The sequence below is a fragment of the Kitasatospora sp. NPDC097605 genome, from assembly GCF_040302725.1.
In the GTDB taxonomy this organism is placed as follows: domain Bacteria; phylum Actinomycetota; class Actinomycetes; order Streptomycetales; family Streptomycetaceae; genus Kitasatospora.
Genome location: NZ_JBEOSF010000019.1, coordinates 1 through 163,794, shown reverse-complemented (window position 1 = coordinate 163,794; position 163,794 = coordinate 1). Strand labels below are relative to the sequence as shown.

Here is a 163,794-nt window from a genome sequence, read left to right as displayed (position 1 = left end):
TCAGGCGGCTTTCACACCGGCCCTCCGGGCGCTTCGTTCTTTCGTGTTTCCAGCTTATCAGATGTTTTCCGCTCCGTTTTCCGGAGTTTCATTCATCCGATTTCCCGAACTGGCCGGGGTCACTTTCCGCGACGCCCTCCACATTAGCGCATTCCGAGTGTCACTCGAAATTCATGCTCTGAGCGTGACGCGCTGAGTGGGTGGCCGCTTCAGCGACTCGTTCAACACTAGGCCACCTGGAGGACATCGTCAAACATCAGGGGCGGGATCCGGCTGGATCCCGCCCCTGATGGGCAAAGCCGCAGGTCAGTGGCCTCGCTTTTGGGCCATCACGGCCAGTTCGATCACTTGCTCAGCTCTGCCGCGGCCAGGTTGCGCTTGCCACGGCGCAGGACCAGCCAGCGGCCGTGCAGCAGGTCCGCTTCGGCCGGCACCGCTTCCTCGTCCGTCACCTTGACGTTGTTGAGGTAGGCACCGCCCTCCTTGATCGTCCGGCGGGCGGCCGAACGGCTCGGGGAGAGGCCGACCGCGACCAGCAGGTCGACGATCGACTGGAGTTCCGTGACCGCGGCCTTCGGGACCTCGGCGAGCGCGGCGGCCAGGGTGGGGGCCTCCAGGTCGGCGAGGTCGCCCTGGCCGAACAGCGCCTTGGAGGCGGCGACCGCGCGCTCGTACTGGTCGGCACCGTGCACCAGGGTGGTCAGCTCCTCGGCGAGGGCGCGCTGGGCGAGGCGGGCGGCGGGGCGCTCGGTGGTCTCGCGCTCCAGCTCCTCGATCTCCTCCTTCGAGCGGAAGCTGAAGATCCGCAGGAAGTTGGGGACGTCCCGGTCGTCCGCGTTCAGCCAGAACTGGTAGAAGGCGTACGGGGTGGTCAGCTCGGGGTCGAGCCAGACCGTGCCGGACTCCGTCTTGCCGAACTTGGTGCCGTCGGCCTTGACGATCAGCGGCGTGGCCAGCGCGTGCACCGACGTGCCGTCGGCCTTGCGGATGAGGTCCGTACCGGCGGTGAGGTTGCCCCACTGGTCGCTGCCGCCGGTCTGCAGGGTGCAGCCGTAGCGGCGGTTCAGCTCCAGGTAGTCCATGCCCTGGAGGATCTGGTAGCTGAACTCGGTGTAGCTGATGCCCGCGTCGGAGTTGAGCCGTCGGGCGACGGCCTCCTTGGCGATCATGTTGTTGACCCGGAAGTACTTGCCCACGTCGCGCAGCAGGCTGATCGCGGACATCCCGGAGGTCCAGTCCAGGTTGTTGACCATGCGCGCCGCGTACGGGCCCTCGAAGTCCAGGAACCGCGAGATCTGCCCGCGCAGGCGCTCCACCCAGCCGGCCACCGTCTCGGGGTCGTTGAGCACGCGCTCGGCGGTGGGCTTCGGGTCGCCGATCAGACCGGTGGCACCGCCGACCAGGCCGAGCGGGAGGTTCCCCGCCTGCTGGATGCGGCGCATGGTGAGGATCTGGACCAGGTTGCCCAGGTGCAGGCTGGGGGCCGTCGGGTCGAAGCCGCAATAGAACGTGACCGGGCCGTCCGCGAACGCCTTGCGCAGTGCGTCCTCGTCGGTGGACAGGGCGATCAGCCCACGCCACCGCAGCTCGTCGACGATGTCCGTCACGGTCACGCTTCTCCTTCGGTCGGGCGTCCCCACCCGGTGCGGGCCCGGTCCGGTCGGGCCCCGGTGCGGGACGACTCCAGCGTTGTAGAGCCTACGCGGTCCCGGCCAGCGAGTTTTCGCCGCATCTGCGCGGACGCGCCGCCGCGGTCTCGGTCCCGACGTGGCCATGCCCCTCCGTGACACCGGAAATTCCGTTGTTCGACGGCCGGGAGCCCCTTCACAGTGGTCCCACCGCCGCGCGGCGGCAGTGACGTGTGTGAGGACGGTCGTGCCGCCGTGGCACGCCCGCGGAAGGGTGGCCGAGGTGCGCAGCACGCTGGTTCTGAACGCAAGCTACGAGCCGCTGACGACGGTGTCGCTCCAGCGTGCCGTGGTCCTGGTGCTCCAGGACAAGGCCGTGGTCGAGCAGGCGCACCCCCTGCGCACCATGCGCGGGACGGGGGTGACCGTACCGGTGCCGCGGGTGATCAGACTCCAGCGGTACGTACGGGTGCCGTTCCGACAACAGGCTCCGTGGTCGCGCCGCGGGGTGCTCGTCCGGGACCAGCACCTGTGCGCCTACTGCGGGCGGCGGGCCACCACGGTGGACCACCTCCAGCCCAGGTCGCGCGGGGGCGCGGACAGCTGGCTGAACACGGTGGCCGCCTGCGCGGAGGACAACCAGCGCAAGGCCGACCGGACGCCGGAGCAGGCGGGGATGAAGCTGCTCCGCAAGCCGTTCGTCCCGACGCCGCAGGCGACGCTGATGATGGCGCTGGGCCTGCGCGGCTCGGACGTGCGGGAGCTGGCCGACTGGCTGCCGGCCCAGGCCGTCGGTGCTCCCGCGCCGTCCGCCGCCTGAGCCGGCCACGGACCGGGGGGTGTCGCGGGGGCGGGCCGGGGATCGACGGGGGAGGTCGGTTCCCGGTCCGGCGCGTGGCTCATTCCTTCGCCCGGAAGCCCGTCGCGGTGCCGAAGTTGGTCGAGTGTTCGGGGACGGCGACGACCCGGCCGCCGCCGATCAGGACGCGCCCGGAGACCAGCAGTGAGCCGGTGCCGGCCGGGAAACCGCCGCCGACCGTCTCCCGCCCGCCGTCCAGGGTGAAGCGGCTGAGGTGCGCCGGTTGGTCGACGCGCTCGTCGACGGCCAGCACCAGTGCGCCGCCGTCCACGCCGACGGCCCGGGCGGCGCCCTTCTCCCGGGCGGCGGTGCGCCAGCGCTGCTTTCCGGTGTCCAGGTCGTAGCCGGCCACCGCGACCGGCCCGCCGGTGCCGTTCGCCGAGGCGGCGGTGGTGACCGTGGTGACCATCGTGCGGTCGTGGAAGAAGACGCCGGGGGTGGCCGAGAACGATCCGTGGGCGACGTCCAGCCGGCCATCGGCGTCGGTGACCGGGATCTCGGCGGCGGGGTCGCCGGCCGGGCCCCAGGCGAACACCCGGTCGTCCTCGGGCTTCTCGCCGGTGGTGAGGACGACGGGCGGCTCGGCGGAGAGCACGGTGGCGGTCTTCGGGCGGTTGTCCAGCCCGCGCCACCAGGCGACCTTGCCGTCGGCGGTGTTCAGCGCGACGGCCTGGTCGACGGGGGTGGAGTCGGCGCAGGTGCTGGCGACCAGGACGGTCGTGCCGGAGACGCCGCCGGAGAGGGTGCAGAACTTCCCCTGCCCGGTGTACTGCCAGAGGTCCGCGCCGTCGGCGGCCTGCCAGGCGACGACGTGGCTGTCGCCGACCGCGATCACCTTGTCCTCGGTGACGCCGACGCGGGCGCCGTAGGCGCCCTTGGTGTCGGTGAGCGGCTTGGTCCACGCCGTCCGGCCGTCCTTGGTGTCGACGGCGGCGACCAGCGAGCAGGGGCTCTTCGGGTCGGCCTGCGGCCGGAACAGCGCGGCGCCGAGGCCGGCCGGGTTGACGGTCGGCGAGAGGCCGCACGGGACCGCGCCGGGGGCGGGCGGCTGCACCGCCCAGACGGGCTTGCCGTCGGTCAGGCCGTACGCGCGCACGCCGGTGGCGTCGGCGCGCACCACCGTGCCGTCGAGCAGCCAGCTGCCGACCAGGGTGTCGTCGCCGCCGGGCCCGCCGGCCTCGGCCTGGGCGGCCCAGATCCGGGTGTGGGCGGCGCTGAAGCCGGGATCGCCGCCGGTGGCGTCGGCGGCGGAGGCGCTGCCGCCGCCCTGGGCGCTCACCATCACGCCGGCCGCGACCAGGACGCCGAGCGCGGCGACGCCGGCGCCGGTGCGGATCAGCAGGGCGCGCCGGTCGGGGGTGTGCTCGGCGGCGACGACCGCGTCCGCGGCGGCGCGGGCCTTCGCGGCGAGGCCGGGGCGTCCGGCGCGGCCGGCCCGGCGGGAGCGGGCCGGAGCGGCGGCGGGCGCGGGTTCGGGCTCCGGTGCGGGCTCGGGCTCGGGCTCCAGGTGCACATAGCCGTCGTCGGTGTACTCGGCGCCGGCGGGCACGTACAGCTCCTCCCCCGCCGGCTGCTGAGGAACGACGACGTACGGCGCGTACTGCTGCTGGTCGTGGTACTGGTCCTGGTGCGGCCCGCCGTGGCCGTACGCGTCCGGCACGTAGGCGTCCGGCACGTAGGCGTCCGGCACGTAGGCGTCGGGCTGCTGCGGCACCTGGCCGTAGGGGTCGTACGGGTCGTACGGGAGGTACCGGACGTCCGGTCCGTGCTCGGCCGGCCAGGCGGTCTGCTGCGGGTACCAGGGCTGCGCGTGGCCGTCGCCGAGGGGGTCCTGCGCCATCCGTTCCGTCCCTCCCGGCCGCCTGCACTGCGGCAGCCAGCATCTCACGGCACCGGGGCGGCCCGGAGGGGACGGTTCCGCGGCTCGTTCCGCCGCGGTCCCTTCAGCGGGCGGAGGGACCGGCGGACTCGGCGGCGAGGGCCTGGTCGATCCGGGCGGCGAGGTCGAGGTCGAGGGTGGTGAGGCCGCCGGCGCTGTGGGTGGAGAGGGCGAAGCGCAGGGTGCGCCAGCGGATGTCGATGTCGGGGTGGTGGTCCATCGCCTCGGCGGCCGCGGCGACGGCGTCGACCACCCGGATCCCGGCCGGGAAGTCCGGGGCGTCGGCGGTGCGGACGATGGTGTCGCCCTCGCGCCTCCAGTGCGGGAGGCCGGCCAGCCCGGCGTTGATCTCGTCCTCGGTCAGCCGTTCGCGGCTCATCGGCCCACTCCTGTCGCCGGTCGCTGTCGGTCCGCGCGGACCGTGCGCGCCGAAGGCGCACGCGTAGGACGATATAGAGGTGTGGCCGCCGGGTGTCGGCGACACCTCGGAGCGGGTGCTCAGTCGGTGAGCAGCTTGATGACGGCGGCCAGGCCGACGACGACGATGACCGCGCGCAGCGCCTGCGGCGGCAGCCGGCGGCCGACCCTGGCGCCGATCACCCCGCCGACCAGCGAGCCGGCCGCGATCAGACCGGCGGCGGCCCAGTTCACCGTCGAGGTGAAGAGGAAGAACAGGGCGGCGACGCTGTTGACGATCATCGCGAGGGCGTTCTTCACCCCGTTGATCCGCTGCAGGTCCTCCTGGAGCAGCATGCCCATCAGGGCCAGCAGCAGCACGCCCTGGGCGGCGCCGAAGTAGCCGCCGTAGACGCCGGTGAGGAAGATGCCGACGAGCAGGAGCACCCCGCCGTGCGGGTCGCCGTCGGGGCGGCGGCGGGCGGCGACGGCCCGGGCGACCCGGGGCTGCAGCACCACCAGGACGAGGGCGAGCAGGATCAGCACCGGGACGACGGCGTCGAAGGCGGCGCTCGGCAGTTCGATCAGCAGGTAGGCGCCGAGCACGCCGCCTAGCAGCGAGGCGGTGCCGAACCGGGCGAGCCGGGCGCCCTGGCCGGCCAGCTCGCGGCGGTAGCCGATCACGCCGCTGAGCGAGCCGGGCACCAGGCCGAAGGAGTTGGAGACGTTGGCGGTGACCGGTGGGAGGCCGACGGCGAGCAGCACCGGGAAGGTGATGAGGGTGCCGGAGCCGACGATCACATTGATCATTCCGGCGCCGACGCCTGCCGCCAGGACGGCGACCGCCTCCCAGACCGTCATGAGCCACCTCCCGTGGGGGTCCTGTCGCGGTGATCATGCCGGACGGAGCGCCGGGGGTTCCAGCGGTGCCCGGAATTCGGGACGTACGACACAGTCGGGGGTACGACGCCCGAGGGCCCGGCCCCGTGCGGTACGGGGGCGGGCCCTCGGTGGGACGACGGTCGGGTCACTCCGGGTCGGTCTTGCGGTACTCGCGCAGCGGGTCGATCCGGGGCCGCGCGGACCCCTTGGTGTCGGTGTCCAGCGGGCGCGGGCCGGCGGCCGGGTCGATCGGGACCTGGGTGGCGGCCGGCGGGGCGGCCGGGGCGGCGCTGGGGGCGGCCATCGCGCCGCCGTTGGCACCGCCGCCGTTGCCGGTCAGGCCGGTGAAGGCGCCGCCGAGGCCCTTGAGCGCGTCGCCGACCTCGCTGGGGATGATCCAGAGCTTGTTGGCGTCGCCCTTGGCCAGCTCGGGCAGGGTCTGCAGGTACTGGTAGGCGAGCAGCTTCTGGTCGGCGTCGCCCTGGTGGATCGCCTCGAAGACGGTCCGGATCGCGGCGGCCTCACCGTCGGCGCGCAGCACCGCGGCCTGGGCCTCACCCTCGGCCTTGAGGACCTCGGCCTGCTTCTCGCCCTCGGCGCGCAGGATCTGCGACTGCCGGTTGCCCTCGGCGGTGAGGATCGCGGCGCGCTTGTCCCGCTCGGCGCGCATCTGCTTCTCCATCGAGTCCTGGATGGAGGTCGGCGGCTCGATGGCCTTCAGCTCGACGCGGTTGACCCGGATGCCCCACTTGCCGGTGGCCTCGTCGAGCACCCCGCGCAGGCCCGCGTTGATGACCTCGCGGGAGGTGAGGGTGGATTCGAGGTCCATCGAGCCGATGATGTTGCGCAGCGTGGTGACGGTGAGCTGCTCGATCGCCTGGATGTAGCTGGCGACCTCGTAGGTGGCCGCCCGGGGGTCGGTGACCTGGTAGTAGATCACCGTGTCGATGTTGACGACCAGGTTGTCCTGGGTGATCACCGGCTGCGGCGGGAACGGCACGACCTGCTCGCGCAGGTCGATCCGGTTGCGGACGCGGTCGATGAACGGCACGACGATGTTCAGGCCGGCGTTGAGCGTCCGGGTGTAGCGGCCGAAGCGCTCCACGATCGCGGCGCTGGCCTGCGGGATGACCTGAATCGTCTTGATCAGCGCGATGAAGGCCACCACGACCAGGACGACCAGGACGATAAGGACGGGTTCCACGGACTCTCCCCTAGACGACCAGGGCGGTCGCGCCCTGGATTTCGACGACGTCGACCTGCTCCCCCGGCTGGTACACCTGCTCGGGGTGGAGCGCGCGGGCCGACCAGATCTCGCCGTTGAGCTTGATCCGGCCGCCCTCCCCGTCGACCCTTTCCGCGACGACCGCGGTGGCGCCCTTGAGCGCCTCGATGCCCATCTTGATCTGCGGGCCCTTCCGCAGTGCCCGGTACGCGATGGGGCGGACGACGACCAGTTGCGCGACCGAGGCCGCGACGAAGGTCAGGACCTGCCAGACCGGATCGGCGCCCAGGCCCGCGACGCCGGCCGCGGCGAGCGCGCCGATCGCGAACATGGCGAGTTCCGGCATCGCCGTGATCACCAACGGTATGCCGAGGCCGACGGCGACCAGGAGCCACCAGATCCAGCTGTCCACGTGACCATCCTAGGGAGGGAAGGGCCTTCGAGGGTCAGTTCCCGCAGGTGGAGGGGCGGAAACCGGTCGCACGTGCGACCGGTTCCGGTTCGACCGGGTCCAGCGGACGTTCAGCGGACCCGGTGGAGCCCCGCGGGGCCGCGCGGAATCCCTCGGAATCCCGCGCGGGCCCGCGGAGCCCACGCGGGGTCAGCCCAGCGGCAGGCCCTGGGCGGACCAGCGGTCGCCGTGGCGCTCCAGGGTCAGCGGCAGGCCGAAGCACTTGGAGAGGTTGCGGGCCGTCAGCTCGGTGTCGATCGGGCCGGCGGCGAGCACCTTGCCCTGGCGGATCATCAGGACGTGGGTGAAGCCGGGGGCGATCTCCTCGACGTGGTGGGTGACCATCGCCATGGCCGGCGCGAACTCGTCCTGGGCCAGCGCGCCGAGGCGGCGGACGAGGTCCTCGCGGCCGCCGAGGTCGAGGCCGGCGGCGGGCTCGTCGAGCAGCAGCAGCTCGGGGTCGGTCATCAGCGCGCGGGCGATCAGGGTGCGCTTGCGCTCGCCCTCGGAGAGGGTGCCGAAGCGGCGGTCGGTCAGGCCGGCCATGCCGAGGCGGTCGAGCAGGGCGAGCGCGCGGGACTCGTCGGACTGCTCGTAGGTCTCCTGCCAGGTGACGGTCATGCCGTACGCGGCGGTGAGGACCGTCTGGAGCACGGTCTGCTCGGCGGGCAGCTTGTCGAACATCGCGGCGCCGGCCAGGCCGATCCGCGAGCGCAGCTCGAAGACGTCGACCTCGCCGAGCTTCTCGCCGAGGACGGTGACCTTGCCGGCGGTCGGGAAGAGGTACGAGGAGGCGATCTGCAGCAGGGTGGTCTTGCCGGCGCCGTTCGGGCCGAGGATGACCCAGCGCTCTCCCTCGGAGATGGACCACGAGACCTGGTCGACCAGCGCGCGCCCCTCCCGGACCACGGAAACGTCCACCAGCTCCAGCACGTCGCTCATGCCTACGCCTTCCCCAAAAACAGATATCTCGGCCGTCGGTGCGGGCGGGCAGCCTACTCCGGCGGCCGGTGGGCACGGAGTGGGTGCGCCGCACACGCATGGGCAAACCTACGCCACGCGGATGGCCGCCGATTCCGTAGGCTGGCCGGATGCTCGCCACTCCTGCCGACAATCCGTACGAAGAGCCCCGTTCGGGGCGCCTGGCCGCCTGGGGCAACGCCCTGCTGGCCGGTATGGTGCCGCCCGACAACGCCGCCGCGGCGGTGTTGGGGGCCGACGAGAGCCACCGGGTGACCGGGCTTCCCGGGGACGGTCCGGACGAGCGGCACGGGCTCACCTGGGCGCTGGGCCGGCTGCGGGTGCTGGGGGTGCAGGGCCTGCGGCTGGCGCTGCCGTCGGCCGGGCACCCGCTGGGCCTGACCGGGCCGGCGCCGTTCAACGAGCGGGCGATGGCGGCCGGCGAGGCGGTGCTGGCGGTCGGGGTGCCGCTGGGGCTGGTGCCCGAGGTGGAGGTGTTCGGCCCGGCCGGGGACCGGTCGGCGATCGTGCTGTGGCGCTGCTCCGCGGTGAACGACGGGCCGCCGGCCGATGTGCCGTCACTGCACGAGGCCGAGTTCGAGCTCGCGGACGGGCTGCGCCGGGCGACCGTGCTGCTGACCCAGCTGGACGTGGCCGGCGCCGGGCCGGAGGCGCTGCGGGCGCTGGAGGCGTTCCGGCGGCGCGGGCACGACGAGCTGCTCGCGCCGGGCTACCCGCCGCGCGCGGTGCGGGTGCTGGAGTCGGCGCGGCAGGTGGCGGCGCTGCTGTCGATCGCCTCGGGCAGCCACGGCGCGGCGGTGAGCGCCTCGGAGATCGCGGCCCGGCAGGCGGTGCTGGCGCCGCTGTGGCGCACGGCCCGCCGGGCCCAGGTGGCGGCGTACAACGCGCTGGTGGACGAGAACGAGCAGCGCTAGCGGGTCTCGCCGTGCCGGACGGCCCAGAGCGCGGCCTGGGTGCGGTCGGCGAGGTCCAGCTTCATCAGGATGTTGGAGACGTGCGTCTTCACCGTCTTCTCGGACAGGTGGAGGCTGCGGGCGATCTCCCGGTTGGAGCGGCCGTCGGAGATGTGGCCGAGCACCTCGCGCTCGCGCTCGGTGAGGGTGCCGCCGCGGCCCTGCGGGGGTCGCGGGCCGTCGTCGGCGAGCAGCGCCTCGGCGAGTTCGGGTTGGAGCAGCACATGGCCGGCGTGGACCGAGCGGATCGCGCCGGCCAGCGCCTCTGGGTCGACGTCCTTGTAGACGTACCCGGCGGCGCCGGCCCGCAGGGCGGGGACCATGGTGCGGTGCTCGGTGAAGCTGGTCACGATCAGGATCCGGGCCCGGCTGCCCTCGTCCTTGAGCGTGCGCAGCGCCTCGATGCCGTCGACGCCGGGCATCTTGAGGTCCATCAGCACCACGTCGGGGTCGAGGGCGCGGGCCCGGTCGACGCCCTCGGCGCCGTCGGCGGCCTCGCCGACCACCTCGATGTCGTCCTGCACTTCCAGGAAGGTGCGCAGGCCGCGGCGGACCACCTGGTGGTCGTCGACCAGCAGGACGCGGATCGCGGGCGCGGTGTCAGGCACCGGGGACCTCCATCTCGACGACCGTGCCCTGTCCGGGGGCGGAGTCCAGGGTGAGCCGGCCGCCGACGGCGGCGGCGCGGTCGCGCATCGAGGCCAGCCCGAGGTGGCGGCCGGCCCGGCGGACCGATTCGGGGTCGAAGCCCCGGCCGTTGTCGCTGATCCTCAGCACGGCGCCGCGGGTGGGCGTGCCGGCCAGGGTGACGGTGACCCGGCGGGCGCCGGAGTGGCGCAGCGCGTTGTGCAGGGCTTCCTGGGCGACCCGCAGCAGGGCGGCCTCCTGGGTCTGCGGCAGGGCGCGGACCCGGTCGGCGGCGAAGGCGATGTCGGCGGTGTGGGCGCGGTCGAGGACCTGCACCTGGGAGGCGAGGGTGGCGCTCAGGCCGTCCTCCTCCAGGGCGGCGGGGCGCAGTTCGACGACGACGGCGCGCAGTTCGTCGGCGGCCTCGGCGGCGAGCCGGGCGACCTCGGCGAGTTCCTCGCGGGCGCGGGCCGGGTCGCGGTCGACGAGCTTGGCGGCGGCCTTGGCGGTGAGGCGCAGCGAGAAGAGCTTCTGGGAGACGGCGTCGTGCAGGTCGTGGGCGATCCGGGCGCGTTCGCCGGCCAGGGTGAGTTCGCGGCCGCGCTCGTAGAGGCGGGCGTTGGACAGGGCGAGCGCCGCGTGGGCGGCGAGTATCCGCAGGAGTTCCTCGTCGTGGTCGGTGAAGCCGCCGCCGCCCTGTTTGTTGGCGAGGTAGATGACGCCGAGCACGGCGGGCTCGTCCTCGGCGTGGTCGGGGTCGACGATCGGCATGCCGAGGAAGGCGCCGAGTTCGGGGTGGGCGTCGGGCCAGCCGCCGAAGGCGGGGGCGCCGCGGACGTCGTCCAGCCGGACCGGGCCGCTCTCGTGGAGCATCGCGGCGAGCACGCCGTGCTGGCGGGGCAGCGGGCCGATGGCCTTCCACTGCTCGTCGGTGACGCCGTCGACGACGAACTGGGCGAAGCCGCCGTGGTCGTCGGGGACGCCGAGGGCGGCGTACTCGCCGCCGAGCAGGCGGCGGGCGGAGGCGGTGATCCGGCGCAGGACCTCGCGGACCTCCAGGTGGCGGCTCATCGCGAGCAGGGCCTGGCTGACGGCCTCGATGCCGGTGAGGCAGGGTTCGCAGGCGGGCAGGGTGCCGTCGGACGGCGGGCCGACCGGGATCCGGTCGATGGGCAGCGATCCGGCGTGCCGGTGCTCGCTTGGCACGGTGGGCATGACGCCAACCTACCGCTGTGCGCCGGGCCCGCGCGTCCGTCCCGGGGCCGGGCGGGACCCGGGTCCGCGGACCTAGGCCGCACGGCCCTCGGCGGCCCTGGCACGGCCCCTCGCCGGCCCCTCGCCGGCCCCTCGGCGGGCCCTCGGCGGGTCCCGGAACGCGCCGCGGGGGCGGCCCTCCCCGGGTGGGGCGGGCCGCCCCCGCGGGCGGACGGCGGGCGGTCAGCCCTTCTGCATGACCTCGGGCTCGTGACGGCGCTGGAGGCGGGTCACGACGACGCCGATGATGATCGACATCAGGATCAGGATCCCGGCGTCGAACCAGAACTGGCCGGCGTTGTGGCCCCAGATCGCGTCGTACTCGGGGTTCTGGAAGTCCTTGTTCCAGGGGCCGAGCAGGTGCGAGAGGTCCAGCGTGGTGGCGACCATGCCGGTGCCCCAGCGGGCCGGCATCAGCCAGGCGAACTGCTCCAGGCCGGGCTTGGAGAAGACCTGGAAGAGGCAGCCGGTGAAGACGACCTGGATGATCGCGAACATGACCAGCAGCGGCATGGTCTTCTCGGCGGTCTTGACCAGCGCGGAGATCGCCAGGCCGAACATCATCGAGGCGAAGCTGAGCAGGATCAGGCCCAGGCTCATCTCCAGGATCGGCAGGTTCTTGATCACCAGGCCGTCGGAGGGCAGCTTGCGCGGCAGGAAGCCGACCGCGGAGATGATCGCGCCCTGGATCACGCTGAAGAAGCCCAGCACGATGATCTTGGACATCATGTACGCCGAGCGGGAGAGCCCGGTGGCCCGTTCCCGTTCGTAGATCGCCCGTTCCTTGATCAGCTCGCGGACCGAGTTGGCCGCCCCGGAGAAGCAGGCGCCGATCGCCAGGATCAGCATGATCGTCGCCGCGCCGCTGTTCAGGCCCAGCTGCGACTTGGGGTTGCGGGCCAGGCCGGCCTCGTTCGGGATCAGCACGCTGACCGCGCCGAGCACCGCCGGCAGCAGGATCGACAGCGCCAGGAAGCCCCGGTCGGAGGCGAGCACCGAGACGTAGCGGCGGATCAGCGTCCACAGCTGCGAGCCCCAGCTCTGCGGCTTCGGCGGGCGGACGGCCTCCTGCCCGATCTGCGCGGACTGCACCGGCTGCACGGCGCCCGCGTCGATGTCGGCCGAGTACTGCTGGTGGTGCACCGAGCCCCGGTAGCGGCCGGCCCAGTCGTGGTCCGGGTAGTTCTCGAAGGCCTGGAAGACGTCCGCCCAGGTCTCGTACCCGAAGAAGTGCAGGGCCTCGTCCGGCGGGCCGAAGTACGCCACCGCGCCGCCCGGCGCCATCACCAGCAGCCGGTCGCAGAGCGCGAGCTCGGCCACCGAGTGGGTGACGACCAGGATGGTGCGGCCGTCGTCGGCGAGGCCGCGCAGCATCTGCATGACCTCGCGGTCCATGCCCGGGTCGAGGCCCGAGGTGGGCTCGTCCAGGAAGATCAGCGAGGGCTTGGTGAGCAGTTCCAGTGCGACCGAGACGCGCTTCTGCTGGCCGCCGGAGAGCGCGGTGATCCGGTTGTCGGCGCGCTTGTCCAGGCGCAGCTCGTAGAGCACCTCGTCGATCCGCGCCTCGCGCTCGCGGGCCTCGGTGTCGCCGGGGAAGCGCAGCCGGGCCGCGTACTTGAGGCCGGTGCGGACGGTCAGTTCCTTGTGCAGGATCTCCGACTGCGGCACCAGGCCGATCCGCGAGCGCAGCTCGGCGAACTGCTTGTAGAGGTTGCGGCCGTCGTAGAGGACGTCGCCGCGGTCGGCCGGGCGGTAGCCGGTGAGGGCGCGCAGCAGGGTCGACTTGCCGGAGCCGGACGGGCCGATGACCGCGACCAAGGACTTCTCCGGGACGCCGAAGCTGACGTCGTTGAGCAGGATCTTCTTGCCGCCCTTGTGCTCGACCTCGACGGTCAGGTGGCGGGCGGAGAAGGAGACCGCGCCGGTGTCGACGAACTCCTGCAGCTGGTCGCCGACCAGCACGAAGCTGGAGTGACCGACGGTCAGCCGGTCCTGGGCCCCGATCAGCTGACGCTCGACACGCTGGCCGTTGAGGAAGATGCCGTTGTGGCTGCCGAGGTCGACGATCTCGTAGCGGCCGTCCGGCAGCTGGCGCAGCTCGGCGTGGTGGCGGGAGACCTGGAGGTCGGAGACCACGATGTCGTTGTCGAGCGCGCGGCCGATCCGGATGGTCTTCATACCGGCGGTCAGGTTGCGGATGATCGTCGGCTGCGGGCCGCCGTCGTGCTCGGCGGGCGACGGCTGCGGGAAGCCCTGCTGCTGCGGAAAGGGCTGCGGCTGGGCGTGCGGCGGCTGCGCGTGCTGAGGCTGGGCCTGCTGCTGCGGCCACTGCTGCTGGTGCGGCGGTTGGGCCTGCGCCTGCGGCGGGTAGGGCTGCTGCGCCGGCGGGGCCTGCCACTGCTGCTGCGGCGCGGCGGCGTGCGGCTGCGGGGCGGGGCTGCGGCTGGTGGTCGCCTCGTGCCAGGCCTGGGCCTGGGCGGCGGGCTGGGCGGCCGGCGCGGAGAAGGCGAGCCGGGGGCCGTTCTCGGCGTTGCCGAGGTTGACCACGGCGCCCGGGAACAGCTGCGCCTGCAGGGTGCGGGCGCCGCCGGTGTAGGTGCCGTTGGTGCTCCCGTGGTCGTCCAGCTGCCAACCCGCCCCGTTGAACGAGATGGTGGCGTGCTGCCAGGAGACCCGCGCGTCGTCGAACTGGAAGTCCGACTGCGGATTGCGACCGATGGTGTAGGACCGCCCGGGTTCCAGGACCCGCTGCTGTCCGTTGATCTCGATGACGAGTTGCGGCACTGCTCGTCTGCCCCGCTCTCTCGGTTCCCCCGATGGTGCGCCCCGGCCAGTCGGGGCGAAATGATCGTGAATCTGACGGGGGAATCATTCCAGCCCGCCGGGCGCCGGTGAAAGCCGCCCCCGCGGACTGTGACCGGGCGGCAACGAATCACGGACCGGCCGTGCACGGCCGGCTCCGCCGCACCTCCGCGAGCACGTCCCCGAGCAGGTCCCCGAGCAGGTCCCCGGACCCCTGCGCGAGCCGGTCCGCGGACCGGTCGGGCCGTCCGTCCACGACCCGGACGGGTGCCGTCGACGCGACCGGCTGCGGGTAGCGTGGGAGGCACCATGAACGCATCGCCCTTGGCCGCCGAGCCGCTCCCCGCCCCGCAGCCCCGGACCGAGGACGGGCGCACCCTGCTCGTCAAGGTGTTCGGCAAGGACCGCCCCGGTATCACCACCGGGCTCTTCGCCACCCTGGCCGGGTACGGCGTCGAGGTCGTCGACATCGAGCAGGTGGTGACCCGCGGCCGGATAACGCTCTGTGTGCTGGTCACGGCTCCCCCCGCGCCCGGCGCCGAGGGCGGTCTGCGGTCGCTGGTGCACCGCTGGGCCGAGGACCAGAAGCTCCAGGCCGAGATCATCTCCGGCATCGGCGACAACCGGCCGCGCCGCGAGGGCCGCTCGCACGTCACCGTCCTCGGCCACCCGCTGACCGCCTCCGCCGTCGCCGCGCTGACCTCCCGGATCACCGAGTCCGGCGGCAACATCGACCGCGTCTTCCGGCTCGCCAAGTACCCGGTGACCGCCGTCGAGCTGGCCGTCTCGGGCGTGGCCACCGACCGGCTGCGCGCCGAGCTGGCGCAGGAGGCGGCCACCCAGCGGGTGGACGTCGCGGTGGTGGCGGCCGGGCTGGAGCGGCGGGCCAAGCGGCTGGTGGTCATGGACGTCGACTCGACCCTGATCCAGGACGAGGTGATCGAGCTGTTCGCCGCCCACGCGGGCTGCGAGGCGGAGGTCGCCGAGGTGACGGCGGCGGCGATGCGCGGCGAGCTGGACTTCGCCGAGTCGCTGCACGCCCGGGTGGCGCTGCTGGCCGGGCTGGACGCGGCGGTGACCGAGAAGGTGCGCGCCGAGGTCCGCTTCACCCCGGGCGCGCGCACCCTGATCCGCACCCTGCAGCGGCTGGGCTTCCAGGTGGCGGTGGTGTCCGGCGGGTTCACCCAGGTCACCGACCACTTGGTGGAGCAGCTGGGCCTGGACTTCGCGGCGGCGAACACCCTGGAGGTGGTGGACGGGAAGTTCACCGGCCGGGTGGTCGGCGAGATCGTCGACCGGGCGGGCAAGGCGCGCTGGCTGACCCGGTTCGCCGAGCAGGCCAGGGTGCCGCTGGAGCAGACGGTGGCGATCGGCGACGGCGCCAACGACCTGGACATGCTGAACGCGGCCGGGCTGGGCGTGGCGTTCAACGCGAAGCCGGTGGTGCGGGAGGCGGCGGACACCGCGGTGAACGTGCCGTTCCTGGACACCGTGCTGTACCTGCTCGGGATCACCCGCGAGGAGGTCGAGGCGGCCGACGTCCAGGACGGGCCGGCCGAGGACGCTCCGGCGGCGGGCTGACGCACCCCTGCGCGACGACGCCGAGGGGCGTGCGGACCTGTTCCGCACGCCCCTCGCTCTGTTGTCCGCCTCTGTTGTCCGCTCGGTCCTGCGGCGTCTCAGAGCCGCGGTGACTCTGTCCTGCGGTGTCTCAGTCCTGCGGCGTGAAGTACGAGACCAGCTCGGCCACGCCCGGCTCGACGCCCTTCCAGGAGCCGGAGAAGCTGAGCACCGCGATGGCGGCGGTCGGGAAGCCGCCGAGCCGCAGCCGCTCCAGCGCGTCCCGGTCGCCCTCGTCGCCGGCCAGCACCTGGGTCAGGCCGAGCACCCCGGGGTTGTGGCCGACCACGACCAGGTCGGCGTACTCCTCCGGGGTCTCCTGGAGGACGGCGATGATCGCCCCGGGGGTGGCCTCGTAGACCCGCCCCTCGTAGACGGTCCTGCGCGAGCGCTTCGGCAGCTCGTGCGCGGCGAGCTTCCACGTCTCCCGGGTGCGCAGGGCGTCGGAGCAGAGCACGTAGTCGGGGTTGATGCCGGAGTCGGCGAGCCAGCGTCCGGCCTCCGGGGCCTGGTGGCGGCCCCGGTCGGCCAGCGGCCGCTCGTGGTCGTCGACGCCGTCCGGCCAGTCGGCCTTGGCATGGCGGAGAACGATGATCCTGCGGGGCGTGTCGGCGCTCATACCCAGCAAGCTTGGCAGAAAAGCCGGCCGGGAGCGCGGTGCTGCCCGATGCCGCCACCCGGCGGGGCGGACGGTGCCGTCATCCGCGGTTCACGGCGAGGCCGTCCCGCCGTCAGCCCAGGTTCTGGGCGACGGTCGCGACGATGATCAGCAGGACGACGATGCCGCCGATGATCGCGGCGAGCTGGCCGAGCTTCTTGTGGCCGTCGGTGGGGTTCGGTTCGAGAACGGGCATGCCCGGATTCTCCCATCCCGGACACGCCCGTTCACCACCGGCCCCGCCGTGGGACCGCTCCGTCAGGCCGCGGCCGGCGCGGGGACGGCCTCGTCCTCGATGTGCCGGGCGCGGGCCGCCCGCAGGCCGAACAGCATCTGCGGCACCAGCAGCAGCGCCAGGAAGCCGAGCGGCAGGTACCACTCGCCGGTCGCCTGGTAGAGCCGGCCGATCAGGATCGGGCCGGGGATCGAGATCAGGTAGCCGACGCCCTGGGCGAAGGCCGACAGCTGGGCCACCCCGCCGGCCGTCCGGGCGCGCAGCCCGATCAGGGTCAGCACCAGCGGGAAGGCGCAGTTCGACAGGCCCACCAGGAGCGCCCACAGCCACGGCGCGCCGGCCGGGGCGAAGGCCAGGCCGAGGTAGCCGGCGATGCCGAAGGACGCCAGCACCACCACGAACAGCCGCTGGTCGCCGCGGCGGGCGGCCAGGTTGGGCAGCACGAAGGAGACCGGCACGCCGATCACCATGGTCAGCGCCAGCAGCACGCCGGAGGCGCCCTCGGAGACGCCGGCGTCCTGGAAGATCTTCGGCATCCAGCCCATCACCACGTACGCGCCGGTGGCCTGGCAGCCGAAGAAGCAGGCCAGCGCCCAGGCGGTGCGGCTGCGGGTGATCGGCAGCTTCACCCCGGCGCCCCGGCCGCCCGCCGCCCCGCCGGCCTCCTGGCGCCGGGTGAGCAGCGCCGGGAGCCAGAGCAGCAGGGCGAGGGCGCCGAGCGCGGCCCACACCCCGAGGCCGAACCGCCAGTCCCCGCCGAGCGCGCTGGTCAGCGGGACGGTGACGGCGGCGGCGAGCGCGGTGCCGGCGGACAGCGCCATCGAGTAGAGGCCGATCATCGGCCCGACCTTCTCCGGGAAGTACCGCTTGATCACGACCGGGATCAGCACATTGGCGACGGCGACACCGGCCAGCGCGAGCGAGGTCAGCAGCAGGAAGACCGCCGTGTTGCCGGCGAAGGAGCGGGCCAGCACGCCCGCGGTGATCGCCCCCATGCCGGCGGCGACCACCGCGACCGGGCCGAGCCGGCGGGCGAGGCCCGGCGCGGCGAAGCCGAACAGGGCGAAGCAGAGCGAGGGGACGGCGGTGAGCAGGCCGGCCACCGTGGGGCTCATCCCGAGGTCGGCGCGGACCTGGTCGAGCAGCGGCCCGAGGCTGGTGACCACGGGGCGGAGGTTGAACGCGGCGGCGGCGATCGCGAGGGCGAACAGCCAGCCGAGGGAGCGGCGGTCGCTCGGGGCGGACCGTTCGGCGAGCGGCCGGGCCCCGGCCCGGGGGGATGCGGAGGACGCGGCGGCGGGATCTGCGGTGTCTGCGGCGGACGACATGCGGGTCATCATAGAATGATGGGATGAATTAGCGCATCCGCGAATTGGCATGATGGCCCGACCCGTCCGACCCCCAAGGAGTCCCCGTGGCGCTGTCCTCGCCGAGGCGCACCCCGCTGTCCGACCAGGTGATCGCCCAGCTGCGCGCCCAGATCACCTCCGGCGAGTGGGCGGTCGGCTCGCGCATCCCCACCGAGGCCGCCCTCGTCGAACAGCTCGGTGTGGCCAGGAACACGGTGCGCGAGGCCGTCCGCGCGCTCGCCCACAACGGCCTGCTGGACATCCGCCAGGGCTCCGGCACCTACGTCCTGGCCACCAGCGAGCTCGCCGGCGTGATGCACCGCCGCTTCGCCGACGCCGACCGCGCCCAGGTCGCCGAACTGCGGGCCACCCTGGAGACCTCCGCCGCCGGTCTCGCCGCCACCCGCCGCACCGACCGCGACCTCGCCCTCATCGACGCCGCGCTGGCCCGCCGCGAGGACGCCTGGCGCTCCGGCGACGCCGAGGACTTCGTCCAGGCCGACGCCGCCTTCCACCAGGCCGTCGTCGCCGCCGCCCACAACGACGTCCTCGCCGCCCTCTACGCCGACCTCGGCGAGGTCACCCGCGCCCACCTGCGCCACGACGTCGGCCCCGAGCTCATCGCCGAGCGCTACCTCGGCCACGACCTGATCGTCGACGCCATCCGCGCCCGCGACCCCCAGCGCGCCTCCCACGAGGCCGGCCTCGCCATCGGCGCCTGCAGCGACCCCGAGGCCTGACCCGCACCGGCCGGCCGTCCCGCTCCTGGCCGGCCCGCTCCCGGCCGGCCCCGTTCCCGGCCCGCACCGATCCCGGCCGGCCGTTCCCGGCCGGCCCCGTTTCCGGCCCGCACCGATCCCGGCCGGCCGTTCCCGGCCGGTCCGTGTGCCGGGTGGGGCGGTGGTGGCCCGAGGTGGTCCTGAGCCTTGCGAGGGGCCGGTTTTGACGTGCTAACGTCCCGTGAAAATTCGCGGACGGCCGGGCTCCGGCCGGGTGTGGACACAACGGGGAGAACTGATGGCGGATCCGGACCTGAAGCTGGGACAGGGGCCGGGCGGGGGGCCGACCAAGGTGTCGACGCCTGCCCTCGACAAGGCGGCCACCGCCCTGGACGGCATCGCGAACGACAGCACCGCGGCCGGGAAGGTCGCCGACGAGTCGACCGAGGCGGCGGCCGGGAAGCTGAGCGGCTGGGACTCCGCGTCGGCGCTGCGCGGGGCGCTCAAGGAGTGGCACGAGCAGGTGTCGCAGCTCAACGGCCGGCTCAACCAGGAGGCCGGGATGATGCGGCAGACCCACAGCAACTACCTGAACGTCGAGCACGGCATCGCCACGTCGTTCACCGGGAAGGCGTGATCGCATGAGCCTGCTCGGTTTCGAGGACGTCATGAAGGCCGACCCGTCCGCGATGGCCAAGGCCGCCGCCGACTGGACCGCGATGGCCGGCAAGTACCAGCAGATCCAGCACCGGCTGGAGAACGAGGTGCTCTCCGTCACCGGCAACCAGGGCCTGTGGATGGGCTCCACGGCGTTCGCCGCCAACGCCCACGTCAACCAGACCCGCCAGCAGAGCATCGACGCGCAGACCGAGGCCAAGGCCGTCGCGTCGATCATCACCGACGCCAAGAACGACTTCGAGGAGGCGCAGAAGAAGCTGAAGCAGGCCGTCGCCGACGCCCAGGCCGACGGCATGAAGGTCACCGGCACCGGCGCCGTGATGTTCGACGTCGGTGCGCTCGACCCGGCCACCAGGCAGGACTACCGGCACGACCGGGACTACCAGCAGGAGCGCAGCGAGGCCGCCGGCAAGTGGGCGCAGAAGATCAAGATCTATGTGGAGGAGGCGACCGCGGCCGACCAGCGGGCCGCCCTCCAGCTGCGCCGCGCCGCCAAGGTCGGCGACCTGGTGAACGAGTTCAACGGCCAGGCGGTCGGCGGCGGTGACGAGGCGGACGGCAAGCGGGCCGCCGACCTCGCCTCCCGGCTCAAGGACGGCAAGAACCTCAGCGCCGAGGAGCTGGCCGAGCTCAACAACCTGATGAAGGCCAACTCCGGCAGCCCGGTCTACGGCCAGACCCTGCTCAACGCGCTCGGCCCCGAGGGCACCCTGCTGCTCGCCGATGAGCTGGAGGTCCGGATCAACGACCGGGACGGCAAGAACAAGGGCGAGTACGGCGAGCTGCAGACCAACCTCGCCAACACCATCGGCGGCGCCACCCGGGACACCAACAGCAAGTTCTACCAGGACTTCCGCAAGGGCCTGCAGGAAGCCGGCGTCAAGAACATCAACGAGCGCCACTTCGGCGGCAAGTCCGAGCCGATCTACGGCTACCAGACGCTCACCACCCTGCTCCAGCACGGCAACGCCGGGTACGGCTCGCAGTTCCTGAACGACCTCGGCACCGACGTCCTCAAGGCCGAGCGCGACGACAAGAACCGCTGGTCCTCGCACCAGTTCAACGGCCCGCGCCCGGACCTGGTCTTCGACCCGGTGGACGGCGTGCTCAAGCTGATGGGCCAGAACCCGGAGGCCGCCACCCAGTTCCTCGACCCCAAGGGGCCGGGGGCCGAGGACCGCCTCAAGTACCTGCTGCGCGACCGCGAGTGGCCCACCTCGTACGTCAACACCCTGTACGGGCCGCCGATGATCGACAAGACCACCCACCAGGACGGCCTCGCCGCCGCCCTGGAGGCTGCCGCCACCGGCGACGTCCCCGGCGAGGGCACCCACAACGGCGGTCCGCACACCCCGGCGCAGGCGAGGGTGATGGAGGGCGTGATCGCGGCGCTCGACGGGGACGGCAAGGGCAGCGAGATCCACGACGATCTGAAGATGCCGCTCGCGAACGCCCTGTCGGACTACGTCGACGACACCCACAAGATCCTCAGCGACCACGTCAGCAGCGGCAGCGGCGGCGTACGGGAGGAGAACGGCGAGGGCCACCTCGACGGCGGAGCCGACAGCCTCGTCCGCGTCCTGCGCGGCGTCTCGGAGGAACCCGAGGCCTACGCCATGCTCTACGGCGCCGAACGGGCCAAGGCCGCCGAACTCATCGCCGCCCTGCCGCCGGACCCCCGGGCGGACCGCGACGTCGTCGACCTCCCGGCCCAGCGCATCGGCACGGCGCTCGGCGCCTACGACGCCATCCGCTCCGACGTCATCCTCGACGACAAGGACGACCGGATGGAGTGGGCCGACAAGACCAGCTCGTTCGCCTCCTCGATGAACGGCACCGTGACCGGGTTCATCCCCGAGGTCGGCGACATCGCCGGCACGCTCGTCGACATGGGCATCGAGAAGTGGGCGGACGACGTCAAGAAGGACGCCCAGGACGCCGGCAACCAGGGCTCCTCCGACCACCACTTCGCGGCCCTGAACCAGAGCAAGGAGATGGCCCTCGGCTGGGGCCGCGCCAACGGCTACACGACGGACGACCGGGCCGACCTCGTCTACTCCAACATGGCGACCGGCCACACCAGCGGCCACGCGAACGCCATGAGCGCCCTGGGACGGAACGGCCAGCAGTGAAGCTCTCCCCCCGTACCTGGACGATCCTCGCCGGCGTGCTCGCCCTCGCCATCGGCGCGGGCGGCTTCGCCGCGTGGCGGTACACCGACCTGTTCCTCCCGGACCGCCTCTGCGACGGCGCCGTCGCCACCGAGGACGTCCGACGGGTCCTGGGCGACGGCCGGCTGGAGGTCGTCCAGAGCCGGCTGCCGAAGGACCGCGCCGCGCCGGAGGGCAGCTGTGTGATCGAGGTCCGCGGCGGCGCCGACCTCACCCTGCGCAGCCACGGTGTCAAGGTCGCCGACAAGCGCAGCCTGGTCGATCCCGGGATGTCGCAGCCGGACCGGGGCCCGATCGGCGCGTTCGCCAACGACACCGGCTGGCTGGTGCTGCCGGCGGGCTGCCGCATGCCCGGCGGTGCGTCGGACGACTTCCCGGACCGGGACGCCGACCTGCTCAGCGCGGATGTGCGGCACCAGGGCGAGCGCGGGGCCCGGTGGCAGGACGACCCGGCCAAGGAGACCCCGGACCAGCCGGCCCGGGAGGCCCTCGCCCGGCTCGCGGCCGACTTCGGCGCCGCGCTCGCCAAGTCCTCGGGCTGCGGCTCCGCCGACGCCCCGGACATGCACCTCACCGCCGCCGGCTCCTCCGCCGCACCCGCGACCGACGGGCAGCTCTGCGGCCTGCCGGGCGTCGGGACGGGGCAGAACCTGCCCGACCTCGCCCAGCGGGTCAGCGATCCGGCGGCGCCGTTGCGGTCCTGCTGGGTCTACAGCCAGAGCCTGTCGGAGCCGGCGCTGCGCTTCACCGCCACCGCCGACACCCGCTACCCGGCCTTCGTGACCGGACGGAAGGACCTGGCCGCCCCCCTGCCGGCCGGCTGGCGGGGCACCGGCTCGTACAGCGCCGTGCAGGCGCCGTGCGGGAAGGACACGCTGTTCCTCCACCTGTCCGGGCGGACCGACCTCGTCGACCCCACCGAACCCACGGCCTACGGCACGCCGCTGTTCACCTCCTGGGCCAACGCCGTGGCCGCGCAGCGCGGCTGCGCGCCGGTCGCCCCGAAGTAGCCCTCGGACGGAACGCCGCTGCCCGGCATCCCTCCTCCTCGGGAGGGGTGCCGGGCAGCGGCGTTGGTGTCTCAGGCGCCGATGGCGTGCAGGCCGCCGTCGACGTGGACGATCTCGCCGGTGGTCTTCGGGAACCAGTCCGACAGCAGGGCGACGACGCCGCGGCCGGCCGGCTCCGGGTCGCTCAGGTCCCACTTCAGCGGGGAGCGGGTGTCCCAGGTGGCGGCCAGGTCGGGGAAGCCCGGGATGGACTTGGCGGCCATCGAGGCGAGCGGGCCGGCCGAGACCAGGTTGCAGCGGATGTCCCGCTCGCCCAGGTAGCGCGCCAGGTAGCGGTTGGTGGACTCCAGGGCGGCCTTCGCCGGGCCCATCCAGTCGTACTGCGGCCACGCGAACTGCGCGTCGAAGGTGAGGCCGACGACCGCGCCGCCGTCCTGCATCAGCGGCAGCAGCGCCATGGTCAGCGACTTCAGCGAGTACGCCGAGACGTGCATGGCGGTGGCCACGGACTCCCACGGCGTGTTCAGGAAGTTGCCGCCCAGGGCGTCCTGCGGGGCGAAGCCGATCGAGTGGACGACACCGTCCAGGCTCGGCAGGTGCTCGCGCACCTGGTCGGCGATGCCGGCCAGCTGCTCCTCGCTGGAGACGTCCAGCTCCAGGACCTTGACCGGGTTCGGCAGCTTCTTGGCGATGCGCTCGGTCAGGCTCGGGCGCGGGAAGGCGGTCAGGATGACCTCGGCGCCCTGCTCCTGGGCCAGCTTGGCGGTGTGGAAGGCGATGGAGGACTCCATCAGCACACCGGTGATCAGGATGCGCTTGCCCTCAAGGATTCCGCTCATGACTCAGTGACCCATGCCCAATCCGCCGTCGACGGGAATGACGGCTCCGGTGATGTACGCGGCCTCGTCCGAACCGAGGAACCGCACGGTGGAAGCGACCTCGGCGGGCGCCGCGTAGCGGCCCAGCGGCACGCCCGAGACGATCTCCGCGCGGCGCTCGTCGGTGAGCACCGCGGTCATGTCGGTGTCCACGAAGCCGGGGGCGACCACGTTGACGGTGATGTTGCGCGGGCCCAGCTCGCGGGCCAGCGAACGGGCGAAGCCGACCAGGCCCGCCTTGGACGCGGCGTAGTTGGCCTGGCCCGGGGAGCCGGAGAGGCCGACGACCGAGGAGATCAGCACGATCCGGCCCTTGCGGGCGCGCATCATCAGCTTGGACGCGCGCTTGACCACGCGGAAGGTGCCGGTGAGGTTGGTGTCCAGGACGGACGTGAAGGCCTCCTCCGACATCCGCAGCAGCAGGGTGTCGTTGGTGATGCCGGCGTTGGCGACCAGCACCTCGACCGCGCCGTGCGCGGCCTCGACCTCGGTCAGCGCGGCGTCCACCTGGGCGCTGTCGGTGATGTCGCAGCGCACCGCGAGCACGTCGTACTTGGCCAGCTGCTCGGGCACCTCACCCGACCTGCTGGTGATGGCGACCTTGTCGCCCGCCTCGGCGAAGGCCTGGGCGATCGCGAGGCCGATGCCCCGGTTGCCTCCGGTGACGAGAACCGAGCGGCTCAACGATCCACCTCTCTCCGTTGTGTGCGCACGCCGTGATGCCCGCGTACCACTCCGTGATGTCCGCGCACGCCGCAACGACGTACGCGGTGTGACGCTATCGGTCGTTCCGGCGCGGCGGCGAATCGGTCTCCCACAGCGCCGCACCCGTCGAACTGTCAGTACCCGACAATCCGTGTCGGGCCGGATTTCACGCGATTCGCCCACCGGCCCGCACCGGATTGTCGTGTCCACTGAGTGACCCGTCCCGGGAACCCGGCGGCGGGGCACGCCCGTTGTGCCCCCTGGTGCGGCACGACGCCGGGGCCGCCGCACCGGGGCCGACGGCGGCCCGCAGCCGGACACCTGGCCCCGGTGACGAGCGGAGGCGGAACGCGGAATGAGCGAGGCACGGACCGGGACCACCCACCGGCGCGGACGACTGGCGGCCCTGGCCGCGCTGGCGGCCGGTGCGGGAGCGGTCGCCTGGGCGCTGCGCGACCTCCCGGCGGCGTTCGGACGCCGGCCGGACGGCGAGCGCGAGGAGCGACTGCGCAACTCCCCCCAGTACCGCGACGGCGTCTTCCACAACGCGCCCTCCGAGCTGGCCCGGGCGTCCGCGCCGTCCGGCATCGACCCCGAGACGGTGCGCCGGGTGCTGTTCCAGCGCGACGGCCGCACGCCGAGCCGCGCGGTGCCCACCGTCCGGCCGGCCGACGGCCCGGGTCCGGCCGCCGAGGGCGTCGCGGTCACCTGGTACGGGCACGCCTCGGCGCTGGTCGAGATCGAGGGCTCGCGGGTGCTGCTGGACCCGATCTGGAGCGAGCGCTGCTCCCCCGCCGCGCAGGTCGGCCCGCGCCGGCTGCACCCGGTGCCGGTGGAGCTGGAGGAGCTGCCGCAGGTGGACGCGGTGCTCATCTCGCACGACCACTACGACCACCTGGACATGGCGACGGTCCGGCGGCTGGTGCGCAGCCAGTCCGCGCCGTTCGCGGTGCCGCTCGGCATCGGCGCCCATCTGCGCCGCTGGGGGGTGCCCGAGCACCGGATCATCGAGCTGGACTGGGACGAGACCTGCACGCTCGGCGACCTGGCGCTCACCCTGACCGCCGCCCACCACTTCTCCGGCCGCGGCCTGACCCGCAACACCACCCTGTGGGGCTCCTGGGTGGTCGCCGGGCCGAGCCGCAAGGTCTACTACACCGGCGACTCCGGCTACTTCGAGGGCTACGCGCGGATCGGCGCCGAGCACGGCCCGTTCGACGCCGCGCTGGTCCAGGTCGGCGCCTACGACCCGGCCTGGGCGGACATCCACATGACGCCCGAGGACGCCGTCCTCGCGCACCGGGAGCTGAACGCCGAACTGCTGCTGCCGGTGCACTGGTGCACCTTCAACCTGGGTCTGCACCCGTGGTCCGAGCCGGTCGAGCGGCTGCTGGTGGCGGCGAAGCAGGAGGGCGTGCGGCTGGCCGTCCCGCGCCCCGGCGAGCGGGTGGACGTCGACAACCCGCCGGAGCTGGACGGCTGGTGGGAGAGCATCGCCTAGCCGGCCGACCGCCGCACCGGAAATGCGCTGGCCGAAACCCGTTTGACGGGCAATGATGCGGTTCGGGTGCCCCTGTCCCCACGGGGGCGCCCGACCGCCGTCCGCCCGACCAGGGAGCCCGATTGCCTCCGCTGCCCCCGACCAGCACACCGCCGTCCCGTGCCGGCGCCCCGCGCGCCGTCGACCCGCTCTTCCTCGGCTACCCGCTGCCCGCGCTCGCCGACGCCGCCCTCACCCGGGCCCGCGAACTCGGCGCCGCGCACGCCGACTTCCGCCTGGAGCGGGTGCGCAGCGCCTCCTGGCGGCTGCGCGACGCCCGCCCGGCCGGCACCTCCGACAGCGTCCAGCTCGGCTTCGCCGTCCGGGTGCTGCTGGACGGCGCCTGGGGCTTCGCCGCCGGGGTGGACCTCACCCCGGAGGCGGCCGCCCGGGTGGCCGCGCAGGCCGTCGAGGTGGCCCGGCTCTCCGGCGGGATCAGCCGGGCGGCGGGGTCGGCGGAGCGGGTCGAGCTGGCCGGCGAGCCGGTGCACCGGGACGCCACCTGGGTCTCCGCGTACGAGGTGAACCCCTTCGAGGTGCCGGACGCCGAGAAGACGGCGCTGCTCGCCGAGTGGAGCGGCCGGCTGCTGGCCGCCGAGGGCGTCTCGCACGTCCAGGCGACCCTGCTGACCGTCCAGGAGAACAAGTTCTACGCGGACACCGCCGGCACCGTCACCACCCAGCAGCGGATCCGGCTGCACCCGGTGCTGGAGGCCACTTCGGTGGACGGGCGCACCGGCGCCTTCGACTCGATGCGCACCCTGGCCCCGCCGGCCGGTCGGGGCTGGGAGTACCTGACGGGCACCGGCTGGGACTGGAACGCCGAGCTCGCCGAACTGCCCGTCCTGCTGGCCGAGAAGATGAAGGCGCCGAGCGTCGAGGCGGGCCGCTACGACCTGGTGATCGACCCGTCCAACCTCTGGCTGACCATCCACGAGTCGATCGGCCACGCCACCGAGCTGGACCGCGCCCTCGGCTACGAGGCCGCCTACGCCGGCACCTCGTTCGCCACCTTCGACAAGCTCGGCTCGCTGAAGTACGGCTCCGAGCTGATGCACGTCACCGGCGACCGCACCTCCGAGCACGGCCTGTCCACCGTCGGCTACGACGACGAGGGGGTGGCCGCGCAGTCCTGGGACCTCGTCAAGGACGGCGTGCTGGTCGGGTACCAGCTCGACCGGGCGATGGCGAGGCTCAAGGGCTTCGAGCGCTCCAACGGCTGCGCCTTCGCCGACTCCCCCGCGCACGTCCCGGTGCAGCGGATGGCCAATGTCTCGCTCCAGCCGGTCGAGGGCGGCCCGTCCACCGAGGGCCTGTTCGCGGGCGTCGAGAACGGCCTCTACATCGTCGGCGACCGTTCGTGGTCGATCGACATGCAGCGCTACAACTTCCAGTTCACCGGGCAGCGCGCCTACGCCATCCGCAACGGCGAACTCGCGGGCCAGGTCAAGGACTTCGCCTACCAGGCCACCACCACCGACTTCTGGGGCTCGATGGCGGCCGTCGGCGGCCCGCAGACCTATGTGCTGGGCGGCGCCTTCAACTGCGGCAAGGCCCAGCCCGGCCAGGTCGCCGCGGTCAGCCACGGCTGCCCCTCCGCGCTGTTCCGCGACATCAACGTGCTCAACACCCAGCAGGAGGCGGGCCACTGATGACCGCGACGATGCAGCCCCACGAACTCGTCGAGCTGGCACTCGGCCTCTCCCGCGCCGACGGCTGCGTGGTGATCGCCGACGAGGAGTCCACCGCCAACCTGCGCTGGGCCGGGAACGCGCTCACCACCAACGGCGTCACCCGGGGCCGCCGGCTCACCGTGATCGCCACGGTCGCCGGCGCCGAGGGCACCGCCTCCGGCGTGGTCTCCCGCGAGGCCGTCGGGCCGGACGACGTGGCGGAACTGGTCCGGGCCGCCGAGGACGCCGCCCGCGCCGCCGGTCCGGCCGAGGACGCGCAGCCGTTGGTCACCCTCGCCGAGCAGGCGAACTCGCCGCACTTCACCCAGCCGCCCGCGGAGACCTCCATCGCGGTGTTCGAGGAGTTCGGACCGGCCCTCGGCCGGGCCTTCGCCCGCGCCGCCGAGCAGGGCGAGCTGCTGTACGGCTTCGCCCGGCACGAGCTGGTCACCAGCTACCTGGGCACCTCCACCGGCCTGCGGCTGCGCCACGACCAGCCGACCGGCATGGTCGAGCTGAACGCCAAGACCGCCGACCTGTCCGGCTCGGCCTGGACCGGCGCCGCCACCCAGGACTTCTCCGACGTGGACGTCACCGCCCTGCACGCCGAGGCGACCCGCCGGCTCGGCTGGGGCAAGCGCCGGATCGACCTGCCGGCCGGCCGCTACGAGACGCTGCTGCCGCCGTCCGCGATCGCCGACCTCATGGTGTACCTGACCTGGTCGGCCGGCGGCCGGGACGCCTTCGAGGGCCGGACGGTGTTCTCCAGGCCCGGCGGGGGAACCCGGATCGGCGAGAAGCTGGCCGGACTGCCGCTGACACTGCGCTCCGACCCGGACGAGCCGGGCCTGGAGTCCGCGCCGTTCGTGCTGGCGCACGCCAGCGAGGACGAGTCCTCGGTGTTCGACAACGGCCTGCCGCTGACCGCCACCGACTGGATCCGGGACGGCGAGCTGTCCGCCCTGGTCACCAACCGGCACGCGGCCGCCCTCGGCGGACTGCCGCCGCGCCCGGCGATCGACAACCTGATTCTGGAGACGTCCGACCAGGAGGCGGCGCCGACCCTGGAGGAGATGATCGCCCGCACCGAGCGCGGCCTGCTGCTCACCTGCCTCTGGTACATCCGCGAGGTGGACCCCGCGACCCTGCTGCTGACCGGCCTCACCCGCGACGGCGTCTACCTGGTGGAGAACGGCGAGGTGGTCGGGGCGGTGAACAACTTCCGCTTCAACGAGTCGCCGGTGGAACTGCTGGGCCGGATCACCGAGGTCGGCCGCACCGAGCGCTGCCTGCCGCGTGAGTGGAGCGACTGGTTCACCCGGACGGCGATGCCGCCGGTCCGGGTGCCGGGATTCAACATGAGTTCGGTCAGCCAGGCCTCGTAGCCGGGCGGCCGCGACGGAAGGACCGAGAGGCGTGGACGAGAAGCGCACGGTGAAGACCAGCAAGATGCTGTCGCGCATCCTGCGGCACGAGCCCGGCCGGGTCGGGATCACCCTGGACGCGGCCGGCTGGGTCCGGGTGGACGTGCTGCTCGGCGCCCTGGCGGCCCGGGGCACCCGGCTGACCAGGGCCGAGCTGGACCACGTGGTGGCGACCAACAACAAGCGCCGCTTCGCCTTCTCGCCGGACGGCCTCTCGATCCGCGCCAGCCAGGGGCACACGGTGGCGGTCGACCTCGGTCTGACCGCCACCGAGCCCCCGCCGGTGCTGTTCCACGGCACGGCCACCCGCAGCCTGGCGGCGATCCTCCAGGAGGGCCTGCTCCCGATGGCCCGCCGGGACGTCCACCTGTCGGCGGACGCCGAGACCGCGACCCGGGTGGGCGCCCGGCACGGCCGGCCGGTGGTGCTCCTGGTGGACGCGGCCGCGATGGCGGCGGCGGGTCACGAGTTCCGGGTGAGCGACAACGGGGTCTGGCTGACCGACGCGGTCCCGCCGGAGTACCTCTCCCAGGGCCATTAGGGGCACGTCCACGGACCCGGTCTCGTCGCCGGTGCCCTCCCGGCGTACCGTGAGAAGGCCGCGCGGCGAGGCGCGCGGGCGCGTGGACGAGGGCGGTTGGGACATGGGCAAGAGCGCCGACGGCGGGCAGGTCTACCGGATCACGGGGGCGCGCAGCAGCCTCAGCGAGGACGTCCGCGGGCGGCAGCGCCGCTATGTGGCCTCGATGCTGCTGCGGACGGTCTGCGTGCTGCTCGCGGTGGTGCTGTGGGACGTCCAGCGGTGGCTGGCCTTCGCCGCCCTTGCGGGCGGGGTGCTGCTGCCGTACTTCGCGGTGCTGCTCGCCAACGCGGGCCGGGAGCGGGCCCCGGGGCTGCCGTCCACCTTCGACGTGCCGCCGGACACGCCGCTGATGCTGGGTCCCGGCGGCGCCGGCGCCCGCGGTGCGGATGTGACGCAGGGTGCCGATGGGGCGGGGCGTGTGCCCACCGATTCTTCACAGAGCCAGAGCTGACCGTCCGTTTTGAGCCACTATCCACCCCTTGCCCAGCCGGAAAGCTCAAAAGAAGCTCAGATTAATCATGCAAGACCTCCCCATACCCACCCCACCCCGTGACATACTGCGTACGCGCTCCGCATCCCCCGTCGGAGCGACGGACCGACGCCGGGCGGCTCCCCCCGTGGCTGCCCGGCGTCGCCGCATTTTCTGGGGCTCGGCTCGCCTCCGGGCCGCTCTTACCCGGCGCCGACGGTCGTCGCTCCGGCACTCCCTCCTTCGTCGGTCGCTTGTCGCTCCTCGCTTTCGGCACCGGCGCGGCCCTTCGGCTCGCTCGCACGTGCTCGGGCGGGCTGGGCGGGCTGGGCGTGGTGGGGTGGGGGTCTGAGAGACTGGCGGTGACGATTTCCCGCCGACCGCTCCGAGGACGACCGACGATGCTGCTGCCCGACGCCCCCCAGCCGGAGACCCCGATCTGCTCCGCCAAGGGCTGCCGGGCGGACGCCGTGTGGGTGCTGGTGTGGAACAACCCCAAGCTGCACACGCCCGACCGGCGCAAGACCTGGCTGGCCTGCGAGGAGCACCGCGAGCACCTGTCCCAGTTCCTCGGCGTGCGCGGGTTCCTCAAGGAGGTCCTGCCCTTCGCCGGCGGGACCCCCGGGGAGAGCTGAGCCTCAGCCCCCGATGGCCGACATCGGCCGGGCCGGCTGGTGGAAGTCCGGGTCGTCGATGCCGGCGCCGGCCTTCTTGCCCCACATCGCGGCGCGCCACAGGGCGGCCAGTTCGGCGTCGTCGGCGCCGGAGCGCAGCGCGCTGCGCAGGTCGGTCTCGCCGGTGGCGAACAGGCAGTTGCGGACCTGGCCGTCGGCGGTGAGCCGGGTGCGGTCGCAGGCGCGGCAGAACGGGCGGGTCACCGAGGCGATCACGCCGACCCGGCCCGGGCCGCCGTCCACCAGGAAGCGTTCGGCAGGGGCCGCGCCGCGGGCGGCGGAGGGCTCGGGGGTGAGGGTGAACCGGGCGGACAGCCGCTCCAGGATCTCCTCGGCGGTGATCATCGCGGAGCGGTCCCAGCCGTGCTGGGCGTCCAGCGGCATCTGCTCGATGAACCGCAGTTCGTAGCCGCGCTCCAGGCACCAGGCGAGCAGCGCGGGTGCCTCGTGCTCGTTGAGGCCGCGCATCAGCACCGCGTTGAGCTTCACCGGGGTGAGCCTGGCCTCCTCGGCGGCGGCCAGGCCGGCCAGCACGTCGTGGTGGCGGCGGCGCCGGGTGAGGGTGTGGAAGGTGGCCTCGTCGAGGGTGTCGAGCGAAACGTTGACCCGGTCCAGGCCGGCCGAGCGCAGTGCCGCCGCGGTGCGGGCGAGGCCGATGCCGTTGGTGGTGAGCGAGAGCTCGGGGCGCGGGTCGAGGGCGGCGCAGGCCTCGACGATGCCGACCAGCCCGGGGCGCAGCAGCGGCTCGCCGCCGGTGAAGCGGACCTCCTGGACGCCGAGGTCGCGCACCGCGACGGTCACCAGCCGGACGATCTCCTCGTCGGTGAGGAGCTCGGGCTTGGCCAGCCACTGCAGGCCCTCCTCGGGCATGCAGTAGGTGCAGCGCAGATTGCACCGGTCGGTGAGGGAGACCCGCAGGTCGACGGCGCGGCGGCCGAAGGTGTCGAGCAGCACGGCGGTCCCTTCCCGAGTGAGGTGCCGCCGGGAGGCGGCCGGCCCGGCCACCGTCACGGCGGGGCCGGGCCAGCTTAGTCATCGTCCGCCGGTCAGTGGGCGCCCAGCCCGGTGAGTGAGCGGACCTCGAGTTCAGCGTACTTCGCCGGGTCGGCCCGGCGGCGGGAGAGGACGGTGCCGGCCCAGCCGGCCAGGAAGCCGACCGGGATGGAGACCAGTCCGGGGTTCTCCAGCGGGAACCAGTGGAAGTCGGAGTGCGGGAAGAGCGAGTTCTTCGCGCCCGAGACGACCGGGGAGAAGATCACCAGCGCCACCGAGCAGATCAGCCCGGCGTAGACGGAGCTGACCGCGCCGGTGGTGTTGAACCGCTTCCAGAACAGCGAGTACAGCAGGGTGGGCAGGTTGGCCGAGGCGGCCACCGCGAAGGCCAGGGCGACCAGCGCGGCGGCGTTGAGCTTGTCGGCGAACAGGCTGAGCACGATCGCCACCGCGCCGATCCCGGCGGCGGCCCACTTGGCGACGCGCACCTCCTCGCGCTCGGAGACCCTGCCGCGCCGGATGACGTTGGCGTAGAGGTCGTGGGCGAAGGAGGCCGAGGAGGCGAGGGTGAGCCCGGCGACCACGGCGAGGATGGTGGCGAAGGCGACTGCGGAGATCACCGCCAGCAGCACCGCCCCGCCGGTGGTGCCCGCGCCGCCGCCGAGTTGCTCGGCGAGCTGCGGGGCGGCGGTGTTGCCGGCCGCGTTGGCGGCCTTGATCGCCTTGGGGCCGACCAGGGCCGCGGCGCCGAAGCCGAGCGCGAGGGTCATCAGGTAGAAGCCGCCGATGATGCCGATCGCCCAGAGCACCGACTTCCGCGCGGCCTTGGCGGTGGGCACGGTGTAGAAGCGGACCAGGATGTGCGGCAGGCCGGCGGTGCCGAGCACCAGGGCGAGGCCGAGGCTGAGGAAGTCGAGTTTGCTGGTGCCGGTGACGCCGTACTTCAGGCCCGGTTCGAGGAAGGCGTTGGCCTTGCCGCTGGCGTCGGCGGCGGCGCCGAGCAGCGCGGAGAGGTTGAAGTGGTACTTGGCCAGCACCAGGACGGTCATCAGCGCGGTGCCGGCGATCAGCAGCACCGCCTTGACGATCTGCACCCAGGTGGTGCCCTTCATCCCCCCTATGGCGACGTAGAGGACCATCAGGGCGCCGACCGCGACGATGGTCCACCGCTTGGCGGCGTCGCCGCTGACCCCGAGGAGCAGGGCGACCAGGCTGCCGGCGCCGACCATCTGGGCGAGCAGGTAGAAGATCGACACCACGATGGTGGAGATGCCGGCGGCGGTGCGCACCGGGCGCTGGCGCATCCGGAAGGCCAGGACGTCGGCCATGGTGTAGCGGCCGGAGTTGCGCAGCGGTTCGGCGACCAGCAGCAGCGCGACCAGCCAGGCCACCAGGAAGCCGATGGAGTAGAGGAAGCCGTCGTAGCCGAAGAGCGCGATGGCGCCGGCGATGCCGAGGAAGGACGCGGCGGACATGTAGTCGCCGGAGATGGCGAGGCCGTTCTGGAAGCCGGAGAAGGCGCGCCCGCCGGCGTAGAAGTCGGCGGCGTCCTTGGTCTGCCGGCCGGCCCAGACGGTGATGCCGAGGGTGGCGAGCACGAAGAGCCCGAACAGGGTCATCGTGAGACCGCGGTGGTCGGTGGCGGAGCTGGCGATCAGGTTCATTCGGCGGCCTCCCGGGGGGCGTGGACGACCGCACCGCGCGCCTCGCGGATCGCGGACGCCCGGGGGTCGATCCTCCGGTCGGCGTAGCGCGCGTACCAGGCCGCGATGGCGAAGGTGGTGACGAACTGCATCAGCCCGAGGGCGAGGGCGACGTTGATGTGCCCGACGACCCTGGTGCCCATCAGGGCGGGCGCGTAGCCGGAGAGCAGCACGTAGAGCAGGTACCAGAGCACGAAACCGATGGTGACCGGGAACGCGAAGTTCCGGAACGAGCGCCGGAGGTTGCGGAACTCCGCACTCTCCTCGATGAGTTGGGTTTCGCTGGGGGTGGTGGTGATCGGCGGCGATTCCACTCTGACTCCTCACTCCTTCGGCGTAGCGGTCGCATCAGTGGAAACGATCGGACGTGAGCGAAGTCACAACCCCGATGCGCGCCGCGCCATGCTAGGAGCGGCCCGCTTCACCCGAAAGGGTTTGACCGTGATCAGCCAAACCTTCACTCGTTCGCCGCAACCGAGTGACCGAAAACCACCTGTTCGGGCACAAGCGAGGGGTGGCCCGGCGAACCGGACCACCCCTGGCCGTACGTCACGGCGGTGCGTCAACAGCGCTACGTCAGAAAGCGATCCGCACCTTCAGGGCCGAACGGTCGTCCATCGCCCGGTAGCCGTCCGGGACGCCGTCGAGGTCCACCGTGCGGTCGAAGACCAGGCCCGGCTCGATGGCGCCGGACAGCACGTCCGGCAGCAGCTCGGGGATGTAGGCGCGGGCCGGCGCGACGCCGCCGCCCAGCGAGACGTTCCGGCCGAACATCTGACCGATGTCGACGCCCGCGCTGCCGCCGTGCGGCACGCCCACGTAGCCGACGGCGCCGCCGTCCCGGGCGATCGACACGGCCGTGCGCATCGACTCCTCGGTGCCGACCGCCTCCAGCACGGAGTGCGCGCCCTGGCCGCCGGTCAGCTCCCGGACGGCCTCGATCGCCGCCTCGCCGCGCTCGGCGACCACGTCGGTCGCGCCGAAGCGGCGGGCCAGGTCGGTACGGGCGGTGTGCCGGCCGAGCGCGATGATCCGCCCGGCACCCAGCCGGTGCGCGGCCAGCACCCCGCACAGGCCCACCGCGCCGTCACCGACCACCGCCACCGTCGCACCCGGCCGCACCCGCGCCGAGACCGCCGCGTGGTGCCCGGTCGCCATCACGTCGGAGAGCGCCAGCAGACCCGGCAGCAGCTTCTCGTCGCCCTGCGCCTCCTTGGGCAGCTTCACCAGGGTGCCGTCCGCGAACGGGACGCGCACCGCCTCGCCCTGCCCGCCGTCCGAGCCGACCTGCCCCCAGAAGCCGCCGTGCGGGCAGGAGGTCTGCAGGCCCTCGCGACAGAAATCACACGTGCCGTCCGACCAGACGAACGGCGCCACCACCAGGTCGCCCGGCCGGAAGCCGCGCACCTCGGAGCCGGTCTCCTCCACCACGCCGAGGAACTCGTGCCCGATCCGCTGCCCGGACACCCGCGAGGCGACGCCGCGGTACGCCCACAGGTCGCTGCCGCAGATGCAGGCGTTCACCACCCGCACCACCGCGTCGGTCGCCTGCTGGACCGCCGCGTCCGGCACCTCCTCGATCCGGATGTCGTTGGGACCGTGGATGACCGTGGCGCGCATGAGGGTTCGTCCTTCGCAGAGGTGCCCGCAGGGGTGTCGCGGGCGACCGGAAAACAATCGACCAGGTGTACGACGACTGCACCGTCCACTCTATTCCGGGCCGTCCCGGCCGACCCTCCGGGCGACCCCGGTCACCTGCGAACCGCCGTCCGCGGTCGGCGGCGGGCCTTATTCTGTTGGACCATGTACGCGATCCAGCCCGAGACCCCCGGCGCAGCACCGCGGACCGCCGCGGTCCCGGCCCAGCGCTCCGCCGCCCCCGACGGCGGCTTCGCGGTGGTCGACGTCGAGACCACCGGCCTCGGCCGCACGGACCGCGTCATCTCGGCGGGCGTCTACCGGCTGGACGGGGACGGCGAGGTCGTCGACCACTGGTACACCCTGGTCAACCCGGAGCGCGATCCCGGCCCGGTCTGGATCCACGGCCTCACCAACGACCTGCTGGCCGGCGCGCCCACCTTCCCGCAGATCGCCGACGAGTTCGCCGAGCGGCTGCGCGGCCGGGTGCTGGTCGCCCACAACGCGCTCTTCGACTGGAACATGATCTCCCGCGAGTTCTCCCGGGCCGGCCTGCACGCCCCGGTCGAGCAGCGGCTCTGCACCATGGTGCTGGCCCGCGACCTGCGGCTGCCGCTGCCCAACGGCAAGCTGTCCTCGCTGGCCGCGTACTTCGGCGTCCACCAGCGCCAGGCGCACAACGCGCTGGACGACGCCCGGGTGCTCGCCGAGGCGTTCCGCCCCAGCCTGGCGCTGGCCCGCTCGGGGGGCGTCCCGCTGCCGCTGCAGACCTGTGTGGCCGTCACCGACCTCGGCGAGGACGCGCCCGCCTCCCCCGCCCGCGCCTCCTGGACCGGCGCCGCGTACCGGCAGGCCAAGAAGCGCCCGCCGTGCCCGTACCCGAACCCCGGGCGCTGGGAGGACGGCAAGCCGCTGGTCCAGGGCATGCGGGTGGCGTTCACCGGCGACACCGCCACCGACCGCGAGCTGCTGGAGGACCGCGCCGTCGAGGCCGGTCTGCACATCGCCACCTCGGTGAGCCGGCTGACCAGCCTGCTGGTCACCAACGAGCCCGACAGCTGGAGCGGCAAGGCCCGCAAGGCCCGCGAGGTCGGCACCCCGGTGGTCGGCGAGGACGCCTTCCTCCAGCTGCTGCGCGAAGTCGCCCCGCACCCCGGTGCGTGAGCCGGTTGTGAGCAGGGCGTACCGTGCCCATGTGTACCGTTTTCTGCTCTCCCGGCGCTGGCTGATCGCTCTGCTGATCGCCCTGTTGCTGATCCCCACGACCATCCGGCTGGGGTTCTGGCAGCTGCACCGCCACGAGGCGCGGGTGGACCGCAACGAGCTGATCGCCCAGGCCCTCACCGCCGAGCCGGTGCCGTTCGACACCCTGTCGGCGACGCCCGGGTTCGCGGTGCCCAAGGACCTCGCCTGGCGCTCGGTGACGGCCACCGGACAGTACGACCCGGCGCACGAGTTCGTGGTCCGCAAGCGGACCGACTCCAGCGGGGACAAGATCGGCTACTTCGTGGTCACCCCGCTGGTGCTGGCCGACGGCCGGGGAAGCATCCTGGTCAACCGCGGCTGGGTGCCCTCCGGCACCTCCGCCACCGAGTACCCGGCCGTTCCGGCCGCACCGGCCGGCCAGGTCGCCCTGACCGGCCGGCTGCGCCCCGACGAGACCGCCACCGGCAGCCTCAAGGACCGGGCCGGCCTGCCGGACCGGCAGTTCAACCTGATCAGCACCGCCCAGCAGACCAAGGAGAGCGGCGCCGCCCTGCTCGGCGGCTACCTGGAGCTCACCGCCACCGAGCCGGCCCCCGCCGAGCAGCCCGAGCTGCTGCCCGAGCCCAACCACTCCGACATCGGCCCGCACATGGCGTACGCGATCCAGTGGTGGCTGTTCACCGCGATGATCCCGGTCGGGTTCGTGGTGATGGCGCGGCGCGAGGCCAAGGACCGGCGCAAGGAGGCCGCCGAGGCCGAGGGCCCGGCGGTCGCCGTCCCCGCCTGAGCCCCTCCGGCGACGGCCGGTCCGCTCAGAGCACGTCCTCCAGCTCGCGCAGCAGCCGGACCTTGGCCCGGGCGCCGACCACCGACTTCACCGGCTCGCCGCCGCGGAACAGCATCAGCGTCGGCATCGACAGCACCCCGTACGCCGCCTGGGTCTGCGGGTTGTGGTCGACGTCCAGGCTGACCACGGTCAGCCGGTGCGCCTCCTCCCGGGCGATCTCCGCCAGCACCGGCACCATCTGGCGGCACGGCGGGCACCAGTCGGCGGTGAAGTCCACCAGCACCGGCCCCTCGGCCTCCAGCACCTCGGCGGCGAAGGTCTCGTCCGTCACCGCCGGCACCCCTGTGATCTGCACCATGGTCTACCTCTTCTCCCACTCGTCCCGGTCGAGGGCCGCCGGTGCGGCCCATTCGCACTGCGGCGGCTCCGCGGCGGCCCCCGCGGCGAGCGCGTCGCGCTCCCGCTCGGCCCGGGCGTACTGCTCCGACACCCGGGAACGGACCTCCTGGAGCCGGGCGATGCACTCGTCCAGCTCGGACAGCTTCTTCCGGTAGACCTCCAGCGAGGCCGGGCAGGAGTCGCCGTGCGGGTGACCGGCCTGCAGACACTCGACGAACGGCCTGGTGTCCTCCAGACCGAAGCCGAAGTCCTGCAGCGTGCGGATCTGCCGCAGCAGCCGCAGGTCCTCCTCGCCGTACGCGCGGTAGCCGTTGCCGGCCCGCCGGGCCGGCAACAGCCCGAGCTGCTCGTAGTACCGCAGTGCCCGGGTGGTGGTCCCCGCCCGCTTCGCCAGTTCACCGATCCGCATGTCCGCACCCTGCCCTTCCGGCCGCTGTTCGAACGCCGCCGGGAACGACGGTAGACCTTGACGCGGGCGTCAACGCCAGCCACCGGAACGGGCGGGTGGTCAGGGCCGGCTGTTGTGGAAGCCGATCAGCACCGCGCCCCACCAGCCGGCCTGCGAGACCAGCGCGGAGGCCGCGCCCCGGGCGAGCAGCCCGGCCGGCGGGCGCTCCTCCCCGTACGCCGTGAGCCGGCGGTGCAGGGTGCCGGCGTACACGCCGTTCAGGGCGATCATCAGCACCAGGAACAGCTTGAGCTGCGTCAGCCCGGCGTCCAGGTGCGGTTCCAGCAGCGCGCCGGTGAGGGTCAGCCCGAGCAGTCCGCCCCAGACCGGCACGTGCAGCGGGGCGGTGAAGTCCACCACCTCGCGCAGCGGCCGGCGGCCGAGCAGCCAGAGCAGCCCGTAGTAGTCGATCGCCAGCACCGCGCCGAAGCCGACCACCAGGGTGGCCAGATGGCCGAAGAGCGCGACCGTGTGCAGCGTCGGGCCGGTGTGCAGATGCCCGGCGGTCCAGGCGCTGCTCCCCCAGAGCAGGCAGACGACGGCGACCGCACCGACGACGCGCAGTCTGCGCCGGGCGTCGTCCGGCGCGTCCGCGGCTCCCCCCGGGGCCGGGACGGTCGGGTGGTACTGGGGCATGACGGCTCCGTGATCGAGGGGAGGGTGGCGCGAAAAGCAAGGGTAGGTTTCCCTAACTTTTGCATCGCCGTCAACTTTCGGCCAAGGATCGTGATGATTCGGCCACGGACCACCCGGCCGGCGCCGTCGGGGCCGGCCGCCCGGCGTCCGGGCCGACCCGGCAGGATGGATCCATGGATCTTGGACTGCAGAACAAGGTGTACGTGGTCACCGGCGCGACCCGGGGCCTGGGCCTGGCCACCGCCCGTGAGCTCGCCGCCGACGGCGCCCGGGTGCTGGTCACCGGCCGGAGCCGGGAGGCCGTCGACGGGGCCGTCGCCCAGCTCGCCACCCTCGGCGAGGAGCCGGACGCGGTGCACGGGCTGGTGGCCGACAACGCCGACCCGGCGACCGCCGAGCGGATCGTCGCGGCGGCCGTCGAGCGGTTCGGCCGGCTCGACGGCGTCCTGATCAGCGTCGGCGGACCGCAGGCCGGCCCGGTCGCCACCGCCCCCGAGGAGGCCTGGCGGAACGCCTTCGAGTCGGTCTTCCTCGGCGCCCTGCGGATCGCCCGCACCGCCGCCGGCACGCTCGGCGAGGGCGGCGTGATCGGCTTCGTGCTCTCCGGCTCCGTCCGCCAGCCGATCGCCGGCCTCGGCATCTCCAACGGCCTGCGCCCGGGCCTGGCGATGGCCGCCAAGTCGCTCGCCGACGAACTCGGCCCGCGCGGCATCCGGGTGATCGGCCTGCTGCCGGCCCGGATCGACACCGACCGGGTGCGCGAGCTCGACGCCCTCGGCGGCGACGCCGAGGCCGCCCGCGCCCGGCACAGCGCCGACATCCCGCTCGGCCGCTACGGCACCCCCGAGGAGTTCGGCAAGGTCGCCGCCTTCCTGCTCTCCCCCGCCGCCTCCTACCTCACCGGGGTCATGGTCCCGGTCGACGGCGGCGCGCTGCGCGGACTCTGAGCGCCACCGGGCGGCGTCACACCACCCGCGGCCGCTTGCCGCGGTGGCGGTGGCGCCGCCCGGTGACCTCCGGCTGCGCCGCGACCACCCGGATCCGCAGGTCGGCGGGCAGCTCCGGCAGCCCCAGGCTGGTCAGCACCCCGGTGCGCGGGCCGGCCTCGAAGTGCTCGGCAAGCGCCGCCGGATCACCGCCCGGGGTCATCCGGACGGCCGCCCGCAGCCGCGGGTGCCGCGGCCCGCGCACCAGCCGGACGCCCGCCCGCTCGACCTCCGGCAGCACGACCGCACCGCTCTCCACCGCCTCCTCCAGCGCCCTGGTCCGCAGCCGCAACCGCAGACCCGGCGCGCCGGGCGTCGGCAGCACGACGCTGGTCGGGCCGCTGCGGCGCAGCTGGGCCACCAACCACCAGGCGGTGCCCGCGACCACCACGGTCAGCCCGCCGATCACCACCGGCCACCACCACGCCTCGCCCGTCCACCGGGTGCGGGAGTCCGCGCTCACCACCGGCTGGTCGGGCGAGGTGAGCGGCCACCAGGACGGCGGGTCGACGCCGAGCCGCCCGTACAGGTCGAGCCCGCCGGCCAGCACCAGTACCCCGGCCGCCAGCAGCACCGCCCCGACCACGCCCAGCAGCAGCCGGTTGACCGTTCCCCGGCTCACCCGGCACCGCCGTCCGCCGCGGACCGGGCGTCCTTGACGCTCTCCTCCACGGTGTCCTCCGTGCTGTCCTCCGTGCTGTCCTCGGCCGGCTTGGCGCGCCTGCGGCGGCCCGCCGTCCGCACGTCCAGCCGCAGGGGCCGGGCCAGCGTGACCGCCGCCAGCTCCTCGCGCAGCCGGCGCTGGACCGAGGCCGGGTCGGCCGGGCCGGCGAGCGCGATCCGCACCCGGCGCCGGTTGATCCGCACCCGCAGGTGCTCGACGCCCGGCAGCCCGGCGGCCCGGTCGGCCAGCAGGGCGGCCACCCCGGAGCGGTCGATGGCGGCGGAGGTCTCCCCGTGCGGGCGCAGCGGCAGCCAGCGGCGCAGACCGGGCGCGAGGGCGAGCCAGAGCAACCAGCCGCCGAGCAGCACCCCCGCGCCGGCGCCGAGGAGCACGGCCGTGTCGTCCAGGTGCCGGGTGGCCAGCTCGTCGGCCAGCTCCGCGCGCCACCGCCGGGCCTGATGTCCGGTCCGCACGGCGACCACGTCGTACAGCAGCGCCCCGGCCACCACCAGCAGCACGGCGGCCACCACGGCCGCCGCCACCGTGCGCGGCGCCCGCGGCCGCCGCACCTTCACCGCGCTCTCCCCACCCACACCCACCACCTCCGCCCGTGCCCTCACCGGCCACCCCCCGCGCCCGCCGCCACCCGGACGCCCACCGGCCGGCCTCCGGAACCGGCCGCTCGACCACCACCGCCACCCACCGGGTGCCCACCACGACGCGCCAGGCCGGCGCCCGCCGCCTCGGCCCGCACGCCCGCCGGGTGACCTCCGAGGCCGACCGCTCGACCACCACCGGCACCCACCGGGCGCCCTCCCCCACCCCGGCGCGCGAGGCCGGCGCCCGCCGCCTCCATCCCCACGCCCACCGGGGGGCTTCCGGGACCGACCGCTCGACCGGCACCCACCGGGCGCGCGAGACGCACGCGCGTCGTCTCGGTCGGGGAGTTCATCCGGGGGGCTCCGGGATCAGGTGCTCGATCACCACGACGACCGCGCTCACCCGGGTGCCGGTCAGGGTGCGGGTGTCGGTGGTGACGCGGTCGCGGACGGCGCGGGCGAGGGCGGTGAGGTCGGCGGGGAAGGGGAGGTCCACGGAGACGCGGACGGTGATCGGGGCGCCCGGGCTCGCCGGGCCGGTGACCGACACCTTCGGCGGGCCGCCCCGCGCGGTGCGGCCCTGCCAGGCGTCGGCGAGCGCCTCGCGGGCGGCGCGGGCGGCGATCCGGGCGTAGACGCGGTCGGCTATCCGCAGCCGGCCCCGGCCGCCGGGCTCCCGGTGGGCGGGGGCCGGGACGAGGGCCGCCATCAGCGGCGCCGGTCGCGGCCGCGCAGCAGGTCGCCGAGCTCGCCGGGCTCGATGTCGCCCTCCAGCAGGCGGCCGACCACGAATCCGGCCGCCCCGAGCACCGCCACCAGCAGGAACGCCGCGAAGCCGCCGAAGTATCCGGCGAAGCCGAGGGCCATTCCCACCACCAGGCCGACGATGGCCAGGTTCATCCGTTCCACCTCGTCTTCCGCCAGGTACCGCTACGGACTACTTCAGCTTGGGCCGCTGCCCGGAGGAGGGAACTTCCTCTTCCTCCTCCTCGACGTCGGGCTCGTCGGGCAGGTGGACGTCGTTGACGGCGATGTTGACCTCGACGACTTCCAACCCGGTCATCCGCTCGACCGCGTCGATGATGTTCTCCCGCACCTGGCGGGCGAGTTCGGGGATGACGACGCCGTACTCGACGACCAGCGCGATGTCGATGGCGGTCTGCTTCTCCCCCACCTCGGCCTTGATGCCCCGCCCGACGCTGCCGCGCCCGCCGGGGACCCGGTCGCGCATCGCGCCGAAGGTGCGGGCGAGGCCGGAGCCGAGGGCGTGGATGCCGCCGACCTCGCGCGCGGCCATTCCGGCGATCTTCTCGACCACGCCGACGGCCAGCGCGGTGCGGCCGCGCTCGCCGACCGCCTTGGCGGCCTCCGAGCTCGCCGGCGAGGCGGCGGTGGGCGGGACGCCGCCGTGCGGGGCGTTCTTGTACAGGGTGGCGGGCGTCGGAGTGTCAGGCATGGCTCATCTCCCGTCGTGCGGCTCCAGCTATATCGCAAATCGCTCCAACTCTGGCATTTCGCCACGAATCCCGCCCCCGGAGCAGCCGGAAGGCCCGAACGCGGGGAGGCCCGGCCCCGCGGGTGGGTCCCACGGGGCCGGGCCTCCCGGCGCGGATGCGCCCGATCAGTCGCCGATGCCGGCGAGGTCGCGCAGCCGGCGGGCCTGCGCCGCCCGTTCGGCCGAACGCTGCTCGTCGTAGGAGCGGCCGGCGGCGCCCTGGAGCAGGGCCTTGGTCTCGATGACCGCGTTGCGCGGGGCGGCCAGCAGGGCGGCGGCGAGGTCGCGGGCGGCGGCGTCCAGCTCGGCGGCCGGGACGGCGAGGTTGGCCAGGCCGATCGCGGTGGCCTCCGCCGCGCCGACCCAGCGGCCGGTGGCGCAGATCTCCAGGGCCCGGGCGTAGCCGACGAGTTCGGTCAGCGGCTTGGTGCCGGCGAGGTCGGGGACCAGGCCGAGCGAGGTCTCCTTCATGGAGAACTGGACGTCCTCGGCGACCACCCGCAGGTCACAGCCGAGGGCCAGCTGGAAGCCGGCGCCGACGGCGTGGCCCTGGACGGCGGCGACGGTGACCACATCGGGGCGGCGCCACCAGGTGAAGGCCTCCTGGTAGCCGGCGATGGTCTCGTCGAGCTCCTTGTCGCCGGAGGCCGCCAGCTGGAGGAAGCCGGGCTCGCCGGGGATGCCCTCGGCGGTGAACATCGCGCGGTCCAGGCCGGCGGAGAAGGAGACGCCCTCGGCGCGGAGCAGCACCACCCGGACGGTCCCGGGCAGCTCGCGGCCGATGGCGGTGAGGGCGCGCCACAGGGCGGGCGACTGGGCGTTGCGCCGCTTGGGCTGACAGAGGGTGACGACGGCGAGTTCACCGTCGATCTCCAGGCGGACGCCGTCCTGCTCCCGGTGCGGGGTCTGCGGATCGGTGGCGGGAGCGGTCATGCGGGGACCTCCGGTGGCGAGGGTGCTTGGCTACCGGAGAGTAACAAAACTGGCGGCGCGACGGCAGGGGCCAGCCGGCGGGCGCCTCGCGGCGAAGGGCGGACCGGCCCCGCGCGCGGTCGCGACATGACGATCGGCGGCCGGTTCGCTCTGGCCGGGGGCGGACGATCAACGGTCGTCTCCCCGGTCGGCGCCCTGCCGCCGAGTCATCCGTCCGGTGAATTGACGGAGCGTCAGGAACCAGCTCCGGCAGGAGCTTTGTTCTTGCCCCGCGTGGCACCGCCGCGGCCCCGGAGAATCACCCCGGACTCGCTCAGCATGCGGTGCACGAAGCCGTACGAGCGACCGGTCTCCTCCGCGAGGGCGCGAATGCTCGCCCCGGAGTCGTACTTCCTCTTGAGATCGGCCGCGAGCTTCTCACGCGCGGCACCGGTCACCCGGCTGCCCTTTTTCAGAGTCTCGGCCACCCGTGCCTCCTCGTAGCGTTGCTCGGTCAGATTCCCATGATCACCCATCCACCGCGTCCTGGCCACCCATTCGACAAGGTCCATGTCCGCAACGGACGGTCCTGCGGTGGTGATCCGAGCGCACAAGGGCGCTCACGCTGAGTGCACGCCCCCGGGGGCGTACCGCCGTTCGATGCGAAAGGGCTGATCAGCAGCGTGGACCCGGGCACGATCGGGTGGTGGGCCGACGGAAGCTCCTCAAACGGAATGCGGGACCCCTTCATTCCCGGACACGCCGAAAGGACTAGTTTTTATGGCCCAAAGAACGGAGGCCACGTCTACGCCCGGCCGGGCGGCACGGCGAAGGCCCGGTCGCCCGTACGGACGACCGGGCCCTGACGCCAAGGGATCAGGCCAGCGTGACCAGGTCGGCGTAGGCCGGGCTCCAGAGGTCCTCGACGCCGTCAGGCAGCAGGATGATCCGCTCCGGCTGGAGCGCGTCGACCGCGCCCTCGTCGTGGGTGACCAGCACGACCGCGCCGGAGAACTCGTGCAGCGCGCCGAGGATCTCCTCGCGGCTGGCCGGGTCCAGGTTGTTGGTCGGCTCGTCGAGCAGCAGCACATTGGCGCTGGAGACCACCAGGGTGGCCAGCGCGAGCCGGGTCTTCTCGCCGCCGGAGAGCACCCCGGCCGGCTTGTCGACGTCGTCCCCGGAGAACAGGAAGGAGCCGAGGATCTTGCGGACCTGGACCAGGTCCATGTCCGGCGCCGCCGAGCGCATGTTCTCCAGGACCGTGCGCTCCGCGTCCAGGGTCTCGTGCTCCTGGGCGTAGTAGCCGATCTTCAGGCCGTGGCCCGGGATCACCTCGCCGGTGTCCGGCTGCTCCACCCCGGCCAGCATCCGCAGCAGGGTGGTCTTGCCCGCGCCGTTGAGGCCCAGCACCACGACCCGCGAGCCGCGGTCGATCGCCAGGTCGACGCCGGCGAAGATCTCCAGCGAGCCGTAGGACTTGGACAGGTCACTGGCGGTCAGCGGGGTCTTGCCGCACGGGGCCGGGTCCGGGAAGCGCAGCTTGGCGACCTTGTCGTTGGCCCGCACCGTCTCCAGGCCGGCCAGCAGCTTCTCCGCCCGGCGGGCCATGTTCTGCGCGGCCACCGTCTTGGTCGCCTTGGCGCGCATCTTGTCCGCCTGCGCGTTCAGCGTGGCGGCCTTCTTCTCGGCGTTGGCCCGCTCGCGCTTGCGGCGCTTCTCGTCGTCCTCGCGCTGCTGCTGGTACTGCTTCCAGCCCATGTTGTAGACGTCGATGGCGGAGCGGTTGGCGTCCAGGTAGAAGACCTTGTTGACGACCGTCTCGACCAGGTCGACGTCGTGCGAGATGACGATGAAGCCGCCCTTGTAGGTCTTCAGGAAGTCCCGCAGCCAGGCGATCGAGTCGGCGTCGAGGTGGTTGGTCGGCTCGTCGAGCAGCAGCACGTCGGAGTCGGAGAACAGGATCCGGGCCAGCTCGACGCGGCGGCGCTGACCACCGGACAGGGTGTGCAGCTGCTGGTTGAGGATGCGGTCCGGCAGGCCCAGCGCGGCGGCGATGGTGGCGGCCTCGGCCTCGGCTGCGTAGCCGCCCTTGGTGAGGAACTCGGTCTCCAGGCGGGCGTACTTCTTCATCGCGTTGTCGCGGGTGGCGCCCTTGCCGTTCGCCATCCGCTCCTCGTTCTCGCGCATCTTGCGCAGCACGCTGTCCAGGCCGCGGGCGGAGAGGATGCGGTCCTTGGCGAGCACGTCGAGGTCACCGGTGCGCGGGTCCTGCGGCAGGTAGCCGACCTCGCCGGAACGGGTCACCGTGCCGGCGGCCGGGATGCCCTCGCCGGCCAGCACCTTGGTGAGCGTGGTCTTCCCGGCGCCGTTGCGCCCGACCAGGCCGATCCGGTCACCGGGGGCGACCTTGAAGCTCGCGGACTCGATCAGGATCCGGGCGCCGGCGCGCAGTTCGAGGCCGTTGGCGGAAATCATGGCTGGGTACTACTCCTGGGACGTGGGCGGGCGACCGGACGCGGTCCGGGCCCGTGGACGGGAAAGGGGTCGTCGACGGGGGCTCTGCGGACCGCGTGGGGCGGCGCCGCTCGCCCGTCACACCCCGGAGAAATCAGCCATGGCGGCAAGTCTACCGGCCCGCGCGAGCGACACCGCTGAATTACCCGACCGGGGTACCGCCCACGCCCTACTGCTCGCGCGTGCCGTCGCCGGCGCAGCCGGCCGGGCGCACCGCGGCGAACGGCTCGGCCGCGCTGCCGCAGGCCGCCTCCGGCGCCGCCGCCCAGGTGTCGAAGACCTTGGGCGCGACGATCGGCCCGTCCGAGATCAGCACCCGTCGCCCGTCCAGCGCCTTCATCGACACCCCCGGGCCGGCGTTGAGCTGCCAGCCGGTGCTGTCCAGCCGGTAGCCGGAGATCCCCCCGGAGACCTGCTGCCCGCTGCTGTTGGCGCAACTGCGCGGCACCAGCACCGCGTAGTCGGTGGCGACCGTGCGCTCCGGGTCGTAGACGCAGTTGCCGGCCGGCTTGGAGTTGTAGCGCAGGTCGCCGTCGGCGTCCCGGAAACCCATCGTCAGCTCCGGTGTGACCACCGCCACCCAGGGCGCGGACTCCCGGACGGTGTACAGCGAGGCGGCGGCCCGCTCGGTGGCCAGCTGCTTGCGCTGCTCCTCGGTGCGCTTGTCGGCGCCGGGCTCCCCCGCGCCGCGCAGCCAGTCGGCCAGGCCGGGCACCGCGCGGTGCCAGCGCACCTGCTGGTCGCCGGGCCGCACCGAGGTGACCAGGCCGTCGTCCCAGACCACCACGGCGCTCTCCCCGGCCATCTCCAGGTGGAGCGCGGTGGCGCCCTCGCGCTGGTAGGACCAGGCGTGCTCGCCGGTGGCCCGGTGGTACGCCTCCAGGCCCGGGCCCACCCGCAGGTCCAGGTCGGCCGCGTCCAGGGAGGCCGTGGGGTCCGCGCTCGCGTCCACGGCGCCCTTCGCGGCCACCCGGTCGCCGAACGGGACCGGCTTGTTGGCGTGCGCGGCGGCGCCCGCCACAAGGACCAGCAGCACCGCCAGGGCAGGGAGGATCGATCGGGGGCTGAGGGCACGCGACTTCCAGGACACGGGCGGAGCGTACCTTTCGCCGCCCGCGCGAGTCAGCCGGGCTTTCCCGTACGGCCGAACGGCCGAGCCCCGTCCGCCGGTTCCCGGCGCCCGCTCCGCGCCCGCCCGGCGACCTGCGCCGTCGGGGCCCGCACCGGCCCGGAGGGCCCCGGGACCGGGCGCCGCGGTAGGGCTCCCAGGCCCGTCAGGACTGTTACCGAGGTGATACACGGCACACGCCGGACGGCGTTCTAATATCGCCCACTTTCGGGTGACATTCGGCATTTCCCCGCGCGGTCGGCCCTACTGTCGGCGAGTGGGCCGCCACGCTGCGTGTCCCTCCCGCTCCGCCCAGCCCTGCTCCGCCCAGCCCGTGGCACCGTCCGGGGGCGCCGCCCGAGGAGACACCATGCGATTCGGCCGCCTGGCGCTGGCCGCCGCCACCCTGCTGCTGCTCACCACCGCCAGCGTCCCCGCCGGGACGCCGCTGGGCCAGACCGAGCGGCACGCCCTCTCCTCCGACGCGATCGCCCCGCACGGCGCGGCCCCCCGCCCGAGCGTCCAGCGTCCGTCGCACGAGCCGCCGTTCGGGGCCTTCGTCGGCTCCTGGGACACCTACATCCCGCAGATCGGCCGGTACGCGCAGTGGCTGGGCGACGCCAACCTCCAGGTCGGGCACACCTATCTGGCGGGCAACGGCTGGGCAGACATCGAGGGCGAGCCGATGGTGCTCGCCATGTGGTCGCAGTGGCGGCAGGCCGACCCGTCCCGGATGCTGGTGCTCGGCGTGCCGATGCTGGTGCCGAACGAGGCGAACGTGCCGGACGGCGAGGTGGCCCAGCTGCTCGCCCAGGGCGCCCGCGGCGACTTCGACCGGCACTTCTTGAAGCTGGCCCGCCGGCTGGTCGCCCTCGGCGGCGCGGACACCGTGCTCACCCTCGGCTGGGAGATGAACGGCGTCACCTACACCCACCGCTGCAAGCCCGACCCGGCCGCCTGGAAGACCTACTGGCGGCGGATCGTCACGGTGATGCGCTCCGTGCCCGGGCAGCGCTTCCGCTTCGACTTCGCGCCCAACCGGGGGCTGGACGCGATCCCGTGGACCAAGTGCTACCCGGGCGACGACGTGGTCGACATCATCGGCATGGACAACTACGACCAGCCCGCCGGCGGCACCTTCGACGACTACGTGCGCGAGCCGTACGGGCTGCAGGACCAGGTCGAGTTCGCGGCCAAGCGCGGCAAGCAGGTCTCGTACCCGGAGTGGGGGCTGTTCCGCAACGGGGACAACCCGGAGTTCGTGCAGCGGATGGTGGAGTGGATCCGCACCCACGACACCGCGTACCAGACCGTCACCGACTACTGTCCGCACGGCTTCTGGCAGTGCGACCGCAACCCGCGCTCCAGCGCCCGGTTCCGGCAGCTGATGACCGGCTCCACAGGCGCCCCGGCCCCGACCGCGCCACCCGCACCGCCCGGGCCGCCCGCGCCGGCGGCCCCGACCGCCCCCGCCGCCCCGGCGCCGTCCGGATCGCGGTAGCGGGACGGCCGCCGGGGACGCGTGCGGTCAGCCGCGGCGGCGGGCGGCCAGCGCCTCCTTCAGCCGCGGCGCGCGGGTGCTCAGCAGGTGGACCGCCGCCCGCCGGCCGCGCACCGCGCCGCTCCGGGCGGCGGCCACCGGGGCCGCGCCGCGCGGGCCGAACAGCAGCCGCTGGTTGGACAGCCGGTCCGGACGCCAGCGCTGCTTGTACGGCTCCTGGCCGCGCAGCAGGCTTATCACCGGGATGCCGGCGCCCAGCGTCTCGTCCAGCGCCGCGCCGAACAGCAGGCCCGCGATGTCCAGCCGCTCCCGCAGCCCCGGATGCGCGCCGTACAGGTAGAGGCCGCTGAAGGACGGGCAGAGCAGCACCAGGTCGACCGCCACCAGCTCGCCGTCCAGCCAGAACTGGTGGACGGCCGCACGGCCGGTGGCCACCAGCCCGGCGGTGGACTCGGCGAGGTGCCGGCGGAACCGCTCGCTGCGGTGCTCCGGCGTGACGCCGCGCTCCCGCCACTGCAGGAAGTGCAGCCGCAGCAGCCCGTCCAGCGCCTCCGGCACGTCCTCCGGGCTCGTCGTGCGCACCTCCACGCCCGATTCGGCGATCTTGCGCAGCTTGACCCGGCTGCGCTGGGCGGTCCTGCCCGGCACCCGCTTGAGCAGCTGGTCCATCGGCGCGGCCGGCAGGTACTGGCAGAGCGAGTCGGTGAACCGGCGGCGCCGGCCGCGCCACTGCTCGAAGACCCGCTGGACGGCGGCCTCCGGGCGGACCTCGCGCAGCTCCAGGCTGTGCCAGGGACGGGTGAGCGGCAGCGCGGCGGCGAACTCCTCGGCGGCGCGGTCGGCGCAGTCGTCGTCGAGCAGGACGTCGGTGAAGTCGATCAGCCCGGCGCCGAGGCCGGTCAGACCGCCGAGCGGGCCGCCGCGCCGGCGGAACGCGCCCGCGCCGACCAGCCGGCCGTCCCGGCGCACCAGCACCACCAGCAGCGCGCCGGGGGTGCCGTACTGGCGCCACCAGGAGCGCTGCCAGGCGGCGGACTGGAAGAAGGTGGCCGTCCGGCAGCGGGCGACCAGGTCGTCCCACTCCTCGGCCAGGGTGTCGAGGGCGTCGTCCTCGCGGCGCAGCTCGGCGGTCCAGCGCGGGGCGCGGGCCTGCGCGGGGAGACCGGCGGTGGAGGTGGCGGCCCCGGTGCTCATCGTCCGCCCCCGGCGGCCGCCGCGGCCTTCACCGGCTCGGGCCCGGCTTCGGCGACGGGCCCGGGCTCGGCGCTCTCGGCGACGGGCTCGGCGCTCTCGGCGGCGGGCTCGGGCTCGGCTGCGCGCGGGCGCGGGGTGGTCGCGGCGGGCGCCTGCCCGTCGGCGGATCCGTCGGGCGTGACGGGCGCGTCGGGTCCGGCGGGCGCGGCGTTCCGGCGGCGGGTCATCATCACCAGCGCGCCGATCAGCACGCCGGCCGCGCCGCCGACCGCGACGTCCAGCCGGCCGGAGGGCGTGGTCGGCTTGGCGGGCTCCGCGGCGGCGGCCAGCGGGACCAGCCGGACGCCGGTCTCCCGGCTGCTGGTGTTCGCGAAGGCGACCAGCGAGCGGGCCACCGCGTCCGCCGCCCGGACGGCCTCCTGCCGGTCGGGACCGGTGCCGGTGATCTCGATCACCGGGGCGTCCGGCGAGGTGGTGCCGTGCACCAGGGTCTCCAGCTCGCCCAGGCTGTGCCCGGTCTCCGCGGCGGCCGCCGCGAGCACCTGCGGCCGGCCGGCCAGCCGGCCGTACGCCTGGGCGAAGCTGACCGCGGTGACGGCCTCGCCCTGGGTCTCGGGCACCACGATCACATAGGAGTCGGCGGCGTACGAGGGGTTGGCGACGACGGCGTACCCGGCGCCGGCGACGGCGCCCAGCGGCACCGCGAGGACCACCGGCCACCAGCGGCTGACCAGCCGGCGGGCACTTCGGCGCGGTTCGGTCATGGGGACTCCTTGGCTATCGGGGCCGCCCGGCCGGCGGCCCGGCGGCGGTGGGGGTGGTGCCGCCGCCTCAAGCCCGGGCCAGCCGGTCGTAGAGGGCGCCGAGGTCGGCGGCCACCCGGACGATGTCGTAGTGGCCGACCGCGGCGGGCCGGGGCAGCGGGTCGGGGCGGTGGTCGTCGGGGCGGCCCAGGTCGCGCGGTCCGCACAGCTCGCGCAGCGCGGCCGTGTAGGCGGCGGCCTCGGAGGGGATCCGGCGGGCCTGCGGGGCGGCGCCGGGCGGCAGTTCGTCCAGTGCCGGACAGGCGCTGTGGCGCACCGGCAGGCCGGCCGCGAGCCCCTCCAGCACGCCGAGGCCGAAGGTCTCCTCGGTGGAGGGGGCGGCCAGCGCGTCCAGGGCGGTGAGCAGGTCGGGCACGTCGTCGCGCTCGCCGGTGAGCACCAGGCGGTCGCGGACCCCGAGGCCGGCGGCCAGCCGTTCCAGGGCGGGCCGCTCGGGGCCCTCGCCGACCAGCACCAGCCGGGCCGCGCCGTCCAGCCCGGCCAGCGCCTCCAGCAGGACGTGGAAGCGCTTGCCCGGGACCAGCCGGCCGATCCCGCCGATCACCCGGCTCTCCGGCGGCAGGCCGAGCTCGGCGCGCACCCGGGCCCGGGTGGCGGCCCGGTCGGCGGGCGGGAGCCGGTAGCGGGCGGCGTCGATGCCGTTCGGGATCAGCTCCACCCGGGCCGGCGGGACGCCCCAGGCGTGCAGCGTCCGGGCGACCTGCCGGGAGACCGCGACGGTGGTGGTGCCGAGGCGTTCGGCGGCCAGGTAGAGGCCCTTGACGCCGCGGGTGACCGGGCGGCCCTCGATCACCCCGGTGTGCAGCGAGTGCTCGGTGGCGACGACCGCCCGTACCCCGGCCAGCCGGGCGGCCAGCCGGCCGTAGAGCCCGGCGCGGTAGAGGTGGGTGTGCACCAGGTCGTAGCGTCCGGCCCGGACCTGGCGGGCCAGCCGGGGCAGCGCGCCGACGTCCCGGTTGCCGCGCATGCCGAGGTGGTGGACGGTGACGCCCTCGGCGCGCAGCCCGTCGGCCACCGCCCCGGGGTTGGTCAGCGCGAGCACCTCGCAGTGCTGGTGGGCCGGCAGGTGGCGGAGCAGCAGCTGGAGCTGGCGCTCCGCTCCCCCGGAGGCGAGGCCGGTGACGATGTGCAGGACCTTCACTGGTCGCGCCCCTTCATCGCCCAGTCGCGCAGGCGGTGGCGGCCGCGCTTGGCGCGCAGGCGCCAGGCCCCGTCGCGGTCGCCGACGTAGCAGCGCGGCAGGGCGTACTGGCCGGTGAGCGGGGAGTGCGCGATCGCGACGGCGTAGTCGTAGCCGGCGTCCCGGACGGCGTGGGTGGCGGCCAGGTCGACCGCGCCGTACGGGTAGCAGAAGCCGGTGACCGGGCCGCCGACCACCTCCTCCAGGACCCGCCGGCTCTCCCGGGTCTGGGCGGCGAGCACCTCGGCGGGCAGGCCGGCCAGCGCCTGGTGGCCGAGGCCGTGCGAGCCGATCTCCCAGCCGGCAGCGGCGAGGTCGGTGACCTCCTGGACGGTGAGCAGCGTCTTCCGGGGCCCCTCGCTGTCCCAGTCGTTGGCACGGCCGAGCAGGTCGGCGACCACGTACGCGGTGGCGGTGAAGCCGTACGCCTGGAGAATCGGTACGGCATGGCGGGCGAAGTCGGCGTAGCCGTCGTCGAAGGTCAGGCCGACCAGCTTGTCGGCCCGCCCGGCCGCCCGGGCCCGCATCAGCTCCCGCACCGAGACCCCGCGCCGTCCACGCCGGTGCAGCCAGGCGATCTGCTCGGCGAACCGCTCGGGGCTGACGGTCAGCTGGTACGGGTCCTCCTTCTCGACCGCCACCGAGTGGTACATCAGGATCCACGGCGAGGTGGTGTCGGCGACCGGCGCCTCGGGCAGCGGCCGCCGGCTTCTGGGCAGCTGCGCCGGTGGTCTGCGGGTGCCGGCGCGCGGTGTGTCGGTCCGTGGCGGGTCGGTGCGCGGCAGGTCGGTGCGCGGGCCGCCGGCCGCCGGTGCGGCTGGGCGGCGCACACCCGACGGGACCGACCGGACTGATCCCCGTTCAGCATCCATGGGGAGGCTTCCCTTCATCGGCGACAGGAGACGGTCCTGGAACCGGTCCCAGGACCCGGAGGGCGGCCCGGACCGGGCCGCGCACCTCGCGGGCGCCGAGGCCGGTGCCCAGGGCGGCGAAGGCCAGCGCGACGGTCAGACCGCCGAGCGCGGTGGAGAGCAGGGGATCGGCGGCGAGGCCGGCGGCGGGCGTGCCGAGCGCGGCGGCGCCGGCGGCCGTGGCCAGCAGCCGGGCGTGGCCGCCGAGGACCCGCCGCAGCCGCAGCGGGATGCCGCGCAGCACCAGACCGTGCAGCAGCAGCGCCGCGGTGGCGGTGATGCCGGCCGCGTTGCCGGCGGCCAGGCCGAGGGCACCGAACCGGGGGGTGGCGAGCACGCCGACGGCGACGGTGACGACCAGGCCGAACGCCATGGCGGCGGCCGGGTACCAGTCGAGCAGCCGGCGCCCGCCGTCCTCGGGGCTGGGGTCGCCGGCCCGGCGGACCACCGGGCGCAGCGAGAAGTAGGGGCGGATCATCACCCCGGTCAGCGCCTGGGCGAGCAGCCCGAAGCTGTAGACCCGGATGACGGCGGCGGTGGCGGCGGTGTCCCGGGGGCCGAAGGCGCCGCGTTCGAAGAGCAGCTCGACCACCGAGGGGGCGCAGGCCATCAGGAAGGCGGTGCCGAGCAGGACGACGGCCGCCGCCTGGCCGAGGTCCTTCTCCACCCGGTCGCGGGCGGCGGTGACGTCCCCGGCGGCGAGCGCCCGGGCGACCAGCGGGAAGGTCACGGTGCAGATCAGGATCCCGGCCGTCATGGCCAGTTGGGAGACCTTGGCCGCGTAGTTGAGGTGCGAGATGGTGCCGGGCGGCAGCGCCGAGCCGAGGAACCGCTCGATGAAGACCTGGGCCTGGCGGGTCAGGGTGAACACGCCGACCGGCAGCAGGGCGAGCGGGATCAGCACCAGGGCGTTGCGGGAGCGGCGGCCGCGGGCGGGGCGGCCGGTGCCGGCCCGCAGCCGGCGCAGGAACGGGCCGATCAGCAGGCCGGCCATCAGCAGGCTGCCGAAGGCCACGCCGATCGCGGCGGCGCGCACGCCCCAGAGCGCGTGGCAGGTGAGCAGCACGCCGAGAATGCCGAGGTTGTAGGCGACGTAGATGCCGGCCGGGGCGGTGAACCGGTGGTGGGCGCGCAGGGCGGCGGCGAGGTAGCCGGCCACGCCGAACGGCAGCACGGTGATCGCGGTGATCCGGGTGCAGGTGACGGCGAGCTGGGGGTTGGCCAGGCCGGGGGCGAGCAGCTCGACCAGCCGGGGGGCGCCGAGCGCGGCGCCCAGGGAGAGGGTGGAGAGGGCGAGCAGCAGCCAGGGCAGGGTGGCGCGGACGAGCTGGCGGACCGGGTCGGGGCCGTCGGGGCGTTCCTCGCGGAGCACCAGGGCGAGCGCGAAGGCGGGCACCATGAGGAAGGACATGGCGTCCTCGATGAGCAGCGGTGCGGCGGTCTCGGGAACCGTCCAGGCGACCAGGAAGGCGTCGGTGCCCTGGTTGGCGCCGAAGTAGCGGGCAAGCAGCAGGTCGCGGAGCAGGCCGAGGGCGGAGCCGGCGGCGCTGAGGACGGCGGTGACGCCGAAGGCCCTGGCGAGGAAGCCGCGGCGCGGGCCGGCGGCGGCCGGCGCCTGCCGGGGGGCGGGCAGCGCGGGGGTACCGGGCGCGGTGGGCCGGTCGGTCTTCATGCGCCCGCTCCGATTGTCGCCCGCTCGCCTCCGGGGCGGGCCGGGTGCGGGCGGGCCGTGTGGGCGGCGAGGCCGAGGATGATCGAGGTCAGCACGGTGGTGGCGCCGCCGATGTCGGCGTAGAGGAAGTCGACCAGGACCCAGGTGAGCAGGGCGAGGGCGGCGAGGCCGGGGCCGCGGGCGGTGCGCAGGCAGCCGAGGAGCAGGCCGAGGAAGAGCAGGCCGTAGGCGGCGATGCCGAGGAGACCCTGCTCGCTGAGCACCAGGAAGTACATGTTGTGCGGGGAGAGCAGCGGTTCGCGCTGGAAGCCGATGGTGGCGTCGGCGGCGTCGCTGCCGGAGGAGAGCCGCAACGGGGCGTGGCTGTCGCGCAGTTGCTGGAAGGCCTTGGGGCCGGCGCCGGAGACGGGGTGGTCCTGCCAGATCCGCCCGGCGGTGGCCCACAGGTCGTAGCGGTCGGAGACCGACTGGTCGGGGGCCTCGGAGACGGAGCCGATCGAGCTGAGCCGGGCGGTGACGCCGGAGCCGCCGAGGCCGAACCCGCCGACCAGCACCACGGCGGCGGCCGTGCCGAGGACGGCGCAGCGGACGGCGAGCCGGGCGTCGGCGCGCAGCAGCAGGACGGTGGCGGCCGCGGCGGTGGCGATCCAGCTGCCGCGGCTGAAGGAGACGGCGAGCGGGAAGGCGAGGAAGGCCGCCGCGGCGAACAGGGCCCGCCGCACCCGGGCATTGCCGTCCGGCCCCCGCTCGGTGTCGTCTTCGCTCGCCTCCGGACGCTCCTGGCCCGTCGGCTCGCGAAGGGAGACGCCCAGCGCCAGGGCGGCGAGCAGGCCGTAGCTGACGACGGTGGACATCGCCATGATGTCGAGGGCGCCGAAGGTGCCGACGGCGCGGATCGGGCGGCCGGTGTAGGAGGCGCCGGTGCCGGTGAGGAACTGGTGGGCGCCGACCACGCCCTGGATCAGGGCGGCGAGCACGAAGGAGCCGAGGACGAGCCGCTGGTCGGTGCGGTCGCGCAGGGCGCACAGCACGGCGGCCGGGACGAGCACGAAGACCTGGGTGAGCCGGACGAAGCCGGTGAGGCTGGTCGCCGGGTCGATCGAGCCGACGGTGGCGACGGCGGCGGCGAGCACGATCACGCCGAACCGGACGGCGTCGGCGCGCCCGATCGCGGGCGTGCGGCCGCGCAGCAGGTTCACGGCGGTGAGCGCGACCAGGGCGAGCGAGGCGAGGTCGGCGGCGGTGACGTGGACGGCGGCGGCGACGTCCTTCTCCCCGGTGGGGACGCAGACCAGCAGCACGGTGGCGGCGGCCAGCAGGCTGGGGCGGCGGTGGACGACGCCCCCCGCGCGCCGTAACAGCGCGGCGGGGCGCGGGGGTGCGGCGAGGGTCAGGGCCACGGCGTTGATCAGCTCCCGTCCGGGTGGAGCATGAGGGCCGCGGTGCGGCACAGGATCTTGACGTCCTGCCAGAGGCTCCAGCTCTCGATGTAGCGGTTGTCGAAGCGGGCCCGGTCCTCGATCGAGGTGTCCCCGCGCAGGCCGTTGACCTGGGCGAGGCCGGTGAGGCCGACCGGGACGCGGTGGCGGTCCGCGTACTCGGGGTAGGCCTGGCTGAACCGCATGACGAAGTAGGGGCGTTCGGGGCGCGGGCCGACCAGGCTCATGTCGCCGCGCAGCACGTTCCACAGCTGCGGGAGCTCGTCGAGGGAGCTGCGGCGCATCAGCCGGCCGACGGCGCCCATCCGGTGGTCCTGCGAGATGTTCCAGCGGGTGGCCGACTCGTGCTCGTTGCTCGGCCGCAGGGTGCGGAACTTGAAGACGGTGAAGACCCGGCCGTCGAGGCCGGTGCGCTGCTGGCGGAAGAGGACGCCGGGGCCGGTGTCGAAGCGGACGGCGAGGGCGCACAGGGCGAGGACGGGCGCGAGCAGCAGCAGGCCGATCGCGGCGGCGGTGACGTCCAGGGTCCGCTTGCCGGCCCAGCCGGGGCGGCGCATCGCGGCGCGGCCGACCCGCAGGCAGGGGAAGCCCCAGAGGTGGTCGGCGCCGGCCAGCCGTCCGGCGGCGAGCGAGCCGTACTCCCGCAGCGCGGGGACCAGCCAGACCTGGCAGCCGAGCCGGGCGGCGTCGCGCAGGGTGGCGGCGGTCTCGGCCTCGTCGGCGGCGCCGGCGGTGGCGACCACGTGGTGGACGTGGTGGCGGCGGACCTCGCGCTCCAGGGCCTCGCGGCCGCCGAGCACCGGGAGGTCGGTGTCGCCGGCGAGCAGCGGCGGGTCGGCGTCCAGGAAGCCGACCGGGCGCATCCCGTACTCGCCGCGCTCGCTGAGGGCGGCGGCGACCCGGCGGCCGAGCCGGCCGGCGCCGAGCACCAGGACGGGGCTGGGGCGGCTGCGGCGGATCCGGCGGACCAGGTGGTAGAGGACGGCGCGGCCGCAGACGGCGAGCACCAGCTGGGTGCCGAGCAGGACGGTGAGCCGGGCCGGGGTGGCGGGGCCGGAGTCGGGCCAGTGGTCCTCCAGGCAGCCGGCCAGGCTGATGGCGAAGGCGGCGGCGACGAGGGCCCGCGCGGTGAGCGCGGGCAGTTCGTCGAGCACCGAGAGGGTGAGCCGGGTGCGGTAGAGGCCGCCGGCCAGGTTGAGCAGGATGAGCAGGGGCAGCAGGGCGGCGACGCCGAGCAGCGGCGCGATCCGGACGGCGGGGTCGAGGGCGCGGTTGGCGGTGCCGGTGGCGGTGCACAGGGCGAGCGCGTCGACGGCGACCAGGGCGACGGGGAGCGCGAGCCGGGCGCGGACCGGGCGGCGGTGCCGGCGGGCCGGCGGGGCGCTGCGGGTCTGCGCGGAGCGCGTCGGGCGGTCGAGCAGCCCGGTGGTGGCGGGTCGGCGGGGGCCGGACAGGGACTGGCCGGGCCGGGGCACGCTGTCGTGGTCAATGGTCATCGGCGGACGAACTCCCCTGCTGTGTGCCCGGGGTGACGGCGGTCCGGCACCGGGTGGCCCGGGGCGGCCGTCCCGGCCCGGTGAGTGCGGTCCTGACAGCACCTGCTACCGCTGGCGACTTTCGGTTTTCTCGCGAATTCCCGGCGTACAATCGAAACGAAGCAGGCAAAATCAGACGTTACCGAAAACAGGGTTGAATGCTGGAAATTGACCAGCCGTTTCATTCCAGCCGCCCATTAATAGGTATTTCTGATTTGGCCCCTCGTCCACAACCGGTGGAGGGTGCGAATACGGCAGCGCCTAGGCGGCGGGGCATTCACGGCATGTGAAACGATCAGATCCGCTGCGGGACACGGGCGCGGCGCCGCCCGGGCGCCGGGCCGGCACCCAGCAGGTCCCGGTAGAGCGCGTCGACCTGTTCGACCACCGATCGAACGTCATGGCGGGCCGCGGCGTGCTCGCGCAGCCGGGCGCCGCGCCGCTCGCACTCGATCGGATCGGACAGCGCTTCCGCCATTCGGGTGATGAGCGCGGACACGTCCTCCGGCGGCACCAGGGCGCTCGCGTGTTCGGACGGCGGCAGGCACTCACGGGCCCCGGGCACGTCGCTCAGCAGCACCGGCCGGCCGCAGGCCATCGCCTCCAGCGGGGCCAGCGCCATGCCCTCCCAGCGCGAGGGCAGCACCACCAGGTCGGCCGCGGCCAGCCAGGGCCGCGGGTCCGTGACGTCCCCGACCAGCCGCACCCGGGACGGCTCGGCGCCCTCCCGGACCATGGCGGCCAGCCGGGTCTCCTCCGGACCGCCGCCGACCAGCGCCAGCCGGGCCCCCGGCACCCGGCGGCGCACCTCGGGCCAGGCGGTGAGCAGCACGTCCTGCCCCTTCTGGCGGCAGAGCCGGCCCAGGCAGACCGCGAGCGGCGCGGCCGGGTCCAGGCCGAGCGCGATCCGGGCGGCCCGGCGGTCGGCGGGCGCGTAGTGGCGCACGTCCACGCCGTTGGGCACCACCGCCCAGTCGGCGTGCAGGCCGGCCGCGACGCCGTCGGTCCGCTCCTGGACGGAGACGCAGAGCAGCCGGTGCGCCCAGCGGGTCGCGTAGCGCTCCCAGTGCCGGGTGGCGGCGGCGAGGGCGCCATCCACCGCGGCGAAGGACCAGGCGTGCGGCTGGAAGACGGTCGGCACCGCGCCGCGCACGGCCAGCCGGCCGGCCAGGCCGGCCTTGGCGCTGTGCAGGTGGAGCATGTCGGGCCCGGCGGCCCGGACGATCCGGCGCAGCCGCCAGGCCTCGGCGGCGGTGGCGGGGCCGGGCGAGCGCCGGGCCGGCCAGTCCTGGACCAGCGCGCCGACGGCGGCGGCCTCGTCGGCGAGCCGGCCGCCGCGCGGACAGGCCACCAGCACCCGGTGGCCGGCCTCGCGCTGGCCGCGGACCAGGTCGACCACGACGCGGGCCACTCCGCCGTCGACGGGCTGCGAGATGTGAAGGATCGTCATATGCACGGCGGCGAGCCTAGGGTGGCCGCCGGGCGCCCGGGCGCGTCGTCACCCGCAGGTGGCGGGGCGTCCACCCGTACGGCGCGCGGCTCGTACGGGTGGACGAACTCGTCGAATTCCTGGACGAGTTGAGGGTGAGGTCCGGAAGGCCGGAACTCACCGAACCCCGGTGGACCTCAACGGACCTCGGCGGCCAGGTTGTTCAGCACCTGGTCGTGGATCCGGTTCAGGCCCTTGGGCGCGAAGGTCCGCTCGAAGAAGCCGCCGATGCCGGTCGCGCCCTGCCAGGTGGCCGTGACGGTGACCTTGGTGCGGCCCTCGCCGGCCGCCGCGACGGTCCAGGTGATCACCATGCTGGAGTTGGCGTCCTTCTCCACCAGCTGGTCCGGCCGGGGCGCCGAGACGGTGAACAGGCAGTCGCGGATCCGCTTCTCGGTGGCCTGGAGCTTCCAGTGCACCTGGGTGCCGGCGCCGGTGCCGCCGACCCGGACCTCGTACTCGCTGTACTGCTCGGGCAGCAGCTTGGGGCGGGTCACCTGGTAGTCGGCCAGGGCCTCGTACACCCGCTCGGGGGCCGCGTCGTAGACCCGCTCGGTGGTGGCCTGCACCTGTCCCATGGTCGTGCTCTCCTTGTACGGTCGTCCGGCGCCGGGCGGTCGTCCCGGGTGGTACCGGCAAGCCAATCACAGCGCACCGCGAACGGCGGGCGGCGCCCTCCCCGCCGGAGCGGCGGGGGTTAGGGTGGCGGATGTGCTCGAACAGGTGACAGCAGTGCGCTACGTCGACCCGCTGCGGGCCGGCGGTTCCGTCCCCGGCGTGGTGGAGACCGACGACCTGGGCACCTACGTGGTGAAGTTCCTCGGCTCGGCCCAGGGCCGCAAGGCGCTGGTGGCGGAGGTGATCGTCGGCGAGCTGGCGCGCCGGCTCGGCCTGCCGGTGCCCGAGCTGCGGCTGGTCGACTTCGACCCGGCGGTCGCCGACGGCGAGCCGGACCCGGAGATCCAGGACATCCTGCGGGGCAGCCGCGGGCTCAACCTCGGCATGGACCTGCTGCCCGGCGCCCGCGACTTCCGGCCCGGTCTGATCGAGGTCGACCCGGTCGAGGCCGGCCGGGTGATCTGGCTGGACGCGCTGACCGGGAACGTCGACCGGACGGTGCACAACCCCAATCTCATGGTCTGGCACCGGCGGCTGTGGCTGATCGACAACGGCGCCGCGCTGGTCTTCCACCACCGCTGGTCCGCCGCCGAGGGGTCGGTCGGCAAGCGCTACGACCTCAGCGCCCACGCCCTCGGCGGGTACCGCCCGGACGTCCGGCTGGCCGACGAGGAGCTCGGGCCGCAGGTCACCGTGGGGCTGCTGGAGGACGTGGTGGCGCTGGTGCCGGACGCCTGGCTGGCCGACGAGCCGGGGTTCGGCTCGGTCGGGGAGCTGCGCCGGGCCTATGTGAACCACCTGGCGGCGCGGGCGGTGCTCTCCGCCGAATGGCTGCCGGAGGGGTTCTCCACCCCGGAGCAGTTGCGCGAGGCGGAGCGGCGGCGGGCGGCGCGGAGCAGGGCGGGGCGGCCGGCCTGGCTGCAGGAGGTGCCGGACCTGCACGGCAAGCCCTCGGTGGAGACGGTCTGGGAGCACCACTTCGAGTGAGCCGGCGGCGCCGGGAACGCGGAACGGGGGCGGGACTCGATGTCCCGCCCCCGTTCCGGTGGCCCGGTGACTCAGGGTGTCAGCCGGTCAGCCGTGGCTCACCGCCACCACTGGGCCGCCTTCTCGGCGTTGATGATGCCGGCGCCGTAGAAGCCGTTGTCGTCCGCGCCGCCCTCACAGGTGGCGGACCACTCGCCGGCGCCGCCCGGGTTGTACGGGGCGGTCGGGCAGGCGTGCGACTCGGCCTGGTTGGTCAGCAGCTCGGTCAGCTCGTCCGCGTTGGCCCACGGGTGGGTGCTGGCGAGCAGGGCGAGCACGCCGGCGGCGTGCGGCGAGGCCATCGAGGTGCCCTGCATGTAGCCGTACTTGCCACCCGGGATGGTGGACAGCACGCGGCCGTTCTGGTCCGGGGTGTTCGGGATCTGGTAGCGGCGGTCGCCACCGGGGGCGGCCACCGTGACCTTGTTCTTGCCGTAGCTGGAGTAGTACGACTTCTCGCCGTTGACACCCACCGAGGAGACCGCCACGACGCCGTCCAGCTCGGTCGGCAGGTTCAGGCAGTCCTGGGTGATCGGGCGCTCGCCCGGGGTGGTGTCGTCCGGGCTGGCGACGTCCTTGGTCTTGTGGGCCAGGTCGATGTTCTCGTTGCCCGCCGCGGCCACGTTCAGGACGCCCTTGCGCTGCGAGAACTCGACGGCGCGGCGGACGGCGGTGGTGATCGCCGCCTGGTCGGCGTCGTTCTGGCAGTTGAACATCCACGGGTCGACGAAGTAGCTGTTGTTCGTGACCTTGAACTTGTGCTCACCGGCCCAGACGAAGCCGCAGATGGCGTACTCCGGGTAGATGAAGCCGCCGTCGTCGACGACCTTCACCGCGGCGAGCTTGACGTTCGGGGCGATGCCCTCGATGCCCTTGCCGTTCTTGGCGGCGGCGATGGTGCCGGCCACGTGGGTGCCGTGGTCGCCGTCGACGCCGGGCTGCCAGGCCTCCCAGGCGGTGTTCGGCTTGCCGCCGTCGATGCAGGAGACCGACTGCGAGGCGTCGATGTTGGCGGCGAGGTCCTCGTGGGTGCCGTCGATGCCGGAGTCCAGCACACCGACGGTGACCTTGTTGCTGCCCAGGGACAGCTTGTGCGCCTTGTCCACGCCGATCTGGCGCATGTCCCACTGGTTGGCCCAGAGGGGCTCCTCGCCCGCGGCGGAGGCACCGGCCGGAGCGGCGGCGACCTCGGCGACACGGTCCTCGGAGGCGGTGATGCCCTTGGTGCGGCTGGCGCCGACCGACTCGACACCCTTGGCGTTCCGCAGCTTGGCGGCGAACTGGGTGTCGGTGGAGCGCGCGATCACCACACCGATCTGCTCGTAGGAGTACACCACGGTGCCGCCGAGGGCCGTGATCGCCTTCTCGACCTTCTGCACCTGGCCGTGGTTGGCCTTGGTGTTGACGACGTAGCTGAGCAGCGGACCGGTCGTCGACTCCGACCCGGAGGCGGCGACGGCGGTGCCGGACGGCAGCGCGAGGGCGCCGGCGGTGGCGAGGACGAGGCCCACCGCCGCATACCGGGTCCGGCTGATCCGAGGAACACTCATAGGGGTTGGCCCTCCCGAGTCGTCATGCAGCAGCTGCGGTTGGCAGGTGCATTTGGAATGATCGGGACGCTAGTGAACAAGTGTGGCAATCCGCAAGAGGTCGTCATCTAATCGTCACAAGTCGGCCATCCGCGGAGGATATGACTCCGCCTCTGCCGGGCAGGGCGGGGCGATCGGACGACGGCGGACACCCACCGTGCCGGTTGGCACACCCTAGTCAGCGCGACCGGCGGGGGAACAGGAGTCCGGGGCGGCCGGAAACGGCCAGTGGCGGATCGCCGCCAAGCCCGCGCGGCGGACGGTCAGAGCGCGTACAGTCCGCGGGCGTTGTCCGCCGCGACCCGGCGGGGGGCCGGCCGCTCGGCGGCGCGCACCGAGCCGGCGAGCGGCGACGCATGGCGCGGTGCAGGGCGGGGTCGGTGGCGGCCCACCGAAGCGGGCCGTGGCGGTCGGCCGGCGCGGGGAGGTCCGGCGGGGACAGCGCTCAGTACCGCCAGCGGGTGGCGGCGGCCAGCTCCTCGGGGGTCGCGTCGGCGTACTGCTCGCTCTCGGCCTCCCGGACGGCGAGCACGGCCCCGTAGAGCGGCTCGCCCAGCGCCTCGCGCAGCAGGGCGGAGCGGCGGTACGCCGCGAGCGCCTCGCCCGGGCCGGTGGGCAGCCGGGGGACGGCGCCGGGCGCGGCCTGCGCCGGGTCCCCGGTGAACTCCGGCGGCAGCGCCAGCCGTTGGTCCAGCCCGGCGAGGCCGGCGGCGAGCACCCCGCCGACCGCCAGATAGGGGTTGGCGGTGGCGTCGAAGCACTTGACCTCGGCATTGGCGGTCGAGGCGCGCTCGCCGGTGGAGCCGGTGACCAGGCGCAGCGCGGCCTCCCGGTTCTCCAGGCCCCAGCACTGGTAGGCACCGGCCCAGTGCGAGGGGACCAGCCGCAGGTAGCCGGCCGGGCTGGAGCAGCCGAGCACCAGCAGTTCGGGCAGCGCGCCGAGCACCCCGGCGAGGAAGCCCTCGGCCTCGGCGGTGAGGCCGTGCGGGCCCGGTCCGCCGTGGGCGAGGTTGTGTCCGTCCCGCCAGAGGCTGAGGTGCAGATGGCCGCCGTTGCCGACGCCGCCGGCCTCGACCGCCGGGGCGAAGGAGACCCGCAGGCCGTGCCGGGCGGAGACGGCGCGGATGGTGTGCCGGATCAGCACCGAGGTGTCGGCGGCCTCGACCGGGCCCTCGGGGGCGACCGAGACCTCGAACTGGCCGGCCGCGTACTCGGGGTGGATCTGGAGCACGGTCAGGCCCTGCTCGCCGAGGGCGCGGAGCACGTCGCGCAGGTAGTCGGAGAGCTCGGTGAGCCGCTGCATGCCGTAGGCCGGGCCGGCCGTCGGGTAGCGGGGCGCCTCCTCGGGCGGGCCGGCCAGCGCGGCCACCCACTCGATCTCGATGCCGGCCTTCAGCGTCAGCCCGCGCTCGGCGAAGGCCGCGACCGTCCGGCGGGCGAAGAGCCGCTGGCAGCCCGGGTGCGGGGCGCCGCCCTGGGTGTAGCGGTCCCCCGGCGCCCAGGCCCAGCCCGGCTGGGCGGCGAGCGGGACGATCCGCGCGACGTCGGGGTAGAGCCGCAGGTCCCCGGTGGGGCCGCCGATCAGCGGGCTGGTGACGATGGTGTCGTCGGCGAGGAAGACGTCGAAGCAGGGGGCGGCGCCGACGCCCCACTGGGCGGCGTGCACCAGGCCGCCGAGCGGTACCGCCTTGACCCGGGCGATGCCGGCGTTGTCCACCCAGGTGACGGCGACCGCCTCGACCCCGGCGGTGCGCAGCCGGTCGACCGCCTCCTGGGCCCGTGCTCCGCGCTCGGCCCGGTCGGCCCGGGGCGGCGGCGCGGCGCCGTCGTCGGCGTGCCCGGCCCCCTCGGCGGCGGGGGGCTCGGGACGGTCCGTGGCAACGGCTCCAGTGGTCATGTCCCCATGCTGCCCAGCCCCGCGGGGGCGCGTAACTCCCCTATCGGGTGGTCCGAACGGACGTCCGTCCACCCCCTCACCCGCACGGGTGATCGCCCCGTCGTGAGCGGTGGGATTCCATCGCCCCACCCCCTTCCTACCAGCCAGTAGCTTCGCTACAGTGTCGGCACGCACCACCGTCGGGCTTCGGGAGCCGCACCGACGGGGGCGCCGTCCGCCGTGCGGGACTCGCGCGGAGCGGGCGGCGCGTGGCGGTGCGTTCGTTCACCGGCCGGCCACCGCGGACCGCGGTCGCGACCGGGGCTTCTCCTCCTCTGATCCTCCGAGTTCAGAGGCTGTTCAGAGCCGCTTCCCCACTCGAGCGCCTGAGTACCACGGCACACCCGCAGCATGGCCGGAGCGGACCGGCGGCTGCGCGGTGGCCGCACCCGTCATCCCCCCGCCCCCGCGCGCGGACCCTCCTCCGGCGGCGCGCCCTCCGGAGCGCGCGCGGGCCTTCCATGACAAGGAGTCAGGACAGATGGAGCGTCCCTTCCCCACGGTGGCCGTGGTCGGCCTCGGCACGATGGGCGCCGGCGTCGCGGTCGCGGTCGCCAGGAGCGGCCGCCGGGTGATCGGCATCGAGGCCGACCGGGCCTCGGCCGCCCGGGCGCTGGCCCGGATCGAGGAGGCGACCGCGCACGCGGTGGCCCGCGAGCGGCTCACCGCCGAGGAGCGGACCGGGCTGCTCGCCCGGATCGCCGTCGGCCACGCGCTGGACGCCGCCGCCGACGCGGACCTGGTGATCGAGGAGGTCCCCGAGCGGCTGGAGCTGAAGCGGGAGCTCTTCGCCGAGCTGGACCGGATCTGCCCGCCCGGGACGGTGCTGGCCACCGGCACCACCGCGCTGTCGGTGACCCGGATCGCCGCCGCCACCGCCCGCCCGGACCGGGTGCTCGGCCTGCACTTCTTCAACCCGGTGCACACCATGAAGCTGGTCGAGGTGGTGCGCACGGTGCTCACCGCCCCGCAGGTGGCCGAGGACGCCGCGGCCTTCGCCCGGGACCTCGGCAAGGAGCCGGTGGCGGCCGGCGACCGGGCCGGCTTCGTGGTCAACGGCCTGCTCTTCGCCTACCTCAACCAGGCCGCCGCGATGTACGAGTCCAAGTACGCCACCCGGGAGGACATCGACGCCGCGATGCGGCTCGGCTGCGGCCTGCCGATGGGCCCGCTGGCGCTGCTCGACCTGATCGGCGTGGACACCGCCCGGACCGTCCTGGAGGCGATGTACGAGCAGTCGAAGGACCGGCTGCACGCGCCCGCGCCGATCCTCGGCCAGCTGGTCGCGGCCGGGCTGCTGGGCCGCAAGACCGGCCGCGGCTTCTACACCTACGAGGCGCCCGGCTCCTCGAAGGCCGTGGACGCCGTCACCGGCCCGGCGGAGCCGGGGACCGCCGGCCGGGAGGTGCGCAGCGTCGGCGTCTGCGGCTCGGGCACCATGGCCACCGGCATCGTCGAGGTGTTCGCCAAGGCCGGGTACCCGGTGCTGCTGGCCGCGCGCAGCCTGGAGAAGGCGCAGCGGGCGAAGGCGCAGCTGGCGAAGTCGCTGGAGCGCTCGGTGGCCAAGGGCCGGCTGAGCGAGGAGCAGCGGGACGCCGCCCTGGGCCTGGTCACGCCGGTCGGGCAGTACGGGGAGCTGGCCGAGGTGGACCTGGTGGTCGAGGCGGTGGCCGAGGACCTGGCGGTCAAGCGGGAGCTGTTCACCACCCTGGACGCGATCGTCAAGCCGGGCGCGGTGCTGGCCACGACCACCTCCTCGCTGCCGGTGATCAGCTGCGCCTCGGCGACCACCCGGCCGCAGGACGTCATCGGCATGCACTTCTTCAACCCGGCGCCGGCCATGCGGCTGGTGGAGGTGGTCTCCACGGTGCTGACCGCGCCGGAGGTCACCGCGACCGTGCTGGAGCTGTGCGCCGCGGTCCGCAAGCACCCGGTGGAGTGCGGGGACCGGGCCGGCTTCATCGTCAACGCGCTGCTCTTCCCCTACCTGAACGACGCGGTGCGGATGCTCCAGGAGCACTACGCGACGGTGGACGACATCGACACCGCGATGAAGCTCGGCTGCGGGTACCCGATGGGCCCGTTCGAGCTGCTGGACGTGGTCGGCCTGGACGTCTCGCTGACCATCGAGCAGGTGCTGCACCAGGAGTTCCGCGAGCCGGGCCTGGCGGCGGCGCCGCTGCTGGAGCACCTGGTGGCGGCCGGCTGCCTGGGCCGCAAGACCGGCCGCGGCTTCCGCGACCACGCGCGCCGATGACCACCCCGGCGTCCCACGGGGGACAGCCCGGCCGGCCGCCGTTCCGCCCGGAGCGGGCCGGCCGGCCGCCGGGCGCGGTCTCGGCGCACTGGCCCAGACCCGCGGCCGGCAGCCCGGTCGCCCCGGTGCGCCGGGGAAGGCCCGCGGGCCAGGCGCCGGGGACGTGTAGCGTTCCCGGCATGGATCGGGTTCAGTCAGTCTCCCCGCAGCAATCCGCCCCGGCGCGCGACGGCCGGCCGGCCGGGACCGGCCAGGACGGGAACCCGGGCGGCCGCCGGGCGGCGGCGCAGCGCCAGCAGATGCGCCAGGACCTGGCCACCGCGGCCATGGAGCTGTTCGCCTCGCAGGGCTACGAGGAGACCACGGTCGACCAGATCGCGGCGGCGGCCGGGGTGGCCCGGCGGACCTTCTTCCGGTACTTCCGTTCCAAGGAGGAGGCGATCTTCCCGGACCACGACGACACCCTGGTCCGGGTGGCCGACCTGCTGGCCAGCGCCGAGCCCGAGGAGCACCCGCTGGACGTGGTCTGCCGGGGCATCAACGAGGTGCTGCGGATGTACGCCTCCACGCCCGCCGTCTCGGTGGCCCGGTACCAGTTGATCCGTCAGGTGCCGGCGCTGCGCGAGCGGGAGATCGCCGTGGTGGCCCGCTACGAGCGGCTGTTCACCCGCTACCTGCTGGGCCGCTTCGACACCGCCGGGGAGATCCCCTCGGGCTGGCAGCGCGGCGGCGAGGACGACTCGATGCTGGCCGAGGTGTCGGCGGCGGCCGTGGTCGCGGCCCACAACCACGTGCTGCGGCGCTGGCTGCGGGCCGGCGGGCGGGGCGACGTCGAGGCGCAGCTGGACCACTCCTTCGAGGTGATCCGGCGGACCTTCTGGGCGTCCAGCGCGCCGGGGGCCAGACGGCGTGGCACTGTCGTGGCACCCGGTGCCAGTGGGACGGAGGCGGAGGCCGCGACGGCGAGCGCACTGAGTGCCAGTCCCGGAGGTGAGGTGCTCATCACAGTCGCCCGGACGGACGCCCCGCTGGACGTCGTGGTGAATGCCGTGCGGGCCGCCCTGGAGGGCGCCAAGCAGGCCTGACCGCCAGAGTTTTCGCAGGTCACAGCAGTTTCACGGGCCCGTGTCGAATCATCGGCACGGGCCCTTCGGCTGCCCGCGCGAGGCCCCGCGGAGGGGGTCGCGACCCGCCGGAATTACTGGCACGCCGTGTCTTTACGTGTGGCACAGGGTGCCACTACCTTGTTACCCACCAGTCGCGGCGCCGCGGCTCCCCACCTCGGCGCGCCGTCGTACCGGCGCTCCCCCAACCCCGGGAGCGACCCACCGCAGTGCAGGCCCACCAGCCACCCACCACCACCCCGTTCAGCGAAGCCGGTGTCCGCTCCCGGCTCCCCCAGACGCCCTGTGCCCTCACACAGGTACGCCTTCGGAGGCAGCCATGAAGGAAATCCTCGACGCGATCCTCAGCCCCGACAGCACCTCGGCGGACTTCGCCCACGCGAAGCTGCCGGAGTCCTACCGGGCGGTGACGCTCCACAAGGACGAGGAGCAGATGTTCGCGGGCCTCGACAGCCGCGACAAGGACCCCCGCAAGTCCCTCCACCTCGACGAGGTCCCGCTGCCCGAACTGGGCCCGGGTGAGGCCCTGGTCGCCGTCATGGCCAGCGCCGTGAACTACAACACCGTGTGGAGCTCGATCTTCGAGCCGGTCTCCACCTTCGGCTTCCTGGAGCGCTACGGCCGGCTCTCCCCGCTCACCAAGCGCCACGACCTGCCGTACCACGTGGTCGGCTCCGACCTGGCCGGCGTGGTGCTGCGCACCGGCGCCGGGGTCAACGCGTGGAAGCCGGGCGACGAGGTGGTCGCGCACTGCCTGTCCGTCGAGCTGGAGTCCTCCGACGGCCACAACGACACGATGATGGACCCGGAGCAGCGGATCTGGGGCTTCGAGACCAACTTCGGCGGCCTCGCCCAGCTGGCCCTGGTGAAGACCAACCAGCTGATGCCCAAGCCCGCCCACCTGACCTGGGAGGAGGCCGCCTCCCCCGGTCTGGTCAACTCCACCGCCTACCGCCAGCTGGTCTCGCAGAACGGCGCCGGCATGAAGCAGGGCGACAACGTGCTGATCTGGGGCGCCAGCGGCGGCCTCGGCTCGTACGCCACCCAGTACGCGCTGGCCGGCGGCGCCACCCCGATCTGCGTGGTCTCCAGCCCCCAGAAGGCCGACATCTGCCGGGCGATGGGCGCCGAGGCGATCATCGACCGCTCCGCCGAGGGCTACCGGTTCTGGAAGGACGAGCACACCCAGGACCAGCGCGAGTGGAAGCGCCTCGGCGGGCGGATCCGCGAGCTGACCGGCGGCGAGGACGTCGACATCGTCTTCGAGCACCCCGGCCGGGAGACCTTCGGCGCCAGCGTCTACGTCACCCGCAAGGGCGGCACCGTCGTCACCTGCGCCTCCACCTCCGGCTACATGCACCAGTACGACAACCGGTACCTCTGGATGTCGCTCAAGCGGATCGTCGGCTCGCACTTCGCCAACTACCGCGAGGCCTGGGAGGCCAACCGCCTGATCGCCAAGGGCAGGATCCACCCGACCGTGTCCAAGGTCTACCCGCTGGAGCAGACCGGCCAGGCGGCCCTGGACGTGCACCACAACAAGCACCAGGGCAAGGTCGGCGTGCTCTGCCTGGCCCCCGAGGAGGGCCTGGGCGTGCGCGACGCCGAACTGCGCGCCAGGCACCTGCCGGCCATCAACCGCTTCCGCGACATCTGAAGGCGGATCCGATGAGTGATCAGAAGCGCGACCGCCCCTGGCTGATGCGCACCTACGCCGGGCACTCCACGGCCGAGGACTCCAACGCGCTCTACCGGCGGAACCTGGCCAAGGGCCAGACCGGCCTCTCCGTGGCGTTCGACCTGCCGACCCAGACCGGCTACGACTCCGACCACGTCCTCGCCCGCGGCGAGGTCGGCCGGGTCGGCGTGCCGGTCGGCCACGTCGGCGACATGCGGACCCTGTTCGACGGCATCCCTCTCGAACAGACCAACACCTCCATGACCATCAACGCCACCGCGATGTGGCTGCTGGCGCTCTACCAGGTGGTCGCCGAGGAGCAGGGCGCCGACATCGCCAGGCTCACCGGCACCACCCAGAACGACATCGTCAAGGAGTACCTGTCGCGCGGGACGCACGTCTTCCCGCCCGGCCCCTCGGTGCGCCTGATCACCGACATGATCGCCTACACGGTCGGGAACATCCCGAAGTGGAACCCGATCAACATCTGCAGCTACCACCTCCAGGAGGCCGGGGCCACCCCGGTCCAGGAGATCGCCTACGCGATGTGCACGGCGATCGAGGTGCTGGACGCCGTCCGCGACTCCGGCCAGGTGCCGGCCGAGCGGATGGGCGAGGTGGTCGCCCGGATCTCCTTCTTCGTCAACGCCGGCGTGCGGTTCGTCGAGGAGATGTGCAAGATGCGGGCCTTCGGCCGGCTCTGGGAGAAGGTCACCCGCGAGCGCTACGGCATCGAGGACCCCAAGCAGCGCCGGTTCCGCTACGGCGTGCAGGTCAACTCGCTCGGCCTGACCGAGGCGCAGCCGGAGAACAACGTCCAGCGGATCGTGCTGGAGATGCTCGCCGTCACCCTCTCCAAGGACGCCCGCGCCCGCGCCGTCCAGCTGCCCGCGTGGAACGAGGCGCTCGGCCTGCCCCGCCCGTGGGACCAGCAGTGGTCGCTGCGGATCCAGCAGGTGCTCGCCTACGAGTCCGACCTGCTGGAGTACGGGGACCTCTTCAACGGCTCCGAGGTGGTGGAGGCCAAGACCGCCGGGCTGCTGGCCGGCGCCGAGGCCGAGATCGCCAAGGTGCTGGAGATGGGCGGGGTCATCCCGGCCGTCGAGTCCGGCTACCTGAAGTCCAACCTGGTCGCCTCGCACGCCGCCCGCCGGGCCCGGATCGAGTCCGGCGAGGACCGGATCATCGGGGTGAACTGCTTCGACACCACCGAGGAGAGCCCGCTCACGGCCGACCTCGACACCGCGATCATGGTCGTCGACCCGGCCTCCGAGCGGTCCGTGCTGGCCGCCCTGGAGGCCTGGCGCGGGCAGCGCGACGAGGCCGCCGCGCTGCGCGCCCTGGAGGAGCTCAAGACCGTCGCGGCCACCGCCGAGAACCTGATGCCGGCCACCCTGGCCTGCGCCCGGGCCGGGGTCACCACCGGCGAGTGGGCCTTCGCGCTGCGCGAGGTGTTCGGCGAGTACCGCGCGCCCACCGGCGTCGGCGGCGCCCCGGTCGCGGTCGCGGCCGAGCCGGGCGGCGAGCTGGCCGCGGTCCGCGAGGCCGTCGCCGCCACCGCCGCCGAGCTGGGCGCCGGCAAGCTGCGCCTGCTGGTCGGCAAGCCCGGCCTGGACGGGCACTCCAACGGCGCCGAGCAGATCGCCGTCCGGGCCCGCGACGCCGGGTTCGAGGTGGTCTACCAGGGCATCCGGCTCACCCCCGAGCAGATCGTCTCGGCCGCCGTCGCCGAGGACGTGCACTGCGTGGGCCTGTCGATCCTCTCCGGCGCCCACTCCGAGCTGGTCCCGGACGTGCTGCACCGACTGCGCCGGGCCGGGGTGGAGGATGTCCCGGTGATCGTGGGTGGCATCATCCCGGCAGCGGACGGCGAGGCCCTCAAGGCCGCCGGCGTCGCCGCCGTGTTCACCCCGAAGGACTTCGGCATCACGACCATCATCGGCCGGATCGTGGACGAGATCCGGCTGGCCAACAGGCTCCAGCCCTGGACGCCCGCCCCGGCCGCCACGACCAGCTGACCCCGGAAGGACCCACCCCGCTCATGAGCACGATCAACCGCCTGCGCCCGCGCCGCTCCTGCCTGGCCGTACCCGGCAGCAACCCCCGCTTCCTGGAGAAGGCCCAGGGCCTGCCCGCCGACCAGGTCTTCCTCGACCTGGAGGACGCCTGCGCCCCGCTGGTCAAGGAGAGCGCCCGGCACACCATCGTCGACGCGCTGAACAACGGCGACTGGGGCGGCAAGACCCGCGTCGTGCGGGTCAACGACTGGACCACCCACTGGACCTACCGCGACGTGATCACCGTCGTCGAGGGCGCCGGCCCGAACCTCGACTGCATCATGCTGCCCAAGGTCCAGGACGCCGAGCAGGTCAAGGCGCTCGACCTGCTGCTCACCCAGATCGAGAAGACCATGGGCTTCGAGGTCGGCAGGATCGGCATCGAGGCGCAGATCGAGAACGCCAAGGGCCTCATCAACGTCGACACCATCGCCCAGGCCTCGCCCCGGCTGGAGACCGTCATCTTCGGCCCGGCCGACTTCATGGCCTCGATCAACATGAAGTCCCTGGTGGTCGGCGAGCAGCCGCCCGGCTACCCGGCCGACGCCTACCACTACATCCTGATGCGCATCCTGATGGCCGCCCGCGCCCACGACCTCCAGGCGATCGACGGCCCCTACCTGCAGATCCGCAACCAGGAGGGCTACCGCGAGGTGGCCGGCCGCGCCGCCGCGCTGGGCTTCGACGGCAAGTGGGTCCTGCACCCGGACCAGGTCGCCGCCGCCAACGAGATCTTCTCGCCCTCCCAGGAGGACTACGACCACGCCGAGCTGATCCTCGACGCCTACGACTGGTGCACCTCCGAGGCCGGCGGCTTCAAGGGCTCGGCGATGCTCGGCGACGAGATGATCGACGAGGCCAGCCGCAAGATGGCGCTGGTCGTCTCCGGCAAGGGCCGCGCCGCCGGCCTGCAGCGCACCTCCGAGTTCGAGCCCCCGCAGGCCTGAGAACGCCGACCCGAAGGATCACTGAGACATGCAGTTCGGACGCACCTACGAGGAGTTCGAGGTCGGCGCGGTGTACAAGCACTGGCCCGGCAAGACGGTCACCGAGTACGACGACCACCTCTTCTGCCTCCTCACCATGAACCACCACCCGCTCCACATGGACAGCAACTACGCGGAGCGCACCACCGACTTCGGCAGGAACGTGGTGGTGGGCAACTACGTCTACTCGCTGCTGCTCGGCATGTCCGTCCCGGACGTCTCCGGCAAGGCGATCGCCAACCTGGAGATCGAGTCGCTGCGGCACGTCGCGCCGACCTTCCACGGCGACACGATCTACGGCGAGACCACCGTGCTCGACAAGTGGCCGTCCAAGTCCAAGGACGACCGCGGCATCGTGTACGTCGAGACCAAGGGCTACAAGCAGGACGGCACAGTCGTCTGCGTCTTCCGCCGCAAGGTGATGGTGCCGACCGCGACCTACATCGAGGCGCGCGGCGGCGAGCAGCCCGGCCGCCCGACCCCGCTCGGCTGAGCCCGGCTCCTCCCCCCCAGAGCCCCGGACGGGCCGGCCGCCGTCATCGGCCACGCCCGACCCGGTTCACGGGGGCTCCGCGGAAGCCACGCCCGCGGAGCCCCCGTCCACCCCTACTTCTCCTCTTTTCCCTCAGGCATGACAGGAGCCGCACGATGGGACGCCTCGCACAGACCGACGGCCTCACCGAGATCCAGCGGGACATCCTCGCCACCGTGCGCGAGTTCGTCGACAAGGAGATCATCCCGGTCGCGACCGAGCTGGAGCACAAGGACGAGTACCCGGCCGCGATCGTCGAGGGCATGAAGCAGCTCGGCCTCTTCGGCCTGACCATCCCCGAGGAGTACGGCGGCCTCGGCGAGTCGCTGCTCACCTACGCCCTGGTGGTGGAGGAGATCGCCCGCGGCTGGATGTCCGTCTCCGGCATCGTCAACACCCACTTCATCGTCGCGCACATGATCAACGCGCACGGCACCCAGGAGCAGAAGGACCACTTCCTGCCCAGGATGGCCGCCGGCGAGATCCGCGGCGCCTTCTCGATGTCCGAGCCGGGCCTCGGCTCCGATGTCGCCGCGATCACCACCAAGGGCGTCAAGGACGGGGACGGGGAGTTCTACGTCCTCAACGGCCAGAAGATGTGGCTGACCAACGGCGGCACCTCCAGCCTGGTCGCGGTGCTGTGCAAGACCGACGAGGGCGGCTCCACCCCGTACAAGAACATGACCACCTTCCTGATCGAGAAGACGCCGGGCTTCGGACCGAACCCGGCCGTCCCCGGCCTCACCGTGCCCGGCAAGATCGAGAAGATGGGCTACAAGGGCGTCGACACCACCGAGCTGGTCCTCCAGGACGTCCGCGTCCCGGCCGACCGGATCCTCGGCGGCGTCCCCGGCCGCGGCTTCTACCAGATGATGGACGGCGTGGAGGTCGGCCGGGTGAACGTGGCCGCGCGCGGCTGCGGGGTCGCCCGGCGCGCCTTCGAGCTGGGCATCGCCTACGCCCAGCAGCGCACCACCTTCGGCAAGCGGATCGCCGAGCACCAGGCGATCCAGTTCAAGCTCGCCGAGATGGCCACCAAGGTCGAGGCCGCCCACCAGATGATGGTGATGGCCGCCCGCAAGAAGGACGGCGGCGAGCGCAACGACCTGGAGGCCGGCATGGCGAAGTACCTGGCCTCCGAGTACTGCAAGGAGGTCGTCGAGGACGCCTTCCGGATCCACGGCGGCTACGGCTTCTCCAAGGAGTACGAGATCGAGCGGCTCTACCGGGAGGCCCCGATGCTGCTGATCGGTGAAGGTACTGCGGAGATCCAGAAGATGATCGTCGGGCGCCGACTGCTGGAGGAGTACCGCATCGCGGAGTGATCCGCGGGCCCCGCAAGCGGCCGGTCGACGGGCGTGCGGGCCCGTCCCGGCACTCGCCGTGCCCCCACCCGGTCGGCCTGGTCCGCCTCCCGGTCCGGCACGGCCCACCGGAGCGGCCACAGGGCGTACAGCTGCTGTCACACGCCCTGCGGCCGCTTCGGCATACCGCGCCGCCGCCCCGGCGGGCAGCTCCGCACCGGCCGGTCGGGCACGGCTGAGACATGAGTCACCAGCTTCGCCGGGTCCCTTGGGAACCGGAGCGGGTCGAGCTACGGTCGTAGGGAAGGGGGCGCGACTGCGCCTCCGCCAGGCCACATGACGAGCAGGCGGGTTGCCCACCCACCGTCTGCTCCCGATAGCATCCACCGGGACAGCAGACGTCCCTCTATTACCCGATCCCGCGGTGGCCCCCGTCCAGCGGCCATGATCCCCCGCGACAAAGGTCTTCGATGCCCATCAGCCCGTCCCCTCACACCTCCGTCACGGACCGCGATGCCCTCGCAGCCACGACGGCCGGTCGTCGGCCCCGCGTGACCATCGCGCGCGGAGCCACCCCCTGGTTCGTCCCCACCCTCGCCACGGCCGCCGTGACCACCGCCCTCACCCGGCGCAGTGGCAAGTGGGCCCTCGCGGCGGTACCCGCCTGCGCGCTCGGCGCCGGCATGCTGTGGTTCTTCCGCGACCCCGAGCGTGAGATCGGCACGGGCAGAGTGATCTCCCCCGCCGACGGCGTGGTCCAGAGCATCGACGCGTGGCCGGACGGCCGGACCCGCGTGGCGATCTTCATGAGCCCGCTCAACGTCCACGTGAACCGGGCCCCGCTGCCCGGCACCGTGACCTCCGTCGAGCACGTGCCCGGTGGCTTCGTGCCCGCGTTCAACAAGGACAGCGACCAGAACGAGCGGGTCGTCTGGCACTTCGACACCGAGCTCGGCGACATCGAGATGGTGCAGATCGCGGGTGCCGTGGCGCGCCGCATCGTGCCGTACGTGGACGCCGGTACCAAGGTCGAGCAGGGCGAGCGGATCGGTCTGATCCGGTTCGGGTCCCGGGTCGACACCTACCTGCCGGCCGGCGTCGAGGTCGGCGTCGAGGTCGGCCAGAAGACCACCGCCGGGGTGACGCGCCTTGACCGTGACTGATCCTGAGACGATCGTCGGCCTGGACGACGAGGAGACGGCCCTGCGCCGTCGCCGCTGGGCCCGCGACCGCGAGCTGCGCGCGCCGCGCTCGCCGCAGCACCTGTCCACCGCCGACTTCCTGACCCTGGGGAACGCCGTCTGCGGCTTCCTGGCGATCTACTCGATCACCACCGGGGTGCTCGTCCCGCACATCACCAACCCGGACGCCGCGCCGGACAAGCACAGCGCCGCCACCGCGGTGACGCTGCTGCTGATCGGCTCGATGTGCGACCTGTTCGACGGGCTGGTGGCGCGCAAGCTGCGCTCCTCCGCGCTCGGGGCCGAGCTCGACAACCTGGCCGACCTGATCAGCTTCGGCATCGCACCGGCCTACTTCGTCGCGGTCTGGGGCATGGTCTCGCCGGGCTCCAACAGCCGGCTGTCGGCGCTGATCGCGCTGACCGTGCTGCTCGCGGTGGTGCTGCGGCTCGCCCGCTTCTCCGCCGTGAAGATGCGGCCCGGGGTGTTCCAGGGCATGCCGTGCCCGATGGGCGCCATGACGGTGATCGCCATCGTGCTGCTCGACCCGCCGTTCCTGCCCGGTCTGGTCGCCATCTTCGGCGCCGCGTACCTGATGGTCAGCCGGATCGAGTACCCGAAGCCGCAGGGCCTGCTGGCCACCGCGACGCTCTGCTGGATCGTCGTCTCGATCGGCTGCCTGGCGGCCTGGGCGACCGGTCTGCCGGGCGGCGACAACCTGCTGCACATCGGCGCGTTCGCGCAGATCGCGCTCGCCGCGATGGCGCCGCTGCTGGTCATCCGCCGCAAGGTGGGCCAGAAGGTCGGCGACGTCCGGGCGCGCCGCGCGGAGTCCCGGATCGGCTGACGTCCCTCGTCGGGCATGCGGAAGGGCCCGGTTCCCCTCGGGGAGCCGGGCCCTTCCGTGTGCCTGTTCGTGGGTCGCCGACCGGCCGTAACCGCTACGCGCCGCCGCGGTGGACGCTGAAGGCCGAGCGGCGGGCCGCGCGGGCCACCCCCGGGTCCGGGTGGACACCGGAGACGGCGGTCAGCACCGAGGCCGCGCGCGGGTGCCCGGACTGCCGGGCCCGGGCGAACAGCCGCACCGGGTCGCCGGCCGAGGCGCCCTCGACATGGCCGACCAGCAGGTCCGTCTCCCCGTGGTCGAGCACGGCCGCGGCGGTGTCCACCCAGAGCCAGGCGGCGTCCTCCGCGCCCAGCACATCGGCCGGGGAGACCCCCTCGTCCGAGCGCTCGGCCAGCCAGAGCAGCGCGTACGGGCGCAGCACCGCCTCGTCGACGGCGGCCCGGACGGCCTGCTCGGCGGTCACGCCGGCCACCCGCAGCGCCTCGAAGGCCAGGCCGCGCACCAGCGCGTCCTCGCCCTGCGCGGCCTCCAGCAGCTCGGCCACCGCCCGGTCGGCCGGGCGGGCGGCCAGCCAGGCCCGGTACTCGGCGCGGGCCGGGCCTGGCGAGTAGTCGGCGCAGGCGCTCAGCAGCTCCAGCGCGCTCTGCTCGATGTGGCCGGCGGCGGTCTGCGCGACGGTGCAGATCTCCTCCAGCTTGGCCCGCACCGCCCAGTGGCCGAGCGGGGAGAGCTCGGCCGCGTTGTCCCGGCGGGTCAGCGCGCCGACGGCGGCCAGGCCGTCCAGCATCCAGTCCAGGACGGCGGCGACGTCGGCGGGCGAGGCCGGGGTGTCGATCTGCGGCTCGCGGCAGGTGCCGCGGACGGCGGAGACGGCGGAGGCCGCGTGCGGGACGGGCGAGAGGCCGAAGGCGCCCTCGCCGCCGCCGACCCGGCGCTCGTCCAGGCCGCGCCGGAGCAGCTCCAGCAGCTCGACGTCGGCCACCGGGCCGTCCACCAGGTGGAGGAAGGAGAGCAGCTGCGGCGCCTGGTCGACGGCCTGCCCGGCGAGCACCGCGAAGACGCCGCGCAGGGCGGCGGGCGGCACCGGGGCGAGCAGGGTCCAGGCGTCGAACAGGGCCGACCAGCCGCGCACCACCGCTTCGTCGTCGTGCTCCCAGGCGTGCAGGCGCCAGCCGGGGCCGGCGCCGCCGTCCCGGGCCTCGACCAGGCCGACCAGCAGGGCCTGACCCCACGCCTTGGCCGCGGCGCCCACCGTCATCGCGAGGGCGCGGCCGGCGGCGCGGGCGTCGTCGGGGAGCAGCTCGCCGCGCTTGTCGACCTCGTCGAGATCGCCGGCCCAGCGGGCGATCCGGACGGCGTCGACCAGCATGCGGCGGGCCAGCGGGGCGAGCTCGGCGGGAGCGGGGAAGCCCTCCGGCACGGGGACCCGGCCACGGCCGGGTGCGGGAGCGGGGCCTCGTCGGCGGGGTACGCCCGGGGCCCCCGGCCTGGCGCCGGCGGGGCGGTGGGCCGTTCCGGGGAGACGGGTCACCGTCGCACCGGTACCGATCGTCGGCGGGAGCGGGGCATCACGGTCGCGCGGATTCCGAGACGTCACGTCGAGCAGTCTTCCCCTTGTACCGGCCATCTGTCACATCCGGTTCTCCGCGCGGGGCGGGAGGGGGGCGCGGGGGCTCGACAAGATCGGGCAACAGAGGCCAAACCGACTGGCTTGATCTTTGTGGCGGGTTCATGCCACTTGGAACGGGTGCGCCCCGGGATTCCGGACCCAGGGGGGGCTGAGGGGGTCAGCAGAACGGCGTGAGCCAGCGGCGCAGGGTCTCCGCGTAGCGGTCCGGATCGGTGTTCCAGAGGGCCGCGTGATCACCCCCGGGGAAGGCCTGGAGGTTGACGACGTCCGGGCGGCCGTGGGCGAGCCGCTCGGCGGCGGCGAACGGGGCCACCGGGTCGTCGGGGCCGTGCAGCACCAGGGTGGGCACCCGCAGGTCGGCGCCCTCGGCGAGGCGGGCGAAGTCGGCCAGATCCACGCCGGTGCGGCCCTCGGCGGCGAGCGCGCCGAGTTCGGCGGCCGCGCCCCGGAAGCCGGCCCGGGCGGCGTCCCGGCGGGCGGTGGCCGGCCAGTCCAGCACCGGCGAGTCCAGCACCAGGCTGCTGATCGCGGGGGCGAGGTCCGAGCGGGCGGCGGTGTGCAGGGCCATCGTGGCGCCGAGCGACCAGCCGTAGAGCACGACCCGGCCCGCGCCGGCGTCCAGCGCGGTCCGCACCGCCGCCTCGACGTCGCGCCACTCCGTCTCGCCGAAGTGGCCGAGGCCGTCCGGGGAGGCGGGGGCGCCGGCGTCGCCGCGGTAGGTGACGACGAGCGCGGGCAGGCCGAGGCGCCGCAGCTCGGGCAGCACCGGCAGGCTCTGCGCCCGGTCGGCGTCGGGGCCGTGCACCAGGACCACCCAGGTGCCGCGCTTGCCGTCCAGCCGCCAGGCGGGCAGCGCGCCCAGCTCGCCCTCGACGGCGGTCTCGGCGAACGGCAGGCCGAGCGCCCGGCCCGGGTCGCCGAGGTGGACGCGCGGGGTGAAGCGGACCTCGGTGCCGGGGGTGAGGGTGCCGGCGTCGGCCCGGACCAGCCGGCGGGTGACGTCCCGCTCGTCGCGCTCCAGGACCTCCCCGACGACGGCGTGGCCGTCCTCGCCCCACTCGACGGCCCAGCGGCCCGGGCGCTCGCTGACCGGGGTGCGGGTGAAGGTGACCCGCCCGGCACCGAGGCCGCGGACGATCACCGGGCCGGTCCGGACGCGGTCCCTCCCGGCCGGGCGGACCATCCGTTCGGACGCCCGGCGGCCGATCACCAGCACGGCGGCCCCGGTGCCGACGGCGGCGGCCGCCACGGTGGCCGCGATTCCCCAACGCATACTCGCTCCCCGGTGCTCGGTGTCTGCCCGGTGTCCGGCTCGCTGCCCGGACCCACCCCTCAGTCCACTCGCGCGGGCGGGGGGAAGCCAGTAGGACACGGCCGTCCGGGTAGTTCCGGGAGGAAAATCACATGGGCGCGGCGGGGCGGCCCGGCGTGTGACCAACACCCTCCAGGACCTCGGTTGACTCCCGGTTCGGGCCCGTGATGGGATCCTTCAGCCAATACGGAGGCATGCAGAGGAAGCCGGTGCGAGTCCGGCGCGGTCCCGCCACTGTCACCGGGGAGCACGACCGGAACACGCCACGGCGGGCCGTCAGAAGCCGCTGGAAGGCCCGGGGTGTGCGTTCGACCCGGAAGCCAGGAGACTCTCGCCCCCGGTACGTCGATCCAGGGCGCGGACCCTGAGTGAGGACACGCACGATGCTGCGCCCTGCCGTGCGCCCGCCGATCCGGGCCGCCGCCTTCGCCGCGGGCGCCCTCGTCGGGTACCTGGCCGACGCCCGGTTCGCCGACCCGCGCCGCGGCCACCCGGTGGCCGGCTTCGGCTCCGCCGCCGGCCGGCTGGAGCGCCTGCTCTGGCGCGACCACCGCGCCGCCGGCACCGCCTTCACCGCCCTGACCGTGGGCACCGTCGCGGCCGGCGCGCTCGCCGCCGACCGGCTGCTGACCCGCCGTCCGCTCGGCCGGGCCGCCCTGGCCGCCGCCGCGACCTGGACGGTGCTCGGCGGCACCTCGCTGACCCGGGAGGCCCGCACCGTCGGCCGCGCGCTGGCGGCCGGCGACCTGACGGCGGCACGGGAGCGGCTGCCGCACCTGTGCGGACGCGACCCGAGCGCCCTGGACGAGCAGCAGCTGGCCCGCGCGGTCGTCGAGTCGGTGGCCGAGAACACCGCCGACGCCGTGGTCAACGCCCTGGTCTGGGGCGGTCTCGCGGGCACGCCGGGCCTGCTGGCGTTCCGCGCGGTGAACACCCTGGACGCGATGGTCGGTCACCGCTCGCCCCGCTACGCCCGGTTCGGCTGGGCCTCGGCGCGGCTGGACGACGTGGCCGGCTGGCCGGGCGCGCGGCTGACCGCGCTGCTGGCGGTCGCCGCCGCCCCCGAACCGCGCACCGCCTGGCGGGTCTGGCGGCGCGACGGCTCGGCGCACCCCAGCCCGAACGCCGGTCAGGCCGAGTCGGCCTTCGCCGGTGCGGTGGGCGTGCGGCTCGGTGGGACGCTGCGGTACGGCGCGCGGGTGGAGGACCGTCCCGTGCTGGGCGGGGAGCTGCGGCCGGTCGGGGTGGACGACATCGAACGGGCCTGCGTGCTCTCCCGGCGGGTGGGCGCGCTGGCCCTGGGTACGACGGTCGCCGGGCACCTGCTGCTCCGGGCGGCCCTGGGCGGGATGCGGAGGAGTGGGTCATGAGCAGGGCGTTGCTGGTCGCCGGGACGACCTCGGACGCGGGCAAGAGCGTGGTCACCGCGGGCATCTGCCGCTGGCTGGCCCGGCAGGGTGTCGCGGTCGCGCCGTTCAAAGCGCAGAACATGTCGCTGAACTCCTTCGTCACCGCCGACGGCGCCGAGATCGGCCGCGCGCAGGCGATGCAGGCGCAGGCGGCCCGGGTGGAGCCGGAGGCGGCGATGAACCCGGTGCTGCTCAAGCCCGGCGCCGACGGCCGCAGCCAGGTGGTGCTGCTGGGCCGGCCGGTCGCCGAGGTCGGCGCGCTGGACTACCGCGAACGCAAGCCGGTGCTGCTGGAACGCGCCCTGGAGTGCCTGGCGGACCTGCGCCGGCGCTTCGACGTGGTGGTCTGCGAGGGCGCGGGATCGCCCGCCGAGATCAACCTGCGCGACCGCGACATCGCCAACATGGGCCTGGCCACCGCCGCCGGGCTGCCGGTGGTGGTGGTCGGCGACATCGACCGGGGCGGGGTGTTCGCGGCGATGTACGGGACGCTGGCGCTGCTGTCGGCGGAGGACCAGCGGCATGTGGCGGGCTGGTTCGTCAACAAGTTCCGCGGCGACGCGCGGCTGCTCGCCCCGGGCCTGGAGATGCTGCGCGAGCTGACCGGCCGTCCGGTGCTCGGCACCCTGCCGATGCTGCCGGACCTGTGGCTGGACGCCGAGGACTCGCTCGACCTGTCCACCGTCGTCGACCGGACCGCCGCGCGCGGCCCGCTCGGCGCGGACGTGCTGCGGGTGGCCGTGCTGCGCTTCCCCCGGCTGTCCAACTTCACCGACCTGGACGCGCTGGTCCAGGAGCCCGGAGTGCTGGTCCGCTGGGCCACCCGGCCGGAGGAGCTGGCCGACGCCGACCTGGTCGTGCTGCCCGGCACCCGGGCCACCGTCGCGGACCTCGCCTGGCTGCGCGAGCGCGGCCTGGAGCCGGTCCTGAGGGCGCGGGCGGCGGCCGGGCAGCCGCTGCTCGGCGTCTGCGGCGGCTACCAGATGCTGGCGCACTCGATCGTGGACGAGGTCGAGTCGAAGGCGGGCGCGGTGGACGGCCTCGGGCTGCTGCCGACGCGAGTGCGGTTCGGCGCGCGGAAGGTGCTCGGCCGGCCCGTCGGCGAGGCGTACGGGGAGCGGGTCGAGGGCTACGAGATCCATCACGGCGTCGTCACGGTGGAGGGCGGGACACCCTTCCTGGACGGCTGCCGGGCGGGCTCGGTGTGGGGAACCACCTGGCACGGCGCGCTGGAGAACGACGGCTTCCGGCGCGCCCTGCTGCGGGAGGTCGCGGCGGCCGCGGGCCGGGCGTTCGTGCCCGCGCCGGACACCTCGTTCGCGGCCGCGCGGGAGGCCCGGCTGGACCGGCTGGGCGAGCTGATCGAGGAGCACGCGGACACCGACGCGTTGTGGAAGCTGATCGAGGGCGGGGTACCGGCGGCCGGATCGCTGCCGTTCCTGGCGCCCGGGGCCCCTGGGGAGCATGCATGAGTGACGTCCGTTACCCGTTCACCGCCATCGTCGGCATGGCCGACCTGCGGCTCGGCCTGCTGCTGAACGCCGTCTCCCCGGCGGTCGGCGGGGTGCTGGTGCGCGGGGAGAAGGGCACCGCCAAGTCGACCATGGTGCGCGCGCTGGCCGGGCTGCTGCCGTCCATCGCGACCGTCGACGGCTGCCGGTTCGCCTGCGACCCGGCGGCGCCGGACCCGCAGTGCCCGGACGGCGCGCACGCCGGCGCGTCGGCCTCCGGGCGCCCGGCCCGGCTGGTCGAGCTGCCGGTCGGCGTCTCCGAGGACCGGATCGTCGGCTCGCTGGACCTGGAGCGGGCGCTCGCCGAGGGCGTCAAGGCGTACGAGCCGGGCCTGCTCGCCCGGGCGCACCGCGGCGTGCTCTACATCGACGAGGTGAACCTGCTCCAGGACCACGTGGTGGACCTGCTGCTGGACGCCGCCGCGATGGGCCGCTCCTACGTCGAGCGCGAGGGCGTCTCGGTGCGGCACGCGGCGCGCTTCCTGCTGGTCGGCACGATGAACCCGGAGGAGGGCGAGCTGCGGCCGCAGCTGCTCGACCGGTTCGGCCTGACGGTGGAGATCGCCGCGACCCGGGAGCCGGCGGAGCGCGCCGAGGTGGTGCGCCGCCGGCTGGCCTACGACGCCGACCCGGCCGCCTTCGCCGCCCGCTTCGCCGCGGACGAGCGCGCGCTGGCGGAGCGGATCACCGCCGCGCGGGAGCTGCTCGCGGCGGTGGAGCTGACCGACACGGCGCTGCGCCAGATCACCGCGGTCTGCGCGGCGTTCGAGGTGGACGGGCTGCGCGCGGACATCGTGATGGCGCGCACCGCCGTCGCGCTGGCCGCCTGGGCGGGGCGCACCGAGGTGCTGGCGGAGGACGTCCGCAAGGCCGCCCAGCTGGCACTGCCGCACCGCCGGCGGCGCAACCCGTTCGACGCGCCCGGGCTGGACGAGGAGCAGCTGGACCGGGTGCTGGAGGAGCACGCCCAGCAGGAGCCCGAGCCGCAGCCCGCGGCGGCGGAGGGGTCCCAGGACGACGACCCGGACCCGGAGGGCGGCCCGGACGGCGACGGCCCGCAGGACGGCGGCCCCGACGGCGGTGGGGGCGGTGGCGCGCCGGAGCCCTCCGGCCCGGACGGCCCGCCCGTCGAGGCGGCCGACCCGGCGGCCGGGGAGGAGCCCGCCGCCCCGCAGCCCGTCCCGGCCCAGCACCCCTCCCCCGCCCGGGAGTCGGCGCCGGTCGCGGCCGGCGACCCGTACCGCACCCGGCTGTTCGCGGTGGAGGGCACCGGGCGCGGCGCCCAGGGCCGCCGCTCCCCCGCCGAGACCGACGGCGGCCACACCGTCCGGGCCCGCCGCCCGCGCGGCCGGCTCGCCCGGCTGCACCTGAGCGCCACGCTGCGCGCCGCCGCCCCGCACCAGGTGGCGCGCGGGCGGTCCTCGCGCGCGCTGGTGCTGCACAAGGACGACTTCCGCGAGCAGGTGCGCCAGGGCCGGGAGTCCAATCTGGTGCTGTTCGTGGTGGACGCCTCCGGTTCGATGGCGGCCCGGCAGCGGATGACCGCCGTCAAGGGCGCGGTGCTGTCGCTGCTGATGGACGCCTACCAGCGCCGCGACAAGATCGGCATGATCACCTTCCGGGGCGCCTCGGCCGAGCTGGCGCTGCCGCCCACCTCCTCGGTGGAGGTCGGCGCGGCCCGGCTGGAGTCGCTGCCCACCGGCGGGCGCACCCCGCTGGCGGCCGGCCTGCTGCGGGCCCACGAGGTGCTGCGGGTCGAGCGGCTGCGCGACCCGGACCGCCGGCCGCTGCTGGTCGTGGTGACCGACGGCCGGGCCACCGGCGGCGGCCGGGACGCCGTCGCACAGGCGCACCGGGCGGCCGGGCTGCTGGCCGCGCAGGGCGTGGCGAGCGTGGTGCTGGACTGCGAGTCCGGCCCGGTCCGGCTCGGCCTGGCCCGCACCCTGGCCACCCGGCTGCGCGCCACCGCCGTGACCCTGGACGAGCTGCGCGCCGACGGCGTCGCCTCGCTCGTCCGCGAGAACCGTCCGACCTCCCCCGCATCACGAAAGGCGGCCTGAGCCCCATGCCCAAGGGTGTCCCCGAGAGCGTCCCCGACGACGGCCTGACGACCCGCCAGCGCCGGACCCTGCCGATCACCGCCGTGCACACCGGCCCCGGCAAGGGCAAGTCCACCGCCGCGTTCGGCATGGCGCTGCGCGCCTGGAACCAGGGCTGGCCGGTCGGGGTGTTCCAGTTCGTGAAGTCCGCCAAGTGGAAGGTCGGCGAGGAGAACGCCCTGCGGGTGCTCGGCGCCTCCGGCGAGGGCGGCACCGTCGACTGGCACAAGATGGGCTCCGGCTGGTCCTGGATCCAGCGCACCGACGCGATGGAGCTGGACAGCGAGGCGGCGGCCAAGGAGGGCTGGGAGCAGGTCAAGCGCGACCTGGCCGCCGAGACCTACCGCTTCTACGTGCTGGACGAGTTCACCTACCCGATGCACTGGGGCTGGATCGACCCGGCGGAGGTGGTGGCCGTGCTGAAGGACCGCCCGGGCAGCCAGCACGTCGTCATCACCGGACGGTACGCGCCCGAGGCGCTGACCGAGGCCGCCGACCTGGTCACCGAGATGACCAAGGTCAAGCACCCGATGGACGCCGGCCGCAAGGGCCAGCGCGGCATCGAGTGGTAGCCGTCGAGTCGTAGCCGGAGAGCACTGAGAGCCGCCCTATGAACATCCCCCGTCTCGTCGTCGCGGCGCCCTCCTCGGGCGCCGGCAAGACCACCATCGCCACCGGCCTGATCGCCGCGCTCAGCGCGCGCGGGCTGGCCGTCTCGCCGCACAAGGTCGGCCCGGACTACATCGACCCGGGCTACCACGGGCTGGCCGCCGGGCGGCCGGGCCGCAACCTGGACGCGTTCATGTGCGGGCCGGAGCGGATCGCCCCGCTGCTGCTGCACGGCGCCGCCGGGGCGGACGTGGCGGTGGTCGAGGGCGTGATGGGCCTGTTCGACGGCGCCTCCGGGCGCGGCGAGCTGGCGTCCACCGCGCATGTCGCCAAGCTGCTGCGGGCGCCGGTGGTGCTGGTGGTGGACGCCTCCTCGCAGTCCCGGTCGGTGGCGGCGCTGGTGCACGGCTTCGCCTCCTGGGACCCGGAGGTGTGGCTGGCCGGGGTGATCCTCAACCGGGTCGCCTCCGACCGGCACGAGCAGCTGCTGCGCGAGGCCCTGGAGGAGGGCTCCGGCGTGCCGGTGCTGGGCGCGGTGCGGCGTTCGGCGGCGGTGGCCACGCCGTCCCGGCACCTGGGACTGATCCCGGCCGTGGAGCGCTCGGCGGAGGCGCTGCGGGCGGTGGCGGACATGGGCGAGCTGGTCGCCGCCTCGGTGGACCTGGACGCGGTGCTGGCGCTGGCCCGCACCGCGCCGCCGCTGGCCGGCGTCGAGCCGTGGGACCCGGCGGCGGAGGTGGGCGCGCCGGACGGGGGCGCACCGGACGGGGGCGCGCCGGACGGGGGCGCGCCGCGGATCGCGGTGGCCGGGGGTGCGGCGTTCTCCTTCTCGTACGCCGAGAACGCCGAGCTGCTGGCCGCCGCCGGCGCCGAGGTGGTGCCGTTCGACCCGCTGCACGCCGACGGTCTGCCGGAGGGCACGGCGGGCCTGGTGATCGGCGGCGGGTTCCCCGAGCTGTACGTCCGGGAACTCAGTGCGAACGATCAACTGCGGTCCGCGATCGCCGCGTTCGCGGCCTCGGGCGGGCCGGTCTCCGCCGAGTGCGCCGGACTGCTCTACCTCGGGCGCGAGTTGGACGGCCTGCCGATGTGCGGGGTGCTGGAGACCTCGGCCCGGATGACCGAGCGGCTGACCCTCGGGTACCGGGAGGCGGTGGCGCTGCACGACTCGCCGCTGGCGCCGGCCGGGGCCAGGCTCCGCGGGCACGAGTTCCACCGGACGGTCTGCGAGCCGGGCGCCGGCGAACGGCCCGCCTGGGGCTGGCGGTTGCCGACCGGTCCGCGCACCGAGGGATTCGCGGGCGCGGCGGGCGCGGAGAATGTTCACGCTTCGTATCTGCACCTGCACTGGGCGGGATACCCGCAGCTCGCCGCCTCCTTCACGGCGGCCGCCGCGGCGCACCGGGCGGGCTGAGCCGCACCCGGCGAAAACCGACAGGCCTTCGGGTCTGGTCAGGCGGCTGCGCGGAGCGTCAAAATAAGGACAGACAACCGCATATCGCCCCATTCGCAACCGGTACCGGCCAGACCCGACCACCTTTCGGCGAGCCGACCGATTGCCGGCGACCGCCCACTCGGCGGGGCGCCGAACACGCCCCTGTGGCGCCGTACACGCCCCGGCGGGGCGAGCAGGCTCGAAGGAGCCGTCACGATGCGTTACACATTAACCCCGCTGCGTCCCAGCGTCCCCGACCTCCCCACCCCCCACCACCCGCACGCCTGCCCGGTGCCGCTGTCGCCGGACGCGCTCCAGGCGCTCCACGACGAGTACCTGAACCTGATCGAGACCCGCCGGCTGCCGAAGCACATCACCTTCGGCCAGTACTACTACGTCTGGCGCTCCCGGGTGCGCGGCGAGAACGTCATCGGCCTCGACGACGGCGCCACCCGCCCCGGACCGAGCACCGACGCCCAGCTGATCACCCGTCCGAGCAAGCAGCTCAAGGGCGTGGTCCGCACCATGGTGCTGCTGGTCGAGTTCCCCGACCATCCGCACGACCCCGCCAACACCCCCGAGCACTTCGAGGAGCTGCTGTTCAGCTCCGGCACCTTCGCCACCGGCTCGATGCGCGACTACTACCGGCAGATCAGCGGCTTCGACGCGACCAACCCGGGCAACGGCGGCATCGACGTCCAGGGCGAGGTGCACGGCTGGTACGAGCTGCCGCACCCGATCTCCTTCTACGCCGACAACCAGTCCGGCCAGGGCAGGCCGCCCCGGAACGAGCAGGGCATGGCCGCCGACGCCCTGGCCATCGCGCTCAAGCAGGGCGTCACGTTCACCAAGGACTTCGACGCACTCGGCGACGGCGACATCACCGCCCTGTTCGTCGTCCACGCGGACACCGGCGCCGAGGGGATCCAGGACCCCGCCAAGGTGCAGAACGCCCTGTGGAGCGCCAAGTGGCTCAACGAGGACCCCATCCCGGTCGCGCCCGGCCTGGCCGTGCAGACCTTCCTGACCGTCCCCGAGGACTGCAAGGTCGGTGTCTGCTGCCATGAGTGGGGCCACCTGGCCTGCGGCTACGCCGACTACTACGACACCGGCGACGTCGAGTTCACCCAGTCCAACGGCCTCGGCAACTACTGCCTGATGGCCGCCGGTTCCTGGGGCAACCAGGGCGTCACCCCGGTCTACCCGAACGGCATGCTGCGGATGTTCCAGGGCTGGACCAGCCCGCAGGCCGTCACCAGCACCACCAAGGACATCACCCTGCGCCCCGTCTCCGAGGGCGGCGACATCCTGTTCGTCCGCAGCCCGCGGATGACGCGCACGCAGTACATCGTCGTCGAGTACCGGCGCCAGAGCGGGCAGGACAAGTTCCTGCCGGACCAGGGCATCGCCGCGTACGTGGTGGACGAGAGCATCGACAACGTCAACGACGAGAAGCACCTCGCCATCGAGCTGATGCAGGCCGACGGCCGGCGCGACCTGGCGAAGATCTTCGGCCAGGGCAACCGCGGTGACGACACCGACCTCTACCCGTCGGTCGGCAACGCCAGCATCGGCGAGCACACCCGCCCGGCGCTGAACGAGCCCACCACCGGCACCTGGAGCGGCGTCACCCTCGACATCGCCGGCACGCCCGGGGCGGACCGGATGGAGGTGAGCGTGACCATCGAGTGACCCCGGTCCCCCTTGGACCGCCCCTCTAGAGTGATCGGATGACCGATTGTCAGGTGATCGTCCTCAACGGGGGCTCCAGCTCCGGGAAGTCCAGCATCGCCCGCCGTCTGCAGGAGGTGCTGCCGGATCCCTGGCTGACCCTCGGGGTGGACACGCTGATCGCCGCCCTGCCCGCCGCGTTGCGCGGCTCCGGCGGTGGCTCCGGCGGAGCCGAACCCCGCGCGGATGGTGAGGCCGGACCGGGCAGCGGCGGCGATCCCGGCGTGTCCGCGGACGGTCCGGGCGGTCCCGGCGGTCCGGCGGCGTCGTCCGGCATCGGCGGTCTGGAGGACGGCGACGGCACGGTGACCGTCGGACCGGCGTTCGCCGCGCTGGACGCCGCGTGGACGCTCGGTGTCGCGGCGATGGCCCGGGCCGGCGCGCGGATCGTCGTCGACGAGGTGTTCCTCGGCGCCACCGCCTCCCAACAGCGGTGGCGCGCGGCGCTGGACGGTCTGGACGTGCTCTGGGTGGGCGTGCGCTGCGCCCCCGAGGTCGCCGCCGGGCGCGAACGGGCCCGGGGTGACCGCGTCCCCGGCATGGCCGCCGCCCAGGCCGAGGCGGTGCACCGGGGCGTCCGGTACGACCTGGAGGTGGACACCGCCGTGCACGACCCGGCGGCCTGCGCCCGGCTGATCGCCGAGCGGGCCGAGCGGGTCCGCCCCCGGTCCTGAGCGGGTATCAGGCCGACGCCCTCGCGGGGCCGAACCCCACGCCGGTCAGCTCCTCCGACAGCTCCCAGAGCCGGCGGCCCGTCTCCGGATCGGCCGCCGACGGCGCGAGCGGGACCCCGGTCGGCGCACCGCGCAGCTCGCCCCGGCCGTCCGGGCCGATGAACTCCCCGCCGCGCACGGCCGGTTCGGTCGCCGCGTAGAGCTGCGGCAGCGCCCCGTCCGCCGGGCGCTGGGCGAGCGGCCTGAGCAGCCGTCCGAAGAGCAGCCGGGTGAGGCCGGTCGGGCCGCTGGTCTGCAGATTGGTGGCGGTGTAGCCGGGGTGGGCGAGCAGGCTCCGCACCGGACTGCCGGCCGCCGTCAGCCGGCGGTGCAGTTCCTGGCCGAAGAGCGCGTTGGCGAGCTTGGACTGGTCGTAGAAGGCCATCGGCGCGTAGTCGCGCGCGCCGGTGAGGTCGTCGAAGCGGATCCGGCCCTTGCGGTGGTTGAGCGAGCTGACGGTCACCACGCGCGGGTCGCGGCCGGCGGCGAGCGCGTCGAGCAGCAGCCCGGTGAGGGCGAAGTGGCCGAGGTGGTTGACGGCGAACTGCAGCTCGTGGCCCTGCGGGCTGAGCGTCCGGGGCGGGGCGAACACGCCCGCGTTGTTGACCAGGACGTCCAGCCGGGGGTGGTCGGCGCGCAACCGCTCGGCGAAGGTCCAGATGGTGTCGAGGTCGGCCAGGTCGAGGCGGCGGACCTCCAGGCGCTCGCTCGCGCCGGGGTCCGGCAGCGCGGCGGCGATGTCTGCCGCGGCCTCGCGCCCCCGCCGCTCGTCGCGGACCGCGAGGACCACCCGCCCGCCCCGTTCGGCCAGCGCCCGCGCGGTGGCCAGTCCCAACCCGCTGCTCGCGCCGGTCACCACGAACACCCGCCCGCGCTGGTCCGGGATCCGCCCGGTCGTCCAGCCCGCGCTGCCGCCTGTCTGCTCCAAAGGCTTCATGTGGCAGATGCTGCCGTTCGTGTCACTCGGTGTCAAGACGCTACTGGATGACAGATCCGGCATGGCGTTACCATCGTCGGGTGACCTCCCGACCCGCCGTCAGCCTGGCCCAGCGCAAACGCCAACTCGTCGTGGACGAGCTGACCGAGGCCGCGTTCCGGCTGCTCACCGCCCAGGGGTTCGACGCCGTCACCGTGGACGAGATCGCGGCCGACGCCGGGGTGTCCAAGCGGACGTTCTTCCGCTATTTCGCGTCCAAGGAGGACGTGATCGTCCGGTTCCTGGCGGACCTGGGCACCGGCATCGCCGCCGGACTGGCCGCCCGCCCCGCCGCCGAGCCGCCCTCGGCCGCCCTGCGGCACGCCGTCTCGGTGCCGCTGGCCGCCTGCGGCGAGCACGGCGACCGGGCGCTGCGCGCCGTCCAGCTGATCCTGCGCACCCCCGCCCTGCACGCCCGTTTCCTGGAGCGGCAGGCCGATTGGCGCGAGGAGCTGTCGGCCGAACTGGCCCGCCGGCAGGGCCGCGACCCGGCCACCGACCTCTACCCCCGGCTCGCCGCCGGGATGGCCCTCACCGCCTTCGGAGCCGTGCTGGAGCGGTGGAGCGACAGCGACGGCGCCGCCGATCCGGCGGCGCTCACCGCCGAGGCCTTCGCCGTCCTCGCCCCGGCCCTGGACGCGCCCTAACCGCCGAGGAGGGCGGCGAGGTAGCAGGAGACCTCGGCGGCGAGGTCGGCCGGGTCGGGGACGCGGCCGGCGCCGCTGCCGGCGGTGACGTTGAAGAGCACGCCGTCCGCCCAGCGGACCAGCCGGCGGGCGTCCGCCTCGGGCGCGTGCGAGCCGCATTGGGCCAGCAGGGCGGTCGCGAGGGCGAGGAAGCCCGCGCCCAGGCGGTCGTAGACGGCGCGCAGCTCAGGGCGCCGGGTGGCTTCGAGCGCCAGCTCGAAGCGGGCCACGGTGAGCGCGCGGCCGACGGTGAGCGCCTGGTGGACGGCGTCGGCGGCGAGCTGGGCGAGCAGCTCGCGGGCGTGCTCCACCGTGGGAGCCCGCACCGGCGCCGCGAACGGCGGTGACTCCAGTTCCGCGATCCGGGTGATCGCCAGCTCCAGCAGCGCCGCCCGGGTGCGGGCCAGGTTGGAGGTGGATCCGGCGGGCAGTCCGGCCGCCTCGTCGACGGCGCGGTGGGTGAGCCCGCGCAGGCCGCGCTCGGCGATCAGCGCGACGGCGGTGTCGGCGATCAGGGTCTGGCGCTGGAGGCCGGCGGGCGCGGCACTGCTGGTCATGGGTCCGATCATCGCCGCTCCCCCGGACCGCCGCCCAATCGACACTACATCTGTAGTACGGTCGCTCCAGGCGATCGGAACTACAGGTGTAGTTCCGGCGTTCGAGAGGAGCCCCCATGGACCACCGCGACCAGCCGGAGCCGTCGTCCCCGCGCGCCGTCGTCATCGGCGGCGGGATCGGCGGCCTCACCGCCGCGCTCGCCCTGCACCGCCGGGGCGTCCCGGTCACCGTCCACGAACGCGCCGCCTCGCTCGAACCCGTCGGCGCCGGCCTCGCCCTCGCCCCCAACGCCCTGCGTGCCCTCGACCGGCTCGGCATCGGCGACCGCCTGCGCGCCCTCGCCGCCCCGCACCCCGCCATCGGCGTCCGCCACCCCTCCGGCCGCTGGCTCGCCCGCACCGGCAGCGACGCCGTCGAGGCCTTCTTCGGCGACAAGCTGATCGCCGTCGCCCGCGCCGACGTCATCGACGCGCTCGTCGACGCGCTGCCCGCCGGCGCCGTCCGCACCGGCTCGCGCGCCGAACTCGTCGAACCCGGCGACGCCCGCACCCCCGCCGTCGTCCGCACCGCCGACGGCGAGCGGCCCGCCGAGCTGGTCGTCGGCGCCGACGGCATCCGCTCCGCCACCCGCGGCCTGCTCTTCCCCCACCACCCCGGCCCGCGCTACTCCGGCTTCACCACCTGGCGCTCCGTGATCGCCCGCCCGCCCCGCCCGCCGTTCGCCGCCGGCGAGGTCTGGGGCCGCGGCCGGCTGGCCGGTGTCGTCCCGCTCGCCGACGGCCGGGTGTACGTCTACGGCGCCGCCCTCGCCCCGGCCGGCGCCCGCGCCGCCGACGGCGACGAACGCGCCGAACTCCTGCGCCGCTACGGCGGCTGGTGCGCGCCCGTCCCCGAACTGTTCGCCTCCGCCGACCCGGCCGGGGTGCTGCGCCACGACGTCTGGGAGCTGGCCGACCCGCTCCCCGCGTACCACCTGGGCCGGGTCGCCCTGCTCGGCGACGCCGCCCACGCGATGTGCCCCTTCCAGGGCCAGGGCGCCTGCCAGGCCATCGAGGACGCGGTCGTGCTGGCCGCCGGCGTCCGCCCCGGCGAGGACCCGGCCGCCGCCCTCGCCGGCTACACCGCCGCCCGCCTCCCCCGGGCCACCGCGATCGTCAACGGCTCCCGCGCCGTCGGCGCCCTGGTCGCCCGCCGCTCCCCCCTCACCGTCCTCGCCCGCGACCTCGCCCTCTCCGCCGCCGGCCTCCTCCCCGACCGGCTCCTCCTCGGCCGCGCCTCCGCCACCTACGACTGGCACCCCCCGGCGCTCGACGGCCCCCGGGCCACCTGAACGGGCGGGGGCGGCCCCGGCTGTCGCCGGAGCCGCCCCTTTCGGCGTGTGCCGGGCCCCTACTTGCCGACCGCGGCGCCCTTGGTGGTGGGCGCCGGCTTCACGGGCGGCTGGCCCTTGGTGCCCTTGCTGCCCGGCGCGACGATCTGCACGGTGGCACCCTTGGCGCAGGTCGTCGTCCCCCGGAACGGCAGCTTCGGGCTCCCGTTGACGTACACGCACCGCCCGATGTCCGTCGACCCGAGCGGGGTGGTGGCGTCGTACGACACCCGGACCCGCACGGTGGTCGTCGAGTTGGCGCGGAGGCTGGAGTCCCGGCCCTGGAGGTAGACCCCGGCGCCTTCCTCCAACGTGCTGTCGTGGACCTTCTTCAGCGTGGTCCAGGTGCCGTTCGGCTTGCGGACCTGGACGGTGGCGTGCGAGTCGACGAACAGGACGTTGGCGACGTTCACATAGTTCGAGGGCGTGGGGTTCTTCACCACGGCGTCGAACTCGATCGGTGCGCCGCCCGCGACCGCGGTCGCCGGGACGCGGCCCAGCGAGGGCGAGATGTTCTGGACCTTGATCGTCTTGGTCACCTGGGCCAGCCCCACCCACGAACCGGGCGCAACCACGGCGGACCGCAGGCTCATCGACCGGACCCAGCCGTTGCTCGCACCGTTGTGCGGCAGGCCCATCGGCGCGCCGACGCGCAGCTGGACCGTCACGCTGCCGCGCGCCGGCACCTTCCCGTCCACGGGCAGATAGGTCGACAGGCTCTGCTCGGCATCGCCGGCGCCGGTGTTCAACGGAATGGGCTTCCACGCACCGGTCTTCCGGTCGCGGTATTCCAGGGCGATGCCGTAGGGCACCGCGCCCCCGACGCTGGTGAGGTCCAGGGCGAGGCCGAACTCGGCCGCCCTGGAGCCGGTGTTGGTGATGGTCTCGGTGAACTGGACCGACTGGCCGGCGCCTCCGACCACGGCCGGGGCGTTGACCTTGAGCTTCGCCGACCGCACCGAGTCCGCCGCGGAGGCGGTGGGCGCCGACAGCAGGACGGTCCCGCCCGCCAGGGCGGTCGCGAGGACGGTGGCGGCGGCGGCCCGCGCGGCCGTGTGGCGCGCGCCGGTCCGACGGCCGGAAACAGTGGTACGCATGGGAAGTTCCCCCTTTGTCCGTTGCCGGTCCGTGCCGGCAATCGGTGATCTCGAACGGTTGTGCTTGAACTTCACGCGGGGGCTCCGGCGCCGGCCGGAGCCCCCCGGCCGCCGCTGTCAGGCGCGACGGCGGCGGACGACCCAGAAGGCGGCGCCGCCGCCGACGGCGAGCAGCGCGACGCCGGCCGCCGCGTACGACGGCGTCTGCTCGGTCGAGCCGGTCGAGGCCAGCTCGACCGTGGCCGGAGCCGCCGCCACGGGGGCGGGGACGGCCGGGGCGGCGGGCGCCTCAGCGCTCGCCACGGGGGCGGCGGGGGCGGCCGGGGCGGCGGGCACGGCCGCAACGACCGGCGCGGCGGCCCTGCCGGCCGGCGCCTCCTTGCCCGTGGACGCCCCCTTCACGGCGGGCGCGCCCTTGCCGGCGGACGCCTCGTTCACGGGCGGCTGCGCCTTGGACGCCGAGGCGGCCGGCGCGACGATCTGCACGGTCGCCCGCTGGGCGCACGCCGTCGTCCCCGAGAACGGCCGCGCCGGGTTCTCGTTGACGAAGACGCACGGGTTCACCGTCACCGGCCCGAGCGGGGTGGCCGCGTCGTACGACATCCGGACCCGCAGCTTGGTCGTCGAGTCGGCCTGGACGGAGGAGTCACGGCCCTCCAGGTAGACCCCGGGACCGTCGTCGACACCGCCGCCCTGGACCGGCGTCAGCGCGGTCCAGCCGCCGTCCGCCGTGCGGACCTCGACGGTGGCGTGCGGGTCGATGCCCAGGACGTTGGCGACGTTGACGTAGTTCGAGGCCGTGGGGTTCTTCAGGACGGCGTCGAACTCGATCGGCGCGCCGCCCGCGACCGCGGTGGCCGGGACGCCGGACAGCCCGGTCGTGAGACCGTCGACCTTGATCGTGTCGGTCACCTCCTCCGTCGCCACCCCGTGGGCACCGATGGCCACGGCCGACTCCAGGGCCAGCGACTGGATCCCCCCGTTGCCGGCACCGTTGTGCGGCTGACCCATCGGCAGCCCGATCCGCAGCTGCACGTTCACACTCCGGTGCGCCGGAATCTGCAGCGTGTAGGACACATCGCCGCGGTAGGCGGTGGCGCTCCCCTGGCCGTCCGTCCACAGCGGAATGGACTTCCACGCGCCGTCGGCCGGGTCGCGGTAGTCGATGGCGATCCCGTCCGTCGGCGGCAGGCCGTCGCCGGTGACGGCCTTCAGGAAGAGGTGGAACCCGGAATCCATCGAGCTGGTGTTGGTGACGGTCTCGGTGAACTCGACCGGCTGGCCGGCGAGTCCGATCACGGCCGGGGCGTCGACCGTGAGCTTCGCCGTCGGAACGTCGTCGTCCGCGAGGGCGGCGGGCGCCGAGAGCAGCACGGTCCCGCCCGCGAGCACGGTCGCGAGGACGGTGGTGGCGGCGCGGCGCGAGCGGTTCCGACGATCGGAAACGGTAGTGCGCATAAGAACTTCCCCCCTGTTGCACTGCCCGCACAGGCGTCAGCACATGATGATCCGTACAGGAATCCCGCGATCCGGCGGACCTGGTCCGGCCGCCCCCGGGAGTGAGGGTGCTGCGGGCCGTGAACCCCTCCTCGGCCCGGTGCACTTGAGGCGCTCCCGCACCTCACAATCACTCAGACATGCGATACGGCGGAGAGGTTGCACACCAACCGAAGAATTTTCCCGGCCCTCCCGGAATGCCGGCGCGGGGGTCAGCGCGCGGGCGCCGGGTCGTCGGTGTCCGCGCCGGCCGGGGGGAGGACGAGGGTGGCGAGGGCGCCGCCGGCGGGGTGGTTGGTGAAGGTGAGGGTGGCGCCGATGACGCGGGTGTGGCCCTGGGCGATGGTGAGGCCGAGGCCGTGGCCCTTGCCGCGTTCGCGGACGCTGGTGCGGAAGCGCTGGGGGCCGTCGCGCAGGAGTTCCCCGGGGAAGCCGGGGCCGTGGTCGCGGACGGTGATCCGGTGGCCGTCGACGCGCAGGTGGATGGCGCCGCCGCCGTGGCGGTCGGCGTTCAGCAGCAGGTTGCCGAGGATGCGGTCGAGCCGGCGCAGATCGGTGCGGACGGACGCGTCGGCGGCCACCTCGACCGCCACGTCCAGACCGGTGAGCGCGACCGTGCGCCGCACCGCCCGTTCCAGCGGCACCGCCGACAGGTCGGGCAGTTCCGCGTCGGCGTCCAGCCGGGAGACCTCCAGGAGGTCCTCGACCAGACCGCGCAGCGCCTGCACCCGGTTCTGCACCAGCTGGGTGGGCCGCCCCGGGGGCAGCAGTTCGGCGGCCGTGACCAGCCCGGTCAGCGGGGTGCGCAGCTCATGGGCGACGTCGGCGGTGAACCGCTGCTCGTCCTCCAGCCGCCGGTGCAGCTCCCGGGACATCAGGTCGACCGCCGCCGCGAGGTCGGCGACCTCGTCCCGGCCGTCGACGAGTTCGCCGATCCGGGTGTCGGTGCGCCCGGAGGCGATGCCGCGGGCCGCCGTCGCCGCCGTCCGCAGCCGCCGGCTGATCCGGTCCGCGACCAGCACCCCGACCAGCACGGTGGTGAAGACGGAGGCGATGACGGTGATCAGGATGATCCGGTCGAGATCGGCGATCGCCCGCCGGTCCTGGGCGAAGTCCGTCCGGACCGAGAGCACCCCGCCCTGGACGGCGCCCGCCGCCCACACCGACTCGCCCTCGGGCCCCTCGGCGAGCAGCGACCCGCGGTGCCCCTCGGCCGCGAGGGTGCGCAGCCGCACGGGCAGCGCCGGGTCGTTCAGCGCGGCGTCGCGGCGGCCGCCGCCGGTGACGTCCTCGTTGCGCTGGTAGGCGCCGAGCGCCGCGTCCAGCGTGGTGAGCGCGGAGCCGCGCGCCTGGTCGACGTGCTGGCGGACCATCGCCTGGTGGACGAGCAGCCCGACCGCCACCGCGACCAGGACGGAGATGGCGGCGACGGCGGTGGCGATCTGGCGGCGCAGCGTCATTCGGGGCGCCGGAGCTTGTAGCCGAAGCCGCGGACGGTCTCGATCCGCCCGCCGCCGATCTTGGCGCGCAGCCGCTGCACATGGACGTCGACCACCCGGGTGTCGGCGCCCCACTCGTAGTCCCAGACCCGTTCCAGCAGGACGGCGCGCTCCAGCACGATGCCGGGCGCGGCGGTGAACTCCAGCAGGAGGCGCAGTTCGGTGGGGGTGAGCGGGACGAGCCGGCCGTGCACCCGGACCTCCATGGAGTCGGTGTCCACCTCCAGGCCGTCGAAGCTGCGCACGGGCGTGCGGGGTTCGGGCGCGACGGGCCCGGGGGCGGGCGCGCGGTCGGGGACCGGTGCGGGCACGGGTGCCGCGGGCGCGGGCGCCGGCGCCGGATCGGGGGCCGGGACGACCCGGATGCGGCGCAGCACGGTGCGGATCCGGGCCACCAGCACCGCGCTCTCGAAGGGCTTGACCACGTAGTCGTCCGCGCCCGCCTCCAGGCCGGACACCACGTCGACCGGGTCGGTGCGCGCCGACATCATCAGGATCGGCAGCTGGCTCTCCTCCCGGATCCGCCGGCAGAGGCCGACCCCGTCGAGCAGCGGGAGCATCACGTCGAGCAGCACCAGGTCGGGCCGCACGGCGTGGAACATCTCCAGCCCCTCCAGCCCGTCGGCGGCCGTGGAGACCGGGAAGCCGTAGCGCTCCAGGGCCATCCGGGTGGCCTCCCGGATCACCTCGTCGTCCTCGACGATGAGGATGCGGGGGTGGCTGGGTGCCGTGTGGTTCATGGCGTGGTCTCCGAGCGGGCGACGGGCGTCCCGGTGGGCATGGGCGGACGGACCGGCACCGGCTCCCTCGGGACGGGGGCCGCGGTCCGGCCGACGGTGGGCACGGCCGGCAGCGGGACGGGCGAGACGCCGGAGCCGCCGCTGGTGCCGGGCGCCGGCGGTCGGGTGCCGACCGGCCTCTCGACGACGGAGGGCGTCGGCTCGGGCTCCGTGGTCGGCCCGGTGCCCTGGACCTTCTGGTCGGCCAGGACGAGCCGCGCGCCGTCCCAGCGGTAGAGGCGGCTGGTCCGCGACCAGCTGGTGGTGGGCTCGTACAGCCACAGGTCGGTGCCGATCGTCTCGGCGCCGAACCGTTTCAGCTGCTGCACCCTCAGGACCGGGAGCAGCCGGTCGCCGGACGCGGTGTAGACGTGCAGCACGTCGACGCCGGCGAGGCCGACCACGACCAGCAGCTCGGGCCGGCCGTCGCCGGTGAGGTCGCGGTACTCGGGGCTGCGGATCTCGCAGCCCGTACAGGGTTCGAGGGCGCGCCGCTCGTCCTGGCTCACGCCGGGGTCCTTGGTCAGCAGGGTGCGGACGTCGACGGTGGTGACGTCCTGCCCGGTGACGGTCACCTCCGGGACCGGCTGCGGCGCCGGCTCCGGGGTGCGGGCCGCCGCGGGTTCCGGCGGCGGGGCGGTGACCTGGCCCGGCCAGAGCGGGATGCTGGCGGCCGAGGGCGTGACGGGCGCGGCCGCTCCGTGGTCGCGCAGTTCGCCGGGGGCGGCGCAGCCGACCGCGAGGGCCAGCGGCACGGCGGCGAGCAGGGCAGGCCGGAGGGCGGGGGTACGACGGGCGGTGGCGGTGCTCATCCTCCGGTGGCCCTCCTGAGCTGCGGTGCTTCTGATCTGCGGTGCTTGGTGTCCGGTGGCAGGTGGTAGGTCGTCCGGACGGCACCCGTCGGTTCCCCGGCGGGTGCCGTCCGGCAGAGTAGCCGGAGCCCGATCAGCCGGCGGAGGCGGCCGGGCCGGACGGGCCGGCGGGACCGGCGGGACCGGCCAGGTCCGCCAGGACGATGATGTTGTCCGTCCAGTGCCCGTCGGCCCCGATCCGGCCGCCGCAGGTGATCAGGCGCAGCTCGGGCGCCGCGGTGTCGCCGTACACCGTGTCGGTGGGGAACGCGTCCTTGGCGGCCTGGACCAGCGCGCGGACCCGGAAGTCCACCGTGCCGCCGTCCTCCCGCCGCACCTGGATCCGGTCACCCCGCCGCAGCTTCGGCAGTCCCCGGAAGACCGCCGGGCCGCGCGCGGTGTCGTAGTGACCGATCAGGACGGCGGGCCCGGTCTCGCCGGGGGTCGGGCCGTTGCGGTACCAGCCGACCTCACCGGCCCGGTCGGCGGCCGGCACCTCGACGGTGCCGTCGGCGTTCAGGCCGAGGCCGGTCACCGGGGCGTCGACGCCGGCCGCCGGGACGATCAGGCGGGTCGGCGGCGAGGCCGCGAACGGGCGCGGCGCGGTGGTGCCCGTGCCGGTGGTGCCCGTGCCGGTGGCGGCCGGGGCCGCCGGCGCGGTGTCCCCCGTGCCTCCCGTGCCTCCCGTGCCTCCCGCGCCCTGACGGGCCGAGGTCTCCACCCGGACCACCGGGGGCTCCCGGTGGTCCGAGAGCGCCACGGTCGCGCCGAGCGCCAGGCAGAGCAGCCCGGCCACCCCGAAGACGCTCCGGTTCAGCCCGCCCGGGCGCGGCCCGCCGTGCCGGGCACACCGGCCGTGGCGCCCGCCCCGGTGGCCGTCGTCAGCCGCGCGCACCGGAGCGACGGCGCAGCACGGCGAAGCCGAGCGCCCCGGCGCCGATCGCGGCGACCGCCCCGCCGCCGACCAGCTTCAGGCCGGAGGAGTCCCCGGCGGAGGACCCGTCACCGGCCTGGGCGGCGCCCTTGGGCACCTCACGGACCTGCGGCTTGTCACCGGCCGGCGCCGGCTGGGCCTCCTTGCCGGAGGCGTCGCGGGTGAGCGACGGCGCCGGCGCGACGGGCCGGGTGGCGTTCTTCGGCACCGGGGAGACCGTCGGCACCGGGGAGGCGAGCTGCGACGGGACGTCGGACGGCTTCGCCGGTGCCGGGGCCGGGGCCGGGGCGGCGCCGGTGCCGCTACCGGTGTCGCCCGACACGGCCGGGGCCTTGGCGGCCGGGGTCGCGGCCGGGGTGGCGGCGCCGGAGCCGCCGTCGGCCCAGGCCTGCCCGCCCGTGACGGCGGTCAGCAGCGCGGCGCCGGTCAGGGCGCAGACGGCCGACAGCCGCAGGACGGCACGGTTCCTGGTCGTACGCGTGGCCATACGAACTCTCCATTCGTGCGTGTGACGCTCGTGACGCGGGGTCCGGCCCGGTGTGGCCGGTGCGTCGAGAGCGACAGTAGGAAGCCCGTGTCGCGGTCCCCGGCCGGTCGTGTCACGGCGGCTCATCGGCTGTGTAACGGCCTGCGGCGGCCCTGCCGCACACGTCGGCCACCGCCACGGCGAGTCCGTCCCAGCGGTCGACCACGAGCCGAACCGCGGCCCGCGGCCCGGGCGGCGATCGGCTCGTACGGTGGCGGTACGGGCGTCGATCTCGACAGGTACTTCGCGCGGACCGGGTGGGACGGCGGGCGGGAGCCCACCGTGGCCACGCTCCGGGCGTTACAGAACGCGCATGTGCCGGCGGTGCCGTTCGAGAACATCGACGTGGTGGTCGGCACCGTGCCGTCGCCGGAGGTCGCCGATCTGGAGGCCAGGATCGTCGCGGGCGCGCGCGGTGGGCGCACTGCTTCGAACAGAACACCCTGTTCGCCGCCGTCCTGGAGCGGATGGGCTGAGGCGTCGCCCACCACACCGGGCGGGTGGGCGCCCGCCCCGGGGAGGTACGGCCGCGCACCCACCTGGTCGACGTCGGGTTCGGCTCGGCCGACGCGCTGCTGGAGCCGCTGCCGATGGTCCCCGGCCCGGTCCGGGAGGGGTGGGGCCGGCGGCACCGGCTGGTTCTGGAGGACCCGGACGGCCCCGTGCCGGTGTGGGTGCTCCAGGTCCGGAGGGACGACGGGTGGCGGGCGCTGGTGTCCTTCACCCTCGACCCGGCGCCCCCGCCGGACATCGGCGTCGCCGACCGGTACGTGGCCGCCCACCCGCGCTCGCCCGACGGCCACCTCTCCCTGGACGGCACCGTGACGGTGGAGAAGTCGACGGCGAGCGGGGCGTCCGGGCGGTGCTGGAGGCGGAGTTCGGCCTCCAGCACCGCCGCCCGGCCTGCGTGCCGAGCGCGAGGACTGACCGGGGCTCAGCAGACGGGCGGCACCGTGACCGTGGCGCTCACCGTCGGCCGGCCCTGCCGGGTGGTGGTGAAGGTGGCGGTGATGCCGACGCCGCACGGGACGGTGGCCGCCACCGGGCCGACCGTGATCCCGCCGGCCCCCACGACGGCGCCGAGGTCCTCGCGTTCCAGGCTGCTGCCGGTGGTGGTCCGGAGTTCCAACTCGAAGCCGGCCATCTGCGGGGGCCCGCCGGCCGACCCCACCCAGCCGGTGGCGGACGCGAGGCGGCCGTCGACCGTCAGGCAGACCGACGTCCCGACACCGTAGCCGCAGGTGGTCGTGCCGGTGGTCCGGGCGGTGGCCTGGGTGGCGCCCGCGACGCCGAGCCCGGACAGCGCGGCACCGGCCGCGAGGACGGCGACAAGTCGCTTCATCGGGGTTCTCTCCTTCGAGGAGGGGCTTTGACAGCTTGATGCAATGTCACGCTTCACATGGCCAATGCTTCCACCCGCGCACCCGATCGACCCGAAACCCCTTGAGGCATACCGGTTTTGGCCCCCCGGTGGCGCGAATCAGCACTCCACGCGTCACTCGGTGCGGTAGGCGTCGAAGACGGTCTGGTCGAGGGTGTTGCCGTCGGTGTCGGTCAGCTCCGCGCGCAGCGCGACGCCGGTACCGGCCGCCGGGTTCTGCACGGTCACGGCGTCGGCCTCGACCGGGAGGCGGGTCCACGAGGCGCCCCCGTCGGTCGACGCCGAGACCGTCAGCGCGCGGACACGGCCGTCCGCGGCGGCGCCCTGCACGGTGAGCGGCACCCGCAGCGCGCTCCCGGCCGTCGCGGTGCCGGCCGGGCTCAGCTCGGGCGAGAACCGCACCACGCTCACCGGCACCGGGGTCGGCCCGCCCGTCGCGGCCGACGCGAAGGTCCACGACGCGTTCACCCGGGTCGTCGCGCCGGTCGCCGCCCGGCGGGTCGCCGTGGCGGCCAGGCGGTACGAGGCCTGCCCCGGGGGCACGGTGAACTCGGCGCGTCCGGCCGCGCTGTCCGCGCCGGACCGGGTGCCGACCAGCGCGCCGTCGCGGTAGAGCGAGGTGAAGGCCGCGTCGAAGGACGGCTCCGACGGCGCGTGGCCGTCGCCGTCGCCGAGCAGCGGGAGGTCGGCGACGAGGGTGTCGCCGTCCCGCACGACACCCCGGCGGTCGGTGAGGGTGGGGCCGAAGACCGGGCTGTCGAAGGTGTGCGTGGTCGTCGCCCCGGCGCGCAGCGCGATGCGGTTGGCGAAGTAACGGTTCCTCGGCGCGCCCTCCGCCCCGGGCGGCGCGAGGGAGACGTCCCAGGTGCCGCGCTGCGGCGTGACGAGGAAGGTGGCGGTACCGGGGACGGGCATCTCCTGCGCGACGCCGATGGTCGGTCCGGCGCCCTGACCGGGGGTCGGTGCCAGGTCCATGAGCGCCGTCCCGCCGGCCCCCGGCCGCGCCGCGCCGCGCAGCTGGAGGGTCGCCAGCTCCGCCGCGGCGTACTGGCGGGTGAGCCCGGTCAGGGCGCGGGTGCCGGAGAAGGTCTGGCCGAGCGCGTAGGTGGCGGTGTCGCCGGTCCAGTACGTGTCGTACCACTGCCGCACCGCCCCGGCCTCGGTCTCGGGGCCGAGGTGGGCCACCCGCAGCGGCGTCGCCCTCAGCCTGACCATGCTGGCCATCCGGGTGGCGCCCCCGTGGGTGACCTCCAGGAACATCCCGCCCTGCAGGAAGCGCGCGGAGCCGTCGGCCGGGCGGACGTCGACCGGGGCGGTGGTCCGGGCGTCGACGGTGACGGTGGTGTCGCGGTCGAGGTCGAGGCGGGGCTGGACGATCCAGTCGGTGCCGTCCTCCGGCCGCCCCGTGAACAGGCTGCTCTCCAGCAGGTAGCGGCCCTTGGGCAACCGCACGGTGGTGGTCCCGGACTCGTCGTACGGGTGCACCAGCTCGGCGGCGCCCGCGCCGGAGATTCCGGCGACGGTGGTGGAGTACCGCTCCGGCGCCTGGCCGGCGCGGTCGAGGTGCCGGATGGTGAGGGTGTACGTCTCGGCCTCCGCGGCGAAGGCCGCGCCGCCCCAGGCGGGCGTCACACCGCCCACCAGCGTGACGGCGACGGCCAGGGCGCGGAGGACGTTCCGGCGGGGTACAGGAGGAGTGCTCATGCCCTGACCTGCCCGCACGGCCGCCGGAGTTCCTGTGATCCGGACCACGTCCGGCCCGGGCGGCGCCCCCTCAGCCGCGGCGCGCGCCGGCGCCGGCGGACAGGCCCCGGCCCAGGTCGAGCAGGCTCAGGCCGAACATCAGCACGCCCAGGGGCACGTGCGGCGCCGACTGGCGGGCGACGCCCAGCACCACCTGGACCGAGGCCAGCGCCAGGAATCCGGCGGCGTACCCGATCGGCCGGGCCGGGCCGCCGCCCGGCCGCCAGGCCAGGATCGCGGCCAGCAGGTAGAGCATCGAGGCGCCGTACATCACCCGCGCGCCGACGCTGTGCAGCGTCTCGCCGTAGGAGGTGGAGAGCAGCAGGCCGGCGGTGGTCGCCTGGAAGAGGACCGCCAGGGTCTGCAGGGCGAGCGCGACCCGGAGGAACGTGACGCCACGACGCCGGGTGGTCGGTGCGGCGGTCGGTGTGGTGGTCGGTGCGGTGGTCGGTGCGGCACTCGACGGGATGGCCATGGTGCGGTCCCTCTTCCTGCCTCGCGGCGGTCGATCGGTAGTGTCCCGGTGATTCGACGACGCGGGCCCGCGAAGTGTGAGGCGGGTGGGGACGAACGGGGGGCGACCGGCATGGACACCGAGGACGCGCGGTCCGGAGGACTCGTGGAGGCGGCCGTCGGCGAGCGGCGCCACCTGATCAACCTCGCCTACCGGATGCTCGGTTCACCGGCCGAGGCCGAGGACGCCGTGCAGGAGGCGTACGCCCGCTGGTACGCGCTGTCCGCGGCGCGGCGGCGCACGGTCCTGGCGCCCGGGGCCTGGCTGACGACGGTGGTCAGCCGGATCTGCCTGGACGTGCTCGGCTCGGCGCGGTTCCGGCGCGAGCGCTACGTCGGCGAGTGGCTGCCGGAGCCGCTGCCCGACCGCGCCGAGTGGCCCGGCGCCGGCGGGGACGGGTCCGCCGATCCCGCCGACCGGATCACCCTGGACGAGTCGGTGGGCATGGCCTTCCTCGTCGTCCTGGAGTCGATGACGCCGGCCGAGCGGGTGGTGTTCGTCCTGCACGACGTCTTCCGCTACCCGTTCCCCGAGATCGCCGTGATCGTCGACCGCACACCGGCGGCCTGCCGGCAACTGGCCTCCTCGGCCCGCCGACGGGTCCGCGCCGCACGGGTCCCCGACCTCGGGCGGACCCAGCAGGCCGGTGTGGTACGGCGGTTCAGGGAGGCGTGGGAGGCCAAGGACATCGAGGCCCTGGTCGGCCTCCTCGACCCGGCCGCCACGATGGTCGCCGACGGCGGCGGCCTGGTCGGCGCCGTGCTCCGCCCGGTCGAGGGCGGCGCGCGGATCGCCCGGTACCTCGTCCTGATGGCCGAGAAGGCGCCGGGCCTCACCCTCCTGGAGCGCACCGTCAACGGTTCCCCCGGCCTGGTCGCCCGACGCGACGGCGTCACCGCGACGGTGGCCGCCCTCGACCTCGTCGACGGCCGGATCACCCGCATCTGGGCGGTCCGCAACCCGGAGAAGCTGAGCCGCTGGACGGCGCCCGCCGGCAGCGCCTGAGCGACGGGAACCCAGTGCGCGGCACGGGAGTTCGGCGGGCGTGACGTCCAGCTCCCGGCGTATGAGATGCCAGGGGGCGTACGCCGGGGGGCGCGCGGACAGGGGTAACACGCTGGCAGGGCGAGGTCCGGCCGGCGCGGTCCGGCCGCGGCGAATCCGCTGGTCAGACAGGGCCCCGAAGGCGTACGGAAGTTCGATCAACCCCCGCTCGCCCGCCGTTTCCGAGCCAAGGCGAGCTTGCGGCCGGAAAGCCTTGCCCCGGCGCGCGCCGGTGCGCCACGATGGCGACGCGGCCGGTTCCGCAGGACCGGTCGGCGGCCTGAACCTCCGGCATATGCCAATGGCAGGTGGCCCCGTGTTGCCCGGGCAGGCGTCCTACCGCCGCCTGACCCCCCGGACGGATCCGTCACCCTCCGTACGGCACGCCCCTCCTGGCCCGCACGCCGCATCGACCGATGCCGTCATGCGGCCAGACGTTCCCGCACCGATCCTTCCCTCCCGCCCGCTCGGGCATGCGCGCAAACGGAGCGCACCCGCGGGCACCCGTCGTTCCCGGGCCCCTGCCCGGCCTCCCCCTCAGCGAAAGAGGATTCTGTCATGCGCATGCTCAGCGCGCGCCGCCTCGCCGCAGCGACCGGCGTCGCCATCGCCCTCGTCACCGCCGTCCCCGCCAGCGCCACGCCCGGGGCGCTGGACACCACCTTCGGCGTCGGCGGCAAGGTGACCACCGACTTCGGTGGCACGCCCTCGCTCCCCGACGTCGGCAACGCGCTGGCCATCCAGCCGTCCGACGGGAAGATCGTCACCGCCGGGCGACTGGGGCTCAGCATCCCGGTCACCCCCAGCAACTCCCAGTTCGCGCTGGCCCGTTACAACACCGACGGGTCCCTGGACACGAGCTTCGGCGCCACCAGTCCCGTCCCCGGCACCGTCGCCTTCTCGGTCCTCGGCTCCCCCACCACCAACATCGCCCGGGCCGTGGCGATCCAGCCCTCCGACGGGAAGATCGTCGTCGCGGGCTTCACCGGCTTGAACGAGCAGACCGCCAGCGCCGCGTTCGCCCGGCTGAACACCGACGGAACGCTCGACACCTCCTTCGGCACCGGCGGCAAGGTCGTGCTGAACATCTCCGGCGGCCTCGGCGACGGCATCCGAGGCCTGGTCGTCCAGCCCGACGGCAAGATCGTCGGCGCCGGCGCGGCCGGACCCAACGGCCTGCTGGTGCGGCTGAACACCGACGGCAGCCTGGACACCACCTTCGGCGGCGGCCTCGGGCTCACCACCCTGCAACTCGGCGCCTCCAGCCACTTCTTCGGGCTCGCCCAGCGCAACGACGGCAAGCTCATCGCCGGCGGATTCAACGTCAACGCGCTGACCGCCAACACCAACTTCCTCGCCGCGCGGTTCAACACCGACGGCAGCCTGGACACCACCTTCGGCACCGCCGGCTCCGCCCACGTCTCCTTCGGGCTGCTGTCGGACCTCGCGTTCGGCATCACCCTGACCAACGGCGGCAACAACGGCAAGATCGTCCTCGCCGGCCTGGCTCAGTCGATCGACCCGTTCAACATCATCGGGAGCGGCGCCTTCGGCCTGACCGAGCTGAACGCCGACGGCAGCCTCAACCTCTCCTTCGGCACCCTCGGCAAGACCACCACCAAGGTCAGCCTGCTCGGCGACGAGGCCCGCTCCGTCACCATCGGCCCGGCCGGCAAGATCTACGCCGCCGGCGAGAGCAACGAGGTCTCCCCCTTCCCGCTCGACCCCACCAGCGGCGTGCAGACCGTGCTCCGCTACACCTCCAACGGCCTCCTCGACACCAGTTGGGGCACGTCGGGCATCGTCACCACCCCCTTCGGCACCGGCGGTGCGTCGGCCCGCGGCGTCGCCCTCGACTCCAGCAACCGCCTGGTCACGGCCGGAACCGCCACCGTGACCAAGCCCGACCTCACGCCCGGCTTCGACTTCACCGCCGCGCGCTACCAGACCAACTGACCCCGAGCGGACGGACCCCGGGGGCCGGAACCAGCTGGTTCCGGCCCCCGGGCCGTGCTTCGGGTCGGGCTATTCGGCGGGGGTGCCGCGGAGGAGGAGGGGGAGGTGGATGCCGCGGGTGAGGGCGGTGAGGGCGTGGGTGGTGCGGCGGTGCTGGTCGGGGGGCATGGCGTCGGCGAGTTGGTGGGGGTGGAGCCAGTGGACGGCGGTGATGGTGGCGGGGGGCCGGTGGCGGGCGACGATGTCCTCTTGGGCGGGGGTGAGGTGGCCGCCCCAGTAGACGAAGTTGATGCCTTCGGGGAGGGTTCGGGCGTCGACGTAGTCGGTGGCGAGGATGTGGCGGAGGGGGAGGACGAGGCCGGTTTCGGTCTCGGTGTGGCGGCGGGCGGCGAGGTGGGGGAGTTCGTTGGCCTCGGCGCTGCCGCCGGGGAGGGTGAGGCCGCTGCGGTAGGCGGTTCCGATGAGGAGGACGGCGCCGTCGCGGTTGAGGATGAGGGTCTGGTGGCCGAGGCGTCGGCGGGGCGGGGTGGTGAGGATGGTGGGGAGGTTGTGCAGCATGCGGGGGTGCTCCTGTTCGTGCGAGAGCCAGGTGAAGCAGGCGGGCAGTCCGGCGCAGATGCCGGCGGTGAGGATCAGCCCGGATATCAGCAACTGCGGCGCGAGCGGCCCGTCGTGGATGGGCCAGCAGGCGGCGGCGGTGAGGGCGGAGAGGGCGGCAACGCCGAGGACGGCGCCGAGCAGCTTCACGCCACGTCGGCGGTGCGCGGCCGGCTGGGGTGCTGGACGCTGACGAAGCGGGGCTCGGCGAGCGCCTGGAGGAACTCGGGCTTGGTCGTCCACTCGCAGCCCCCGGATTCGGGGCGGAGGTAGACGAGCCCGGCGAGGGTGTCCATGTAGACGGCCTCGACGGGATTCCCGGAGAAGTCCCGGTGCCCGAGGTCCCGGACGACTTCGCCGACGGTGGGGGTGTGAATGGGCATGCGGGGGTGACTGGGCATGGGGGCTCCTGGTTGCACTGTGCATTGAGATCACTACGACCCGTATCCATGGTGGGGCTGAAGAGGCTACGATCGGAAGCCACAGAACTGGCGAATCAGCCCAAGTTCAGTTGGAGGCAGCGTGAACCGCCGAAAGCTCGATCCAACGTCATCTCCCAGTGCTCCTATCGGCATTCAAATCCGCAGGTCACGGGAGTCTCGCGGCCTGACACAGCCACAGCTGGGCGAACTAGTCAGCTTTTCGGCGTCCTACATCTCGCGAATTGAACGAGGAATTGAGCCGCCGAGTCGCCGCCTCGCCCAGGAGGTCGATCGTGCTCTCGATACCGGAGGCACCATCGAGCTGATGCTCGACCAGCTGGAGCACGCGGTACTCAAGGAAGGCTTCCCGGAGTACGCGGAGAAGGAAGCCAAAGCAGTCGCCGTGCGGCTCTTCCACCTGGGCGTGATCTCAGGGCTCCTTCAAACCGAGGAGTATGCGACGGCCTACGAGCTGGCCGCTGTTAGGCGTGGCACAAGTACTCACCAGCAGGCCGAGGCTCGCGTGAAATTCCTACTGAACCGCCAGGAGAACCTCAGGCGAACCCCGCCTCCCTTCATCCAGGCAGTGATTGACGAGTGGAACCTACGACGGCCAATCGGTGGACCGGGAGTGATGGCCAGACAGCTCAAGTCCCTGGAGCATCTGTCTCAGCAACCGCACATCACTCTCCAGGTCGCACCACTCGGCCTCGGAGAGGACCGGCCGTTCGCCCACACGGTGACACTGTTGACCATGCCGAGCGGCAAGTCACTGGGCTACACGGAGAGCCATAAGACGGGCTACTTGGAGCGGGATTCCCAGATACTGTCGTCGTGGACCAGGGACTACGATCGGCTGCAAGTCGAAGCGCTGCCCCGAGCCGGCTCATTGGAGCTGATCAGGGCGGTACGGAAGGAATTTGAGAGCCATGCAGCACGTTGACCTCACCGGGGCTCAGTGGCACAAGAGCACGCACAGTGGCCAGGGCGGCGACTGTGTCGAGGTTTCCCCTGGCTTCCCCGGTCTCGTTCCGGTCCGTGACTCCAAGGACGCCACCGGCCCCACGCTCCTCTTCCCCACCGACGCCTGGCGATCCTTCGTCACCGCCGTCCAGGCCGGCGAGTTCGGCACCATCTGAACCTCACCACCCAGGGGCCCTGACCGCCAAGGCGGCCAGGGCCCTCGTCGCTGAACGGCCGGGCTGTCCCGCACACCTACCGCCTACGCCACCCCCCACCCGTGGGCGTACTGAATGTGCAGCACCCCCGGCCCGACCCTCCGCGGCCATCCCGTCCTGTGGCCCTCGTCCTCCAACGTGACGCACTCGTGCGACCCCGGGTGCCTCAGGGCCTGGGCCGGGCCGTCGCTCACCAGCGAGTGCAGCAGCGCCCCGGTGGTCCGGAACGCCCGGGCGCTCCCGGTCAGGAACAGCGTGTCCGCCGCCAGGCCGAACCGCAGCTCGTCGCGCCATCCCTCGAAGTGCCGGGGAGCGTGGTCGAACTCGTCGTCCCTCGGGAAGTCGCTCTCCGGGATCTCCACCGTGTGCGGCCTCCCCGCCCCCAGCCGGCCCCGCACCGCCTTCCACCGCGACGGCGGGAACCCCAGGCTGTGGTGCACCAGCACCAGGTCCAGCACGACCGGCGACCACCGCCACTCCCCCAACCCCTTCGGCCCCTCACGCCGCCCCGCCTTCAGCGGCACGTACACCAGCGACCGCCGCGAGCGCGCGGCCAGCCCCCAGGCCACCGCGAGGCTCTCCGCCGCCTGGCGGTCCACGTACATGTCCAGCGACCAGTCCGTGTCGTACAACACGGCACGCCCCGACCGCGGGCCCGCCTTCACGACCCGGTACTCCTCGCCACCGTGCCGGACGCGGTGGACTGTGGTGCTCAGCTTCACCGGGCAGTCCTATCCCACGCGGAGGCCCCCTGTCCCCCGCCTTTCCGACCGCGCCTACCGTGGACCGGGGCCTAGGGAAGGGGTTCGAAAACCATGTCCGTTGACCTCACGGGTGCGGCCGAAGTCGCCGACGGCCACCCCGGCGGCGTGCCCGTCCGCGACTCCAAGGACCCGGCCGGCCCCGCCCTCGTCTTCCCCACCGACGCCTGGCGATCCTTCGTCACCACCGTCCAGGCCGGCGAGTTCGGCACCATCTGACGCGAACCCGCTTCGCCGCCCGAAAGGCCTCCTGTACGCCCGGCCCGCCGACACCGGACTCCTGTCAGGCGACGCCGGTCCGGCGGGCGAACTCACGGACGCCCGGAAGTGCTACCGGTGTGTACAGGAGGTCCGCAGTGAGGGCCCTCAGAGCCGGGCGGCGCAGTTCCTCCGGTGCGGCCTGCTCGACGAACCGCAGGGCGACGAAGGTCCGGCGGTGGTCGCCCAGGCGATGCCACATCCGCGCGCTATCCGTCCCGAAACGCGCGCGCCGTTCGGCCGACGGCAGTTGCTGCGGAGCGATGCTCGCGGCGTAAGGAACGCCTTGGTCGGGTGTCCCCAACACGGTGTGAACACCCATCCAGTAGAGCGCAACCTGCGACTCGGTGGCATCCACGGTGAACAGCTTGCCCCTTGGGGGGTGGCTCTCGACCGCCAAACGCGCCACCGCATCCTCCGCGCCGGTCATCAGGTCGAGGGCGTCACTGCGGCGCTGTCCGCAGGCCGCCGTGTAGGCAGCCGTCAGCAGGAGCGTCGCAGCCACCGCCTGCGACTCGGCCGTCGAGTCGCTTGCGAGCAGGTCGGCACTGCGGCGGAGAAGGTCCACTGCGGCGGCCGGTCGACCGGCGCGCCGCATCGTGATCGCCAGAACGCGCGCCGCCTCGCCGCGGACCACCGGATCACCGCTGGCCTGGGCAGCGGCCAGAGCCCGGTCAGCAGTGGCCCATGCGATGTCCGCGTGGGACTTCACCGCCAATTCGGTGGCCAGCACCCAAGCGCGCGCGACGAGTCCGTGGGCCTCTTCCCGGGCCCTGCCGGTCAGGCACTCTCGGGTGGCTTCCGCCGCTCCGAGCAAGTTTGGCAGGACCACGCCGAGGGCCTGGTACCGCGCGGCGGTGAAGTGTTCACGCGCCTCATGCAGCAACAACGCCAGCTGCCGACCTGTGATGGGCTCGGCGGTCAACGGCTCGTAGAGCGCGCCGAGAATGCGCGTGGCCGGATCTTGCGGGGCCGCACCGGCAGGTGACGGAAGCATCGAGACCCCGGCTGCAGCCACGCCTGCCGCGAGCAGCTGTCTGCGGAGCATCGCATCCTCCTGATCTTGTGTCACCTCAGTTGTCAGCGTAGCTGGTCGATCCAGCCCGATGGCGCTCGGCAACAGGCCGAGTGCTTCGGCCATGAGTGCGAGCGTTCGCTCGGCAGGGCGAAGCAGTCCGGCCTCGACACGGCTGATGGCCGACGCCGAATACCCGCACTTCTGACCCAACTGCACCTGAGTCATCCGCTGCGCCGCACGAGCGGCCCTGATGACCATCCCGAGCTGACGAGGCTCAAGCGTCGACAACGTCGCGACCTCCAACTACACGAGCTGGCTCGGTCGGCCACGCTACTGGCCGCACGAGACCACCGGGGAGGGCGCGCATGGCGTGTGCGTGGCACGCACAGGGCGTGCGCAGCACGCGCAGTACCCCCCGTTCGGGCTAGCGGGCGGGTTGTCTGGTGATGCCCGGCCGGCGCGCTCCCTGCATCACATCGACCGGAGGAGATCCCATGAGCGTGGTTCTGCTCACCAGGCCCAGTTCCCCGACCCACCCCACCACGGCGCCGAAGACCGGTACTCTGCGCGACAAGGAGCGCGAGGCGAGTGCCCGCACCTGCCCGGTGTGCGGATCTGCCTCCACCTTCCAGACGATGGACGGCCGGTGGGGCTGCACCCAGTGCGGCTCGACCTGGTCCTGAGAACCGCGAGGACACCATGGCTGTTTGCGCCGAGTGCCGCACCGCTCCAGCAGCGATCGAGGATCTCGACGCGCAGCCGCCACGACCATGGTGCCTCACCTGCGCAACTGCCCTCGTGCGGGCCGGCGACCCCGTGGTGAGGTACCGCGCACTCGACGACTCGGACGCCTACCGGCACGTCCTGGCGGGAGGCAGCACCCAGGCGCTGCCGTTCCGCTGAACGGCAGCGCCACCACCGGCCCTCCTCGGCCCCCGACCTGGCTCTCCGGTCGGGGGCCGCTGTACTTCGCTCGTGCCGGCCGTAGATGTGCCCGCGTTGCCGGTCTGGGCACCGTCGCGGCCGACGGCCGCCGAGTTGGCCGGTCTGGTGGAAGCGGTCGGGCACTGCTGGCACCGCTGAGGCCGACGCCGCGGCCCGTCGATCTCGTGTCCACCGGTGACGGGGTCCGGGCTTCTGTGCTGTACTTCGCGCACACAGTTTCGATACGCCCCAGGAGCCGACCGCTCGATGAGCGCCACCTGCCCGCAGTGCTCCGCCTCGGACTGCACCGTCACCGTCCCCTACGCCCTCGCGGCCACCACCCACCCGCCGCTCGACGAGCCCACCCGCGCCCGGCTCGCCCCGCCGCCGCCCCCGGCGCCGGGCCCGCACAAGAGCACCGTCGCCACCGTCTTCTACGCCCTCGCGGGCGTGTTCATCACGTTGAGCGTCCTGCCCCTCGCCAGGGCCCTCCGGGAGGACCTCGCCGACGCCGGAGCGGTCGAGGTGATCGCCGTCTTCCTCGGCGCGCTCACCCTCCCCGGCAGCCTGCTCACCGTCGGGCTGATCGCGCGCGCCGTCTCCCGCCGCCGCCACGAACGCGCCTTCGCCGACGACTACGCCGTGATGAACGCCTCCTGGCAACGCCACCAGCACGTCTGGCAGGCGTCCTGGTTCTGCCGCCGCTGCCACGTCGCCTTCTTCCCCGACGCCGTGCTGCGCCCCGACTTCCTGGCCTCGCCGCCGATCCCGCTCGACCAGTTCCCGCTCTGGGTGGTGACCGCGACCGACCGGGCCTACGGCTTCCCGCCCTCTCCCGCCGCGTCGGGCTGACCCGGAGCCCCGCCGGCTGCTTCCATGGGCGGATGCCCGAGACCCCCTCGCCGCTCCTCCCGCCGCCCGCCGAGGTGCTCGGCGTCCGCCGCGTCCGGCTCGCCGAAGTACCCGCTCCCCGCCTCACCGCCGAGGAGCGGCGGGCCCGGGACCGGGTCTGGGCGGACATGGTCCTGGCCAACCCCGCGCTCTTCGACGGCCCGGTGGTGGCCTGCGCGGGCACCTCGTGGCCCCGGCCCGGCGAACTCCACGTCTCCTGGTCGCGCGTGACCTACCGGCACTACGCGCTCCGCCGGGTCACCACCTCCACCGCCCCCACCGCCTCGCTGTCCGTGAGCGTCCTCCAACCCACGGACGACGGCCGGGTGCTGATCGGCCGGATGGCCCCGACCACCGCCGCCCCCGGACGCTGGCAACCGCCCGGCGGCGCCGTCGAACCCCCGCCCGACGGCGAGCGCCTGGACCTCGCCGCGCTGCGCCGCAACGCCGTCCGGGAACTGGCCGAGGAGACCGGGGTGAGCGCCGTGCCGACGGAGTTGACGCTCTGGGCGGCCACCCGCGGCCGCTACGGCAGCGTCGGCGTGCTCTTCCTCGCCCCGCCCCGGCCGGAGACCGAACTGCGCGAGCGCTTCGCCGCCCTGGCGCCGCCGGAACGGGAGCTGGTCGAGCTGGCCTTCGTCCGCTCCCCCGCCGGCCTTCCGGACCTGCCGGGCCCGCACGCCGACTACCTGGCCCCGCTCGTCCGGCGCTTCGCCCGCCTCCGGCCGCCGGGCTGAGCGGCGGGCGGAGGCGGGCGACGCGAGGGCTCAGGAGGGCGATCAGGCGTGCTGCGCCCCGTTGAAGACGTTGTAGGCCTCGTCGCGGTAGTAGGAGCTCACCGCCCACCACTTGCCCTGCCAGCTGTACCCCGTGACGAAGTCGCCGGTCTGCACGGCCGAGCCGTCGTTCTGGTCGTAGTTCACGAAGAACGGTCCGCCGCTGGCACCGCCGTCCAGTCCGATGCAGTTGTCGATCAGCGCGGTGGACGGCTGCTCGGGGCCGGCCACCGGCTGGCCGCCGCACCAGAACATGTGCTCGTCCTTGGCGTCCCGCTTCATGGGGATGCCGATGATGTGCGCGTAGTTGTTGATGTCCCGGTTGAACCCGATGCCGGTGGCCCCGACGACGTCCGCGATGTGCCGGCCGTCCTTGGTGTTCAGCACGATGAAGGCGGTGTCGCCCTGCGGAGCGGGGGCGTCGACCCAGCCGGCCGCCCGCCAGGTCCACCAGCCGTAGGGAGTGTTCCCCGCGTCGTAGCCGGGCGCGAACGCGAAGTCGTGCCCGCCCTCCACGCAGTGCCGGGCGGTGGCGATGACGTCGCGGTTGGCGCTGGAGACGACGTTGGCGGTGCAGACGCCGCCGCCGGTGAGCAGCCGCCCGGTGGTGACCCAGACGCTCGCCTTGGCGGAGGCGGAGGCGGAGGCAGCGGCGGAGGCCGCCTCGGGCTTGGCGGTCGGCTCGGTCGCGTGGATCGTCAGCGGCCGGCCGTCGAGGGAACTCTCCTGCTCGGGGCTCCAGTTCGTCCGGCCGGCGTGCTCCGGGTTGATCAGGACGTGGCTGTTGCCGCTGATCCTCTCGATCGGCCTGCCGCCCGTGGCCGGCGCGGCCGACGAGGCCGGCACGGCCGCCCCGAGGGCCGCCACCGCTACCAGGAGTGCCGTGAGGAGACCGCGTACGCGCATGGGGGTGTCCTTCCTGTTCACGTGTTCGCTGCGGACGGTGCTGTCCGTCCCGCCAGCTTGGAGACGGCGCGTCGACAACGAGTCGACAACGTGCCAACGGGCCGCTCCGCCGTGCTGGAAAGCGGTCGACCGGGCGGACGGCGTCGCCTACGTTGGGGCGGTCACCGAGCGAGGAGTTGGCGATGCGTCGCGCCGAAGGAACGGAGCCGGACCGGCTCGCCCGCTACGGGGCGGTGGCCACCCGGCTGTCCCTGCTGAGCGACCGGCGGCTCGGTGAGGTCGTGGCGTCCGCCGAACCGCTCGGGACCGGCGTCGGGGGCACGTCCGCCGCCCTGGACGTCGACGGGACGCGGGTGTTCGTCAAGAAGGTGCCGCTGACGGAGCTGGAGCTCCGACCGGAGAACGTCCGCTCCACCGCGAACCTCTTCGGCCTGCCCGTCTTCTACCAGTACGGGATCGGCTCGGCCGGCTTCGGCGCCTGGCGGGAGCTGGCCGTGCACACCATGACCACCCACTGGGTCCTGGGCGGGGCGTTCGACGGCTTCCCGCTGATGTACCACTGGCGGGTCCTGCCGGACACCCCGCCCGAGGGCTTCATGGACTTCCTGGGCGGGATCGAGGGCGCCGTCGCCCACTGGGACGGCTCGCCGGCCGTGCGCGAGCGGCTGGAGGCCATCGGCCGGGCCCGCCACAGCCTGGTGCTCTTCCAGGAGCACGTCCCGCAGACGCTCGCCACCTGGCTGCACGAGCACCCGGACCCGGCGCCGTACGGGTGGGCGGCGGACGCCGTGGCCCGGGGAACCGCGTTCATGCGCTCGCGCGGGCTCGTGCACTTCGACGCCCACTTCCACAACCTCCTCACCGACGGCCGGCGGATCCACTTCGCGGACTTCGGGCTGGCCCTGAGCGCGGAGTTCGAACTCTCGCCGGATGAACGGCGGTTCCTCGCCCTGCACCGTTCCTACGACCGCGACCACACCGCGGCCCACCTGCTCCGCCACCACCTCCTGGAACGCCACCGGGGTGACACGGAGGCGATCGTCCTCGTGGAGCGCTGGCTGGCCGGCCACCGGCCCGCCGGCATCCCGCCGGAGGTCGCGGCCCTCCTCGACCGGCACGCCCGCACCGCCCTCGTCGTGGACGACTTCCGCCGCCGCCTCCTCACCGAGAGCAAGCGCACGCCCTACCCGGCCGCCGAACTCGACCGCGTCACGGCCGAGGCCGGGTAGGCGGGCGGGGGCCGGGCGGATCCTGGACCCATCCCTCGTCGAGGTGGACTGTCCAGGCGTCCCCGACCGCCCTGCGCAGTTCGACCAGGGCCGCGACGTCCGCGACGGCCGCCGGAGCGTCGGACAGCCGCAGCGGGGAGTCGGGGACGCCGTGGCGGGTGTAGACCGGCAACTCGCCGTTGCCGCTGAAGGCGTGCAGCGACGGGGGCGCCTGCGGCGTCCACCGCCCACCAATCCCACATGAATCCAGGCCGAGGGTGCCGCAGGATCGTCGTCATGCCGACACCGCATCCGCCCCGGGCAGCACCGCCGACGTCCGAAGGTGGCCTAGGCTGCCCGGGTGGAGAGCGACGACCAGGTGAACGAGCACGCCGTCCGGGCCCCGCTGTTCGCCGTCCCCGGCCCGACGGCGGAGCTCGCCGAGGTGTGGCTGGGCAGCCTCGGCTACAACCGGGCCGCACCGGCGGACGTGCTCATCGCCCTCCTCGACCTCGGACACACCGGCCTCCTCCACCGCACCGACCTCCCGCCGGGCGTCCTGGACGCGGCGGTCGACCACCCCGACCGCCGGGTCTGGGGCCCGGCCGCCGAGCACGGACGGCTCTCGCCCGGGCAGTGGGACCGGCTGCTCGCCGCCACCGCCGGCCGCCCCGGCCACGTGCTGGTGAGGGAACTCGCCGCCGACGCCGCCCGTCACCGGGGCGATGGCAACGGCCCGGCGGCCGGGGCCGAACCGCCCGCGACGCCGGCCGGGATCGCCGAACTGGCGGACGCCGTCCCCGACATCGGGCCGGACGACCGCACCTCCACCCTCCCCTGGGTCGCCGCCCTCCACCACGACCCGGACGCCATGCGGCAATTGGCCGCTTCTCCGAAGACCTGGATCCGCCGCAGCGTCGCCCGCGCCCGTCGGCTCCCCCGGGACGTCGTCGAACCGCTCGCCCGGGACGAGGACTTCGCCGTCCGCCTCTTCCTCACCGAGTCCTGCGACGACGCCCCCGCCGAGCTGCTGCTCGGCATCTGGGAGGAGGGTTGGACCGGCAGCCTCTCCTTCCCCGGCCGCCCGCGCAACCACCCCGGCTTCCCGCGCGACGGCCTGCTGCGCTTCCTCGACGACCCCCGCCCGCACATGCGCCGGCTCGCCCTGGACGACCCCGCGTCCACCGCCGCCGACGCCGAGCGCCTCGCCCGTGATCCGGACCCGATGGTCCGCCGGGAGGCCGCCCATGACCCCCGGCTCTCCCCCGCGACCGTCGCCGCGCTGGCCGCCGACGACGTCTCCTACCTCAACAGCTTCGCCCACCGGCACCCGGCCCTTCCGCCGGCCCTGCTGGCCGCCGCGCTCCAGGACCCGTTCACCGCCGAGGACGCCGCCCTCAACCCGAGCCTGCCGGTGGCCGTCATGCACCGCATGATCGCGGCGGCGGCGGCGAGCGCACGGACCGCCGACACGAGGTAGGACGCAGTGGCACGGAGTGGGAAGTCGGCCGGCCCGACTTCCCACTCCACCGGCCTTCCTAGGAGCGTGCGCCCGGCGCCGCGCACAGGGCGTGGTCCACCAGCCTGCTCATCGCCCGTTCCACACCCAGCACGTCGTCCGCGGAGGTGGCGAGGACGCCCGACAGGGAGACCGTGACGGTGCGCCGGCCGTCGGCGGTAGCGGCGGAGGCCGTGACCCAGCCGGCGTCGCCGCCCTCGTGGCCCCAGGAGCGCCCGCCGCAGGACAGCGGGCGGGAGAACAGCCCCAGGCCGTCGCGGGCGCGCGGCATCAGCTCGCGGAACTCCTCGCCGACCCGGACGGTCCGCTTCATCTGCGCCGACTGCGCCGGCGGCAGCAGCCGGCCGCCGAGCAGGGCGCCGAAGAACCGGTCGAGGTCGGCGGTGGTGGAGACGAGCCCAGCTTCCCCGTTGGTGCCCGGGCCGACCTGCTCGGTGACATCGACCAGCGGCTCGCCGGGCCCGAAGCCCTGGTAGGTGCGGGCGTGCGGCTGGGGCAGCGTGGGGGACGTCCCCGGCCGGAAGGTGTGGTCGAGGCCGAGCGGCCGGGTGATCCGCTCCCCGACCTCCACGTCCCAGGTCCGCCCGGTGACCCGCTCGATCACCATGCCGAGCAGGACGTAGCCGGTGTTGCCGTAGCGCCACTGCTCGCCGGGCTCGGAGTCCGGGCGGTGGCCCATCGCCCGGGCGACGATCTGCTCGGGCGTCCAGCTGTCGTACCGGTACCGCTGGAAGTCCTCCGCCGAGGGGTAGTCCGGGTAGTCGTCGTGCAGGCCGCTGGTGTGCTGGAGCAGCTGACGGACGGTGATCGCGCGCCCGTCGTTGCCGTTGCCGGACACCACGCCGGGCAGCCACCGCTCGACCCGGTCGTCCAGCGAGAGCCGGCCCTCGCCGACGAGTTGCAGGACCACGGTGGCCACGAAGGTCTTGGTGACGCTGGCGATCCGGAAGTGGCCGTCGGCCGGCACCGGCCGCCCGTCCGCCAGGTCGCCGACGCCGCTGGTGACGGTCGTATCGCCGCCGGCGGAGGTGGTCAGCCGGGCCTGCACGCCCGTCACGCCGAGGGCGGTGATCGCGTCGGCGTCGCGCTGCAGGCGTGCCTCCGGGCGCTCGGCGGCGGCCGTCGCGCCGGGCACGGTGGTGGCGAGGGTCGCGGTCGCCACGGCGGCCAGCACCAGGCTCCGCGCGAAGGACCGCACCGTCGCTCGGGAAGCCGGCCGGGAAGCCGGCCGGATCGCCGGTCGGGTCGTCTGCTGGGTCATCGGTCGGGTCGTCGGTCGGGTCGTCATGGGTGTCGACGGTAGGTCCGGCCGGGGCCGCCCGCGCTACCGCCCACGGGTGGGAGAACAGGGTGGCGGGCTGTAGTGCCGGGCCCGGTGATCATGCCTCAGACTTGGGCGGATGAAGCACCGGGGGACCGATCGGCTGTCGGCGACATGGCGCGCGCTGGGCTATCTGCTGGGAAGCCTGGGCGCCGCCGCGCTCGCCCTGGCCGCGCTGCCCGTACTCCTCGTCGTCCCGCGGGCGGCGCGGGCCTGGGCGTCCTGGCACCGCCGCCGCGCCGGCCGGCTGCTGCGCGCACCGGACGACGGTCCCGTCCGGGTCGGGACGTGGCGCGCACGCGGGTGGCTGGCCACCTCCGTGGTGAGCGGCCCGGCGTTCGGGCTCGTCGCGGTGGCATGCGCGGGCAACGCGCTGACCACGGCCGTCACGGTCCCCCTGTGGTGGGCGCTGCCCGCCGGCACCCGCGCGGGCGGCTTCGCCGCCGGGGTGCCGCTGACCGGCTGGGGCACCGCGCTGACCCTGGGGACGGCGCAGTTCGTCGTCCTCGCGGCGCTGAGCCTCCGGCTGGTCCCGCTGCTGGCGCGGCTGCACGCCCGGAGCTGCGTGGCGCTTCTCTCCCCCACCGCTGCCGAGCTGCTGGCGCAGCGGGTGGAGACGCTGACCGAGACCCGGGCCGGGGCCGTCAACGCGCACGGTCTGGAACTGCGCCGCATCGAACGCGATCTGCACGACGGCACCCAAGCCCGGCTGGTGGCCATCGCGATGCGCCTGGGCCTGGCGCGTGAGCTGCGGGACAGCGACCCCCGGATGCTGGCCAGGCTCCTGGAGGAGGCGCACGAGAGCGCCGAGGAGGCCATGACGGAACTGCGGGCGGTGATCCGGACGATCTACCCGCCGATCCTCGCCGACCGCGGCCTCGCCGGGGCCCTGACCTCACTGGGGAGCCGCTCGGCGATCGACACCACCCTGGACATCGGCACCCTCGGCACCGTCCCCGCCGCGGTCGAGGCCGTCGCGTACTTCACGGTCGCCGAGGCGCTCACCAACGCCGCCAAGCACAGCCGGGCCACCCGGACCACCGTCCGCGTCGCCCGCGACGGCGACCGGCTGTCGATCGAGGCCTCCGACGACGGGGTCGGCGGCGCCGACGAGACGCGGGGCACCGGCATCGCCGGGATCCGCCACCGCGTCCTGGCGCTCGACGGCACCCTCCGCCTGCACAGCCCCGGCGGCGGCCCGACCACGATCACGGTGAGCCTGCCGTGCGGGTCGTGATCGCCGAGGACAACGTCCTCCTCTCCTACGGGCTGGAACTCCTGCTGACCGCCGCGGGCTTCCAGGTCGCCGCGATCGTCCAGGACGCCCCCGGCTTCCTCGCCGCCGTCGCCGGGCACCGGCCGGACGTCACCATCGTCGACGTCCGGCTGCCACCGGCCTTCCGCGACGAGGGCATCCACGCCGCCATCGAGGCCCGCCGCCGGCACCCCGGCCTGCCCGTGCTGGTCCTCTCCCAGTACGTCGAGCAGCAGTACGCCGGCGAGCTGGTCTCCGACGGGCGCGGTGGCATCGGCTACCTCCTCAAGGACCGGGTGAGCCGGGTGAGCGAGTTCACCGACGCGCTGCGCCGGGTCGCCGCGGGCGGCACCGTGATGGATCCCGAGGTGATCGTCCAGCTCCTCACCCGCCCCGCCCACGACCCGATCGCCGCCCTCACGGCGCGCGAGCGCGAGGTCCTCGCCCTGATGGCCGAGGGAAAGGACAACGCCACCCTCGCGACCCGGCTCGTCATCACCGAGAACGCCGTCCACAAGCACATCGGCAACATCTTCGCCAAGCTCGGCCTCTCTCCCGCCGACAGCGGCCACCGCCGCGTCCTCGCCGTGCTCACCTACCTCAGCCGTGTCTGACGGCCGTCGGAGTCCCGGTCCCTGACGAGGAACACACCGCCGCGGGGCGGCGCTCCCGGGGAAAATGGCGGGCCCCGTGGGGCGGGCGGGGGCAGAATCGGGCCCATGGCGGACATGGAGGCGTTCCGGGACGCGGTCACCGACTGGGCGGCCGGCGGCCCCGGCGGGCCGGCGGGTGAACTGGCGGAGCACCTGGGCGTGCGGACGGCGGTGCTGGTGGAGGGGCCGAGCGACCTCGCGGCCGTCGGGACACTGGCCGCCCGCCAAGGGCGGGACCTGGCCGCCGAGGGGGTGTGCGTCGTTTCCATGCGCGGGGCGATGAACGTCGCCCGCTACGCGAGCCTGCTCGGGCCGCCGGGCCTGGGGCTGCGGCTGGCCGGGCTCTGCGACGAGAACGAACAGGGCTTCTACCAGCGCGGGTTGGAGCGGGCCGGCGCACCGGGGGACGGCTTCTTCGTCTGCATGGCGGACCTGGAGGAGGAGCTGATCCGCGCCCTGGGCGTCCCGCGGGTGGAGGAGATCGTCGAGGCGGAGGGCGATCGCGCGGCCTGGCAGACCTTCGTCCGCCAGCCCGCCCACCAGGGCGGGCTGGCGGAACGGCAGTTGCGGCGGTTCATGGGGACGAAGTCGGGGCGGAAGATCCGCTACGGGCAGTTGCTGGTGGAGGCGCTGGAGGCCGGGCGGGAGCCGGCTCCACTGCGCGAGCTGCTGGCGGCACTGTGAGCGGGCGACGGCGGTAGAGGGCGACGTCGCCTCCGTCGCTCACGCCAGTCCTTCGGCGATCGCGCGGCCGCAGAGTTGGTCGGTCAGGTAGGACGTCGCATCGTGCGCGTGGGTGCCGTTGGCGAGCAGGGCCGAGCGGACCCGGTCGCCGAAGAGGGGGCGCAGGTCCTTCACCAGGGGTCAACGCGGGCCACCACGCGGAGCGCAACCGGTCCTCCCCCTGGACCTGTTGCCCCATCCCGTGCACGCACACCACCCGGGCCATGGCCCCACCCCCAGCGCGAGAAGGGCCGGCACCGGCCCCGAGGGCTCCACTCCTACCAGCCCCCGGCCGCGCCCGGTGGCAGAACCGCTGCACCGGAAGCCCGTTGGCGCGGGAGTGGTCAGAACTCGACGGCGTCCAGGTGGTACGTGGTGTCGACGACGAAGCCGCCGGCGTTCGCCTTGACGGAGAGCACGTACTGGCCGGGCACCAGCGGGTCGAGGGCGCACCACAGGCCCCAGGCGACGCGCGGGATGCCGGTGGCCAGGAAGCGCTTGGAGGCGAACTCGTGCACCTTCAGCGGGACGCCGTTGAGCGTCGCCTCGGCCTGGGAGGCCTCGACGCGCCAGGGGGCGGCGGAGAGGCCGAGGGCGACGCGCTGGGTGTTGAAGACCGGGAAGAAGACCGGCCGGCCGGCGGCGATCGGGCAGCGCCGCACGACGCGGCCGCCGTAGGTGCCGGCCAGGAACCAGACGTCCGAGGGCTGCCGCCAGCCGGCGAACTCGCCGGTGGTGTCGGCGACCGGGCTGCGCTCCATCGGGGCGGACAGCGCCCACTTCCACCAGCGTGCCGCGAGCTCCGCGCCCCGGCGGGGGTCCACGGTGTCGGCACCGGTCTCGGGGGAGACGGCCTCGCCCACGTCAGCTCCTTCGGGTCCACGCGCACCGCACATCGGTTCGCGCAGCGACCCTATCCGGTGGCGGCCGGGCCCTCCCGTGCGGGAGGGCCCGGCGTCTCAGGCCTCCAGGCGGCGGACGGTGACCTCGTACTGGTCGACCGCGCCCTCCCAGCTGATGACCACGGCGTCGTCCTCCTCGTCGTCCGCGTCCTCGTCGTCGTCCTCGTCGTCCTCGTCGGCCGCGCCGTACAGGGCCAGGGCGAGGTCGTGGGACTCCGGGTCGCAGAAGGCGGCCAGGTAGTCGCGCAGTGCCGGGTCGGCCACCTCGGCGACGTGCTCGTGGGCCTCGTCGTCCACCGCGTCGGCGGAGTCGCCGAGGCCGGGCGGCATCAGCTCGGGCGAGGTGGCGCCGGACAGGCCGGTGGCGGCGAGCAGGGCGTCGAGCAGGGTGTCCCCGGAGGCCAGCCGGGCCTGCCGGAGCGTCCACAGCTTCCCGGGCAACCCGGGCGCGGCCAGGTCGACGCCGTGCCGCTCGGCCATCCGCCCGAGGTCCGCGCCCAGCAGGGCGCCGTCCCACTCCCCGCCCTCGGACTCCTCGACGGCGGCGGCCAGTTCGGCGGCGAAGGGCGCGAGTTCGGCGGGCAGGCCCCTCGATTCGACGAAGAACAGCGAACGGCTCGCGTCGAAGACCAGTTCCGTCTCCTTGAGATCGCCGGGCGGGGTGAGCAGCAGCTCCGGGACGACCGTCTCCTCCCCGGCGAGCGCGCCCCGCCCGACCCAGACCGGACTGCGGTCCAACTCGATCTCGGCGAGGAAGTTGCCGCTGTAGTAGGCCCCGTAGCGGGCCGTCCCGTCGTACTCGGCGAGCGGCCGCCCCAGCACCTCCCCGAAGGCCTGGGTGAGCGCGGCCTCCCACTCCTCGGAGCGGACGGCCGGCGTGTTGTCATCAAGCGTCATGCCGGGAGTACAGCACGCCCAACCGACAATCCCCGCCCCCGGGTTGGCCCCCGGGGCGGGGACGTGCGGTCAGCCGGTGGCGCGGACGTAGATGTCGGCGGCGCCGGGGAGGCCGGCGGGGTCGGGGGCGACGTAGATGCGGCGGGCGTGGGTGGGGGCGGGGGTCGCGGTGGGGGTCGGCGTGGGGGTGGGAGTCTCGGTCGGGGTGGGGGTGTCCTCCGGAGCGGGGGTGGGGCCGGGATCCGGCTCGGGGTCGGCCTCGGAGTCGGCCTCGGAGTCGGCCTCGGAGTCGGGATCGGAGGCCTGGGTGAGGGGTTCGGCGGGTTCCGAGACGGTGGGCTCGGGATCCTCGGTGGGAGTGGGGACGGCGGTCGCCTCGGAGAGCGCGGAAGGCGACGCGGTGGGCGACGGGGAGGCGGACGGGGACGGGGAGGCGGACGGCGCGGGGGCGCCGACCTCGTGCGCCTGGGCCGGTTCGTCGCCGCCCAGCGCCTCGGCCAGGTCGGCGGGCAGCGGGGCGAGGGCGCCGGGGGTGTCCAGGTCGTAGGTGCGCAGGAAGTCGCCGACGCCGACCTCACGTCCGCCCGCCAGCCGGTAGTGCAGGTAGGCGACGGGAAGGCCGTCCGGGGTGTGCGTGTAGACGGCGCCCACCGGGACGTAGTAGCGGCCCGCGCCCGGGTGCTGGGAGGGGTGCAGCCCGGCCAGCAGTTCGGCGCGGTCGCGGTCGGTCTCGATGGCGCCCCGGCCGACGGTGAGCGCGTTGACGCCCCGGACCGCCAGCGCGGCCATCACCGACACGAAGATCACCAGCCCGATCGCGACCGTGCGGCGCAGCACGGGCCTGCCGTGCAGCGCCGGCCACGAGTCGCTGGTCACGCGTTCCACCGGCAGCCCTCGGTCGGGCCCTCGTTGCCTCACTGTTCCCGCTCCCCCGGTCAGTCGTCGTGGCGGCCCGGCGCGGAGCGGCCACTCAAAGTGCTCGACGTGGACCCTACGCTTCGAGTTCCGCCCCGGACCACCCGCCCTGACCGAGCCGGTCACCTCGTCCTGTCCGCGTCAGCCCAGGTACGCCGGCGCGACCGCGGCGTCGAGCAGCCGCCCGGCGGAGCCGGTGCCGTCGGCGGGGACGGTCCAGAGGTCGGCGCCGAAGTCGCCGGGCATGGCGTACAGCAGGGTGTGGTCGTCCGACCAGACGGCCTGGTCGTCGATGCTGCGCTGCTCGGCGGTGGCGGTCTCGGCCATGGTGGCGAGGTCCAGGATGTACAGCCGCCAGGGGGCGTCCTCGGAGGCGCCGGGGACCCGCTTCTTGTAGGCGACCCGGGTGCCGTCCGGGGAGAGCGAGGGGCACTCGACGTTCTGGTGGAGGGTGGTGAGGGTGCGGGCGCCGAGGTCGCCGCGGACCAGGTAGGTCTGGCCGCCGGTGGCGGCGGTGGCGTAGAAGGCGTTGTCGTCGACGAAGGTCACGCCCCAGATGTTGACGTCGGGCGAGCGGTACGGCTTGCCGTCCTTGATCACGTCGAACTCCTCCAGGTTCTCCCGGAGGTTCCAGTCCCGGACGTCGACGATCGAGGTGCGGGTCGAGAAGTTCGTGCCCGCGTAGGAGTCGCCGCTGACGAAGACGGTCCAGGCGGCGAGGTGCCCGGAGGGCGAGACCCGGGAGCGGGTGGGGATGCCGGCGGCCGGGAAGGAGCGCCGTTCGCGCAGGTGGTCGTCGAGGACGACGGCCCGGTAGGTGTCCTGGAGGGCGCCGCGGTCGGCCTGCAGGCAGATGCCGGTGCCGGCGGCGGCGTAGAAGCGCAGGCACTGGACGCCGGAGGCGGTGCGCGGGCCGTCGGGGTGGTCGGCGGGGACGGTGACGATCTCGTCGCGGTGCGGGCCCCAGGCCATGTTGCGGAAGAGCAGCTGCCGGGCGGCGGGGGCCTTGAGGGTGACCTCGCCGGGGGTGACGACGGGGCCGCCGGCCTGGACGCGGTCGCGGTCAGCCGAGCGGTCGGCGGCCCACAGCACGGCGCCGGTGCCGACCGCCCCGAGCAGGACGACGGCGACCAGCAGGATCAGTACCCGGGTGCGGTTGCGGAGGGGGGCGGTGGTCACGAGGGCACCTCGGCGTCGGTGGGGTCTTCGGGGGCGGCGGGCTCGCGCAGCACGAACGCCGCGCCGGTGACGCAGCCGGCCAGCGCCAGCGCCGACCAGGTCAGCGCGGTGGTGCCGCCGACGGCGCTCCACAGCGCGCCGAACGCCAGCGAGCAGGCGAACCGGGCGAGCGCCTGTCCGGTGCCGACCAGGGCGAGTCCGGCGCCGCGCTGCGCGGCGGGGACGGTGTCGGCCGCGGCGGCGGCGAGCACGCCGTCGGTGGAGGCGTAGAAGGCGCCGTGCAGCACCAGCACGCAGACCACCACCGGCAGCCCGTCGAGCGGGGAGAGCAGCAGGCCGTAGGCGAGCAGCAGGACGCCGTGGCCGGCCAGGAAGAGCCGGCGGCGGCCGATCCGGTCGGCGAGCGCGCCGAGCGGGACGGCGAGCAGCAGGAAGGCGCCGGCGGTGCCGAGCGGGAGCAGCGGGAAGTACTCGGTGGCGAGGCCGAGCCGGCGCTGCACGAGCAGGTAGAGGAAGGAGTCGCTGACGGTGGTGAGGCCGAGCAGCACGGCGCACACGGCGAGCCGGCGCAGCCCGGGGATGCGGAGCAGGGCGAGTCCGTCACGCAGCCGGGGCTGGGCGGTCGACGGGGCGTCGGCGTCGAGCCGGTTCGGCACGAAGAGCAGCAGCACCAGCACGCCGAGCACCGCGACGCACGCGCTGACCGCGAACACCGCGTGGTAGCCCTGCTGTTGGCCGCCGTCGGCGAGCAGCGGGCCGCCGGCCGTCCGCAGCACCAGGAAGGCGGTGAGCGGTCCGAGCAGCGCGCCGGCCGTGTCCATCGCCCGGTGGACACCGAACGCCCGTCCGCGGTGGGCGGGTTCGGTGGCGAGCGAGATCATCGCGTCGCGCGGGGCGGTGCGCAGGCCCTTGCCGGTGCGGTCGACGGCGAGCACGGCGCCGATCAGCGGCACGGTGCTCACCAGCAGCAGCAGCGGCTTGCAGAGCGCCGACAGGCCGTAGCCGACGGCGGCGACGGCCTTGTGGCGGGGCGCGCCGTCGCGCCCGCGCCGGTCGGCCAGGTGGCCGCCGGCCAGCCGGACCACGGCGCTGAAGCCGTTCTGGATGCCGTCGAGCAGGCCGAAGCCGAGCGGGGACAGGCCGAGGCCGGTGAGCAGGTAGAGCGGCAGGACGGCGCTGACCATCTCGGAGGAGACGTCGGTGACCAGGCTGACCACGCCCAGGGCCACCACGGTGCCGGGGACGGCCGCCCGGGCGGCCCGGCCGGCGGTGCCGCCGGCGGCCTCCCGCCGCCCCGGCCGGGTGGCCGGGGCGGCGGGGGCCTTGGAGCTGCGGGAGTCCGCGACGTACACGGGCGTCAGTTCCAGATGCCGGTGATGGTGGCGGCGGTGGCGGCGTTGCCCGCGTGGGTGGTCAGGCCCGCGAGGTCCTCCAGCGTGCGCAGCACGTTGTAGTGGTTGTAGGTGGTGGCGGTGGTGGAGCCCGGGGTGACGTGGGCGCCGTAGAAGACGGTGGGGATGCGGTTGCCGGAGAGCCGGTTGTCCTCGTCGAAGGTCACCACGAGGATGCTGTTGTTGTTCTTGGCCCAGGTGGCGTAGGCGCCGAGCTTGTTCTGGATCCAGCTGTCGCCGGTGGAGACCGAGCAGTCGTGCATGTCGTTGCAGAGGTCCGGGACGACGAAGGAGACCTTCGGCAGGGTCGCGAAGTTGGTCGGGAACTGCGTCATGGTGAACGCGGTGTTGGTCGGCACGTTGCTGAAGCCGAACCACGGGTTGTGCTTCTGCGCGTACTTGCCGCTGGAGCAGACGGTCGAACCCTGGCTGGGCAGGCCCTCGTTGTAGCTGCCCCAGGTCTGGCCGGCGGCGATCAGCTCGGAGGCGAGGTTCGGCTTGTTGATGGAGCCGACCGGCACACAGCTGTCGTCGGTGCGGCCCTGGTTGGAGCCGGAGAACAGCTGGTAGTAGTTGGGCTCGCTGGGGTGGGTGAGCCCGAACGACTGGGTGAGGGTGGCGCCGCCGGCCTTCAGCGTGTTGTTGATGTACGGGGCGCTGGAGGAGCCGATCACCTGGGTGTAGGCGTGGTTCTCCAGGACGACGACGACCACGTGGTCGGGGGTCGGCAGGGCGGCGGCCTGGGCGGCGGTGCCGGTGGCGGCCCAGAGGCCGAGCGAGCCGGCGACCAGACCGAGGCCGGCGGCGGAGGCGGTGAGGGTGCGGCGGCGCGGGCGGCGCGGGGCGGCGCCCTCGGCGACGGGGTTCGTGGCGCTCATGTCAACAGTCTCCGGGGTTTCGGGCATGGTGTCCTCCGTGCGTCGGGAGCGGCCGGGTCGGGGAGGTGGCCCGGCCGCGCGGGAACTGCCGGGTGGGGAGAGGACCGCCGACCGGTGGACCGGCGGTTTCGGAGCGCCGCAAACAGTAGGAGCGGCGCGGTGGCGCGGGCCTCGGCGGCGACATGAAGAAACGGCGAACAGCGGTCGCTGGCCGAGGATCGCCGTCGGACGCGGATCACATCTGTCCCGATTGACCCGTCCGTCACGGGCGTGGTGGGATTTCGGCGGCCCTCGGCGCCCGGTACCGGCCTGACCAGGGCCTTCCGGCCGGCCGGGACCGACGGGTTTCGGCCGCCCCGGGCGGGCACGGACGGCGCGCGGCCGGTGCGCGGCCTCGGGCAGGTGTCGGGCGGGTGACGTGGAGAAACAGGACGTGAGCAGGGCGTGAGCGCGACGTGAGAGTGCCGGACGGGAACGGTTCGCACGGGACCGGATCCGGCGCGTTGGGCGGTTCGGGTGACGGCGGGGGTCCCCTGGTGGTCGGGGTGGGGCTGCGCGGCTCGGCGACGGAGACGGAGTTGCTCGACCTGATCCGGCGGACGCTCGCCTCGGCCGGGCTGCCCGCCGGCGCCGTCGGCGCGCTCGCCACCCTCGCCGGCAAGGGCGGCCACCCCGCCGTCCGCGCGGCCGCGGCGGCGCTCGGCGTGCCGGTGGCGGAGTACCCGGCCGGGGTGCTGGCCGCCGTCCCCGTGCCGAACCCGTCGGACGCCGTCGGCGCCGCGGTCGGCACGGCCGGCGTCGCCGAGGCGGCGGCGCTGGCGGGCGCGGGCGGCGGTCACGCCGAGCTCGTCGTCCCCAAGCGGAAGTCGGCGGCCGCGACGGTGGCCGTCGCCCGCGCACCCCGCCGTCCGTACGCCCGACCGACCCCAGGAGAGCAGCCGTGACCCCCCACTCCCCCGCCGGACCCGACCTGCGCCACCACGGCGACGCCGAGGTGCGCGCCGACGGCGCCGGCCTGGTCGACCTCGCCGTCAACGTCCGCACCGGCACGCCCCCGGCCTGGCTGCGCGCACGCCTCACCGCCACCCTCGCCGACCTCGCCGCCTACCCCGACGGCTCCGCCGCCCGGGCCGCGGTCGCCGAACGGCACGGCCGGCCGGTGGACGAGGTGCTGCTCACCTCGGGCGCCGCCGAGGCCTTCGTACTGCTCGCACGAACTCTGGTGCCCCGTCATATAGTGGTGGTGCACCCGCAGTTCACCGAGCCGGAGGCCGCTCTGCGGGACGCCGGGCACCCGGTGCGACGGGTGCTGCTCGCCCCGGAGGACGGCTTCCGGCTGACCGCCGGCGCGGTGCCGGAGGAGGCCGACCTGGTCGTCCTCGGCAACCCCACCAACCCCACCTCCGTCCTCCACCCGGCCGCCGCCGTCGCCGCCCTGGCCCGGCCCGGCCGCACCCTGGTGATCGACGAGGCCTTCATGGACACCGTGCCCGGCGAGGCCGAATCCCTCGCCTCGGCACGGGACTTGCCGGGCCGGGTGGTCGTCCTGCGCAGCCTCACCAAGACCTGGGGGCTGGCCGGTCTGCGAATCGGCTATGCGCTCGGCCCGGCGCCGCTGATCGCCGCCCTGGCCGCCGCCCAGCCGCTCTGGCCGGTCTCCACCCCGGCGCTGGTCGCCGCCGAGGCCTGCTCCACCCCGTCCGCGCTCGCCGAGGCCGACCGGGCGGCCCACGAACTCACCACATGGCGCGAGTACGTGCTGAAGGGCCTGGCCGCCTTCCCGGCCGTCCGGGTGCACGGCGAGCCCGCCGCCTCCTTCCTGCTGCTCGAACTCCCCGGCGCCGACGCCGTCCGCACCCGCCTGCGCACCCTCGGCTTCGCCGTCCGCCGCGGCGACACCTTCCCCGGCCTCGGCCCCGACTGGCTCCGGATCGCCGTCCGGGACGAGGCCACCACGGACCGCTTCCTGACCGCCCTGGCGGAGGCACTCGGCGGCTGACCCCCGGTCACCCCGTTCAGCAGGACGGCGGCACCGGATCACCGGCCCTCAGGCGCCGGCCCCCAGTTCCGTACGCGCCCAGGCCCGCAGGGCCGCGAAGTCCTCGGTCCGCAGGCCGATCCGGGGGTTGATCCGGAAGGTGGCCGCCGGTCCGGGGTGATGGGCCGCTATCCACTCGGTGTCCTGCGGCCCGATCTCGTCGTCCACCCAGACGAACGGCCGCCCGGCCGCCCACGCGAGCAGGAAGCGGGTCAACGGGAGTGCGGTCACGGGCGCGGTCATGGGTCGACCGTCCCGTGTGGCGGGGGTGCCGGCCAGCCCTTTCCGGTGTCGTGGTCTGCGACAGGATCGGGATATTTCCCGCACCGGGCCGTGAACGATCCCGTCGTACGGTCGTGGTGCGCCGGTGAGGGACACCGGCGGTCACGACCCTGGGGGAACCCGCATGCGTTCGCGCCGTCTCGCTCTCACCGCCGTCGCCGTCGCGGCGCTCGCCGTCACCGTCGCCGCGTGCGGGCCGGAGAACAGCGATGCCGCCGCCCCCGCGTCGAGCCCGGCCGTGACCACCACGCCCACCGGCAACGCGCCCTCGTCCACCCCCGCGCCCACCGCGCCCACCGCGCCCGCCACCTCCAAGCCCTCGGCCCCCGCCGACGCCCCGCCCGCGGGCACCTGCGGCGCCAAGGACCTGGTGCTCACCGCCAAGACCGAGTCCCAGGCCGGCGGCTACATCCTGATCGCCGCCAAGGCCAAGCCGGGCGTCAGCTGCACCCTTCCGCCCCGGCCCCCGGTGATCGCCTTCGGCTCGCGCGGCATCGAGGCGTCCAAGGCCGAGCAGGGCATCAGCCAGCCGATCAAGCTCAGCGGCTCGGCCACCGCCTACGCGGGCGTGATGGCGAAGACCACCAAGGACAACCAGGCCGTCGAGTTCAGTGACGTCATCGTGGGCATCGGCAGCCCGGACCCCGACCCGGTCAGCCTGCCGGTCGGCCCGACCAACGTCGACAAGCCGATCGTCACCAACTGGCACAACCAGCCGCAGAACGCCGTGCCCGTCCACTGAGGCAAAACCGCTGGTCGGACGGCCGGATCCCTGCTTGGATCCGGCCATGACCAGTGACAACACCCTGCCGGACGGCTATGAGATCTCGACCGACCCCGCACGCCTGGACGCCGCGCTGATCCACCGGTGGCTGTCCCAGGACGCCTACTGGGCGCTCGGCCGCAGCCGCGAGAAGCAGGACCTGGCGATCGCGGGCTCGCTCAACTTCGGCCTCTACGAGCAGGCTTCGGGCGGCCAGGTCGGCTACGCCCGGGTGGTCACCGACCAGGCCACCTTCGCCTGGCTGTGCGACGTCTACATCGCCCCGGCCGCCCGCGGGCGGGGCCTCGGCACCGCGCTGGCCGCCGCCGTCCGCGACCGGCTCGCCGGGCACGGCCTGCGCCGCGTCCTGCTCGCCACCGCCGACGCCCACGGCGTCTACGCCAAGGTGGGCTTCGAGGCAGTGGCGAAGCCGGAGAAGTGGATGGTCCTGGGCGAGCAGTAGCCCGTGGCCCCGGACGCGGCGCCGGCCGGACGGACCGCTACCCCGGCCGGCGCCACAGCCCGCGGGCGGCCAGCACGGGCAGCACGCCCTCGCCGAACCAGTACGCCTCCTCCAGGTGCGGCATCCCGCTGAGCACGAACTCGTCGATGCCCAGCTCGTGGTACTCGGTGACCAGGTCGGCCACCTCCCGGTGGCTGCCCACCAGCGCCGTCCCGGCCCCGCCGCGCAGCAGGCCGACGCCCGCCCACAGCCCGGGGTACACCTCCAGCCGCTCCGCCGAGCCGCCGTGCAGCGCGAGCATCCGGCGTTGCCCCACCGACTCGCTGCGGGCCAGCGCCCGCTGGGTCTCCCGGACCCGCTGCGGGTCCATCGCCGCCAGCAGCCGCTCGGTCTCCGCCCACGCCCGCGCCGAGGTGTCCCGGGTGATCACGTGCAGCCGGATCCCGAACCGCACCACCCGCCCCTGCCGCGCCGCGAGTTCACGGATCCAGGCGATCTTCTCCCGCACCTGCGCGGGCGGCTCGCCCCAGGTGAGGTACACGTCCGCGTACCGGGCCGCCACCTCGCCCGCCGCCGGGGACGACCCGCCGAAGTACACCGGCGGCGCCGGCTCCGGCAGCCGGGTCAACTCGGCCCGCTCGACCCGCAGATGGGGGCCGTCGTGGTCCACGGTCTCCCCCGCCCAGAGCCGCCGCACGACCGACAGGAACTCCCCGGTGCGGGCGTAGCGGGCGTCCTTGTCCAGGAAGTCCCCGTACGCGCGCTGCTCCGCCGACTCCCCGCCGGTCACCACGTTCAGCAACAGCCGCCCGCCGGAGTGCCGTTGGTACGTCGACGCCATCTGCGCCGCCAGCGCCGGCGCGATCTGCCCGGGCCGGAACGCCACCAGGTACTTGAGCCGCTCGGTCACCTGGGTGAGCATCGCCGTCGTCAGCCACGCGTCCTCGCACCACGCCCCGGTCGGCGTCAGCGCCCCCTCGAACCCCAACTGCTCGGCGCTGCGGGCGATCTGCCCCAGATAGCCGATGGACGGCGGCCGATCGCCCCCGGCCGCGCCCGGCGTCGAGCCGTGCCCCCCGCCGACGACCTGCCGGCTGTCACCGTTGGTGGGCAGGAACCAGTGGAACGTCAAAGCCATGAACACACACTCCGCTGCCGGAAGAGCCGTCTGGGGAAACGCCGGGAACCCTCACCGGCACCGACAGGCGGCCGCCCACACCCGCCCCAGGTCCACGTGCAGCCGTCGCACGAGCCCCCCGTCGGCGACATCGGCAGCAGCGTTCACGCCCGCCATTCTCCGGCCCAGCCCCGCCCCGATCAAGAGGCCCTGCCAGGACCGCCGCAACGCCCGCAGGGCCTCCCCGGTGAGGTGGGGAGGCCCTGCGGGCGTGCGTGCGGCTGCCGGTGGTGGACCGGGATCAGACCAGGCCGGCCTTCTCCAGGGCGGCGCAGCAGGTGTTGATCAGCAGGCGGGTGACGACGTAGGGGTCGACGTTGGCGTTCGGGCGGCGGTCCTCGATGTAGCCCTTCTGCTCCACCTCGACCTGCCACGGGATGCGCACCGAGGCGCCACGGTCCGAGACGCCGTAGGAGTAGACGTTCCACGGGGCGGTCTCGTGCTTGCCGGTCAGGCGGGACTCGATGTCGGCGCCGTACTGGGTGACGTGCTCCAGGACCTTCTCCTGGGAGGCGCCGAGCGACTCGCAGGCGGTGATGATCGCGTCGTAGTTCTCGCGCATCGCCTTGGTGGAGAAGTTGGTGTGCGCGCCCGCACCGTTCCAGTCGCCGCGGGCCGGCTTCGGGTCGAGGGTGGCGTCGATGCCGAACTCCTCGGCGGTGCGGTAGAGCAGGTAGCGGGCGATCCACATGTCGTCCGAGACCTTCAGGGCGTCGACCGGGCCGATCTGGAACTCCCACTGGCCGGGCATGACCTCGGCGTTGATGCCGCAGATGGCCAGGCCGGCCACGATGCAGCGGTCGAGGTGCAGCTCGACGATCTCGCGGCCGAAGACCTCCTCGGCGCCGACGCCGCAGTAGTAGCCGCCCTGCGGGGCCGGGTAGCCGCCCTCGGGGAAGCCGAGCGGGCGGGAGCCCTTGAAGAAGGTGTACTCCTGCTCGATGCCGAAGATCGACTCCTGCGCCTCGTACTGCTCGGCGACGGCGCGCAGCAGGGCGCGGGTGTTGGACTCGTGCGGGGTGCCGTCGGTCTCGTGGACCTCGCAGAGGACCAGGATGTGGTCGCCGCCGCGGATCGGGTCCGGGGTGACGCGCACCGGCGTCAGGACGCGGTCCGAGGCGTGACCCTCGGCCTGGCTGGTCGAGGAGCCGTCGAAGCCCCAGGTGGGGATCTTGTCGGCGTTCGGCAGGACGCGAGTCTTGGAGCGGAGCTTGGCGGTCGGCTTGGTGCCGTCGATCCAGATGTACTCGGCCTTGATTGCCACGGCGGTGTCCCTCGCAAACTGAGTGGTGGGTGCCCGCGTAGCGTCGCAAGCCGCCGTTTCCCGGTTGTTCCTCTTATGTAACGCGCATGTGAACCAACCGTCCGCATTGGCACGGTTACGGTGCGGGAGTGCCGCGGGTGGCACCCCCGCACCCGTGGGGGGCCGGGGCCGGGGCCGGCGGTCAGCGCCGGCGGGCGTGGGCCGGGGCGGTGGCGCGACGGCGGCGGGTGCCCCAGAGCGCGCAGGCGCCTCCGGCGACCAGGGCGGCGGCGCCGGCGGCGAGCGGGGTGGTGGCGTCGTTGCCGCCGGTGGAGGCGAGGGTGTCGGGCGCGGCCGTGGCGTGCGTGGCGGAGGGGGACGCGGTCCGGCGGGCCGTCGCGGCGGCCGTCGCCGGAGCGGAGGCGGCGGCCGTCGTCGAGGTGGTGGTGGAGGCGGCGGACGGGGTGGTGTCCGCGGCGGGCTGGGCGGCCGGGGCGGCCGTCTCGGTCACCACCGCGGCGGACGGCGTCGCGGTGGCCTTCGGGGCGGCCGGGACGGGCTTCTCACAGCTCACCGAGGCGACCGTGATGGTGCCGGTCACCTTGGCGACATTGAGGTTGAGCGGGTCCACCGCCACCTGGACCTCCAGGGCGGAGGCGGCGGCCGTCGTCGAGGTGGTGGTCTTCTTGGAGAGTTCGACCGACACGCTGCCGACCAGCGGCACGTCCACCCTGGTCGGCCCGTACAGGCTGAGCGTGACCGGCTTGCCGAGGACGGTGAGCCTGGCGGGCGCGACCACGTCGGCGGTGGGCGCCCCGTCGACGGGGCAGGTGGCGGTGGCGCTGAGCGCCTCCAGGCCGAGCAGGGTGGTCGCGGGCAGGCCGGGGGCGTGCACATCGGCGTCGGCGAGGGTGACCGAGGCGGTGGCGCCCTTGGCGTCGACCTTGGTCACCGACTTGCCGACGTCCGCCTTGACCAGGGTGACCGGGCCGGCCTGGTCGACGCCGTCGACCTCGGCGGTGAGGACGGTGCCCTCGCGCTGGGCCGGGGACTCGACCTTGTTGAGCGAGACGTCGACCGGGACGTCCACGGCGTTGTTCAACAGCCGGACGTCCAGGTCGAGTTCGGCGGTGACGGCACGCGCCTTGCCCGGCGAGGCGGTCGGCGAGGCGGCCGGCGGGGCGGTCGGCGAGGGCCCGGCGGCCCCGGCGGGCGGCACGGTGAGAACGGTGAGAACGGTACAGGCCACCACGGCGGCGGCTGCGGAAACGATTCGTCGAGAAGACATGGCGATACCCCCACGGCTGAACGGATGAGCCGCCAGTCTTCTCAAACGATCCGTCACATGAGTGACACAGAGCGTCATTTCACCCGTTGGGGTGAAGTTGACGCTCCACGCTGACCCACGTCTGCTACGCCGGGGCCCGTTACGGCAGCCGCCAGTCCACCGGCTGCGCCCCCTGCCGCACCAGCAGCTCGTTGGCCCGGCTGAACGGACGCGAGCCGAAGAAGCCGCCGCTCGCCGAGTACGGGCTCGGGTGCGCCGACTCGATCGCCGGGATCTCGCCCAGCAGCGGCCGCAGATTGCGCGCGTCGCGGCCCCAGAGGATCGCCACCAGCGGGCCGCCGCGCGCCACCAGGGCACGGATCGCCTGCTCGGTGACCTCCTCCCAGCCCTTGCCGCGGTGCGCGGCCGGCTTGCGCGGGGCGGTGGTCAGAGCGCGGTTGAGCAGCAGCACGCCCTGCTGCGTCCACGGGGTGAGGTCGCCGTTGGACGGCTGCGGCAGGCCGAGGTCGCTGCCGTACTCCTGGAAGATGTTGATCAGACTGGCCGGGATCGGACGGACGTCGGCCGCCACCGAGAAGCTCAGGCCGACGGCGTGGCCGGGGGTCGGGTACGGATCCTGGCCGACGATCAGCACCCGCACCTCGGCGAACGGCTGCTGGAAGGCGCGCAGCACATTCGGTCCGGAGGGCAGATAGGTGCGACCGGCGGCCAGTTCGGCGCGGAGGAAGTCGCCCATGGCGGCGACCCGCCCGGCGACCGGCTCCAGCGCGGTGGCCCACCCGGGCTCGACGATCTCGTTCAGTGGACGCGGTGCCATGGGCGTAACCCTATCGGCCTACTCCGACAGCCCGTTCACCGAGATGATCACGCGAACGCCCCCGGTCCGCCCCTCACTCCACCGGGCGCCCGCGCAGCACCACCAGCCGCGGATCGGCCAGCACCCGGACGTCGGCGCGCGGGTCGTGCGCGTACACCACGAAGTCCGCCGGCGCGCCCTCCTCCAGGCCGGGGCGCCCCAGCCAGGCGCGCGCGCCCCAGGTGGCCGCCGACAGCGCCTCGGCGGGCGTGAGCCCCGCCTTCACCAGCTCGGCGACCTCCTCCGCGACCAGGCCGTGGGCCAGCGAGCCGCCCGCGTCCGTCCCGACGTAGACCGGGATGCCCGCGTCGTGCGCGGCGCCGACCGTGTCGTAGCGCCGCTCGTGCAGCCGGCGCATGTGGGCCGCCCAGGCCGGGAACTTGCCCTCGCCGCCGGCCGCCAGCTGCGGGAAGGTGGCGATGTTGACCAGCGTCGGCACGATCGCCACCCCGCGCTCGGCGAAGACCGGGATCAGCTCCTCGGTCAGACCGGTGGCGTGCTCGACGCAGTCGATCCCGGCCGCCAGCAGGTCCGGCAGCGACTCGGCGGCGAAGCAGTGCGCGGTGACCCGCGCGCCCTCCTCGTGCGCCGCCGCGATCGCCTCGGCGAGCGCGTCGCCCGGCCAGCAGGCGGCGAGGTCGCCGCGCTCGCGGTCGATCCAGTCGCCGACCAGCTTGACCCAGCCGTCGCCGCGCCGGGCCTCGGCCCGCACATAGGCGGCGAGGTCGCCGGGCTCGATCTCGTGCGCGTAGTTGCGGATGTAGCGGCGGGTGCGGGCGATGTGCCGGCCGGCCCGGATGATCCGGGGCAGGTCCTCGCGGTCGTCGATCCAGCGGGTGTCGGCGGCGGACCCGGCGTCGCGGATCAGCAAGGTGCCGGCGTCACGGTCGGTGAGCGCCTGCTTCTCGCTGGTGGCGGCGTCGACCGCGCCGTGCGCGTCCAGGCCGACGTGGCAGTGCGCGTCCACCAGGCCCGGCAGCACCCAGCCCTCCACCGTCCGGACATCGGCGGAGGCGGCGCCGACGGCGGCCGGACGGGAGAAGGTCACCCGGCCGTCCACCACCCAGAGTTCGTCCCGGACGTCCTCCGGACCGACCAGCACCCGACCCCGGACGTGCAGCACCGCGCCATCGCTCATGGCCGCACTCTACCGACGGCGCCGTTCCTCGTGAGCGGCGAAGATGGGGCAGACTCGTTCCCGGCCGACACCATTCCCCCCTCGAAAGGCCAAGAGACCGTGAGCCCCTTCCTCGACCTGCCCCCGCTCAGCGCCGCCGACTTCGCGGCGATCGAGGACAAGGTCGCCGCGCTGCTGCACACCACCGCCGACGTGATCGTCACCCAGGGCGAGGCGCTGCTGCCGCTGGAGGCCGCGATCCGCGGCGCCGCGCACCCGGGCTCGACCGCGCTCAACATCGTCACCGGCCCGTACGGCCAGACCTTCGGCAACTGGCTGCGCGACTGCGGCGCGAAGGTCGTCGACCTCGCCGTGCCGTTCGACAGCGCGGTGAGCGCCGAGCAGGTCGCCGAGGCGCTGGCGGCCGAGCCGGCCATCGACTTCGTCTCGCTGGTGCACGCCGAGGCCGCCACCGGCAACACCAACCCGGTCGCCGAGATCGCCGCCGTGGTGCGCGAGCACGGCGCGCTGCTGATGGTGGACGCGGTCGCCTCGGTGGCCGCCGAGCCGCTGCTGACCGACGCCTGGGGCGTCGACCTGTGCGTGATCGGCGGGCAGAAGGCGATGGGCGGGCCGGCCGGCGTCTCGGCCGTCTCGGTCTCCGAGCGGGCCTGGGAGCGGATCACCGCCAACCCGGCCGCCCCGCGCCGCTCCTACCTCTCGCTGCTGGACTGGAAGGAGCGCTGGACGGACGCCGGGCGCACCGTCCTGCCGCACGCGCCCGCGCAGTTGGAGATGCTCGCGCTCGGCGCCTGCCTGGACCGGATCTCGGCGGACGGCCTGCCCGCCGTCATCGCCCGCCACCGGGCGGCCGCGGCCGCCACCCGCGCGGGCGTCCGGGCGCTCGGCACGCTCGCCCCGTTCGTCCCGGCCGACGCGCACGCCGCGCCGGTCGCCACCACCCTGCGCACCCCGGCCGGCCTGGACGCCACCGCCCTCGCCGCCGAGCTGCGCCGCCTCGACGCGTCCCTCCCGGTCCAGGCCGGCGGCGGCGCCCTGGCCGCCGAGATGCTGCGGGTCAACCACTACGGCCCCGCCGCCGCCCTCGACACCGTCCGCGCCACCCTCACCGCCCTCGCCACCGCGACCGGCACCGACGCCGCCCCGGCCCTCACCGCCGCCGAGCAGGCCTGGACCGCGACCGTCTGACGCTCCCGGAACCGCCCCGTCCGCCGCGGCAGGCGGGGCGGTTCGCCGGTCCCGGCCCTCAGGCGCCCCGGGCGGGCACCTCGGCGAGGACGCGGAACGCCCGCGCACGCTCGGCCAGCACGTCGGGATCGACGGTCGTGCCGTCGAGGACCTCCGTCAAGGAGGCCCACATGCTGCCGTCCGCCCAGGTGCACACCGACAGCCCGCCCTCCTCGACGAGGGCCCGCCCGCACTTCATCACGCCGCCGCGCCCGCCCGGGTCGACGTCGTGCAGGTCGGTGCAGGTGCAGCCGTTCTCGCGCTGCGCGGCGATCGCCTCGTCGAGCTGCGAGCCGGGCAGGAAGACGTGCATCTCGGCGACGGTCACGAAGACCATCCGCCGGTCGTCCGTGCTGCGGCAGGTGGTGGCCGAGACGCCGGAGTCGCCGCCGGTCCGCCAGGCCCGCTTGGCGCGGGTGCCGTCGGCCGCCTGCATCAGCCCCTCGTACTGCGGCGGTGGTTGGTACCGGTAGGCGCCCAGGGCGGCGACGTTGTCGGCGAAGGCCACCCCGAGGGCGGTGGCGCCGGCGACCGCGGCGGCGGCGAGGCCGAGCCGGAGCCGGCGGCGGGAGGGACGCGCCGGGGGCGCGGCAGTCGGGGCTTCGGCGGCGGGGGCGGCTTCCCCGGCCGGAGGTCGATCATGTTCGGGCATCGGCACCTCCGAGCAGGCCCGGGCCCGCCCGGCAAGGGGCCCCGGTCGTTCGGCCCGGCACTGTTCCCGAATCGTTCACTCCCCCGGCACCCGCGGCTCACCGGCCCCCGGCAGGCTCCTGCGCGACGGGGAAGTTGGCTATACAACTTCGACCCCCCAGATCCCGGGCCGCCGAGGAGAAGACCATGACCACCACCGAGCTGCCGCCGTACTGGCTGCGCGACAACTGCCCCTGCGCCGAGTGCCGCGACCCGCGCAACGGGCAGAAGCTGTTCCAGATCACCGATCTGCCGGGCGACCTCGCGATCGCCGCGCGGGCCGAGCTGGACGGGCACCTGGAGGTGCTCTGGTCGGACGGGCACCGCTCCCGCCACCCCCTCGCATGGCTGGACCGGGAGGACGGCGGCGACGGGCGGACCGAGGCCGACAAGCGGCTCTGGGAGGCCGCGGACTTCGCCGGCGGCATCCCCGAGGCGCCGTGGTCCGCCTACCTGGCCGACCCGGCCGAGCAGGCCGCCGTACTGGCCGCCGTGCGCCGCTCCGGCTTCGCCGTGCTGCGCGGGGTGCCGGTGCGCGAGCGGCAGGTGCTGGCGGTCGCGGAGACCTTCGGGTACGTGCGGGCCACCAACTACGGCGAGCTGTTCGACGTCCGGGTCGAGCCGGACCCGAACAACCTGGCGTTCACCAGCGCCGCGATCGCCCCGCACACCGACAACCCGTACCGCGACCCGGTGCCCACCCTCCAGCTGCTGCACTGCCTGGAGAACTCGGCGACCGGCGGGGACTCCGGCCTGGTGGACGGCTTCCGGGCCGCCGCGCTGCTGCGCGCGGAGGCGCCGGAGCACTTCGCCGTACTGACCCGCACCCCCGTCCCGTTCGTCTTCCGCGACCGCGCCACCGAGCTGCGCGCCGACCGACCGCTGATCGAGCTGGACCCCCGGGGACGGATCCGCGAGGTGCGGTTCAACAACCGCTCGATCGCCACCCTGCGCGGCCCGGCGGCGGAGCTGGAGGCCTTCTACGCCGCGTACCGCGCCTTCGCCGCGATCACCCTGCGCCCGGAGCTCCAGCTGGAGTTCCGGCTCGATCCGGGCGACTGCCTGATCTTCGACAACACCCGGCTGATGCACGCCCGCACCGCCTTCGCCCAGGACGGCCGCCGCCACCTCCAGGGCTGCTACGCGGACCTGGACTCGCTCTCCTCCACCCTGGCCGTGCTGCACCGCCGTTCGGCCGCGCTGGACGAACTGGCCGCGCTGTTCGCGGGCGAGGGCGCCGGGGAGTACCTGGGCGAGGCGGTCACCATGGCCGAGCACATGCTGCAGGCCGGCGCGCTGGCCGAGGCGGCCGGGGCAGCCCCGCACCTGGTCGCGGCGGCCCTGCTGCACGACGTCGGACACTTCCAGGGGGCCCTGCACGGACGGGATCTGATGGAGGGTCAGGACAACCGGCACAGCGACACCGGGGCCGACTGGCTGGCCCGCTGGTTCGGCCCGGAGGTCACCGAGCCGGTCCGGCTGCACGTGGCCGCCAAGCGCTACCTGTGCGCGGTCGAGCCGGACTACCGGGCGAAGCTGTCCGAGGCCTCCGAGTACACCCTCCGGGTGCAGGGCGGCCCGATGTCCGAGCAGGACGCCGCCGCCTTCGCCGCCCACCCGGGCGCGGAGGACGCGGTGGCGGTGCGCCGCCTGGACGAGCGCGCCAAGGAGGCGGGGGCCGCGACCCCGGACTTCGCCCACTTCCGGCCGCTGCTGGCCTCGTTGATGCGCTGACCACCGGTCGCCGGCGGGGCCGCCTCCGGGCCGCCCCGCCGGCGAACGTCAGTCCATCTCCCGGGCGTGCCGCGAAAGTGCCGAGGTGGCCAGCGAGTTGTGCACGCTGAACGCCACCGTGCCGGGCAGGTAGCGGTCCTGGGACCACTCCACGGGCGTGCCGGTCGGGTCCGTCGTCCGCCGCCGCTCGCGCAGCAGCGGGCCGCCGCGCCGGCAGCCGAGCAGCCGGGCGTCGTCCCCGTTGGCGGCGACGATGTCGATCGTGTGGTCGGCGTCGGTGAACAGGATGCCGTGCTCGCGCAGGACTTCGGTGTGCGAGACGACGTCCGGCGGCAGCTCGGCGACGATCTCGCCGACCCGCGGCGGGTAGACGGTCCGCTCGACCATCACCGGCGTGCCGGAGAGGGTGCGCAGCCGGACCATGACGTAGACCTCGTCGCCGGGTTCGAGCCGCAGCTGCTCGCGCTCGGCGGCGTCGGCCGGGCGGCGCACCATCGAGTCGAGGATGCCGCCGGGCTCCTCGCCCATCGAGTACGCCCAGCGGGTGAAGCTGAGCAGTTCGGAGAAGCTCTGCACCCGGGCCGTGCCGAGCACCACCCGGCGGGTGCCCCGGCGCGAGGTGACCAGGCCGTCCGAGCGCAGGACGGCGAGCGCCTGGCGGACGGTGCCGCGCGAGACGCCGTACTGCTCGGCGAGCGCGCCCTCGGCGGGCAGCCGTCCGGCCTCGCCGAACGCGCCGGTGGTGATCGCCTCGCGCAGGTCGGCGGCGACCTTGCGGTAGAGCGAACCGGCCCCGCGCTCGGTTCCGGAAGCGCCGCCCGGAGTCCGCTCCGGGCCGGTGCCCGAAGCCCCCTCCGAACCGGCGCCCGGGCGCTCCGACTCCAGTGCCACGTCAGTCAATGTCCCTCCTGGGCGGTGTCCCGCGCAGCCCGTAACGGCGCCGGACAGCCCGACCATATCCCGCTGCGCTCCCGAAGCATCGCACCCGCCGAATGCTCCGCCGTCGACCTGATTCGACCGTTCCCGCAGCCGCCCCCGGGACTGGGCCATCCGTTCACCTTCCCGTCACCGGGCTCCGGCGTACTTACCCCGTCAGCGAAGTTGGCTAGTCAACTCGGACGACGTCGACCGGCCGCTCACTCGGCCGTCCCCGCCGCCCTTCGCGAGACGCAGGCCCGCGGAACCCCCCGCGAGCGCCCCCTCGCAGTACGCCCCCTTAACAGGAGACTTCCCCGTGACCGTGCACCGCGCCCGCGCCGCCGCCTTCGCGGCCGTACTGACCGCCGCCGCGCTCTCCCTCACCGCCTGCGGCTCCGCCGGGTCGAGCGCCAAGTCCGGCGACGCCGCCAAGGCCGGCGCCAAGGACGCCAAGGAGGCCACCTCGGCCGCCGACTTCGGCGGCATGGACGGCCTGGTCGCCGCCGCCAAGAAGGAGGGCAAGCTGCACGTCATCACGCTGCCCCGGGACTGGGCGAACTACGGCAAGATCATCGACTCGTTCAAGGCCAAGTACGGCATCGAGGTCGAGGAGGAGAACCCGGACGGCTCCAGCCAGGACGAGATCAACGCGATCAACTCCCGCAAGGGCCAGGACCGCGCCCCCGACGTGGTCGACCTGGGCAGCGCCTTCGCCCTGCAGGCGGTCAAGGACGGCATCCTCGCCCCCTACAAGGTGTCCACCTTCGACAAGGTGCCGGACACCATGAAGGACGCCAACGGCGCCGCCGTCAACGACTACGGCGGCTACGTCTCGATCGGCTGCGACGCCAAGAAGATCGCCAACTGCCCGAAGACCTTCGCCGACCTGCTCAAGCCCGAGTACAAGGGCCAGGTCGCCCTCAACGGCAACCCGACCAAGTCCGGCTCGGCCTTCGGCGGCGTCTACGCGGCCGCGCTCGCCAACGGCGGCTCGCTGGACAACGTCCAGCCCGGCATCGACTTCTTCGGCAAGCTGAAGCAGGCCGGCAACTTCAACCCGGTCGAGTCCACCCCGGCCACCATCGAGAAGGGCGAGACCCCGATCTCGATCGACTGGTCCTACCTGAACGCCGGTTACACCGACGAGTTCAAGGACAAGGGCATCGACTGGAAGGTCTCCATCCCGACCGACGGCTCCTACGCCCAGTTCTACAACCAGGGCATCAACAAGTGGGCCCCGCACCCGGCGGCCGCCCGCCTGTGGCAGGAGTACCTGTTCAGCGCCGAGGGCCAGAACCTCTTCCTCGGCGGCTACGCCACCCCGTCCACCTTCGAGGCGCTGAAGAAGGACGGCACCCTGGACGCCACCGCCGCCGCCAAGCTGCCGGTCGTCGAGAAGCCGTTCACCACCTTCCCGACCGTCGACCAGATCAACGCGGCCAAGAAGGTCGTCACCGAGAACTGGACCAAGGCCATCGCGGGCTGACACCCAGGCCGCGCACCGCACTCCGGGCTCAGAAAAGGCACTCATGACCACGGCTCCCACCCCGGTGCCGACCACCCCCGCCGCCACCTCCCCCGGTGGCGGCGCGGGGGCGTCCGCCACCGCCACGACCACCCCCGCCAGCACCGCCCCCACCCCCCGGCGACGGCCGCTCGCCCGCCTCGGCGGCGCCTCCTGGCTCGCGACCGTCCCGCTGCTGCTGTTCTTCCTGATCGGCTTCGGACTGCCCGCCGTCGCCATCGTCATCGGCGCGTTCACCACCTCCAGCGACGCGGAGAGCGGCGCCGGGCAGTTCACCTTCGACAACCTGACGGCCTCCGTCCAGGGCGGCTACCTGACCGCCATGCTGAGCAGCCTCAAGCTCTCCGCGCTGACCGCGCTGCTCGCCACCCTGATCGGCCTGCCGCTCGCCCAGGCGGTCGTCACCTCCCGGCACACCTGGCTGCGCCAGGCGGTGCTCACCGCCTCCGGCGTGCTGGCCAACTTCGGCGGCCTGCCGCTCGCCTTCGCCTTCGTCGCCACCCTCGGCAACGCCGGCGAGATCACCAAGCTGCTGCACCTCACCGACCACGGCTGGTCGCTGTACTCCTTCACCGGCCTGACCGTCGTCTACCTGTACTTCCTCATCCCGCTGATGGTGCTCACGATCACCCCGGCGCTGGACGGCCTGCGCGTCCAGTGGCGCGAGGCGGCGCAGAACAACCGCGCCACCACCGTCCAGTACTGGCGCCACGTGGCCCTGCCGATCCTGTTGCCCTCGCTGCTCGGCGGCTTCGTCCTGCTCTTCGGCAGCGCCTTCGCCGCCTACGCCACCGCCGCCGCCATGGTCGGCGCGACCGTCCCGCTGGTCAGCCGCTCGATCGCGGACGCGCTCTCCGGCAACGTGCTGGTCGGCCAGGGCAACCTCGCCCTCGCCCTCAGCCTCAACATGATCGTCGTGGCCGTCCTGGTGATGGCCGTGTACCTTCCCCTCCAGCGCCGGAGCGCCCGATGGCTGAGCTGACCACCCCCGCCCCCGCCAAGCGACGCCCCGTGCGCTGGTGGCGCGGCGCCGTCCTGCTGCTCGCCGGCGTCTACTTCGTCGTCCCGCTCGCCGCCTCCGCCTGGTTCTCGGTCGACGACCCGCAGGGCATCTCCTTCGAGGCCTACACCGGACTGCTCTCCGCCCCCGGCTTCCTGGACAGCCTCTGGCTGACCCTCGGCCTCGCCGTCGTCACCGTCCTGGTGCTGCTGCTCCTGCTCGTCCCGGCGCTGATCGCGGTGCGGCTCGGCGCGCCGAAGCTGCGCCCGGTCATCGACGTGCTCTGCACCCTGCCGCTGGTCGTCCCGCCGGTCGCGCTGACCGCCGGCCTGATCGGTGTGCTGCGCTGGGGCCCGGACTACCTGATGGACACGCCGTTCTTCCAGACCTTCGTGTTCATCCAGGACCCGGACTTCCCGCTGGTGCTGGTCATCGCCTACGTGCTGATGGCCCTGCCGCTCGCCTACCGCGCCCTGGACGCCGGCCTGCGCTCGGTGGACGTGCGCACCCTGGTCGAGGCCGCCCGCAACTGCGGAGCGAGCTGGCCGCGCGCGGTGTTCACCGTCGTGCTGCCCAACCTGCGCGGCGCCCTGCTGAACGCCTCCTTCCTCACCCTGGCCCTGGTGCTCGGCGAGTTCACCGCCGCCTCGATCCTCGGCTTCCAGCCCTTCCCGGTCTGGATCTACTCGGTCGGCAACAGCCAGGCCCACATGTCGGTCGCGGTGTCCATCCTGAGCCTGCTGCTCACCTGGCTGCTGCTGCTCCTGCTGGCCACCCTCGGCCGCGAGCGCCGCACCAAGACCGCCACCTCCTGAACCCCCGGAGTCACCCATCATGACCACGGCCCCCGCCCCCGTCACCGGCGTCCCCCTCGCCCCCGGCAGCGCGACCGTCGAGTTCCGCTCGCTGCGCCGCGCCTTCGGCGCCACCACCGCCCTCGACGGCCTCGACCTCACCGTCCACCCCGGCGAGCTGCTCGCCCTGCTCGGCCCCTCCGGCTGCGGCAAGACCACCGCGCTGCGCATCCTGGCCGGCTTCGAGCAGCACGACTCCGGCCAGGTGCTGGTCGACGGCCAGGACATCACCGCGATCCCCGCCCACAAGCGCGACGCCGGCATGGTGTTCCAGTCCTACAGCCTCTTCCCGCACCTGACCGCCGCCGACAACGTCGCCTTCGGCCTGCGGATGCGCGGCACCGGCAAGGCCGAGCGCCTCAAGCGCGCCCAGGAGCTGCTGGAGCTGGTCGGCCTGCCGCAGCACGCCGGCCGCTACCCGCACCAGATGTCCGGCGGCCAGCAGCAGCGCATCGCGCTCGCCCGCGCGCTCGCCCTGCAGCCGCGGGTGCTGCTGCTCGACGAGCCGCTGTCCGCGCTGGACGCCAAGGTGCGGCTGTCGCTGCGCGAGGAGATCCGGCGCCTCCAGCAGGAGTTGGGGATCACCACCCTGTTCGTCACCCACGACCAGGAGGAGGCGCTGTCGATGGCCGACCGGGTCGCCGTGCTGCGCGCCGGCCGCCTGGAGCAGTGCGCCACACCCTCCGAGCTGTACGCCCGGCCGGCCACCGCCTTCGTCGCCGAGTTCGTCGGCACCATGAGCCGCGTCCCCTGCCTGCGCTCCGGCGACGGCGTCGAGGTCCTCGGCCGCCGCCACGCCGTGGACGGCACCGTCCCGGCCGACGGCGAGCTGCAGGTGCTGGTCCGCCCGGAGAACGTCCAGCTGTCCCCCGACGAGCAGGGCGTGGCCCTGGTGGTCTCCGCGTCCTTCCTGGGCGCCGTCACCCGCCTCACCGTCCGCCTGAACGACGGCACCGAGGTCAAGGCCGACCTGCCCACCGAGGCCGCCGCCGCCCTGCCGATCGGCTCGCGCGCCGCCCTGACCCTCCCGGAGCGGCCGGTCCTGGTCGACCGTCGTACGGTCTGATCCGTCCTGTTGAACCGTTCCGAAGGTACCGCCATGCCTCACACTCCCCCACCCGCCGCCGTCCTCTTCGACATGGACGGCACCCTCGTCGACACCGAGCAGCTCTGGTGGCAGGCCGCCGCCGAACTCGCCGACGAGTTGCAGCACTCCCTCACCGAGGCCGACGCCCCCGAGGTCCTCGGCCAGGCCATCGAGCACACCGCCGCCCACCTCCACCGGGTCAGCGGCACCTCGCTCACCGAGGCCGAACTCGCCGACCGCCTGGGCGAGTCCTTCGCCGGCAAGGTCGCCGCCGAGACCGTCCCCCGCCCCGGCGCCCTGGCCCTGCTCGCCTCCCTGCGCGACGCCCGGGTGCCCACCGCCCTGGTCTCCGCCTCCCCCCGCCGGGTCGTCGACATGGTGCTGGGCACCATCGGCCGCGACTGGTTCGCCGTCACCCTCGCCGCCGAGGACACCCCGCGCACCAAGCCCGCCCCGGACCCCTACCTCGCCGCCGCCGCCCGCCTCGGCCTGGACCCGGCCGTGTGCGTCGCCGTCGAGGACACCCCCACCGGCGTCGCCTCCGCCGCCGCCGCCGGCTGCGCCGTCCTCGCCGTCCCCTCGACGGACACCGCGATCCCGGCCGGCTCCCGGGTCACCCTGCTGGACAGCCTGGAGCACGCGGACCTGGCCCTCCTCGGGAAGCTCACCGCCGCCCCCGGGGTTTGACCCCCCATGCCTTACGTACTCCTCGCCCTCGCGATCCTCAGCGAAGTCTGCGCCACCAGCTGCCTCAAGCTGACCGAGGGCTTCAGCAGACTCTGGCCGAGCGTGGGAGTGGCGATCGGCTACGTCCTCTCCTTCGTCCTCCTCGGCCGCGCCCTCAAGCACATCCCGGTCTCCGTCGCCTACGCCGTCTGGTCCGGCGCCGGCACGGCCGCCGTGGCCGGCATAGGCGTCGTCGCCTTCGGCGAGTCCCTGGGACGGCTGCAGTGGCTCGGCATAGCCCTGGTGATCGTCGGAGTCGTCGTCCTCAACCTCAAGAGCAGCCACTGACCGGCTCGTCCGGGCCCCGTGCGCACCGCGTCCGGGGCCCGTCCCGCATCGCCCGGGCCCTGCACGGCGGTCTGCCAACAGGCCCTGCGGGCGGGGACGGTGAAGGCGCCGGGGGTCCGACGCTCCCCCTCGACGGTGTCAGGCGCGGGGGCCGAGGAAGAGGCCCCCGGTGGCATCGATGGTCTGGCCGGTGATCCAGCGGGCGGCGTCGGAGGCGAGGAAGGCGACCACGTCGGCCACGTCCTCCGGGGCGCCCAGACGGCCGAGGGCGGTCGATCGGGTGATCGACTCGGCGAGGCCCGGGGCTTCGAAGACCGGGGCGTTGGCCGGGGTGCGGGTGGCGCCCGGGGCCACGGCGTTGACGGTGATGGCGCGGGTGCCGAGGTCGTTGGCGAGAGTGAGGGTCATCGTCTCGATCGCGCCCTTGGTCATCGCGAACGACGTCTGGGCGGGATTGGCCATCCGGGTCGCCACCGAGGAGACGGTGATGACGCGGCCGCCGTCCCGGAGCAGGGGCAGGGCGCGCTGGATGGTGAAGTACGGCGCCCGCACGTTCACCGCGAAGAGGTGGTCGAACTCCGCCCGGGTCGTGACGCCGAGCGGGCCGGCCGGTGGGGCGGCGGCGTTGTTGACCAGGATGTCGAGCGGACGGCCGGCCAGGGCCGCCTCCACCCCGGCGAAGAGCGTGTCGACGTCGTCGTCCGTGCCCAGCTCCGCCCGCACGGCGTACGCGGTTCCGCCCGCTCGCTCGATCGTCCCGACCGTCGCCGCCGCGCCCGCCTCGTCCGTGCCGTAGTGCACGATGACCGCCGCCCCGTCGGCCGCCAGCCGGGTCGCGATCGCCTGTCCGATGCCGCGCGACGCCCCGGTCACCAGAGCCGTCCTCATCCCCATCACCCCAAAACGTGGTAGTGACTACCATTCAGGTAGGGTCTACCACATGCCCGAACAGCCCTCAACACTCCGCGCCCGACGCCGGACCGAGACCCAACGCCTCATCCAGGCCCACGCTGTACGGCTGTTCACCGAGCGCGGCTACGACGCGACGGCCGTGACCGACGTCGCGGAGGCGGCCGGGGTCTCGCCGATGACGGTCTACCGGCACTTCCCCACGAAGGAGGACCTGGTGCTGGCCGGCCAGGAGGCCCGACTGGTCGCCGAGCGGATCGCCGCCTCCCCCGCCGGCCGACCCCTGGTCCGCCGGATCGGCCTGGCCCTCGTCGAGGCCGCCACGGAGTCGACCGGGAGCGGTGAAGGCCTGACGGCGGACGGCCGGTTCCTGCTCGCCCGGCTCCGGCTGATGATCACCACGCCGGCCCTGCGGGCCAGGCACCTCGACAACCAGTACGCCCTCCAGCAGGCCATCGTCACCGCCCTCGACGATGGCGGCGACGGCCACGACGCCTTCCGCGCCCAGGCCGCCACCGGCGCCTGCCTGGCCGCCCTGCACACGGCCCTGGTCCGCTGGGCCGAGGACGACGGACGGACAGCGCTCCCCGGGCTGATCACCGAGGCCTTCGCGGCCGCCTTCGGCGGGCAGGCCCCCTGAGTCAGCCGCGCCGCTGGAGCCCGTAGGCCGCGATGAGGGCGACGGGACGGTCCTCGTCGTGGGCGAGGGCCGTCAGGGCACGGGTGGCGGTGGGGCCCGGGATGTCCACGAGGGCCTGGGCCAGCCGGCGACGGGCGGGCGCGTCCGGGGCATCAGGGGCGAGCCGGTCGACGAGGGCGGCGGCGATCCGGTCCGCCGCCACCGGGTCGGCCGCCAGGGCGCCCAGCGCGTCGGCCGCGTCGACATCGTTCGCGCCCCTGACGATCAGGTCGATGAGCGACGGGACCACGTCGCCCGCTCCGCGCGCGCCGAGCGCCAGCGTCGCCTGGCCGCGGACCACCGGGTCGGCGTGGTCGAGGGCGTCCCGCAGCAGCGCCGTCGCCGCCGCGTCCGGCAGCTCGGCGAGCGTGCGGACGGCCCGCTCGCGCACCTGCGCCGAGGGCGCGTCCAGGCCCGCCGCCAGCAGCGCCGACGCCTCCTCCCCGGCCTGCGCCAGCGCCCAGCGGAGCGCTCCGGCGACGACCGGGTCCGCCTCCCCCAGCACCGCCTCGACCAGCGCCTCCACCGGCACGGGGGCCTCATCGGTCGCGGCCAGGGCGGCGCGCTGACGCGTCCTGGGGCTCTTCGACCCCAGCGCCTGGAGCAGCGCGACGCTCTGCAGGACGTCCTCCCAGCCCGCGGGTTCGGCGGCCCCGATCCGGCGCAGCCGGGTGAGCAGTTCGGTCTCCGCCGCGATGCGCTCCCGGGTCTCGCGGATCAGGTCCTCGACGAGTTCCCCCGGCGCGAAGCCGGGGTCGTCGAGCGCCCGCCCGACGTCGCGCAGCGACAGCCCCAGCGACCGCAGGCTCTCGATGTGGAAGATCCGCCGGACGTCCTCCTCGGAGTACTCCCGGTAGCCGGCGTCGGTCCGCCCCTTCGGCCGCACCAGGCCGAGCGCCTCGTAGTGCCGGAGCATCCGGGCGCTGACCCCGGACCGCCGCGCGACATCACCGATGAGCACCGATTCACTACCCTTCCCCACCGAGGGCCACGACGCGCTTCGCCTCCTCGATCGCGAACTCGAAGCCGGCCTCCGGGTCCTGCCACAGCCGCTCCGTGGCCAGCGCGTGCGCGCGCACCCGGGGGTCGGGGGCCGTCGTGGCGGCGGCCAGGGCCGGCAGCATCACCTCCCCGAGCGCGATCAGCGCCCGGCTGAGGCTCAGCTGCGTCTCGCGTTCGCCGCGCCCGAGCTGTCCCGCCAACCCTACGGCCAACGCGGGCTTCTCACCTTCGGGCGCGAGCACCACCGCGGCCCGCCAGGCGGTCCGGGCCACCTCGTCGTCGGCGTCGGCCAGCAGCGCCGGGGTGATCACGGGCCACGCCCGCCCGTCCCCGATCTTGGACAGCGTGTGCAACGCCTGGCTGCGCGCCTGGGCCCGGTCCGAGCGGGCCGCGTCGACCAGCAGCGGAACCGTCGCCGACGGCGCGTGGCGGGTGAGCGCCCAGGTCAGCATCTCCCGCACGTAGAACTCGGGTTCGACCGCGCACCGCTCGACGAGCCGGTCCACGAACCCCGGGTCCGGCGCGGTCCCGACCGCCAGCGCGGCCTTCAGCCGGACCGACCCGTCGGCGTGCTCCAGCGCCCGGAACGCTCGCATCGCGTGGGTGTCCTCCTGCGGCACGGTCATCGGTACCACCTCCTGGGCCGCAGTCAAGACCTTGTCACCGTGTCAAGGTCAAGCGGAAGGCGGCGGCGCCGCGGACGCGCTGACCCCCGTCGCCCCGGTCACCGGCCCGGCCGCACGCTGCACCGACACCCGCCCGGGGTCACCCGGCGTCGGCCGCCACCCGGAAGCCGATGTTCCCGGCGGAGCTGTCCGGCGTGTTGGAGCTGCGCGCCGCCACCCGGTAGCGGTGGCAGTAGGAGGCGTGGCACATGTGGGAGCCGCCGCGCATCACCCGCGCCGCGCCGTCCGGCGGGCCGGGCGGGTCGTGGCGCGGGCCGGTGCGGTGGAAGTCCGGGCTGAACCAGTCCGCGCACCACTCCCACACGTTGCCGACGGTGTTGTACAGCCCGAAGCCGTTCGGCCGGAAGGCGGTCACCGGGGCCGTGCCCGGGTGGCCGTCCGCCGCCGTGTTCACGGTGGGGAAGACGCCCTGCCAGATGTTGCACGCGTACCGGCCGTTCGGGGTGAGGTCGTCGCCCCACGGGTAGCGCGCCTGCTCCAGGCCGCCCCGGGCGGCGTACTCCCACTCGGCCTCGGTGGGCAGCCGGGTGCCCGACCAGGCGCAGTACGCCTGCGCGTCGTTCCACGAGACGTGCACCACGGGGTGGTTCTGGCGGGTGGTGACCGAGGAGCCAGGCCCCTCGGGCGCCCGCCAGCTCGCCCCGGTGACCGCCCGCCACCACGGCACGGCGGCCACCTGCGGGGAGACGGCGGTGAGCCGCTCCGGCAGGAAGCCCTCGAAGACGTAGGAGAACCCGAAGGTCTCGGCCTCGGTGCGGTGTCCGGTGGCCTTGACGAAGGTCGCGAAGGCGGCGTTGGTCACCGTGGTCGGCGCGATCCGGAACGGGCTCAACTTCACGACGCGGACCGGGCCTTCGCCGTCCTCCGGGTAACCCTGCCGGTCGTCGGTGCCCATCAGGAACCGCCCGCCGGGCAGACGGGTGAGCTGCCGCGCCACCCGCGAGACGGGGGCGGAGACGGGGGCTGGGGCGGGGACGGGGGCGGCGAGCGTGAGGGGAGCGGGCCCGTCGCCGTCGCGGCCGGGGGTACAACAGGGCTTGCTGCTGGACACGGTGCGGATTCCTCGTTCTGGTCGGGGGTCCGGGGGCGGCGGCCGGCCGCCGCCCCCGGACCGCGGGGGGGAAGGGTCAGGCGGCCCGGTCGGCGGCCAGCTGCGCCGCCAACGCCGGGATGCCGAGCGCCTGTTCCTGCTGCGGCGTGGCCTGGTACAGCAGGTTGCTCAGCTGGTAGGGGTCGGCCGCCAGGTCGTAGTACTCGCGGAACTTCACCTCGCCCGTGCCGGACACCGTGCCGTTGGCGTCGGTGTGCAGCGCGTAGTACTCGGTGTACTGCTTGTCGGCGGCCACGTACGAGGACCAGGTGGGCGGGCCGCCCGCCGCCGTGCCCTGCTTCCACCACTCCACCAGCAGGTGGTTCCTGGTGGCGGCGGTGAGCAGCGAGTGGCCGTCCTGCGGGGTGTCGGGGGTGATGCCGGCGGCGTCGAGGATGGTCGGGGCGACGTCGATGTTGGCGACGATCCGGTGGTCGGTGGTGCCCGCGCCGAGGCCGCCGGCCGGCCAGGACAGGTAGAACGGCACCTCGTGCGCCGGGGAGTAGGGCACGGACTTCTTGAGCCAGCCGTGGTCGGCCCAGGTGAAGCCGTTGTCGCCGAGGTAGATGACCAGGGTGTTGTCGAGCTGGCCGAGATCCACCAGCTTGTCGTGGATCGCCTGCACGGCGTCGTCGACGGAGAGCAGGGTGCGCAGCTGGCGGGTGCGCACGTCCTGGGCGTCGGCGAGGGTGGCGGTGGCGTTCTGGATGTAGCCGGGCTTGTCGCTGCGGTCGGCCTCGGGTACCGAGGGACGCCCGTTCCACGGCGGGACGGCGGTGTCCGCGTACTTGGGGGCGGGCACGTTGGGCGCGTGCGAGGCGTACGGGGTGACGTAGGCGAACCAGGGGCGGGTGTCGGTGGCGGCCTTGTCGAGGAAGGCCAGGGTGCGGTTGCGGATGATGTTGGTGGTGTAGCCGGTGAGCGTCTGGACGTCGCCGTCGATGTTCCAGGTCGCGTTGTTGTAGGCCGGCTGGAGCAGCGCCCACTCCTCGAAGTGCGGCGGATTGTCGGCCACCGCCCAGGAGTTGAGGTACTTGCCGAACAGCCCGGTGCGGTAGCCGGCCTGCTTGAGGTAGCGCTGGACCGTGGTGTGCTGGTCGAGGCTGTGCGAGGCACCGTTGTTGCGCACGCCGTGGTTGTGGGCGTAGCGGCCGGAGAAGACCGAGGACCGCGAGGGCGCGCAGAGCGGCGTGGTGACGTGGCCGTTGGTGAAACGGACGCCGTGGCCGGCGATCCAGTCCACGATCTGCGGGGTGGCCCACTCGGTGTGCTTGGGCTGGTCGTCGGTGACGATCAGCAGGATGTTGGGCCGGGTCGCGCCGGCCGCGGCGGCCGGGCTCGCGGACGCCAGGGCGAGCGCCGCCGGGGCGGCGGCACCGGCGGCCACCGCCGCCGCGCCGGCCAGGAAGCCGCGCCGGCCGACCCGGGGCGAACCTTTCGTTTCCGAATCGCCGATCTCGCTCATGCATTCCCTCCATGCTTTTCGGTGATTCCGGTCGCGCGCACTCGCGGGGAAATCCCGCAGGGGGGCGCCGGAATCATTCACGGGGAAGCGGTCCACCGGCCGCAGGACGTCCGCGCCCGCACCCCGGACAGCATTCACGGGCACGGCGGCTCACCGGGGATCCGCGGAGAAGGAAGCGGGGCACCTCACCGACCTGCACGAACCGTGCGGGGGCGAGCCGTCCCGGGGAGGTCCGGCGTGCTGCGGCGGCCCCGTCCACCCGTCCGGGGACCGCCGCCGGCTCACGCCGGGGCGGCGGTACAGAGGGCGCTCGCGAGCCGTCCGAAATCGACGTGCCGGCGAGCAGCCAGGAACTCTCCAGCTGCCATGCGTGCGACTGTAGGAGTTCCCGGCGAACGCTGGCAATACCCGGGCGCATTTGTTTCCGCGTCATGTCGGATATCCGGCCGCAGGTTTCCCCTCGTCAACGACCGGGACCCGCGCCTATCCTTCGGCGGTGATCATTCCAAGCAGTTCGACCGAACCGACCGAACCGACCGAACCGACCGGACCAGCCGGATCGGCCGAACCCATACGACTCGTCATCTTCGACTGCGACGGCGTCCTGGTGGACAGCGAGCGGATCGCGGCCCGCCTCCAGCTCGCGCTCGGCGCCGAACTCGGCTGGCCGCTGACCGAGGAGGAGGTGGTCGAGCGCTTCATCGGGCGTTCGATGGCCTCGATCGACGAGCAGGTCGCCGCCCGGGTCGGCCGGGCGACCGCCGACCGGTGGTGGGCGGAGTTCGTGCGGCGCCACGCGGAGGAGGTGGACGCGGGCCTGGAGCCCGTCGACGGCCTGCCCGAGGCGCTCGCCGCGATCACCCTGCCGACCTGTGTCGCGTCCAGCGGCTCGCACGAGAAGATGGCGCACACCCTGGGCCGCACCGGCCTGTTCGACCACTTCGCCGGGCGGATCTTCAGTGCCACCGAGGTCGCCCGCGGCAAGCCCGAGCCCGATCTGTTCCTGCACGCGGCCCGCCGGATGGGCGTGCCGCCGTCCGCGTGCGCCGTCGTCGAGGACAGCGCGCCCGGTGTGCGGGCCGCGCGTGCCGCGGGCATGCGCGCCTTCGGCTACGCCGGGGGCCTCACCCCCGCCGCCCGGCTGGCCGGCCCGGGAACGGTCGTCTTCGACGACATGCGCGACCTCCCGGCGCTGCTCGGCGTGCGCCGAACCGCCCGCCGAACCACCCGCTGAACCGTCCGCTGAACCGTCCGCCGAACCGCCCGCGCCTCAGGACACGCTGTCGTACAGCTCCTCGATCACCCGGGTGACGGCCTCCGGTTCGCGCAGCGTCGGGTAGTGGTCGGAGCCGGCGAGCCGGACCAGCCGGCAGCCGGGGATCCGGGCCGCCGTCTCCTCGTTGAAGCGCACGACCACCGGCCGGTCCAGCTCCCCCAGGGCCAGCACCGTGGGCACGGTGATCCCGCCCAGCCGGTCGAAGGCGGGGGGCTCGCTCCGCACGTACCCGACGTTGGCGAACCAGGCCGGCAGCACGGCCCTCTGGTGCGCGGCGCCGGCCGGATCGGCCTCGGGGGTCCCGCCGCCGGCCCGCCCCCACAGGCTCAGCCCGAGCCGGACGATGCCCTCCATGTCCCCGGCCCCGGCCAGCCGGCCGACCTCCTGGTACAGCTCGTCGCCGGTGAGGTCGTGGCCGCTCACACCGGGGACGAGCAGGACCAGGCCCGCCACCCGTTCCGGCGCGGTCAGGGCCAGGTCGATCGAGGTGGCCCCGCCGGTGCTGTTGCCCACCAGCACCGCCCGGTCCAGCCGGAAGTGGTCGAGGACGGCCACGAGGTCCGCGAGCTGGGAGTACGGGGCGGTGGGCGCGGGCGAGCGGCCGTAGCCGCGGCAGTCGTAGCGGATCACCCGGTGCCGGGCGGTGAGCGCCGGCAGGACCGGTTCCCAGAGCGTGGAGTCCCCGACGCCCGGATGGAGCAGGACCAGCGGCAGCCCCTCCCCGCCCGAGTCGTCCGCCCACAGCTCGCCGCCGGCGACGGCCACCATCGTCTCCATGCCCCCAGTCTGGCGGGCCAGGGACGCGGCACCAGCCCACGGACCCGCCGTTCCCGCCGTTCCCGCCGCGGGCCGACCCGTTCGGGCGAACACGACGGCGGGGCGGGTCCCGAGGACCCGCCCCGCCGTCACCCCCCCCGGCGCCCCCGGCTCAGCCCGCCAGCAGCGCGGGCAGCTCGGCGACGGACGCCAGCACATGGGTGGCCCCGTCCGCCCGCAGGCGCTCCTCGCCGTGGGCGCCGGTGAGGACGCCCGCGACGACGGAGGCCCCGGCCCGCGAGCCGGTCAGCATGTCGTAGCCGGTGTCGCCGGCCACCGCGATCTGGCGGACCGAGTCGGTCTCCGTGCGCAGCAGCGCGGTGAGCGCGAGGTCCGGGTACGGGCGGCCGCGGCCGGCCTCGGCGGGGCAGAGGGTGAGGTCGGCGATCGACTCCCAGCCGAGCGCGGTCAGGATGCGGTCCTGGGTGGACCGGGAGAAGCCGGTGGTGAGGACCACCTTCCGGCCCCGGCCGCGGAGTTCGGCGATGGCCTCGGCCGCGCCGGGCAGCGCCTCGCAGTGGCCGGCGTCGACCAGGTCGTGGTACGCGGCCTCGAAGGCGGTGTTGGCGCGCCGGGCCTTCTCCTCCTCGCCGAACAGGTGGCGGAAGACGGAGATCTTGGACTCGCCCATGGTGGCGCGGACGTGGTCCAGCATGCGGGCGTGCTCGGGGCTGCCGGCCTCGACGCCGAGCGAGCCGGCGGCGGCCTGGAAGGCGCGCTCCACCAGACCGTCGTCGGCCACGGTGGTGCCGGCCATGTCCAGGACGACCAGACGGATGTCGTACGACATGATGTTCGATTCCTTCGACGTGCTTGAGGACTTCAGGGCTGACGGGCTGACGGGCTACGGGCTTACAGGTTGGCGAGGTTCGCCGTGGTCTCGGCGATGGCGGGCGAGCAGGTCATGCCGCGGCCGCCGGGGCCGGTGACCAGCCAGACGCCGTCGCGCACGCGCTCGCGGTGGACGACCCGGGTGGTGTCGACGCACTGCGCGTACACGCCGGCCCAGCGGCGGCGGATCCGCGGCAGCGGACGCCCGAGCAGGTCCTCGACCACGCCCACCAGATGGTCGTACGGGTCCTCGACCACGTCGAAGCCGAAGGGCTGGTCGTACTCGTGGGTGTCGCCGATGGTGAGGCCGCCGTCCAGCCGCTGGACCATCAGCAGCTGCATCTTGTGCTCGGCGGCGACCGGCGACTGCGGCTGTTCCTCGCGCAGGCGGTCCAGGGCGGTGCCGGCGAAGGCCGGGTAGTAGCGGAAGGAGTCGCCGTCGGCGACCGAGGTGGTCAGCGCCTCGCCCAGCGGGTCGGTCTGCATCATCTGCAGCCGCACCTTGCGCACCGGGAGCTCGGGCGCCAGCTCGCGGACCAGGCCGCCCAGCCAGGCGCCGGTGCACAGGACCACCAGGTCGCCGGTGTGCACCTCGCCGTGGTCGTCGCGGACGGCGTTCTCGCCGATGACGTCGCGGACCTCGCGGCCGGGCAGGAAGGTGTAGCGGCCGGTGGCGGTCAGCGCGGCGCGCAGCGCGGGCTGGGCGACGCGCGACTCGACGGCGGCGTCCCGCTCGCAGTGCAGGGCGCCGAGCAGCTTGCCGCGCAGGGCCGGGTTGAGGGCCCGGGTCTGCTCCGGGTCGAGCAGCCGGTAGCCGCGCAGCCCGGCGTCGGGCAGGGTCAGCGCCTGCTCGGCGACGGCGAGCTCGGCCTCGGTGCGGATCGCGGTGAGCGACCCGTTGGCCCGGAAGCCGAGGCCGGGCACCTGCCCGCCGATCCGCTCCCACAGCTCGCGGGCCCGCACCGCGGTGTCCAGCTCCTCGCCCCGGGCCCGGCCGCTGACCCAGACCAGGCCGAAGTTGCGCACCGACGCGCCGCGCGCCTCGGCCTCGCGCTCCAGGTGGACGACCTCGTGACCGCGCTCGACGGCCTGCCAGGCGTGCATGGTGCCCAGCACGCCCGCTCCTACGACGATGACTCTCATGCGGCCAGACTGGTGCCGCCAGGTGACCGAGGGGCGTCCGAGTGACGGCCCGCAGATGAACCGACCGATAAGTTGTACAGACAACCTGGCGGTAACGTCGACGGCACGCCACTCCTCCGGCGCCCCGGGTCAGCGCCGCACGGCCGCCCGCAGGTAGTGCCGCCGGCCGAACCTGGGCTCGTCGACGGCCGTCAGCTCCTCCACCTGGAACCGGTACAGCGCCGCCGCGCCGCCGCCGGTCAGGAACTGCCGCCGGACCTCGTCGTCCTGCGCGAAGGCGGGGAACCGCCCCTGGTAGGCGGCCAGTGCCGCCTCCGCCTGGCGCCCCCAGGCCTCGCCCGCGCTGCCGGTCAGCTGCAGGCCGCGCAGGTGCTCGCCGAAGACCGGCGGCGGCAGGAAGACCGTGGCCGCCGCCCGGGCCTCCTCGGCCAGGTGGTGGCTGTGCCGGGTGGCGCGCTCGCTGACGAAGTAGAGGACGAGGTCGTCGTCGTACGCGAAGAAGGCGAGGTTGGCGTGCGGGCCGTGCTCATGGCCGGCGGTCGCGAGGGTGAGCACCATCGCCTCGGCCAGCAGCCCCTCGACGCCCTTGCCGAGTTCCTCGGCCGGCCAGTCCCCCTGGGTGATGTCGAGTCGGTACGGCATGGGCAGCACTTCCCTCCGGTGGCACGCCCGGCGCGCGCGGCGCCCTGGCACGACTGAGCCGGGCGGGTGCTCCCCTCGGGGGCGGCCGCGCCCGGCTCACATGCTCTCCCCGCCACCCCGGCCACACAAGGGCCGGGGCGGCGTCCGCCCTGCTCGCCGCCGGGCCCGTCAGTCCCGCCGCACGCCGACCGGCCGGTTCGCCCACGCCGCCGCCGTCTGCGGACCCGCGCCGAGCAGCGGCCCCAGCGGCCCGGTCCGCGCCCGTTCCACCAGCGGCCCGGCCGCGCCCGCCGCCAGCGCGAGCGGGACGGCCACCAGGAGGCCGACCAGCGCACCGGCCAGCACGTCGTGCGGATAGTGCACCCCGACCCAGACCCGGGAGGCGCCCATCAGCACGGCGGCCACCGCGGCGATCGCGCCGATCCGCCGGTCGGCGAACCAGAGCGCGGCGGCGGCCGCGACGGCGATCACGGTGTGGTTGCTCGGGAAGGACCAGTCACCCGGCCCCGGACAGGCCTCCAGGGTGCCGTGCACCCGCAGCTGCGCGCACGGCCGGACCTCCTCCACCAGCCCCTTGAAGCCCGAGTTCACCGCATAGGCGACCAGCACGGCCGGCGGCGAGGCGAGCACCCGGGCCATCACCACCGGACCGGCGCCGCGCGCCCGCCACCAGGCGGCGAGCATCAGCAGCGCGAACACGCCGAGGCCGAGCAGCGACCACACCTCCACCAGCTGGTTGAACCAGTGCGGCGCGGCGTCCGCCCAGCCGACCACCCGGCGGTAGAGGCCGCCGTCGATGCCGCTGCCGTCGAACACGGCCAGCTCACGGAGGGCCGTCGACGAGGTCACCGGGGTCACCGGGCGGCACCGCCGTGACGACGGGCCCGCCGGGCGCGGAACACTTCACAAACAATCGGGAGCATGGAGACAACTACTACCAGACCGATGGCAGGCATCAGATAACGGTCGATATCGGTCATGGGTGATCCGAAGCGACCCCCGACGAGCGACTGGACCATGACCGGCGGACCTCCCGTACGTTGGTGGGCGGCACCACAGGGCGCAGCCGACTGTCTACAATCACGTAGACGGTCTACATGACTGTAGACGATAACGGGAGGAACCCCCGCCATGTCCGACGTACCGTCCGCCCGCCGGCCCGCCGGGGAGCTGGAGGCCGAGGTGCTCGCCGCCCTCTGGGCCGCGGACCGGCCGCTGACGCCGCAGGACGTCCAGGGCGCCCTCGGCGACGGCCTGGCCCGGACCACCGTCGCGACGATCCTCGCCCGGCTGCACGACAAGGGGACGGTGCACCGCACCCGCGCCGGACGCGGCTACGCCTACACCCCGGCGGTCGCCGACCCCGCCGGACTGGCCGCCCGCCGGATGCACGCCGAACTGGGCCGGGAGACCGACCGCTCGACCGTGCTCGCCCGGTTCGTCTCCGACCTCTCGGCGGAGGACGAGCGCCTGCTGCGCGACCTGCTCGGCGACGAGGACCCCGCCCGGTGATCCTCGCGGTCTGGGCCCCGCTGCTGCTGCCCTTCCTCGCCGTCCTGCCCGCCCGCCGGCTCGCCGAGGCGCTGCCGCCGCGCGCCGCCGTCTGGACGCTGGCCGCGACGGCGACCGTGCTCGCGGGCGGCACGCTCTGCTCGCTGGGCCTGCTCACCGCGGCCGGGCTGCTGCGGCTGGGGCCGGTCGCCGCCCTCGGCCACCTCTCGCCGCACTGGCTCGCCGCCCGCACGCCCGGCACCCCGGCGGCGGTGGCCGTACCGGCCGCCCTGGCGCTCGCCGTCCTCGCGGCCCTCGCGCTGCGCACCGCGCGCGGCCGCCGACGCGACCTGGCCGCCGCCCGCGGCGCCGTGGAAGCCACCCTCGGAACCGCCGCCGGAACCGCCGCCAGGGCCACCACCGGGACCGCCGCCGTCCGGACACCAGGCCCACACGATCAACATCCGGACACGCGCCCCCCGCGCGCATCCGTGCGCCGGGCGCGCACCCCGTGGACCCAGCGCGCCAAGCGACTGCTCACCACCCCACCCGCCACCGAACTCACCGTCCTGCCGGACGAGCGCGCCGACGCCTTCGCCCTGCCCGGCCGCCTCCGCCGCCCCGGACGGCCCGCCGACCCGGGCCGGATCGTGGTCACCGCCGGCATGCTCCGCGCCCTGGGCGCCGGCGAGCGCGCGGCCCTGCTCGCCCACGAGCGGGCCCATCTGACCGCCCGCCACCACCTCTTCCTCGCCCTGGCCGCCCACGCGGCCGCCGCCCACCCGGCCCTGCGGACGCTGCGCGCACCGCTCGGCTACCACCTCGAACGCTGGGCGGACGAGGCCGCGGCCGCCCGGGTCGGCGACCGCGCGGTGACCGCCCGCGCGGTCGGCCGGGCGGCGCTCGCCGCCGGTCGCTCACCCTGGCCGGGCCGCCCCCGGCACGCCCCGGCGGCCCACGGCGGACCGGTCCCCCGCCGGGTCGCCGCCCTGCTCCACCCGCGCCCCGCGGGCCCGTCCGCCGCCCGCCGGATCGCCGCCCTGGCCCTGACCGCCTGCCTCACCCTCACCGCCGCGACCAGCCTCGACGCCACCACCGACCTCCACCACACCGTCGAGTCCGCCCAGCGGCAAGACCCCGTCGGCTAGGGCATGCACACCGAAATTCATTGGCATGACCGCTCTCATACCGTCTGGTATTCCGAGTTGGCAGACCCCATCCCCAGGAACCGGTAGCGCCCGTACTCTTTCGTCAGCGCGTCGGCCCCGGCGCGCCCTCGAACGGCGGCGAGGAGCAAGACGAGTGCGGCAGCCCGGACGGCAGACCCGACGACCCGAACGTCGAATCCCGCAGAGCGCGGCCGAACTGGCCAGGGTCCACGAACGCGCCCTCGCCGAGGCCGCCGCCCGCAGCGCCAACCGGGACCCCGCCGCCCCCGACGACCCGCCCTTCCTCCAGCCCCGCCCCGAGATCGGCGACTCCTGGGAACGCCTGCGCCGCCTCGGCCTCGACCCGGACGCCGGCGCCGCCACCGTCCACCTCGGCCCGGCCGAGATCGAGCACCGGCGCCGGGCCAGCGGCCTCGACCCGCTGCTCCCCATCCTCCGCGGCACCCTGGTCGAGCAGGCCGACCAGCCCCCGCTGATCCTCGCCATCGCCGACGCCGACGGCCACATCCTCTGGCAGGAGGGCGAACGCGGCCTGCGCCGCAGCGCCGACCGGATCGGCTTCCTGACCGGCGCCCGCTGGGTGGAGGAGCGGGTCGGCACCAACGGCATAGCCGCCGCCCTGCGCGCCCAGCGCCCGATGCACGTCCACTCCTCCGAGCACTACCTGCGCAGCCACCACTCCTGGACCTGCGTCGCCGCCCCGGTGCACGACCCCGGCACCGGCCGGCTGATCGGCGCGATCAACCTCAGCGGCCCGGCCCACACCGTCCGCCCCTACCTGCTCCAGCTGACCGCCACCGCCGCCAAGCTCGCCGAGACCGAACTGCGCGCCCGGCGGCTCGAGTCCCTGCACCACCTGCGCACCCTGGCCGCCCCGATGCTGGCCCGGGTGAACGGCCCCGCCCTGGTGGTGGACGCGGCGGGCTGGACGGCGGCCGCGGCGGGGCTGCCGCCACCGGCCCGGCTGCGGCTGCCCGCCGAGGGCTGGGGCTCGACCGCCGTGCACTGGCTGCCCAGCCTGGGCGAGTGCGTGATCGAGCCGCTCGCCGACGGCTGGCTGGTCCGCCCGGTCCGGCCGCAGGACACCGCCCCGGCCGCCCCCGAGGACTCCGGCGCCCCGAACGCCGGCACCGGCACCGGCGGCCCGCTCACCGAACAGGCCGAGGGGGCCAGGCTCCGGCTCGACCTGCGCCGCGCGGGCGGCCCCGAACTGTCGGTGCGCGGCGCGGCCGGCAGCTGGTCGCACGCGCTCAGCCCGCGCCACGCCGAACTGCTGCTGCTGCTCGCCACCGAGCGCAACGGCCTCAGCGCGGCGCAGCTGGCCGACGCGCTGTTCGGGGATGCGGCCCGGACGGTAACGGTGCGGGCCGAGCTGTCCCGGCTGCGCCGCTACCTGGGCGGCCTGCTGGCCCACCGGCCGTATCGTTTCGCCGAGTCGGTGCTGGTCACGGTGGTCGGCCCGGAGGACCCGTTCGACCTGCTGCCGACCTCCTCGGCGCCCGCGGTGCGCAGGCTCCGCGCGGGCCTGGCCGGCGGAACCGTCCGGCTGCCCGGCACCCCGCCGTTACCGGGTCCGCGACCCCCGGCCGACGGGTCCGCGCCACCGCGTCCCCGTCCGCTCCCCCTGCCGCCCCCTTAGCACCGGGGCCCACGGGTCCGGGCGCTAGCCGCCGAGCAGCTCGGACAGCTCGGCGTCGGTCGGCCCGTGGGTCCGCTCGGACTCCTCGGAGACGAGCGCGTACGTCCGGTCCAGCCACTCCTGGACCTTCGGCTTCGAGGCCTCCAGCAGGGCGCTGCCGTGCGGCGACTCGAGCGCCAGGTGCAACGTCGAGCCGTGGCACGGGCAGTACGCCGGCCACAGCTTGACGTCGCCCTGGCCGCTCAACGAGCGCAGGCCGTCGCGCAGCAGTTCACGCGAGAACACCCAGTCGGCCTCGTCCGGCCGCCCCAGGTGGAACGTCAGCAGCACCTCGTACGGGCGCGCGGCGTCGAACCGGAACCGCGTACGGACCTCTCCGACCACCTCCTCGCCCAGCGAGATCCGCAGCGTCAGCACCTCCTCCACCGCCGCCGGAGCGGCGGTGGAGCCTGCCTCATCGCCGCCCGTGGGGGTAGCGGCGAGGGGGGCACTGGAGGGTGCTGGCAGCGGGTCGGGCGGCATGACGGTCTCTCCGGGACGGCGTGGGATGTCCACCAGCGTGCTCCACCGCGCGAGGGCGGGCAAGGGTTGCAAGGAGGTTGCAATAATCCCCGCAGCGGCTGAGGATCCCTTACCCGCCTTGTCAGACGGACCGTCAACTTCCGCTGGTCAAAGGGTTGTCCACGGATTGGATCAATTCCGTCCGGGCACTGGCCACCGCCCGGGGACCCGCTGCTACGCTCGTCCCCCTGCCGGCGCGCGCCCGCGCGCGCGTCCGGTCGGACTCCGCACGCGCGCCCCCGCACCAACCCGGCCGGACCGTGCCCGAACGAACCCCGGAGAACGCTTCCGACCGGACCGGACCAGCCGGTACCGCCTCGGACCGCATCGGACCGGTTCCGACGGGACCGGACCGAACGAGCCGACCGCATCGAGGGCCCGGCGGCCGTCCGCCCGGTCCGCCGGCACCGGCACCGCCGTCGGTACGTGGGAGAATGCGACGACCGCAACGGCGACTTGAGGGGAGGGATGGGTCAGGTGACTCGGTCCGACGACACCGGGCAGGACGCGCCGTACGCGCACGACCGGTACCGCACGCGGCACGGCCGCCACGGCCGTCCCGGCCCGTTCGGCGGCCGCCTGCGGCTGCCCACCCTGCGGTTCTCCGGCGCCGCGATGGCGATGTCCACCGTCGTGGGCATCAGCATCGCCACCACCTTCCTGCTCAACGAGCAGCAGGGCGTGGGCCGCCGGGCCGGGGTCGCCCGGGTCGGCTCCAGCGGGCCGCCGCCCAGCCCGGACACCTCCCCCGACGCCGGCTCAGGCCACGGCGGCGGCACGACCTCCGGCACCGGGACCATGTCCGGCCCGGACGCGACGGCCGGCCGCCGCCCGGCCGTCCCCGCCACGCCCGCGCCCGGCACCCGCGCGCCCGACGCCGTGCCCGGCCAGCGCGGCTCCGGTCCCGCGCCCCGCACCGGCGGTTCGCCGTCCACCGCGCCGCTCGCCGAGGGCCCGGCGTCCCGGCACGGCGTCACCGGCGGGCCCGGGACCGGGCAGCCCGGCACCGGCGACGCCCCGGCGCCGCCGGCCGACGGCCGCACCGACCGGCCGCGGCCCGCCGACGAGCAGCTCGCGGCCGACGGCGCCGGTGCGCAGACCGCCCGCCGGCCCGCCGAGGACCCGTCGGCGTCCGAGGCGTCCCCGTCCCCGTCCCCGTCCGCCTCGCCGTCCCCCTCCAAGCCCGTGCCCTCCCCCTCGTCGACCGCGCCCCGGCCGTTCGTCCCCGAGCCGAACGCCCCCGGCGTGCCCGGCCCGTCCCCGCGCGAGTGGACCGGCGGGATCCTCGACACCACCGGCGGTCTGACCAAGAGCGCCGACCCGGCCCGGCCTGGCGGCGGTACGGACGAGACCGACGACCAGGCGCTCGCCGGCACCGCCGTGGTCCAGTCGCTCGGCCGCGACGGCACCCGGCACGTCCTCGCGCTGACCGTCACCGAAGCGCTCACCGCGCTGCAGGCCGAGATCCGCCTCTCCCCCGGCAGCGCGGCCCCCGGCGCCGGCACCGCCTGGACGGACCTCGCCGGCGCCGTGGTCACCGCCCACCAGGAACGCGGCGCGGCGGTCTACCGCTTCACCACCCCGCCCGGCACGGACGTCCGCCCGGGCCGCTACACCTTCACCGTGCGCGGCACCCGGCCCGCCGGGCCCGCCGCCCGCCCGACGGCCGCCGCCCAGCCCCGGGCCGCCGGCCCCCGGAGCACCGAGTCCTGGAGCGCCAGCGCCTTCGGCATCGGCCACCCGCGCGCCGTCGCCGCCCTCGGCGCCTTCGCCGCCCCGGCAGCCGCCCCGGCAGCGGCCCCGGCCCCGGTACCGCGCGCCACCGCCCCGGCCCGCTGACCCCGGCAACCCGACAGGTCAGCGCCCCGTTCGGGCTCATCCGGCCTTGCTCGTTCGTTACTGTGGTCGCCAGTCGGCACAGCCGCCCCACCGTCGGGGCCGGCGCCGCAACACCGCATCCCAGGAGGAGTTCGTGTCCACGGTCCTGACCCAAGGCGGCAACGCCCCGCTGACCGCCGCGCGGGTGACCGTCGAGGTCACCGCACCCAAGGCGCTGGACGTCTCGGGCCTGCTGCTGACCGACGCCGGAAAGGTCCGCTCGGACGACGACTTCGTCTTCTACAACGCCCCGAACGGGCCCGGCGTGACCCACCGTCCGGCCGCCGCCGGGACGCCGGACGCGATCATCGTCGACACCGCCGCCGTCCCGGCCGGCATCACCAAGATCGTGGTGACCGCCAGCCCCGACGAGGCCGGCGCCACCTTCGCGGGCATCGAGCCGACCGCGACCGTCCGGGACACCGCCACCGGCGCCGTGCTGGTCACCTTCACCCCGCCGCCGCTCAGCCGGGAGACCGCGCTGATCGTGGTCGAGGTCTACCAGCGCAACGGCGCCTGGAAGGTCCGCGCGGTCGGCCAGGGCTACGCCAACGGCCTGGCCGGCATCGCGACCGACTTCGGCGTCACCGTCGACGACCAGCCGGCCGCCGCCCCGGCCCCCGTCGCTCCCCCGGCCCCGGTCGCGCCGGCCCCGACCCCGCCGCCGGCGCCCGCCGCCCCGGTCGACCCCCGGGTCGCCATGGCCTCCGCCCCGCCGATGCCGCAGAGCGCGCCCCCGATGCCGCCCGCTCCCCCGGCCCCGCCCGCCGCCGCCCCGTCCTTCACCAAGGTCACCCTGGACAAGGGCCGGGTCAGCCTCACCAAGGGCGGCTCGGTCTCGCTGGAGAAGAACGGCAAGCCGTTCCTGTCCGCCGTGCGGATGGGCCTCGGCTGGGAGCCCGCCGGCCGCGGCCGCAACATCGACCTCGACGCCTCCTGCCTCGCCTTCGACGCCAAGCGCGAGAAGCTGGACACCGCCTGGTTCATGAAGCTGGGCATCTTCAACGGCGCGATCGCCCACTCCGGCGACAACCTCACCGGCGAGGGCGGCGGCGACGACGAGTCGATCACCGTCCACCTCGACGGCCTGCCCCCGGAGGTCTGCGGCCTGGTCTTCGTCGTGAACTCCTTCTCCGGCCAGAAGTTCACCGACGTCAAGAACGCCTACTGCCGCCTGGTCGACGCCGGGACCAACCAGGAACTGGTCCGCTTCGACCTCACCCACTCCGAGCCCCGCACCGGCGTGGTGATGTGCAAGCTGGTCCGCCAGTACTCCGGCGAATGGGTGATGACCGCCATCGGCGAATACGTCGACGCCAAGACCGCCCGCGCCATGGTCAAGCCCGCCGCCGCCATGCTCTGACCCGGCCCGCACGACGGCCCGCGCCCCCGGTTCTCCACCGGGGGCGCGCCGACTCGGTGTCGGGGCGAGTGGGCAGCTGGGCCACCCCGGTGCCGAGCTGGCGGCGCAGGTAGGTGCGGCTGTCGGTGTTGACGT

General features: G+C 74.3%; 158 protein-coding genes, 3 pseudogenes and 1 riboswitch. Of the genes and pseudogenes, 73 read left to right on the top strand and 88 right to left on the bottom strand.

Translation table 11 applies throughout. The annotated features are described in order from the left end of the window. On the top strand, positions 1–196 hold a 196-nt coding region (locus tag ABTX81_RS22625; protein WP_350548467.1), incomplete at its 5' end, for a hypothetical protein. Positions 197–344: 148 nt separating this feature from the next. On the opposite strand, the gene tyrS is transcribed toward ABTX81_RS22625, so the two are convergent. Then, positions 345–1,607 carry a tyrosine--tRNA ligase gene (gene tyrS, locus ABTX81_RS22620; RefSeq protein WP_350548491.1) on the bottom strand — a complete coding sequence of 421 codons (1,263 nt, stop codon included), beginning with the start codon at positions 1,605–1,607 and terminating at the stop codon, positions 345–347. A gap of 304 nt (positions 1,608–1,911) precedes the next feature. Here tyrS and ABTX81_RS22615 point away from each other — a divergent pair, with 304 nt between their 5' ends. Further along, positions 1,912–2,448, top strand: a complete 537-nt coding sequence (locus tag ABTX81_RS22615) for an HNH endonuclease (RefSeq protein WP_350548465.1) — start codon at positions 1,912–1,914, stop codon at positions 2,446–2,448. A 79-nt stretch (positions 2,449–2,527) separates the two neighbouring features. On the opposite strand, the gene ABTX81_RS22610 is transcribed toward ABTX81_RS22615, so the two are convergent. From ABTX81_RS22610 to ABTX81_RS22585, 6 genes are all read right to left on the bottom strand, one after another. Next, positions 2,528–4,327, bottom strand: coding sequence for an outer membrane protein assembly factor BamB family protein (locus ABTX81_RS22610; protein ID WP_350548463.1), 1,800 nt, complete (start codon positions 4,325–4,327; stop codon positions 2,528–2,530). A gap of 103 nt (positions 4,328–4,430) precedes the next feature. Then, positions 4,431–4,745, bottom strand: a complete 315-nt coding sequence (locus ABTX81_RS22605; protein WP_350548461.1) for a 4a-hydroxytetrahydrobiopterin dehydratase — start codon at positions 4,743–4,745, stop codon at positions 4,431–4,433. A gap of 119 nt (positions 4,746–4,864) precedes the next feature. After that, positions 4,865–5,623 (bottom strand): sulfite exporter TauE/SafE family protein, encoded by a 759-nt coding sequence (locus tag ABTX81_RS22600; RefSeq protein WP_350548459.1) that lies wholly within the window; start codon positions 5,621–5,623, stop codon positions 4,865–4,867. A gap of 166 nt (positions 5,624–5,789) precedes the next feature. Beyond that, the gene (locus tag ABTX81_RS22595) at positions 5,790–6,848 is read right to left on the bottom strand and encodes an SPFH domain-containing protein (protein WP_350548457.1); all 1,059 of its coding nucleotides are present in this window, start codon (positions 6,846–6,848) and stop codon (positions 5,790–5,792) included. Between the two features lie 10 nt (positions 6,849–6,858). Next, on the bottom strand, positions 6,859–7,281 hold the full coding sequence (locus ABTX81_RS22590; RefSeq protein WP_350548455.1) for an NfeD family protein: 423 nt from the start codon (positions 7,279–7,281) through the stop codon (positions 6,859–6,861). A 189-nt stretch (positions 7,282–7,470) separates the two neighbouring features. After that, positions 7,471–8,262, bottom strand: a complete 792-nt coding sequence (locus ABTX81_RS22585; RefSeq protein WP_344333919.1) for an ABC transporter ATP-binding protein — start codon at positions 8,260–8,262, stop codon at positions 7,471–7,473. A 149-nt stretch (positions 8,263–8,411) separates the two neighbouring features. Between ABTX81_RS22585 and ABTX81_RS22580 the strand changes: the two genes are divergently transcribed. Beyond that, on the top strand, positions 8,412–9,215 hold the full coding sequence (locus ABTX81_RS22580; RefSeq protein WP_350548453.1) for an Rv1486c family protein: 804 nt from the start codon (positions 8,412–8,414) through the stop codon (positions 9,213–9,215). Here ABTX81_RS22580 and ABTX81_RS22575 read toward each other — a convergent pair. The 3 genes from ABTX81_RS22575 to ABTX81_RS22565 form a co-directional block, all read right to left on the bottom strand. After that, positions 9,212–9,862, bottom strand: a complete 651-nt coding sequence (locus tag ABTX81_RS22575) for a response regulator (RefSeq protein WP_350548451.1) — start codon at positions 9,860–9,862, stop codon at positions 9,212–9,214. The genes ABTX81_RS22580 and ABTX81_RS22575 overlap by 4 nt on opposite strands. Then, positions 9,855–10,952 (bottom strand): GAF domain-containing sensor histidine kinase, encoded by a 1,098-nt coding sequence (locus tag ABTX81_RS22570; protein ID WP_350548489.1) that lies wholly within the window; start codon positions 10,950–10,952, stop codon positions 9,855–9,857. The genes ABTX81_RS22575 and ABTX81_RS22570 overlap by 8 nt, the downstream gene beginning before the upstream one ends. 366 nt (positions 10,953–11,318) lie before the next feature. After that, complete coding sequence (locus ABTX81_RS22565; protein ID WP_350548449.1) at positions 11,319–13,919, bottom strand: FHA domain-containing protein; 2,601 nt, start codon at positions 13,917–13,919, stop codon at positions 11,319–11,321. Between the two features lie 327 nt (positions 13,920–14,246). Between ABTX81_RS22565 and serB the strand changes: the two genes are divergently transcribed. Next, complete coding sequence (gene serB, locus ABTX81_RS22560) at positions 14,247–15,518, top strand: phosphoserine phosphatase SerB (protein WP_350548447.1); 1,272 nt, start codon at positions 14,247–14,249, stop codon at positions 15,516–15,518. 130 nt (positions 15,519–15,648) lie between these two features. Here the strand turns inward: serB and ABTX81_RS22555 are convergent, their stop codons facing one another. From ABTX81_RS22555 to ABTX81_RS22545, 3 genes are all read right to left on the bottom strand, one after another. Continuing rightward, entirely contained in the window at positions 15,649–16,176 is a 528-nt protein-coding gene (locus tag ABTX81_RS22555; protein ID WP_350548445.1) for a SixA phosphatase family protein, read from the bottom strand. A gap of 112 nt (positions 16,177–16,288) precedes the next feature. Beyond that, positions 16,289–16,411 (bottom strand): SGM_5486 family transporter-associated protein, encoded by a 123-nt coding sequence (locus ABTX81_RS22550; protein ID WP_344333909.1) that lies wholly within the window; start codon positions 16,409–16,411, stop codon positions 16,289–16,291. A 62-nt stretch (positions 16,412–16,473) separates the two neighbouring features. After that, the gene (locus ABTX81_RS22545) at positions 16,474–17,778 is read right to left on the bottom strand and encodes a CynX/NimT family MFS transporter (RefSeq protein ID WP_350548443.1); all 1,305 of its coding nucleotides are present in this window, start codon (positions 17,776–17,778) and stop codon (positions 16,474–16,476) included. 86 nt (positions 17,779–17,864) lie between these two features. On the opposite strand from ABTX81_RS22545, the gene ABTX81_RS22540 reads away from it, so the two are divergent. The 4 genes from ABTX81_RS22540 (at position 17,865) to ABTX81_RS22525 (ending at position 22,377) form a co-directional block, all read left to right on the top strand. Continuing rightward, positions 17,865–18,539: a FadR/GntR family transcriptional regulator gene (locus ABTX81_RS22540; RefSeq protein ID WP_350548441.1), complete on the top strand. Its 675-nt coding sequence runs from the start codon at positions 17,865–17,867 to the stop codon at positions 18,537–18,539. Between the two features lie 277 nt (positions 18,540–18,816). Further along, positions 18,817–19,155, top strand: coding sequence for a WXG100 family type VII secretion target (locus tag ABTX81_RS22535; protein WP_350548439.1), 339 nt, complete (start codon positions 18,817–18,819; stop codon positions 19,153–19,155). Between the two features lie 4 nt (positions 19,156–19,159). Then, complete coding sequence (locus ABTX81_RS22530) at positions 19,160–21,328, top strand: DUF6571 family protein (protein ID WP_350548437.1); 2,169 nt, start codon at positions 19,160–19,162, stop codon at positions 21,326–21,328. Continuing rightward, complete coding sequence (locus tag ABTX81_RS22525; protein WP_350548435.1) at positions 21,325–22,377, top strand: hypothetical protein; 1,053 nt, start codon at positions 21,325–21,327, stop codon at positions 22,375–22,377. The genes ABTX81_RS22530 and ABTX81_RS22525 overlap by 4 nt, the downstream gene beginning before the upstream one ends. Positions 22,378–22,448: 71 nt before the next feature. Here the strand turns inward: ABTX81_RS22525 and fabI are convergent, their stop codons facing one another. Then, on the bottom strand, positions 22,449–23,216 hold the full coding sequence (gene fabI, locus ABTX81_RS22520) for an enoyl-ACP reductase FabI (RefSeq protein WP_350548433.1): 768 nt from the start codon (positions 23,214–23,216) through the stop codon (positions 22,449–22,451). A gap of 3 nt (positions 23,217–23,219) precedes the next feature. After that, positions 23,220–23,939 (bottom strand): 3-oxoacyl-[acyl-carrier-protein] reductase, encoded by a 720-nt coding sequence (gene fabG / locus ABTX81_RS22515; RefSeq protein ID WP_350548431.1) that lies wholly within the window; start codon positions 23,937–23,939, stop codon positions 23,220–23,222. A 376-nt stretch (positions 23,940–24,315) separates the two neighbouring features. On the opposite strand from fabG, the gene ABTX81_RS22510 reads away from it, so the two are divergent. The 6 genes from ABTX81_RS22510 to ABTX81_RS22485 all read left to right on the top strand — a co-directional run bounded on the left by ABTX81_RS22510 (position 24,316) and on the right by ABTX81_RS22485 (position 30,284). Beyond that, positions 24,316–25,461 (top strand): MBL fold metallo-hydrolase, encoded by a 1,146-nt coding sequence (locus ABTX81_RS22510; protein WP_350548429.1) that lies wholly within the window; start codon positions 24,316–24,318, stop codon positions 25,459–25,461. 131 nt (positions 25,462–25,592) lie between these two features. Continuing rightward, a complete protein-coding gene (locus ABTX81_RS22505; protein WP_350548487.1) occupies positions 25,593–27,152 on the top strand; it encodes a TldD/PmbA family protein in 1,560 nt (519 codons plus the stop codon). After that, complete coding sequence (locus ABTX81_RS22500) at positions 27,152–28,558, top strand: metallopeptidase TldD-related protein (protein WP_350548427.1); 1,407 nt, start codon at positions 27,152–27,154, stop codon at positions 28,556–28,558. The genes ABTX81_RS22505 and ABTX81_RS22500 overlap by 1 nt, the downstream gene beginning before the upstream one ends. Before the next feature lie 31 nt (positions 28,559–28,589). Further along, complete coding sequence (locus tag ABTX81_RS22495; RefSeq protein ID WP_350548425.1) at positions 28,590–29,138, top strand: RNA 2'-phosphotransferase; 549 nt, start codon at positions 28,590–28,592, stop codon at positions 29,136–29,138. An 82-nt stretch (positions 29,139–29,220) separates the two neighbouring features. After that, on the top strand, positions 29,221–29,631 hold the full coding sequence (locus ABTX81_RS22490) for a DUF3099 domain-containing protein (protein WP_502892831.1): 411 nt from the start codon (positions 29,221–29,223) through the stop codon (positions 29,629–29,631). Between the two features lie 419 nt (positions 29,632–30,050). Continuing rightward, a complete protein-coding gene (locus ABTX81_RS22485) occupies positions 30,051–30,284 on the top strand; it encodes a hypothetical protein (protein ID WP_350548423.1) in 234 nt (77 codons plus the stop codon). Positions 30,285–30,287: 3 nt separating this feature from the next. Here ABTX81_RS22485 and moaA read toward each other — a convergent pair whose 3' ends face one another. The 4 genes from moaA to ABTX81_RS22465 all read right to left on the bottom strand — a co-directional run bounded on the left by moaA (position 30,288) and on the right by ABTX81_RS22465 (position 34,639). After that, a complete protein-coding gene (gene moaA, locus ABTX81_RS22480; protein ID WP_350548421.1) occupies positions 30,288–31,277 on the bottom strand; it encodes a GTP 3',8-cyclase MoaA in 990 nt (329 codons plus the stop codon). A gap of 92 nt (positions 31,278–31,369) precedes the next feature. Beyond that, positions 31,370–32,980: a monocarboxylic acid transporter gene (locus tag ABTX81_RS22475; protein WP_350548419.1), complete on the bottom strand. Its 1,611-nt coding sequence runs from the start codon at positions 32,978–32,980 to the stop codon at positions 31,370–31,372. After that, positions 32,977–33,333, bottom strand: a complete 357-nt coding sequence (locus tag ABTX81_RS22470; protein ID WP_350548417.1) for a DUF485 domain-containing protein — start codon at positions 33,331–33,333, stop codon at positions 32,977–32,979. Before ABTX81_RS22470 ends, ABTX81_RS22475 begins: the two co-directional genes overlap by 4 nt. A gap of 262 nt (positions 33,334–33,595) precedes the next feature. Next, complete coding sequence (locus ABTX81_RS22465) at positions 33,596–34,639, bottom strand: zinc-dependent alcohol dehydrogenase family protein (RefSeq protein ID WP_350548415.1); 1,044 nt, start codon at positions 34,637–34,639, stop codon at positions 33,596–33,598. A 183-nt stretch (positions 34,640–34,822) separates the two neighbouring features. Between ABTX81_RS22465 and ABTX81_RS22460 the strand changes: the two genes are divergently transcribed. Beyond that, the gene (locus ABTX81_RS22460; protein ID WP_350548413.1) at positions 34,823–35,821 is read left to right on the top strand and encodes a DEDDh family exonuclease; all 999 of its coding nucleotides are present in this window, start codon (positions 34,823–34,825) and stop codon (positions 35,819–35,821) included. A 31-nt stretch (positions 35,822–35,852) separates the two neighbouring features. Further along, positions 35,853–36,650: an SURF1 family cytochrome oxidase biogenesis protein gene (locus tag ABTX81_RS22455; protein ID WP_350548412.1), complete on the top strand. Its 798-nt coding sequence runs from the start codon at positions 35,853–35,855 to the stop codon at positions 36,648–36,650. Between the two features lie 25 nt (positions 36,651–36,675). On the opposite strand, the gene trxA is transcribed toward ABTX81_RS22455, so the two are convergent. The 3 genes from trxA to ABTX81_RS22440 all read right to left on the bottom strand — a co-directional run bounded on the left by trxA (position 36,676) and on the right by ABTX81_RS22440 (position 38,133). After that, a complete protein-coding gene (gene trxA / locus ABTX81_RS22450; protein ID WP_350548410.1) occupies positions 36,676–37,008 on the bottom strand; it encodes a thioredoxin in 333 nt (110 codons plus the stop codon). 3 nt (positions 37,009–37,011) lie between these two features. Then, positions 37,012–37,458 (bottom strand): MerR family transcriptional regulator, encoded by a 447-nt coding sequence (locus ABTX81_RS22445; RefSeq protein WP_350548408.1) that lies wholly within the window; start codon positions 37,456–37,458, stop codon positions 37,012–37,014. Between the two features lie 99 nt (positions 37,459–37,557). Beyond that, the gene (locus ABTX81_RS22440; protein ID WP_350548406.1) at positions 37,558–38,133 is read right to left on the bottom strand and encodes a hypothetical protein; all 576 of its coding nucleotides are present in this window, start codon (positions 38,131–38,133) and stop codon (positions 37,558–37,560) included. A 173-nt stretch (positions 38,134–38,306) separates the two neighbouring features. Between ABTX81_RS22440 and ABTX81_RS22435 the strand changes: the two genes are divergently transcribed. Then, entirely contained in the window at positions 38,307–39,080 is a 774-nt protein-coding gene (locus ABTX81_RS22435) for an SDR family oxidoreductase (protein ID WP_350548404.1), read from the top strand. Positions 39,081–39,096: 16 nt separating this feature from the next. Here the strand turns inward: ABTX81_RS22435 and ABTX81_RS22430 are convergent, their stop codons facing one another. From ABTX81_RS22430 to ABTX81_RS22390, 9 genes are all read right to left on the bottom strand, one after another. Continuing rightward, positions 39,097–39,741 (bottom strand): Asp23/Gls24 family envelope stress response protein, encoded by a 645-nt coding sequence (locus ABTX81_RS22430; protein WP_350548402.1) that lies wholly within the window; start codon positions 39,739–39,741, stop codon positions 39,097–39,099. Then, positions 39,738–40,376 carry a DUF6286 domain-containing protein gene (locus ABTX81_RS22425; RefSeq protein ID WP_350548400.1) on the bottom strand — a complete coding sequence of 213 codons (639 nt, stop codon included), beginning with the start codon at positions 40,374–40,376 and terminating at the stop codon, positions 39,738–39,740. Before ABTX81_RS22425 ends, ABTX81_RS22430 begins: the two co-directional genes overlap by 4 nt. A gap of 355 nt (positions 40,377–40,731) precedes the next feature. After that, positions 40,732–41,091, bottom strand: a complete 360-nt coding sequence (locus ABTX81_RS22420; RefSeq protein ID WP_350548398.1) for a hypothetical protein — start codon at positions 41,089–41,091, stop codon at positions 40,732–40,734. Beyond that, positions 41,091–41,282: a hypothetical protein gene (locus ABTX81_RS22415; protein ID WP_350548396.1), complete on the bottom strand. Its 192-nt coding sequence runs from the start codon at positions 41,280–41,282 to the stop codon at positions 41,091–41,093. The genes ABTX81_RS22420 and ABTX81_RS22415 overlap by 1 nt, the downstream gene beginning before the upstream one ends. 37 nt (positions 41,283–41,319) lie before the next feature. Next, complete coding sequence (locus ABTX81_RS22410) at positions 41,320–41,838, bottom strand: Asp23/Gls24 family envelope stress response protein (protein ID WP_350548394.1); 519 nt, start codon at positions 41,836–41,838, stop codon at positions 41,320–41,322. A 165-nt stretch (positions 41,839–42,003) separates the two neighbouring features. Further along, the gene (locus ABTX81_RS22405; protein ID WP_350548392.1) at positions 42,004–42,810 is read right to left on the bottom strand and encodes an enoyl-CoA hydratase/isomerase family protein; all 807 of its coding nucleotides are present in this window, start codon (positions 42,808–42,810) and stop codon (positions 42,004–42,006) included. A gap of 233 nt (positions 42,811–43,043) precedes the next feature. After that, positions 43,044–43,277 (bottom strand): helix-turn-helix domain-containing protein, encoded by a 234-nt coding sequence (locus ABTX81_RS22400; protein WP_350548483.1) that lies wholly within the window; start codon positions 43,275–43,277, stop codon positions 43,044–43,046. Between the two features lie 388 nt (positions 43,278–43,665). After that, complete coding sequence (gene abc-f, locus ABTX81_RS22395; protein WP_350548390.1) at positions 43,666–45,264, bottom strand: ribosomal protection-like ABC-F family protein; 1,599 nt, start codon at positions 45,262–45,264, stop codon at positions 43,666–43,668. 208 nt (positions 45,265–45,472) lie between these two features. Continuing rightward, positions 45,473–46,393 carry a hypothetical protein gene (locus ABTX81_RS22390; protein WP_350548388.1) on the bottom strand — a complete coding sequence of 307 codons (921 nt, stop codon included), beginning with the start codon at positions 46,391–46,393 and terminating at the stop codon, positions 45,473–45,475. 388 nt (positions 46,394–46,781) lie between these two features. Here ABTX81_RS22390 and ABTX81_RS22385 point away from each other — a divergent pair, with 388 nt between their 5' ends. Then, on the top strand, positions 46,782–47,912 hold the full coding sequence (locus tag ABTX81_RS22385) for a glycoside hydrolase family 26 protein (protein ID WP_350548386.1): 1,131 nt from the start codon (positions 46,782–46,784) through the stop codon (positions 47,910–47,912). Positions 47,913–47,939: 27 nt separating this feature from the next. Here ABTX81_RS22385 and ABTX81_RS22380 read toward each other — a convergent pair whose 3' ends face one another. From ABTX81_RS22380 to ABTX81_RS22340, 9 genes are all read right to left on the bottom strand, one after another. After that, positions 47,940–49,106, bottom strand: coding sequence for a GNAT family N-acetyltransferase (locus tag ABTX81_RS22380; protein ID WP_350548384.1), 1,167 nt, complete (start codon positions 49,104–49,106; stop codon positions 47,940–47,942). Continuing rightward, the gene (locus tag ABTX81_RS22375) at positions 49,103–49,870 is read right to left on the bottom strand and encodes a YveK family protein (RefSeq protein WP_350548382.1); all 768 of its coding nucleotides are present in this window, start codon (positions 49,868–49,870) and stop codon (positions 49,103–49,105) included. Before ABTX81_RS22375 ends, ABTX81_RS22380 begins: the two co-directional genes overlap by 4 nt. 67 nt (positions 49,871–49,937) lie before the next feature. Then, a complete protein-coding gene (locus ABTX81_RS22370) occupies positions 49,938–51,071 on the bottom strand; it encodes a glycosyltransferase (protein ID WP_350548380.1) in 1,134 nt (377 codons plus the stop codon). Then, the gene (locus ABTX81_RS22365) at positions 51,068–51,940 is read right to left on the bottom strand and encodes a polysaccharide deacetylase family protein (RefSeq protein WP_350548378.1); all 873 of its coding nucleotides are present in this window, start codon (positions 51,938–51,940) and stop codon (positions 51,068–51,070) included. The genes ABTX81_RS22370 and ABTX81_RS22365 overlap by 4 nt, the downstream gene beginning before the upstream one ends. Positions 51,941–51,971: 31 nt before the next feature. Then, the gene (locus tag ABTX81_RS22360) at positions 51,972–53,693 is read right to left on the bottom strand and encodes a lipid II flippase MurJ (RefSeq protein ID WP_350548376.1); all 1,722 of its coding nucleotides are present in this window, start codon (positions 53,691–53,693) and stop codon (positions 51,972–51,974) included. After that, positions 53,690–55,093, bottom strand: a complete 1,404-nt coding sequence (locus ABTX81_RS22355) for an O-antigen ligase family protein (RefSeq protein ID WP_350548374.1) — start codon at positions 55,091–55,093, stop codon at positions 53,690–53,692. The genes ABTX81_RS22360 and ABTX81_RS22355 overlap by 4 nt, the downstream gene beginning before the upstream one ends. Before the next feature lie 8 nt (positions 55,094–55,101). Further along, positions 55,102–56,628, bottom strand: a complete 1,527-nt coding sequence (locus tag ABTX81_RS22350; RefSeq protein WP_350548372.1) for an exopolysaccharide biosynthesis polyprenyl glycosylphosphotransferase — start codon at positions 56,626–56,628, stop codon at positions 55,102–55,104. Between the two features lie 334 nt (positions 56,629–56,962). Then, on the bottom strand, positions 56,963–58,117 hold the full coding sequence (locus ABTX81_RS22345; protein WP_350548370.1) for a glycosyltransferase: 1,155 nt from the start codon (positions 58,115–58,117) through the stop codon (positions 56,963–56,965). Positions 58,118–58,293: 176 nt separating this feature from the next. After that, positions 58,294–58,734 (bottom strand): SRPBCC family protein, encoded by a 441-nt coding sequence (locus ABTX81_RS22340; RefSeq protein ID WP_350548368.1) that lies wholly within the window; start codon positions 58,732–58,734, stop codon positions 58,294–58,296. Between the two features lie 133 nt (positions 58,735–58,867). Between ABTX81_RS22340 and ABTX81_RS22335 the strand changes: the two genes are divergently transcribed. After that, a complete protein-coding gene (locus ABTX81_RS22335) occupies positions 58,868–59,761 on the top strand; it encodes a HipA family kinase (RefSeq protein ID WP_350548366.1) in 894 nt (297 codons plus the stop codon). Between the two features lie 98 nt (positions 59,762–59,859). On the opposite strand, the gene ABTX81_RS22330 is transcribed toward ABTX81_RS22335, so the two are convergent. Together ABTX81_RS22330 and ABTX81_RS22325 are read right to left on the bottom strand one after the other, a co-directional pair. Then, the gene (locus ABTX81_RS22330) at positions 59,860–61,350 is read right to left on the bottom strand and encodes a S8 family peptidase (protein WP_350548364.1); all 1,491 of its coding nucleotides are present in this window, start codon (positions 61,348–61,350) and stop codon (positions 59,860–59,862) included. Between the two features lie 484 nt (positions 61,351–61,834). Then, positions 61,835–63,286 (bottom strand): type I glutamate--ammonia ligase, encoded by a 1,452-nt coding sequence (locus ABTX81_RS22325; RefSeq protein WP_350548362.1) that lies wholly within the window; start codon positions 63,284–63,286, stop codon positions 61,835–61,837. A gap of 520 nt (positions 63,287–63,806) precedes the next feature. Here ABTX81_RS22325 and ABTX81_RS22320 point away from each other — a divergent pair. From ABTX81_RS22320 to ABTX81_RS22280, 9 genes are all read left to right on the top strand, one after another. After that, positions 63,807–65,582 (top strand): 3-hydroxyacyl-CoA dehydrogenase family protein, encoded by a 1,776-nt coding sequence (locus tag ABTX81_RS22320; RefSeq protein WP_350548360.1) that lies wholly within the window; start codon positions 63,807–63,809, stop codon positions 65,580–65,582. A 179-nt stretch (positions 65,583–65,761) separates the two neighbouring features. Continuing rightward, positions 65,762–66,667, top strand: a complete 906-nt coding sequence (locus ABTX81_RS22315) for a TetR family transcriptional regulator (protein WP_350548358.1) — start codon at positions 65,762–65,764, stop codon at positions 66,665–66,667. A gap of 358 nt (positions 66,668–67,025) precedes the next feature. Further along, positions 67,026–68,363 carry a crotonyl-CoA carboxylase/reductase gene (ccrA, locus tag ABTX81_RS22310; RefSeq protein WP_350548356.1) on the top strand — a complete coding sequence of 446 codons (1,338 nt, stop codon included), beginning with the start codon at positions 67,026–67,028 and terminating at the stop codon, positions 68,361–68,363. Positions 68,364–68,374: 11 nt separating this feature from the next. Then, on the top strand, positions 68,375–70,402 hold the full coding sequence (locus tag ABTX81_RS22305) for an ethylmalonyl-CoA mutase (RefSeq protein WP_350548354.1): 2,028 nt from the start codon (positions 68,375–68,377) through the stop codon (positions 70,400–70,402). 23 nt (positions 70,403–70,425) lie between these two features. Further along, a complete protein-coding gene (locus tag ABTX81_RS22300; RefSeq protein ID WP_350548352.1) occupies positions 70,426–71,388 on the top strand; it encodes an HpcH/HpaI aldolase/citrate lyase family protein in 963 nt (320 codons plus the stop codon). 28 nt (positions 71,389–71,416) lie between these two features. Continuing rightward, the gene (locus ABTX81_RS22295) at positions 71,417–71,920 is read left to right on the top strand and encodes a MaoC family dehydratase (protein WP_350548350.1); all 504 of its coding nucleotides are present in this window, start codon (positions 71,417–71,419) and stop codon (positions 71,918–71,920) included. A gap of 155 nt (positions 71,921–72,075) precedes the next feature. Continuing rightward, the gene (locus tag ABTX81_RS22290; RefSeq protein ID WP_350548348.1) at positions 72,076–73,284 is read left to right on the top strand and encodes an acyl-CoA dehydrogenase family protein; all 1,209 of its coding nucleotides are present in this window, start codon (positions 72,076–72,078) and stop codon (positions 73,282–73,284) included. Between the two features lie 449 nt (positions 73,285–73,733). Further along, the gene (locus tag ABTX81_RS22285; protein WP_030398303.1) at positions 73,734–74,426 is read left to right on the top strand and encodes a phosphatidylserine decarboxylase; all 693 of its coding nucleotides are present in this window, start codon (positions 73,734–73,736) and stop codon (positions 74,424–74,426) included. Further along, positions 74,413–75,291, top strand: coding sequence for a CDP-alcohol phosphatidyltransferase family protein (locus tag ABTX81_RS22280; RefSeq protein WP_380287663.1), 879 nt, complete (start codon positions 74,413–74,415; stop codon positions 75,289–75,291). Before ABTX81_RS22285 ends, ABTX81_RS22280 begins: the two co-directional genes overlap by 14 nt. A 94-nt stretch (positions 75,292–75,385) precedes the next feature. Here ABTX81_RS22280 and ABTX81_RS22275 read toward each other — a convergent pair whose 3' ends face one another. Then, positions 75,386–76,711 (bottom strand): hypothetical protein, encoded by a 1,326-nt coding sequence (locus ABTX81_RS22275; RefSeq protein ID WP_350548346.1) that lies wholly within the window; start codon positions 76,709–76,711, stop codon positions 75,386–75,388. A gap of 367 nt (positions 76,712–77,078) precedes the next feature. Beyond that, on the bottom strand, positions 77,079–78,194 hold the full coding sequence (locus ABTX81_RS22270; RefSeq protein WP_350548344.1) for an alpha/beta hydrolase family protein: 1,116 nt from the start codon (positions 78,192–78,194) through the stop codon (positions 77,079–77,081). A gap of 210 nt (positions 78,195–78,404) precedes the next feature. Then, positions 78,405–78,566, top strand: a riboswitch (cobalamin riboswitch). A gap of 50 nt (positions 78,567–78,616) precedes the next feature. On the opposite strand from ABTX81_RS22270, the gene ABTX81_RS22265 reads away from it, so the two are divergent. From ABTX81_RS22265 to ABTX81_RS22235, 7 genes are all read left to right on the top strand, one after another. Then, positions 78,617–79,603, top strand: coding sequence for a cobalamin biosynthesis protein (locus tag ABTX81_RS22265; RefSeq protein ID WP_502892830.1), 987 nt, complete (start codon positions 78,617–78,619; stop codon positions 79,601–79,603). Next, positions 79,600–81,114 (top strand): cobyric acid synthase, encoded by a 1,515-nt coding sequence (locus ABTX81_RS22260; RefSeq protein WP_350548342.1) that lies wholly within the window; start codon positions 79,600–79,602, stop codon positions 81,112–81,114. Before ABTX81_RS22265 ends, ABTX81_RS22260 begins: the two co-directional genes overlap by 4 nt. Next, positions 81,111–83,213, top strand: coding sequence for a putative cobaltochelatase (locus tag ABTX81_RS22255; RefSeq protein ID WP_350548340.1), 2,103 nt, complete (start codon positions 81,111–81,113; stop codon positions 83,211–83,213). The genes ABTX81_RS22260 and ABTX81_RS22255 overlap by 4 nt, the downstream gene beginning before the upstream one ends. A 5-nt stretch (positions 83,214–83,218) precedes the next feature. Next, positions 83,219–83,824: a cob(I)yrinic acid a,c-diamide adenosyltransferase gene (gene cobO / locus ABTX81_RS22250; RefSeq protein ID WP_350548338.1), complete on the top strand. Its 606-nt coding sequence runs from the start codon at positions 83,219–83,221 to the stop codon at positions 83,822–83,824. 38 nt (positions 83,825–83,862) lie between these two features. Continuing rightward, the gene (locus tag ABTX81_RS22245) at positions 83,863–85,275 is read left to right on the top strand and encodes a cobyrinic acid a,c-diamide synthase CobB (protein WP_350548336.1); all 1,413 of its coding nucleotides are present in this window, start codon (positions 83,863–83,865) and stop codon (positions 85,273–85,275) included. 237 nt (positions 85,276–85,512) lie between these two features. After that, positions 85,513–86,988, top strand: a complete 1,476-nt coding sequence (locus ABTX81_RS22240; RefSeq protein ID WP_350548334.1) for a M6 family metalloprotease domain-containing protein — start codon at positions 85,513–85,515, stop codon at positions 86,986–86,988. Between the two features lie 38 nt (positions 86,989–87,026). Further along, the gene (locus tag ABTX81_RS22235) at positions 87,027–87,701 is read left to right on the top strand and encodes a chloramphenicol phosphotransferase CPT family protein (RefSeq protein ID WP_350548332.1); all 675 of its coding nucleotides are present in this window, start codon (positions 87,027–87,029) and stop codon (positions 87,699–87,701) included. 7 nt (positions 87,702–87,708) lie between these two features. Here the strand turns inward: ABTX81_RS22235 and ABTX81_RS22230 are convergent, their stop codons facing one another. Beyond that, a complete protein-coding gene (locus tag ABTX81_RS22230) occupies positions 87,709–88,677 on the bottom strand; it encodes an oxidoreductase (RefSeq protein ID WP_350548330.1) in 969 nt (322 codons plus the stop codon). Between the two features lie 47 nt (positions 88,678–88,724). Here ABTX81_RS22230 and ABTX81_RS22225 point away from each other — a divergent pair, with 47 nt between their 5' ends. Continuing rightward, positions 88,725–89,363: an acyl-CoA-like ligand-binding transcription factor gene (locus tag ABTX81_RS22225; protein ID WP_502892829.1), complete on the top strand. Its 639-nt coding sequence runs from the start codon at positions 88,725–88,727 to the stop codon at positions 89,361–89,363. Here ABTX81_RS22225 and ABTX81_RS22220 read toward each other — a convergent pair. Continuing rightward, positions 89,360–89,959 (bottom strand): TetR/AcrR family transcriptional regulator, encoded by a 600-nt coding sequence (locus tag ABTX81_RS22220; RefSeq protein ID WP_350548326.1) that lies wholly within the window; start codon positions 89,957–89,959, stop codon positions 89,360–89,362. The two genes, ABTX81_RS22225 and ABTX81_RS22220, sit on opposite strands and share 4 nt — an antisense overlap. 116 nt (positions 89,960–90,075) lie before the next feature. On the opposite strand from ABTX81_RS22220, the gene ABTX81_RS22215 reads away from it, so the two are divergent. After that, positions 90,076–91,290, top strand: a complete 1,215-nt coding sequence (locus tag ABTX81_RS22215; RefSeq protein WP_350548324.1) for an FAD-dependent monooxygenase — start codon at positions 90,076–90,078, stop codon at positions 91,288–91,290. 59 nt (positions 91,291–91,349) lie between these two features. Here ABTX81_RS22215 and ABTX81_RS22210 read toward each other — a convergent pair whose 3' ends face one another. The 7 genes from ABTX81_RS22210 to ABTX81_RS22180 form a co-directional block, all read right to left on the bottom strand. Further along, on the bottom strand, positions 91,350–92,426 hold the full coding sequence (locus ABTX81_RS22210) for a hypothetical protein (protein WP_350548322.1): 1,077 nt from the start codon (positions 92,424–92,426) through the stop codon (positions 91,350–91,352). A 117-nt stretch (positions 92,427–92,543) separates the two neighbouring features. Next, positions 92,544–93,884, bottom strand: coding sequence for an LAETG motif-containing sortase-dependent surface protein (locus ABTX81_RS22205; RefSeq protein ID WP_350548320.1), 1,341 nt, complete (start codon positions 93,882–93,884; stop codon positions 92,544–92,546). 251 nt (positions 93,885–94,135) lie between these two features. Further along, positions 94,136–95,383 (bottom strand): sensor histidine kinase, encoded by a 1,248-nt coding sequence (locus tag ABTX81_RS22200; RefSeq protein ID WP_350548318.1) that lies wholly within the window; start codon positions 95,381–95,383, stop codon positions 94,136–94,138. Next, complete coding sequence (locus ABTX81_RS22195; protein ID WP_350548316.1) at positions 95,380–96,162, bottom strand: response regulator; 783 nt, start codon at positions 96,160–96,162, stop codon at positions 95,380–95,382. Before ABTX81_RS22195 ends, ABTX81_RS22200 begins: the two co-directional genes overlap by 4 nt. Continuing rightward, the gene (locus ABTX81_RS22190; RefSeq protein WP_350548315.1) at positions 96,159–97,013 is read right to left on the bottom strand and encodes a hypothetical protein; all 855 of its coding nucleotides are present in this window, start codon (positions 97,011–97,013) and stop codon (positions 96,159–96,161) included. Before ABTX81_RS22190 ends, ABTX81_RS22195 begins: the two co-directional genes overlap by 4 nt. Before the next feature lie 133 nt (positions 97,014–97,146). After that, complete coding sequence (locus ABTX81_RS22185; protein WP_350548314.1) at positions 97,147–97,947, bottom strand: class F sortase; 801 nt, start codon at positions 97,945–97,947, stop codon at positions 97,147–97,149. Next, complete coding sequence (locus ABTX81_RS22180; RefSeq protein WP_350548312.1) at positions 97,934–98,473, bottom strand: hypothetical protein; 540 nt, start codon at positions 98,471–98,473, stop codon at positions 97,934–97,936. The genes ABTX81_RS22185 and ABTX81_RS22180 overlap by 14 nt, the downstream gene beginning before the upstream one ends. A 15-nt stretch (positions 98,474–98,488) precedes the next feature. Between ABTX81_RS22180 and ABTX81_RS22175 the strand changes: the two are divergent. Both ABTX81_RS22175 and ABTX81_RS39690 read left to right on the top strand, forming a co-directional pair. Further along, positions 98,489–98,920: pseudogene (locus ABTX81_RS22175) on the top strand (hypothetical protein); the annotation flags it as partial. A 92-nt stretch (positions 98,921–99,012) separates the two neighbouring features. Beyond that, positions 99,013–99,294 (top strand): annotated as a pseudogene (locus tag ABTX81_RS39690) (arylamine N-acetyltransferase); the annotation flags it as partial. A 152-nt stretch (positions 99,295–99,446) separates the two neighbouring features. Here the strand turns inward: ABTX81_RS39690 and ABTX81_RS22165 are convergent. The 3 genes from ABTX81_RS22165 to ABTX81_RS22155 form a co-directional block, all read right to left on the bottom strand. Further along, positions 99,447–99,854, bottom strand: a complete 408-nt coding sequence (locus ABTX81_RS22165; RefSeq protein WP_350548493.1) for a hypothetical protein — start codon at positions 99,852–99,854, stop codon at positions 99,447–99,449. A 153-nt stretch (positions 99,855–100,007) separates the two neighbouring features. Beyond that, a complete protein-coding gene (locus ABTX81_RS22160; RefSeq protein ID WP_350548310.1) occupies positions 100,008–101,597 on the bottom strand; it encodes a serine protease in 1,590 nt (529 codons plus the stop codon). A 70-nt stretch (positions 101,598–101,667) separates the two neighbouring features. Beyond that, the gene (locus ABTX81_RS22155; protein ID WP_350548308.1) at positions 101,668–102,111 is read right to left on the bottom strand and encodes a hypothetical protein; all 444 of its coding nucleotides are present in this window, start codon (positions 102,109–102,111) and stop codon (positions 101,668–101,670) included. A gap of 111 nt (positions 102,112–102,222) precedes the next feature. Here ABTX81_RS22155 and sigJ point away from each other — a divergent pair, with 111 nt between their 5' ends. Together sigJ and ABTX81_RS22145 are read left to right on the top strand one after the other, a co-directional pair. After that, on the top strand, positions 102,223–103,155 hold the full coding sequence (sigJ, locus tag ABTX81_RS22150; protein ID WP_350548306.1) for an RNA polymerase sigma factor SigJ: 933 nt from the start codon (positions 102,223–102,225) through the stop codon (positions 103,153–103,155). A gap of 597 nt (positions 103,156–103,752) precedes the next feature. Then, positions 103,753–105,150, top strand: coding sequence for a hypothetical protein (locus ABTX81_RS22145; protein WP_350548304.1), 1,398 nt, complete (start codon positions 103,753–103,755; stop codon positions 105,148–105,150). Positions 105,151–105,219: 69 nt separating this feature from the next. Here the strand turns inward: ABTX81_RS22145 and ABTX81_RS22140 are convergent, their stop codons facing one another. Both ABTX81_RS22140 and ABTX81_RS22135 read right to left on the bottom strand, forming a co-directional pair. Beyond that, entirely contained in the window at positions 105,220–105,897 is a 678-nt protein-coding gene (locus ABTX81_RS22140) for an NUDIX domain-containing protein (RefSeq protein ID WP_350548302.1), read from the bottom strand. Next, positions 105,894–106,130, bottom strand: a complete 237-nt coding sequence (locus ABTX81_RS22135; protein WP_350548300.1) for a hypothetical protein — start codon at positions 106,128–106,130, stop codon at positions 105,894–105,896. The genes ABTX81_RS22140 and ABTX81_RS22135 overlap by 4 nt, the downstream gene beginning before the upstream one ends. A gap of 139 nt (positions 106,131–106,269) precedes the next feature. Between ABTX81_RS22135 and ABTX81_RS22130 the strand changes: the two are divergent. From ABTX81_RS22130 to ABTX81_RS22120, 3 genes and pseudogenes are all read left to right on the top strand, one after another. Then, positions 106,270–106,470: pseudogene (locus ABTX81_RS22130) on the top strand (helix-turn-helix domain-containing protein); the annotation flags it as partial. A gap of 24 nt (positions 106,471–106,494) precedes the next feature. Then, positions 106,495–107,112, top strand: a complete 618-nt coding sequence (locus ABTX81_RS22125) for a DUF5753 domain-containing protein (RefSeq protein ID WP_350548477.1) — start codon at positions 106,495–106,497, stop codon at positions 107,110–107,112. Next, positions 107,099–107,308 (top strand): DUF397 domain-containing protein, encoded by a 210-nt coding sequence (locus ABTX81_RS22120; protein WP_350548298.1) that lies wholly within the window; start codon positions 107,099–107,101, stop codon positions 107,306–107,308. Before ABTX81_RS22125 ends, ABTX81_RS22120 begins: the two co-directional genes overlap by 14 nt. Positions 107,309–107,391: 83 nt before the next feature. Here ABTX81_RS22120 and ABTX81_RS22115 read toward each other — a convergent pair whose 3' ends face one another. Next, positions 107,392–107,982, bottom strand: coding sequence for a hypothetical protein (locus ABTX81_RS22115; RefSeq protein WP_350548296.1), 591 nt, complete (start codon positions 107,980–107,982; stop codon positions 107,392–107,394). 180 nt (positions 107,983–108,162) lie between these two features. Between ABTX81_RS22115 and ABTX81_RS22110 the strand changes: the two genes are divergently transcribed. Beyond that, the gene (locus ABTX81_RS22110) at positions 108,163–108,327 is read left to right on the top strand and encodes a DUF397 domain-containing protein (protein ID WP_350548294.1); all 165 of its coding nucleotides are present in this window, start codon (positions 108,163–108,165) and stop codon (positions 108,325–108,327) included. A gap of 64 nt (positions 108,328–108,391) precedes the next feature. Here the strand turns inward: ABTX81_RS22110 and ABTX81_RS22105 are convergent, their stop codons facing one another. Next, complete coding sequence (locus tag ABTX81_RS22105) at positions 108,392–109,642, bottom strand: helix-turn-helix domain-containing protein (RefSeq protein WP_350548475.1); 1,251 nt, start codon at positions 109,640–109,642, stop codon at positions 108,392–108,394. Between the two features lie 236 nt (positions 109,643–109,878). On the opposite strand from ABTX81_RS22105, the gene ABTX81_RS22100 reads away from it, so the two are divergent. From ABTX81_RS22100 to ABTX81_RS22085, 4 genes are all read left to right on the top strand, one after another. After that, positions 109,879–110,067 (top strand): hypothetical protein, encoded by a 189-nt coding sequence (locus tag ABTX81_RS22100; protein WP_350548292.1) that lies wholly within the window; start codon positions 109,879–109,881, stop codon positions 110,065–110,067. Between the two features lie 16 nt (positions 110,068–110,083). Beyond that, on the top strand, positions 110,084–110,287 hold the full coding sequence (locus ABTX81_RS22095; protein WP_350548290.1) for a hypothetical protein: 204 nt from the start codon (positions 110,084–110,086) through the stop codon (positions 110,285–110,287). 288 nt (positions 110,288–110,575) lie between these two features. Continuing rightward, entirely contained in the window at positions 110,576–111,160 is a 585-nt protein-coding gene (locus ABTX81_RS22090) for a hypothetical protein (protein WP_350548288.1), read from the top strand. Between the two features lie 32 nt (positions 111,161–111,192). Next, a complete protein-coding gene (locus ABTX81_RS22085; protein ID WP_350548286.1) occupies positions 111,193–111,936 on the top strand; it encodes an NUDIX hydrolase in 744 nt (247 codons plus the stop codon). A 42-nt stretch (positions 111,937–111,978) separates the two neighbouring features. Here the strand turns inward: ABTX81_RS22085 and ABTX81_RS22080 are convergent, their stop codons facing one another. Next, positions 111,979–112,881, bottom strand: a complete 903-nt coding sequence (locus ABTX81_RS22080; RefSeq protein WP_350548284.1) for a trypsin-like serine peptidase — start codon at positions 112,879–112,881, stop codon at positions 111,979–111,981. 182 nt (positions 112,882–113,063) lie between these two features. On the opposite strand from ABTX81_RS22080, the gene ABTX81_RS22075 reads away from it, so the two are divergent. After that, entirely contained in the window at positions 113,064–114,110 is a 1,047-nt protein-coding gene (locus tag ABTX81_RS22075; RefSeq protein ID WP_350548282.1) for a protein kinase family protein, read from the top strand. Between the two features lie 340 nt (positions 114,111–114,450). Further along, the gene (locus tag ABTX81_RS22070) at positions 114,451–115,569 is read left to right on the top strand and encodes a hypothetical protein (protein WP_350548280.1); all 1,119 of its coding nucleotides are present in this window, start codon (positions 114,451–114,453) and stop codon (positions 115,567–115,569) included. A gap of 58 nt (positions 115,570–115,627) precedes the next feature. Here ABTX81_RS22070 and ABTX81_RS22065 read toward each other — a convergent pair whose 3' ends face one another. After that, a complete protein-coding gene (locus ABTX81_RS22065) occupies positions 115,628–116,869 on the bottom strand; it encodes a serine hydrolase domain-containing protein (RefSeq protein WP_502892828.1) in 1,242 nt (413 codons plus the stop codon). Between the two features lie 139 nt (positions 116,870–117,008). Between ABTX81_RS22065 and ABTX81_RS22060 the strand changes: the two genes are divergently transcribed. The 3 genes from ABTX81_RS22060 (at position 117,009) to ABTX81_RS22050 (ending at position 119,521) form a co-directional block, all read left to right on the top strand. Then, complete coding sequence (locus tag ABTX81_RS22060) at positions 117,009–118,166, top strand: sensor histidine kinase (protein ID WP_350548276.1); 1,158 nt, start codon at positions 117,009–117,011, stop codon at positions 118,164–118,166. Further along, the gene (locus ABTX81_RS22055) at positions 118,154–118,798 is read left to right on the top strand and encodes a LuxR C-terminal-related transcriptional regulator (RefSeq protein WP_350548274.1); all 645 of its coding nucleotides are present in this window, start codon (positions 118,154–118,156) and stop codon (positions 118,796–118,798) included. Before ABTX81_RS22060 ends, ABTX81_RS22055 begins: the two co-directional genes overlap by 13 nt. A gap of 105 nt (positions 118,799–118,903) precedes the next feature. Continuing rightward, a complete protein-coding gene (locus tag ABTX81_RS22050) occupies positions 118,904–119,521 on the top strand; it encodes a TOPRIM nucleotidyl transferase/hydrolase domain-containing protein (RefSeq protein WP_350548272.1) in 618 nt (205 codons plus the stop codon). A gap of 39 nt (positions 119,522–119,560) precedes the next feature. Here the strand turns inward: ABTX81_RS22050 and ABTX81_RS22045 are convergent, their stop codons facing one another. The 7 genes from ABTX81_RS22045 to ABTX81_RS22015 form a co-directional block, all read right to left on the bottom strand. Beyond that, the gene (locus ABTX81_RS22045; RefSeq protein WP_350548270.1) at positions 119,561–119,695 is read right to left on the bottom strand and encodes a hypothetical protein; all 135 of its coding nucleotides are present in this window, start codon (positions 119,693–119,695) and stop codon (positions 119,561–119,563) included. Positions 119,696–119,904: 209 nt separating this feature from the next. Continuing rightward, positions 119,905–120,423: a hypothetical protein gene (locus ABTX81_RS22040; RefSeq protein ID WP_350548268.1), complete on the bottom strand. Its 519-nt coding sequence runs from the start codon at positions 120,421–120,423 to the stop codon at positions 119,905–119,907. 96 nt (positions 120,424–120,519) lie between these two features. Further along, the gene (locus tag ABTX81_RS22035; RefSeq protein WP_350548266.1) at positions 120,520–121,359 is read right to left on the bottom strand and encodes a hypothetical protein; all 840 of its coding nucleotides are present in this window, start codon (positions 121,357–121,359) and stop codon (positions 120,520–120,522) included. A 69-nt stretch (positions 121,360–121,428) separates the two neighbouring features. Then, positions 121,429–122,235: a hypothetical protein gene (locus ABTX81_RS22030; RefSeq protein WP_350548264.1), complete on the bottom strand. Its 807-nt coding sequence runs from the start codon at positions 122,233–122,235 to the stop codon at positions 121,429–121,431. A gap of 180 nt (positions 122,236–122,415) precedes the next feature. Continuing rightward, positions 122,416–123,453, bottom strand: a complete 1,038-nt coding sequence (locus ABTX81_RS22025; RefSeq protein WP_350548262.1) for a TolB family protein — start codon at positions 123,451–123,453, stop codon at positions 122,416–122,418. After that, a complete protein-coding gene (locus ABTX81_RS22020) occupies positions 123,450–124,805 on the bottom strand; it encodes an MFS transporter (protein ID WP_350548260.1) in 1,356 nt (451 codons plus the stop codon). Before ABTX81_RS22020 ends, ABTX81_RS22025 begins: the two co-directional genes overlap by 4 nt. A gap of 5 nt (positions 124,806–124,810) precedes the next feature. Next, positions 124,811–125,722, bottom strand: coding sequence for an alkaline phosphatase family protein (locus tag ABTX81_RS22015; protein ID WP_350548258.1), 912 nt, complete (start codon positions 125,720–125,722; stop codon positions 124,811–124,813). 578 nt (positions 125,723–126,300) lie between these two features. On the opposite strand from ABTX81_RS22015, the gene ABTX81_RS22010 reads away from it, so the two are divergent. Together ABTX81_RS22010 and cobC are read left to right on the top strand one after the other, a co-directional pair. Then, positions 126,301–126,666, top strand: coding sequence for a cobalamin biosynthesis protein (locus tag ABTX81_RS22010; RefSeq protein WP_350548256.1), 366 nt, complete (start codon positions 126,301–126,303; stop codon positions 126,664–126,666). Continuing rightward, entirely contained in the window at positions 126,663–127,721 is a 1,059-nt protein-coding gene (gene cobC, locus ABTX81_RS22005) for an Rv2231c family histidinol phosphate aminotransferase CobC (protein ID WP_350548254.1), read from the top strand. Before ABTX81_RS22010 ends, cobC begins: the two co-directional genes overlap by 4 nt. 48 nt (positions 127,722–127,769) lie before the next feature. Here cobC and ABTX81_RS22000 read toward each other — a convergent pair whose 3' ends face one another. After that, positions 127,770–128,003, bottom strand: a complete 234-nt coding sequence (locus ABTX81_RS22000) for a hypothetical protein (RefSeq protein WP_502892827.1) — start codon at positions 128,001–128,003, stop codon at positions 127,770–127,772. Between the two features lie 163 nt (positions 128,004–128,166). Here ABTX81_RS22000 and ABTX81_RS21995 point away from each other — a divergent pair, with 163 nt between their 5' ends. Then, a complete protein-coding gene (locus ABTX81_RS21995) occupies positions 128,167–128,784 on the top strand; it encodes a DUF4232 domain-containing protein (protein WP_350548252.1) in 618 nt (205 codons plus the stop codon). A 46-nt stretch (positions 128,785–128,830) separates the two neighbouring features. Further along, positions 128,831–129,268, top strand: coding sequence for a GNAT family N-acetyltransferase (locus ABTX81_RS21990; RefSeq protein WP_350548250.1), 438 nt, complete (start codon positions 128,831–128,833; stop codon positions 129,266–129,268). 37 nt (positions 129,269–129,305) lie between these two features. Here the strand turns inward: ABTX81_RS21990 and ABTX81_RS21985 are convergent, their stop codons facing one another. The 5 genes from ABTX81_RS21985 to ABTX81_RS21965 all read right to left on the bottom strand — a co-directional run bounded on the left by ABTX81_RS21985 (position 129,306) and on the right by ABTX81_RS21965 (position 134,970). Continuing rightward, a complete protein-coding gene (locus tag ABTX81_RS21985; protein WP_350548248.1) occupies positions 129,306–130,406 on the bottom strand; it encodes an LLM class flavin-dependent oxidoreductase in 1,101 nt (366 codons plus the stop codon). Positions 130,407–130,686: 280 nt separating this feature from the next. Further along, positions 130,687–131,709 (bottom strand): glutamine synthetase GlnII, encoded by a 1,023-nt coding sequence (glnII, locus tag ABTX81_RS21980; protein WP_350548246.1) that lies wholly within the window; start codon positions 131,707–131,709, stop codon positions 130,687–130,689. Positions 131,710–131,890: 181 nt separating this feature from the next. Then, a complete protein-coding gene (locus ABTX81_RS21975; RefSeq protein ID WP_350548244.1) occupies positions 131,891–132,976 on the bottom strand; it encodes an LAETG motif-containing sortase-dependent surface protein in 1,086 nt (361 codons plus the stop codon). A gap of 139 nt (positions 132,977–133,115) precedes the next feature. Continuing rightward, positions 133,116–133,793, bottom strand: coding sequence for a uracil-DNA glycosylase (locus tag ABTX81_RS21970; protein WP_350548242.1), 678 nt, complete (start codon positions 133,791–133,793; stop codon positions 133,116–133,118). Between the two features lie 73 nt (positions 133,794–133,866). Next, positions 133,867–134,970, bottom strand: a complete 1,104-nt coding sequence (locus ABTX81_RS21965; protein WP_350548240.1) for an amidohydrolase family protein — start codon at positions 134,968–134,970, stop codon at positions 133,867–133,869. Positions 134,971–135,069: 99 nt separating this feature from the next. Between ABTX81_RS21965 and ABTX81_RS21960 the strand changes: the two genes are divergently transcribed. Continuing rightward, positions 135,070–136,158, top strand: a complete 1,089-nt coding sequence (locus ABTX81_RS21960) for a pyridoxal-phosphate-dependent aminotransferase family protein (RefSeq protein ID WP_350548238.1) — start codon at positions 135,070–135,072, stop codon at positions 136,156–136,158. 58 nt (positions 136,159–136,216) lie between these two features. On the opposite strand, the gene ABTX81_RS21955 is transcribed toward ABTX81_RS21960, so the two are convergent. Then, positions 136,217–136,849: a hypothetical protein gene (locus ABTX81_RS21955; protein ID WP_350548236.1), complete on the bottom strand. Its 633-nt coding sequence runs from the start codon at positions 136,847–136,849 to the stop codon at positions 136,217–136,219. Between the two features lie 134 nt (positions 136,850–136,983). Here ABTX81_RS21955 and tmpA point away from each other — a divergent pair, with 134 nt between their 5' ends. Then, positions 136,984–138,621, top strand: coding sequence for a 2-trimethylaminoethylphosphonate dioxygenase (tmpA, locus tag ABTX81_RS21950; protein WP_502892826.1), 1,638 nt, complete (start codon positions 136,984–136,986; stop codon positions 138,619–138,621). A gap of 48 nt (positions 138,622–138,669) precedes the next feature. Here tmpA and ABTX81_RS21945 read toward each other — a convergent pair whose 3' ends face one another. Beyond that, positions 138,670–139,512 (bottom strand): GntR family transcriptional regulator, encoded by an 843-nt coding sequence (locus ABTX81_RS21945; RefSeq protein WP_350548473.1) that lies wholly within the window; start codon positions 139,510–139,512, stop codon positions 138,670–138,672. Positions 139,513–139,855: 343 nt separating this feature from the next. Between ABTX81_RS21945 and ABTX81_RS21940 the strand changes: the two genes are divergently transcribed. From ABTX81_RS21940 to ABTX81_RS21915, 6 genes are read left to right on the top strand one after another with little or no spacing between them, the layout of a single operon-like run. After that, on the top strand, positions 139,856–141,025 hold the full coding sequence (locus tag ABTX81_RS21940) for an ABC transporter substrate-binding protein (RefSeq protein WP_350548232.1): 1,170 nt from the start codon (positions 139,856–139,858) through the stop codon (positions 141,023–141,025). Positions 141,026–141,068: 43 nt separating this feature from the next. Next, complete coding sequence (locus ABTX81_RS21935; RefSeq protein ID WP_350548230.1) at positions 141,069–142,046, top strand: ABC transporter permease; 978 nt, start codon at positions 141,069–141,071, stop codon at positions 142,044–142,046. Further along, a complete protein-coding gene (locus ABTX81_RS21930) occupies positions 142,034–142,879 on the top strand; it encodes an ABC transporter permease (RefSeq protein ID WP_350548228.1) in 846 nt (281 codons plus the stop codon). The genes ABTX81_RS21935 and ABTX81_RS21930 overlap by 13 nt, the downstream gene beginning before the upstream one ends. Positions 142,880–142,898: 19 nt before the next feature. Continuing rightward, positions 142,899–143,984 carry an ABC transporter ATP-binding protein gene (locus ABTX81_RS21925; RefSeq protein ID WP_350548226.1) on the top strand — a complete coding sequence of 362 codons (1,086 nt, stop codon included), beginning with the start codon at positions 142,899–142,901 and terminating at the stop codon, positions 143,982–143,984. Between the two features lie 33 nt (positions 143,985–144,017). Then, on the top strand, positions 144,018–144,692 hold the full coding sequence (locus tag ABTX81_RS21920; protein WP_350548224.1) for an HAD family hydrolase: 675 nt from the start codon (positions 144,018–144,020) through the stop codon (positions 144,690–144,692). Positions 144,693–144,698: 6 nt separating this feature from the next. Further along, complete coding sequence (locus tag ABTX81_RS21915) at positions 144,699–145,019, top strand: DMT family transporter (RefSeq protein ID WP_350548222.1); 321 nt, start codon at positions 144,699–144,701, stop codon at positions 145,017–145,019. 138 nt (positions 145,020–145,157) lie between these two features. Here ABTX81_RS21915 and ABTX81_RS21910 read toward each other — a convergent pair whose 3' ends face one another. Continuing rightward, entirely contained in the window at positions 145,158–145,913 is a 756-nt protein-coding gene (locus ABTX81_RS21910; protein ID WP_350548220.1) for an SDR family oxidoreductase, read from the bottom strand. 46 nt (positions 145,914–145,959) lie between these two features. Between ABTX81_RS21910 and ABTX81_RS21905 the strand changes: the two genes are divergently transcribed. Continuing rightward, positions 145,960–146,568 (top strand): TetR/AcrR family transcriptional regulator, encoded by a 609-nt coding sequence (locus ABTX81_RS21905; RefSeq protein ID WP_350548217.1) that lies wholly within the window; start codon positions 145,960–145,962, stop codon positions 146,566–146,568. 1 nt (position 146,569) lies between these two features. Here the strand turns inward: ABTX81_RS21905 and ABTX81_RS21900 are convergent, their stop codons facing one another. The 4 genes from ABTX81_RS21900 to ABTX81_RS21885 all read right to left on the bottom strand — a co-directional run bounded on the left by ABTX81_RS21900 (position 146,570) and on the right by ABTX81_RS21885 (position 150,850). Further along, positions 146,570–147,568, bottom strand: coding sequence for a HEAT repeat domain-containing protein (locus ABTX81_RS21900; protein ID WP_350548216.1), 999 nt, complete (start codon positions 147,566–147,568; stop codon positions 146,570–146,572). Positions 147,569–147,575: 7 nt separating this feature from the next. Then, the gene (locus tag ABTX81_RS21895) at positions 147,576–148,235 is read right to left on the bottom strand and encodes a HEAT repeat domain-containing protein (RefSeq protein WP_350548212.1); all 660 of its coding nucleotides are present in this window, start codon (positions 148,233–148,235) and stop codon (positions 147,576–147,578) included. A gap of 139 nt (positions 148,236–148,374) precedes the next feature. Further along, complete coding sequence (locus ABTX81_RS21890; protein WP_502892825.1) at positions 148,375–149,346, bottom strand: formylglycine-generating enzyme family protein; 972 nt, start codon at positions 149,344–149,346, stop codon at positions 148,375–148,377. A gap of 76 nt (positions 149,347–149,422) precedes the next feature. Next, positions 149,423–150,850 carry a sulfatase family protein gene (locus ABTX81_RS21885; protein WP_350548210.1) on the bottom strand — a complete coding sequence of 476 codons (1,428 nt, stop codon included), beginning with the start codon at positions 150,848–150,850 and terminating at the stop codon, positions 149,423–149,425. 502 nt (positions 150,851–151,352) lie between these two features. Between ABTX81_RS21885 and ABTX81_RS21880 the strand changes: the two genes are divergently transcribed. After that, positions 151,353–152,084 (top strand): HAD family hydrolase, encoded by a 732-nt coding sequence (locus tag ABTX81_RS21880; protein WP_502892832.1) that lies wholly within the window; start codon positions 151,353–151,355, stop codon positions 152,082–152,084. Positions 152,085–152,120: 36 nt separating this feature from the next. Here the strand turns inward: ABTX81_RS21880 and ABTX81_RS21875 are convergent, their stop codons facing one another. The 5 genes from ABTX81_RS21875 to ABTX81_RS21855 form a co-directional block, all read right to left on the bottom strand. Then, entirely contained in the window at positions 152,121–152,903 is a 783-nt protein-coding gene (locus ABTX81_RS21875) for an alpha/beta fold hydrolase (protein ID WP_350548208.1), read from the bottom strand. A gap of 151 nt (positions 152,904–153,054) precedes the next feature. Continuing rightward, positions 153,055–153,732 (bottom strand): phosphonatase-like hydrolase, encoded by a 678-nt coding sequence (locus tag ABTX81_RS21870; RefSeq protein WP_350548206.1) that lies wholly within the window; start codon positions 153,730–153,732, stop codon positions 153,055–153,057. A gap of 62 nt (positions 153,733–153,794) precedes the next feature. Beyond that, complete coding sequence (locus ABTX81_RS21865) at positions 153,795–154,916, bottom strand: TIGR03364 family FAD-dependent oxidoreductase (protein ID WP_350548204.1); 1,122 nt, start codon at positions 154,914–154,916, stop codon at positions 153,795–153,797. A gap of 129 nt (positions 154,917–155,045) precedes the next feature. Beyond that, a complete protein-coding gene (locus tag ABTX81_RS21860; protein ID WP_350548202.1) occupies positions 155,046–155,558 on the bottom strand; it encodes a pyridoxamine 5'-phosphate oxidase family protein in 513 nt (170 codons plus the stop codon). A 168-nt stretch (positions 155,559–155,726) separates the two neighbouring features. Continuing rightward, on the bottom strand, positions 155,727–156,407 hold the full coding sequence (locus ABTX81_RS21855) for a phosphatase PAP2 family protein (RefSeq protein WP_350548200.1): 681 nt from the start codon (positions 156,405–156,407) through the stop codon (positions 155,727–155,729). A 282-nt stretch (positions 156,408–156,689) separates the two neighbouring features. On the opposite strand from ABTX81_RS21855, the gene ABTX81_RS21850 reads away from it, so the two are divergent. From ABTX81_RS21850 to ABTX81_RS21840, 3 genes are all read left to right on the top strand, one after another. Next, positions 156,690–157,070, top strand: coding sequence for a BlaI/MecI/CopY family transcriptional regulator (locus ABTX81_RS21850; RefSeq protein ID WP_350548198.1), 381 nt, complete (start codon positions 156,690–156,692; stop codon positions 157,068–157,070). Continuing rightward, positions 157,067–158,197 carry a M48 family metalloprotease gene (locus tag ABTX81_RS21845; protein ID WP_350548196.1) on the top strand — a complete coding sequence of 377 codons (1,131 nt, stop codon included), beginning with the start codon at positions 157,067–157,069 and terminating at the stop codon, positions 158,195–158,197. The genes ABTX81_RS21850 and ABTX81_RS21845 overlap by 4 nt, the downstream gene beginning before the upstream one ends. Positions 158,198–158,351: 154 nt before the next feature. After that, positions 158,352–159,857 (top strand): GAF domain-containing protein, encoded by a 1,506-nt coding sequence (locus tag ABTX81_RS21840; protein ID WP_350548194.1) that lies wholly within the window; start codon positions 158,352–158,354, stop codon positions 159,855–159,857. A 24-nt stretch (positions 159,858–159,881) separates the two neighbouring features. On the opposite strand, the gene ABTX81_RS21835 is transcribed toward ABTX81_RS21840, so the two are convergent. After that, entirely contained in the window at positions 159,882–160,412 is a 531-nt protein-coding gene (locus tag ABTX81_RS21835) for an SsgA family sporulation/cell division regulator (protein ID WP_350548192.1), read from the bottom strand. A gap of 483 nt (positions 160,413–160,895) precedes the next feature. Between ABTX81_RS21835 and ABTX81_RS21830 the strand changes: the two genes are divergently transcribed. After that, entirely contained in the window at positions 160,896–162,257 is a 1,362-nt protein-coding gene (locus tag ABTX81_RS21830) for a hypothetical protein (RefSeq protein ID WP_350548190.1), read from the top strand. Positions 162,258–162,390: 133 nt separating this feature from the next. After that, complete coding sequence (locus ABTX81_RS21825) at positions 162,391–163,659, top strand: TerD family protein (protein ID WP_350548188.1); 1,269 nt, start codon at positions 162,391–162,393, stop codon at positions 163,657–163,659. Positions 163,660–163,794: the final 135 nt, after the last annotated feature.

Coding starts and splice junctions, on each gene's coding strand:
- ABTX81_RS22345 (WP_350548370.1), bottom strand. CDS start 58,117: ATGACGATCCTTCACATCTCGCAGCCCGTCGACGGCGGAGTGGCCCGC.
- cobO (WP_350548338.1), top strand. CDS start 83,219: ATGCCCAAGGGTGTCCCCGAGAGCGTCCCCGACGACGGCCTGACGACC.
- ABTX81_RS21850 (WP_350548198.1), top strand. CDS start 156,690: ATGTCCGACGTACCGTCCGCCCGCCGGCCCGCCGGGGAGCTGGAGGCC.
- ABTX81_RS22550 (WP_344333909.1), bottom strand. CDS start 16,411: ATGCCCGTTCTCGAACCGAACCCCACCGACGGCCACAAGAAGCTCGGC.
- ABTX81_RS22435 (WP_350548404.1), top strand. CDS start 38,307: ATGGATCTTGGACTGCAGAACAAGGTGTACGTGGTCACCGGCGCGACC.
- ABTX81_RS21985 (WP_350548248.1), bottom strand. CDS start 130,406: ATGGCTTTGACGTTCCACTGGTTCCTGCCCACCAACGGTGACAGCCGG.
- ABTX81_RS22075 (WP_350548282.1), top strand. CDS start 113,064: ATGCGTCGCGCCGAAGGAACGGAGCCGGACCGGCTCGCCCGCTACGGG.
- ABTX81_RS22305 (WP_350548354.1), top strand. CDS start 68,375: ATGAGTGATCAGAAGCGCGACCGCCCCTGGCTGATGCGCACCTACGCC.
- ABTX81_RS22215 (WP_350548324.1), top strand. CDS start 90,076: ATGGACCACCGCGACCAGCCGGAGCCGTCGTCCCCGCGCGCCGTCGTC.
- ABTX81_RS22235 (WP_350548332.1), top strand. CDS start 87,027: ATGACCGATTGTCAGGTGATCGTCCTCAACGGGGGCTCCAGCTCCGGG.
- ABTX81_RS22035 (WP_350548266.1), bottom strand. CDS start 121,359: ATGACGCTTGATGACAACACGCCGGCCGTCCGCTCCGAGGAGTGGGAG.
- ABTX81_RS22460 (WP_350548413.1), top strand. CDS start 34,823: ATGTACGCGATCCAGCCCGAGACCCCCGGCGCAGCACCGCGGACCGCC.
- ABTX81_RS22105 (WP_350548475.1), bottom strand. CDS start 109,642: ATGGTCATCAGGGCCGCTCGTGCGGCGCAGCGGATGACTCAGGTGCAG.
- ABTX81_RS21870 (WP_350548206.1), bottom strand. CDS start 153,732: ATGTCGTACGACATCCGTCTGGTCGTCCTGGACATGGCCGGCACCACC.
- ABTX81_RS22230 (WP_350548330.1), bottom strand. CDS start 88,677: ATGAAGCCTTTGGAGCAGACAGGCGGCAGCGCGGGCTGGACGACCGGG.
- ABTX81_RS22380 (WP_350548384.1), bottom strand. CDS start 49,106: ATGAGCACCGGGGCCGCCACCTCCACCGCCGGTCTCCCCGCGCAGGCC.
- ABTX81_RS22570 (WP_350548489.1), bottom strand. CDS start 10,952: ATGAGCCGCCACCTGGAGGTCCGCGAGGTCCTGCGCCGGATCACCGCC.
- serB (WP_350548447.1), top strand. CDS start 14,247: ATGAACGCATCGCCCTTGGCCGCCGAGCCGCTCCCCGCCCCGCAGCCC.
- ABTX81_RS22385 (WP_350548386.1), top strand. CDS start 46,782: ATGCGATTCGGCCGCCTGGCGCTGGCCGCCGCCACCCTGCTGCTGCTC.
- ABTX81_RS22295 (WP_350548350.1), top strand. CDS start 71,417: ATGCAGTTCGGACGCACCTACGAGGAGTTCGAGGTCGGCGCGGTGTAC.
- ABTX81_RS22210 (WP_350548322.1), bottom strand. CDS start 92,426: ATGCGTACCACTGTTTCCGGCCGTCGGACCGGCGCGCGCCACACGGCC.
- ABTX81_RS21865 (WP_350548204.1), bottom strand. CDS start 154,916: ATGAGAGTCATCGTCGTAGGAGCGGGCGTGCTGGGCACCATGCACGCC.
- ABTX81_RS22240 (WP_350548334.1), top strand. CDS start 85,513: ATGCGTTACACATTAACCCCGCTGCGTCCCAGCGTCCCCGACCTCCCC.
- fabI (WP_350548433.1), bottom strand. CDS start 23,216: ATGAGCGGAATCCTTGAGGGCAAGCGCATCCTGATCACCGGTGTGCTG.
- sigJ (WP_350548306.1), top strand. CDS start 102,223: ATGGACACCGAGGACGCGCGGTCCGGAGGACTCGTGGAGGCGGCCGTC.
- ABTX81_RS22245 (WP_350548336.1), top strand. CDS start 83,863: ATGAACATCCCCCGTCTCGTCGTCGCGGCGCCCTCCTCGGGCGCCGGC.
- ABTX81_RS22000 (WP_502892827.1), bottom strand. CDS start 128,003: ATGACCGCGCCCGTGACCGCACTCCCGTTGACCCGCTTCCTGCTCGCG.
- ABTX81_RS22265 (WP_502892830.1), top strand. CDS start 78,617: ATGCTGCGCCCTGCCGTGCGCCCGCCGATCCGGGCCGCCGCCTTCGCC.
- ABTX81_RS21895 (WP_350548212.1), bottom strand. CDS start 148,235: ATGACCGTGCCGCAGGAGGACACCCACGCGATGCGAGCGTTCCGGGCG.
- ABTX81_RS22325 (WP_350548362.1), bottom strand. CDS start 63,286: ATGACCACTGGAGCCGTTGCCACGGACCGTCCCGAGCCCCCCGCCGCC.
- ABTX81_RS21930 (WP_350548228.1), top strand. CDS start 142,034: ATGGCTGAGCTGACCACCCCCGCCCCCGCCAAGCGACGCCCCGTGCGC.
- ABTX81_RS22300 (WP_350548352.1), top strand. CDS start 70,426: ATGAGCACGATCAACCGCCTGCGCCCGCGCCGCTCCTGCCTGGCCGTA.
- ABTX81_RS21925 (WP_350548226.1), top strand. CDS start 142,899: ATGACCACGGCCCCCGCCCCCGTCACCGGCGTCCCCCTCGCCCCCGGC.
- ABTX81_RS21915 (WP_350548222.1), top strand. CDS start 144,699: ATGCCTTACGTACTCCTCGCCCTCGCGATCCTCAGCGAAGTCTGCGCC.
- ABTX81_RS22375 (WP_350548382.1), bottom strand. CDS start 49,870: ATGACCGAACCGCGCCGAAGTGCCCGCCGGCTGGTCAGCCGCTGGTGG.
- ABTX81_RS22195 (WP_350548316.1), bottom strand. CDS start 96,162: ATGAACCACACGGCACCCAGCCACCCCCGCATCCTCATCGTCGAGGAC.
- ABTX81_RS22060 (WP_350548276.1), top strand. CDS start 117,009: ATGAAGCACCGGGGGACCGATCGGCTGTCGGCGACATGGCGCGCGCTG.
- ABTX81_RS22110 (WP_350548294.1), top strand. CDS start 108,163: ATGTCCGTTGACCTCACGGGTGCGGCCGAAGTCGCCGACGGCCACCCC.
- ABTX81_RS22200 (WP_350548318.1), bottom strand. CDS start 95,383: ATGACGCTGCGCCGCCAGATCGCCACCGCCGTCGCCGCCATCTCCGTC.
- ABTX81_RS22085 (WP_350548286.1), top strand. CDS start 111,193: ATGCCCGAGACCCCCTCGCCGCTCCTCCCGCCGCCCGCCGAGGTGCTC.
- ABTX81_RS22180 (WP_350548312.1), bottom strand. CDS start 98,473: ATGGCCACGCGTACGACCAGGAACCGTGCCGTCCTGCGGCTGTCGGCC.
- ABTX81_RS22315 (WP_350548358.1), top strand. CDS start 65,762: ATGGATCGGGTTCAGTCAGTCTCCCCGCAGCAATCCGCCCCGGCGCGC.
- ABTX81_RS22500 (WP_350548427.1), top strand. CDS start 27,152: ATGACCGCGACGATGCAGCCCCACGAACTCGTCGAGCTGGCACTCGGC.
- ABTX81_RS22465 (WP_350548415.1), bottom strand. CDS start 34,639: ATGCGCGCCACGGTCATCCACGGTCCCAACGACATCCGGATCGAGGAG.
- ABTX81_RS22080 (WP_350548284.1), bottom strand. CDS start 112,881: ATGCGCGTACGCGGTCTCCTCACGGCACTCCTGGTAGCGGTGGCGGCC.
- ABTX81_RS22410 (WP_350548394.1), bottom strand. CDS start 41,838: ATGCCTGACACTCCGACGCCCGCCACCCTGTACAAGAACGCCCCGCAC.
- ABTX81_RS22585 (WP_344333919.1), bottom strand. CDS start 8,262: ATGAGCGACGTGCTGGAGCTGGTGGACGTTTCCGTGGTCCGGGAGGGG.
- ABTX81_RS22135 (WP_350548300.1), bottom strand. CDS start 106,130: ATGCCCATTCACACCCCCACCGTCGGCGAAGTCGTCCGGGACCTCGGG.
- ABTX81_RS22125 (WP_350548477.1), top strand. CDS start 106,495: ATGCTCGACCAGCTGGAGCACGCGGTACTCAAGGAAGGCTTCCCGGAG.
- ABTX81_RS22485 (WP_350548423.1), top strand. CDS start 30,051: ATGCTGCTGCCCGACGCCCCCCAGCCGGAGACCCCGATCTGCTCCGCC.
- ABTX81_RS22090 (WP_350548288.1), top strand. CDS start 110,576: ATGAGCGCCACCTGCCCGCAGTGCTCCGCCTCGGACTGCACCGTCACC.
- ABTX81_RS22270 (WP_350548344.1), bottom strand. CDS start 78,194: ATGCGTTGGGGAATCGCGGCCACCGTGGCGGCCGCCGCCGTCGGCACC.
- ABTX81_RS21920 (WP_350548224.1), top strand. CDS start 144,018: ATGCCTCACACTCCCCCACCCGCCGCCGTCCTCTTCGACATGGACGGC.
- ABTX81_RS22340 (WP_350548368.1), bottom strand. CDS start 58,734: ATGGGACAGGTGCAGGCCACCACCGAGCGGGTCTACGACGCGGCCCCC.
- ABTX81_RS21885 (WP_350548210.1), bottom strand. CDS start 150,850: ATGAGCGAGATCGGCGATTCGGAAACGAAAGGTTCGCCCCGGGTCGGC.
- ABTX81_RS22095 (WP_350548290.1), top strand. CDS start 110,084: ATGGCTGTTTGCGCCGAGTGCCGCACCGCTCCAGCAGCGATCGAGGAT.
- ABTX81_RS22260 (WP_350548342.1), top strand. CDS start 79,600: ATGAGCAGGGCGTTGCTGGTCGCCGGGACGACCTCGGACGCGGGCAAG.
- ABTX81_RS22535 (WP_350548439.1), top strand. CDS start 18,817: ATGGCGGATCCGGACCTGAAGCTGGGACAGGGGCCGGGCGGGGGGCCG.
- ABTX81_RS21955 (WP_350548236.1), bottom strand. CDS start 136,849: ATGCCCGAACATGATCGACCTCCGGCCGGGGAAGCCGCCCCCGCCGCC.
- ccrA (WP_350548356.1), top strand. CDS start 67,026: ATGAAGGAAATCCTCGACGCGATCCTCAGCCCCGACAGCACCTCGGCG.
- ABTX81_RS22530 (WP_350548437.1), top strand. CDS start 19,160: ATGAGCCTGCTCGGTTTCGAGGACGTCATGAAGGCCGACCCGTCCGCG.
- ABTX81_RS22545 (WP_350548443.1), bottom strand. CDS start 17,778: ATGTCGTCCGCCGCAGACACCGCAGATCCCGCCGCCGCGTCCTCCGCA.
- ABTX81_RS22015 (WP_350548258.1), bottom strand. CDS start 125,722: ATGAGCGCCACGAACCCCGTCGCCGAGGGCGCCGCCCCGCGCCGCCCG.
- ABTX81_RS21905 (WP_350548217.1), top strand. CDS start 145,960: ATGCCCGAACAGCCCTCAACACTCCGCGCCCGACGCCGGACCGAGACC.
- ABTX81_RS22445 (WP_350548408.1), bottom strand. CDS start 37,458: ATGCGGATCGGTGAACTGGCGAAGCGGGCGGGGACCACCACCCGGGCA.
- ABTX81_RS22050 (WP_350548272.1), top strand. CDS start 118,904: ATGGCGGACATGGAGGCGTTCCGGGACGCGGTCACCGACTGGGCGGCC.
- ABTX81_RS22415 (WP_350548396.1), bottom strand. CDS start 41,282: ATGAACCTGGCCATCGTCGGCCTGGTGGTGGGAATGGCCCTCGGCTTC.
- ABTX81_RS22610 (WP_350548463.1), bottom strand. CDS start 4,327: ATGGCGCAGGACCCCCTCGGCGACGGCCACGCGCAGCCCTGGTACCCG.
- ABTX81_RS22160 (WP_350548310.1), bottom strand. CDS start 101,597: ATGAGCACTCCTCCTGTACCCCGCCGGAACGTCCTCCGCGCCCTGGCC.
- ABTX81_RS21975 (WP_350548244.1), bottom strand. CDS start 132,976: ATGTCTTCTCGACGAATCGTTTCCGCAGCCGCCGCCGTGGTGGCCTGT.
- ABTX81_RS22285 (WP_030398303.1), top strand. CDS start 73,734: ATGCCCATCAGCCCGTCCCCTCACACCTCCGTCACGGACCGCGATGCC.
- ABTX81_RS21970 (WP_350548242.1), bottom strand. CDS start 133,793: ATGGCACCGCGTCCACTGAACGAGATCGTCGAGCCCGGGTGGGCCACC.
- ABTX81_RS22100 (WP_350548292.1), top strand. CDS start 109,879: ATGAGCGTGGTTCTGCTCACCAGGCCCAGTTCCCCGACCCACCCCACC.
- trxA (WP_350548410.1), bottom strand. CDS start 37,008: ATGGTGCAGATCACAGGGGTGCCGGCGGTGACGGACGAGACCTTCGCC.
- ABTX81_RS22555 (WP_350548445.1), bottom strand. CDS start 16,176: ATGAGCGCCGACACGCCCCGCAGGATCATCGTTCTCCGCCATGCCAAG.
- ABTX81_RS21910 (WP_350548220.1), bottom strand. CDS start 145,913: ATGGGGATGAGGACGGCTCTGGTGACCGGGGCGTCGCGCGGCATCGGA.
- ABTX81_RS22405 (WP_350548392.1), bottom strand. CDS start 42,810: ATGACCGCTCCCGCCACCGATCCGCAGACCCCGCACCGGGAGCAGGAC.
- ABTX81_RS22420 (WP_350548398.1), bottom strand. CDS start 41,091: ATGGCGGCCCTCGTCCCGGCCCCCGCCCACCGGGAGCCCGGCGGCCGG.
- ABTX81_RS21965 (WP_350548240.1), bottom strand. CDS start 134,970: ATGAGCGATGGCGCGGTGCTGCACGTCCGGGGTCGGGTGCTGGTCGGT.
- ABTX81_RS22350 (WP_350548372.1), bottom strand. CDS start 56,628: ATGACCATTGACCACGACAGCGTGCCCCGGCCCGGCCAGTCCCTGTCC.
- abc-f (WP_350548390.1), bottom strand. CDS start 45,264: ATGATTTCCGCCAACGGCCTCGAACTGCGCGCCGGCGCCCGGATCCTG.
- ABTX81_RS21875 (WP_350548208.1), bottom strand. CDS start 152,903: ATGGAGACGATGGTGGCCGTCGCCGGCGGCGAGCTGTGGGCGGACGAC.
- ABTX81_RS22580 (WP_350548453.1), top strand. CDS start 8,412: ATGCTCGCCACTCCTGCCGACAATCCGTACGAAGAGCCCCGTTCGGGG.
- ABTX81_RS22205 (WP_350548320.1), bottom strand. CDS start 93,884: ATGCGCACTACCGTTTCCGATCGTCGGAACCGCTCGCGCCGCGCCGCC.
- ABTX81_RS22330 (WP_350548364.1), bottom strand. CDS start 61,350: ATGAGTGTTCCTCGGATCAGCCGGACCCGGTATGCGGCGGTGGGCCTC.
- ABTX81_RS22225 (WP_502892829.1), top strand. CDS start 88,725: ATGACAGATCCGGCATGGCGTTACCATCGTCGGGTGACCTCCCGACCC.
- ABTX81_RS22155 (WP_350548308.1), bottom strand. CDS start 102,111: ATGGCCATCCCGTCGAGTGCCGCACCGACCACCGCACCGACCACCACA.
- ABTX81_RS21935 (WP_350548230.1), top strand. CDS start 141,069: ATGACCACGGCTCCCACCCCGGTGCCGACCACCCCCGCCGCCACCTCC.
- ABTX81_RS22120 (WP_350548298.1), top strand. CDS start 107,099: ATGCAGCACGTTGACCTCACCGGGGCTCAGTGGCACAAGAGCACGCAC.
- ABTX81_RS22145 (WP_350548304.1), top strand. CDS start 103,753: ATGCGCATGCTCAGCGCGCGCCGCCTCGCCGCAGCGACCGGCGTCGCC.
- ABTX81_RS22165 (WP_350548493.1), bottom strand. CDS start 99,854: ATGAAGCGACTTGTCGCCGTCCTCGCGGCCGGTGCCGCGCTGTCCGGG.
- ABTX81_RS22065 (WP_502892828.1), bottom strand. CDS start 116,869: ATGACCCAGCAGACGACCCGACCGGCGATCCGGCCGGCTTCCCGGCCG.
- ABTX81_RS21860 (WP_350548202.1), bottom strand. CDS start 155,558: ATGCCGTACCGACTCGACATCACCCAGGGGGACTGGCCGGCCGAGGAA.
- ABTX81_RS21990 (WP_350548250.1), top strand. CDS start 128,831: ATGACCAGTGACAACACCCTGCCGGACGGCTATGAGATCTCGACCGAC.
- ABTX81_RS22190 (WP_350548315.1), bottom strand. CDS start 97,013: ATGAGCACCGCCACCGCCCGTCGTACCCCCGCCCTCCGGCCTGCCCTG.
- ABTX81_RS22290 (WP_350548348.1), top strand. CDS start 72,076: ATGGGACGCCTCGCACAGACCGACGGCCTCACCGAGATCCAGCGGGAC.
- ABTX81_RS22475 (WP_350548419.1), bottom strand. CDS start 32,980: ATGAACCTGATCGCCAGCTCCGCCACCGACCACCGCGGTCTCACGATG.
- ABTX81_RS21995 (WP_350548252.1), top strand. CDS start 128,167: ATGCGTTCGCGCCGTCTCGCTCTCACCGCCGTCGCCGTCGCGGCGCTC.
- ABTX81_RS22440 (WP_350548406.1), bottom strand. CDS start 38,133: ATGCCCCAGTACCACCCGACCGTCCCGGCCCCGGGGGGAGCCGCGGAC.
- ABTX81_RS22360 (WP_350548376.1), bottom strand. CDS start 53,693: ATGAAGACCGACCGGCCCACCGCGCCCGGTACCCCCGCGCTGCCCGCC.
- ABTX81_RS22255 (WP_350548340.1), top strand. CDS start 81,111: ATGAGTGACGTCCGTTACCCGTTCACCGCCATCGTCGGCATGGCCGAC.
- ABTX81_RS22605 (WP_350548461.1), bottom strand. CDS start 4,745: ATGAGCCGCGAACGGCTGACCGAGGACGAGATCAACGCCGGGCTGGCC.
- ABTX81_RS22600 (WP_350548459.1), bottom strand. CDS start 5,623: ATGACGGTCTGGGAGGCGGTCGCCGTCCTGGCGGCAGGCGTCGGCGCC.
- ABTX81_RS22510 (WP_350548429.1), top strand. CDS start 24,316: ATGAGCGAGGCACGGACCGGGACCACCCACCGGCGCGGACGACTGGCG.
- ABTX81_RS22220 (WP_350548326.1), bottom strand. CDS start 89,959: ATGACCAGCAGTGCCGCGCCCGCCGGCCTCCAGCGCCAGACCCTGATC.
- ABTX81_RS22320 (WP_350548360.1), top strand. CDS start 63,807: ATGGAGCGTCCCTTCCCCACGGTGGCCGTGGTCGGCCTCGGCACGATG.